The organism is Mesorhizobium sp. B264B1B (genome assembly GCF_020165765.1).
Lineage (GTDB): Bacteria > Pseudomonadota > Alphaproteobacteria > Rhizobiales > Rhizobiaceae > Mesorhizobium.
The window spans coordinates 1-222,091 of record NZ_JAIUIS010000009.1 but is presented as its reverse complement, the minus strand read 5'-3'; the positions used below and the strand labels follow the sequence as shown (position 1 = coordinate 222,091).

232 protein-coding genes and 1 tRNA gene (1 of these 233 cut by a window edge) are annotated in these 222,091 nt (G+C 63.6%); 126 read left to right on the top strand and 107 right to left on the bottom strand.

Annotated features, from left to right (window positions below):
* From LB547_RS20255 to LB547_RS20235, 5 genes are all read right to left on the bottom strand, one after another.
* On the bottom strand, nt 1-152 hold the beginning of the coding sequence (locus LB547_RS20255; protein ID WP_140522425.1) for a type II toxin-antitoxin system VapC family toxin. It extends 265 nt beyond the left edge of the window; 152 of the gene's 417 nt are visible here — the first part of the coding sequence; the start codon lies at nt 150-152; its stop codon lies off the left edge, out of view.
* Nucleotides 149-601: a hypothetical protein gene (locus LB547_RS20250; RefSeq protein WP_140729016.1), complete on the bottom strand. Its 453-nt coding sequence runs from the start codon at nt 599-601 to the stop codon at nt 149-151. Before LB547_RS20250 ends, LB547_RS20255 begins: the two co-directional genes overlap by 4 nt.
* A 60-nt stretch (nt 602-661) precedes the next feature.
* A complete protein-coding gene (locus LB547_RS20245; protein ID WP_140496308.1) occupies nt 662-2,032 on the bottom strand; it encodes a glutamine synthetase family protein in 1,371 nt (456 codons plus the stop codon).
* 99 nt (nt 2,033-2,131) lie between these two features.
* The gene (locus tag LB547_RS20240) at nt 2,132-3,688 is read right to left on the bottom strand and encodes an amino acid permease (RefSeq protein ID WP_140496309.1); all 1,557 of its coding nucleotides are present in this window, start codon (nt 3,686-3,688) and stop codon (nt 2,132-2,134) included.
* A gap of 19 nt (nt 3,689-3,707) precedes the next feature.
* On the bottom strand, nt 3,708-4,526 hold the full coding sequence (locus LB547_RS20235) for an N-formylglutamate amidohydrolase (RefSeq protein ID WP_140560292.1): 819 nt from the start codon (nt 4,524-4,526) through the stop codon (nt 3,708-3,710).
* Nucleotides 4,527-4,670: 144 nt separating this feature from the next.
* Here LB547_RS20235 and LB547_RS20230 point away from each other — a divergent pair, with 144 nt between their 5' ends.
* The 3 genes from LB547_RS20230 (at nt 4,671) to LB547_RS20220 (ending at nt 10,061) form a co-directional block, all read left to right on the top strand.
* The gene (locus LB547_RS20230) at nt 4,671-5,495 is read left to right on the top strand and encodes a MurR/RpiR family transcriptional regulator (RefSeq protein WP_140761367.1); all 825 of its coding nucleotides are present in this window, start codon (nt 4,671-4,673) and stop codon (nt 5,493-5,495) included.
* A gap of 280 nt (nt 5,496-5,775) precedes the next feature.
* Entirely contained in the window at nt 5,776-6,933 is a 1,158-nt protein-coding gene (locus LB547_RS20225) for an efflux RND transporter periplasmic adaptor subunit (RefSeq protein WP_140560290.1), read from the top strand.
* Entirely contained in the window at nt 6,930-10,061 is a 3,132-nt protein-coding gene (locus LB547_RS20220; RefSeq protein WP_140761364.1) for an efflux RND transporter permease subunit, read from the top strand. Before LB547_RS20225 ends, LB547_RS20220 begins: the two co-directional genes overlap by 4 nt.
* 55 nt (nt 10,062-10,116) lie before the next feature.
* Here the strand turns inward: LB547_RS20220 and LB547_RS20215 are convergent, their stop codons facing one another.
* The 6 genes from LB547_RS20215 to LB547_RS20190 form a co-directional block, all read right to left on the bottom strand.
* A complete protein-coding gene (locus LB547_RS20215; RefSeq protein ID WP_140556527.1) occupies nt 10,117-10,524 on the bottom strand; it encodes a GtrA family protein in 408 nt (135 codons plus the stop codon).
* Complete coding sequence (locus LB547_RS20210; protein ID WP_140671422.1) at nt 10,521-11,342, bottom strand: ChbG/HpnK family deacetylase; 822 nt, start codon at nt 11,340-11,342, stop codon at nt 10,521-10,523. The genes LB547_RS20215 and LB547_RS20210 overlap by 4 nt, the downstream gene beginning before the upstream one ends.
* Complete coding sequence (locus LB547_RS20205; protein WP_140761361.1) at nt 11,339-12,325, bottom strand: glycosyltransferase family 2 protein; 987 nt, start codon at nt 12,323-12,325, stop codon at nt 11,339-11,341. Before LB547_RS20205 ends, LB547_RS20210 begins: the two co-directional genes overlap by 4 nt.
* Nucleotides 12,318-13,484 carry a glycosyltransferase family 87 protein gene (locus LB547_RS20200; protein ID WP_140556521.1) on the bottom strand — a complete coding sequence of 389 codons (1,167 nt, stop codon included), beginning with the start codon at nt 13,482-13,484 and terminating at the stop codon, nt 12,318-12,320. The genes LB547_RS20205 and LB547_RS20200 overlap by 8 nt, the downstream gene beginning before the upstream one ends.
* 228 nt (nt 13,485-13,712) lie before the next feature.
* On the bottom strand, nt 13,713-14,750 hold the full coding sequence (locus LB547_RS20195) for a zinc-binding dehydrogenase (protein ID WP_140556519.1): 1,038 nt from the start codon (nt 14,748-14,750) through the stop codon (nt 13,713-13,715).
* Between the two features lie 50 nt (nt 14,751-14,800).
* Nucleotides 14,801-16,039 (bottom strand): acyl-CoA dehydrogenase family protein, encoded by a 1,239-nt coding sequence (locus tag LB547_RS20190; protein ID WP_140556518.1) that lies wholly within the window; start codon nt 16,037-16,039, stop codon nt 14,801-14,803.
* 120 nt (nt 16,040-16,159) lie between these two features.
* Between LB547_RS20190 and LB547_RS20185 the strand changes: the two genes are divergently transcribed.
* The 6 genes from LB547_RS20185 to LB547_RS20160 all read left to right on the top strand — a co-directional run bounded on the left by LB547_RS20185 (nt 16,160) and on the right by LB547_RS20160 (nt 20,514).
* Nucleotides 16,160-16,975 carry an SDR family oxidoreductase gene (locus LB547_RS20185; RefSeq protein ID WP_140513710.1) on the top strand — a complete coding sequence of 272 codons (816 nt, stop codon included), beginning with the start codon at nt 16,160-16,162 and terminating at the stop codon, nt 16,973-16,975.
* A gap of 24 nt (nt 16,976-16,999) precedes the next feature.
* Nucleotides 17,000-17,500 carry a MaoC family dehydratase gene (locus tag LB547_RS20180; RefSeq protein ID WP_263483366.1) on the top strand — a complete coding sequence of 167 codons (501 nt, stop codon included), beginning with the start codon at nt 17,000-17,002 and terminating at the stop codon, nt 17,498-17,500.
* Complete coding sequence (locus LB547_RS20175) at nt 17,497-18,528, top strand: phosphotransferase family protein (RefSeq protein WP_140761358.1); 1,032 nt, start codon at nt 17,497-17,499, stop codon at nt 18,526-18,528. The genes LB547_RS20180 and LB547_RS20175 overlap by 4 nt, the downstream gene beginning before the upstream one ends.
* A gap of 17 nt (nt 18,529-18,545) precedes the next feature.
* On the top strand, nt 18,546-19,322 hold the full coding sequence (locus LB547_RS20170; RefSeq protein ID WP_140761356.1) for an SDR family NAD(P)-dependent oxidoreductase: 777 nt from the start codon (nt 18,546-18,548) through the stop codon (nt 19,320-19,322).
* 104 nt (nt 19,323-19,426) lie between these two features.
* The gene (locus LB547_RS20165; RefSeq protein WP_140522442.1) at nt 19,427-20,071 is read left to right on the top strand and encodes a TetR/AcrR family transcriptional regulator; all 645 of its coding nucleotides are present in this window, start codon (nt 19,427-19,429) and stop codon (nt 20,069-20,071) included.
* A gap of 194 nt (nt 20,072-20,265) precedes the next feature.
* The gene (locus LB547_RS20160; RefSeq protein ID WP_140496324.1) at nt 20,266-20,514 is read left to right on the top strand and encodes a DUF680 domain-containing protein; all 249 of its coding nucleotides are present in this window, start codon (nt 20,266-20,268) and stop codon (nt 20,512-20,514) included.
* Nucleotides 20,515-20,558: 44 nt separating this feature from the next.
* On the opposite strand, the gene LB547_RS20155 is transcribed toward LB547_RS20160, so the two are convergent.
* The 7 genes from LB547_RS20155 to LB547_RS20125 all read right to left on the bottom strand — a co-directional run bounded on the left by LB547_RS20155 (nt 20,559) and on the right by LB547_RS20125 (nt 27,926).
* Nucleotides 20,559-21,608, bottom strand: a complete 1,050-nt coding sequence (locus LB547_RS20155) for a Gfo/Idh/MocA family protein (RefSeq protein WP_140513713.1) — start codon at nt 21,606-21,608, stop codon at nt 20,559-20,561.
* Nucleotides 21,609-21,621: 13 nt separating this feature from the next.
* Nucleotides 21,622-22,407 carry a ThuA domain-containing protein gene (locus LB547_RS20150; protein WP_140761353.1) on the bottom strand — a complete coding sequence of 262 codons (786 nt, stop codon included), beginning with the start codon at nt 22,405-22,407 and terminating at the stop codon, nt 21,622-21,624.
* An 80-nt stretch (nt 22,408-22,487) separates the two neighbouring features.
* A complete protein-coding gene (locus LB547_RS20145; RefSeq protein WP_140496327.1) occupies nt 22,488-22,709 on the bottom strand; it encodes a hypothetical protein in 222 nt (73 codons plus the stop codon).
* Between the two features lie 57 nt (nt 22,710-22,766).
* Nucleotides 22,767-23,351, bottom strand: coding sequence for a sarcosine oxidase subunit gamma (locus LB547_RS20140; RefSeq protein ID WP_140522448.1), 585 nt, complete (start codon nt 23,349-23,351; stop codon nt 22,767-22,769).
* Complete coding sequence (locus LB547_RS20135) at nt 23,344-26,337, bottom strand: sarcosine oxidase subunit alpha (RefSeq protein WP_140761350.1); 2,994 nt, start codon at nt 26,335-26,337, stop codon at nt 23,344-23,346. Before LB547_RS20135 ends, LB547_RS20140 begins: the two co-directional genes overlap by 8 nt.
* Nucleotides 26,334-26,645: a sarcosine oxidase subunit delta gene (locus LB547_RS20130; protein WP_140496330.1), complete on the bottom strand. Its 312-nt coding sequence runs from the start codon at nt 26,643-26,645 to the stop codon at nt 26,334-26,336. Before LB547_RS20130 ends, LB547_RS20135 begins: the two co-directional genes overlap by 4 nt.
* 27 nt (nt 26,646-26,672) lie before the next feature.
* Nucleotides 26,673-27,926, bottom strand: a complete 1,254-nt coding sequence (locus tag LB547_RS20125) for a sarcosine oxidase subunit beta (RefSeq protein WP_140761347.1) — start codon at nt 27,924-27,926, stop codon at nt 26,673-26,675.
* A gap of 265 nt (nt 27,927-28,191) precedes the next feature.
* Here LB547_RS20125 and LB547_RS20120 point away from each other — a divergent pair, with 265 nt between their 5' ends.
* The 9 genes from LB547_RS20120 (at nt 28,192) to LB547_RS20080 (ending at nt 36,170) form a co-directional block, all read left to right on the top strand.
* Complete coding sequence (locus tag LB547_RS20120; protein ID WP_140624377.1) at nt 28,192-28,950, top strand: SDR family oxidoreductase; 759 nt, start codon at nt 28,192-28,194, stop codon at nt 28,948-28,950.
* A 111-nt stretch (nt 28,951-29,061) separates the two neighbouring features.
* Entirely contained in the window at nt 29,062-29,448 is a 387-nt protein-coding gene (locus LB547_RS20115; RefSeq protein WP_140496333.1) for an SET domain-containing protein, read from the top strand.
* Between the two features lie 179 nt (nt 29,449-29,627).
* Entirely contained in the window at nt 29,628-29,894 is a 267-nt protein-coding gene (rpsU, locus tag LB547_RS20110) for a 30S ribosomal protein S21 (protein ID WP_010911429.1), read from the top strand.
* Nucleotides 29,895-30,035: 141 nt separating this feature from the next.
* A complete protein-coding gene (locus LB547_RS20105; protein WP_140496334.1) occupies nt 30,036-30,878 on the top strand; it encodes a tetratricopeptide repeat protein in 843 nt (280 codons plus the stop codon).
* Nucleotides 30,879-31,079: 201 nt separating this feature from the next.
* Nucleotides 31,080-31,556 (top strand): DUF992 domain-containing protein, encoded by a 477-nt coding sequence (locus LB547_RS20100; RefSeq protein WP_140584306.1) that lies wholly within the window; start codon nt 31,080-31,082, stop codon nt 31,554-31,556.
* A 415-nt stretch (nt 31,557-31,971) separates the two neighbouring features.
* Nucleotides 31,972-32,982, top strand: coding sequence for a hypothetical protein (locus LB547_RS20095; protein WP_140522454.1), 1,011 nt, complete (start codon nt 31,972-31,974; stop codon nt 32,980-32,982).
* A gap of 9 nt (nt 32,983-32,991) precedes the next feature.
* Nucleotides 32,992-33,999 carry a hypothetical protein gene (locus LB547_RS20090; protein WP_140584305.1) on the top strand — a complete coding sequence of 336 codons (1,008 nt, stop codon included), beginning with the start codon at nt 32,992-32,994 and terminating at the stop codon, nt 33,997-33,999.
* Nucleotides 34,000-34,072: 73 nt separating this feature from the next.
* Nucleotides 34,073-34,555, top strand: a complete 483-nt coding sequence (locus LB547_RS20085) for a DUF992 domain-containing protein (protein ID WP_140513722.1) — start codon at nt 34,073-34,075, stop codon at nt 34,553-34,555.
* 178 nt (nt 34,556-34,733) lie between these two features.
* On the top strand, nt 34,734-36,170 hold the full coding sequence (locus tag LB547_RS20080) for an MFS transporter (RefSeq protein ID WP_140584304.1): 1,437 nt from the start codon (nt 34,734-34,736) through the stop codon (nt 36,168-36,170).
* A gap of 16 nt (nt 36,171-36,186) precedes the next feature.
* On the opposite strand, the gene LB547_RS20075 is transcribed toward LB547_RS20080, so the two are convergent.
* The 8 genes from LB547_RS20075 to LB547_RS20040 all read right to left on the bottom strand — a co-directional run bounded on the left by LB547_RS20075 (nt 36,187) and on the right by LB547_RS20040 (nt 45,032).
* A complete protein-coding gene (locus tag LB547_RS20075; RefSeq protein ID WP_140560272.1) occupies nt 36,187-36,879 on the bottom strand; it encodes a response regulator transcription factor in 693 nt (230 codons plus the stop codon).
* Nucleotides 36,876-39,608, bottom strand: coding sequence for a sensor histidine kinase (locus LB547_RS20070; RefSeq protein ID WP_140584303.1), 2,733 nt, complete (start codon nt 39,606-39,608; stop codon nt 36,876-36,878). Before LB547_RS20070 ends, LB547_RS20075 begins: the two co-directional genes overlap by 4 nt.
* A gap of 53 nt (nt 39,609-39,661) precedes the next feature.
* Nucleotides 39,662-40,231 carry a potassium-transporting ATPase subunit KdpC gene (kdpC, locus tag LB547_RS20065; protein ID WP_140584302.1) on the bottom strand — a complete coding sequence of 190 codons (570 nt, stop codon included), beginning with the start codon at nt 40,229-40,231 and terminating at the stop codon, nt 39,662-39,664.
* Between the two features lie 12 nt (nt 40,232-40,243).
* Nucleotides 40,244-42,337 carry a potassium-transporting ATPase subunit KdpB gene (kdpB, locus tag LB547_RS20060; RefSeq protein ID WP_140761342.1) on the bottom strand — a complete coding sequence of 698 codons (2,094 nt, stop codon included), beginning with the start codon at nt 42,335-42,337 and terminating at the stop codon, nt 40,244-40,246.
* Nucleotides 42,334-42,564: a hypothetical protein gene (locus tag LB547_RS20055; protein WP_224518924.1), complete on the bottom strand. Its 231-nt coding sequence runs from the start codon at nt 42,562-42,564 to the stop codon at nt 42,334-42,336. The genes kdpB and LB547_RS20055 overlap by 4 nt, the downstream gene beginning before the upstream one ends.
* A gap of 12 nt (nt 42,565-42,576) precedes the next feature.
* A complete protein-coding gene (gene kdpA, locus LB547_RS20050) occupies nt 42,577-44,277 on the bottom strand; it encodes a potassium-transporting ATPase subunit KdpA (protein WP_140761338.1) in 1,701 nt (566 codons plus the stop codon).
* A gap of 22 nt (nt 44,278-44,299) precedes the next feature.
* Complete coding sequence (kdpF, locus tag LB547_RS20045) at nt 44,300-44,389, bottom strand: K(+)-transporting ATPase subunit F (protein WP_015315765.1); 90 nt, start codon at nt 44,387-44,389, stop codon at nt 44,300-44,302.
* 418 nt (nt 44,390-44,807) lie between these two features.
* The gene (locus tag LB547_RS20040; protein ID WP_140584299.1) at nt 44,808-45,032 is read right to left on the bottom strand and encodes an alkylphosphonate utilization protein; all 225 of its coding nucleotides are present in this window, start codon (nt 45,030-45,032) and stop codon (nt 44,808-44,810) included.
* 377 nt (nt 45,033-45,409) lie between these two features.
* On the opposite strand from LB547_RS20040, the gene LB547_RS20035 reads away from it, so the two are divergent.
* The 19 genes from LB547_RS20035 to LB547_RS19945 all read left to right on the top strand — a co-directional run bounded on the left by LB547_RS20035 (nt 45,410) and on the right by LB547_RS19945 (nt 60,830).
* Nucleotides 45,410-46,537: a tyrosine-type recombinase/integrase gene (locus LB547_RS20035; RefSeq protein ID WP_140761333.1), complete on the top strand. Its 1,128-nt coding sequence runs from the start codon at nt 45,410-45,412 to the stop codon at nt 46,535-46,537.
* Nucleotides 46,538-46,721: 184 nt separating this feature from the next.
* Nucleotides 46,722-46,898, top strand: coding sequence for a helix-turn-helix transcriptional regulator (locus tag LB547_RS20030; protein ID WP_140761495.1), 177 nt, complete (start codon nt 46,722-46,724; stop codon nt 46,896-46,898).
* The gene (locus LB547_RS20025) at nt 46,895-47,107 is read left to right on the top strand and encodes a hypothetical protein (protein ID WP_140761330.1); all 213 of its coding nucleotides are present in this window, start codon (nt 46,895-46,897) and stop codon (nt 47,105-47,107) included. The genes LB547_RS20030 and LB547_RS20025 overlap by 4 nt, the downstream gene beginning before the upstream one ends.
* Before the next feature lie 106 nt (nt 47,108-47,213).
* On the top strand, nt 47,214-47,477 hold the full coding sequence (locus LB547_RS20020) for a hypothetical protein (RefSeq protein ID WP_140761326.1): 264 nt from the start codon (nt 47,214-47,216) through the stop codon (nt 47,475-47,477).
* Nucleotides 47,458-48,987: an AAA family ATPase gene (locus LB547_RS20015; protein WP_224655830.1), complete on the top strand. Its 1,530-nt coding sequence runs from the start codon at nt 47,458-47,460 to the stop codon at nt 48,985-48,987. The genes LB547_RS20020 and LB547_RS20015 overlap by 20 nt, the downstream gene beginning before the upstream one ends.
* The gene (locus LB547_RS20010; RefSeq protein ID WP_140761320.1) at nt 48,984-49,883 is read left to right on the top strand and encodes a hypothetical protein; all 900 of its coding nucleotides are present in this window, start codon (nt 48,984-48,986) and stop codon (nt 49,881-49,883) included. Before LB547_RS20015 ends, LB547_RS20010 begins: the two co-directional genes overlap by 4 nt.
* Before the next feature lie 116 nt (nt 49,884-49,999).
* Entirely contained in the window at nt 50,000-50,446 is a 447-nt protein-coding gene (locus LB547_RS20005) for a hypothetical protein (protein WP_140761317.1), read from the top strand.
* Nucleotides 50,430-51,638: a phage portal protein gene (locus tag LB547_RS20000; RefSeq protein WP_140761314.1), complete on the top strand. Its 1,209-nt coding sequence runs from the start codon at nt 50,430-50,432 to the stop codon at nt 51,636-51,638. The genes LB547_RS20005 and LB547_RS20000 overlap by 17 nt, the downstream gene beginning before the upstream one ends.
* Nucleotides 51,635-52,024 (top strand): gene transfer agent family protein, encoded by a 390-nt coding sequence (locus tag LB547_RS19995; RefSeq protein WP_181171701.1) that lies wholly within the window; start codon nt 51,635-51,637, stop codon nt 52,022-52,024. Before LB547_RS20000 ends, LB547_RS19995 begins: the two co-directional genes overlap by 4 nt.
* Nucleotides 52,024-53,586 carry a phage major capsid protein gene (locus LB547_RS19990; protein WP_140761308.1) on the top strand — a complete coding sequence of 521 codons (1,563 nt, stop codon included), beginning with the start codon at nt 52,024-52,026 and terminating at the stop codon, nt 53,584-53,586. Before LB547_RS19995 ends, LB547_RS19990 begins: the two co-directional genes overlap by 1 nt.
* Nucleotides 53,587-53,660: 74 nt before the next feature.
* The gene (locus LB547_RS19985) at nt 53,661-54,041 is read left to right on the top strand and encodes a hypothetical protein (RefSeq protein WP_140761305.1); all 381 of its coding nucleotides are present in this window, start codon (nt 53,661-53,663) and stop codon (nt 54,039-54,041) included.
* Between the two features lie 1,177 nt (nt 54,042-55,218).
* Nucleotides 55,219-55,521, top strand: a complete 303-nt coding sequence (locus tag LB547_RS19980) for a head-tail connector protein (RefSeq protein ID WP_140764525.1) — start codon at nt 55,219-55,221, stop codon at nt 55,519-55,521.
* Between the two features lies 1 nt (nt 55,522).
* Complete coding sequence (locus LB547_RS19975) at nt 55,523-55,888, top strand: HK97-gp10 family putative phage morphogenesis protein (protein ID WP_140764527.1); 366 nt, start codon at nt 55,523-55,525, stop codon at nt 55,886-55,888.
* The gene (locus LB547_RS19970) at nt 55,885-56,136 is read left to right on the top strand and encodes a hypothetical protein (protein ID WP_140764529.1); all 252 of its coding nucleotides are present in this window, start codon (nt 55,885-55,887) and stop codon (nt 56,134-56,136) included. The genes LB547_RS19975 and LB547_RS19970 overlap by 4 nt, the downstream gene beginning before the upstream one ends.
* The gene (locus LB547_RS19965) at nt 56,129-56,548 is read left to right on the top strand and encodes a DUF3168 domain-containing protein (protein ID WP_140764532.1); all 420 of its coding nucleotides are present in this window, start codon (nt 56,129-56,131) and stop codon (nt 56,546-56,548) included. Before LB547_RS19970 ends, LB547_RS19965 begins: the two co-directional genes overlap by 8 nt.
* Nucleotides 56,548-56,865, top strand: a complete 318-nt coding sequence (locus tag LB547_RS19960; RefSeq protein ID WP_140764535.1) for a phage head closure protein — start codon at nt 56,548-56,550, stop codon at nt 56,863-56,865. The genes LB547_RS19965 and LB547_RS19960 overlap by 1 nt, the downstream gene beginning before the upstream one ends.
* Nucleotides 56,865-57,275: a phage terminase small subunit P27 family gene (locus tag LB547_RS19955; RefSeq protein WP_140764538.1), complete on the top strand. Its 411-nt coding sequence runs from the start codon at nt 56,865-56,867 to the stop codon at nt 57,273-57,275. The genes LB547_RS19960 and LB547_RS19955 overlap by 1 nt, the downstream gene beginning before the upstream one ends.
* Entirely contained in the window at nt 57,235-58,866 is a 1,632-nt protein-coding gene (locus LB547_RS19950) for a terminase large subunit (protein ID WP_140764541.1), read from the top strand. Before LB547_RS19955 ends, LB547_RS19950 begins: the two co-directional genes overlap by 41 nt.
* Before the next feature lie 8 nt (nt 58,867-58,874).
* The gene (locus LB547_RS19945) at nt 58,875-60,830 is read left to right on the top strand and encodes a hypothetical protein (RefSeq protein ID WP_224655829.1); all 1,956 of its coding nucleotides are present in this window, start codon (nt 58,875-58,877) and stop codon (nt 60,828-60,830) included.
* 274 nt (nt 60,831-61,104) lie between these two features.
* Here the strand turns inward: LB547_RS19945 and LB547_RS19940 are convergent, their stop codons facing one another.
* A complete protein-coding gene (locus LB547_RS19940; protein ID WP_140764357.1) occupies nt 61,105-61,380 on the bottom strand; it encodes a hypothetical protein in 276 nt (91 codons plus the stop codon).
* A gap of 395 nt (nt 61,381-61,775) precedes the next feature.
* On the opposite strand from LB547_RS19940, the gene LB547_RS19935 reads away from it, so the two are divergent.
* Both LB547_RS19935 and LB547_RS19930 read left to right on the top strand, forming a co-directional pair.
* On the top strand, nt 61,776-62,021 hold the full coding sequence (locus LB547_RS19935) for a hypothetical protein (RefSeq protein ID WP_140764354.1): 246 nt from the start codon (nt 61,776-61,778) through the stop codon (nt 62,019-62,021).
* 377 nt (nt 62,022-62,398) lie between these two features.
* Complete coding sequence (locus LB547_RS19930; RefSeq protein ID WP_140764351.1) at nt 62,399-62,635, top strand: hypothetical protein; 237 nt, start codon at nt 62,399-62,401, stop codon at nt 62,633-62,635.
* Nucleotides 62,636-62,737: 102 nt separating this feature from the next.
* Here LB547_RS19930 and LB547_RS19925 read toward each other — a convergent pair.
* Nucleotides 62,738-62,827 (bottom strand) — tRNA-Ser (locus LB547_RS19925).
* Between the two features lie 375 nt (nt 62,828-63,202).
* Here LB547_RS19925 and LB547_RS19920 point away from each other — a divergent pair.
* The 4 genes from LB547_RS19920 (at nt 63,203) to LB547_RS19905 (ending at nt 66,153) form a co-directional block, all read left to right on the top strand.
* Nucleotides 63,203-63,952, top strand: coding sequence for a hypothetical protein (locus tag LB547_RS19920; protein ID WP_224655828.1), 750 nt, complete (start codon nt 63,203-63,205; stop codon nt 63,950-63,952).
* A gap of 129 nt (nt 63,953-64,081) precedes the next feature.
* Entirely contained in the window at nt 64,082-64,399 is a 318-nt protein-coding gene (locus LB547_RS19915; RefSeq protein WP_140513730.1) for a hypothetical protein, read from the top strand.
* 193 nt (nt 64,400-64,592) lie between these two features.
* Nucleotides 64,593-65,582, top strand: coding sequence for a BMP family lipoprotein (locus LB547_RS19910; RefSeq protein ID WP_140496350.1), 990 nt, complete (start codon nt 64,593-64,595; stop codon nt 65,580-65,582).
* A 130-nt stretch (nt 65,583-65,712) separates the two neighbouring features.
* Nucleotides 65,713-66,153 carry a GNAT family N-acetyltransferase gene (locus LB547_RS19905; RefSeq protein WP_224655827.1) on the top strand — a complete coding sequence of 147 codons (441 nt, stop codon included), beginning with the start codon at nt 65,713-65,715 and terminating at the stop codon, nt 66,151-66,153.
* On the opposite strand, the gene LB547_RS19900 is transcribed toward LB547_RS19905, so the two are convergent.
* Nucleotides 66,148-66,525: a hypothetical protein gene (locus tag LB547_RS19900; protein ID WP_140496352.1), complete on the bottom strand. Its 378-nt coding sequence runs from the start codon at nt 66,523-66,525 to the stop codon at nt 66,148-66,150. The genes LB547_RS19905 and LB547_RS19900 overlap by 6 nt on opposite strands.
* 17 nt (nt 66,526-66,542) lie before the next feature.
* On the bottom strand, nt 66,543-66,752 hold the full coding sequence (locus LB547_RS19895; RefSeq protein ID WP_140513732.1) for a SlyX family protein: 210 nt from the start codon (nt 66,750-66,752) through the stop codon (nt 66,543-66,545).
* Between the two features lie 213 nt (nt 66,753-66,965).
* On the opposite strand from LB547_RS19895, the gene LB547_RS19890 reads away from it, so the two are divergent.
* From LB547_RS19890 to deoA, 6 genes are all read left to right on the top strand, one after another.
* Nucleotides 66,966-68,498 carry an ABC transporter ATP-binding protein gene (locus LB547_RS19890; RefSeq protein ID WP_140513932.1) on the top strand — a complete coding sequence of 511 codons (1,533 nt, stop codon included), beginning with the start codon at nt 66,966-66,968 and terminating at the stop codon, nt 68,496-68,498.
* Nucleotides 68,495-69,634: an ABC transporter permease gene (locus LB547_RS19885; RefSeq protein WP_140665027.1), complete on the top strand. Its 1,140-nt coding sequence runs from the start codon at nt 68,495-68,497 to the stop codon at nt 69,632-69,634. The genes LB547_RS19890 and LB547_RS19885 overlap by 4 nt, the downstream gene beginning before the upstream one ends.
* Entirely contained in the window at nt 69,635-70,606 is a 972-nt protein-coding gene (locus LB547_RS19880) for an ABC transporter permease (protein WP_140665024.1), read from the top strand.
* Between the two features lie 65 nt (nt 70,607-70,671).
* Nucleotides 70,672-71,064, top strand: a complete 393-nt coding sequence (cdd, locus tag LB547_RS19875) for a cytidine deaminase (protein ID WP_140665035.1) — start codon at nt 70,672-70,674, stop codon at nt 71,062-71,064.
* Nucleotides 71,061-71,867 (top strand): purine-nucleoside phosphorylase, encoded by an 807-nt coding sequence (locus LB547_RS19870; RefSeq protein WP_140496360.1) that lies wholly within the window; start codon nt 71,061-71,063, stop codon nt 71,865-71,867. The genes cdd and LB547_RS19870 overlap by 4 nt, the downstream gene beginning before the upstream one ends.
* Nucleotides 71,867-73,186 carry a thymidine phosphorylase gene (deoA, locus tag LB547_RS19865; protein WP_140764348.1) on the top strand — a complete coding sequence of 440 codons (1,320 nt, stop codon included), beginning with the start codon at nt 71,867-71,869 and terminating at the stop codon, nt 73,184-73,186. The genes LB547_RS19870 and deoA overlap by 1 nt, the downstream gene beginning before the upstream one ends.
* 30 nt (nt 73,187-73,216) lie before the next feature.
* Here deoA and LB547_RS19860 read toward each other — a convergent pair whose 3' ends face one another.
* From LB547_RS19860 to LB547_RS19850, 3 genes are all read right to left on the bottom strand, one after another.
* A complete protein-coding gene (locus LB547_RS19860; protein ID WP_140556484.1) occupies nt 73,217-73,780 on the bottom strand; it encodes a TIGR02281 family clan AA aspartic protease in 564 nt (187 codons plus the stop codon).
* A gap of 186 nt (nt 73,781-73,966) precedes the next feature.
* Complete coding sequence (upp, locus tag LB547_RS19855) at nt 73,967-74,596, bottom strand: uracil phosphoribosyltransferase (RefSeq protein ID WP_140496366.1); 630 nt, start codon at nt 74,594-74,596, stop codon at nt 73,967-73,969.
* A gap of 130 nt (nt 74,597-74,726) precedes the next feature.
* On the bottom strand, nt 74,727-75,701 hold the full coding sequence (locus tag LB547_RS19850; RefSeq protein WP_140686064.1) for an adenosine deaminase: 975 nt from the start codon (nt 75,699-75,701) through the stop codon (nt 74,727-74,729).
* A 133-nt stretch (nt 75,702-75,834) separates the two neighbouring features.
* Here LB547_RS19850 and ubiE point away from each other — a divergent pair, with 133 nt between their 5' ends.
* The 4 genes from ubiE (at nt 75,835) to coaBC (ending at nt 79,958) form a co-directional block, all read left to right on the top strand.
* Entirely contained in the window at nt 75,835-76,611 is a 777-nt protein-coding gene (gene ubiE / locus LB547_RS19845; protein WP_140513738.1) for a bifunctional demethylmenaquinone methyltransferase/2-methoxy-6-polyprenyl-1,4-benzoquinol methylase UbiE, read from the top strand.
* 13 nt (nt 76,612-76,624) lie between these two features.
* On the top strand, nt 76,625-78,199 hold the full coding sequence (gene ubiB, locus LB547_RS19840) for a 2-polyprenylphenol 6-hydroxylase (protein ID WP_140764345.1): 1,575 nt from the start codon (nt 76,625-76,627) through the stop codon (nt 78,197-78,199).
* A gap of 74 nt (nt 78,200-78,273) precedes the next feature.
* On the top strand, nt 78,274-78,483 hold the full coding sequence (locus LB547_RS19835) for a FitA-like ribbon-helix-helix domain-containing protein (RefSeq protein ID WP_140496375.1): 210 nt from the start codon (nt 78,274-78,276) through the stop codon (nt 78,481-78,483).
* A 2-nt stretch (nt 78,484-78,485) separates the two neighbouring features.
* Nucleotides 78,486-79,958: a bifunctional phosphopantothenoylcysteine decarboxylase/phosphopantothenate--cysteine ligase CoaBC gene (gene coaBC / locus LB547_RS19830; protein WP_210241358.1), complete on the top strand. Its 1,473-nt coding sequence runs from the start codon at nt 78,486-78,488 to the stop codon at nt 79,956-79,958.
* A 71-nt stretch (nt 79,959-80,029) separates the two neighbouring features.
* On the opposite strand, the gene LB547_RS19825 is transcribed toward coaBC, so the two are convergent.
* Entirely contained in the window at nt 80,030-80,605 is a 576-nt protein-coding gene (locus tag LB547_RS19825; RefSeq protein ID WP_140764342.1) for an invasion associated locus B family protein, read from the bottom strand.
* 337 nt (nt 80,606-80,942) lie between these two features.
* Here LB547_RS19825 and LB547_RS19820 point away from each other — a divergent pair, with 337 nt between their 5' ends.
* Nucleotides 80,943-81,251: a hypothetical protein gene (locus tag LB547_RS19820; RefSeq protein WP_140496379.1), complete on the top strand. Its 309-nt coding sequence runs from the start codon at nt 80,943-80,945 to the stop codon at nt 81,249-81,251.
* A 123-nt stretch (nt 81,252-81,374) separates the two neighbouring features.
* Complete coding sequence (locus LB547_RS19815) at nt 81,375-81,851, top strand: NUDIX hydrolase (RefSeq protein WP_140513741.1); 477 nt, start codon at nt 81,375-81,377, stop codon at nt 81,849-81,851.
* A gap of 5 nt (nt 81,852-81,856) precedes the next feature.
* On the opposite strand, the gene LB547_RS19810 is transcribed toward LB547_RS19815, so the two are convergent.
* From LB547_RS19810 to LB547_RS19790, 5 genes are all read right to left on the bottom strand, one after another.
* On the bottom strand, nt 81,857-82,702 hold the full coding sequence (locus tag LB547_RS19810) for a citryl-CoA lyase (RefSeq protein WP_140764338.1): 846 nt from the start codon (nt 82,700-82,702) through the stop codon (nt 81,857-81,859).
* A 16-nt stretch (nt 82,703-82,718) separates the two neighbouring features.
* Nucleotides 82,719-83,903, bottom strand: a complete 1,185-nt coding sequence (locus LB547_RS19805; protein ID WP_140560258.1) for a CaiB/BaiF CoA transferase family protein — start codon at nt 83,901-83,903, stop codon at nt 82,719-82,721.
* Between the two features lie 15 nt (nt 83,904-83,918).
* Entirely contained in the window at nt 83,919-85,442 is a 1,524-nt protein-coding gene (locus LB547_RS19800; protein ID WP_140556474.1) for a tripartite tricarboxylate transporter permease, read from the bottom strand.
* A 4-nt stretch (nt 85,443-85,446) separates the two neighbouring features.
* Entirely contained in the window at nt 85,447-85,983 is a 537-nt protein-coding gene (locus tag LB547_RS19795) for a tripartite tricarboxylate transporter TctB family protein (protein WP_140522492.1), read from the bottom strand.
* Between the two features lie 130 nt (nt 85,984-86,113).
* Nucleotides 86,114-87,091 carry a Bug family tripartite tricarboxylate transporter substrate binding protein gene (locus LB547_RS19790; RefSeq protein ID WP_140496391.1) on the bottom strand — a complete coding sequence of 326 codons (978 nt, stop codon included), beginning with the start codon at nt 87,089-87,091 and terminating at the stop codon, nt 86,114-86,116.
* Between the two features lie 183 nt (nt 87,092-87,274).
* Between LB547_RS19790 and LB547_RS19785 the strand changes: the two genes are divergently transcribed.
* Nucleotides 87,275-88,123 carry an IclR family transcriptional regulator gene (locus tag LB547_RS19785; RefSeq protein WP_224655826.1) on the top strand — a complete coding sequence of 283 codons (849 nt, stop codon included), beginning with the start codon at nt 87,275-87,277 and terminating at the stop codon, nt 88,121-88,123.
* Nucleotides 88,124-88,235: 112 nt separating this feature from the next.
* Here the strand turns inward: LB547_RS19785 and LB547_RS19780 are convergent, their stop codons facing one another.
* Nucleotides 88,236-88,775, bottom strand: coding sequence for a GNAT family N-acetyltransferase (locus LB547_RS19780; RefSeq protein ID WP_140556470.1), 540 nt, complete (start codon nt 88,773-88,775; stop codon nt 88,236-88,238).
* 307 nt (nt 88,776-89,082) lie between these two features.
* Here LB547_RS19780 and LB547_RS19775 point away from each other — a divergent pair, with 307 nt between their 5' ends.
* The 3 genes from LB547_RS19775 (at nt 89,083) to LB547_RS19765 (ending at nt 92,116) form a co-directional block, all read left to right on the top strand.
* Complete coding sequence (locus LB547_RS19775; protein ID WP_140671393.1) at nt 89,083-90,060, top strand: tripartite tricarboxylate transporter substrate-binding protein; 978 nt, start codon at nt 89,083-89,085, stop codon at nt 90,058-90,060.
* A gap of 75 nt (nt 90,061-90,135) precedes the next feature.
* Nucleotides 90,136-90,597 (top strand): tripartite tricarboxylate transporter TctB family protein, encoded by a 462-nt coding sequence (locus LB547_RS19770; protein ID WP_140496398.1) that lies wholly within the window; start codon nt 90,136-90,138, stop codon nt 90,595-90,597.
* Nucleotides 90,598-90,607: 10 nt separating this feature from the next.
* On the top strand, nt 90,608-92,116 hold the full coding sequence (locus LB547_RS19765; RefSeq protein ID WP_140657300.1) for a tripartite tricarboxylate transporter permease: 1,509 nt from the start codon (nt 90,608-90,610) through the stop codon (nt 92,114-92,116).
* A 1-nt stretch (nt 92,117) separates the two neighbouring features.
* On the opposite strand, the gene nth is transcribed toward LB547_RS19765, so the two are convergent.
* Nucleotides 92,118-92,921 carry an endonuclease III gene (gene nth / locus LB547_RS19760; protein WP_140624406.1) on the bottom strand — a complete coding sequence of 268 codons (804 nt, stop codon included), beginning with the start codon at nt 92,919-92,921 and terminating at the stop codon, nt 92,118-92,120.
* 22 nt (nt 92,922-92,943) lie between these two features.
* On the opposite strand from nth, the gene LB547_RS19755 reads away from it, so the two are divergent.
* The gene (locus LB547_RS19755) at nt 92,944-93,438 is read left to right on the top strand and encodes a DUF2244 domain-containing protein (protein WP_140500184.1); all 495 of its coding nucleotides are present in this window, start codon (nt 92,944-92,946) and stop codon (nt 93,436-93,438) included.
* A 46-nt stretch (nt 93,439-93,484) separates the two neighbouring features.
* Here the strand turns inward: LB547_RS19755 and LB547_RS19750 are convergent, their stop codons facing one another.
* On the bottom strand, nt 93,485-94,300 hold the full coding sequence (locus tag LB547_RS19750) for a class I SAM-dependent methyltransferase (protein ID WP_140522499.1): 816 nt from the start codon (nt 94,298-94,300) through the stop codon (nt 93,485-93,487).
* 114 nt (nt 94,301-94,414) lie between these two features.
* Here LB547_RS19750 and LB547_RS19745 point away from each other — a divergent pair, with 114 nt between their 5' ends.
* The 4 genes from LB547_RS19745 (at nt 94,415) to LB547_RS19730 (ending at nt 98,535) form a co-directional block, all read left to right on the top strand.
* Nucleotides 94,415-95,293, top strand: a complete 879-nt coding sequence (locus LB547_RS19745) for a methylated-DNA--[protein]-cysteine S-methyltransferase (protein ID WP_140685805.1) — start codon at nt 94,415-94,417, stop codon at nt 95,291-95,293.
* Nucleotides 95,294-95,454: 161 nt separating this feature from the next.
* Nucleotides 95,455-96,360 carry a ribokinase gene (locus tag LB547_RS19740; protein ID WP_140558410.1) on the top strand — a complete coding sequence of 302 codons (906 nt, stop codon included), beginning with the start codon at nt 95,455-95,457 and terminating at the stop codon, nt 96,358-96,360.
* A 10-nt stretch (nt 96,361-96,370) separates the two neighbouring features.
* The gene (locus tag LB547_RS19735) at nt 96,371-97,810 is read left to right on the top strand and encodes an amidase (RefSeq protein WP_140672254.1); all 1,440 of its coding nucleotides are present in this window, start codon (nt 96,371-96,373) and stop codon (nt 97,808-97,810) included.
* Between the two features lie 110 nt (nt 97,811-97,920).
* Nucleotides 97,921-98,535: a LysE family translocator gene (locus LB547_RS19730; protein WP_140522507.1), complete on the top strand. Its 615-nt coding sequence runs from the start codon at nt 97,921-97,923 to the stop codon at nt 98,533-98,535.
* A 173-nt stretch (nt 98,536-98,708) separates the two neighbouring features.
* Here LB547_RS19730 and LB547_RS19725 read toward each other — a convergent pair whose 3' ends face one another.
* Entirely contained in the window at nt 98,709-99,650 is a 942-nt protein-coding gene (locus tag LB547_RS19725; protein WP_140500193.1) for a nucleoside hydrolase, read from the bottom strand.
* 301 nt (nt 99,651-99,951) lie between these two features.
* Here LB547_RS19725 and LB547_RS19720 point away from each other — a divergent pair, with 301 nt between their 5' ends.
* Complete coding sequence (locus tag LB547_RS19720) at nt 99,952-100,377, top strand: Hsp20 family protein (protein WP_013893014.1); 426 nt, start codon at nt 99,952-99,954, stop codon at nt 100,375-100,377.
* Nucleotides 100,378-100,453: 76 nt separating this feature from the next.
* A complete protein-coding gene (locus LB547_RS19715; protein ID WP_140500195.1) occupies nt 100,454-100,723 on the top strand; it encodes a DUF1150 family protein in 270 nt (89 codons plus the stop codon).
* Between the two features lie 67 nt (nt 100,724-100,790).
* Here the strand turns inward: LB547_RS19715 and ptsN are convergent, their stop codons facing one another.
* The 6 genes from ptsN to lptC all read right to left on the bottom strand — a co-directional run bounded on the left by ptsN (nt 100,791) and on the right by lptC (nt 105,981).
* Nucleotides 100,791-101,255, bottom strand: coding sequence for a PTS IIA-like nitrogen regulatory protein PtsN (gene ptsN / locus LB547_RS19710; RefSeq protein WP_135898701.1), 465 nt, complete (start codon nt 101,253-101,255; stop codon nt 100,791-100,793).
* A 58-nt stretch (nt 101,256-101,313) separates the two neighbouring features.
* Nucleotides 101,314-101,892, bottom strand: coding sequence for a ribosome hibernation-promoting factor, HPF/YfiA family (hpf, locus tag LB547_RS19705; RefSeq protein WP_140500197.1), 579 nt, complete (start codon nt 101,890-101,892; stop codon nt 101,314-101,316).
* Between the two features lie 264 nt (nt 101,893-102,156).
* The gene (gene rpoN, locus LB547_RS19700) at nt 102,157-103,683 is read right to left on the bottom strand and encodes an RNA polymerase factor sigma-54 (RefSeq protein WP_140558403.1); all 1,527 of its coding nucleotides are present in this window, start codon (nt 103,681-103,683) and stop codon (nt 102,157-102,159) included.
* 195 nt (nt 103,684-103,878) lie between these two features.
* Nucleotides 103,879-104,697, bottom strand: coding sequence for an LPS export ABC transporter ATP-binding protein (lptB, locus tag LB547_RS19695; protein ID WP_140500202.1), 819 nt, complete (start codon nt 104,695-104,697; stop codon nt 103,879-103,881).
* Nucleotides 104,697-105,281, bottom strand: coding sequence for an LptA/OstA family protein (locus LB547_RS19690; RefSeq protein WP_140676847.1), 585 nt, complete (start codon nt 105,279-105,281; stop codon nt 104,697-104,699). The genes lptB and LB547_RS19690 overlap by 1 nt, the downstream gene beginning before the upstream one ends.
* Nucleotides 105,268-105,981: an LPS export ABC transporter periplasmic protein LptC gene (lptC, locus tag LB547_RS19685; protein WP_140522513.1), complete on the bottom strand. Its 714-nt coding sequence runs from the start codon at nt 105,979-105,981 to the stop codon at nt 105,268-105,270. Before lptC ends, LB547_RS19690 begins: the two co-directional genes overlap by 14 nt.
* Nucleotides 105,982-106,364: 383 nt before the next feature.
* On the opposite strand from lptC, the gene sppA reads away from it, so the two are divergent.
* From sppA to LB547_RS19665, 4 genes are all read left to right on the top strand, one after another.
* Nucleotides 106,365-107,321, top strand: a complete 957-nt coding sequence (gene sppA, locus LB547_RS19680; RefSeq protein ID WP_140763226.1) for a signal peptide peptidase SppA — start codon at nt 106,365-106,367, stop codon at nt 107,319-107,321.
* An 80-nt stretch (nt 107,322-107,401) separates the two neighbouring features.
* A complete protein-coding gene (locus LB547_RS19675) occupies nt 107,402-107,686 on the top strand; it encodes an integration host factor subunit beta (RefSeq protein ID WP_006200394.1) in 285 nt (94 codons plus the stop codon).
* A 53-nt stretch (nt 107,687-107,739) separates the two neighbouring features.
* Nucleotides 107,740-108,072, top strand: a complete 333-nt coding sequence (locus tag LB547_RS19670; protein WP_140522516.1) for a DUF1049 domain-containing protein — start codon at nt 107,740-107,742, stop codon at nt 108,070-108,072.
* Nucleotides 108,073-108,129: 57 nt separating this feature from the next.
* Nucleotides 108,130-109,095: an ornithine cyclodeaminase family protein gene (locus tag LB547_RS19665; RefSeq protein WP_140566092.1), complete on the top strand. Its 966-nt coding sequence runs from the start codon at nt 108,130-108,132 to the stop codon at nt 109,093-109,095.
* On the opposite strand, the gene LB547_RS19660 is transcribed toward LB547_RS19665, so the two are convergent.
* From LB547_RS19660 to LB547_RS19650, 3 genes are all read right to left on the bottom strand, one after another.
* On the bottom strand, nt 109,092-109,529 hold the full coding sequence (locus LB547_RS19660) for an EVE domain-containing protein (RefSeq protein ID WP_140676844.1): 438 nt from the start codon (nt 109,527-109,529) through the stop codon (nt 109,092-109,094). The two genes, LB547_RS19665 and LB547_RS19660, sit on opposite strands and share 4 nt — an antisense overlap.
* A complete protein-coding gene (locus LB547_RS19655) occupies nt 109,526-109,921 on the bottom strand; it encodes a VOC family protein (protein ID WP_140676841.1) in 396 nt (131 codons plus the stop codon). Before LB547_RS19655 ends, LB547_RS19660 begins: the two co-directional genes overlap by 4 nt.
* 102 nt (nt 109,922-110,023) lie before the next feature.
* Nucleotides 110,024-110,710 (bottom strand): helix-turn-helix transcriptional regulator, encoded by a 687-nt coding sequence (locus tag LB547_RS19650; RefSeq protein WP_140676839.1) that lies wholly within the window; start codon nt 110,708-110,710, stop codon nt 110,024-110,026.
* A gap of 134 nt (nt 110,711-110,844) precedes the next feature.
* On the opposite strand from LB547_RS19650, the gene LB547_RS19645 reads away from it, so the two are divergent.
* From LB547_RS19645 to LB547_RS19620, 6 genes are all read left to right on the top strand, one after another.
* A complete protein-coding gene (locus LB547_RS19645; protein WP_140566082.1) occupies nt 110,845-111,918 on the top strand; it encodes a class I SAM-dependent rRNA methyltransferase in 1,074 nt (357 codons plus the stop codon).
* Nucleotides 111,918-112,778, top strand: a complete 861-nt coding sequence (locus LB547_RS19640) for a TrmH family RNA methyltransferase (RefSeq protein ID WP_140566078.1) — start codon at nt 111,918-111,920, stop codon at nt 112,776-112,778. The genes LB547_RS19645 and LB547_RS19640 overlap by 1 nt, the downstream gene beginning before the upstream one ends.
* A gap of 13 nt (nt 112,779-112,791) precedes the next feature.
* The gene (lspA, locus tag LB547_RS19635) at nt 112,792-113,280 is read left to right on the top strand and encodes a signal peptidase II (RefSeq protein WP_140500223.1); all 489 of its coding nucleotides are present in this window, start codon (nt 112,792-112,794) and stop codon (nt 113,278-113,280) included.
* A gap of 62 nt (nt 113,281-113,342) precedes the next feature.
* Nucleotides 113,343-114,335, top strand: a complete 993-nt coding sequence (locus LB547_RS19630) for an MDR family oxidoreductase (protein ID WP_140500225.1) — start codon at nt 113,343-113,345, stop codon at nt 114,333-114,335.
* 85 nt (nt 114,336-114,420) lie between these two features.
* Nucleotides 114,421-116,730 (top strand): PAS domain-containing hybrid sensor histidine kinase/response regulator, encoded by a 2,310-nt coding sequence (locus tag LB547_RS19625; RefSeq protein ID WP_140763228.1) that lies wholly within the window; start codon nt 114,421-114,423, stop codon nt 116,728-116,730.
* 183 nt (nt 116,731-116,913) lie between these two features.
* The gene (locus LB547_RS19620) at nt 116,914-117,801 is read left to right on the top strand and encodes a GNAT family N-acetyltransferase (protein ID WP_140500229.1); all 888 of its coding nucleotides are present in this window, start codon (nt 116,914-116,916) and stop codon (nt 117,799-117,801) included.
* Nucleotides 117,802-117,918: 117 nt separating this feature from the next.
* Here the strand turns inward: LB547_RS19620 and LB547_RS19615 are convergent, their stop codons facing one another.
* Complete coding sequence (locus LB547_RS19615) at nt 117,919-118,551, bottom strand: trimeric intracellular cation channel family protein (RefSeq protein ID WP_140560243.1); 633 nt, start codon at nt 118,549-118,551, stop codon at nt 117,919-117,921.
* 112 nt (nt 118,552-118,663) lie between these two features.
* The gene (gene grpE / locus LB547_RS19610; RefSeq protein ID WP_140500232.1) at nt 118,664-119,299 is read right to left on the bottom strand and encodes a nucleotide exchange factor GrpE; all 636 of its coding nucleotides are present in this window, start codon (nt 119,297-119,299) and stop codon (nt 118,664-118,666) included.
* Nucleotides 119,300-119,538: 239 nt separating this feature from the next.
* Between grpE and LB547_RS19605 the strand changes: the two genes are divergently transcribed.
* The gene (locus LB547_RS19605) at nt 119,539-119,739 is read left to right on the top strand and encodes a hypothetical protein (RefSeq protein ID WP_140500234.1); all 201 of its coding nucleotides are present in this window, start codon (nt 119,539-119,541) and stop codon (nt 119,737-119,739) included.
* Nucleotides 119,740-119,904: 165 nt separating this feature from the next.
* Nucleotides 119,905-120,927, top strand: coding sequence for a fatty acid desaturase (locus tag LB547_RS19600; RefSeq protein ID WP_140763321.1), 1,023 nt, complete (start codon nt 119,905-119,907; stop codon nt 120,925-120,927).
* A 110-nt stretch (nt 120,928-121,037) separates the two neighbouring features.
* Here the strand turns inward: LB547_RS19600 and LB547_RS19595 are convergent, their stop codons facing one another.
* The 5 genes from LB547_RS19595 to cysG form a co-directional block, all read right to left on the bottom strand.
* A complete protein-coding gene (locus LB547_RS19595) occupies nt 121,038-121,571 on the bottom strand; it encodes a DUF934 domain-containing protein (RefSeq protein ID WP_140500236.1) in 534 nt (177 codons plus the stop codon).
* Between the two features lie 160 nt (nt 121,572-121,731).
* The gene (locus tag LB547_RS19590; protein ID WP_140500238.1) at nt 121,732-122,496 is read right to left on the bottom strand and encodes a phosphoadenylyl-sulfate reductase; all 765 of its coding nucleotides are present in this window, start codon (nt 122,494-122,496) and stop codon (nt 121,732-121,734) included.
* Nucleotides 122,471-124,141, bottom strand: a complete 1,671-nt coding sequence (locus tag LB547_RS19585) for a nitrite/sulfite reductase (RefSeq protein WP_140763231.1) — start codon at nt 124,139-124,141, stop codon at nt 122,471-122,473. The genes LB547_RS19590 and LB547_RS19585 overlap by 26 nt, the downstream gene beginning before the upstream one ends.
* Before the next feature lie 48 nt (nt 124,142-124,189).
* Entirely contained in the window at nt 124,190-124,483 is a 294-nt protein-coding gene (locus LB547_RS19580) for a DUF2849 domain-containing protein (protein ID WP_140500242.1), read from the bottom strand.
* Nucleotides 124,480-125,925: a siroheme synthase CysG gene (gene cysG / locus LB547_RS19575; RefSeq protein ID WP_140522532.1), complete on the bottom strand. Its 1,446-nt coding sequence runs from the start codon at nt 125,923-125,925 to the stop codon at nt 124,480-124,482. The genes LB547_RS19580 and cysG overlap by 4 nt, the downstream gene beginning before the upstream one ends.
* Nucleotides 125,926-126,357: 432 nt before the next feature.
* On the opposite strand from cysG, the gene LB547_RS19570 reads away from it, so the two are divergent.
* Together LB547_RS19570 and LB547_RS19565 are read left to right on the top strand one after the other, a co-directional pair.
* Nucleotides 126,358-126,807, top strand: a complete 450-nt coding sequence (locus tag LB547_RS19570; RefSeq protein WP_140513765.1) for a host attachment protein — start codon at nt 126,358-126,360, stop codon at nt 126,805-126,807.
* A 215-nt stretch (nt 126,808-127,022) separates the two neighbouring features.
* Entirely contained in the window at nt 127,023-128,807 is a 1,785-nt protein-coding gene (locus tag LB547_RS19565; protein ID WP_140763234.1) for a cation:proton antiporter, read from the top strand.
* A 134-nt stretch (nt 128,808-128,941) separates the two neighbouring features.
* Here LB547_RS19565 and LB547_RS19560 read toward each other — a convergent pair whose 3' ends face one another.
* Complete coding sequence (locus LB547_RS19560) at nt 128,942-129,379, bottom strand: VOC family protein (RefSeq protein ID WP_140500250.1); 438 nt, start codon at nt 129,377-129,379, stop codon at nt 128,942-128,944.
* A 90-nt stretch (nt 129,380-129,469) separates the two neighbouring features.
* Entirely contained in the window at nt 129,470-130,279 is an 810-nt protein-coding gene (locus LB547_RS19555; protein WP_140558379.1) for an AraC family transcriptional regulator, read from the bottom strand.
* Nucleotides 130,280-130,422: 143 nt separating this feature from the next.
* Here LB547_RS19555 and LB547_RS19550 point away from each other — a divergent pair, with 143 nt between their 5' ends.
* The gene (locus LB547_RS19550; RefSeq protein ID WP_140763237.1) at nt 130,423-131,343 is read left to right on the top strand and encodes a zinc-binding dehydrogenase; all 921 of its coding nucleotides are present in this window, start codon (nt 130,423-130,425) and stop codon (nt 131,341-131,343) included.
* 27 nt (nt 131,344-131,370) lie between these two features.
* Here the strand turns inward: LB547_RS19550 and LB547_RS19545 are convergent, their stop codons facing one another.
* From LB547_RS19545 to LB547_RS19515, 7 genes are all read right to left on the bottom strand, one after another.
* The gene (locus tag LB547_RS19545; RefSeq protein WP_140500256.1) at nt 131,371-132,123 is read right to left on the bottom strand and encodes an SDR family NAD(P)-dependent oxidoreductase; all 753 of its coding nucleotides are present in this window, start codon (nt 132,121-132,123) and stop codon (nt 131,371-131,373) included.
* A gap of 50 nt (nt 132,124-132,173) precedes the next feature.
* Complete coding sequence (locus LB547_RS19540; protein ID WP_140763240.1) at nt 132,174-134,438, bottom strand: transglycosylase domain-containing protein; 2,265 nt, start codon at nt 134,436-134,438, stop codon at nt 132,174-132,176.
* 137 nt (nt 134,439-134,575) lie between these two features.
* Entirely contained in the window at nt 134,576-134,722 is a 147-nt protein-coding gene (locus LB547_RS19535) for a hypothetical protein (RefSeq protein WP_140500260.1), read from the bottom strand.
* A 23-nt stretch (nt 134,723-134,745) separates the two neighbouring features.
* Entirely contained in the window at nt 134,746-135,000 is a 255-nt protein-coding gene (locus tag LB547_RS19530; RefSeq protein WP_140763243.1) for a GlsB/YeaQ/YmgE family stress response membrane protein, read from the bottom strand.
* Between the two features lie 110 nt (nt 135,001-135,110).
* Nucleotides 135,111-135,314 (bottom strand): hypothetical protein, encoded by a 204-nt coding sequence (locus LB547_RS19525; RefSeq protein WP_140522542.1) that lies wholly within the window; start codon nt 135,312-135,314, stop codon nt 135,111-135,113.
* Between the two features lie 83 nt (nt 135,315-135,397).
* Nucleotides 135,398-136,018 (bottom strand): ribonuclease D, encoded by a 621-nt coding sequence (locus LB547_RS19520; RefSeq protein ID WP_140500266.1) that lies wholly within the window; start codon nt 136,016-136,018, stop codon nt 135,398-135,400.
* A 148-nt stretch (nt 136,019-136,166) separates the two neighbouring features.
* Entirely contained in the window at nt 136,167-137,549 is a 1,383-nt protein-coding gene (locus tag LB547_RS19515) for a M20/M25/M40 family metallo-hydrolase (protein ID WP_140763246.1), read from the bottom strand.
* 474 nt (nt 137,550-138,023) lie between these two features.
* Between LB547_RS19515 and polA the strand changes: the two genes are divergently transcribed.
* Entirely contained in the window at nt 138,024-140,975 is a 2,952-nt protein-coding gene (gene polA, locus LB547_RS19510) for a DNA polymerase I (protein ID WP_181178028.1), read from the top strand.
* Nucleotides 140,976-141,008: 33 nt separating this feature from the next.
* Here the strand turns inward: polA and LB547_RS19505 are convergent, their stop codons facing one another.
* The 8 genes from LB547_RS19505 to LB547_RS19470 form a co-directional block, all read right to left on the bottom strand.
* Nucleotides 141,009-141,413 carry a Fur family transcriptional regulator gene (locus LB547_RS19505; protein WP_140500273.1) on the bottom strand — a complete coding sequence of 135 codons (405 nt, stop codon included), beginning with the start codon at nt 141,411-141,413 and terminating at the stop codon, nt 141,009-141,011.
* Nucleotides 141,414-141,592: 179 nt separating this feature from the next.
* A complete protein-coding gene (gene mgrA / locus LB547_RS19500; protein ID WP_140763252.1) occupies nt 141,593-142,639 on the bottom strand; it encodes an L-glyceraldehyde 3-phosphate reductase in 1,047 nt (348 codons plus the stop codon).
* Nucleotides 142,640-142,773: 134 nt separating this feature from the next.
* Nucleotides 142,774-143,916, bottom strand: a complete 1,143-nt coding sequence (locus LB547_RS19495; RefSeq protein ID WP_140566058.1) for a Gfo/Idh/MocA family protein — start codon at nt 143,914-143,916, stop codon at nt 142,774-142,776.
* A gap of 11 nt (nt 143,917-143,927) precedes the next feature.
* Nucleotides 143,928-144,674, bottom strand: a complete 747-nt coding sequence (locus LB547_RS19490) for a sugar phosphate isomerase/epimerase family protein (RefSeq protein ID WP_140664965.1) — start codon at nt 144,672-144,674, stop codon at nt 143,928-143,930.
* A 39-nt stretch (nt 144,675-144,713) separates the two neighbouring features.
* Nucleotides 144,714-145,814 carry an ABC transporter ATP-binding protein gene (locus tag LB547_RS19485; protein ID WP_181167736.1) on the bottom strand — a complete coding sequence of 367 codons (1,101 nt, stop codon included), beginning with the start codon at nt 145,812-145,814 and terminating at the stop codon, nt 144,714-144,716.
* On the bottom strand, nt 145,814-146,749 hold the full coding sequence (locus LB547_RS19480; protein WP_140566052.1) for a carbohydrate ABC transporter permease: 936 nt from the start codon (nt 146,747-146,749) through the stop codon (nt 145,814-145,816). Before LB547_RS19480 ends, LB547_RS19485 begins: the two co-directional genes overlap by 1 nt.
* Nucleotides 146,742-147,635, bottom strand: a complete 894-nt coding sequence (locus tag LB547_RS19475; RefSeq protein WP_140500283.1) for a carbohydrate ABC transporter permease — start codon at nt 147,633-147,635, stop codon at nt 146,742-146,744. Before LB547_RS19475 ends, LB547_RS19480 begins: the two co-directional genes overlap by 8 nt.
* 94 nt (nt 147,636-147,729) lie before the next feature.
* Nucleotides 147,730-148,968, bottom strand: a complete 1,239-nt coding sequence (locus LB547_RS19470; protein WP_140558365.1) for an ABC transporter substrate-binding protein — start codon at nt 148,966-148,968, stop codon at nt 147,730-147,732.
* A gap of 403 nt (nt 148,969-149,371) precedes the next feature.
* On the opposite strand from LB547_RS19470, the gene LB547_RS19465 reads away from it, so the two are divergent.
* The gene (locus LB547_RS19465) at nt 149,372-150,415 is read left to right on the top strand and encodes a LacI family transcriptional regulator (protein ID WP_140513778.1); all 1,044 of its coding nucleotides are present in this window, start codon (nt 149,372-149,374) and stop codon (nt 150,413-150,415) included.
* Nucleotides 150,416-150,517: 102 nt separating this feature from the next.
* Here LB547_RS19465 and gndA read toward each other — a convergent pair whose 3' ends face one another.
* From gndA to LB547_RS19435, 6 genes are all read right to left on the bottom strand, one after another.
* The gene (gene gndA / locus LB547_RS19460) at nt 150,518-151,966 is read right to left on the bottom strand and encodes an NADP-dependent phosphogluconate dehydrogenase (protein WP_281405859.1); all 1,449 of its coding nucleotides are present in this window, start codon (nt 151,964-151,966) and stop codon (nt 150,518-150,520) included.
* 115 nt (nt 151,967-152,081) lie between these two features.
* Entirely contained in the window at nt 152,082-153,719 is a 1,638-nt protein-coding gene (locus LB547_RS19455) for a copper resistance CopC/CopD family protein (RefSeq protein WP_140763255.1), read from the bottom strand.
* Between the two features lie 52 nt (nt 153,720-153,771).
* The gene (locus tag LB547_RS19450) at nt 153,772-154,290 is read right to left on the bottom strand and encodes a YcnI family protein (RefSeq protein ID WP_140584127.1); all 519 of its coding nucleotides are present in this window, start codon (nt 154,288-154,290) and stop codon (nt 153,772-153,774) included.
* A gap of 38 nt (nt 154,291-154,328) precedes the next feature.
* Complete coding sequence (locus LB547_RS19445) at nt 154,329-154,871, bottom strand: copper chaperone PCu(A)C (RefSeq protein ID WP_140522558.1); 543 nt, start codon at nt 154,869-154,871, stop codon at nt 154,329-154,331.
* A 102-nt stretch (nt 154,872-154,973) separates the two neighbouring features.
* Nucleotides 154,974-155,330: a DUF2946 family protein gene (locus tag LB547_RS19440; protein WP_140500463.1), complete on the bottom strand. Its 357-nt coding sequence runs from the start codon at nt 155,328-155,330 to the stop codon at nt 154,974-154,976.
* 138 nt (nt 155,331-155,468) lie between these two features.
* The gene (locus tag LB547_RS19435) at nt 155,469-156,371 is read right to left on the bottom strand and encodes a GntR family transcriptional regulator (RefSeq protein WP_140763258.1); all 903 of its coding nucleotides are present in this window, start codon (nt 156,369-156,371) and stop codon (nt 155,469-155,471) included.
* Between the two features lie 252 nt (nt 156,372-156,623).
* Here LB547_RS19435 and LB547_RS19430 point away from each other — a divergent pair, with 252 nt between their 5' ends.
* The 6 genes from LB547_RS19430 to LB547_RS19405 all read left to right on the top strand — a co-directional run bounded on the left by LB547_RS19430 (nt 156,624) and on the right by LB547_RS19405 (nt 164,235).
* The gene (locus LB547_RS19430; RefSeq protein ID WP_140763261.1) at nt 156,624-158,129 is read left to right on the top strand and encodes a UxaA family hydrolase; all 1,506 of its coding nucleotides are present in this window, start codon (nt 156,624-156,626) and stop codon (nt 158,127-158,129) included.
* A gap of 112 nt (nt 158,130-158,241) precedes the next feature.
* Complete coding sequence (locus LB547_RS19425) at nt 158,242-159,240, top strand: aldo/keto reductase (protein ID WP_140522562.1); 999 nt, start codon at nt 158,242-158,244, stop codon at nt 159,238-159,240.
* A 336-nt stretch (nt 159,241-159,576) separates the two neighbouring features.
* Nucleotides 159,577-160,572, top strand: a complete 996-nt coding sequence (locus LB547_RS19420) for an ABC transporter substrate-binding protein (protein ID WP_140513786.1) — start codon at nt 159,577-159,579, stop codon at nt 160,570-160,572.
* 62 nt (nt 160,573-160,634) lie between these two features.
* On the top strand, nt 160,635-162,188 hold the full coding sequence (locus LB547_RS19415) for a sugar ABC transporter ATP-binding protein (protein WP_140763264.1): 1,554 nt from the start codon (nt 160,635-160,637) through the stop codon (nt 162,186-162,188).
* Nucleotides 162,185-163,153, top strand: coding sequence for an ABC transporter permease (locus LB547_RS19410; protein WP_140500307.1), 969 nt, complete (start codon nt 162,185-162,187; stop codon nt 163,151-163,153). Before LB547_RS19415 ends, LB547_RS19410 begins: the two co-directional genes overlap by 4 nt.
* A gap of 62 nt (nt 163,154-163,215) precedes the next feature.
* Nucleotides 163,216-164,235: a zinc-binding alcohol dehydrogenase family protein gene (locus LB547_RS19405; RefSeq protein WP_140763267.1), complete on the top strand. Its 1,020-nt coding sequence runs from the start codon at nt 163,216-163,218 to the stop codon at nt 164,233-164,235.
* 123 nt (nt 164,236-164,358) lie between these two features.
* Here LB547_RS19405 and phnF read toward each other — a convergent pair whose 3' ends face one another.
* Nucleotides 164,359-165,093, bottom strand: coding sequence for a phosphonate metabolism transcriptional regulator PhnF (phnF, locus tag LB547_RS19400; RefSeq protein WP_404925421.1), 735 nt, complete (start codon nt 165,091-165,093; stop codon nt 164,359-164,361).
* A 131-nt stretch (nt 165,094-165,224) separates the two neighbouring features.
* Between phnF and phnG the strand changes: the two genes are divergently transcribed.
* The 11 genes from phnG (at nt 165,225) to phnE (LB547_RS19345) (ending at nt 175,019) form a co-directional block, all read left to right on the top strand.
* Nucleotides 165,225-165,686 (top strand): phosphonate C-P lyase system protein PhnG, encoded by a 462-nt coding sequence (phnG, locus tag LB547_RS19395; RefSeq protein ID WP_140500313.1) that lies wholly within the window; start codon nt 165,225-165,227, stop codon nt 165,684-165,686.
* The gene (gene phnH / locus LB547_RS19390) at nt 165,686-166,297 is read left to right on the top strand and encodes a phosphonate C-P lyase system protein PhnH (protein WP_140500314.1); all 612 of its coding nucleotides are present in this window, start codon (nt 165,686-165,688) and stop codon (nt 166,295-166,297) included. The genes phnG and phnH overlap by 1 nt, the downstream gene beginning before the upstream one ends.
* 2 nt (nt 166,298-166,299) lie before the next feature.
* Complete coding sequence (locus tag LB547_RS19385) at nt 166,300-167,412, top strand: carbon-phosphorus lyase complex subunit PhnI (protein WP_140584116.1); 1,113 nt, start codon at nt 166,300-166,302, stop codon at nt 167,410-167,412.
* Entirely contained in the window at nt 167,409-168,374 is a 966-nt protein-coding gene (locus tag LB547_RS19380) for an alpha-D-ribose 1-methylphosphonate 5-phosphate C-P-lyase PhnJ (RefSeq protein ID WP_224655823.1), read from the top strand. Before LB547_RS19385 ends, LB547_RS19380 begins: the two co-directional genes overlap by 4 nt.
* Nucleotides 168,371-169,147 (top strand): phosphonate C-P lyase system protein PhnK, encoded by a 777-nt coding sequence (gene phnK, locus LB547_RS19375; RefSeq protein ID WP_140763270.1) that lies wholly within the window; start codon nt 168,371-168,373, stop codon nt 169,145-169,147. The genes LB547_RS19380 and phnK overlap by 4 nt, the downstream gene beginning before the upstream one ends.
* A gap of 64 nt (nt 169,148-169,211) precedes the next feature.
* Nucleotides 169,212-169,919, top strand: coding sequence for a phosphonate C-P lyase system protein PhnL (phnL, locus tag LB547_RS19370; RefSeq protein WP_140763273.1), 708 nt, complete (start codon nt 169,212-169,214; stop codon nt 169,917-169,919).
* Nucleotides 169,916-170,533: a DapH/DapD/GlmU-related protein gene (locus LB547_RS19365; protein ID WP_140763276.1), complete on the top strand. Its 618-nt coding sequence runs from the start codon at nt 169,916-169,918 to the stop codon at nt 170,531-170,533. Before phnL ends, LB547_RS19365 begins: the two co-directional genes overlap by 4 nt.
* A gap of 261 nt (nt 170,534-170,794) precedes the next feature.
* A complete protein-coding gene (phnC, locus tag LB547_RS19360; protein WP_140500368.1) occupies nt 170,795-171,643 on the top strand; it encodes a phosphonate ABC transporter ATP-binding protein in 849 nt (282 codons plus the stop codon).
* A 91-nt stretch (nt 171,644-171,734) separates the two neighbouring features.
* Nucleotides 171,735-172,643: a phosphonate ABC transporter substrate-binding protein gene (gene phnD, locus LB547_RS19355; protein ID WP_140500369.1), complete on the top strand. Its 909-nt coding sequence runs from the start codon at nt 171,735-171,737 to the stop codon at nt 172,641-172,643.
* Between the two features lie 58 nt (nt 172,644-172,701).
* Nucleotides 172,702-173,658: a phosphonate ABC transporter, permease protein PhnE gene (phnE, locus tag LB547_RS19350; protein ID WP_140763279.1), complete on the top strand. Its 957-nt coding sequence runs from the start codon at nt 172,702-172,704 to the stop codon at nt 173,656-173,658.
* 2 nt (nt 173,659-173,660) lie between these two features.
* A complete protein-coding gene (gene phnE / locus LB547_RS19345; protein ID WP_140513797.1) occupies nt 173,661-175,019 on the top strand; it encodes a phosphonate ABC transporter, permease protein PhnE in 1,359 nt (452 codons plus the stop codon).
* A gap of 253 nt (nt 175,020-175,272) precedes the next feature.
* On the opposite strand, the gene LB547_RS19340 is transcribed toward phnE (LB547_RS19345), so the two are convergent.
* The 3 genes from LB547_RS19340 to LB547_RS19330 are packed head-to-tail and all read right to left on the bottom strand — an operon-like array spanning nt 175,273 to nt 178,461.
* Complete coding sequence (locus LB547_RS19340) at nt 175,273-176,124, bottom strand: sugar phosphate isomerase/epimerase family protein (protein ID WP_140513798.1); 852 nt, start codon at nt 176,122-176,124, stop codon at nt 175,273-175,275.
* Between the two features lie 38 nt (nt 176,125-176,162).
* Nucleotides 176,163-177,350, bottom strand: a complete 1,188-nt coding sequence (locus LB547_RS19335) for a Gfo/Idh/MocA family protein (RefSeq protein ID WP_140763281.1) — start codon at nt 177,348-177,350, stop codon at nt 176,163-176,165.
* A gap of 55 nt (nt 177,351-177,405) precedes the next feature.
* Nucleotides 177,406-178,461: a sugar phosphate isomerase/epimerase family protein gene (locus LB547_RS19330; protein ID WP_140500378.1), complete on the bottom strand. Its 1,056-nt coding sequence runs from the start codon at nt 178,459-178,461 to the stop codon at nt 177,406-177,408.
* 399 nt (nt 178,462-178,860) lie between these two features.
* Between LB547_RS19330 and LB547_RS19325 the strand changes: the two genes are divergently transcribed.
* The 5 genes from LB547_RS19325 to LB547_RS19305 are packed head-to-tail and all read left to right on the top strand — an operon-like array spanning nt 178,861 to nt 183,110.
* On the top strand, nt 178,861-179,748 hold the full coding sequence (locus LB547_RS19325; protein WP_140500380.1) for a sugar phosphate isomerase/epimerase family protein: 888 nt from the start codon (nt 178,861-178,863) through the stop codon (nt 179,746-179,748).
* Between the two features lie 56 nt (nt 179,749-179,804).
* Nucleotides 179,805-180,974 (top strand): mandelate racemase/muconate lactonizing enzyme family protein, encoded by a 1,170-nt coding sequence (locus LB547_RS19320; RefSeq protein ID WP_140500381.1) that lies wholly within the window; start codon nt 179,805-179,807, stop codon nt 180,972-180,974.
* A 2-nt stretch (nt 180,975-180,976) separates the two neighbouring features.
* On the top strand, nt 180,977-181,693 hold the full coding sequence (locus LB547_RS19315) for a FadR/GntR family transcriptional regulator (RefSeq protein WP_140513801.1): 717 nt from the start codon (nt 180,977-180,979) through the stop codon (nt 181,691-181,693).
* A gap of 5 nt (nt 181,694-181,698) precedes the next feature.
* Nucleotides 181,699-182,679, top strand: coding sequence for a hydroxyacid dehydrogenase (locus tag LB547_RS19310; protein WP_140500385.1), 981 nt, complete (start codon nt 181,699-181,701; stop codon nt 182,677-182,679).
* A gap of 41 nt (nt 182,680-182,720) precedes the next feature.
* Nucleotides 182,721-183,110, top strand: coding sequence for a hypothetical protein (locus tag LB547_RS19305; RefSeq protein ID WP_140522584.1), 390 nt, complete (start codon nt 182,721-182,723; stop codon nt 183,108-183,110).
* A gap of 18 nt (nt 183,111-183,128) precedes the next feature.
* Here the strand turns inward: LB547_RS19305 and LB547_RS19300 are convergent, their stop codons facing one another.
* Nucleotides 183,129-184,424, bottom strand: a complete 1,296-nt coding sequence (locus tag LB547_RS19300) for an amidase (RefSeq protein WP_224702943.1) — start codon at nt 184,422-184,424, stop codon at nt 183,129-183,131.
* Between the two features lie 120 nt (nt 184,425-184,544).
* Between LB547_RS19300 and LB547_RS19295 the strand changes: the two genes are divergently transcribed.
* Nucleotides 184,545-184,892 carry a GFA family protein gene (locus tag LB547_RS19295; protein ID WP_140763287.1) on the top strand — a complete coding sequence of 116 codons (348 nt, stop codon included), beginning with the start codon at nt 184,545-184,547 and terminating at the stop codon, nt 184,890-184,892.
* A gap of 120 nt (nt 184,893-185,012) precedes the next feature.
* On the opposite strand, the gene LB547_RS19290 is transcribed toward LB547_RS19295, so the two are convergent.
* Nucleotides 185,013-186,227 carry an MFS transporter gene (locus LB547_RS19290; protein ID WP_140763290.1) on the bottom strand — a complete coding sequence of 405 codons (1,215 nt, stop codon included), beginning with the start codon at nt 186,225-186,227 and terminating at the stop codon, nt 185,013-185,015.
* Between the two features lie 91 nt (nt 186,228-186,318).
* Between LB547_RS19290 and LB547_RS19285 the strand changes: the two genes are divergently transcribed.
* The 3 genes from LB547_RS19285 to LB547_RS19275 all read left to right on the top strand — a co-directional run bounded on the left by LB547_RS19285 (nt 186,319) and on the right by LB547_RS19275 (nt 188,961).
* Nucleotides 186,319-187,305 carry an AraC family transcriptional regulator gene (locus tag LB547_RS19285; RefSeq protein WP_140500395.1) on the top strand — a complete coding sequence of 329 codons (987 nt, stop codon included), beginning with the start codon at nt 186,319-186,321 and terminating at the stop codon, nt 187,303-187,305.
* Nucleotides 187,306-187,411: 106 nt separating this feature from the next.
* A complete protein-coding gene (locus LB547_RS19280; protein ID WP_224655822.1) occupies nt 187,412-188,383 on the top strand; it encodes an AraC family transcriptional regulator in 972 nt (323 codons plus the stop codon).
* Between the two features lie 146 nt (nt 188,384-188,529).
* On the top strand, nt 188,530-188,961 hold the full coding sequence (locus tag LB547_RS19275; protein ID WP_140763296.1) for a DUF4437 domain-containing protein: 432 nt from the start codon (nt 188,530-188,532) through the stop codon (nt 188,959-188,961).
* Nucleotides 188,962-189,289: 328 nt separating this feature from the next.
* On the opposite strand, the gene LB547_RS19270 is transcribed toward LB547_RS19275, so the two are convergent.
* From LB547_RS19270 to LB547_RS19240, 7 genes are all read right to left on the bottom strand, one after another.
* Nucleotides 189,290-190,375 carry an ABC transporter ATP-binding protein gene (locus LB547_RS19270; RefSeq protein WP_140500400.1) on the bottom strand — a complete coding sequence of 362 codons (1,086 nt, stop codon included), beginning with the start codon at nt 190,373-190,375 and terminating at the stop codon, nt 189,290-189,292.
* Nucleotides 190,375-191,478 (bottom strand): ABC transporter ATP-binding protein, encoded by a 1,104-nt coding sequence (locus tag LB547_RS19265; protein WP_140558332.1) that lies wholly within the window; start codon nt 191,476-191,478, stop codon nt 190,375-190,377. The genes LB547_RS19270 and LB547_RS19265 overlap by 1 nt, the downstream gene beginning before the upstream one ends.
* Nucleotides 191,475-191,708: a hypothetical protein gene (locus tag LB547_RS19260; protein ID WP_140500404.1), complete on the bottom strand. Its 234-nt coding sequence runs from the start codon at nt 191,706-191,708 to the stop codon at nt 191,475-191,477. Before LB547_RS19260 ends, LB547_RS19265 begins: the two co-directional genes overlap by 4 nt.
* Nucleotides 191,705-192,664 carry a carbohydrate ABC transporter permease gene (locus LB547_RS19255; RefSeq protein ID WP_140500406.1) on the bottom strand — a complete coding sequence of 320 codons (960 nt, stop codon included), beginning with the start codon at nt 192,662-192,664 and terminating at the stop codon, nt 191,705-191,707. The genes LB547_RS19260 and LB547_RS19255 overlap by 4 nt, the downstream gene beginning before the upstream one ends.
* A 1-nt stretch (nt 192,665) precedes the next feature.
* Entirely contained in the window at nt 192,666-193,571 is a 906-nt protein-coding gene (locus LB547_RS19250) for a carbohydrate ABC transporter permease (protein ID WP_140500408.1), read from the bottom strand.
* A 69-nt stretch (nt 193,572-193,640) separates the two neighbouring features.
* Entirely contained in the window at nt 193,641-194,957 is a 1,317-nt protein-coding gene (locus LB547_RS19245) for an ABC transporter substrate-binding protein (RefSeq protein ID WP_140763299.1), read from the bottom strand.
* A gap of 357 nt (nt 194,958-195,314) precedes the next feature.
* Nucleotides 195,315-195,998, bottom strand: a complete 684-nt coding sequence (locus LB547_RS19240) for a TetR/AcrR family transcriptional regulator (protein ID WP_140565998.1) — start codon at nt 195,996-195,998, stop codon at nt 195,315-195,317.
* A 121-nt stretch (nt 195,999-196,119) separates the two neighbouring features.
* Here LB547_RS19240 and LB547_RS19235 point away from each other — a divergent pair, with 121 nt between their 5' ends.
* From LB547_RS19235 to LB547_RS19220, 4 genes are read left to right on the top strand one after another with little or no spacing between them, the layout of a single operon-like run.
* Nucleotides 196,120-197,316 (top strand): Tm-1-like ATP-binding domain-containing protein, encoded by a 1,197-nt coding sequence (locus LB547_RS19235; RefSeq protein ID WP_140763302.1) that lies wholly within the window; start codon nt 196,120-196,122, stop codon nt 197,314-197,316.
* 10 nt (nt 197,317-197,326) lie between these two features.
* Nucleotides 197,327-198,196 (top strand): phosphoenolpyruvate hydrolase family protein, encoded by an 870-nt coding sequence (locus tag LB547_RS19230; RefSeq protein ID WP_140565992.1) that lies wholly within the window; start codon nt 197,327-197,329, stop codon nt 198,194-198,196.
* Nucleotides 198,197-198,198: 2 nt separating this feature from the next.
* A complete protein-coding gene (locus LB547_RS19225; RefSeq protein ID WP_140513811.1) occupies nt 198,199-198,633 on the top strand; it encodes a cupin domain-containing protein in 435 nt (144 codons plus the stop codon).
* A gap of 51 nt (nt 198,634-198,684) precedes the next feature.
* Nucleotides 198,685-199,158 (top strand): hypothetical protein, encoded by a 474-nt coding sequence (locus LB547_RS19220; RefSeq protein ID WP_140763305.1) that lies wholly within the window; start codon nt 198,685-198,687, stop codon nt 199,156-199,158.
* Between the two features lie 123 nt (nt 199,159-199,281).
* Here LB547_RS19220 and LB547_RS19215 read toward each other — a convergent pair whose 3' ends face one another.
* Nucleotides 199,282-200,469, bottom strand: coding sequence for a M24 family metallopeptidase (locus LB547_RS19215; RefSeq protein ID WP_140513813.1), 1,188 nt, complete (start codon nt 200,467-200,469; stop codon nt 199,282-199,284).
* 365 nt (nt 200,470-200,834) lie between these two features.
* On the opposite strand from LB547_RS19215, the gene LB547_RS19210 reads away from it, so the two are divergent.
* The 6 genes from LB547_RS19210 to LB547_RS19185 all read left to right on the top strand — a co-directional run bounded on the left by LB547_RS19210 (nt 200,835) and on the right by LB547_RS19185 (nt 206,503).
* Nucleotides 200,835-202,445 (top strand): ABC transporter substrate-binding protein, encoded by a 1,611-nt coding sequence (locus LB547_RS19210; protein WP_140763308.1) that lies wholly within the window; start codon nt 200,835-200,837, stop codon nt 202,443-202,445.
* A 138-nt stretch (nt 202,446-202,583) separates the two neighbouring features.
* Nucleotides 202,584-203,570, top strand: a complete 987-nt coding sequence (locus LB547_RS19205; protein WP_140763314.1) for an ABC transporter permease — start codon at nt 202,584-202,586, stop codon at nt 203,568-203,570.
* Nucleotides 203,567-204,397 carry an ABC transporter permease gene (locus LB547_RS19200; RefSeq protein ID WP_140763317.1) on the top strand — a complete coding sequence of 277 codons (831 nt, stop codon included), beginning with the start codon at nt 203,567-203,569 and terminating at the stop codon, nt 204,395-204,397. The genes LB547_RS19205 and LB547_RS19200 overlap by 4 nt, the downstream gene beginning before the upstream one ends.
* Nucleotides 204,394-205,233: an ABC transporter ATP-binding protein gene (locus LB547_RS19195; RefSeq protein WP_181178027.1), complete on the top strand. Its 840-nt coding sequence runs from the start codon at nt 204,394-204,396 to the stop codon at nt 205,231-205,233. Before LB547_RS19200 ends, LB547_RS19195 begins: the two co-directional genes overlap by 4 nt.
* Nucleotides 205,230-206,021: an ATP-binding cassette domain-containing protein gene (locus LB547_RS19190; RefSeq protein WP_140558316.1), complete on the top strand. Its 792-nt coding sequence runs from the start codon at nt 205,230-205,232 to the stop codon at nt 206,019-206,021. Before LB547_RS19195 ends, LB547_RS19190 begins: the two co-directional genes overlap by 4 nt.
* Complete coding sequence (locus LB547_RS19185) at nt 206,018-206,503, top strand: L-2-amino-thiazoline-4-carboxylic acid hydrolase (protein WP_224655821.1); 486 nt, start codon at nt 206,018-206,020, stop codon at nt 206,501-206,503. The genes LB547_RS19190 and LB547_RS19185 overlap by 4 nt, the downstream gene beginning before the upstream one ends.
* Nucleotides 206,504-206,535: 32 nt before the next feature.
* Here the strand turns inward: LB547_RS19185 and LB547_RS19180 are convergent, their stop codons facing one another.
* The 4 genes from LB547_RS19180 to LB547_RS19165 form a co-directional block, all read right to left on the bottom strand.
* On the bottom strand, nt 206,536-207,282 hold the full coding sequence (locus LB547_RS19180; protein ID WP_140500435.1) for an ATP-binding cassette domain-containing protein: 747 nt from the start codon (nt 207,280-207,282) through the stop codon (nt 206,536-206,538).
* Nucleotides 207,275-208,336: an ABC transporter permease subunit gene (locus tag LB547_RS19175; RefSeq protein ID WP_140500436.1), complete on the bottom strand. Its 1,062-nt coding sequence runs from the start codon at nt 208,334-208,336 to the stop codon at nt 207,275-207,277. The genes LB547_RS19180 and LB547_RS19175 overlap by 8 nt, the downstream gene beginning before the upstream one ends.
* Before the next feature lie 99 nt (nt 208,337-208,435).
* Nucleotides 208,436-209,413, bottom strand: a complete 978-nt coding sequence (locus tag LB547_RS19170) for an ABC transporter substrate-binding protein (protein WP_140500438.1) — start codon at nt 209,411-209,413, stop codon at nt 208,436-208,438.
* A 427-nt stretch (nt 209,414-209,840) separates the two neighbouring features.
* On the bottom strand, nt 209,841-210,746 hold the full coding sequence (locus tag LB547_RS19165) for a sugar-binding transcriptional regulator (RefSeq protein ID WP_140560212.1): 906 nt from the start codon (nt 210,744-210,746) through the stop codon (nt 209,841-209,843).
* 283 nt (nt 210,747-211,029) lie between these two features.
* On the opposite strand from LB547_RS19165, the gene LB547_RS19160 reads away from it, so the two are divergent.
* Entirely contained in the window at nt 211,030-211,938 is a 909-nt protein-coding gene (locus tag LB547_RS19160; protein WP_140560211.1) for a tagatose-bisphosphate aldolase, read from the top strand.
* A gap of 35 nt (nt 211,939-211,973) precedes the next feature.
* Nucleotides 211,974-213,428 (top strand): ROK family protein, encoded by a 1,455-nt coding sequence (locus tag LB547_RS19155; RefSeq protein ID WP_140560210.1) that lies wholly within the window; start codon nt 211,974-211,976, stop codon nt 213,426-213,428.
* Nucleotides 213,429-213,506: 78 nt separating this feature from the next.
* On the opposite strand, the gene LB547_RS19150 is transcribed toward LB547_RS19155, so the two are convergent.
* Both LB547_RS19150 and LB547_RS19145 read right to left on the bottom strand, forming a co-directional pair.
* Nucleotides 213,507-214,118, bottom strand: coding sequence for an NAD(P)-dependent oxidoreductase (locus LB547_RS19150; RefSeq protein WP_140560209.1), 612 nt, complete (start codon nt 214,116-214,118; stop codon nt 213,507-213,509).
* A gap of 36 nt (nt 214,119-214,154) precedes the next feature.
* Entirely contained in the window at nt 214,155-214,793 is a 639-nt protein-coding gene (locus LB547_RS19145; RefSeq protein WP_140513822.1) for a DsbA family protein, read from the bottom strand.
* A gap of 134 nt (nt 214,794-214,927) precedes the next feature.
* Between LB547_RS19145 and LB547_RS19140 the strand changes: the two genes are divergently transcribed.
* Nucleotides 214,928-215,845, top strand: coding sequence for a LysR family transcriptional regulator (locus LB547_RS19140; RefSeq protein ID WP_140513823.1), 918 nt, complete (start codon nt 214,928-214,930; stop codon nt 215,843-215,845).
* 86 nt (nt 215,846-215,931) lie between these two features.
* Here LB547_RS19140 and LB547_RS19135 read toward each other — a convergent pair whose 3' ends face one another.
* From LB547_RS19135 to LB547_RS19120, 4 genes are all read right to left on the bottom strand, one after another.
* Nucleotides 215,932-216,228, bottom strand: coding sequence for a DUF982 domain-containing protein (locus LB547_RS19135; RefSeq protein WP_140513824.1), 297 nt, complete (start codon nt 216,226-216,228; stop codon nt 215,932-215,934).
* A gap of 338 nt (nt 216,229-216,566) precedes the next feature.
* Nucleotides 216,567-216,878, bottom strand: a complete 312-nt coding sequence (locus LB547_RS19130; protein ID WP_224655820.1) for a hypothetical protein — start codon at nt 216,876-216,878, stop codon at nt 216,567-216,569.
* 72 nt (nt 216,879-216,950) lie between these two features.
* Nucleotides 216,951-218,582: a chaperonin GroEL gene (groL, locus tag LB547_RS19125; RefSeq protein WP_140513825.1), complete on the bottom strand. Its 1,632-nt coding sequence runs from the start codon at nt 218,580-218,582 to the stop codon at nt 216,951-216,953.
* A 57-nt stretch (nt 218,583-218,639) separates the two neighbouring features.
* Nucleotides 218,640-218,954: a co-chaperone GroES gene (locus LB547_RS19120; protein ID WP_140513826.1), complete on the bottom strand. Its 315-nt coding sequence runs from the start codon at nt 218,952-218,954 to the stop codon at nt 218,640-218,642.
* 336 nt (nt 218,955-219,290) lie between these two features.
* Here LB547_RS19120 and LB547_RS19115 point away from each other — a divergent pair, with 336 nt between their 5' ends.
* Both LB547_RS19115 and LB547_RS19110 read left to right on the top strand, forming a co-directional pair.
* Complete coding sequence (locus LB547_RS19115; protein WP_224655819.1) at nt 219,291-219,632, top strand: hypothetical protein; 342 nt, start codon at nt 219,291-219,293, stop codon at nt 219,630-219,632.
* 24 nt (nt 219,633-219,656) lie between these two features.
* Entirely contained in the window at nt 219,657-219,935 is a 279-nt protein-coding gene (locus LB547_RS19110) for an usg protein (RefSeq protein ID WP_140513827.1), read from the top strand.
* A gap of 124 nt (nt 219,936-220,059) precedes the next feature.
* On the opposite strand, the gene LB547_RS19105 is transcribed toward LB547_RS19110, so the two are convergent.
* Nucleotides 220,060-220,377 (bottom strand): DUF982 domain-containing protein, encoded by a 318-nt coding sequence (locus LB547_RS19105; RefSeq protein WP_140560207.1) that lies wholly within the window; start codon nt 220,375-220,377, stop codon nt 220,060-220,062.
* Nucleotides 220,378-220,643: 266 nt separating this feature from the next.
* Here LB547_RS19105 and LB547_RS19100 point away from each other — a divergent pair, with 266 nt between their 5' ends.
* On the top strand, nt 220,644-221,126 hold the full coding sequence (locus tag LB547_RS19100) for an Hsp20 family protein (RefSeq protein ID WP_140500457.1): 483 nt from the start codon (nt 220,644-220,646) through the stop codon (nt 221,124-221,126).
* 78 nt (nt 221,127-221,204) lie between these two features.
* Nucleotides 221,205-221,711, top strand: coding sequence for an Hsp20/alpha crystallin family protein (locus LB547_RS19095; protein ID WP_140560206.1), 507 nt, complete (start codon nt 221,205-221,207; stop codon nt 221,709-221,711).
* The last annotated feature ends 380 nt before the right edge of the window (nt 221,712-222,091 follow it).

Below are 222,091 nucleotides of genomic sequence, written 5' to 3'. Positions count from 1 at the left end.
AGGCCCAATTCCCAGGCCGATATGGGGGAAACCCGGATCTTCTCGTCAACAGCCGCGGCGGTATTGATCGCAGTCTTGGCTTCCGGCCTGATCGGCTCGTTCAGCGCTATCCATATGATCGCGCACGTGTCGAGCAGCAGCCTATGCGTCACGGCTGCACATCAGGCTCAAAAGCCGGCCTGGTGTAATCATGCCCTGGGCAAAGCGTAACCTTGCCTGTCCATATGCCGAAAAGCGGATGGTCGATATTTTCCCGTGGAAGTTCGTAGCTGGCCTGCGCTGGCTCCGCCATTTCCGGAGGAGTCTTGTCCATGGTAGCCATGTTCGGCTTTCGATAGCCCTCGGGCCATCCCTCCAGTTTAAAATCCACGCGTTCGTTCGCAAGGTCGACATGGGACGCCCGATAGTTTGCGCGCAACCAGGCGCGCGCCTGGCTGTGCCCGCTCGGGCTGTTCGCCCACCATTCCTGCCGCTGTCGCGCCGACGGTGGCAAGCGGCCGCCTATTACTTGCTCGATCTCCGCGAAGCTCATGGACATACGGCCTTGGCCCGAGAACAGAAGATGCTCGAAAAGCGGATGGTATTTGGTTCCGTCGGTCATTGTACAAATTTAGTCCAATCCGCGTTTCCGATCAAGGTAAGGATAGTAATATACTATCTTCTAGTATCGCTCGAACCCACGATGCAGTTCCCAATCCGTAATGCGGCGGTCGTATTCGAACTGCTCCCATTTAGCGGTGTGGACGTAGTGTTCGAGCACGTCCTCGCCGAGCGCCTGTTTCAGCATCTTGGACTTGGCCAGCGTGTCGGTGGCGTCGCGCAGCGTCTTCGGGATCTCCGGCAGGCGCGAGGCCTGATAGGCGTCGCCGACGAAGGGCTTCTGCAGCTCCAGCTTCTCGTCGATGCCGGCAAGGCCGGCGGCGATCAACGCCGCGAAGGCGAGATAGGGGTTCAAGTCGGCGCCGCCGATGCGGCACTCCATGCGGATGCCCTTGGTGCCCTCGCCGCACAGGCGGAAGCCGGCGGTGCGGTTATCTTCGCTCCACATGATCTTGGTCGGCGCGAACGTGCCGGCCTGGAAGCGCTTGTAGGAATTGATGTAGGGCGCCAGGAACCAGGTGAACTCCTTGGCGTATTTGAGTTGACCCGCCGCCCACTGCTGGCCGAGGCTCGATAGCGTCCAGTCGGCTTGTCTGTCGAAGAAAAGCGGCGTCTTGCCGTCGGCGCTCCAGAGCGAATTGTGGATGTGGCTGGAATTGCCGGCGAGCCCGTAATTGTACTTGGCCATGAAGGAAATCGCCTTGCCTTCGGATTCGGCGATCTCCTTGGCGCCATTCTTCAGGATGACGTGGCGATCGGCCATGTCGAGGGCCTCGGCATAGCGCACATTGATCTCTTCCTGACCCGGCCCCCACTCGCCCTTCGAGTTCTCGATCGGGATGCCTGCCGCTTCCATTTCGTTGCGAAGCCGTCGCATGACGCCTTCTTCCTTGGTGGTGATGCCGATCTGATAGTCGCCGATATAGGGCGAGGCGGTGTCGAGGCCCTGCCAGTGCTTCTTGCGGGCGGAATCGTAGGTCTCGCTGAAGAGGTAGAATTCGAGTTCGGAGGCGAAATAGCCGATATAGCCCCGCTCCGTCAGCCGCTTGACCTGCTTCTTCAGGATGGCGCGCGGGGAATGCGGCAGGTCGTCATGGGTGTGGTGATCGAGCACGTCGCAGATCACGAGCGCCGTCTTTTCCAGCCACGGAATGCGCCGCAGCGTCGCGAGGTCGGGCTTCATGACGAAATCGCCATAGCCCTTCGACCAGCTTGCCGCCTTGTAGCCGGGCACCGGCTCCATATCGATGTCGGCGGCCAGGAGATAGTTGCAGCCATGCGTCTCGTCATGCGCGGAATCCACGAAGTACTGGGCCAGGAACCGTTTTCCCGCCAGCCGTCCCTGCATATCGACGATGCAGGCCAGCACCGTGTCGATCTCCCCGCCGGAAACCGCTTTCTTCAACTGATCGAACGAGAAATTTCCGGCCATTCCTTTGGCGCTCCAGTGCTTGTCATTTTGGGCTTGTCGATTTCGAAGGGTCGAAGCCATGGCCGGCGATGCGCCGGCCATGGCTGTGAGATGCTGGCCTCAGTGGCCGGTTTCGCCGACGGCCTGCTCAGCCGCCTTGATCGCCGCTTGGCGCGCCGCGATGATGTCGCCGAGCGGCGGACCCTGGAAGCGGTTGCGCTCGAAGGCAAACCAGACGATCGCGGTCAGGATGAAGAAGCCGACGGTGATGTAGAGCGCCCAGTCGTTCGGCGGCTGGATGCCAATGACGAAGATCAGGATCATCGACACGATCGACAGGACCGCAAACAGCATGAACACGCCGCGCCCCATGTTCCACGGTCCCATCTTGTCCCATTTGGGCGTGCCCCAGGCCAGCATGCCGAGCACGATCGGCACGGTGAAGGACAGGAACAGGAAGATGACGGTGCAGGACACCACGATGGTGTAGGCCGAGGTGCCGGCGACCGAAACCAGCGTCGAACCCCAGACGAACAGCACCGACAGGATCGATGCCGTCCAGATCGCGGCCACCGGCGTGCGGTAGGTCGGGCTGACCTTGGCCAGTGCCGACGAACCCGGCAGGCCGCCGTCACGCGAGAAGGCGAAGATCATGCGCGAGGCTGAGGTGACGGTGGCGAGGCCGCACAGCAGCTGAGCGATGAACACGACGAGATAGACGAACTCCTTGAGGCCAGGGCTGACGCGCTGGTCGAAGGCCCAGAAGAACACGTTCCAACCTTGCTTGGCGGCATCGTCCATGTTCGGGATCATCAGCACGAAGGCGGCCAGGAACAGATAGCCGAAGACCGCCGACCAGATCACCGACATGACCATGGCGCGCGGCACCGAGCTGGCCGCCTTGATGGTCTCCTCGGACGTATGCGCCGAGGCGTCGTAACCGGTGATGGTATAGATCGGCAGCAGGAGGCCGAGCGCGAACACCCAGGCATTCGAAACCGACGGCCAGACGCCGCCTCCGGCATCGCCGGAGTAGTTATGGAAGGTGAACAGCCGGCTGAAATCCCAGGTTTCGGCGGAAAGCAGGCAGACCACTGCGATCAGGATCGAGCCGAAGAAGATGAGGTAGCCCGAGAAGTCGGTGAGCTTGGCCGTCAGCTTGATGCCGAGATGGTTGATGAGCGCCTGGGCGCCGGTGATGATGACCAGAAAGATCATCTGGTTGGTCAGCGTGCCTTCGATGCCGAGCGCCGGTCCGAAGGCACCGATGAAGAATGTCCAGGTGCCGACATTGATGGCGCCGAGCACGGTGATCAGGCCGAGCAGGTTGAGCCAGGCCGTGACCCAGCCGGTGCCGCGGTTGCCCAGGATCGAGCCCCAATGATAGAGCCCGCCGGCCGTCGGATAGGCCGAGCTGATCTGCGACATGGCGACGGCGAACGTCAACGAGACGAAGCAGCCGACCAGCCAGCCGATGCCGATGCCGATGCCGCCGGCGCCCGACGTTGCCTGCGCCAGCGAATTGATGCCGCCCGACAGGATGCAGATGATGGAGAAGGAAACGGCGAAGTTCGAAAAGCGGCTGAGGCGCCGCTCCAGTTCCTGGGCGTAGCCCATGCTGTGGAGGACCTTGACGTCCTCCGCCTTGTCAACTTCGGTATATCCAGGTGCTGCCATTTTTAGTCCCCTTGCGTTCTCAGCTAGCCGATTGAACTGACTTTCCCGTTGCGTGTTCCCTGGCGCCTCTGGTCTCCTCGGGCTCCAGATCCGAAAAGATGCCTGTGAGCAAATCCGCCCATTTCCGCTGCCCGGTCTCGCCGGAGATTTCATCGTTGCGGATTTCGATCATCGCGCAGGGCAGCCCGCGCGGGCGCGCATGGCGTTCCAGCGTGAAATAGACGCGGTCGGCCGGCGAATAGGGTTCGTTGACGCCGACGGTGATGCCGGCAAGGTGCCGCAGCGCCGATATCAGCGGCGCTGCCAGCCGGCGGTCGTCATCGTGGATGATGCCGATATGCCAGGGCCGGTCTCGGCCTTTGTAGATCGGCGTGAAGGAATGCACCGATACCAGCCGCGTCTCCTGGCCGCGCGCCAGCCTGTCTTCGACAATATGCTCGATGGCGTTATGAAACGGCTGCCAGGACAGGGCGACCCGCGCCGCGCGCTGCTTTTCCGACAGGCCGGTGTTGCCCGGTATGGCTGTGGTTTCGCTGACCGGCGGCACCAGGTCCGGCGCGTCAAGCGGCCGGTTGCAGTCGATGACGAGACGCGAAATGCAGGTTTCGACCAGCGTCGCATCGAGCGCCTGCGCCATGCGCAACGCAACCGGCAGCGCGCCCGGGTCCCAGGCGATGTGACGCGACAGGTCCTCGGCGGTGAGGCCGAGCGTGCCGAATTCGGCGGGCACGAAATTGGAGGCGTGGTCGCAGGTGAGCACGAAGGGGCTCGATCCGCCCGGGTTGGTCACCCTTACGGCATCAGGCGATGCAAGGCTGGCGGGCCGTGCTTTCTCCATAGTCTGCGGTCCCCGGGGAGCGCTGTATCGTATGTTACGTATTTTGCCTCATTGCGTCCCTATGGATGATTTCATACAGTTTGCCCGGCTTTGTCAAATGCGATTTGGGGAAAACACCGTCGGCCGGGCCATGGGTGGGAAAAGATGATTTCCAGTATTGCCGAACTGATAGCCGACCGCATCGGCACGATGCCGGCCGGCGAGCGGCGAGCGGCCCAGACGCTGATAGCGAGCTATCCGATGATCGGTCTGAAGACTGTCGCCGAATTCTCGTCCGCGGCCGGCGTGTCCTCGCCGACGATCCTGCGTTTCGTCGCAAGGCTCGGCTTCCAGAACTATCCGGAGTTCCAGTCGAGCCTGCAGGACGAACTGGCGGCGCAATTGCAGTCCCCTGCGACCCGCACGCTCAATCCGCCCTTGCCCGGCGGCACGGCGTCGCCGATGCTGGAGGCAACGCTCGACAATATGCGCGAGACGTTCCGGCACCTGTCCGACCAGCAACTTGCCGACATCGCGTCCCGCCTCGCCGAGCGTCGCGGCAAGACATTCCTGATCGGCGGCCGCTTCACCGATCCGCTGGCGCGCTACATGGCCGCCCACCTCGCCATCATCCAGCCTGACGTCATTCACCTCGCCGGCCAGGAAAGCATGTGGCGCGACAGGCTGATCGATATCGGCAAGCGCGACGTGCTGGTCATTTTCGACATCAGGCGCTACCAGGACAGCCTCATCCGCTTCGCCGAGAAGGCGCATCAGCGTGGCGTGCAGATCGTGTTGTTCACCGACCAGTGGCTGTCGCCGATCGCCCGCTTCGCCCGTCACGTCATCGCCGGGCGAACCGCCGTGCCTTCGGCGTGGGACTCCTCGGCGGCGCTCTTCGTCGTCGCCGAAACGCTGATCGGTGCCGTCACAAGGCAACTCGAGGCCGACGGCGCCCGGCGCATCCGCGAGATGGAAGGCCTGCGTTGATGCAGCCCCGGGATACGTCTGGAACGATTTCGGTCCGAAACTGGCGTCGGGGCCGCATAGCCAGCGTTGTAATCTCGAAAGCCCGGCTCGAAGTGAACTAAAAAATCAAAACGGCACGAACACCGGCAACCTTACGCATATTTAATGTGCGCGGGCACTGAAGAATTGTCATAAAGGCACGATATCGGGGGCTTGCTTCTTGCCTTAGAATAGCCCCGCCGCGTCTGCTTATTTCGGGAAACCGGTGGACGGAAGGATTGTTTTGCCAACCGGAGTGCCGATGGCCGCCTGGAAACAGATACTTTTCGCCCTTGTGGTGCTGGTGGTGGCGGCTGCCGCCTGGCTGCGCTTTTTTCCGGGCGCGCCGGACGTGCTGGCGCGCTGGGGAATAGACTGGGCCTACGCGGCACCGCCTCCGGCTGAAACCGGCGCCGGCACGAAATCCGCTGGCGGCGGCGAGCGAGCCCGTCAGGTCAACGTCGTCGTCGTGCCCGCCATTTCCGCGACCATAAACGACCGGCTTCAGGCCATCGGCACCGGCCGCGCCAATGCGTCGGTGACGGTCAATCCCTACTCCTCCGGCCGTCTCGCCGAATTGCTGGTTTCGTCCGGCACCCATGTCGACAAGGGACAGGTCATCGCGACCCTCGATTCCGAGACCGAAGTGATCGCCCAGGACCGTGCCCGGCTCGCGCTTCAGGACGCACAGGCCAAGCTCGACCGGGTCAGGTCGCTGCGCGCCTCCAATGCGGCGACACCGGTCGCCGTCGCCGATGCCGAAGTGGTGCTGGCCGGTGCCAAGCTGGCGCTACAGGATGCGGAACTGGCACTGCACCGCCGGTCTGTTCTCGCCCCGATCTCCGGCACGGTCGGGATCCTGCCGATCTCCGCCGGCAATTATGTGACCAACCAGTCGGCGATCGCCACGCTCGACGACCGTTCCTCGATCCTTGTCGATTTCCTGGTGCCGGAACGCTTCGCGGCCGCCGTCAAGATCGGCGCGCAATTGTCGGCGACGCCGATCGCCAATCCCGGCAACAGCTATACCGGCACGGTTTCGGCCATCGACAACCACATCGACGAGAACAGCCGTACGCTTCTGGTCAAGGCGACGATCGCCAACCCGGCCGATTCGCTGCGCGCCGGCATGTCGTTCGCCATCACCATGAAATTCCCCGGCGAGACCTATCCCGCCGTCAGCCCGCTGGCGATCCTGTGGGGCTCGGAGGGCGCTTACGTCTGGGCGGTCGAGAACGGCAAGGCCAAGCGGGTGCCGGTGCGCATCATCCAGCGCAACACCGAAACCGTGTTGATCGACGCGGAACTGGACAGTGGCGACATGGTGGTGACCGAAGGCACCCAGAGCGTCAGCGAGGGAGGCGAAGTCCGCATCGCCCGCGGAGAGCAGCGCGCCGCGAACGCGGCCGAAGGCTCATGACCGGAGCCGTCAACGCCGCCAGCGAGACCGGCTTTACCGCCCTGTTCATCCGCAGGCCGGTCATGGCCTTGGTGCTGAATGTCCTCATCGCGGTCGCCGGCCTCGCCGCCTTCTATGGCGTCGAGATCCGCGAACTGCCTGATGTCGACCGCGCCGTCGTCACCGTTTCCACGACTTTCGAAGGCGCGGCGGCCGAAACGGTCGATCGCGAACTGACCGACACGATCGAGGGAGCTGTTGCCCGCGTTTCCGGCGTCAAGTCGATCTCTTCGACCTCCTCCTTCGGCTCGAGCCGCGTCACCATCGAATTCAACGACGGCGTCGACCTCAATGTCGGGGCCTCGGATGTGCGGGATGCCGTCGGCCGCGTCGCCAACCAGATGCCGGAGACGGCCGATCCGCCGCGCATCGTCAAGGCCGACGCCAACTCCGACCCCGTGATGCGCCTGGCCGTCACCTCCGACACCATGTCGGTGCAGGACATGACCGTCGTGGTCCAGGACCAGATCGAGGACGAACTGGCCGCCGTCCCAGGCGTCGCGGACGTCCAGGTCTATGGCGACCGCGACAAGATCTTCCGCATCGACGTCGATCAGAACAAGCTCGCCAGCCTGGGCTTCACCGTCGCCGACCTCAGGACCGCCCTTGCCTCGGTCGCCTTCGATTCACCCGCCGGCTCGATCACCACGACCAATCAGGACCTGATCGTTCGCACCACCGCCGATGTGACGACGCCGGAAGAATTCGAGAACATCATCATTGGCGGCACGACGCGCATCCGCGATGTCGCCACCGTCACGCTCGGCCCTGACATCGGCCAGACCACGTTGCGTTCGGACGGCAAGACCGGCATCGGCATCGGCATCATCCGCCAGGCGGAATCGAACACGCTGGACATCTCCACCGGCGTCAAGGCCGCGGTCGAGAAATTGCAGGCAAACCTGCCGCAAGGCATGTCGATCAAGGTCACAAGCGACGACGCGGTGTTCGTCAACGGCGCCGTGCACGAGGTGGAGATCGCGCTCGCGCTTTCCGTCTCCATCGTTCTGGTCGTCATCTATGCCTTTCTTCTCGACTGGCGCGCCACGCTCATTCCGGGCCTGTCGATGCCCGTCGCCATGATCGGCACCATTGCCGCAATCTATCTCGCTGGTTTCTCGATCAACATCCTGACGCTGCTGGCCCTGGTGCTGGCGACGGGGCTTGTCGTCGATGACGCGATCGTCGTTTTGGAAAACATCGTGCGGCGGCGCAATCAAGGCATGGGGCCGCGTGCCGCTGCCGTGCTCGGCGCACAGGAGGTGTTCTTCGCCGTCATCGCCACCACGCTGACGCTGGTTGCCGTCTTCGTGCCGATCTCCTTCCTGCCGGGCCAGACCGGCGGCCTGTTCCGCGAATTCGGCTTCGTGCTCGCCATGTCGGTGCTGTTGTCCTGCGTGGTCGCGCTGACGCTTTGCCCCATGCTTGCCTCGCGCATGCTGTCCGGTGCCGCCCTCCACCACGAGGGCGGCAACGGCGTCGGCGCACGCATCGGCGGCGCGCTGAACGCGGCCTATCGGCGCAGCCTGCATGTCTGCCTCGATGCGCCGTGGATCGTGGTGCTGGTGGCGCTGCTGTTCGCCGGCACCGCATTCGCGCTGTTCGGCACCATCCGCCAGGAATTGACGCCGACCGAGGATCGCGCGGTCGTGCTGCTTCGCATCAGCGCCCCGCAAGGCGTCAGCCTCGACTACACGACGCAGCAGATGCAGAAGATCGAAAAGCTGATCCAGCCGCTGCGCGATTCCGGCGAAATCGTCAGCACTTTCGAGAGTGCTGGCCAGAACGGCGCCTATAATTCAGGCTTCATGGTGATGACGCTGGCGCCGTGGGACGAGCGCAGCCGCAGCCAGCAGGAGATCATGGCCGAGATCAGCCAGCTCACCCGCCAGGTGCCCAGCGTGCGCATCTTCCCGGTGCAGCCCAACAGCCTCGGCATCCGTGGCGCCGGCAACGGCCTGCAGTTTGCGCTGGTCGGCAACGACCGCAAGGCGCTCGGCGACGCGGCCGTCAAGATCATCGCCGAGATGCAGAAGGATCCGCGTTTCCAGACGCCACGCCTTTCCATCGACCCAACGCAACCGCAGCTTTCCGTTGCCATCGACCGCGAGCGCGCCTCCGATCTCGGCATCGACATCACAGGACTGGCCAACACCATGCAGGCCATGCTCGACGGCAACGACGTCGTCGATGTCTACATCGCCGACCGCAGCTACGGGGTGAAGCTGGTTTCGACCACCAACCCGATCAACGATCCGACGGACCTGGAGAACGTCTTCCTGAAGACGGCTGACGGCCGTTTCGTGCCGATGTCGACCATAGCCACGCTGACCGAGCGTGCCGTGCCGCCCTCGCTGTCGCGCGAGCAGCAGCAGCCGTCGGTGGCGATCACGTCCAACCTCGGCGGCGATTTCGCGCTCGGCTCGGCCCTTACGCGCGCCGAGGAGATCGCAACGCCGCTTCTGCCGCCGGGCAGCCGCATCGTGCCGTTGGCCGAGGCGGCGACGCTGGGTGAGACCAACAGCGCCATGGTCACCATCTTCGGTTTTGCCCTGGTCATCATCCTGCTGGTGCTTGCCGCGCAATTCGAGAGCTTCGTCAGCGCCATCATCATCATGGCGACAGTGCCGCTCGGCCTCGCCTGCGCCATCTTCGCGCTTCTGCTCTCGGGCACCAGCCTCAACGCCTACAGCCAGATAGGTCTGGTGCTGCTGGTCGGCGTCATGGCCAAGAACGGCATCCTGATCGTCGAATTCGCAAACCAGCTGCGCGATCGCGGACTGGGCGTGCGCGAGGCGATCGAACAGGCCTCGACCATTCGCTTGCGCCCGGTGATGATGACAATGATCTGCACCGTGCTCGGCGGCGTGCCGCTGGTGCTGGCGGCGGGCGCCGGCGCCGAGGCCCGTATCGCGCTCGGCTGGGTGATCGTCGGCGGACTGGGGCTGGCCACCGTCTCGACGCTGTTCCTGACCCCCGTCGCCTATCTCTTGCTCGGCCGCTTCGTCACGCCGAAGACCCACGAGGAGGCGCGGCTGAAGCGCGAACTCGAGGAAGCCGCCTACACCGATGTGGAGCCGGCTGAATAGGGAAATTCCAGGAGACCGTGTAGCGGGTCCGGAATTTTCGTGGGGAAACAGCCTGCTATTTCAAGAGACGGCCCTCGATCGACCAGCGCGCGGCGAGGAAATTCAGCACCGCCGCCACAACCACCCCGCCGATCTTTGCCGGCCACACGCCGACGACGCCGGCGAACAGCGCGATCGCAAGGCTGGAGACACCAAGCGAAATCAGCGCGCCGAGCGAGGCGAAGCGAAGAAAGGCATGATGCAGCCGGATGGTCGGATCGCGCTCGAACGACCAGAAGCCGTTGGCCGCGAAGGAGAAGGTGACGGCAATGAACCAGGACGCAACGTTGGCGGGCAGCGGCGGCACGTGCAGCTTGAGCAGCAGAAAGAAACCGGCAAGGTCGATGGCCGTGTTCACCAGGCCGACAATGGCGAAGCGGATAATCTTGTTGCCGGTCGAACGCCGGGACTGATCGGCACTCATGCTGTGCCGTCCATGATGCCGACACGCGCGCGAGCCAGGTTTGCGCCGAAATGATCGGAGGCGAGAACCGCGAATTCGACTTCGCGCACATCTTGCATCGGGTCGCGTGCACGCAACGTCTCGTCGACATGCCCGGGATGGCACATGAACAGTCCCTCTTCCGGCAGGCTTTCAACGGCGGTTTGCAGGGCGGGCGCGAACTTTTCCGGCTGCCGCCAGTCATAGATGCCGGCGAGCGGCGCCCTCACGGTGAAGCCGGCGCGCCGCATGGATCGGTTGAAACCAGTTGCCAGGGCGGCGATCGCCGCAATTTTCGATGCCGCCGCTCCGCTGCCGGCCAGTGCCGGCGCGCCGCGCAGCCACGGTCTGCCGGCATCTCCGGCGAAACGCCCCCGCAGCCATTTGCGCACGACAGGCAGGAAATGCACATGCTGGTGGCCGTCGATGAAATCGGGCCGGCGCCCGAGCGCCTCGACGAAGCGGCCAAATTGGGCGTCGAGCTCGGCATGGACGTCGCAGGTCTCGATGCTGCCGCGCAGGATCGGCAATGCCAGCGAGCGGAGCGGCGGCAGCCGGCCTTCCGGTGCCAGGCTCGACGGGCCGGTCACGGCCGGCTGGTCCGTCAAGGTCAGATGCAGGCCGACGGCGACCCGGCCGCACAGCGGCTTGATGCGTTCCGCCTCCCCCGGCCATTCCGCGAAACCGGTCATGCAACCGGTGCCCGTAAGCCGCCCGCGATCGAGCAGGTCGAGGATCGCCGCCGAGACGCCGGGCGCCAGGCCGTAATCGTCGGCGATCAGGCGGATGCCGCGCATCATGCCCCGGGAACGCCCGGCGCCGACCTGGCGGGAACATCGCTGCGCACGATATCGCGCACGATGTAGACCGGGCGATCCTTGCTTTCGCTGAGGGTGACCCAGACATATTCACCGATCAGCCCGAGAAGTGTCAGGTTGAGGCCGCCGAGCAACACTACGGCGACCAGCAGGCTCGGATAGCCTGGAACGGCAATGCCATAGAACAGCACCTCGAAGAGCACTTTCGCGCCGTAGACCGCGCCGGCAAACGCCGCAAGCAGTCCGCTGAGGCTGATCAGGCGCAGCGGAATCACCGAAAAGGACGTAAACCCCTCTAACGAAAAGGCGATCAGGTTGAGCCGGCTCCATTTCGACTTGCCGCTGGCACGGTTTTCCGGCGAATAGGATATGGCCTTCTGGCGGAAGCCGGCCCAGGCGAACAGGCCCTTGTTGAAGCGCCTTTTGTCGCGCAGGCTGGTCAATGCGCGCGCCACGGTGCCGCGCATGACGCGAAAGTCGCCTGCATTCTCGGGAATATCGAACCGCTGGCTGCTGTTGATCAGGCTGTAGAACAGTTTCGCCAACTGGCTGCGCCGCCAGCTTGCCCCGCGCCGGTCGTTCTGCGCGTAGACGACGTCGACGTCCGGATTCTCAGCCAGCTCGACGATCATCTTCAGGCTGGTCTCCAGGGAGTGCTGCAGATCCGCGTCCATGACAAGCACCATGTCGCCCCGCGAGTGGTCGAGGCCGGCGAGCACGGCGACCTCCTTGCCGAAATTGCGGCTGAGGCGCACGATTTCCCAGGATCCCGAAAGTGCCTGCGAAAACCGCCCGGCGCTATCGTCCCGGCTGCCGTCGTCGACCAGGATCTTGTGGACTTGCATGCCGAAGCGGCTCGACACCGCCGCCTCGAGCGCGTCGAGCAATGCCGCGAAAGCCGTCGCCGATTGCGCCTCGTTGAAGAACGGCGCCACGATATCGAGTCTCGGGCGCATCTCAGCCATGGGCGACAGGCTCCGCATTCACCAATTTTTGTCGCGCCTTGGCCCAGAACCACCATATCAGGAAGCAGGCGATGAAAGTGACCGTGATCGGCCGAAACCAGGGATAGAGAAAGTCATGCATGTGGCGCTCGACACCGGTCAAACCTGTCAGGAATAAAGTCATGGACAGCACGCAGGCCAGGACGCCACCTTTTTCTTCGCGCCACAACAGGGCAATGGCAAGGCCGGCGGGTACCGCGATCATCGCATAGGTGTTGGGCTCGACGCGCGGGTTGAAGACGCACATGTAGAAGGCGGCCGCCAGGAAGATCGCGAGTCCGGCCGCTCCTTGTTCGAGCTTGCGGTCGAACCAGAGCACGATCGAGAGCGTCAGCAGGCCGATCACGACGCGCACCGCCGTGGCAGCCGAATCCGGAACGGGCAGCCCCATCTCGATAAAGGGCGCGGTGAAATCGGTAGGAACAAAATGGCTGGTCTTGTCGACGGCCATCGACGTCAGCATGCGGGCGAAATCGCCATACTGCTCGTTCAGGTAGCCGGCGGGAGCGAAAGCGTAGGGGATGGCGAGCACGAACAGCACCGCGAGCACCAGCACCGGTATCAGCCGCGGGCGCAACGCCCCCACCAACAGCAGCATGATGATCGCGGTCGGCTTGGCCGTTATGGCAAGCGAGGCCCAGAAAAAGGTCTCCGCACGCCGTCCTTCCAGTGCCGACAGGGTCAAGAGCCAGCAGGCGCCGGTCAGCAGGATTGTCGCCTGGCCGTTGCGAATGGCGCCCAGTGTCATCGGCAAAGCGAGAAAGAGGCCGAAGGAAAGCAGCCAGGTCTGCTCCTGTCCGCCCAGCTTGCGCACCTGCCGCGCCGCGGCAAGGGTGAGAACGGCGAAACCGAGGGCATGCCAGACCAGCCCGCCAAGATGCGGTCCCAGATTCAAGAACGGAATATAGAGCGCGGCGAAGGCGGGCGTGTAAAGGTATCCCATCTCGGACTCGAGGTCGTAGAGCGGCCGGCCGGCGAGAAACTCCACACTGCCATATCTGTAGGCGTGCAATACGGTGCGCGCATCGGGCGACCACAGGACCAGGCCAAGCACGACCGCGAATGCCCCGATCCACAGGCCAAGCCCCAGGCGGTCGAAAACCGGTTTGGAAATCCTCACCAAGCACCCCACACCAATCCGGAACAGGCCCGGTCCGGCACTGTCCCAGCGTTCATTGGCGGCGGCATATCACGGACAAAGCGGGGTGGCATAGGGGGATCGAACGGCGCGGCCGCCGATGACATTGAACGATCGCAGCCAACAAACCACCCTCTTTCCGGCCCTCGAAGGTTATAGCAGCTGTGCTCTCGATGAACCGGAATGCAGCTCAACCGCACACCCCCTGCCTTACGGCCGAATGAACACCTTGCCATTGGGCCTGGCCAGTTCCGCCGGCACGCGCGCCATCGCCTCGGCCAGCGGCACCACAGCCGTCACGTCGGTCGTCCAGCGCCCGTCGGAAAAGCGCTTCTGCGCCTCGAGGATCGCAGGACCGCGGCGATCCTTATGCTGCCGCATCCATTCGCTCAGCCAGAAGCCCTCTATGTGCTTGTGCTGGAAAATCAGCTGGCCGGGTTCGCGGATGATCGTGGCCTCGGGATCGAGCCGTCCATAGATGATCCAGCGCGAGCGCTTCGGCATGGCGTTGAAGATGGCCGAGGCCAGTGGCCCGGTCACCGCATCGAGAAAGATGCGCGGCTGTTCGGCCTTTATCACCTCGCGCAGCGAGGCTTCGAAATCGGGCGACTTCTCGTTGAGCACATGGGCGGCGCCGATTTCCTTCAGCAGCGCGATCTGCTCGTCGCGGCGCACGGTGACGATAGGCCGGAATCCTTCCTCACTGGCCAGCCCGATGATCAGCTTGCAGAGCTGGCTGGCGCCGGCGGTCATGATGAAGGCCCTTTCGCCTTCTCGGCTGACGATGTCGAACATGGCGAGCGCGGTAAGCGGATTGACGATCATGGCAGCCCCATCCTCGTCGCGCACGGTGTCGAGGAGCGGAATGCAGGCGGCGGCTTCGGCAACGGCATAGTCGGCCCATGAGCCCCAATTGGAGAGCCCGGTGGCGAAGGCAACGCGCTTGCCGACGAGGCTCTTGGGATAGGGCTCGTCGCCGCCGGCAACGACCACGCCGACGCCTTCGAAGCCGGCCGGCCGGCCCTTGAGCCGCGGCTGGCCGTACTGGCCCTTGATGAAGGCGACATCGGACGGATTGATCGACGCAAGGCTGACCTTGATCAGCACTTGCGTCGGCCCAGGTGCCGGCACTGCGATACTGCCTGGCTTGAGATAGGGCTCCATCGCCTCCAGCACGCTGCCGCTCGGCGCCCTGGTGTAGCCGTCGCCGACCAGGAGCAGGGCCTTCATTTCGGAGGGTATGGCCATTGGTGGCTGCTCCTTGGTTGTCGACGCAAGACGATGAGATGCCGGCCGGCTCAAACCTTTTCCTGCGTGTATTTCCTCAATTCAGCCCGCGCCACCTGGCGGCGATGCACGGCATCCGGCCCGTCGGCGAGGCGCAGCGTTCTGAGATGCGTCCACGAGCGCGCCAGCGGCGTGTCCTGGCTGATGCCTTGCGCGCCGAACATCTGCACCGCCTCGTCGGTGACCTTCAGAGCCATGCGTGGCGCGACCACCTTGATCTGGCTGATCCAGGGCGCGGCGGCGCGCGCGTCGCCCTGGTCGATCATCCACGCCGCCTTGAGGCAGAGCAGGCGGGCCATCTCGATCTCCATGCGGCATTCGGCGATGATGTCGAAATTGGCGCCGAGTTTCGCCAATGGCTGGCCGAACGCTTCCCGGCGGACCGAACGCTGGCACAGCAGCTCCAGCGCCATCTCGGCCTGGCCGATGGCCCGCATGCAGTGATGGATGCGGCCGGGGCCGAGGCGGCCTTGCGCGATCTCGAAACCCCTGCCCTCGCCGAGGATCAGGTTCGACGCCGGCACCAGCACATTGTCGAAGCGAAGATGCATGTGGCCGTGCGGCGCGTCGTCGTCGCCATAGACCTGCATCGGGCGCAGCTTGTTGACACCCTTGGTGTCCGCCGGCACGAGGATCATCGAATGCCGCCTGTGCTTCGGCTCTCCATCGGAGGTCTTCACCATGACGATATAGATGGCGCAGCGGGGATCGCCGGCACCAGAGGCCCACCATTTCTCGCCGTTCAGCACATAGCCGTCGCCGCGCCGTTCGCAGCGCATCGAAATGTTGGTGGCATCCGACGAGGCTACGTCCGGCTCGGTCATCAGATAGGCCGAGCGGATCTTTCCGTCGAGAAGCGGCTCCAGCCAAGCCTTCTTGTGCTCCGCCGAGCCGTAGCGCTCCAGCACCTCCATGTTGCCGGTGTCGGGCGCCGAGCAGTTGAAGGTCTCGGCACCGAGATGCGCCTTGCCCATCTCCTCGGCCAGATAGGCGTATTCGACGGTGGAAAGACCGTAGCCGCGTTCCGAGCCGGTCAGCCAGAAATTCCAAAGGCCGCGCTCTCTTGCGGTCGTCTTCAGCCCTTCGAGGATCTCGGTCTGGCGCCGCGTGTATGTCCAGCGGTCGCCCGCCTTGCCGACTTCACCGAGGAATTCCTTGTCGAGCGGCATGATCTCGTCGCGCACCATGGCCGCGACGCGCGCGTGGATCGGCCTCAGCCGCTCCGTCATGCCGAGATTCATCTCCGTCATCGGTCGCTAACCCTTCATTCAGGCCGGGCATTTTGTCAGTGGCAAGGATGACCGTACTTCGGATAGCCTTGTCAACGCGAACGCTTTCCCCGATCCGCCGATGAAAGGCGCAGGAGTTCGATGAGCTATCTCGACGATCTTTTTTCGGTGGCCGGCAAGACCGCGCTGGTCACGGGCGCGGCGACCGGCATCGGCCGCATGGCGGCGACGGGCCTCGTCAAGGCCGGCGCAACGGTGATGATCGCCTCGCGCAAGGGCGAGGACTGCATCAAGGTCGCCGAGGAATTGAACGGGTTTGGCGCGCCGGGCCGGGCGGAAGGCTTTGCCGGAGACGTTTCCAGCGAGGCCGGCATTGCCGCCTTGGTCGGCGAGGTCAAGACGCGGGCCGAACGGCTGCATATCCTGGTCAACAATGCCGGCGTGTCCTGGGGAGCGCCGCTGGAGAGCTTCCCCTATCATGCCTGGGCCAAGGTGTTCGGCGTCAACGTCACCGCCGTCTTCCACCTGACCCGCGAACTGCTGCCGCTGCTCGAAGCCGCCGCCAGCGACGAGGATCCGGCCCGGGTGATCAATCTGGGCTCCGTGATGGGCACGCAGCCGCTGGCCGACGACGCCTACTCCTACACCGCCTCCAAAGCGGCCGTTCATCACCTGACGCGCACCCTGGCGCTGGAATTCGCCGGCCGCCGCATCACCGTCAACGCCTTTGCCCCTGGGCCCTTCCAGAGCCGGATGACGGCGTTTGCCACCGCCACTGAGGAACAGGCCAGGCATGTCGGCAGCCACGTTCCGATCGGCCGTATCGGCGCCCCGGATGACATTGCCGGCGCAACGCTCTATTTGTGCAGCCGTGCAGGCAGCTATGTCACCGGCGCCATCCTGCCGATTGACGGTGGACAGTCGGTGCAGCATGGGCTGACCCTGTTCAAGGAATGACATGTCCGGCCGGGGAAGCCGGGGATGAAACTGGAGGACATCCGCGTGGAACCGATCAGTCTCGATGTGCTTCTGGCCAGCGTCGGCAAGGAGGTGGGCGTCTCGCCATGGCGGGTGGTCACGCAGCGCATGATCGACCAGTTCGCAGACGCCACCGACGACCACCAGTTCATTCATTGCGATCCGGAGCGGGCCAAGCGCGAGACGCCATTCGGCGGCACCATCGCGCATGGCTTCCTGTCGCTGTCGCTGTTGTCGGCAATGACGTTCGAGACCATGCCGCCGCTGGAAAACGGCAAGATGGGCGTCAACCACGGCTTCGATTCGCTGCGCTTCCTGGCGCCGGTGAAGACCGGCGCGCGCATCCGCACCCGTTTCGTGCTGGCTGACGTCAAGGTCAGGCCCTCAGGTTGGGTGCAGACGGCCCATGACGTGACGATCGAGATCGAGGGCTCGAAGAAACCGGCGCTCACCGCCCGCTGGCTGACGCTGACCCTGATCGAACGCCAGCCAGAGACCGCATGAGCGACCCGAACGCGCTCGACCAGGCAGCGCTTTCGCCCTATCTCGAGGCGCGGATCCCCGGCTTTGCCGGACTTTCCTCCGTCGAAAAATTCAAATCCGGCCAATCCAACCCGACCTATCTGCTGACGGCGGCCAGCGGCCGCTACGTGCTGCGCGCCAAGCCGCCGGGGCAGTTGCTGAAATCGGCACACCAGGTCGACCGTGAATTCAGGGTGATGAGCGCCCTTTCGGGCACCGCCGTGCCGGTGCCGCGGATGCTGCATCTCTCGGCCGAGAACTCGCCGATCGGCCGCATGTTCTACGTCATGGATTTCATCGACGGCCGCATCTTCTGGAATCCGGCACTGCCGGAAGCGCGCGACAATGGCGAGCGCGCCGCCATCTACGATGCCCTGAACGCCACGCTCGCCGCCCTGCACGGCGTCGATATCGAGGCCGTGGGTCTCGGCGATTTCGGCCGGCCGGGCAACTATTTCGAGCGCCAACTGGCGCGTTGGACCAGTCAGTACCGTGCCTCGGAGACCGGTGCCATTGCCGACATGGACCGGCTGATCGACTGGCTGGAGACGCACAGGCCCGCCGACGACGGCCGTGTCTCGCTGGTGCATGGTGACTATCGGCTGGACAATCTGATATTCGCGCCGGACCGGCCGAAGGTGATGGCGGTGCTCGACTGGGAACTGTCCACATCAGGCCATCCATTTGCCGATATCGCCTACCAGTGCATGCAATGGCGCCTGCCGCATAGCTCGGGCTTTCGCGGCCTGGGCGGTATCGACCGCGCCGCGCTCGGACTGCCTTCGGAAGAGGACTATGTCGCCACCTATTGCCGGCGGCGCGGGCTCACCGGCATCGGCGACTGGACGTTCTTCCTCGCCTTCTCCTTCTTCCGGCTGGCCGCGATCTGCCAGGGCGTCTACAAGCGCGCGCTGGACGGCAATGCCTCGAACCCGGAAAAGGCCAGGACCTATGGCGAGGCGGTGAAACTGCTTTCGCACCTCGCCGCGAAACTGATCGACCGAAACTGATCGACGAGAAATAATCGATGGGCCGCTTCGACGGAAAAACGGTGTTGATCACGGGTGCCGCGGGCGGGCTCGGCCGCGGCACCGCCAAAGCTTTTGCCGCCGAGGGCGCGCGGCTGATCCTCTCCGACCTCGATGAACCAATCTTGAGGAGCTTTGCCGAAACGCTCGATGCCGAGACGGCGGTCCTGGCCGGCAACATCGCCGACGAGGCGCTGTCGCAGGCGCTGGTGGCTCTGGCGGTCGAAAGATTCGGCCGGCTGGATGTCGCGGTCAACAATGCCGGCATCGTGCAGAGTTTCGTGCGTTTGCCGCAGGTCGCCTCGGAGGAGGCGCGCCGCGTGATCGAAATCGATCTGCTCGGCGTCTTCTATGCCATGAAGCACCAGATCCCGCAGATGGAGCGGCAGTTCAAGGCGGACGGCAAGGGCGGCGCCATCGTCAACATCGCCTCCGCCGCCGGACTGGGTGGCGCGCCGAAGCTTTCGATCTATGCCGCCGCCAAGCACGGCGTGGTTGGGCTGACCCGGTCGGCGGCAATTGAATACGCCAGCAAGGGCGTGCGCATCAACGCGGTCTGTCCGGCGCACACGAGAACGGCGATGGTCGACAGTTTCGTGCGCGTCTCCGGCGCTCCGGAAGCTGACACCCTGGCCGAACTAACGCGCGGCGTGCCGATGAGGAGGGTGGCCGAAGTGGATGAGATCACCACGGTGATCCTGTTCGCCGCCGACCCCGCCAACTCCTTCATGACCGGCCACACATTGGCCGTCGACGGCGGCGTCGGCGCCATCTGACGCCTGCCGCCTGGGAACCTGCGACGGGAACCAGCGGCGCCCTTGTCCGTTTCCGTACAGCGTATATAATTCAGTTGGCCCCCAACCAGCAGAGGCAGGCGATATTGCCGGTGAGCGCCCAGACACGCCGCGAGAAACAAAAGGCCGAACAGCGTTCCGAACTTGTGGAGGCCGCGCACAAGCTCGTGCAGGAGGAAGGCTATGAGGGCCTGACCATCCGCAAGCTGGCCAAGCGTGTCGGCTACGCGCCGATGTCGGTCTATTCCTATTTCGCAGACAAGCAGGACATATTGTTCGCGCTGGCTGAGGATGCGTTCGAGACGCTTGCCCGACGCATCGAGGAGCATCCTGCCGACGATCCGATCGAGGCGCTGCAAGCGGTGATGACGGAATACGCCGCATTCGGGCTTGGCAATCCCAATGAATACCGCACCGTCTTCATGACCGAAAAGACCAAGCTGCCGGCAGGCCGGAGCTACGAGGACATGGAAGAAAGCAACCCGGCGATGAAGGTGCTGATCAGCAGGGTCGAGGCCTGCGTCGCCGCGGGGAAGTTGCAGGGTGATCCGCGCGCCATTGCTACCATGCTGTGGGCGGTCGGCCACGGCACCATCTCGCTGCTGATCACCTTCCCCTTCTACCCCTTCGGTGATCCGCAGGCTTTCGTGAAACGGATGTGCGATTTCACCCTTGCCACGCTCAGCACGCAGAACGTGCCCCCGCTGACCGAGACACCGGTCAACTGCTGAACGATATCTCCTTGCGTATCCACGCTTCATCGACGCTCCGCGTTTAACGTGCCAAGCGGGGCGGATTTTCTTGGTTAACAAAAATTTCCGTACGTGTACGATTCTGGCTTGAACTCCGCGATCGGTGGGCGTATTTGTACGGAATACCGTACACGTACGAGAACAAATTCACCCATCGAACCCGGAGACGGACAATGAAAAAGACCCTCCTCACCCTCGCTGCCGTGCTGGCACTTTCGGGCTCGGCCCTCGCCGCCAACACGACACACCCGGTCAAGCACGTGCCCGCCGCGACCTGCGTCGACACCAAGGCCAATGTGAAGCTCGATTGCGCATCGACCGGCTCGCTCGAGAAAAAGGGCGTCACGGAAACCACCGCTGAAGGCAAGGGCCCGCGCCTCGGCATCAGCATCAATCCCTGGATCGTGCCGAGCGCGTTCTGATAGCGGCAACACACGCCTGGCTGGTGCAGCCGGCCAGATGTGATTCAGGCGATCGTGACCGGCAGTCTGGACGACGAACTCTCGAAGGCCGCGTCGATCAGCCTCTGCATGTCGGCGGCGCGACGGAAGGATGGATCGCCGTTCCTTCCCCTATCGAGCGCTTCGGCGAAACGCAGCGCGTTGCGCTTCACATCCGGCAGCGCCAGTGTCCGCCAACGTTGCTGGTCGATGTCCTCGCCCAGGCAGGCCGACAGGCGCGAAACCTTGCCGTCTGTTTTGACCTTGATGGCGCCCTTGGTGCCATGCATGGCCAGCGACAGGTCGTTGGCGTGGCCGGTCATGTAGCGGCTGGCGACGATCGTCGCGAGCGCCCCGCATTTGAACCGCGCCGTCATTGCGACACTGTCGTTGGCATCAAGCACATAATCGCCGATCCGATCGCCTTCGGCCTTGGGAAACGTCACCAGGTCGGCGTGCAGGGTGGCGATGTCCTGGTCGGCGCCATAGCTTGCGAAATCCAGAATGTGGATACCGACATCGCCGAGCACGCCCGTCGAGCCGTGCCGGTTGGACAGGCGCCACAGCCATTTGTCCTCGATGCGCCAGTCGCCCCATGACTTGCTGACCAGCCAGCTCTGTTTGTAGCTCGCCTCGACATGGCGCAATGCGCCGATCTCGCCGGCCTGCACCATGCGTCGCGCTTCCTCGATCGCCGCCGAGTTGCGGTAGGTCAGGTTGACCATGTTGACGACCCCGGCCGCCTCGGCCGCTTCCGTCATTGCAAGCGCGTCGGCATGGTTCGGCGCCAGCGGCTTTTCGCAAAAGACGTGTTTCCCCTGGGCAAGCAGCGCCAGCGTCGTGGCCTTGTGCACGCCATCCGGCGTCGCATTGATGGCCGCATCGAACGCACCCCAGCCGATCGCCGCTTCCAGGCTCTCGAAAGACTGGCTGATCTTGTTGGCGGCGGCGAACATCGCACCGCGGCCCGGCACCTGGTCGACGCAGGCGACGATTGTGCATCCTGGAATCCTGGCGAACTCCTCGACGTGATGTCCGGCAATGCCACCGGTGCCGAGCAGAAGGAGGCGGTGCATCTTCAACTCACGCCTAACTCAGGCCCTTGTCGCCGTCGGCATGCAGGCGCAGGCCCTTCTGGGCGATCTTCTCCTTGGCCTGGTCTGTCGGCACGTTCGGCGCATTGATGATGCCGGACCATGCGGGTGCGGGATTGTGCGCCCAATGCACGGCGTTGCGCAGCACCTGCTGCACGCCTTCATTGTGGTAGATCGGGTAGGTCTCGTGGCCGGGCGAGAAATAGAAGATCCGTCCGGCGCCGCGCTGATAGGTCAGCCCCGACCGGAAGACTTCGCCGCCTTCGTACCAGGAGACGAACACCGTCTCCAGCGGCTCCGGCACCGCGAAGGGCTCGCCATACATCTCCGTCTCGCCGATCTCCAGGCACTCGCCGATACCTTGCGCGATCGGATGGCCGCGGTTGATGGCCCAGACGCGCTCGCGCTCGCCCGCCTCGCGCCATTTCAGCGAACAAGGCGTGCCCATCAGCCGCTTGAAGATCTTCGAATAGTGTCCGGAATGGAGCACGATCAGACCCATGCCTTCCCAGACCCGTTTCTGCACGCGCTCGACGATCTCGTCCTTGACCTCGCCATGGGCGGCATGGCCCCACCAGAGCAGGACATCGGTGGCAGCCAGCCGGCTTTCGCTCAAGCCGTGCTCCGGCTCCTGCAAGGTGGCGGTGGTCGCCTCGATGCCCTTATCCTGGTTGAGCGCGGCTGCGATGGTCCCATGCATGCCCAATGGATAAAGGCCGCGCACGGCGGCATTGGTCTGCTCATGGACATTCTCGCCCCAGACGACGGCTTTTACCGGCATTTTACGATCTCCCAAAGCGCTTTGAATATCCCACTTGGCGCCGTCTTGGAAAGATGGCTCCTCAACCGAAGCTGGGGAAATCAGCGCGGTTTGCGTCCGGGAACGGTCTTGGCTTTGCCCGGCCTTGCGGGGGCGCCGGGGATAGCCGTCCCCGTGATCGACACAGGATCGCTGGCCGGGAACGTATCCTCGAGGCCTTCCTCGAGTTCCTCTTCGGCGTCGGCGCCGTGATGCCGCTCATGCTCCAGGGAGCGCACGGCCGAGCTTTTCCCGGGCGACTTCGGCGTGGACTTCGATGGCATCGGCATTCTCCCTCGACCTGTTGCCGCAAATGGGCGCGGGCGGCAAACGTTCCGGGATCAGGCCGCCGCGTCGCGTGCTCCCTCGGAGAGGAAAGTAAAGACATAATCCGAGAAGGAACGCCAGCACTCGACCCGGAAAGCGTCTTGCGCCGTGCGCAGCAGAACGATCTCGGCCTTGCCGAGAATGGTACGCGAGGCGGCACCCACCGGGAAGGCTTCGAGCGACAGATCCTGCGGGCAGCCCGAATTGATTGCCGCGGCCGCGGCCGGACCGGCGACCGATATCGCAACGTTGCGATGCGAGATGCCGACAGCGGAATGCAAGGCGGAAATCTTTGCACAATCGGCGAGCGGGTCTTTGCCGGCCTCGTCGATGATCATCCATTCATCCGGCCCAAGCCACAGCGCGGTGCGCCCGCCTTTCGACACGGACGTCTTCGGCTTTTTCGGCATGGTCACGCCGAGCGCCTTCGACAAGGCGGCAAGCGACGCCTCCGGAGCGCGCAGCGAGATCCGTTCGGCCGGCGGCAGCACCTCTACCTTGACGCCGGCGGCGGAGATAGCGCGCCCGGCCAGCGCCGGACGGCGCTCGGCCGCCGGCGATGCGGCCGAAGCCGTCTTTTTCGCGACTGCCTTAGCCATTGAGGCGGCCTCCCGTTTCGTCGAAGAACACCATGCCGGAAACCTCCACTTCGATCGTCCCGCCAGGCATCGGCACGTAGAGCGTGTCGCCCGTGCGTGCGCGACCGCCGGCGACCAGCGCCAGAGCGATCGAGCGGCCGCAATTCTGCGACCAATAGCTCGACGTGACATGGCCGATCATCTTCATCGGGATCGCCTGCCTGGGATCCTCCACGATCTGCGCGCCTTCCTCCAGCACCACCTTGGGATCCTTGGTCTTGAGGCCGACCAGTTGCTTGCGGCCCTTGGCGACCAGGTCAGGCCGCGTCAGGCCGCGAATGCCGACGAAATCGGCCTTCTTCTTGCCGACGGCCCAGTCGAGGCCGGCATCATTGGGCGTCACCGTGCCGTCGGTGTCCTGGCCGACGATGATGTAGCCCTTCTCGGCGCGCAGCACGTGCATCGCCTCGGTGCCGTAGGCGGTGGCGCCATGCTTCTGGCCCTCGGCCCACAGCGCTTCCCAGACGGCCTGGCCGTAATCGGCCGGCACATTGACCTCGAAGCCGCGCTCGCCGGTGAACGACATGCGGAACAGCCTTGTCGGCACGCCGCAGATCTTGCCCTCGCGCACCGACATGTGCGGGAGGGCCTCATCCGACATGTCGATGCCTTCGACCAGCGGCGCGATGATGTCGCGAGACTTCGACCCCTGCACGGCGATGACAGCCCATTGCTCGGTGATCGAGGTCAGCCAGACATTGAGATGCGGGAACTCGGTCTGGAGATAGTCCTCCATGTGGTTCATGACGCGCGGCGCGCCGCCGGTCGTCGTCGTCACATGGAACCGGTCGGGCGCCAGCCTGCCGACGACGCCGTCATCATAGATGAAGCCATCCTCGCGCAGCATGATGCCGTAGCGGCAGCGGCCGGGCTCCAGCTTTTCCCACGGATTGGTGTAGAGCAGTTCCATGAACTTGGCCGCATCGGGACCGACCACCTCGATCTTGCCGAGCGTCGAGGCGTCGAACAGGCCAGCCGTGTTTCGAACCGCGACGCACTCGCGGTCGACCGCCGCATGCATGTCCTCGCCACCCCTGGGGAAATACCAGGCGCGCTTCCACTGCCCGACATCCTCGAACACGGCGCCTTGGGCTTCAGCCCAGGGATGGATCGCCGTCTTGCGCGTCGGATCGAACAGCGGACCGCGCGCATGGCTGACGATGGCGCCGAAGGTCACCGGCGTATAGGGGGCGCGGAACGTGGTGAGGCCCACCTCGGGGATTGGCTTGCCAAGCGTCTCGGCGGCAATCGCCAGGCCGTGCATGTTCGAGGTCTTGCCCTGGTCGGTCGCCATGCCGTTGGTGGTGAAGCGCTTGACGTGCTCGATCGAGCGCATGCCCTCATGCACCGCCTGGCGGATGTCCTTGGCGGTGACGTCGTTCTGGAAATCGACGAAGGCCTTCACCGTCGTATCCGGACCGGCGCCGGGGGCGGCGCCCAGCATGCCACGCGACCAGCTTTCCGAGGCGTCGACTTTTGGCCTTGTACCCTTGGCAGTCTTTGCGCCGGCGTCCCTTGCCGCCTTGGCCCCTGCCGCATAGGCCTCGTCGAGGGTCGCCGACAGGCCGTCCGTGCCGTTGCAGGCGCCGACAGAGACGCAGTCCTGCGCGTAGGTGCCGGGCACGAAGCGCTTGGTTTCGTCGTTGAAGGCGACCTTGCCGCGCGACTGCGAGAACAGGTGCACCGACGGCGTCCAGCCGGCCGACATCAGGATCGCATCGACCGCAATGGTGCGCTCGCCGCCACCATTCTTCGGCTGCACCGTCATCGACGAGACGCGCAGCTTGCCTCCGGCGCGGATCACCGCGCGGCCGAAATTGATCTCGATGCCGAGCATCCTTGCTTCATCGATCACCGGCCCTGTCGGATTGTCGCGCAGATCGACGATAGCCGCGATGTTGACGCCGGCCTTCTTCAGGTCGATCGCCGCCGCGTAAGCGGAATCATTGGCGGTGTAGACGCCGACGTTTTTTCCGACCGCGACGCCATGGTGATTGAGATAGGTGCGCGCGGCCGAGGCCAGCATGATGCCCGGCCGGTCGTTGTTGGCGAACACCATATGGCGCTCGATGGCCCCGGAAGCCAGCACCACGCGCCTGGCGCGTACTTGCCACAGCCGCTCGCGCGGCAGGTCGTGGCCGGGATTTTGCAGATGGTCGCTGACCCGTTCGACCAGGCCGACGAAGTTCTGTGCGTAATAGCCGAACGCGGTCGTGCGCGACAGCACGCGGACATTGTCCATGCCTTTCAGCCTGGCGATCGCCGCCTGCGCCCAGGCAAAGCCGCCCTGGCCGTCGATCTTCGCGCCGCTCTCGAAGCGCAGGCTGCCGCCGAATTCGGCCTGCTCATCGGCCAGAATGACACGCACGCCGGTTTCAGCCGCTGCCAATGCCGCCGCGATGCCGGCCCCGCCGCCGCCCAGCACCAGCACGTCGCAATGAGCGTAGCGCGACGAGTAATGGTCGGGATCCGGCCTGTCGGGGGACACGCCAAGCCCGGCGGCTTCGCGGATCTTGGGTTCGTAGAGGCTCTTCCAGGCCGCCTTCGGCCACATGAAGGTCTTGTAGTAAAAGCCGGCCGAAAACAGCGGCGACGCCAGATCGTTGACCGCGCTGACGTCGAAGGACAGCGACGGCCAGCGGTTCTGCGAGTTGGCGGCGAGCCCGTCATAGAGCTCCTGCACGGTCGCGCGAACATTCGGCGTTTTGCGCGCGTCGTCGCGCACGATCTGCACCAGCGCGTTGGGCTCCTCCGCGCCGGCCGACAGCACGCCCCGCGGCCGGTGATATTTGAACGAGCGGCCTACCAGGTGCACGCCGTTGGCCAGCAGCGCCGAAGCCAGCGTATCGCCCTCGATGCCGGTATAGGACTGGCCGTCGAAGCTGAAGCGGGCGGTCTTGGCCTGGCTCAGGCGGCCGGCGCTCGGTATGCGGAACGCGCCGCTCATTTGGCAACCACTTCGCTGGAGTTTTTGGGCAGCTTGGAAGGCTTCGGCTCGCCGGCCTTGTAGGTCATGACGAACTTGTCGGTGACGGTGTCGCGCACGGCGTTGAAGAAGCGCGCACAGCCATGCATGTGTCGCCAGCGCTCATAGATGATGCCTTTGGGATTCGAGCGGATGAAGAAGAATTTTTCGAAATCCTCGTCGCTCTCGCCTGACATGTTGGCCGAGCGCGCGATATGCGCCTCGCCGGCGTTGCGGAACTCAAGTTCCGGACGCTCTTCCTCGCAATAGGGGCAGCGGATGAGAAGCATGTTTTCGTTCCTACAGCTCAGTCATCGTCAATGCGCCACCGCCGCCGCCGCCGCCTCGTCGATCAACCGGCCGGTGCGGAACCGCTCGATGGTGAAGGGCGCGTTGATCGGATGCGGATCGTCCCTGGCGATGGTGTGGGCAAAGACATGGCCGGAGCCGGGTGTCGCCTTGAAGCCGCCCGTGCCCCAGCCGCAATTGACGTAGAGGCCGGGCACCGGCGTCTTGGCCAGGATCGGCGAGCGGTCGGGCGTGACGTCGACGATGCCGCCCCAGGAGCGCAGCATCTTCATGCGCGTGAAGATCGGGAACATCTCGCAGATTGCGTCCAGCGTATGCTGTAATATGTGCAGGCCGCCGGTCTGCGAGTAGGAGACGTACTGGTCGGTGCCGGCGCCGATCACCAGTTCGCCCTTGTCGGACTGCGAGATATAGGCATGCACCGTGTTCGACATCACCACGCAGGGAACGACAGGCTTGACCGGCTCCGACACCAGCGCCTGCAGCGGATAGCTTTCCAGCGGCATTCGCACGCCGGCCATGTTCATAATGACCGAGGAATGGCCGGCCGCGACCACGCCGACCTTCTTGGCGCCGATGAAGCCGCGCGTCGTCTCGACACCGGTGACCGCGCCATTGGCCGCCCGCTTGACGCCGGTGACCTCGCAATTCTGGATGATGTGCACGCCCCGCGCCGAGGCGCCGCGCGCATACCCCCAGGCGACCGCGTCATGGCGCGCCGTGCCGCCGCGCCGCTGCAAGGCGGCACCGACGACCGGGTAGCGCGCATCCCTGGAAATATTGAGCGGCGGGCAGAATTCCTTCGCCTGCTTGGGTGTGAGCCATTCATTGTCGATGCCGTTCAGCCGGTTGGCGTGGACATGGCGCTTCAGCACCTGGATGTCGTGCACATTGTGCGCCAGCATCATGACGCCGCGCGCCGAATACATGACGTTGTAATTGAGCTCCTGGCTGAGCCCGTCCCACAATTTCAGCGCATGGTCGTAGATGCCGGCGCTCTCGTCATAGAGGTAGTTGGAGCGGATGATGGTGGTGTTGCGGCCGGTATTGCCGCCACCGAGCCAGCCCTTCTCCAGCACCGCGACATTGGTGATGCCGTGCACGGTGGCGAGATAATAGGCGGTAGCCAGGCCATGGCCGCCGGCGCCCACGATGACGACGTCGTATTCCTTCTTCGGCTCCGGCGAGGACCATTGCTCCTCCCAGCCCTTGTGGCCGCGCATGGCCTCACGCGCGATGGCGAATACAGAGTATTTCTTCACGTTCCAGCCTCGCGCCAAAGTCTCGCGGATTTGCGGCCGGGCTAGCAATTTCCCCCGGCGCGCGAGGTGTATCACTAGCGAAACAGCGCTGCCACCCTTGCGCTGTTTGCGACGGCTCTTGCCGTTTTGTGCCGCAACCGGCCGCGGCGTGCGAGGCCAGGGAAAATCGGCGGGTTCGCAGCTTTCGGGTGGCTGCGGCCATGCTCATTTGCGACGACGCATCCGACCGCCGGCAAGGCCGGCTTAGCGGAAGGATGACAGAAACATGCTCGCACTCGCCAACAAGATCGCCATCGTCACCGGCGCCAGTTCCGGCATCGGCCGCGCCACTGCAAAGCTCTTTGCCGAGGAAGGAGCCAAGGTCGTCGCCGCCGCGCGCCGTCAGGCCGAGCTCGATAGGCTTGTCGAGGAGATCGTGGAAACCGGCGGCACTGCGCTCGCTCTTGCCGGCGACGTCAGGGACGAAGCCTATGCGAAGGCGCTGGTCGATCTCGCGACCGGCAGCTTCGGTGGTCTCGACATTGCATTCAACAATGCCGGCGCTGTCGGCATGATGGCGCCGCTGCCGGACCTGCCGCCGGCGTCGTGGCATGACACGATGGATACCAATCTGACCAGCGCCTATCTGGCCGCCAGGCATCAGATACCGGCGATGCTGGAGCGTGGCGGCGGATCGCTGGTCTTCACCTCCAGCTTCGTCGGCTATACCGCCGGCATGCCAGGCATGGCGGCCTACGCCGCAGCCAAGGCCGGCCTGATCGGCCTGACGCAAGTGCTGGCCGCCGAGTACGGGCCGAAGGGGTTGCGCGTCAACGCACTGCTGCCAGGCGGCACAGACACGCCCGGCGCGACCACAACCACGCCCGAGGCCCGCACGTACGTCGAAGGCATCCATGCCTTGAAGCGGATGGCCCGGCCGGAAGAGATCGCCCGCTCGGCGCTTTATCTTGCCTCCGACGCGTCGAGCTTCACCACCGGAACCGCACTGTTCGCCGACGGCGGCGTGTCGATCAACCGGACGTGAACGGTTTCGGCGCCGGCATGCGGATCAACGCGGGCCGCGATGTCGCAATCCGGGCTTGCATTTGGGCTCGAATTGACGATTCCGTTCTCTCCTTGGAAACGGGCCGGAACCATGCTGCTGATCAAAACCTATGTCGCCCAAAGCGCAATCGAGGGCGTCGGCGTGTTCGCCGCCGAGCCAATCAGGAAAGGCGCCTCGATCTGGCGGCTCGACCCGGATTTCGACCGGCTGATCCCGCTGGAAAAATACCAGGCGGCACCCTCGCATCTCAGGGAACTGCTCGACCGCTACGCCTATCCCAGTCCCGACCGGCCCGGCTTCGTGGTCTATGAGGTCGACAATGGCCGCTTCATGAACCATTCGGCGACGCCGAACACGGACTTTTCGCAATATGGCGGGGCAACTGCGACCCGCGACATAGCGGCGGGCGAAGAGATAACCTGCGACTATGGCGAATTCTTCGAGGATTTTGAGCGGTTGCATCTGGCTACCGCGTAGTTGGCTGCCTATCTTGCGAGCGCCCGCTGGGCGAATTGGCCGCCTCCGTTCATTTCGGCTGTGGACAGCGCGGCGTGATTCTGCTATCAGCCGCCACAATTCGTGGTGTAAATCGCCGCGGAGGCTAGTGGCTATGGCCGCTTGCCTGTTGATATCAAACCCGAAAGACAGGATTGCCCGTGCAGGTACTCGTCCGCGACAACAATGTTGATCAGGCGCTTCGCGCTCTCAAGAAGAAGATGCAGCGCGAAGGCATCTTCCGCGAAATGAAGATGCGCGGTCACTACGAGAAGCCTTCCGAGAAGCGCGCCCGTGAAAAGGCCGAAGCCGTGCGCCGAGCCCGCAAGCTGGCCCGCAAGCGTGCACAGCGCGAAGGTCTGCTGCCGATGACGCCGCGTCCGGTGGCTGCCGGCGGTGCCGCCGGTGCAGCGCGTCCGCCGCGCTGATTAACGCCTATATTTCGTCCTTTTCGAAGGATACCAGGGGTGGCGCGATGCGGAATCGCCGCCACCTTTTTATTTTGATGTGACCCGGCCCGGAGGGGGGATCCGGACCTGAATGACGCGGCAAGTGAGGACAGGGCAGACATGAACGCAATCAGCGTGGAGAGCAAAACCACATTTCGTGGCTTTGCCCTGGCGACAGCCCTGCTTTCCGGATTGATGCTTGCCGGCTGCCAGACCTCGGGCCCGACCGGCGAGTTCAACAACATCGACAAGGCGCAAGGGTCGAGCGAGAACATCTCCTCGCTGTCGGCGGTGATTCAGCGCAATCCGCAGGATCCTGAAGGCTACAATGTGCGCGGCTCGGCCTATGGCCGGGGCGGCCAGTACCAGGCGGCGCTCAAGGATTTCAACCAGGCCATCCAGCTTAACCCGAATTTCTACCAGGCCTATTCGAACCGTGCGCTCATCCAGCGCTTCCTCGGCAATCAGGAAGCAGCGCTGGCGGACTACAACCGCTCGATCCAGATCAACGGCAACTACGATGCCGCCTATATCGGCCGCGGCAATCTCTACCGGAAGGCCGGCCGCACCCAGGAAGCCTTCAACGATTTCCAGAAGGCGATCCAGCTCGACACGACCGATGCCCGCGCCTATCACAATCGGGGCCTGATCTATCAGAGCCAGGGCCAGCACAAATTCGCTATCGAGGATTTCTCGACCGCCATCTCGCTGGCCCCGGACGCCGCCGAGCCGTATAATGGCCGCGGCCTTTCCTACCTCGCCACCAATGACGAGGACAATGCCTTCTCCGATTTCAACATGGCCATCAAGCTCGACGGCAAGAACGCCGAGGCCTGGTCCAACCAGGCGCTGATCTACGAGCGGCGCGGCGACAAGGCCAAGGCGGCCAAGTCCTACCGCGAAGCCGTTCGGCTCGATCCCACCTACCAGCCGGCCAAGGATGGCCTCGCCCGCGTCAGCTGAGATCAGGCAAGGCCGGCCAAGCCCACACGCGTCGGATGCGTGTCCGAAAGGACACGTATCGCCGCAGATCGCCATCAATCCGGCAACCGCGCGCTGACCCCGCTGCAAGCCGTGATCGCCTGCCTTGTTCGCGCCAAGGTTTCAGCGGAACGGTCTGGCCACCCAGCCGTTACTTTGAAGCGTTTTGCGAAAGGACCTCCCATGACCAAGAAACTCGTCTGCGCCGCTGCGCTCGCCACGACCATGTTCGCTGTTGCACCGGCAAGCGCCGGCAGATTGCAGCTCGGCACGCTCGACTGCACCATCGACGGCGGCACCGGCTACATCGTGACATCCAACAAGGGCGTGTCCTGTGTCTTCCGCCCCTATCATCACGGTCCGGCCGAGATTTACACCGGCGTCATCTCCAAGCTCGGCGTCGATGTTGGCCGGACGCACCAGGGCCAACTCGCCTGGGCCGTGTTTGCCGCGACCCGTGACCGCGACGCGGGTGATCTTGCCGGCAGCTATTACGGCGTCAATGCCGAGGCGAGCGTCGTGACCGGCGGCGGCGCCAATCTGCTGGTCGGCGGCTTCGACAGCGCCTTCATGCTGGAGCCGCTCAGCGTCCAGGCGCAGACCGGCGTCAACCTGGCCGTTGCCGTGACCTCGCTTGAGCTGATCCACTCTCTCAAGTAACGGCACGTTGATCTTCTCGGCACGGACGGCAACCGCGCGATGATCAAAATAGCGCGCGGTGGACTTGGTTCCGCCGCGCGCTTTGCATTTGCGAACTGCTGTGACCAGGCCAAGCTAGCAGATCGAAATTATTGCCGATGGAAGACTTGCTCGTTCTGTGCTACCAACCGGAAATGTTGCTGGCTCTGCGCGAAAATGCGCGCGAGCTCCGGCAGATGTAAAGACATCGTCGAATGCAATTTTGTTGCAGCTGCCGGAGGCCGTGATGGATTTCATCGAGCAGTTATTCGGATTTTCGCCCGATGGCGGGTCGGGATCCTTCGAACTTCTTCTGATACTCGCACCATTCTTGATTGCCGCTGTCTGGTTTTTCATGCGTCGACAGCGACGTTGACGAAATGGCCGCGGACTGGCCATGAACCCGCTCCCCAAAGTACTGGATTTCCTGAACGCGCTCGCCGACGCGTTCACCGAGTGGCCATCGAACCTGCGCCAGATCGCTGCCCGGATCTGCGCCCTCGCCAGATTGCTCTGCGAAAGAATGAAGCTCCCCGATCGGTTGGACCGAAGCGGGCCGCAACGTTGCGTCAAGATCAGCGACCCCGCCTATAAACGCCCGGATCCCCTGATCTACGCGCAGTATTATTTGATGGGCCAGGGCCTCGCCGTCACATGGGACAACCCCGACATCGAGATCCGAAGCGGCGGCAATCCTGTCGCACCACATATGCTGGCGCCCGACACCGAATATGAAATCGTCGCCCGTATCTGGAACAACTCGACCGAGGCCCCGGTCGTCGATCTGCCGGTGAAATTCTCCTATCTGAGTTTCGGCATCGGCACGGTGTCGCATTGGATCGATGAGACCAGGACCGATCTCGGCGTCAAGGGCGGGGCCAACCATCCGGCTTTCGCGTCGGTCAAATGGCGAACTCCGGCAGCGCCTGGTCACTATTGCATCCAGGTCCTGCTCGACTGGCTCGACGATGCGAACCCGAACAACAACCTAGGCCAGGACAACACCACCGTCGGTGTCGCCCATTCGCCCGCAAGATTTGAATTTCGCCTGCGCAATGGCGAGCGGGAGAGGATGGGATTTCGTCTCGAGGCCGATGCCTATTCCCTTCCTGAATTGCCGGTCTGTGAGCCGCGCCCTCGCCCGAGGCCGCGTCGCCGGCCCTTGCGCACCTTCCCCGGCACCATCGCGGCAGTGCCTGTCGGCCACACCCGTCAATCGCATCCTTTGCCCGCCGGCTGGCTTGTCACGTTCGAGCCCGCACAAGCGGACCTTGCCCCGGGTGAGGAAATCCCCGTCACTGTCAATATTGAACCGCCAGCCGGTTTCACCGGCCGTAAGGCAATCAACGTTCATGCTTTCTCGGCCCGCGGCCTCGCCGGCGGCGTGACGCTCTATGTCGAGCGATAGGGGGTCGCCATGGCTTATCGGCACTACACCAAATGCGTATCGGTCGGAAATCACCACGGCAAACAATACGGGCAGATGATCATTGCGGCGGCCGTGGTCGCTTTGCCGCTCATCCTTGTGGGCGCCCTTCCCGGACCGGCCGCCATGCTGGTGGCGCTTGCGGCCATATTGGCCTATTGCCGCTGGTGGCTGTACGACCGGCTGATCTGTCTCGGTGGCGACGAATGCGCGGTGGGCTGGCTGCTCAAGGTCGATCCGCCGGAGGAGAAGTCGGGACTGGACCGGTTCGACACCGACTACAGTCTCAATCTGGTGCCGGCCAATGTCGTCGAATTCACCAACCAGGCAACGGCCGAAAAGATAGCGCCGTTTGGACGCCTGATCGCCAACACGCCTGCGATCCAGGGCGCGGGCCTCGACTGGAAAGGTCAGGAAGCGCGCCAATGGGCCAATGACGACCCGACCGCGGTGCTGCATTGCGAGTTCGAAGGCGCCGGCGTCTACGACCTCATGATAGCCTGCCTTGCCGCAATTCCAGTCGCCACGGCCGCCGCGGTTGCTTGCGCCATTCCCTTCTTCGGCTGGATCGCCTGCGCGGTCCTGTCGCTCATCGCGGCGGTCATCGTCATCATAGGCGGCATAGTCGGCCTGCTCGACACAGCCAATCCGACGGATCTCGACGAGAATCTCGGCGATCTTCACGTCAACGATCCGACGCGCCGCGGCGCGGACATCCTGTTCGTCAAGGGAACGTGGGTCTACGATTCGGCACATGACGGCTGGAACGAAATCCATCCCATCAAGCACTGTCAGAAGATCGGCACCTGGAACGGCAGCTGGAACGAATCCCCGGTTCCCGACGGCAGCCCCGCGCGCTGGTGTGAAGCCGTTGAGACGGCAGGATCGCCATTGACCGTCGCATCCCAGCAGGAGCCTCAGAACCAGTGGACGATACATCCCGCCATAGACGGTTGCCGGCCAAAGCCCGACGATCACCGACCGGACCCCGTGCACTGACCTGGCATCCTTCGCTCGCGAAGCAGTGTCATCTGCTCCTCAAAGATGGCTGCAGCGAATGCACGAGGGGCCCATGACACGCAAAATGATCCTTGCTGCCATCGTTGCCATTGCCAGCCCCGCCTTGGCCCAGGCACAGGACCAGGGCATCGAGCTCGGCACACTTGAATGCGCCATATCGGGCGGCACCGGCTTCATCTTCGGCTCGAGCAAGGATCTGAGCTGCACCTTCACCCCTGCCGACAAGACTTTCGCGCCGGAAGCCTATTTCGGCGCGGTCAACAAATACGGCCTCGACATCGGCACGACCAAGCAGGCGGTGATGCGATGGCTGGTGCTGACGCCGCTGAAGAACATCTACGCGCCGGGCGCATTGGCCGGCGACTATGTCGGCGCCAGCGCCGAGGTGACGGCAACCGTCGGCGCCGGGGCCAATCTGCTGGTTGGCGGCTCCTCGCAGTCCTTCACCTTGCAGCCGCTCAGCCTGCAGACCCAGACCGGCATCAATTTCGCCATCGGTGTCAGCCAGTTCCAGCTGCGCAGCACGGAGAACTGATTGGCCGGCGATGCCGGCCGGCCAGGGATGCGGGCATCCACGAACATGTCCAAAAAATCGCTTGAGCTCAAGCTTGGTTGAGGTTCTACAAACCCATCCGACCATGGTCCTGCCGGACCCCCGAGCCGGCTCCTGGCGCCATGCGTTTGCATCGGGATATGAAATTCGAGGGACCGAAGTGACCGACATCAGCACAAACAGGGTCGACTGGCGCGCATTGTGGGCGAGCGGCGACCTCGCGCGCTTCTGCTTCATCAGCCTCGGCATCCTGCTGCACGCCACCAACGAGACGATGGTGGCGACCGTCATGCCCGCCATGATCGGCGAACTGGCGGGCGTGCAGCTCGTCGGCTGGTCGCTGGCGATCTATGAACTGGGCGCCATCGTCGCCGGTGCCGCGGCCGGACGGCTGGTCAGCTATGTGGCGCTGCGCACCAACATGGTGGTCGCGGCGCTGCTTTACGCGGCCGGCGCGCTGATCTGCGCCACCGCGCCCTCGATGCAATTGTTCCTGGCCGGGCGCCTGATCGAGGGCCTGGGCGGCGGCGCGCTGGTGTCGCTGGCTTTCGTCTCGGTGGAGCGCCTGTTTCCGCGGGCCATCTGGCCGCAGCTTTTCGGTATCATGTCGGCGATCTGGGGCGTCGCCGCCTTCAGCGGGCCGATGCTTGGCGCGATCATGACAGAGCTTCTGTCATGGCGCTGGGCGTTCGGCATCTTCGTGTTCGGCGGTGCGGCGATGGCGCTGGCGAGCTTCGTCGTGCTCGACACGCCGGAAGCGACGAGGCCGAGTGCCGGCGCGGGCAAGGCACCACCCTTCCCGCTCATAGCGCTTGGCTGCCTTGCCGTCGCCGTCGTGCTGATCGCCTCGGCGGGGGTCGATATCGCCCTTCTGCGCTCGTCGCTGCTGATGGTGCTCGGCCTGATCGGCCTTGTGCTGTTCTTCCGTATCGATGCGCTGAAGCCGAAATCTCGGCTTTTCCCCTCGCAGCTGTTCTCGTGGCGCACGCCGGTCGGCAGCGGCATGACCATGGTCGCCGCCTTCTCGGTGGCGACCTGTTCCTTTGCCATTTACGGCCCGCTGCTTCTGACCACGCTGCACCACGTTCCGCTCCTGACCACCGGCTACATCATCGCCGCCGAATCGATCGCCTGGTCGATCCTGTCGATCCTTGTCGCCAACGCGCCACAGGAGCGTGAGAGATTGATCATCGTCATCGGCGCCCTGATGATCGCCACCGGCCTGGCTGGTTTCGCCTACACCATCCCGGCAGGCTCGATCCCGCTGATCCTGGTATGCGCCCTTTTGCAGGGTGGCGGCTTCGGCGTTGCCTGGCCGTTCCTGACGCGCGTCATCGTGGCCTCCGCGCCGGAAGATGAGCAGACCATCGCCTCGGCCGCGGTGCCGACCATGCAGCGCATCGGCTATGCGGTGGGTGCCGCCCTTGCCGGCATCGTCGCCAATGCCAGCGGCTTCTCGCAAGGCCTGAACCGGGACGCGGCGGCTGATGTGGCAACCTGGCTGTTCCTCGCCTTCGTGCCGCTCGGCATCATTGGCTGCGTCGCCGCCCTGCGCACATCGACGACCGCGAACCGGCTGCCGGAAGCTGTCGGCTAATCAGGCCAGGCAACGCTCATTCGACCTCGCGCAGGCGGTAGCCGACGCCGGTCTCGGTGGTGATGTAGCGCGGCTGGTCCGGCGTCTTCTCGATCTTCTGCCGCAACTGCCGGACATAGACCCGCAGATACTGCACGTCGGTCGAATCGTTCCACACCTGCTTCAGCAGGAACTGGTGCGTGAGAACCTTGCCCGCATACTGCACGAGAATGCGCAGAATGTCGTATTCCTTGGGCGACAGCTTTACCTCCTTGCCCCCGACCTTGACGATGCGCTTGACCAGATCGACGGAAAGATCTCCGGTTTGGAATACAGGCCTCTCGCCCTGCTGCTGGAACTTGTGCCGCAGTGCCACACGGATGCGCGCCACCAGCTCGTTCATTCCGAACGGCTTGGTGATGTAGTCGTCGGCGCCGAGTTCGAGCGCGTCGACGATGCCGGCCTCGTCGGCGCGGCTGGAGAGAATGACCACCGGGATATCGAGGCCGTCGTCGCGCCATTTGCGCAGCAGTTCATGGCCGCTCATGCCGGGCAGGCCAAGGTCGAGCAGCACGAGATCCGGTTTTTCCTGCACCATCAGCTCGATAGCCGCCTTGGCGTTCGGCGCCTCGCTGACCGCGTAGCCCTGGCTGGCGAGGCCGACCCGGAGCAACTTGCGGATCGGCGGCTCGTCATCGACGACCAATATCCTGACGTTCGAATTGGTCATCGAGGCTGATCCGCGCTGGAGCCGATGCGATTGCCGATGTTGGGCAACTCCGCCGGCACCGGCATCCTGATGGTGAAGGCAGCACCCGAACGGTCGGTCCGGTTGGCGGCCGAGATCGTGCCGCCCATCGCCTCGATGAAGCCGCGGCAGATCGACAGGCCGAGCCCGGTGCCGGCGCGCACCTGGTCGCCCTTGCGCACCCGGTAGAAAGTATCGAACACGCGCTCAAGATCCTGCGGAGGGATGCCCAATCCCTCATCCATGATCTGAAGCACGACGGAGCCGATGTCGGTCCAGCCCTGCAGGCGGATCGTCGAGCCGGGCGGCGAATATTTCGACGCATTGTCGAGCAGATTGAACAGGACCTGCTCGAACAGCACAGGGTCGAGCTTCAGCATCGGCAGGTCGGGCGGAATATCGACCTCGATCTTGTGCTCGCTGGTGATCTTGCGGGCGCGATCGAGCGCGGTGCCGACGGCGTCGCCGACATAATGCAGCGCATAATTGGGCTCCATCGCACCGGATTCGATCTTGGTCATGTCGAGCAGATTGGCGATGAAGCGGTTCAGCCGCTCCGCTTCGTCGACCACCGTCGACAACAGCTCCGTCCGGTCCTGCTCGGGCAGATCAGGCGCGAACTCCCTGAGAGTGCCGGCCGCGCCCATGATGGCGGCGAGCGGCGTCTTCAGATCATGGGAGATGGAGGTCAGCAACGCCGAGCGCAGCCTGTCGGCTTCGGCCGCGAGCTTGGCACGGTCGACATCGGCGACGAGCTGGATGCGCTCGATGGCGACCGCCGCCTGGTCGGCCAGCGCGTCGAGCAGCCGCTGCTGCTCGGGCGTCAGCAGCGGACCCTGCTTGTCGTTGTCGAGGCCGACCACGCCGACCGCCGTGCGTCCTGTGCGTAGCGGCAGATAGAGCCGCTTCGCACCGGGCAGCGTATCGGCGCCGCGGCCGGCGGCGCGGTCGTGCTCCCAGGCCCAGCGGGCCGCGGCGATATCGGCCTCGGCCAGCGTATCGTCGGGCGGATAGCCCGCCTTGACGGTGATGGCGCCGTTTTCGGGCAAAAGCAGCACCACCCGCAGTTTCAGCATGGAGGCGATCTGGAAGGCCGTGACCCACAGGACGTCGTCGAGCGTACCGGCGCCAGCCAGTTTCTTGGAAAACAGGTAGATGTCCTCCGTGGCCCGCGCGCGTGAGCGGGCGGCGACGGCCTGGCGCTGCACGCGCGCCGTCAGGTTGCTGGCGATGACGGCAACGACGAGGAAGACGGCAAACGCAACGATGCTCTCGGGATCCCTGATCGTCAGCGTGTAGCGCGGCTCGAGGAAGAAGTAGTTGAAGGCAAGGGCGCTCAGGAAACAGGCGTACAAGGCCGGCCACAGTCCGAACGTCACCGCCGATGTCAGCACCGCCAGCAGCAGCACGATCGCCAGATTGCGCACGTCGAGGAACTGATCGAGAACCGTGCCGACGGCCAGCGAGCCCGCGACATAGGCCGTGGCGAACAGATACGGCCATATCTGGAACGGCCGCTGCTCGGCCGCCGTCCTGACCTTTCTCGATGCTGCGTCGGTATCGCGCTCGGTTCCCGAGATGACATGGACGCTGATGTCGCCGGCATTGCGGATCAGATCATAGGTGAGCGAGCCCTCGATCAATTCCCGCCAGCGCGACCGGGTCGGCCTGCCGACCACGATATGGGTGAAATTGTTCGCCGTCGCATGGCGCACGATGTCCTGCGCGACGTTCTGGCCCGGAATGGTCGTCACCTCGGCGCCGAGTTGCTCGGCGAGGCGCAGATGGTTCGCCAGCCTGTCCTTCTCTTCTTCCGACATGGCGGCCGAACGAGGCGTGTCGACATGAAGCGCCGTCCATGGCGCGCGGAGCCGGTCGGCCAGCCTGCGCGCATAGCGCACGCGCGCCGCCCCGCCCGGACGCGCGTCGAGGCAAACGAGCACCCTTTCCCCCGCCGCCCATGGGCCCTGGATGGCATGGGACTGCATGTGGTTGAGCAGTTGTTCGTCGACACGCTGGGCGGTGCGGCGCAGCGCCAGTTCGCGCAGCGCCGTCAGATTGCCCGGCGAGAAATAGTTCTCGATGGCGCGCTGGGCGGTGTTGGGGAAATAGACCTTGCCTTCCTCCAGCCGTTTGATCAGGTCGTCGGGCGTCAGATCGATGATTTCGACATCGTCGGCCTGGTCGATGATGGAATCGGGAACCGTCTCGCGCACCCTGACCCGCGTGATCTGGGCGACGACGTCGTTCAGGCTTTCGACATGCTGAATGTTGAGCGTCGTGTAGACGTCGATACCGCGCGCCAGGATTTCCTGCACGTCGAGATAGCGCTTGGGGTGACGGCTGCCGGGCGCGTTTGTGTGGGCGAGTTCGTCGACCAGGACCAGTGCCGGGCGGCGTGCCAGGATGGCGTCTATGTCCATCTCGTCGAGGGTGCGTCCCTTGTATTCGACCGGGCGGCGCGGAATGACCTCGTAGCCCTCGACGAGGGCCAGGGTTTCCTTGCGGCCGTGCGTCTCGACCACGCCGATCACCACGTCGATGCCGTCGGCCAGCCTGGCGCGTCCCGACATCAGCATTTCATAGGTTTTGCCGACGCCCGGTGCCGCGCCCAGAAAGATGCGCAGACGCCCGCGGCCCTCGCGCTCGGCATGCTCGAGCAGCGCGTCGGGGGAAGGTCTGTTTTCGACGTTGCTTCTCTCGTCCGGCATCGGCATCCAGTTTGAACGGCGCCGGGGACGGTGTCGATCCCCGGCGCTGTTCTTCATTGCTTGGCTGTGTCGTCCAATGCGAGGTTGAGGGCCAGCACATTGACCACCGGCTCGCCCAGGACGCTGAGCTCCCGGTCGTCGACATGGCTGTTGACGAGCGCCTTGACCTTGGCTTCATCGATACCCCTGGCCTTGGCGACACGCGGAACCTGGAAAGAAGCGTCCTCGGGGCTGATGTCGGGATCGAGCCCGCTGCCCGATGTCGTGACGAGGCCCATCGGAACCGGCGCATTGGGGTTTTCGGCCTTCAACTTCGCCGCGTCGCCCTTGATGCGCTCGATCAGCTTGAGGTTGGTCGGACCCAGATTCGAGCCGCTGGAGGCGCCGGCGTCGTAGCCATTGCCGGCCGCCGAGGGCCGGCCGTGGAAATAGCGGTCGCTGGCGAAGGCCTGGCCGATCAGTTCCGAACCCACCACCTTGCCGTCCTTCTCGATCAGGCTGCCATTGGCCTGTTTCGGGAACAGCGCCTGGGCGATGCCGGTCATGCCGATGGGATAGATGAGCCCGGTCAGCACGGTGAAGAAGACGATCATGACGATCGCGGGTCTGATTTGCTTGAGCATCGGAATGATCCCTTATGCAAGGCCGAGGGCCGTGACGGCCATGTCGATAATCTTGATGCCGGCGAACGGCACGATGATGCCGCCGAGGCCGTAGACGAGCAGGTTGCGGCTGAGCAGCGCCCCGGCGCCGATCGCCCGGTATTTGACGCCGCGCAGCGACAGCGGGATCAGCGCGATGATGATCAGCGCATTGAAGATGATGGCCGACAGGATGGCGCTCTGCGGCGTCCCCAGATGCATGATGTTGAGTGCCTGCAGCGGACCTGTGGTCTGGCCGGGCGCGACGTAGAACACGGCGAACATGGCCGGGATGATGGCGAAGTACTTGGCCACGTCATTGGCGATGGAGAAGGTGGTCAGCGAACCGCGTGTCATCAGCAGCGCCTTGCCGATCTCGACGATCTCGATCAGCTTGGTCGGATCGCTGTCGAGGTCGACCATGTTGCCGGCCTCGCGCGCCGCCACCGTGCCGGTGTTCATGGCGACGCCGACGTCGGCCTGGGCAAGAGCCGGTGCATCGTTGGTGCCGTCGCCGCACATGGCGACCAGCTTGCCCTTGGCCTGCTCGTCGCGGATCAGTTTCAGCTTGTCCTCCGGCGTCGCCTGGGCAAGGAAGTCGTCGACGCCGGCTTCGGCCGCGATGGCCGCCGCCGTCATCGGATTGTCCCCTGTGATCATCACCGTGCGTATGCCCATGCTGCGCAGCTCGGCGAAGCGCTCGCGGATGCCGCCCTTGACGATGTCCTTGAGGTGCACGATGCCGAGCAGGCGTCCGTCGCGCTCGACCGCAAGCGGGGTGCCGCCCGATTTGGCGACCTCGTCGGCGATCGCCTGGAGATCCCTGATCGTATCGCTGTTCGGGCGCGTTGCGTGGCTGGCTGATGTCGTCTGGTTGACATGGGCGAGCACGGAATCGACCGCGCCCTTGCGCACGGAGGAGCCGTCTATGTCGACGCCGCTCATCCGGGTCTGCGCGGTGAAGGACACGAAGGTGGCGTGCAGTGTCGCCATGTCGCGGGCGCGGATGGCGTATTTCTCCTTGGCCAGCACGACGATCGAGCGGCCTTCCGGCGTTTCGTCGGCGAGCGAGGCAAGCTGTGCCGCATCGGCCAGTTCCTGCTCGGTGACGCCCTTGACCGGGCGGAATTCGGTCGCCTGGCGGTTGCCGAGCGTGATCGTGCCGGTCTTGTCGAGCAAAAGCGTGTCGACGTCGCCGGCCGCCTCCACGGCGCGGCCGGACATGGCGAGCACATTGAAGCGCACCAGACGGTCCATGCCGGCGATGCCGATGGCCGACAAAAGCGCGCCGATAGTGGTCGGGATCAAGGTCACGAACAAAGCGACGAGCACCGTGACCGGGATATAGCCCCCCGAATAGGAAGCGAAGCTCGGGATGGTAGCGGTGGCCAGCACGAAGATCAGCGTCATGCCGACCAGCAGGATGTTGAGCGCGATCTCATTCGGGGTCTTCTGGCGCTCGGCGCCCTCGACCAGCGAGATCATGCGGTCGAGAAAGGTGTGGCCGGCGGCGGCGGTGATGCGCACGCGGATCCAGTCGGAGAGCACCTGCGTGCCGCCGGTGACCGCGGAGCGGTCGCCGCCGGATTCGCGAATGACAGGCGCCGATTCGCCCGTGATCGCCGCCTCGTTGACCGAAGCCACGCCTTCGATCACCTCACCGTCGGAGGGGATGATGTCGCCGGCCTCGACCAGCACGGCGTCGCCCACCTTCAGGCTGGTGCCGGGCACCAGCCTGAATTTCGTCCGGTGCTCGCCGGTCAGGAGCTTGGCCTGGGTCTCGGTGCGCGCCTTGCGCAGCGAATCGGCCTGCGCCTTGCCGCGGCCTTCGGCGACGGCTTCGGCGAAGTTGGCGAACAGCACGGTGAACCACAGCCAGATGATGATCTGGATGGTGAAGCCGAGGTTGCCGCGCCCGCTGGCGAGGTCCTTGACGAAAAGCACTGATGTCAGCGCCGAGACGACGGCAACGACGAACATCACCGGGTTCCTGGCCAATGTGCGTGGGTTCAGCTTTTTGAAGGCGCCGCCGATGGCGGGCCACAGGATGCCGGCATCCATGATGCTGGCTGATTTCGACTGGCTCATTTTGAAGCTCCAGCTTCGGTGTTGTTGGACGGCACCGAGCGGTCGGATGCCGAAAGAAGATGCGGAAGCCCGTAGGCCAGCAACCACAGAACGATCATGACGGCGGCGATGCCGAGGAATGTCGACATGGTGGGGAAAGGAGGAGGCCGTTCCTCCTTTCCGTTGTCGGCGGGATGGCGATCGTTGCGATGCCTGTTGTTGAACCAGGACATTTCCGTTTCAGCCAAGACACTTCCGTCTCAGAATGTCTGCCCGTGGATGGCGGCCAGATGCTCGACGATCGGCCCGACGGCGAGCGCCGGGAAAAAGGTCAGGCCGCCGACGATGACGATGACACCGACCAGCAGCCCGACGAACAGCGGGCCGTCGGTCGGGAACGTGCCGGCCGAGGCGGACACGGTCTTCTTCGCCGCCAGCGAGCCGGCGATGGCGAGCGCCGGGATGATGACCAGGAAACGGCCCATGAGCATGCCGAGACCCAGCGTGATGTTGTACCAGGGCGTGTTGCCGGTGAGGCCGCCGAAGGCCGAGCCGTTGTTCGCCGCCGCCGACGTATAGGCGTAGAGGATCTCGGAGAAGCCGTGCGGACCGCCATTGGCGATCGATGCCACGGCGCTCGGCAGGACCACCGCGATGGCCGTGAAGGTCAGCATCGCCAGCGGCAGGCACAGGATCGCCAGCATCGCCATCTTGACCTCCTTGGCCTCGATCTTCTTGCCGAGATATTCGGGCGTGCGCCCGACCATCAGGCCGGCGACGAAGACGGCGATCAGGATGAACATCAGGATGCCGTAGAAGCCGGCGCCGACGCCGCCGACGATGACTTCGCCGAGCTGCATGTTGATGAGCGGGATCATGCCGCCGAGCGCGGTGAAACTGTCATGCATGGCATTGACCGCGCCGCAGGAGGCCGCCGTGGTGATGACCGCGAACAGCGCCGAAAGCGCGATGCCGAAGCGGGTTTCCTTGCCTTCCATGTTGCCGCCGTCGATGCCCAGCGCATGGACCAGCGGATTGCCCGCGGCTTCCGCCCAATAGCAGACCGCAACCCCGGCGATGAACAGCGCGCCCATGGCGGCCAGGATCGCCCAGCCCTGGCGCTGGTTGCCGACCATGCGGCCGAAGACGTTGGTGAGCGCCGCGCCGATGGCGAAGATCGACAGCATCTGGATCAGGTTGGAGACGGCGTCCGGGTTCTCGAAGGGATGCGCGGCATTGGCGTTGAAGAAGCCGCCGCCATTGGTGCCGAGCATCTTGATGGCGATCTGCGAGGCGACCGGCCCGACGGCGATGGTCTGCTTGGCGCGTTCGAGCGTGGTGGCGCCGACATAGGCTCCCAGCGTCTGCGGCATTCCGAGCCAGACATAGACCAGGGTGAGCACGACGCAGAGCGGCAAAAGCACGTAGAGCGTGGCACGGGTCATATCGACCCAGAAATTCCCGATCGACTTGCCGGAAGCGCGGGCAAAGCCGCGGATCAGCGCCATGGCGATGGCGATGCCGGTGGCCGCCGACAGGAAGTTCTGCACTGTGAGGCCGGCCATCTGCACGAGATAGGACATCGTGCTCTCGCCGCCGTAGTTCTGCCAGTTGGTGTTGGTCATGAAGCTGGCCGCGGTGTTGAAGGCGAGCCCCGGTTCGACCGCGCTCATGCCGGCCGGGTTGTAGGGCAGGCCGCCTTGCAGGCGCTGGAGGAAATAGAGCGCCAGGAAACCGGCAAGGTTGAACAACAGCATGGCGGCGGCATAGCCCGTCCAGTGCTGCTCCTGGTCGCCGGTTCCAGCCAGGCGATAAAGGCCCCGCTCGACGGGGCGGAGCACCGGCGACAGCAAGCTGCGGTCGCCGGTGAAGACGCGATGCATGTAGCCGCCCAGCGGCTTCACGAGCAAAACCAGGATCCCGCAATAGAGAAGGATCTGTATCCATCCGTTGATAGTCATGATGTGGCTTTCCGTGCGCCGGTCAGAAGCGTTCCGGGCGGATCAGGGCGTATGTCAGATAGGCGAGCAGGAACAACGTCACGCCGCCACCGAGGATGTAATCGACAAGCATGGCCCGATCGCTCAAATTCTGTCGCAGGCTTTGACGTAGGCAAAGGAGAGGGCGAAAAACAAAACCCCGATCCCGAGAACAATGATGTCCATTGTGCTTGTCCTTGCTTTGATTTTTCCACTTTGCGCCCGCTCGAAGCAGCTTGGCGATTACGTGAGAACGCCCCGCCCACTTGGGTGACGGCGTCCGACGTTTTTCTCAAAGCGGAATATGGACCCGATCGCCATAAAGGTTCGAGACGGGGCAAAGCGGAAAGAAATAGGAATTTTGTAAAGATTTTCGGCGGATGAATTGGAAGTGGTGAACGCGTCCTGGCGCTCCAGCGATATCGTCAGTCGTAAGGGGTAACAGGTTGGCCGACGAAACGGCTCGCCGCCGGTAAACGCATTCTACCCCTGCGGCTCGACCGCCTTGAGGGTCACGCCTTCTTTACGAACTCGGTTTTGAGCACCAGGCCCTTCACTTGCCTGGTACTGCATTCGATCTCACCGGGATTACCGTTAAGGCGAATGTTCTTCACCAACGTGCCGCGCTTGATCGTCTCCGAAGTGCCCTTGACCTTGAGGTCCTTCATCAGCGTAACGGAATCGCCGTCACTCAACTGAGCGCCGTTGCTGTCGCGCACCATTACATCGTCCGGCATGCCATCTCCTGTGGTCGGGATCACCCATTACCAGATCACCGGGAATTCCAAAACCGGGTCGGGGGCGGCGTGTTCATAGAATGCCCAAGGATCACTCGACGCGCTTCCCAAAGCGCTCGAAACTAACAGCTGCTTTTTTAATCGTGCAAGCCGGTCGGCAAGGTTGATGACCCTGCCCTCCTACGCTGAAGCTTCGGAGGGCATCCTGCTTCGCGCTGTCGATTGAGCCAATCCTGCGAAGCTCGAAGAGCGAAGCAGGATGGCGGAGAGAGCGTCCGCCTTTTTCTGTAACATATTGAAATTGCTAGTGCTTTATCATTGCTATTTGCCGTATTTTCCCTATTTTCCATAACTCGGTTATGGCAACGGGAATCGATATGGCCAAGCATAAGCTTTCGGAAACGCGGATTCGAACCCTTCCAGTGGGCATCCATTCGGATGGCGACGGGCTTTTCCTGCGTGTCAGGAAGGAAGGCAGTCGACAGTGGTTCTTTATATATAAGCGCGGCGGCAAGCGGACAGAGCTTGGCCTGGGCGGCTACGGCCAAGGGACGGCACCGGTATCGCTAGCCTTGGCCCGCGAGAAAGCCGAAGCCGTCCGTCTGCGCCTTGCCCGCGGCGATCACCTGTCGGCGAAGAAGACTTTCGCCGACGTCATGGATGATGTGATCACCGTAAAGGAGTCCGGCTTCAGGAACGAGAAGCACAAGGCGCAGTGGTCGATGACCTTGCGAGAGTACGCCAAGCCTCTGCACAAGAAGCCCATTGACGCCATCACCCGCGACGATGTGGTTGAAACCCTGAAACCAATTTGGGGCACGATACCAGAAACCGCCGATCGGCTACGGATGCGGATCGCGGCCGTCATGGACCACGCCAAGGCGAGAGGGCTGTATGTCGGTGATAACCCTGCCGATTGGCGTGGCGGGTTGAAGGATCTATTGCCGCCTCGCCAGAAGCTCACCAGAGGCCATCACGCCGCGCTGGAGTACAACGAGGTACCAGCCGCAATAAAGGCTCTCCGTGCCGCCGCTGGTGTTTCTGCACGGGCTGTGGAGTTCACCTGCCTGACGGCCGCCCGCAGTGGTGAGGTGCGCGGCGCCACCTTCAACGAATTCGATCTAGAGGCTGGCCTCTGGACGGTACCACCTGAACGAATGAAGGCCGGTCGGGAGCATCGCGTTCCTCTGTGCGACCGCGCAGTTGAGATCGTCAAGGCGATGAAGGAAATCGCCACCACCGACACGGTGTTTCCCATCAGTGACACGGCGATGGTGAAGGCGCTTCGGAAGGCAACTGGCGACGATTCTACCCTGCATGGGCTGCGTAGTTCGTTTCGAGATTGGTGCGGCGATGAGACGACTCACCCGCGCGACGTCGCGGAGGCAGCACTTGCACATACATTGAAGGACAAGACCGAAGCGGCCTACAGGCGTTCCGATGCGTTGCAGAAAAGACGCATCCTGATGGAAGACTGGGCAGACTACTGCGCGCAGGCGATATAGCGCCAACGCTCGCATTTTCCATATTGACTAAAAAGGCAAATGGGCATATTGTCAAAAATTGCGCGCCCAAACGCTTCGCGCAATAATAGTGACCTGTCAACTTGTACCGCCATTTTAGATCTGCCGTCAAGCCCTCCGGAGGAAAAAAGTGCAGCCAGCCGTAAATGACAACCTACCGCGCCTTATGGCGCCAAAGGATGCAGCCATTGCAACCAGCCTTTCCCGCCCGCTTCTTAGCCTGATGGCCGCAGAGGGGAAGTTTCCACGACCTGTCCAACTAGGCGAGCGTCGCATCGCCTACGTCCGGGCGGAGGTGGAAAATTGGATTGATACTTGCATCAACGGGAGGGCAGCGGCATGACTGATTTTGACGACGCCTTCGACCACCTGAAAGAACTCCGCCGTGCACTCGTTGAGCAATACGCAGCGCAAGCTGGAGATGAAGATACCCTTGAACGCATTGCCCGCGTCCAGACTGCCATTACCGCCGTTGAAGCGGTGATGGCTGAACCTACGCACGCCAGGACAGGACCGAAGATCGAATTCGGAGAAGACGGCTACCCTAAGTAGCCCTCTACCCCGCGCCTCTGCCATTTCCTCCTCGTCACCCACCGCAAGGGCGCCGGGGCGCGGCTTTTTACTGCCTGCGGCAGCCATCTGAAAACAGGAACCTCTAATGAACATTCGATCGATGCGGCCAATCCATCAGGATCGGTCGCCGAAGGGATTTATGCCGCTTGGCAAATTCAACCTCGCCGTAACAGACGACATTACCATCCAAGACTGCAGCATTGTGAAGGCGCCGGATGGGCGCGTGTTCCTTTACGGCCCAGGCCGCGAAGGAAACGCACTGTCCTGCTCACCGGGAGCGCGCAAGGCAATTATTGAACTGGCGCTCGCCGCCCTGGGAATGGAACCTAATGACCGACGCGCAGCCTAAGCCCAATGAAATGACGCCATTCGAACTACCGGCCGGATTCGGCGAAGATGACGACACACAGCCAGCCGTAGAATTTATCGGCGTCGACCCGCGTGACCACGCGCTCGAAACCGTCGCATACCTTGCCGACAACCTCTATGGCGATGTGATTCTAGTGCCATTCGTTGACGGCCAGCCGGATTGGGCCAACACCTCGCGCGACACCATTGAAAAGTTCGCTGGCCACTGGTCTGAGTTAGAACCGGAAGACGTTCCGCGTTTGGGTGTTCTAACGGACAGCTTCGCCAGATTCACCGGCGACGCGTTGTCCGATTCTGTGTCGATCGTTACCCTGCTGCGAGAAGGAACGCCCGAGGTGCGCCAGATCGGTGTCGTGACGTCGGTTGGCGACATCGCGCGCTATCTCGTCACTGACGCCCTCATCGATGACGAGCCACTGAAGGTACGGCAGGCGAAACCTACAGAGCCACCCAAGAAAGAGCCGCCCAAAGCCGCCAACGATAACAGACCAGGCACAGCAATAAGCGCCCAAGCCCTACTCGGTATGAAGTTTGCGCCCGTCGCCTACGTTGTGCCTGGCGTCATTACCGAGGGCCTGACCATTCTTGGCGGGCGCCCGAAACTCGGCAAGAGCTGGCTGGCGCTGGATGTCGCCATAGCAGTTGCCAGTGGCGGCAACGCATTGGGGGTGCGGTGCGAGCAAGGGGACGCGCTCTATCTCGCTTTGGAAGACAATCAGCGGCGCCTACAGGATCGCCTGAAGGTGTTGCTGCCACCCATAAAATCGCTATGGCCGGATCTTTCCCACCTCGAGTTGGACACCGAAGCGCCGAAGATTGATGGCGGGCTAATCGCTCGTCTCGATGCTTGGCGGCTTAGCGTTCAAAACCCGCGCATGGTCATCGTAGACACGCTGGCAATGGTCCGTCCTGCAAGAAAGAAAACACAGGACTCATACGAGGCCGACTATGCGACTCTTTCGCCGCTTCAAAGGTGGGCGGGCGAACATCGGCTTGCCGTGGTCGTAATTACGCATGTCAGAAAAATGGAAGCGTCGGACCCGCTCGAAATGATATCGGGTACGAATGGCCTGACGGGCGCCGCTGACAGCATCCTTGTGCTTAACCGCGACACGGACGGGCCGAAGCTGTATGGGCGCGGACGCGACATTGAGGAGCTTGAGAAGGCCCTACGTTTCGACAACGGCAAGTGGTCAGTGCTTGGCGATGCTGTCGACGTGAAGCGTTCCACCGAACGGCGGCGGGTGCTGGACGCCCTTGAACAAGCTACAGGTGCCATGTCTCCTGCGGACGTTGCCAAGGAAATCGGAGCGAAAGCTGCGAGCATCAATGTCCTGCTTGGCAAAATGGTCAAGGATGGCGAGGTGAAGAAGGTCGCATACGCACTCTATGTACACCCCGGTAAGACCGGTTATACCGATTATAGTTCCTCTGACTCTAATCACTCTAACCAGTCTAATGCACCTACACAGAGCGAGGACTCAGCATGACGACCACCAGATACCGCGGGACGCTTCCCCTTCTGAACTGGCTCAAGAAAAACGATCCGAATGCTGTCCTGGCCGTTGCCCGCGCCTTGATCGACCAGAAGCCAGCCGCACCCGCCCATGCAGACGAGCTTGACCGGGAAACGCGTCCGACTGTTGGCGAACTCATGCGGGCGGCCAGCGATGCTTTCCGCGTGTATGTGCGCGATGGCGTGCGGCATGTAGGCAATGGATACCGGCGCCTCGCCGGCAAGACCTACCGCGACGACGAGTGGCAGTTCCTTGGCGACCTTACCTTCTATCGCGGCGCGCTCAAGGAGTGGGGCGTCACTAAAAAAGGGAAGAAGCTGAAGCCGAAGGATGACGTGAGGGGCAACGGCAAGAACAAGCGCAGTCCTGCCGTCTATCTGAAGCTTCGTCCGACGACGCCAGCGCCTATGGACACCATTGCGCTGGAACGCGCGCCGTGCCGACGGCCGACCGATGACGGCAAGCCGAGCGTCTACTATGACCCACTTCCTCGCGACGAGGCCGCTAACCGGTATGGCGCCGAGGAGGCACGCGCCTTGCTTGCCGCCCTGATGCCGTCTGCGCCACCGATAACCAAGTGCCCGACCGTAACAGCAAAAGGCGCCCACTTCTTCGGTGGCATCTCGCGTCCGAAGCAGGGAACGAACTCCGGCACGGTGGGAGTATGGGACGCACCAGAAAAGCCCAAAGGTGAAGCCAGGGAAGTGTTGGACGAAATGGCTGCGGGCGGTTCGTTGAAGTCCCTCGGCGTGCGTCTGGGGTATGGCCCGCAGTACGCGGATCGCGCAGCCAAACGTGCCTTGCTCGATACCGCCAAGATGCTCGTTGCGATGAACGATAACAACGGGAAGACAAATATCGCCGCATAACGTGCCAGATCGTGGCGCGTTGTAGCGTATATGTATGAGAATATTGTTGGGCGGCGCTTTTGCGTCGCCTTTTTCTTTGCCCAAATCTCAATCTTACCATCATAAGGAGGCCGACCATGGCCGACTGGCAAAACCGCGACTTTACAGTTGCGGAAGCCGCTGCCCTGGCTGGCTTGCGGCGCGGCACGCTCGACGCTTGGGTGCACCGCATTCGTGATTGCGAAATCCTTTTCAGCGAGCGCCGCGGCGACAGGCGTTGGTTCAGTCCGCAAGACATCTGCATCTTACGCGTTGGCTATGAGCTTGAGCGCGCTGGCCGCGGCTGGCTTACCGCTATCGCACAGGCCTTCGAACACCTTCAGACGCCACCTGCGGCGGATGACGTGCTTGTGGTCGATGTCATGTCTGTTTCATCGGCATCTGGCCGCGTGATCTCCGACAGAGACGTTGAACGCTTGGCCGTCGACAAGTCGAAAATCCTACTCCCTATCGGCTCCATCTGTGCCGAGATTTCTGAGCGGTGCGCCGCAATCTATGGAGGCACCGATGTGGCCGTTTCGTAAACCTACCGTGCCGATCGAACAAAAGAGCCTCGCCGCCCCCGACGAAGAACTGTTGGCCATCCTTGGCGCGAGCGTCACCGGAACAGCGGCTGTGCCGGCCAGCGTGGCGCTTACGGTACCAGCGGTTGCCGCCGCCGTGCGTGCGATCAGCGAGGCCGCTGCAACGCTATGCGTCAAAGTGCAGCGCAAGGACGGCGACGCATGGGTGGACGACGAGGAACACCCCGCATGGCCGCTGCTGAATGGCGATGCCTGCCCTTGGGATTCTGGGTTTTCGCTGATCCGCGACCTAGTAGCCGAGGCACTGATTTATGACACGGGCGGCCTGGCATGGGTCAATCGGGTCGACGGCAAGCCGGTCGAGATTATCCGGTACAACCACTCGGTCATTAGCGTCCAGCGCGACGCGAACACCAACGAGCCGTCATACAGGCTATCCGGAAATGTGGTTCCCTCTGGCGACGTCATCCACCTGACCGCGCCATTCGCTAAGTCGCCTCTTAATATGGCGGCAGAAGCCATCGGCACCGCTTATCAGATGGAGAAGCATGCCGCGAAACTATTCACGAATGGCGCTCGCCCGGCCGGTGTTCTTGAGTTCCCAACCGGCGTCAAGCTGGGCGACGAGGCGCTTAAGAAGGTAAAGGCCGGTTGGCAGGCTGCCTTCGGTGGATCCGGCAACGGTTCCGGTACTGCTGTTACATGGGACGGCGCGGCCTGGAAGCCGCTCACCTTCTCCAGTGTCGACAGCCAGTTTCTAGAACTGCGAAAATTCCAGAACCTCGAAATCTGTCGAGCTTTCCGGGTTCCCCCGCAGATGGTGTTCGAACTCGACCGCGCTACATGGTCGAATTCCGAACAGATGGGCAAGGAGTTCCTGACGTATTGTCTGGAGCCGTGGCTACGCGCCCTTGAGGCAGCCCTTATGAGGGCGCTTATCGCACCCGGGGATCGCAAGTCGTTCCGCATTTGGTTTGAGCGTGACGACCTCACGCAGGCCGATCTTGGCGCGCGTGCGACTGCCTATAGCAGCCTGGTATCTGCGCGCATCTACAGTCCTAACGAGCTTCGAGCATGGGACGGCGCACCGCCTTATGCGGGTGGCGACAAGTACGAAAACCCCAATACCGGCACGCCTACCAAGCCAGCGAACGACAACACCCCACCTCCAGTAATCGAGGCCGCCGCATGACGGACGAACCCTTCCTTACCTACGTCGATGAATTTTTCGGCGACGCCATTCACCGCTTCGACGTCCATTCTGGTGGTTTCCAGTTCCTCCAAGAACTGGGCGAAAAGCTCAACGAAGGTCCAATGGTGACTTTCCGGAAGCTCTACGCAGGCGCTTGGGAAGTCGACACGATACGGCACGTGTTGAGGCTTGGACTGGTCGGCGGTGGTACGTCACCAGCCGAGGCTAACAAGCTCATGACGCGGTATTTCGAGCGCTCACCGCTTGGAGAGCATGCCGCCCTGGCGCTGTCCATCATGGCGGCGGCAATCGTCGGCAGGAAGTCGGAAGATGAGCCGGTTCCGACCGCCGTTGAGGCAGTTGCCGTTGCGGCAGGTGTGGCCTGATGGAACGGCTAGAATTCAAAGCCGCATTCACTGCGGACGACACGGGCCTTGTCGAAGGCAAGGCTTGGGATTTCGCTTCCGAGGACCGCACCGGAGACATGATTTCGCCGGCTGCCTTTGCTGGAGCAATCGGCAAGTCCCTTCCCATGCTTTTCGCGCACGACCAGGCACAGGCCGTAGGTGTGTGGGATTCAATTGCCGTCGATAAAGACGGTCTCAAGGTTCGCGGCAAGTTGCTTGTTGCGGATGTTGCCAGAGCCAAGGAAGTGCGCGCGCTTTTGCAGGCGAAGGCGGTTACGGGCCTCTCAGTAGGCTTCATGACCAAGAAGGCAGCACCGCGAAAAGGCGGAGGCCGCACAATCTCTGACCTCGATCTTGTCGAAGTCAGCCTCGTCGCCGTGCCGGCTCATGACCAGGCACGCATTACAAATGTAAAGGAATTCCCTTTGACTACCGAAAACACCAATCCGAATACTGATCTGGCCGCTATCGAAACGAAGCTGGCCGCCGCAGAAGCTAAGGCAACTGCCGCCGAAACCAAGGCCGCGGCTGCGGTAGACGCGCTCAAGGCTCGCCTCGATGGCGTAGAAACCAAGCTCAACCGCCCTGCCATTATCACCGATAAGAAGGGTGAGCCGACCGCCGAGCAGAAGGCCTTCGGTAATTATCTGCGCCTTGGCAACAACACGCCGGCCGAGGAACTCAAGACGCTTACGGTTAGCTCGGATCCGCAGGGCGGCTACCTGGCGCCGGTCGAAATGAGCACGGAGTTCATTCGCAACCTCGTCCAGTACAGCCCGATCCGCGCGCTCGCGTCGGTTCGCTCGACTGGCAACGCGTCCGTTATGTACCCAAAGCGCACCAGCGTTACCAACGCCAAGTGGAAGGGCGAAACCCAGTCTCAGGAAGCGTCGGAGCCGACCTTCGGGCAGGCGGAAGTCGTCATCCGTGAGGTTAACACCTACGTCGATATTTCCAACCAACTGCTCGCCGACTCTGCTGGTCAGGCTGAAGCAGAAGTCAACCTGGCCCTTGCCGAAGATTTCGGACAGAAGGAAGGCTTGGCCTTCGTGAATGGCGCCGGCACGCTTGATCCGGAAGGGTTGATGACTAATGCCGACATCGGCTTCACCGTTTCCGGTGCAGCTTCGACGCTGACGGCTGACGGTCTTATCAATACGTTCTACAGCCTCCCGGCAGCATACCGTAATGCAGCGACATGGGTTATGAACTCGACGTCCCTGGCGGCGACAAGGCGCATGAAGGACTCTGTAACCGGCTCCTATATCTGGCAGCCCGCCCTGTCGCTTGGCGCGCCGGAATCGATCCTTGGACGTCCCGTTGTTGAAGCTGTGGATATGCCCGACGTCGGCGCCGGCAACTTCCCGGTTCTGTTCGGTGACTTCTCAGGCTACCGCATTGTCGATCGCTTGGCCCTGTCGATCCTTGTGAACCCGTACCTGCTGGCAACCAACGGCATCACTCGTGTGCATGCGACACGCAGAGTGGGTGCTGGCGTGATCCAGCCTGCGAAGTTCCGCAAGGTGAAGATCTCGACGTAATTCTATCTGCGGAAATTCCGCAGATACGGGCGGTCCTTAGTGGCCGCCCCATTCTCTTTCACAAGGACTATTTCATGCGCGATCTCGCGAACAATATCGGTGCGGTCCAGGCTGTTGCGCCTGCCGTGCTCACCGCTACGAACACCTCAGCCGCTATCGACCTGCTTGGCTTCAACGGTGCAGCCGTCATCATCAACACTGGCGCTATTGCCGGTTCTGGCAACTTCACGCCCAAGCTTCAGGAGTCGGACGACGGCACCACGTTCACCGACGTTGCTGCCAGCGACCTTGTCGGCACATTCCCGGCTGCCCTTGTCGCCACCAGCGTTGTGAAGGTCGGCTACATCGGCAATCGTCGCTATGTACGCACGGTGCTTACCCTGAACAGCGGCACGTCGGTTGCGGCGAGTGCTGTGATCGTCAAGGGCCGTGCGGCTAGCAAGCCGGTGGCTTAATCCTCTTTATTTCTTGGCGGCGGTAAACCGGGCAAGCCAGATGTCCGGGCAAGAAAGCCAGCAAGCGTGCCGCCAGCCTTTCAGGGGTTTCAGGGCGCCGCTGGTGGAACTGGCAAGTCGCGTACGCGCGCAACGGGAGGCAGCCGTAAGGCTGTCTCCCAACCCATTCAGGAGCCATCATGAACGTCATATGCGCGTGCGGCTTTAGCGTGCCGAAGGGCACTAAGTGCGACTGCCGCATCAAGCAGGCCAAAGCCAGACAGGCGGCCAACGACAAGGCCCGCGGCAGCGCCTCAGACCGTGGTTATGACGCACGATGGGCCAAAGAGTCCAAGGCATGGCTAGCAGCGCTAGGCGAGCCGCTGTGTGCATGTGGATGCGGTAGGCCAGCCAACATGGTGGACCACATCAGGGCACCGAAGGGCGACATGGTGCTGTTTTGGGATCGCACCAATTGGCAGCCTTTTGCGCGTGGCTGCAACAGCCGCAAGAACATTAAGAGCGAGGGTGGGTTTGGGCGCTAGGTAAGCGCCCTTTCAGTCTCTGTCGAAATTTATCAGAAATCGATAGAACATTACACACAGCGAGAAGAAACTAACGACAATGAACTCAAACTGGAATAGATTGTCCTGAATTAAAATCTGGCACGTGACGTTCATATCTATAAAACTTATAGCAAGAACGATCACCCACAACATCCCTAATCCTGAAGCGACGCTATCAGCGCTACTGAGTACTTTATATCTGTCCTTTGAAGCGTTGATAGTGAATGATATCATGAACATAATTATCATGATAACGAACATCACAATGGGAGATGTGACTACGAGTATCCATCGGTGCATTATCTAATTGCTGTTCATTGCGTCGACGACGAAGAGAAGAGCAGAAGTTAAGATGCTCGCAATAAATAGAGACCCCATCCCCAACTGGTTTCCGCCAATAAAGCTATCGCCGTATGCTAAGTTGAACGATGCTGACGCGATAATGGGTCCGATAATGAAACCAGGAAAGAGATATCGCCAAAAATTCATGTTGGTGCTCCCCGTGCTGCAAGCAGGGTAAATCCTCATAGTAAACAACTCCTGAAGGGGCCACGTCGGCAACTTTTCGCCCTCCCGCCCAGACCACCCGCGCCCCCAAATTACCATTTCTCCCCAAATAGGATTTTGAACCTATGGCAATCGTTACGCTCGATGAGCAGAAGGCCCACTTGGGCGTGACGCTCGATACCGATGACGCGCTGATTTCCGGACAGATTGACGCCGCGCAAGCGCACTTAGAGCAGCTGCTCGGTTTCGTCATAGCGGAAGAGTTCGCAAGCCCGCTCGTCGTTCCGGCTGACCTTGTTAGTGCAGTTATGACCTTGGCAGCCCACCTATTCGAGAACAGGGAAGCCACAGTGATCGGTGTGTCCGCGCAGGAACTACCATTCGGGGTCTGGGACATCATCCGCGAACGCCGAAACTACAGCTTCTGACATGGCCAAAGATGACCTGGCGTCGCTGCTGAAGGCGTTCGACGCGATACCGAAAGAGGCCCGCAAGCGCATCTCTAAGGCCATAGACAAGGGTGCCGACGAGCTTGTAGCGCGCATGCAGTACCTCGCTCCGGACGATCCTGCCACGGCCGGCGATGACCTGAAGACGAGTATCCGCAAAATCAAGATAAGCGACCTGTCGACCACGGTGCTAACCGACAACGACGCATCGCTCTACCAGGAATACGGCACCGCAAAGATGGAGCGAAATTCGTTCTTCTGGCCGTCCGTAAACACCCTGAAAAAGCGCGTCAGGCGCAGGGTGGACCGAGCCATCAGCGATGCCGTTAAGGAGACTTTTAGATGATCGCAATCAAGAAGATTGATCGCGCCCATTTCGAGATGAACGGATCCACGATCGTGGCGACTCTCGATGCACAGGCGGGCGACTTCAATATAAAGCAGGCGACGCTCCGTCAGAACCACAGCGACGGAACGTTCTTCATAGGCATGGGTGGCGGCTTCAAGTCGCGTGCTGGCATCACCTTGCCGCGTCATTGCGAGACGCGCGCCGCCTTGCTGGCCGCAGCTGTGGAGGCGTATCGCAATGTCTGAAGCGAGCCTTGCCGCGCAAAAGTACCTGCGCACACTGTTCACTGGCAGGGCCGCGCTTACGGCGCTTGTGCCATCCGCGAACATATTCGACCGTAACAGCCGGCCGGAAGTCTTCCCCTGCATCCTGCTCGGGGATGGCCAGTTCGTAGCCGACGATGCCGGCTGCATTCAGGCTGGCGACGTCTACATGGCGTTGCATGTCTGGACGGCTGAGAACGGCTTTGCGGCCTGCAAGTCTATCGTCGGCGAGATCCGCCGCGCGGTGCGGGATGCGGAAGATGTGGTTGATGGCTTCGCCTTGTCGTCCACCTTCCAGGACGCGACTTACCTACGCGATCCGGACGGCGAGCACAGTCACGGCGTCGTGACTATCCACCTACTTGCCGAAGACACGCTAGCCGGAGTCGTCTGATGAGAGCCGGAAAGCTTGACCGCGAACTGGTGATAGAGCGGGCCACCACCACCATCGATGAGTACGGCAACACAATTGAAGCGTGGGCACCGCTAGCCACCATGCGCGCTCAGCTTGTGACCGCCAGCACCGAAGAATTTCAGCGGGCTTACGGCGCCTCTGGCGAGACGGCTATCGTGTTCCGCACGCGCTGGCTTGCCGGCGTTACCGTTTCCGATCGCGTCATTTATGAAGGCGCGCACCACAACATTATCGAAACGAAAGAGATAGGACGGCGCCGCGGCCTCGAGCTACGGACACGCCGTATAGGTGCTTAATGGCCAGAGGACGTAAGGCGGAAATCACCGCAGTAGATGGCGCATTGTCCGTTCCGCCGCGCTGCCCCTCATGGATGCCAAAGCACGCGAAGGCCGAATGGCAGCGGATCGTTCCGCAGTTAGTGGCCGACCGTAAGCTTGCCGCGCACGAGGTGCAGAGCGTGGAGTCCTACTGCCTTAGCGTGGCCAGGATCCGTGAATCTGAGACGATCATACAGCGCGACGGCATCACCTACATCGGGCCGGACGGCCAGCCCAAGCGGCACCCGGCAACAGCGATTTTGAAAGAACACCAAGAGGCTGCGCGGCGCCTGCTCATCGAGCTAGGCGGCACGCCCGCGAGCCGTGGCAAGAACAAGGGCGGCGCGCGTGGCGAAAGAGGAGAAGACGAAGACCTCGGCGATATCTGATCCAAACGCCTGGCTATTTGATGACAGCCCCATTCCCGACCCGCAAGGCAAAGGCGAGCGCGCTGTCCGCTTTATCAAAGCCCTGCGCCACCCAAAGTCGACGGCTAAGGGCGGTGCATTCCAGCTAGACTATTGGATGGAGCGCCTGACCCGGCGCGTCTTCGGCGACGTCCGTGAGGACGGCCAGCGCAAGATAAAGACCGTGTTCCTTATGGTGGGCCGCGGCAATCGGAAAACTACCCTTGCGGGAGCGTGGGCCGCGCTGATGACCGCGGGTCCAGAGCGCGTTCCGAATGGCCGAACGTACTCGATCGCCAACAGCCGCGAACAATCTGCATTAACGTTCGATGAGCTTGCCGGTATCTGCCGTGCGCACCCCACCTTGCTCGAGGCGACGCATATCCAAGATGCGCTCAAGCGCGTGTCGCATCCTAAGTCCGGCAATCGCTTCGCTGCGCTATCGAATGAAGCAAAGACCGCGCACGGATTAACCCCGCAATTTTGTTTCGCCGACGAGTTGCATGAGTTTTCTAAGTCCGACCTTTACGACGCCATGTCGACCGGCCTGAACAAGTCGGCAAACACGCTGATGTTCATAGGCACTACGGCGGGCGTGGGCGTCACCACAGCGGCCTACAACGTCTATGAGTATGCGACCCGCGTTGCATCCGGCGCCGTGCTGGACGCGGCCTTCCTGCCCGTCATCTTCGCCATGGATAAGGACGACGATTACCGCGACGAGTCGGTCTGGCTTAAGACCAATCCCGGCCTCCGCTGCACCCCCGCTTATCCAGACCTCGACGGCATGCGCAAGTTCGTCCGCGAGGCGGAACACAGGCCGGCTAGCCGTGAAGTGTTCAAGCGTCTGCACCTCGGGCAATGGCTTGACGGCGCTGCAGAGCCGGCTTGGGATATGGCCATATGGGACGAGAACGCCGGCGCTTACGATCTTGAGGCCCTTGAGGGGCGGCGCGCCTGGATAGCCGTTGATCTGAGCAAGCGGATTGACCTTACCGCGGTCGGCATCGCTATTGAGATGGACCACGGCCAGTTTGCCCTGCACGTCCAGAGCTTCGCGCCAGCCGGTGGCATAAGGCGGCGCGGCGACAACGACAACGTCCCATACAGCCTGTGGCGCGACCAGGGATTTTTGACCGAATGTCCCGGCGATATTGTCGACCTTGGCATCGTTGAAGACTACATCCGAAACCTCGCCAAGCGCTTTGACTGCCAAGAAATCTGCTTCGATAAGTGGTCCGCACGCGCGACTATGGAGTCGCTAGAGGCGGAAGGCTTGCCGGTTGCGGAGTTCCCGCAGACCGTTGCCACGTACACAAAACCATGCGCCGATTTCGAGGATGCTATGTTCAACCGGCGTCTTTGCCATGGTGGCAATCCGCTACTGCGGTGGGCCGTTGGCAATGTGGTTCTTTACGTGGACGGCGCCGGCAATCGAAAGCCCGCCCGTGACAAATCAGCAGATCGCATCGACCCGGCTTGCGTAACCATCATGTGCGTTGGCCGAGCCATGGCGGGCGCCAGTGGCCTCTCAATGTATGAAACCGCGTCGAAAGACGCATTCTTTTTCTAGGAGTCGCAATGGCGAACGATCAAAGCAAGGCACTGGCGATCGACGTCATGGCCCGGGTGGATAAGCTCGAGAAGGCTATGGCGAAAGCCAAGGCGATTACCAACTCCAACTTTTCCGCCATGGAAGCCCGCGGCAAGCAGTTGACGACGCGGCTTAACTCGTCGTTTGCAGGCATCGGGAGCGGCTTGAAGGGCAATGTTCTGGAGTTTTTCAAAGGCATTGGTGCTGGTGCTATCGCCGCGCTGGGGCCGATCGCCCTCGTAGACCAGGCGCTTAAAGCGATCGACAATGCCTCGCATTTGGTTGATACGGCCGACCGCGTGGGCTTGACCACCAAGGCCCTGCAAGAGCTAACTTTCGGCTTCTCGCAGGCCAGCGTCGATGCTGAGACCTTCGAGTCCGCAATGGACAAATTCAGCAAGAACATTGCCGAAGCTGCAACAAGCGGCGGGCACCTTGCCGATATCCTGAAAGCCAACGGTGTCGCCATCCGCAACCAGAATGGCCACATCAAAACGTCCGAACAATTGCTCGGCTCTTACGCGGACCTGGTGAAGAACGCCGCGTCCGAACAAGAAAAAATGCTTCTTGTTACGGAGGCTTTTGGCCGCGGTGGCGCCGCCATGCTTGTCGGCTTAAACGATGGCGCGCAGGGCATTCTCAATATGCAGAAAGCCGCCAAGGATGCAGGCGGTGTTATCGATGACGAGTTGCTGCGCCGCGCCGAACAAATGGGCGATAGATGGGACGCAGCGTGGCACCGCTTCGCGGTGTCGTCGCAGTCCGCCATCCTCACTGCGCTGGAAGGCATGGACGATCTTTCGAGCAGGATGCAGAAATTCCTTGTCCAGAGGCAGGCCGCGGAACTAGGCGACGTTGCCGGATCCTTGGTGGGCAAGCCTGGCGACGTGCTTACCGGGCCAGGCAAGGGCAATAGGACTGTAGACCCGATCGACGCTCGCATTGCCGGAGCATTCGGTGGCGAGATCACTAAGGCCGACGACGCTTTGGTTGCGCAGTTGAAGGCGCGTTATGGCGATGCCGCGCACAAGGCTACGGTAATTCCGCCTACTGGTGGCGGTGCGAAAAGCGCCGGATCCAAGTTCACTCCCAAAACTGCCAACGACCGCTTCGCCGAAGACTTACAGACCGTCCGAGACCACACCGCGGCTCTTCTGGCTGAGCAATCCGCATTAGGCTTGTCGTTCGAAGCGCAGACGAAGCGCAAGGTGTCTTTGGATCTCGAACAGGAAGCACTTAAGGAAGTCAGGGAAGAAGCCCGCAAAAAGGGCGAGGCTGACTGGCAGAATGCGCAACTGTCCGCCGACCAAATTGCGAAGATCGATGCAGTCTCGGATGCCTACGCCAAACAAGCCGAGTCCCTCCGTAAGGCGCAGGAAGCCCAAGACTTGCAGCGGGACGTCATTAAGGGCGCCTTCGATGACATGCGGTCCGCACTGGATGACGGCAAGATCGACTGGCGCGACTTTGCTAACGTCGCGGAGAACGCCTTAGACAAGGTTATCGACAAGATCGAAAATGATCTGATCGATGCCTTAGACCAGGCCAACTCGGCCGGTGGTGGTGGTGGCATCTTCGGCAGCATTCTAGGTCTGCTTACGGGCAGTGGTGGCGGAAGCGACCCCGGCATCATCTCGGCTCTTGGCTTGCGTGCCAACGGCGGGCCGGTGACGGCAGGCAAGCCATACATCGTCGGTGAGAAGCGGCCTGAACTGTTTGTGCCAAACCAGTCTGGAACGATTGTTCCACGTGTGCCGTCTATTAACGCGGGCGGTGGTGGCGGGCAGAGCGTCAGCGTTAGCTTTGCGCCCAACATCACCGTGCAAGGCGGCAACGGCGACGCAGGAGAGCAGGTTACTGCCGCGCTGAAGGCCTACCAGCGGGAGTTCACGCCGAACGTATTGAAGGCGCTGAGAGAGGCTAAGCAAAGGGGAATGGTTTAGCGGCGCCAGTTCTGCCCAAGCTCGTCGTCAAACCAGGCTTCCGCATCGTAGTCCGGTCCCATCACAGATCGGAAATTGAGATAGCCAGAATACCCTTTCTCGCTGAGCCAGTTCTTGAAACTAGACCAGCTCGGGTGGTCACTTACGTTAACGCCGGTTTCCCTAGCCCACGTGGCTGCTAGGGACCGGATGGCTTTCTCGCATTCAGGCTTTTTCATAGATGGACCCTAAAAAATGGACGGCCCGCCAATCGGATCTGGCGGGCCGTCTCTCGTCAGGCTGCTCGAGACTGCAACATCTTCGCATCCAAATAGGCGATGACGGCCTTCGGACCGTAGCCTGTGTACGGGCGCGAAACCGTCAATACGAAAAAGTCGTCATTCGCATCGAGGTATTGCCGGAAGCGAGCGTGAACCTGCTCGACCGTCTCATTTGTTTCGATCACGTACGAGGATTCAGAAAGTCTCGCCCAAGGCGTCTTTCTGACCTCGTCAACGATCTTCGGACGAATGACCTCTCTGTTGAGATCGTAAGCGACTAGATAGTGCATTGGTCTTGCTCCTATGCCTTGCTATGAGGAGGCCCGGGCGCTATCTACTCGGCTGCTAGTACGAGCAATCGCGGTTTTCGCGTGCTTCACGGCGCAAGGTTTCCGCGATCGCAAACTAAACAGGGCAGCACTCGATTCCGGGTGCTGCCCTTTTTTGCATCAAATTTTATCTGCTGTCTAGCTTAAATAACGTTCCGTCCGCGCTAAACTGAAAATACATCTGTTATACCCAACCGTCAATGGGTTTAATCAACATTTTGTATGTCGAATCGTGCGGCGCCCCGTCGCAGATTGTAGTGCGAATCGACTCCGACTCCAAGAGTTCCGGTTCCGTGTTTGTTCTTGACCGATAAAGGACTTTATTCCTATCCTGTTCTCATTCAACGGAGGATGGGATGCCACGACGCAAGCGCCACGAGACAATTTCAAGCTACCATCTCGGATTGGTCGAACGTCAGGCGTGGCTGCTCACAAAGGAGTTGCGGGAGGCGCAGTTGGCGTTAAAGCCCTTTACCCCCCATTGGGAAGCGATCGACCAATTACACCAAGATATGCGCCGCGCACTCAATCTGCTGAACGACAGGCCAGCCGACTATGAACGTCCACACATGGCACCGATGTCGGGTGGCGGCCCCCCGTAGAATGTGGCGACTAGCGCCCCAACCTGACCCCCGGCCCGCCGTCGACAGTCTCACCAACGGTCCCAATATGCCCACTTGCATTTTTGCCTGGACAAAATATGCCCATTTGCATTTACTTTCAATGGCTTACCTAAAAAATCAACTTGCGTCGACTCTCGTTCTGATCCATGTTGGTTCGTACGGGGAGAGGGGTAACCTTCCAAAATTGCTGATGCGGTATCGACGGTAACTATTCTGGTTTGGCCGGGGTGGCGCAGCTATGTCCAAGCGCAAGCTAAAAGCTCGCCAGCGATCCAGGTCGCCCTCTCTTCCCCCGGCTGCCGGCGCCTTCCGCCCGGCATAGGCCTTGAGAGGGGCCGTAGACCTGGAGAAGAACGATGAACATGCACATTTCTGCCGAACCAGTTATGACGACGACTGGGTTGCCAGAACTGAACCGCGGCATCTATCAGGGCGCGATCGTCATGCGCCTGGACGATCAGGGGCGCCCTACGCGGCTAATGATGAACTTTATGAACACGCCGGAGGCCGTGGCATTTGTCGAGGAGATTTACGCGGTGACGACGCGCACGCCTTTCGCCGTCTACGAGAGCTACTCGTTTCCGCTAGCCTGACCCCAGAGCACTGCAAAAAAGACAAGGCCCGCTTCGGCGGGCTTTTTCGCGGTTATGGCAAAGGGAGATTTCGGCCAAAAAAGTCAATAAAATCAAGCAGGATGGCGGAGAGAGCGGGATTCGAACCCGCGTTACGGTTTCCCGTAAACACACTTTCCAGGCGTGCGCCTTCAACCACTCGGCCACCTCTCCGTCCTTGCCTTTCGCGTCGGCCGGTTTCGCCGCGCGGGTTGGGGAGATGCTCTCCCTTTGGGGATGCGTGCGGAACTGCCCGCACCGGGCGCCGCCAACCAGCGGACGCCCTGCCCGCACCTGAGCCGTCGAAGCAACAGGCGCGGGGCTCATCTAGTCGATCCGGCGCCGAATGCCAAGCCATAACGGCGGTCAATTCGCTTTGCCGGCCACACGGCGTTCATGGGGGCCGCCGGCACATCCGTTTGGAGTCCCGCCACTTCAATCGCTGCTTGATGATGTGCACGGGCAAGGCTGCGAGGCCAGCCGCGCTTGACTTCGTCCCGAGCGGCCTGTCGAGTGTCCGAAAGGCTTTGCGGGGGGCATCGTCGCAACATGACGTCAAGCAGCGGAATTCCGGGCGGTACGCCGGACAACGGACAGCCACCGGCCGAGGGAAAGATCCCGGCCCGACATCTGGACAGCGGACTTTCCTATGTCCCGGTGGGCTGGCTGGTTATCGTTATGGCCCTGTCGGTCTATTGGCTGGCGTCGGCCTTGTGGCTGGTGGGGAGTTCAGGCCTGCCGGACCCCGTTTTCTATTTCCTCTTCAGCGGGCTCGTCGCCGACATCATCACCATCCTATGGGGGCTTTACCTGCTCGGCCTCGCCTTCGGCCGTTCGGCGCGCTTCCCCAGCCATTTCACCATCTGGCAGGCCGCCACGATCATATGGCTGCTGGCAAGTCACGCTTACGCACTCGCCGTGCCGGGCTTCGTCTTCTCCGCCAGAAGCCTGGCCATCACCGCCGCCGAGATCGCCATCGGCCTGCTTTGCATCTACCTGTTGCGCCGCGGCTCCGGCGCCGAGACCGTTTATGCCAGGCCGCGAGCCGAAGCGCCGTCGGTCTTCGTTTCCATTGTCGCCGCGCTGCTCGGCATCATCCTCGGCGCGGTCGTCGGCGCGGTGGGTGGCTTCCTGGCCGGTTCGCTCATCGCCGATATCACCGACGTGAGTTGCTTTGAGGGTGCGTGCGGCTACTTCGCCGCCTTCATCGGCCTGGCCGGGCTGGTGGTCGGCGCCATTGCCGGCGGCATTCTCGCCGTCTGGCTCGCCAACCGGCGCAAGCGCAGGCCGGCCGGCTAGGCTGCGTCGGCCGCGATTCAATTCGCGTGCCGTGATTGCGAATAGGGCCTGCGCGCTCTATTTCTCGTTCGGAACACCGCCGGAGATCCTCGGGAGGATGTTGAGGATCGGCCAGGGGAAAGGTCTTTGATGTTTCGCTTTGTCTTTCGTCTCGCGGCCATGGTCGCGCTGTCGATTTCGGTCATCATGGCGGTGCTTGACACGACACGCACTGTGGCCGCCTCGGCACTGGTGCTGACCCCGCTCAATGCGAGCTGGCTGGCCGTGTCGCCCGACACGCGCGCCGCCTTTGAAAGCTTCGTTCGCGCCAAGGCCGGCCCGCTGCTATGGGACGGCGCCATCGCCTGGGTGCTCAACCAGCCGGGCTTTGCCGTGTTCGCGGTGCTTGCCTTGCTGCTCTACGCCATCGGCTACAGGCGGCAGCGGCGCACGGGGCAATTCGCCTGAAGGGCACGGGCATCGCACCCCGCCATGCTTTTCCAAAAGGTCAAAATTCCACGTGAATTTTGTTTCGGGCCGTGCCAGATTGCCGCTGAGCGGGAGGGGAATATACACTCCTGGCTGACGTCGCGCGCATGCCGGAGAACCGGGCAGGCGGGCGGGCGTAACGGAAAAAAATAACCGACAGGGTGTGGATCACATGAAACGTATCGTTCTCGGCCTTCTGGCCGCAACTGCAATGGTTCTTCCGGCTTTCGCCGCGGATGTGCAGCCGGCCATCCTTTATGATCTCGGCGGCAAGTTCGACAAATCCTTCAACGAGGCGGCCTACCATGGCGCCGAAAAGTTCAAGACAGAGACCGGCGTCCCCTATGTCGAGTTCGAGGTCTCCAACGCTTCGCAACGCGAGCAGGCGTTGCGCCGCTTCGCCGAGGACGGCCACAACCCGATCGTCATGGCCGGCTTCGCCTGGGAGGATGCACTGAAGAAGGTCGCGACCGAATATCCCGATCTCAACTTCGCCATCATCGACGATGCCGTCGACCTGCCCAATGTCCGCTCGCTCGTATTCAAGGAGAATGAAGGCTCCTATCTCGTCGGCATCATGGCGGCGATGGCCTCCAAGACGAAGAAGGTGAGCTTTGTCGGCGGCATGGACATTCCGCTGATCCGCAAGTTCGAATGCGGCTATGTCGGCGGCGCCAAATCGGCAGGCGCGACCGACGTCATCCAGAACATGACCGGCGACACGCCGGCCGCCTGGAACGACCCGGCGAAGGGCGGCGAGATCGCCAAGACGCAGATCGACCAGGGTTCCGACGTGGTCTATGCGGCCGCGGGCGGCACCGGCGTCGGTGTGCTGCAGGCGGCGGCTGATGCCGGCAAGCTCGGCATCGGTGTCGATTCCAACCAGAACGGCCTCCAGCCCGGCAAGGTCCTGACCTCGATGCTGAAGCGCGTCGACGTTGCCGTCTACACCGCCTTCATGGACGGCAAGAACGGCACCTTCAAGGGTGGCGTCGAAAATCTCGGCCTCAAGGAAGGCGGTGTCGACTACGCCATGGACGATAACAACAAGGCGCTGGTTACCGACGAGATGAAGGCGGCGGTCGAGAAGGCCAAGGCCGACATCATCGCCGGCAAGGTCGAGGTGCACGACTACACCGCCGACAACGCCTGCCCGTATTGATCTGCCAAACCGACAGCAAACCGCCGGGCATGGTCCCGGCGGTTTTGTTTTGGAAGTCGCTGCCGGGTAGACGCAGACGTCTCGCAAGAAACACGACCCCAGGCCAATGGTGCAGTTGACAGTCGAACCCATGAACGAACGTGACATTGCAGCGGTGGCGCGATTGCGCGTTGCCGCCTTTTTCACGGGCACCGGACGAACGCTGGACGACGACGTGGCCGGACTTCGTAAACTGCTGCACGGCGACGGCTTCGAAACGGCGTTCGTGGCCCGGATCGGCGACGTGCCGGTCGGGACCTGCCTGCTGGTCCGCGACGAACTCGAACCGGCGCATGATCTGACACCATGGCTGGCCGGCCTGGCCATCGCTCCCGAGCACCAGCACCGAGGGATCGGCACTGCGCTGGTCAGGGCAATCGAAGCTCATGCCACATCGCTCGGCGTGGAGGCGCTTTATCTCTACACGTGGGAGGCGCGCGATTTCTACATGAGGCTTGGTTGGAGGGTCGTCGAGCCGTTCAGGCAGAACGGGGAGCCGATGGCGCTGATGTCGCGCCAATGTGGGCTATAGCTTTCCCGCCAGATAACCCAATGCGAAAGCCACGACCAGTCCAATGGCGACCGCAAGTCCGCGCCGGTCGCCGAGAGAATAGAAGCCGACATCATGCGGCTTGGCGGGGCCCCGGATCACCGGTTTAGCGTCCTCAAGACCGACAGCGCGCATCTGCGGCAAGTCGCCGATGCGCTGCGTGATCTGCCGCCAGCGCTCCGCGCCACCGGCGGCTTCGGTGCGGTCGAAAATATGCAGGTGCTCAGCAAGCTGGACCACGGCATCGCGAAAGGCTGGATCGATCTCCAGATCGCGCTCGGCCCGTTCGCGCTCTGCATCGTTCATCAGGCCAAGCACGTAGTCGCCGGCTCTTGCGATGCGATCGCTGGCCATCGCTCGACTTCCCTCCCCTACCAGTGCGGCGGCTTAGTCACCGGCACGTCGGGTGCCGCCTGTTCCTCCAGCGCCAGGAAGCGGTCGGTCAGCGCGTCGAGCTTGCGCTGCATGCGCTCGATCACCTTCCACTGCTCGGCGATCTGGCCGGACAGTTCCTCGATGGTCTTCTCCTGCTCGGCGGAGCGGATCTCCAGCGTCGTCAGCCGGTCGGCGGGCATGGTCATGCAAAGTCCTCAGGTGTCGCGCGCAGTGTCAAATCGGCTTGCCATATTAGCGAATATGAGAGCTTCGGCCACGTTCGAAATTGACAAGCGCGCCGGGATTTGTCGAGAGTGGACGCTGCTCCGGCCAATTGGCACGGGCGGAGCGTCATGCTAGGCATTTTGACCAAGCGATAAAAAAATAAGAGTGGGACAGGCTGCATGGCGCATGCCGCGATTGAACTGGCCGCAATCGAACTGATTGGCATCAACAAGAGCTTTGGCGCCGTGCGCGCCAACCGTGACATCAACCTGGAAATCGCGCGCGGCACCATCCACGGCATCGTCGGCGAGAACGGCGCCGGCAAGTCGACGCTGATGTCGATTCTGTATGGCTTCTACCAGGCCGACAGCGGCGAGATCCGCGTCGGCGGCAAGCCGGCATCGATAAGCACGCCCAACGATGCGATCGCGCTCGGCATCGGCATGGTGCACCAGCATTTCATGCTGGTCGACAATTTCTCGGTCCTGGAGAACGTCATCCTGGGCGCGGAAAGCGACGCCTTGCTGAAGAAAAGCATCGCCAAGGCGCGTTCCGAACTGGAGCGGCTGGAGCGTGAATACGGCCTCGAGGTCGATCCCGACGCCATCGTCGAGGAATTGCCGGTCGGCCTGCAGCAGCGCGTCGAGATCCTCAAGGCGCTCTATCGCGGCGCCGAGATCCTGATCCTCGACGAGCCGACGGGCGTGCTGACGCCGGCCGAGGCCGACCACCTCTTCCGCATCCTCAAGCAATTGAAGGAGCAGGGAAAGACGGTGGTGCTGATCACCCACAAATTGCGCGAGATCATGGCCATCACCGACACGGTTTCGGTGATGCGCCAGGGCACGATGGTGGCGACCAGGGAAACGAAGAAGACCACCGTCGCGGAACTGGCCGAGCTGATGGTCGGGCGCCGCGTGCTCTTGCGGGTGGAGAAGGGCGAAGCGGAAGCCGGCGCGGTAAAACTCGCGGTCAAGAACCTGACGGTCAAGGATTCCCGCGGCGTCACCATGGTCGACGACATCTCCTTCGACCTGCGCGCCGGCGAGATCGTCGGCATCGCCGGTGTCGCCGGCAACGGCCAGTCCGAACTGCTCGAGGCGATCTCCGGCATCAGGCACGCCGTTTCCGGTTCGGTGATGCTCGAGGGCAAGCCGATCGATCTCACCGGCAAGGCCGATCCCGGCGAACTGCGCGACCGCGGCCTCGCCCATGTGCCTGAGGATCGCCATCATGTCGGGCTGGTGCTGGCCTTCGAGGAGAACGAGAATTCCATCCTCGGCTATCATGACGATCCCCGCTACCTCAGAGGACCCTTCCTCAACATCGATGCCATCGTTGCCGATGCCAAGGACAAGATCGAGAAATACGACATCCGCCCCGGCAATCCTCGGCTGAAGACGGCCAACTTCTCCGGCGGCAACCAGCAGAAGATCGTGCTCGCGCGCGAAATCGAACAGGACCCCGGCGTTCTCATCGTCGGCCAGCCGACGCGCGGCGTCGACGTCGGCGCCATCGAGTTCATCCACAAGCGCCTGATCGCCATGCGCGACCAGGGCAAGGCCGTGCTGGTCGTGTCGGTCGAGCTCGATGAGATCCGCTCGCTCTCCGACCGCATCCTGGTCATGTTTGCCGGCCGCATCGTCGGCGAACGCGGGCCGGAGGCGAGCGAGGGCGAGCTCGGCCTGCTGATGGCGGGTGTTGAGCGCCAGGAGGCGGCGCAATGAGCACGCCCTATGCCAAATTGCCGGCCTGGGCCGACTATGGGCTGATCCCGCTGATCAATCTGTCTGTGGCCTTCATCGTCGCGGGCTTCGTCGTGCTTCTGGTCGGCGAGAACCCGTTCCGTGCCGCCGTCATCCTGGTCGAGGGCGCTTTCGGCAAGGGAACAGGTATCGCCTTCACCCTCTTCTATGCCACCACCTTCATCTTCACCGGGCTTTCGGTGGCGGTGGCAGCGCATTGCGGCCTGTTCAACATCGGCACCGAGGGGCAGGCCTACATCGCCGGCCTTGGCATCGCCATCGTCTGTCTCTCCTTCGACAGCGTGCTGCCATGGTGGCTGACATTTCCGCTGGCCATCGTGGCTTCGGCGGCCGTGGGCGCCTTGTGGGCGCTGATCCCCGCCTATCTGCAGGCCAGGCGCGGCTCGCACATCGTCATCACCACCATCATGTTCAACTTCATCGCCGCTTCGATCATGGTCTACCTGCTGGTGGGCCCCTTGAAGCCGCCAGCCTCGCAGGCGCCGCAGACGCGCAATTTCCTCGCCGGCGCGGAATTGCCGAAGCTCAACTGGGTCATCGAGCTGTTCGGCGCCAAGATCCGCTCGGCACCGCTCAACATCTCCTTCCTGCTCGCGCTGCTCATGGCCTTCCTGGTCTGGCTGCTGATCTGGCGCACCAAGCTCGGCTATGAGATGCGTACCTACGGCCACAGCCCAAAGGCGGCGCGCTATGCCGGCATTTCGGAAACCCGCATCATCATCACCGCCATGATGATCTCGGGCGCGCTCGCCGGCATGATGGCGCTCAATCCGGTGATGGGCGACCAGCACAATGTCGCGATCGACTTCGTCAGCGGCGCCGGTTTCGTCGGCATCGCCGTGGCGCTGATGGGTCGCCTGCACCCTGTCGGCATCGTGCTGGCGGCCATCCTGTTTGGCATGCTCTACCAGGGCGGCGCCGAACTCGCCTTCGAGATGCCTGCGATCAGCCGCGACATGATCGTGATCATTCAAGGGTTGGTCATCCTGTTCGCCGGTGCTCTCGAACACATGTTCAGGCCTTACATCCAGGCGCTGTTCGCCTCGCTCAGCCCGAGGTCGGTCGGCATGGAAGCGGTCAAGGGAAAAGGCGCCTGAATGGACACCTTCAACGCGATCGTCCAGACGCTGGATTCCACCATCCGCCTCTCGGTGCCGCTGCTGCTCGCCTGCCTGGCCGGCCTCTATTCGGAACGCGCCGGCATCTTCGACATCGGCCTCGAAGGCAAGATGCTGGTCGGCGCCTTCGCCGGTGCGGCGGCGGCCTCCGTGTTCCATTCGGCCTTTCTCGGTCTCGGCATGGCGGTCGTGATCTCGGTCGCGTTCGCCATGATCCACGGCTTCGCCTCGATCACCCATCGCGGCAACCAGATCGTCTCCGGCGTGGCGATCAATTTCATCGCCGCCGGATCGACCATCATCCTTGGCCAGGCATGGTTTCAGCAGGGCGGGCGCACCCCGGCGCTGCAGCCGGGCGAGCGGTTCGAAGCGATCATCTGGCCCGGCGCCGAAGCTGTCCGAGGCGTGCCGATCCTCGGGCCGATCTACGCGGAACTGATCTCCGGCCATTCCATACTGGTCTATCTCGCCTTCGCGATGGTGCCTTTCACCTGGTGGGTGCTGTTTCGCACGCGCTTTGGGCTGCGGCTGCGCGCGGTCGGCGAAAACCCGGCCGCCGTGGACACCGCCGGCATCTCGGTCGCCTGGCTGCGCTACAGGGCGCTGATCTGCACCGGCATCCTGACCGGCGTCGCCGGCGCCTATCTGTCGATGGTGCAGAATGGCGGCTTCGTGAAGGACATGACCGCCGGCAAGGGCTACATCGCGCTGGCCGCATTGATCTTTGCCAAGTGGAAGCCGGTCAACGCCATGTTCGCCTGCCTGCTGTTCGGCTTCCTCGACGCCCTGTCGATCCGCCTGCAAGGCTCGCCGCTGCCGCTCATCGGCAAGGTGCCGGTGCAGTTCATGCAGGCCCTGCCCTATATTCTCACCGTCATCCTGCTCGCCGGTTTCATCGGCAAGGCGATCCCGCCGCGCGCCGGCGGCGTGCCCTATGTCAAGGAACGCTGAGGATCGAGGGCGCGACGCAAAAGGCGCGCCGGCTTATGGACAAGATCATCGGAGAGAACACCGAAATGTCGCATGAATTGTTCGAAGCGGCGAAGGCTGCCATGGCCAAGGCCTATGCCCCCTATTCGAAATTTCCGGTCGGTGCCGCACTTCGCACCGAGGACGGGCGCGTCTTCACAGGCGCTAACATCGAGGTTGCTTCCTATCCCGAAGGCTGGTGCGCCGAGACGACGGCGCTCGGCCATTATATCATGGGCGGCGGCGGCAAGATCATGGAAATCGCCGTCCTTGCCGAGCGCATGGCCAAATGCTCGCCTTGCGGCGGCTGCAGGCAGCGGCTGGCCGAATTCTGCCGTCCGGAAACGAAACTCTATCTCTGCGACAATGCCGGCGTCGCCGAGACCGTGACCATGGACGACATGCTGCCTTACGGCTTTCGCGGCGACATGCTGAAATGAAGGAAGCGCTCGACCATCTGATCGAACGGCTGGACGGCCTGGCGCCGACCACGGCGCTGGTGCTGGGGTCTGGCCTGGGAGGGCTGGTCAGCCAGGTCGAGAACCCGATCCGTGTTTCCTATGCCGATCTGCCCGGCTTTCCCAGAAGCGGCGTGTCCGGCCATGCCGGAGAGGTGGTGGTCGGGCTGTTTGCCGGCACGCCGGTGCTGATGCTGTCGGGCCGCGCCCACTATTACGAGCACGGCAACGCGGCGGCGATGCGGCCGGTGCTGGAGGTGCTTGCCGGCACCGGCATCACCAAGCTGATCCTCACCAATGCCGCCGGCTCGGTCGATCCGGAGATGGGGCCGGGTTCGGTGATGCTGATATCGGACCACATCAATTTCTCCGGCACCAACCCGCTGATCGGCGAGCCGAGCGACCGCCGTTTCGTCGGCCTGACCGAAGCCTACGATGCCGGCATCCGCAAGGCGATCGAACAGGCGGCAAAGGCGACCGGCACGGCGCTGCACAAGGGCGTCTACATGTGGTTCTCCGGCCCGTGCTTCGAAACGCCGGCCGAGATCCGCATGGCGCGCATCATGGGCGCCAACGCGGTCGGCATGTCGACCGTGCCGGAAGTCATCCTTGCCCGCTTCCTTGGCCTGCGTGTCGCCGCCTGCTCGATCATCACCAATCTTGCCGCCGGCATGACCGGAGCCGAGCTTTCGCACCAGGAGACCAAGGATATGGCCCCGGTCGGCGGCGCGCGGCTGGCGACGATCCTGAAGCGTGTGTTCCGCGACGGACTGTTGGAGAACTGATGCTTCCGCAGGAAATCATCCGCCACAAGCGTGACGGCCACAGACTGCCGGCGCGCGAAATCGCCGACTTCATCGCTGGCGTAACCGATGGCGCCGTCACCGATGGCCAGGTCGCGGCTTTCGCCATGGCGGTGTTCTTCAACGGCATGGGCCGCGACGAGGCCGTGGCGTTGACATTGGCCATGCGCGATTCCGGCGACGTGCTCGACTGGTCGGACCTGCCCGGCCCGGTCACGGACAAACATTCGACAGGCGGCGTCGGCGACAACGTCTCGCTGATGCTGGCGCCGATCGTCGCTGCCTGCGGCGCTTATGTGCCGATGATATCCGGCCGCGGCCTCGGCCACACCGGCGGCACGCTGGATAAAATGGATTCCATCCCCGGCTACGCCAGCCAGCCCGACATCGCGCTGTTTCGCAGGGCCGTGCTGGAAGCGGGTTGCGCCATCATCGGCCAGACCGCGGACCTCGCGCCGGCCGACCGCCGGCTCTATGCCATCCGTGACGTGACCGGAACCGTGGAGTCGGTGCCGCTGATCACCGCCTCGATCCTGTCGAAGAAACTGGCGGCAGGCCTGGGCTCGCTGGTGCTCGACGTCAAGGTCGGCAATGGCGCCTTCATGGAGAAGTCGCGCGACGCGACGGCGCTCGCCAACAGCCTGGTCGAAGTCGCAAGCGGCGCCGGATTAAAAGTTTCGGCGCTGATCACCGGCATGAACGAACCGCTGGCCTCGGCCGCCGGCAACGCGGTCGAGGTGCGCAACGCCGTCGATTTCCTGACCGGCCGCCTTCGCGACCGGCGCCTGGAGGATGTGACGCTGGCGCTCGCCGCCGAAATGCTGCAGGCGGCGGGTCTGGTGCCGTCCAACCAGGACGGCATGCGGCGGGCCACCGAAACGCTTGCCAGCGGCCGCGCCGCCGCCACCTTCGCGCGCATGGTGACGGTGCTCGGCGGCCCCGCCGATTTCATCGACAAGCCGGAACGATATTTGCCCGTTGCGCCAACGGAACACGCGGTGAGAGCGATCGCGGACGGCTTCGTCACCGGCATTGCCACGCGTGATATCGGCCTTGCCGTGGTCGGGCTGGGCGGCGGCCGCACCCGGCCAGACGACAAGGTCGACCCGGCGGTCGGCATCACCAGGCTGTTGCCGGTCGGCGCCGAGGTTCGAGCTGGCGAGCCGCTGGCGCTGGTCCATGCCCGCTCGGTGTCCGACGCCGAAGCCGCGGCGGAAACGGTGCTTTCGGCCTATGCGATCGGCGCTTCCAAGCCGCCTGCCGACAAGTCGGTCATCCGGCGCATCCTGCCGCGTGGCTGATATGACCCAACCCCGAACGGCCGTGCCCGCTCACTGGACAAGAAGCAGCGTGCCGTTTTCGGCCTGATATTTGCCCAGCCGATTGAGAAAGCTCATGCCGATCAAATTGGTGTGCAGCGCCTTGTCGTCGAGCACGATGGCCTGCACGTCGTTGACGGTGATGCTGCCGATCTGCAAGCGGTCGATCATCACCACCGCCGCCTTGATCGTGCCGTTGGCCGTGTTGACCTCATGACTGAAATCCGACGGGTTCAGCGACAATCCGATCCTGCGCGCCGTCGAGGTGTTGACGGCGACCAGTGTCGCTCCTGTATCGATCATGCCATCGATCTGGCGTCCGTTCAGTTTGAAGGCCGACGAGAAATGCCCTCGCGCGTCGGCCGTGACGACAACCTTGCGGCCCATCGGCAACGGCGCCACCGGCTTGTCGGGAGCCGCTGCCAAGGCGACCTCCGGACGGGCGTCGGCCGCTGGCTTGGCCGTCACCGCCGTTTTCAGCAGGCTTTCGAACATCTGCGGATTCGACTGATAGACAATCGGGATGGATGCCGATGTACCGGCAAAGACGCTGAGGACAAGTAGCTTGCGCAGCATGGATCGGCCCCGGCGCATGACCCCGAAAATCGGGATCGATTTCGGAAAGGATCACGCGCAAATCAAAGTGCCGCAGCGTCCGACAGGACGCACGGCGCTGTCGTGAAGGCCGATCCTTAACGCCGGGATGGTGTTTGCCGTTTTAACGCCGCTCGAAACCGCGCCGTTGCGTAAACTTTCGGTAAATCACTTTGTCCCGTACATGCGGTCGCCGGCGTCGCCGAGGCCGGGCATGATGTAGCCCTTCTCGTTGAGCTGGCGATCGATGGAAGCCGTGAAGACGGGAACGTCGGGATGTGCCTTGGTGAAGCGCTCGATGCCTTCGGGCGCCGCCAGCAGGCACAGAAAGCGGATGTTGGTGGCGCCGCGCCCCTTTAGCTTGTCGATCGCCGCGATGGCGGAATTGGCGGTGGCCAGCATCGGATCGACGACGATGACCAGCCGGTCGGCAAGGTCGCTCGGCGCCTTGAAGAAATATTCGACCGCCTCCAGCGTCTCATGGTCGCGATAGAGGCCGATATGGGCGACGCGGGCCGCCGGAACCAGGTCGAGCAGGCCTTCGAGCAAGCCATTGCCGGCGCGCAGCACCGAGGCGAAGACCAGCTTCTTGCCTTCCAGCGTCGGCGCCTCCATCGTTTCGATCGGCGTTTCGATGGTCGTCGTCGTGAGTTCGAGATTGCGTGTCACCTCATAGCCGAGCAGCAGCGAGATCTCGCGCAGCAGCCGCCGGAAACCGGCCGTCGATGTCTCCTTCTTGCGCATGATGCTCAGCTTGTGCTGGACAAGCGGGTGGTCGACGACGGTGACGCCCTTCATGATGTGCTCCGACGTGGTTCGTGGTGAGTAGCCAATAGTGAGTAGTGAATAGTGAGCCGATTTGCGAGTCCCGATGCGCGCTCCGCCAAACTGCTCACTGCTGGCCACTCCCTGTCCACCCAGCCTTCATTCACCTGGCCTTCGCATCCAGCCGGCTGAGCAGCGTTGCCTTGGTCTTCCTGTCGACGAAAGCGGCCTCGATGGCCGTTCGGGTAACGGCCGCCAGCGCCTTCTCGTTCATCGAGAAATACTCGGCCGCAATGTCGTATTCGCGTTTCAGCGAGGTCCAGAAATAGGGCGGATCATCCGAGTTGAGCGTCACCTTGCAGCCGGCCGCTAGCAGGGCGGGGAACGGGTGGGCGGCGAAACTGTCGAACACTTTCAATGCAATGTTGGACCCGGGACAGCATTCCAGCACCACGCCCTCGTCGGCGATGCGCCGGACAAGATCGGGGTTTTCGATGGCGCGCACGCCATGGCCGATGCGCGACGGTCGGATGTGATCGAGCGCCGCCTGGACCGTCTCCCACCCCGTCAGTTCGCCTGCGTGAACGGTAATGCCGAGCCCGGCCTCGCGGGCGATTTCGAATGCCCTGACGTAGTCCTCCATCTCGCCGACCCTCTCGTCACCGGCGACACCGAAGCCGGTGACCAGCGGGTGCCCGCAGCGCGCGGCGAAACGCGCTGCCTGCTCGATGGATTCGACGCCGGCATGGCGCACTCCGGTGACGATCATGCGGCCCTCGATGCCGGTCTTGGCCTTGGCGCGCAGCATGCCTTCGCCGAGCGCATCCGTATAAGCCTTCGGCGACAGCCCCGCCTTCGTGGCATGGTCCGGCGAGGTGAAGACCTCTGAGTAGATGGCGCCGTCACGCGCCAGGCTGGTCAGATAGTGGTCAGCCAGCCGTGCATAGTCTTCCTCGGTCCGGAACAGGTCGGAGGCGAAGTCATAGGCGGCGAGAAAAGAGGTGAAATCGTGCCAGACGAAAGAGCCGTTCTGGATATAGGGCGAGATGTCCTTGCCGTATTTCTGCGCCTGTCGGATGACGAGTTCCGGTGCCGCTGCCCCTTCGATGTGGCAGTGCAGTTCCGCTTTCAAAGGCATTCAAACATCCCGTCGGTCAGTCCAGGTCTCGAAACCCGCCACCTGGAAGCGCGGCCGAACACCGCGCCTTAAACAATAGCGCCCGCACCATCGATCGGCTATGGTCCCGCCGGTTTTATGACGGATCAAAAAAATGTCAGTTGAGAGAACCACGGCCGCCGGCGGCATGGAAACCTCCTATGGTTTCAAGCGTGTAGGGGCAGGCGACAAGCAGCCCCTGGTCAACGATGTTTTCCACAAGGTCGCCAACCGCTACGACCTGATGAACGACCTGATGTCGGGCGGCCTGCACCGGCTGTGGAAGGATGCCATGGTAACCTGGCTCAATCCGCCGAAGCGGCCGGGCTGGCGCGTGCTCGATGTCGCCGGCGGCACCGGCGACATCGCCTTTCGCATCGTCGATGCCAGCCATGGGCATGCTCATGCCACCGTGCTCGACATCAACGGCTCGATGCTCGCCGTCGGTCGCGACAGGGCGCAAAAGAAAGGCATGTCCGGCAACACCGACTTCGTCGAAGCCAATGCCGAGGAACTGCCGTTCGCGGACGCCACCTTCGACGCCTACACCATCGCTTTCGGCATCCGCAACGTCCCCAGGATCGACGTCGCTCTCAGCGAAGCGTTGCGCGTGCTGAAGCCGGGCGGGCGGTTCCTGTGCCTGGAATTTTCCGAGGTCGAGATGCCGTTGCTCGACAGGGTCTACGAGGCCTGGTCGTTCAAGGCCATTCCGAAGATCGGCAAGGCCGTCACCGGCGACGGCGAGCCTTATTCCTATCTGGTCGAGTCGATCGCGAAATTCCCCAACCAGGCGAATTTTGCTTCCATGATAACCCGCGCGGGCTTCGATCGGGTCTCGTTCCGCAACTATTCCGGCGGCATCGCCGCGCTTCATTCGGGCTGGAAACTTTGAGGCAGGCCCGGGCATGAGCACCGTCAGCGCTGGATTTCGGCTCATGCGGGCCGGCTGGGTGCTTGTGCGCGAGGGCGTCGTCGCCGCTTTGCCCGGCGAGGAACTGTCCGGCCTGCCGAAATTGGGCTGGCGGCTGGCGCGGCTGTTTACCCGCCGCCGCGCGCTCGCCTATGAGCGCAGCGATCGGCTGGCCAAGGCGGTGGTCCGGCTCGGGCCGTCCTATGTCAAGCTTGGCCAGTTTCTGGCGACACGACCCGATGTCGTCGGCAACGACATGGCGCTCGATCTCGCCATGCTGCAGGACAAGATGCACACCTTCCCGACGGCCGAGGCGGTGGCGGCCATCGAGGGCTCGCTCGGGCGCAAGCTCGGCGACCTCTACACGCGGTTCGGCGACCCGGTCGCCGCGGCCTCCATCGCCCAGGTCCATGCCGCTGAAACCGTCGATGGCGGCGTCGCCAGGAAGGTAGCGGTCAAGGTGATCCGGCCGGGCGTGCGCCGCCGCTTCTTCCAAGATCTCGAAAGCTATTTCCTCGCCGCCCGCCTGCAGGAGAAATACATCCCCTCCTCACGCCGGCTGCGGCCTGTGGAGGTGACCGAGACGCTGGCGCAGACCACCAAGATCGAGATGGACCTGCGCCTCGAGGCGGCCGCGCTTTCCGAACTTGGTCAAAGCACCAGGGAGGATCCGGGCTTTCGCGTCCCTTCCGTCGACTGGGAGCGCACTGGCCGCGACGTGCTGACCATGGAATGGGTCGACGGCATCAAGATGAACGACATCGCCGGACTCGCCGCCGCTGGACACGATCTGAGGGCAATCGCGGCCAACCTCATCCAGTCGTTCTTGCGCCATACGCTGCGCGACGGCTTCTTTCACGCCGACATGCATCCGGGCAACCTGTTCGTCGAGGCTGATGGCACGATCGTCGCGGTCGATCTCGGCATTGCCGGCAGGCTCGGCAAGAAGGAGCGCCGGTTCCTCGCCGAAATCCTCTACGGCTTCATCACGCGCGACTATCTGCGCGTCGCCGAGGTTCATTTCGAGGCCGGCTACGTGCCGCGCCAGCACAATGTCGCGGCCTTCGCCCAGGCGATCCGCGCCATCGGCGAGCCGATCCATGGCCAGCCGGCCGAGACCATTTCCATGGCCAAGCTTCTGACGCTGCTGTTCGAGGTGACCGAACTCTTCGACATGGCGACGCGGCCCGAACTGATCCTCCTGCAGAAAACCATGGTGGTGGTCGAGGGCGTGGCGCGCACGCTCGATCCGGCCTTCAACATGTGGAAGACCGCCGAACCCGTGGTCAGCGGCTGGATATCAGGAAATCTCGGGCCAAGCGGCCTGCTGGCCGACGCCCGCGACGGCGGCAAGGCGATGCTGACGCTGATCCGCCAAGCCCCCGAGTTGGCAGCGCGCATCGAGCGGCTGTCGCGCGAGATCGACCTGATGGCCGAGCATGGCCTGCGCTTCGACGAGGCGACGGCCCGCGCCATCGGAAAGGCTGAAGCGCGCTACAACCGCTCCGGCCGCGTGGCGCTGTGGGTGATAGCCCTGACGCTGGTCTATATAGCCTGGAAGCTGCTCTGAGTGACTGCAATGACAGCAATGCGGTCATTGCAGTCGAAAGACGGGATAGCTATATTGTGCGCAGGAGTGCGACTATGGCCAGGATTACTGTCCGGAATCTGGAAGATCATGTCATGCAGCGATTGCGTGAACGCGGTGCCGCGCGCGGCGTTTCCATGGAGCAGGAGGCGCGGGATGTGCTCGCGGCATCAGTTGGGCTTCCGACCACGAAAGGCTTCGATGGTGGACGCCTGACATTTAAGGACGAGGCCAAGGTTCAACCAATGGCAGGGAGGCAAAGTTAGCCATGGGTACCCTGACCATTCGCAATCTCGACGAGGATTTGAAACAAAGACTGCGCGAGCGGGCTGCCCGTCATGGTGTGTCGATGGAGCAGGAGGCAAGAAGTCTGCTGCTCAAGGAAGTGGCGCCCACCTTCAAAGGTGCCGAGGATTTCGTTACGGCGGAGGAGATCCTCGAATTCGGCCGGGAGCTGCAAAAAGCAGATTTTGATCAGAAGAAAGTCGCTGATGATCTCTGGTCCTTCATGAGCCTCTCCGGCAAGCGCATCCTGCTCATCATCGGCGGCGGCATCGCCGCCTACAAGGCACTCGACCTGATCCGCCGTCTGCGTGAAAGGGGTGCGGCGGTGCGCGTGGTCATGACGTCGGCTGCGCGGGAATTCGTCACCACGCTGTCGGCCGGTGCGCTCTCGGCAGACCATGTCTTTACCGATCTCTTCGATCGCAATGAGGAGCACGATGTCGGCCATATCAGGCTATCGCGCGAGGCCGATCTGCTAGTCGTGGCGCCCGCCACCGCCGACCTGATGGCCAAGCTCGCCAACGGCCACGCCAATGATCTTGCCTCCACCGTGCTCCTGGCCACCGACAAGCCGGTGCTGATGGCGCCGGCCATGAACCCCAGAATGTGGGCGCATCCGGCGACGCGGCGCAATCGTGCGGCGCTGCACAAGGATGGCATCACCTTCGTTGGCCCCGCCAAAGGCGAGATGGCCGAGAGCAACGAGGCTGGCGAAGGCCGCATGGCCGAGCCGCTGGAGATCGTCGCCGCCATCGAGGCGCTGCTCGATACCGGATCCAAGCCGCTGGCCGGCAAGAAGATCATCGTCACGTCAGGCCCGACGCACGAGCCGATCGACCCCGTTCGCTACATCGCCAACCGATCGTCGGGAAAGCAGGGCCATGCCATAGCGGCGGCATTGGCCAGGCTCGGCGCCGACGTGAGGCTGGTCTCCGGTCCCGTCAGCATCGCCGATCCGGCTGGTGTGAAAACCATCCACGTCGAGCGGGCGCAGGAAATGCGCGATGCCGTGGAACAGCTTCTACCGGCCGATGCGGCGGTATTCGTCGCCGCCGTCGCCGATTGGCGCACCGACAGCCCAGCTGGCGAGAAGATCAAGAAAGCGCCGGGCGAAGGCCCGCCGGTGCTGCGCATGATCGAGAACCCCGACATCCTTGCGGGCGTCGGGCATCACAAGCAGCGGCCGGCGCTGGTGGTCGGCTTCGCCGCCGAGACGCAGGACCTTTTGCGCAACGCCGAAGCCAAGCTGAGGAAGAAGGGCGCCGACTTCATTGTCGCCAACAACGTGTCGCAGACCAGCTGCGTCGGCCCATCCGGTGTGATGGGCGGCGACCGCAACCGTGTTCGCATCGTCTCGAAGACCGGCGTCGAGGAATGGCCCGAGATGAGCAAGGACGAAGTGGCGAACCGGCTCGCCACCCTGATCGCGGAACGGCTGAAAACGACCGCAGCGTGACGAGCTGGACCGTCGGAATTCCTAAAACAAAGGCTTAGCGCAAGCTAGCGATTCTGTCGAACGCTGAACCGCTAGTCGGCAAGAAGCTCGGCCGTCCGGGCAAGCGCACTTCCGAAGCCATTGAGCGGGATGGAGAAGCTAACCGCTTGCCCCGTATCCGCCGCGAAGGCATCGACCTTCAAGGTGGTGCCCGCCTTGAGCACGGGGACGACGTTGGCATCGAACGCCACCGGCACCAGGCAGCCGACGGCTTGGCAAGTATTGAACTGCAGACTGCCGTCCAGCTTCTGGTCGTCGATCGTCAGGGTGACGCCCTTGGCGAGCGCCAGGCCGAACGGCAAAGCGAGCGTACCGGTCGCGTCTTCGCCCGTCCTGCTCGACAGCTCTATCGCCAGCAGACGCTGGTTGCTTTGCTTGTTGAACTGCTGGTGTGACAGGCTGCATGCCTTGGCCGCGCCCGATATCTGGCAGTTGACCGCCCAGTCGCCATGGGTTTCGGACAGGGCCGATGCGCCGCCGGGCAACTGTGGCTGGCTGGCGGCGGGCGCGGCCGCCGCTTTGTCGCCTTTTGTCTGCGCCGCCGCGGCTGGCAGACCGGCGATGCAGGCAGCCCCCAGCATCGCCAGCAGATACGCATGCTTCCTCATAAGGACCCCTTTTGCCCGGCTCCATCCCTGAGCCAGCTGGAAGCTGACCCTGAAGGATGCACTGTCGGCGTTCTGTTTGACCGTTTCCTCGAAGGCGCCGTTACATCCGACGGACATGCCGACGCCGTTGACGCCATGGAATTGGAGGCCGGCGTCAGCCCGATAGAGCGGCGAATCGATCGCTTCCGTCAAGTGCGATGCGGGCGGCGGGGCAGATTCTCCTCCGCCGCGAAGGGGGCGCGATCACGCGATTTCCTGTTAATCGGCACTCTGGCGTGGCACGAGGGGACAAACGCACTATATGTGGAGTGAACTTTGTTTGTGCGGGAATGAGCAGATGTTGGCGCTTCGGCCATCAACGGTTTTCATGACGGCGGCATTGGCAGCCGCGACGCTGGCGGGCATCCGTCTGCCTGCTTCCGCGCAGGTGCTCATTCCCTCCGTCGACAACAACGCGTTGATCCAGCAGAACGATCTGCAGGCCTTGCAAAACCGTGTCCAGCGGCAGCAGTTTCAGCAACAGCAGCAACAGAATCGGGCTCAGGACCGGGTGATCGTGCAACAGCCGCCGCCCATCGTGCCGCGGGTCAGGCCGAACTGCCAGACCCAGATAATCGGCAACACCGCCGTAAGCACCTGCCGCTGAGGCGGGCTTCCCTTTTATTTAGCCGACTTACATGGTAGGGGCGTTCCGGTGCCCTTGCGGCAGTTTGGGTTTTGCAACGACACCGCGTCACGGTATGGGCACTGCACCGACTGGATTTTACGAATGGCAGCCACCAAGAAAAAGGCCGTGCGCAAGGCCAAGAAGGGCGAGACGATCCGCCAGGTCGCGGCTATCCCTTTTCGGCTGGACCAGCGCGGCGACATCGAGGTGATGCTGGTCACCTCGCGCACCACCAGGCGCTTCATCGTACCCAAGGGCTGGCCGATGAAAGGCAAGAGCGGACGCAAGGCGGCCACCATCGAGGCGCAGGAAGAAGCGGGCGTACTCGGCAAGACCCTGAAGCAGCCGGCGGGCACCTATTCCTATTGGAAGCGGCTGGCCAACCGTTTCGTCCGCGTCGACGTCATCGTCTATCTGTTGGAAGTAACGCAAGAGCTTGCCGACTGGCAGGAAGCCAAACGGCGGCAACGGGCCTGGCTGGCGCCGGCCGATGCGGCCATGCTCATCGACGAACCCGAACTTTCGACGCTGGTAAGGACTTTGAAGCTTCCCCAGCCCGCACAAATCGACCCCGCGTAAAGGCTTCACGCCCCGGCGCCGTCCTCTTCGGGGAACGGTCGCACCGGCGTACCGGTATAGGCCCACAGCCATTCGCGTGGCAGCGGACCTTTGTTCCGCTCGGCTTGCTGGGATTGTTCCCAGGCATGCGCCAGGATGCCGACCGAGCGCGACAGCACGAAAAGCCCGCGCGTCAGCGGTGGCGGAAAGCCGAGCTCGCCGTAAATGACGGCGGTCGCGCCATCGATGTTGAGCGGTATCTTTTTGCCCTTGCGTCGCGCGACCTCCGCCTCGATCGCCTCGGCGATGTCGGCGAAGCGGCCATTGATCACGCCGCGCGTGGCAAACTCCCGGGTCAGTTCCATCAAGCGCGGCGCGCGCGGGTCGACCGGATGGAAGCGATGGCCCAGCCCCGGCACGTAGCCCTTTTCCCCGGCAAAGAACCGGTCAAGCCGCCCCGAGACAGCCTCTTTCAGCGTCGTGCCGCCATCGAGCGCCGCGGCAATGTCGCCATAGAAGGCAAGCGCCTGCTCGCCGGCGCCGCCATGCACGTCGCCAAGCACGTTGATGGCCGAAGCCATGGCGCTGTTGATGCCGACACCGCAGGTCGCCGCCATGCGGGCGATGGCGATCGACGGCGCCTGCGGCCCGTGGTCGACTGCGGCGCCCAGCGCAATGCCGAGCAGCGCGGCCTGTTCCTCGCTGGGCAATTCGCCGCGCAGCATCAGCCAGATGACAGCCGGGAAGCTGACGCGGCCGATCAGGTCCTGGATTTCATAGCCGCGCAGCCGGATGACGCCCGGCCGCATTTCGATGATGCCGGTCTGCCACCACTCCTCTGCACGCTCGCGGCCCGTCTTTTGCTCACTCATATCGTCTTTTGCTCGTTCATGTGAGTGCCTTTGTCTTCGCTCGGGGCGACAGGCCGGCGAAAACCTCGTCCATGTGCTCGCCCAGGGCCGGTGGCGGGGAGGCCGGCAATGGAGCCGTACCATCGACCATGAAGCCGCCGCGCAGAACCGTCAGCGGTCTCTCCATGTCAGCCACGCCGTCGAAAGCCCTGGTCATCTGGCGCTCCAGCACCTGCGGTTCGGCCAGCACTTGCGGGATCGTCAGCACCCTGCCCGCCGGCACCCCGGCGCGGTTCAGTTTTTCTTCCCACGCAGCCGCCGGGCCATTCGCCAGGGCCCCCTCGATCTCGATCTTCAGCGCCGCACGGTTCCGCTTGCGCGTCTCGCGCTCGGCAAAGCGTGGATCCGACGCCAGCTCCGGCCGTTCGATAAGCCGGCAAAGCGTTACGAACTGCTCCTGCTTGTTGGCGGCGATGTTGAGCAGACCGTCGCCGGTGCGAAAGGCGCCCGACGGTGCCGCCGTCATGTTCTCATTGCCCATCGGCTTGGGATCGACCCCGGCCGTCAGATAGTTGGAAACCGGCCAGCCAAGCGCCGACAATGTGCATTCAAGCATCGACACGTCGAGAAAAGCACCCTCGCCGCTCGTCTTCTGCCTTACCAGCGCCGAGACGATGGCGAAGGCCCCGACCAGTCCGCCCAGCGTGTCGGCGACGGGATAGCCGACCCGCAAGGGTGCCGTCTCCGGCGTGCCGGTGATGCTCATAATGCCCGAAAGGCCTTGGATGATCTGGTCATAGGCCGGATTGTCGCGCATCGGCCCGGTCTGGCCGAAGCCCGATATCGCGCAGTAGACAAGGTTGGGGCGGACCGCCTTCAGCGCCTCGTAGCCGAGGCCAAGCCGGCCCATGACGCCGGGGCGGAAGTTTTCCACCAGCGCATCGGCGCTGGCGACCAGGTCGAGGAAGCGTTCGCGCTCGGCTTCCTTCTTGAGGTCGAGCACGACGGAGCGTTTGCCGGCATTCTGAGCCAGGAACGAAGCTCCCATGCCGGCCTGGTTGAGTTCCGGCGAACCGCCGAGCTGTCGCGCCAGGTCGCCGCCTTGCGGCGCCTCGACCTTGATGACGTCGGCGCCGAGCAGCGCCAACTGGTAGGCGCAGTAGGGCCCGGCCAGGACGTTGGTCAGGTCGAGCACGCGGATGCCGGAAAGCAGGTCTGTCATGTCACTTCAAATCGATCAGGCATCGCCCGGCACATGCTCCGGCCCCCGCAATCGGCGGCGTTCGATGTAGGCCCAGATATGCGGCCCGACCAGGCCGATGAAGGCCAGCGTCAGCAGGGTCAGCGACAGCGGGTGCTTGTAGAACACCGACCAGTCGCCGTTCGAGATCGTCATGGCGCGGCGGAATTGAGTTTCGGCGAGCGGTCCCAGGATCATGCCGATGATGACGGGCGCGGTCGGGAAATCGAAGCGCCGCATCAGGAAGCCGGCAGCACCCAGGAGATAGAGGATGGCGAGGTCGATCGGCGACTGCGAAATGCCGTAGGTGCCGACGGTGGCGAAAACCAGGATGCCGGCATAGAGCTGCGGCGCCGGGATCTTCAGCAGCCGCACCCAAAGCCCGATCAGCGGCAGATTGAGGATGACGAGAATGACGTTGGCGATGAACAGGCTGGCGATCAGTCCCCAGACCAGGTTGCCTTGTGTCGTCAGAAGCAGCGGGCCTGGATTGATGCCGTAGCTCTGGAAGGCCGAAAGCATGATTGCCGCCGTCGCCGAGGTCGGCAGCCCGAGCGTCAGCATCGGCACCAGCACGCCGGCGGCCGAGGCATTGTTGGCGGCCTCCGGACCGGCTACCCCCTCGATGGCGCCAACCGTGCCGAATTCCTGCTTGTGCTTCGAAAGCTTCTTTTCGATGGCATAGGACAGGAAGGTCGGGATCTCGGCGCCGCCGGCCGGCATGGCGCCGATCGGGAAGCCGATCGCGGCGCCGCGCAACCAGGGCTTCCACGAGCGCCTCCATTCGGCCGCCGTCATATAGAGCGAGCCCTTCAGCGGCACGATCTCGTCCTTGCCAGCATAACGGCGCGAGGCCATGTAGAGCGTCTCACCGACGGCGAACAGGCCGACGGCGGCGATGATGACGTCGACGCCGTCGAGCAGTTCGGTCATGCCGAAGGTGAAGCGCGGCTGGCCGGTCTGCAGGTCGACCCCGATCATGCCGATAACAAAGCCGGCGAACAGGCTGGTCAAGCCGCGCACCGAGGACGAGCCCAGCACCGCCGAAACCGTGATGAAGGCCAGCACCATCAGCGAGAAATATTCGGCCGGGCCGAAGGCCAGCGCGAACCTGACCACGATAGGCGCCAGGAAGGCGACGCCCAGCGTGCCGAGAGTGCCGGCGACGAAGGAGCCGATCGCCGAGGTGGCAAGTGCGGCGCCGCCGCGCCCGGACCGGGCCATCTTGTTGCCTTCCAGCGCGGTGACGATGGTAGCGCTTTCGCCTGGCGTGTTGAGCAGGATCGAGGTCGTCGAGCCGCCATACATGGCCCCGTAATAGATGCCGGCAAACAGGATGAAGGAGGCCTCCGGCGCAACCTGGTAGGTGATCGGCAGAAGCAGCGCGATGGTCAGCGCCGGTCCGAGGCCGGGCAGCACGCCGATGGCGGTGCCAAGCGTGGTGCCGAGCAGGCACCACAGAAGGTTGACCGGAGTGAAGGCGACGGCGAAACCGTGTGCCAGATGGCCTAGCGTTTCCATGGCGTCAGCCCCTCAGCGTGCTGGTGAACGCATCGATCACCGTATTCAGCTGGTTCTCGATGAAACCGGCGCCGATATTGACGCCGAGCGCCCTGGCGAAGCCGAAATAGGCGGCCAGCGCCAGCACGAGGCCAGTGAGCGCATCGCGCAGCGTATGCCGGCTGCCGAAGCCGTAGCAGACCAGAACGAACATGATGACGGATGCCGCGGTAAAGCCGAGCGGCTGGATCAGGAGCAGGTTGGTGACAAGGCCGATGACGACGAAGCCCATCGCCTTCCAGTCGGTCGGCGTCTCCTTTTCCTCTTCCGGCTGCCAGCCGCCGCGCAGTGCGGCGACGATGAGCAAGAGCGAAAGAACCACCAGGCCGAACATGGTGAGGTAGGGAAAGACGGTCGGGCCGACCTTGGAGTAGAGCGGCGACACCGGGATCGCCAAGGTCTGCCAGGCGACCGCCCCGGCACAGGCCAGAAGCCCGATGCCGATCAGCAGTTCGGGTACGGCAAGGCGCGAGGACGCAGCCTGCTGGTCGCTGGTGCTCATGAATGTCCTCCCAAGACAGCCGGCGTCTCACAGCCGGCTTTTATCCTATCTTCATCCCCGGTGGATCGCATGTCCATGCGAACGGCGGGAGGAAAAAGGGCGGACCATGGACCCGCCCCCTTCAGGGAAATCAGGCGAGCCCGAGATCCTTGAGGATGGCTTCGATGCGAGCCGTATCCTCGGCAAGGAACTTCGCATAGTCGTCGCCGGTGAGCAGGATGGGCGTCCAGTTGCGGTTCTTGCATTCCGTGGCCCAGGCATCGCTCTTGGCCATGGTCTCGACCAGCGTGATCATCGCCGCCTTATCGGTATCGGAGACGCCGGGGGGTGCGAAGACGCCGCGCCAGTTGAACAGTTCGACGTCGATGCCGGCTTCCTTCAGCGTTGGCGCATCGATGCCCTCCTGCCGCTTGTCGGCGGAAATGGCGAGCAGCCTGAGCGCCCCGGCCTTGACCTGTTCGGAGAACTCGCCAAAGCCGGAAATGCCCGCCGCCACCTGGTTGCCGAGCAGCGCTGACAGCGCCTCGCCGCCGCCCGCGAACGGCACGTAGGACAGGTTTGTCGCCGGCACGCCCGCCGTCTTGGCGATCAGGCCGAACAGGATATGGTCCGAACCGCCGGCCGAGCCGCCGGCGACGGGAACCTTCGTCGGATCCTCTTTAAGCGCGGCGACGAAGTCGGCGGCCGTCTTGAACGGCGAGGCCGCCGGCACCACCAGCGCTTCGAACTCGCCGGTGAGCCGGGCGATCGGCGTGACCTGCGTCAAATTATTGGCAGCCTTGTTGGCGATGATGGCGCCGACCATGACCATGCCGCCAACCATCAGCGAATTGCCCTTGCCGTTCCATTGACTGATGAATTGCGGCAGCCCGACCGTGCCGCCGGCGCCGCCGACATTGGTGATCTGCGAGCCGGAGATCAGCTTCTCGCTGCGCAGCACCTGGTCCATCGTGCGCGCGGTCTGGTCCCAGCCGCCACCGGGCGCCGCCGGCACGAAAATCTGTATCTGCGGCGTGCCTTGGGCAAGAGCGGGAGAAAGACGCGACGCCACCAGCCCGGCGGCCCCCGCGGCAGCGGTGCTCATCAAAAATTTGCGTCTGTTCAGCATGGGATTCCTCCAAATCACGACACCTCCTCCGGTGCCCGCCAAAAACGCGCCTGAAACCAGACCCGTGCTTGAGTTCAAGCAGACTTTACCGCGTTCCGTCAACAGGAACGATATTCTGCTGGACAGAATGCTTGAGCTGCGCGACACAATCGCGCCGCTCGACCTTTGTTCGACTGGGAACCAATGAATTCGGCAGGCAAACCAGTTGGCATCGAAATCCGGAGCGCGTCAGCCGACGGTGTTGCCGCGCTTGACCGGGCCATTGCCATCCTCAATGCATTCACCACGGCGGACCGCTCGCTCAGCCTTTCCGAGATCGCGGCCCGAACCGGCCTCTATAAGAGCACCATTCTGCGCCTGGCCAATTCGCTTTTGCGCGGACAATTGCTCGAACGCCTGGACGACGGACGCTACCGCATCGGGCCGGCCAGCTTCCGGCTCGGCGCGCTCTATCAGCGGTCGGTCGTGGCGGTCGACATCCTGCTGCCGATCATGCGCGATCTCTGCGAGCTAAGCTGGGAAAGCGTTGCGTTCTATGTCCGGTCGGGAGACGTGCGCACCTGTCTCTATCGCGTCGAGTCCAAGCATCCTATCCGCTATACGATCCGCGAGGGTGACGTCCTGCCGTTGCTGGTGGGCTCCGGCGGGCGTGTGCTGGCGGCGTTTTCCGGACAGCCGGGCGAACCGTACGAAACCATCCGCAAGACCTGCAACTGCCTCGCCATCGGCGACCGCGACCCGCAGACGGCGGGCGTCTCGGCGCCGGTGTTCGGGCCTGGGCGGGTTCTGCTCGGCGCCTTGACCCTGGCCGGCCCGAGCACACGCGTCGACGCGGCCTTCCTGCGGCGCATGCGGCGGCCGCTGCTCGAGGCGGCGGCCCGTGCCACCCGCGCCTTCGGCGAGGATGCCTCGATGCTCGATGAAGCGGCTCGCGAAGCCGCGGTGCAAACGGATAATGCCAGTCCCGGCGCGGTTATCAGGAGCAGACGGCGTTCTCGGATCATTTCGACGCCCTTGCGGAACGACCGCTAATGCATGCCGCCCAAAGGGACCTCGGCTTTGGGAGAACGACGTAAAACAAGAAAGCTAAGCGCAGCGCATGAATCCGTTTCGACGCCGCGCGCTTTAGGCACTTGGCGAGTGCTCAGGCCAACCGCTCCAGCAGGATGGTCGGGGTTTCGTGATAGATGGTCCGCGCCACCTCCCGGTAGCCGCACTTCGTCGCCACGTTCAAGGAAGCGGTGTTTTCGGGGTCGATGATGCAGACGGTTTTGCCACGTCCGAAGGTCTCGTCGCCCCAGCCAAGCACGCGGCTGACGATCTCGGTGGCGAGGCCGGCGCCGTGGGCGGCCGGAGCGAGCGCCCACCCGGCCTCCGGAATGCCCTCTATCGGCGGCTCCATATCGCGCTTGAGGTCGTGAAACCCGGCCTCACCGACGAAACGGCCCGTCGCCTTGTCCTCGATCGCCCAGAAACCGTAGCCGAGCAGCGACCAGAGCCCGGCGTGACGCAGGAAGCGCATCCAGCTCTCTTCTCGCGTGCGCGGCCTGCCGCCGATGAAGCGGGTGACGACCGGATCGGCCCACATGGCGACATAGGCGTCGAAATCCTCCAGCCGGTGCGCTCGCAGGATGGCGCGCGTCGTTTCGATAACCGGAACGCCGCTTGTGTCGTGATGGGTCATGGGTCGCCCTCGCTCAAACCTGCAGCACCTAGCAAATCACCGGCCGCGAGCAAGGGCCAGGCCGGCGCGGATCATCTTCCAGACAGACGGCGCGCGCTTGGCGTGTCTCGATCCAGCCGGGACAGTCGTTCCTCCGATGGTCCGGCCGCGCCTCATGGGCCGCCAGCCAGAACGGTTGCGGATATCAGCACTTTGCCATTTGAGTACGATTGCAATCTGTTAGCCTGCGCTAGTTGTATCCGTGCAGCCGGTGTCGAGGAGAACTCCGCGCGGCGGTTGAAGATTTAAGCTCTGGGAGGAAATCACGATGAGAAGATTTGTCGCCGCTCTGGCTGCCGTCGTGGCCGTCACGCTTTATCCCGTCGCCGCAGGCGCGCAAACCTATCCCGAACGCACCATCACCGTCGTGGTGCCGTTTGCGGCCGGCGGCCCGACCGACACGGTCACGCGTCTTGTCGCGGAAGCCATGTCCAAGGATCTCGGCCAGCAGGTCATCGTCGAGAATGTCGGCGGCGCCGGTGGCACGCTGGGCGCTGGCCGCGTCGCGAAGGCCGAGCCGGACGGTTACACCCTGCTCCTCCATCACATCGGCATGGCCACCAGTGCCACACTCTACCGAAAGCTCGCCTACGACACGCTGAACGCCTTCGAATATGTCGGCCTCGTCACCGAGGTGCCAATGACCATCGTTGGCCGAAAGGACCTCGAGCCGGCCGATTTGAAGGGATTGGTCGAGTACGCCAAGGCCAACAAGGATAGCGTCACCGTAGCCAATGCCGGCATAGGTGCTGCCTCGCATCTCTGCGGCATGCTGTTCATGAGCGCTATCAAGACGCCGCTGGTCACCGTCCCCTACAAGGGCACCGGCCCGGCCATGACCGATCTCCTCGGCGGCCAGGTCGACATCATGTGCGACCAGACGACCAACACCACCAAGCAGATCCAGGGCGGCACGATCAAGGCTTACGCCGTCACCTCGCCGGAGCGCCTCGATGTGCTGCCCGATGTCCCGACGACGACGGAAGCCGGCCTTCCCGACGTGCAGGTCAGCATCTGGCACGGTCTTTATGCCCCCAAGGGCACTCCGGCGGAGATCACCGAACGGCTGTCGAAATCCCTGCAGGTCGCGCTGAAGGACGAGAACGTCGCCGCCCGCTTCGCCGAGCTCGGCACCAGGCCGTCGCCGCAGGCCGACGCGACGCCGGCCGCGCTGAAGGCCAAGCTGGAAAACGAGATCGCGCGCTGGAAGCCGATCATCGAAGCCGCCGGCCAATACGCCGACTGAGTTTTGAACGGGGCGCCGCCGGCGCCCCGTTTTCGCTTCGGTATCGTCGCGCGCCCGCAGCTTGGGAGGAATGTCATGAAGGCTTTCGCAATCGACAGGACGAACGGCATATGCGCTGCGCTGTTCATCGTTTTCGGCGCATTTTTCGCGTTGCAGTCGCTCGGCCTGGAAATCGGCACCGCCTTCCGCATGGGGCCGGGCTATTTCCCGCTGGTGCTGGCGATCGTGCTGATCCTGCTTGGCCTCGTCATCCTCGTCCAGGCGATGCGATTCGAGGGCGATCCGATCGGCTACATTGCGTGGCGCGGCTCGCTGTTCATCCTTCCCGCTCCGATCTTCTTCGGCCTGACGGTGCGCGGCCTCGGCTTCATTCCGTCTATCTTCCTGACGGCGCTGATCGCATCGTTCGCCAGCGGCCGCATGAAACCGCTGACCGCGTTCGTGCTGTCGACCGGCCTGACCCTGTTTGCATTCCTCGTCTTCAGCTACGCGCTCGGCCTTCCGTTCCGGCGCTTTGGCCCATGGCTGCCATTGTGAGGAGATGAGCATGGAGCTCCTCGGCAATCTGGCGCTCGGCTTTTCGACCGCTTCATCGCTGACGAACCTTGGATTCTGCTTGATCGGCGTCCTTCTTGGCACGCTGATCGGCGTCCTGCCCGGGATTGGCGCCACCGCGACCATCGCCATGCTCTTGCCGATCACCTTTCAGATCGGCGACCCGGTTTCCTCCCTCATCATGCTCGCCGGCATCTATTACGGTGCGCAATATGGCGGCTCGACCACAGCCATTCTCATCAACATGCCCGGCGAATCGTCCTCGGCCGTCACGGCGATCGACGGCTATCAGATGGCCAGGAACGGCCGCGCCGGCGCGGCACTCGCGATCGCGGCGATCGGTTCGTTCTTCGCCGGCACGGTGTCGACCTTCCTCGTCGCCATCTTCGCCCCGCCGCTGACCTCGATCGCGCTGGAATTCGGCGCGGCCGAATATTTTTCGCTGATGGTCGTCGGCCTCGTCTCGTCGGTCGCGCTTGCGCACGGTTCGATCGTCAAGGCGCTGGCGATGGTCGTGCTCGGTCTGTTGCTCGGCATTGTCGGCACCGATATCTACACCGGCACGCCGCGCTTCACGCTCGGTATCCCCGAATATGCCGACGGGCTGAATTTCGTCGCCGTGGCGGTCGGCGTCTTCGGCATCGCCGAGATCCTTCGCAACCTCGAAAACGAGCATGAGCGCTCGGTGATGATCCGAAAGGTTTCCGGCCTCATGCCCACCCGCGACGACTTCAGGCGCATGGCGGCGCCCATCGTGCGCGGAACGATCATCGGTTCAGCGCTCGGCATCCTGCCGGGAGGCGGCGCGATCCTCGCGGCCTTTGCCTCCTACACGGTCGAAAAGCGCGTATCGAAAAACCCCGAAGAATTCGGCAAGGGCGCGATCGCAGGTGTCGCCGGGCCGGAATCGGCCAACAATGCCGGCGCGCAGACCTCCTTCATCCCCATGCTGACGCTCGGCATTCCAGCCAATCCGGTCATGGCGCTGATGATCGGCGCGATGATCATCCAGGGCATCGTGCCCGGCCCGAATGTCGCGACCGAACAGCCGGCGCTTTTCTGGGGCATCATCGCCTCCATGTGGATCGGCAACCTGATGCTGATCGTCCTGAACCTGCCGCTGATCGGGCTCTGGGTGAAGCTGCTTACGATCCCCTATTACGTGCTTTTCCCGATCATCATGGCGTTCTGCTCGATCGGCGTTTACAGCGTCAACACCAATGTCTACGACCTCTACGCCGTCGCCTTTTTCGGCTTCCTCGGCTATCTCCTGACCAAACTGCGCTGCGAACCCGCGCCCCTGCTGCTCGGCTTTGTGCTTGGCCCCCTGCTTGAGGAAAATCTCCGCCGGGCCATGATTCTGTCGCGTGGCGATCCCAGCGCCTTCGTGACGAGACCGATCAGCGCCGGCCTGCTCCTCATCGCGCTCGCCGTGCTCGTCATCGTCTTCCTGCCCGCGGTCAAGAAGAAGCGCGAAGAGGTGTTTGTGGAGGAGAGTTAACTTATTGAATTCCGCTCGCTTCCTCGAGCGGAGCGATCTCGACCAGCGGCGCCGGCACGCTGGTCGTCTTTTCCTGCGCCTTGCAGAGGTCGGCGATGACGCAGGCCGGGCAATCCGGCTTGCGCGCCTTGCAGACGTAGCGGCCATGCAGGATCAGCCAGTGATGCGCGTGGCGCATATATTCGTCGGGAATGATCTTCAACAGCCCCTGCTCGACCTGGTCGGGCGTCTTGCCGGGCGCCAGTCCTATGCGGTTGCCGATGCGGAAGATGTGCGTGTCGACGGCCATCGTGTGCTGGCCGAAGGCCATGTTGAGCACGACATTGGCGGTCTTGCGCCCGACCCCCGGCAATTTGACCAGTTCGTCCCGGCTGTCCGGCACCTCGCCACCATGATCGCGAATCAATGCCTGTGACAGCGCGATGACGTTCTTGGCCTTGTTGCGCCACAGACCGATGGTCCTGATATAGTCGCCGACCCTGGCCTCACCCAGATCCAGCATTTTGCGCGGCGTATCGGCGATCTTGAACAGCGCCCGCGTCGCCTTGTTGACGCCGGCGTCGGTCGCCTGCGCCGACAGCACGACGGCCACCAGCAGGGTGAAGGGGTTTACATGTTCGAGCTCGCCCTTCGGCTCCGGCCGCTGGACGGCAAAGCGCCGGAAAATCTCATGCACCTCCGCCGGACTGTAGAGCGTTCTGGATCGGGCCGGCCTGGGGCTCGGCTTGGCGTTCGAGCCGTCGCGCCGTCCAGGCAGTGGCTTCTTTTCGGATTGTGCGGGTACTTTGGACTTGGGGCTTGCCATTTCCTTCCTATAATATCCAGATATGAACGACACAAATGCCTCGTTCCAGGCGGACGAACCCTTCTTCAGCGCCTTGCTGACCCCGCACCGGTCGCTGGGCAAGACCGGCTTCGCCGTGCTGATGGTCGCGCTGCTGTTCGGCTGGCTGGTGACCGGGGCTTTTTTCCTGTCGCGCGGCGCCTGGCCGGTTTTCGGCTTCTTCGGTCTGGACGTTGTCGCCGTCTACATTGCCTTCCGCATGAACTACCGTGCCGCCCGCGCCCGCGAGGAGGTGTCGATCTCGCGCACCAGCCTCGATATCCGCAAGACCGCGCCGTCGGGAAAATCGGAAGCGCACCGCTTCAACCCGTTCTGGGCGCGCTTTTCGGTCGCCCGTCACGCCGAAATCGGCATCACCCGGATGGCGGTCGAGGCGCAGGGACAAAACGTAGCGATCGGCGGCTTTCTCGACCCCGATTCCCGCGAAAGCTTCGCCACCGCCTTTTCACGTGCGCTCGCCACCGCCAAGGCGCGCTAGCCGAACAGCTTGCGTCCGGACCGCGTCGAACAAGGGGTACGACGTTTCAGAAGCGATAGCGCAAAAGCCTGCCGATCTTGCGCAGTGCGGGAATGTATTTCCAAAGCCGAACGAACAGCTGCGCGGGCCAGCCCATGCGGGCGGCGTGTTCAGGTCCATAGGCCGGGATGTCTTCGATGAATCGGAGCTTCGGGACAGCCAGTTCCAGTTCGTGCGGATCCTCGATCGCCCAGTGGACCTCGGCGCCTGTCGCCCTGATCGCCGGATTGAGGCGCAGCAGCTTCAGGCCGAAACCGCTGTAAGCGTCGAAAATCAGGTCGCCGCCGGCAAGATGTATGACCAGGCGCGAGAACAGGCGGAACCCTTCCTCGGCCGGGAGATAGGGCGTCAGCCCCTCCGCCACCACGATGGCCGGTCGGTTCCGGGGCACTTCAGCCAGCCAGTCCGGCTCTGTTACCGACGAAGCGATGAGGCGATAGCGGTCGCGCGGCGGGTAAAGCTTGCGCCTGAGTTCAATGACTTCCGGATAGTCGACATCGAACCAGTCGACGCCTGGTGGCGGATTGACCCGGAAGATGCGCGTGTCGAGCCCGCACCCCAGATGCAGCACGATGGCATCAGGATTTCTGGCCAGAAACTCCTCGACGCGGACGTCCAGCGTCTTTGCCCTGATCGCCAGGCCGATGCCGAGATTGCTGTCGACCTTGAGTCTTGAGAAATCATAGTCGATCTTACGCACCGCCTCGTCGGCGAAACGATCCCCAAGCAGCGAATGGGGCATCCGGCTTTCCAGCGCCTTGCCGTAGAGCGTCATCAGCAAGGTTTCTTTCGCGCCGGCGAGATTTACCTTTTCACCCGCCATGGCGACTCCTGGGCTCGAAAACCAGAGTTTATCTGGGTATGCGCCGCAAGAAGGCAAGTTTCGGGTGGCGATCGGCGCCCCAAGGGCTGATATTCCGGCTCAAGGAGAATTCCCATGAGCACCCAGACAGCAGTCCTCAAGAAGGACATCACGCCCGAAGGCAACGACTACGAAATCGTGCGCCGCGCCATCGAGAAGATCAGCCTCGACTATCGCGATCAGCCTTCCCTCGAGGAGCTTGCAGAGGAGGTCGGGGAGACGCCGACCGGCCTGCAGAAGCTGTTCACACGCTGGGCCGGCCTTTCGCCCAAGGCTTTCCTGCAGGCGGTGACGCTGGACCATGCCCGCAGGCTGCTCGATTCCGGCATGCCGCTGCTTGAAACATCGTTCGAGCTCGGCATGTCCGGCCCCGGCCGGCTGCACGACCTGTTCGTCACCCATGAGGCGATGTCGCCGGGCGACTACAAGACGCGCGGCGCCGGGCTCACAATCCGCTATGGCTATCATAGCTCGCCATTCGGCACCGCCCTGATCATGGCCACCGACCGAGGGCTTGCAGGCCTCGCCTTCAGCGATCCGGGCGAGGAGCGCGCTGCTTTCGCGGATATGTCCAGCCGCTGGCCGAATGCCGTCTATGTCGAGGACATGGCCGCGACCGGTCCCTACGCCGCACGCATCTTCGACCCGACGCTGTGGCGCCCGGACCAGCCGCTGCATGTCGTGATGATCGGCACCGACTTCCAGGTTCGCGTCTGGGAGGCCTTGCTCCAGATTCCGATGGGCAAGGCTCGCACCTATTCCTCGATTGCCGCCAGCATCGGCGCGCCGAGCGCCAGCCGCGCCGTCGGCGCCGCCAACGGCGCCAACCCGCTCTCCTTCGTGGTGCCTTGCCACCGCGCCATCGGCAAATCCGGCGACCTCACCGGCTACCACTGGGGCCTGACCCGCAAGCGCGCCATTCTGGGCTGGGAGGCTGGACAGGTCACCTCTTGAAATCGGGAACGCCGGCAACTTCCGCCGGCATTGTCACGTGGAAAACGACGACGCCCCGCTGACTCGCATGACGCGGCACCGCAGCGCTTGCCATATCGGCATGCACTGGAAAGCAACGATCTTACAGGATAGCTTCCCGCTCATTCATGAGGAGGCATTCCTTGATCATCGTCGTCGGCTCGATCAATCTCGACCTTATTGCCAATGTCGACCGCTTGCCGAGCCCTGGCGAGACGGTGAGCGGCTCCGGTTTCGCCACCGCGCCCGGTGGCAAGGGCGCCAACCAGGCGTTGGCCGCCGCGCGCGCCGGCGCCAAGGTGCGCATGGTGGGAGCCGTCGGCAAGGATAGTTTCGCCGGCGAGGCCCTGGCGCTGCTGCGCCAGGCCAAGGTGGATCTGTCTGGCGTGGGCGAAACTTTTGCCTCGACGGGCACCGCGCTGATCATGGTCGGCGACGATGGCGAGAACATTATCGCCGTGGTACCGGGTGCCAACGCCTCGGTGCTGCCCGGCGACCTGTCCAAGGCCTTCCCCGGAAAAGGCGATGTCATGCTCCTGCAACACGAGATCCCGCTTGCGACCGTCGAAGCCGCGCTCGATCAGGCAAGCGCGGCCGGTGCCGTCACCGTGCTCAACACCGCACCCTTCCATCGCGACGCGGCCGGCTTGCTCGGCAAGGCCGACTATGTCGTCGCCAACGAGACTGAGTTCGACCTCTATGGCGAGGTGCTGTCGCTGAGCGGGCGCGACCGCGCGGCACGGATGCGCGACTTTGCCGGGAAAACCGGCCGCGCCATCGTCGTCACGCTCGGCGGCGACGGCGTGATGGCGGCGACGCCGACCGATTCCCTGACGGTGCCCGCATTGAAGATCACCCCGGTCGACACGGTTGGTGCAGGCGACACCTTTTGCGGCTATTTCGCCGCCGGCCTGTCGTCGGGCCTGCCCCTCGAACAGGCGCTCGCCCGGGCCGGCGCGGCCGGCTCGCTGGCATGCCTGAAGCCGGGCGCCCAGCCGGCCATCCCGTTGGCCGCCGATGTCGACCAGGCACTCCTGAAATCCCGCTGAGACGACCAGAATGCGCCCCCAGACAAAGCATGCCGCGCCACCGACCGGCGACATCTGCCGCCTGTCTGCCGTCGAACTGGCCGACGCGATCCGGCAAAGGAAACTTTCGGTACGTGAGGTCGTGACGGCATTCCTCGACCGCGTCGAAGCCGTCAACCCGCTCGTCAACGCCATCGTTTCCTTGCGCGATCGTAGCGATATCCTGCGCGAGGCCGACGCAGCCGATGCCCGTCCGGACCGGGCCGGTGCGCTCTTCGGCCTGCCGATCGCGGTCAAGGATCTCGCAATGACCCGCGGCCTGCGCACCTCCTTCGGCTCGCCGATCTTCGCCGATTTCGTGCCGCAGGAGGACGATTTCTTCGTCGAGCGCATGCGCAAGGCCGGCGCCATCATCATCGGCAAGACCAACGTTCCCGAATTCGGCCTCGGCTCCAACACCTACAATCCCGTGTTCGGCCCGACGCTGAACGCCTTTGATCCAGATTTGAGCGCCGGCGGCTCGAGCGGCGGCGCCGCGGTGGCGCTGGCGCTGGACATGGTGCCCGTCGCCGACGGCAGCGACTTCGGCGGCTCGTTGCGCAATCCAGCCGCCTGGAACAATGTCTATGGTTTCCGGCCATCGCAGGGGCTCGTCCCCGGCGGCCCGGACGTCGAGGTCTTTCATGCCCAGATGGGCGTCGATGGGCCGATGGGTCGCAATGTCGGCGACATGGCGCTGCTGCTCGACGTGCAGGCGGGCCATCATCCGCGCGCACCCTTGTCCTATGAGAAACAAGGCTCCTTCCTCGAAGGCCTGCATATGCCCGCCAAAGGCGGCCGTGTCGCCTGGCTCGGCGATCTGGGCGGGCATTTGCCCATGGAGCCCGGCATCCTCGAGCTCTGCCAGGCCGCGCTCGACCGCTTCGGGGAGGCCTCGTTCAAGGCCGAGGCACTGGTGCCGGATTTTGATTTCGAGGCCTTGTGGCAGGCCTTCGTGACGTTGCGCCAGGCAAGCAGCGGCTGCGCGCTGAAAGTGCATTATGACGATCCTGCCAGGCGCGCCCTGTTGAAGCCCGAAGCCGTCTGGGAGGTGGAGAACGCGCAACTCCTGACGGCGCCTCGGATTCGCGCCGCCTCGGTCGTCCGGACGTCCTGGTACCGGACGCTGCTGTCGCTGTTCGACCGCTTCGACCTGATTGCATTGCCGACCGCGCAAGTCTTTCCGTTCGACGTCGGCACCCATTGGCCGCGCGAGATCGCCGGCCGGCCGATGGACAGCTATCACCGCTGGATGCAGGTTTCGGCGCCCGCCACCATGGGCGGCTGCCCGGCCGTCAGCGTGCCGGTCGGCTTCGACGCCAGAGGCCGGCCGATGGGCATGCAACTGATCGGCCGGCCGCGTGGCGACATGGCTGTGCTGAAGGCGGCGGCGGCCTATGAGACGACACTGCCGTGGCCGTCCGGCGCCTGAATCCGGTGCATCTGCGTATCGCGCGGCTCCATGTGCCGGCTTGCACCGGCATCGCCGCCATGCATTGATTGTGGCGCCGCACAGGCGGCATTCTGCCCGAGGGAAAAATCATGTCGCTGGAACTCTATGCCGCCTATGTCCTTGCGTGCGTCGTCATCATCCTGGTGCCAGGGCCGACGGTCACGCTGATCATCGCCAACAGCATCCGTCATGGCTCCCGCGCCGGCCTGGCCAATGTCGCCGGCACGCAGGCCGGCCTGGCGGTCATGATCGCCATCGTCGGCATCGGCCTCAACACGCTGATATCGGGTATGGGGCACTGGTTCGAATGGGTGCGGCTGATCGGTGCCGCCTACCTGATCTGGATGGGCGTGCAGATGTTCCGGTCCAAGGGCAAGCTGAACGCCGACGGAACGGCGCGGAAGCCGCGCGGCGGCTTTTTCGTGCAGGGCCTGCTGGTAGCGCTCAGCAACCCGAAGACGCTGATCTTCTTCGGCGCCTTCTTTCCGCAATTCATCGCGCCGCAAGGCAATTATTCGCTGCAGATCGCCGTCATGGGCCTCACCGCCATGATCTTCGCCGCCATGTCGGATTCGACTTATGCGCTGGCCGCCGGCCGCGCCGGTCGCATCCTGTCCGCCCGCCGCGTCAAGCTCCTGTCCAGGATCAGCGGCAGCTTCATGATCGGCGGCGGCCTGTGGCTGGCGTTTTCACGGTCGAAGTGAGCACCGCCGCCTTTCCTTCCCCCTTGTGGGGGAAGGTGGATCGGCGCGCAACGCCGAGATGGTTGAGGGGTGCGTGACGGAGTGAGGCGTCGGCGTTCCCCGGAACACCCCTCATCCGACCTCGCTTCGCGAGGCCGCCTTTTCCCGCGAGGGGAGAGGGTAAGGAGGCGGATTTAAAGCCGCCCCAGCCGTTCCAGCAACAGCGCGAAGAAGCCGTCATGGTCGATGTCGCCCATCACCTTGGCGTTCTTTTCCCGCTTGGTGACGCCCCACCAGTCGATCACGGTCATGCCCATGGTCAGTTCCGAGCTGGTTTCCACGCTGACATTGCAGTTACGGCCTTTGAACAGCTCCGGTTTCAACAGGTAGGCGATGACGCAGGGGTCATGCAGCGGCCCGCCATCGGTGCCGTATTTCTCCTCGTCGAAACGCTCGAAAAACTCCAGCATCTCGGCCGTTGCGGTACCGACCTTGGTGCCGAGCTTGCGAAAGGCCTGGGTGCGCTTGGCGGTGGTCAGCGCCTTGTGGGTGACGTCGAGCGGCATCAGCACGATCGGAATGCCGGATTTCAACACCACCTCGGCCGCGTGCGGATCGACATAAATGTTGAATTCGGCCGCCGGCGTGACATTGCCGCCTTCGAAGAAGCCACCGCCCATCAGGATGATTTCCTTGATGCGCGGCGCGATCTTCGGCTCGCGGATCAGCGCCAGCGCGATATTGGTGAGCGGCCCGAGAGCGCACAGCGTGATGCTGCCGCTCTCTTCCTTCATCAGCGTCTCGACGATGAAATCGACGGCGTACTTATCCTGCAGCTTCATCGTCGGTTCGGGCAATTGTGGCCCGTTGAGGCCAGTTTGGCCATGCACCGCCTCGGCCGTAACCAGTTCACGCGCCAGCGGACGGACGGCGCCGGCATAGACCTTGATGTCGGGTCGGCCGGCCAGTTCGCAGATCTTGCGGGCGTTCTTTTCGGTAAGGTTCAGCGGCACGTTGCCGGCTACGGCTGATATGCCGACGATCTCCAGCTCGGGGCTGCCAAGCGCCAGCAATATGGCGACGGCATCGTCCTGGCCAGGATCCGTGTCGATGATGATCTTGCGTGTTTGGGGCATTTCAATTCCTTGTTTGGCCATGAGCTCATGCGTCCGAGCGAGCATGCGAAACGCACCGAACCGGCCTTGAGCTGCCGAACCGCTCCGCCCGGGGGACGAATCCCGGCGCAGCGCTTCTCCTTGCATCTCACTGCCGTTTCAAGCGCCATGTCGATCATTCTTGTGAGTCCACGACGTGGTCTTTTTGGGCGGGTGTTTTGATGGCTTGAACTTGGTCGTGGGGCGGACCATATCAAGACCATCGGGAAAAATGCCATCTGGGTTTTTCCAGTTTATGTCGCTCTTGAGAGGACAATGTAACATGAGCCGAATGACGCCTTTCTCCAGCCCGCTTCTCCTGGGTTTCGACGCCATGGAAAAGACGCTGGAGCGCCTGGCGAAATCCGGTGACAGCTATCCTCCTTACAACATCGAGCGGCTCAGCGGCGCCGACGGCAAGGCCGAAAGGCTGCGCATCACGCTCGCTGTCGCCGGTTTCGCCGAAAGCGATCTCGATGTCACCACGGAGGAAAACCAGTTGGTCGTGCGCGGTCGTCAGACCGACGATACCGAGCGCGAATTTCTTCACCGCGGCATCGCCGCACGCCAATTCCAGCGCTGCTTCGTGCTGGCCGACGGCATGCGGGTGATTGCGGCGGAGCTGAAGAACGGCCTTTTGTCGATCGATCTCGATCGGCCCGAGTCCGAGCGGCTGGTACGGAAAATAAACATATCGGTGAAAGACTGATCTTTGCCGATGGCTCTCATGCGGGATGGCCTACTGCCCAGAACCAGGGCGGCGTCTCGCGCCAAGGAGGCTTGAAATGACCAGAACTGACCAAAATCCTACACAAAATCCCACCATGACCAGCGGTGAATTCGCCCATCTCGGCGAGGGCTCGGTCGCTTATCTGCGCAAGGTTACGAGCGAGGAACTGCTCGGCCGTTTCCCGGGCATTGGCGAAATCGCGCCCGGCATGGAATTGTGGGCGCTGTTTGCCGCCAACGGCCAGCCGATCCTGCTTTCAGATGCGCGCGATCGCGCGCTGGCCGGCGCCATGGAAAACGACCTGACCACGGTCGCCATTCATTAAGGCGATTTTCCGCTGAAAACGAACGGGGCCGCCCGTGGCGGCCCTACCATTGTTCATCCAGAAAACGTCAGGCCGCGTGCGAGGCCTGGGTGTCCGATAAAAGCGCGTGGATCGCCACGGCGTCGCGCGTTCCCCTGATCTTGGCCACCGTATCGGCGTCGCGCAGCACCCGCGCGATGCGCGACAGCGCCTTCAGATGATCGGCGCCGGCCCCTTCAGGGGCCAGCAGCAGGAACACCAGGTCGACCGGCTGGTCGTCGAGCGCCTCGAAATCGACCGGCGTCTCCAGGCGGGCGAACACGCCGGCGATGCGCTTCACGCCGGCCAGCTTGCCGTGCGGAATGGCGATGCCGTTGCCGACCCCCGTCGAGCCGAGCCGCTCGCGCTGCAGGATCGTGTCGAACACCTCCCGCTCCGGAATGCCGGAAATCGCGGCCGCCCTCTCCGACAGCAATTGCAGAAGCTGCTTCTTGGAGTTCGCCTTCAACGCCGGCAATATCGCCGGAACGTTGATGAGATCGCTCAGATCCATACTTGAAAATCCCTTGTTCGCCTGCCGTCACCAGTCCCCACCCCTCGTGCGGCCGGTTTTATCCCTGTGCGACCTTGGTCGTGGACGGATCGATCCAGCCGATGTTCCCATCCGGCCGGCGATAGACGATGTTGACGTGATTGTTTCCGGCGTTGCGGAAGACGAAGACCGGACTGTCCTTTGTGTCGAGTTCTATGACCGCCGACGCCACCGACATGGTCTTCAGCGTCATGGTCGATTCGGCGACGATGGCCGGCGCAAAATCCTCCGGAATGTCCTCGTCGTCATCGGCGAGTGGCGCCATCACCGTGTAGGCGATATCGGTGAGCTCGCCATTGCCCGAATTGTGCGATTTCAGCCGGCGCTTGTAGCGCCGAAGCCGGGTTTCCAGACGATCCGCCGCGGCCTCGAAAGCCAGCGTCGGGTCCTGGGCATCGCCGGTCGCCTGCAGCGAAGCGCCGGAATCCAGCCGGATCATGCAATCCGCCGAATAGCGCGAGCCCGATTTGATGACGGTGACATGTCCGGCAAAGCCGCGGTCGAAATATTTGCCGATCGCCTCGCCGACACGATCGTTGATGCGCGTACGGAACGCATCGCCGATATCCATGTGTTTTCCCGATATGCGCAGATTCATCTGAAAACTGACCTTCCTTGCTCAGGCTTCAAACTGGCCGGAGTTTATACTCGTGGTCCGTGCGCACAAGCTTTGCGGCGTCACTCGCGCCGATTTAAATCCAAACTTTCCGGTTGATCACAAGCCGCCTTCTTGACCATCCCTAGGCCATTGTCGTGACGGACCATCCGCTAGCGGGCGCCGAGCCCGTCTCATGCGGGCGGGCTTCTAGCCACTTCACCGCAGCTTGTCAATGAAGCACGAACCCTGTGGAAATCGCCGAACCTAGCGCCCGGCGCTGGCAAGGGCCCGCTTCTCGCGCCGGCGCTGCACCGAGGACGGGATATTCATGCCTTCCCTGTATTTGGCGACCGTACGCCTGGCGATATCGACGCCGCTTTCGCGCAACATGTCGACGATCGCGTCGTCGGACAGGACGTCGACGGTTTTTTCCTCGTCGATCAATTGCTTGATGCGGTCACGCACCGCTTCCGACGAATGCGCCTCGCCACCGCCCGACGAGGCGATCGAGGCGGTGAAGAAATAGCGCAGTTCGAACACGCCGCGCGGCGTCAGCATGTACTTGTTCGCGGTGACCCGGCTGACGGTCGATTCGTGCATGCCTATGGCGTCGGCCACCGTGCGCAGGTTGAGCGGCTTCAGCTGGCGCACGCCATGGACGAGGAAGGCATCCTGCTGGCGCACGATCTCCGATGCGACCTTGAGAATGGTCTTTGCCCTCTGATCGAGGCTGCGCGTCAGCCAATTGGCGTTCTGCAGGCACTCGGCCAGGAAATCCTTTTCGGCCTGGTTCTTGGCGTGCGGCGAAACCTGGGCGAAATAGATGTGGTCGACCAGCACGCGCGGCAGCGTTTCGGCGTTGAGCTCGACCGTCCAGCTGCCGTCATTGGCCGCGCGCACCTCGACATCGGCAATGACGGCGTCGCTGGCGCCGCCCGAAAATGCCATGCCCGGCCGCGGATCGAGCGCCCGGATCTCGGCCAGCATGTCCAGCAGGTCCTCTTCGTCGACGCCGCAGATCCGCTTCAGCGTGTGGAAATCGCGGCGCGCCAGGAGTTCGAGATTGGCAATCAGCGCCTTCATCGCCGGATCGAGCCTGTCGCGCACGGCAAGTTGCAGCGACAGGCATTCGGCAAGGTCGCGGGCGAACAGGCCGGCCGGCTCGAAGGTCTGGCACACCGACAGCACCTTGGCCACGGCGTCGGCGCCGCTACCAAGGCGCGAGGCTATCTCAGCCATATCGGCGCGCATATAGCCGGTCTCGTCGAGGCCGTCCGCGAGTTCGCCGGCGATCAGGCGCGCCGCCGGATCGGCGAAAGCGAGCGCGATCTGCTCGCTGACATGATCGCGCAGCGTGATCGCGGTCGCCGCCATGTCGCCGGCATCGAAGCCTTCGGACGAGGACGTGCCGCCATTGCCGGTCGCCGATTTCCACTGTGCCGTGAGGTCTGGTCCGAGCCGCTCGCTGGTGCCCGGGTCGTCCGGGAACAGGTTCTCCAGCGATGTGTCGAGCTTTTCCGAGATCGCCTCGGCGCTCCATCCCGCTTCGGTCTCGAACCAGTCGCCGTCGTCGGCCGTTTCCGGTGCCGCCTCCGTCCTCGGCGCCTGGTCGCTGGCGGCGTCGTCCTGCGGCTCGGCGCGCTCCAGCAACGGGTTGCGCTCGATCTCCTCGTCGATGAAGTGCTCGAGTTCGGCATGGGTGAACTGCAGCAGCCGGATCGACTGCATCAGCTGTGGCGTCATCACCAGCGACTGCGACTGTCGTAGCTGTAGTTTCGCCGCCAACGCCATGGTTCGGTTTCAAACGCCTCGTCTGCATCCGGACTGCCGGAAGGAATTTTCGCGAACCGATAGAAACTGGCCCGGCTTTTGCTTGTCAAGGCAAACGCTAGCAAAACCCGCTTACCGGAGCGTTATCCCGGAGCAAAATCACGAAAAAGCGGCCCCTGACAGGCAAAAAATCGCGTCAGGAAACAAATTTCACGCTCAAAGCGTGAATCCCTCGCCCAGATAGAGCCGCCGCACGTCGGGATTTGCGACCACTTCATCGGCCCGGCCATGAGTGAGCACCTGGCCGGCATGGATGATGTAGGCGCGGTCGATCAGGCCGAGCGTCTCGCGCACATTGTGATCGGTGATGAGCACGCCGATGCCGCGCGCCGTCAAATGACGCACCAGTTGCTGGATGTCGGCGACGGCGATCGGGTCGATGCCGGCGAAAGGCTCGTCGAGCAGCATGTAGGCCGGGCGCGTGGCCAGCGCACGCGCGATCTCCAGGCGCCGACGTTCGCCGCCGGAAAGCGACATCGACGGCGCCTTGCGCAAATGGCTGATATGGAACTCCTCGAGCAGTTCGTCGAGGCTGCGCTCGCGCTCCTTGCGGCTCTTTTCGACCACTTCCAGCACGGCGCGAATGTTCTGCTCGACGCTGAGGCCGCGGAAGATCGAGGCCTCCTGCGGCAGATAGCCGATGCCCAGACGCGCACGCCGGTACATCGGCATGGAGGTGACATCGAAGCCGTCGATCTCGATCGTGCCCTCGTCCACAGGCACCAGGCCGGTGACCATGTAGAAACAGGTGGTCTTGCCGGCGCCGTTCGGACCGAGCAGCCCGACGGCCTCGCCGGCACGCACCCCGAGCGTGACGCCGCTGACCACCTTGCGACCCTTGTAGCTCTTGGTCAGGCCCTTGGCGATCAAGGTTCCCTTGAACTTCGCCTTATCGGCGGTGACCGTGGCCGGAGCCGAAACCTTGCCGGCGGCCCGCCCCGGAAGACGCGCCGTCAGCGACGACAGGCTGGCCATCAGGGGTTCGTCGCTCCCGATTTCGGCGGTGGCGTCATCGACATGATGACACGTCCACCGCAGCCGTCGACATTGGCGAGGCCGGTCTTCATCTGCACGGTGAGCTTGCAGCCCTTGAGGACATTGGGGCCTTGCGACAGCACCACTTCCTTGCCGGACAGGACCAGCACCTGCGTCTTCATGTCGAAGGTGCCATTATCACCGGTCGCGATCTGGTCATTCGACTTGATGTAAACTTTTCCGCTGACTTCAAGGTGGTCGATGTTGGCCGAGCCGGTCATCGCCGCTCCCGCTGCTTCCGTCCCCTTTGCGGCCGCGTTCGGGTCCTTGACGTAGTAGACCATCATCTTGCCGGACTTGAGCAGGGTCGGTCCCTGCACGACCGTGACGTTGCCGGTGAACACGGCGACGTTGTCCGCCTGCCGGACCTCCAGCTTGTCGCTCTCGATCTGGATGGGCTTGTCGCCCGACAGTTTGAGCCCGGACGCGCTCTCGGCGCTGGATTGCGCCTGCACCGGCGCAAGCCCCAGCAAAAGCAGCGCCGAAGCTGCGGCGGCAAGCCGTGTCGAACTAATGAGCCACATTCGCTTCTTCGCCCTTTGCCTCTGCCGCCTTCAGATTGGCGGGATCGATATTGACGCGCACCTTGTTCTCGAACACCAGAACCTTGCCATTATCCTGCACCGACAAGGAATTCGCGGTGATCTGCGACCCGTCACGGCTGACGTCCACGGGGTCATCCGTCTTCATAGTGCCTTTGCCCATGTCGAGGAAGACCGATTTGAACCTGGCCTGAAGACCGTCGGTCGTGGCGATCGTGACGTCGCTGGTCAGGTGCATCGTATTGCCGTCGCGATCGTAGGTACCATGCGTGGCTTTGATCGCAGCGACATTGTCGGCCGCGATCGGCACCTTGGCGTCGATGCCGTCGAGTTCGATGATGCCTTGCGTGCTGACGTCCTGTATGGCGCGCAATGCCGTCATGGAATAGGGCAATTTCTGCTTGGTGAAGCCGTTGAGCTTGGGGTTGGCCATCACCAGCTTGCCGTTGGAAAAGGCGGTGCCTTCCGCCTGGACCGCGACGGACACCGGTGCGGCGAGGTAGGAATAGACCGGGAAGGCAATGGCGATCAACGCCGCCAGCACCGGCACGGCGAATTTGAGCACGCGCACCCGGCGCGAATGCCGCCGTGCGCGATCGAACGCGTCCCCCCTCGCCGGGCCGTCCGCCGGGGGAGCCAACTCCGTCTCGGTGCTGCTCGCTTCACTCGTTCGCGCTAACATAACTGCTTTCTTCTAAAACCCCTGCCCCGCCGGGCAACACCGCCTATAGGTGGGACGTCGGCGCTTTCAAGCAAGCACAAGCCGACGAAAACCGCGAAAATGTGACAGTTGCGGTCGTGCAGATCAGAACGGATCAACACCGACAGCCCTGCTTCATAGCAGAAATAGACGTCTGGCGTACATTTTTCGTTACCATCGGCTCCCCCCTTACCTGCCGTTCGTTTCACGGACCAATCACGAAACCGACGTCTTGGCGGACGCTGACGCGCACTTGCCTCGCGTGCGCCGCGCGCGGATTGCCGCGTCATGCGCAGACGGAATTGCTTCCAGACCGGGACGTCATGGTCTAAAAGCATCTCTTTCCATCGACCGTGAGGCTGACCATGGCATTGAGAGCCGACGACCTGATCGACCGCCGCCGCTTGCGGCGTAAGCTGACCTTCTGGCGCGCTGCGGCCATCGCCATCGTTGCGCTCGGCGTCATTGCGATCTCGGCCTGGTTCTATCGCGACGATTTCGGCGGCTCGGCCGTCGATCATATCGCCAAGGTCAGGATCGAAGGCACCATCACCGAGGACGACGAACTGATCGAGCGGCTGGAAGCCATCCGCAAGTCGCCGAGGGTGAAAGGCGTGATCCTCGCCATCGATTCCCCCGGCGGCACCACCGTCGGCGGTGAATCGATCTATGAGGAGGTGCGCAAGCTCGCCGCCGACAAGCCTGTCGCGGCCGAGGTCGGCACGCTCGCCGCGTCGGCCGGCTACATGATCGCGAGCGCCACCGATCACATCGTCGCCCGCAAGACCTCGATCGTCGGATCGATCGGCGTGCTGATCCAGTATCCTGATGTCAGCGGCCTGATGGACAAGCTCGGCGTCAAGCTGGAGGAAGTGAAATCCTCGCCGCTCAAGGCCTCGCCCTCGCCTTTCAAGCCGACCAACGACGACGAGCGCGCCATGGTCCGCAAGCTCATCCTCGACAGCTACGACTGGTTCGTCGGCATCGTCGCCGAACGCCGCAAGATGACCCGCGAGCAAGCGCTGGCGCTCGCCGACGGATCGATCTTCACCGGTCGCCAAGGGGTCTCCAACGGCCTGATCGACGCCGTCGGCGGCGAGACCGAGGCGATCGACTGGCTGGCGACCAAGGGCGTCGACTCGAAACTCAAGGTGGTCGAATGGAAGGACACGGAGCGGCGCGGCGGCTTCCTGTTGTCCAAAGCGATGGTGAGAACGATCGCCGGCGCGCTCGGCCTGCCGGACTACAGCGGCGATCTCATCCATGAACTTGGCGCCGACCGCTTGTTTCTTGACGGTCTCGTTTCCGTCTGGCACCCTTGAGACGCCGTTTGGGGTGGATGAAAAAGCAAACAAAATCATCCTCATAATTTCGACCGCACCGATTTCAGGGGACCCGTCCGATGATCAAGTCCGAACTTGTGCAGATTATTGCCACGCGCAATCCGCATCTTTTCCTGCGCGACGTTGAAAACATCGTCGGCGCGATTTTCGACGAGATCACCGACGCGCTCGCCGAAGGCAACCGGGTCGAATTGCGTGGCTTCGGTGCCTTTTCGGTGAAAAATCGCCCCGCCCGCACCGGCCGCAACCCGCGCACCGGTGAATCCGTCGAGGTCGAGGAGAAATGGGTGCCTTTCTTCAAGACCGGCAAGGAACTGCGCGAAAGGCTGAATGGCGGAAAGTAGGCGCGACGCCAGACCGGCCCTTCCCGGGAGGCCGGTTTCCGACGGAAAACATCATGCTCAATCGCTTCATGCTCATCGTGGTCTTCGTGCCCCTGGCGGTCATCCTGATCGCGCTGGCCGTCGCCAATCGCGAACTCGTCGCCTTCACGCTGGATCCGTTCAATCCCGGCAATCCGGCGCTGACGCTCACTTTGCCGCTGTTCATCTTCCTGTTCCTGGCCCTCGCCGTCGGCATGGTCGTCGGCAGCCTGGCGACCTGGGTCAAGCAGGGACGCTACCGCAAGCTGGCGCGCCAGCGCGGCGTCGAGGCCGAGAACCTGCGCCAGGCGATCGGCCGCACCCCGTCGACACCGCAGGGACCGGTGCTGCCGAAGCCGACCAACTGACCGCCGCACGGCGCTGTGGGCCCTCTCGGGCCCGCGATTTTCTTCACGGAGTTTCCCATGCTGACCATTTCGGCCGCAGAGGTCGACCAGGCGTTGACCTTCCCAGGGCTGGTGGAGACGCTGCGCGGGGCTTTCCGTGACGGCGCGGTGCAACCTGTCCGGCACCATCACACGGTCGAACGGCCGGACGGTGCGGCCTCGACCTTGCTGCTGATGCCGGCCTGGACCGACTTCAACGCAGCCGGCATCTCGGCCGGGGGGCATATCGGCGTCAAGATCGTTACCGTCTCGCCCGACAACAATGCCATCGGCAAACCGGCAGTGATGGGGGTCTATCTCCTGCTCAACGGCGCCACCGGCGAACCGGAGGCCCTGATCGACGGCCAGCGGCTGACGCAATGGCGCACGGCCTGCGCCTCGGCGCTCGCCGCATCCTATCTGGCGCGCGAAGACGCTTCCCGGCTGCTGGTGATCGGGGCCGGTGCGCTGTCGCCATTCCTCGCCAAGGCGCATTGCGCCGTGCGGCCGATCAGGACCATCCGCATCTGGAATCGCACCTTGGACAACGCCGAGAAGGTCGCCGCCGGACTGCGCGCCGAGGGCTTCGCGGCGAGCGCAGCGGCCGATCTCGATGCCGAGCTCGGCCAGGCCGATATCGTCTCGTCGGCGACGATCGCCACCGATCCGCTGATCAAGGGCGCCCGCCTGAAGCCGGGAAGCCATGTCGACATGGTCGGCGGCTTCACCCCGACAATGCGCGAAAGCGACGACGAGGCGATAGGGCGCGCCCGCGTCTATGTCGACACCCGCGCCGGCGCCACCAAGGAAGCGGGCGACATCGTCATACCGCTCGCTTCGGGCGTGTTGAAACCGGAAGCCATCATAGCCGACTTGCACGAGCTGGCGCGCGGTCAAAAGCAAGGGCGCCGGAGCGCCGACGAGATCACGCTGTTCAAGTCGGTCGGCGCCGCGCTCGAGGACCTTGCCGCCGGCATTGCCGTCTACAAGGCGCTCCGGACCTAGCTTACTGTCCCGGCTGCTTTAGCGCCCATTGCTTCGGCGATTACGGCGAAATCGGCCGCGCTTACCGAGAACAGGCCGAAGCGCAGTTGATACCCCCAATTCGGCTTGCCGGCCGTGAAGTCCAGCCTGTCGAGCAATGGCTTGATCGGCGCTTCCCCGGCCGCCGCCCAGTCGACGTCGCGGCGAAAGGGCGTGAAGCCGCCGCCCATGTCGCCTTGATAGGGTTCTCCCTCCCGCACCGTGCCGATCGCCGTGAACGCCCGCAGCCCGTCTTTCTCGCCCAAAATCGTTGTCGGCGAATAATAAACAATGCCGTCCCCGGGCTGGACCCGCCGCAGCGGCGCCGCCTTGCCGTGGTTGACCTGCATGAAGCCGCCCTCGCGGCCGCGCCGGACGTGCTGCGCCGACGCCACCGCGATCCAAGACGCGCTCATTCCTGCTCCCCGTCTGCCTGCTGCCCGTCCGACAGCCAGTAGACCCGCAGGCGATGGTTGTCGGGATCGAGCGCAACGAAGGTGCGGCCGAAATCCATGTCGGTCGGCGCCTGCAGGATCTTCAGCCCACGTCCGGACCAGTCGGCATGGGCGGCATCGACTGCCTCGGGCGTATCCAGGGCAAAGACGATCTCGGCGCCGCCACGGGTCGCTGCCGCCGCCGGTTCCACCGTATGCCTCGACCAGAGACCGAGTTTGAAACCGTTGTCGAGCACGAACAGCACGAATGTCGGCGCGCTTTCGACCGGCTCGCGGCCGAGCAGCGCGCTGTAGAAGGCGCCGCTACGCTGCGGCTGGTCGACGTAGAGGATGACGAAATTGGGGGTGACCATGACTGTTCTCCAGGGGTTTCGACCGGGACAGACATAAAGCGCATCACTGTCAGATTCTGGCAGTATCCGTCACGAAAGGCGCCCTGGACAGCTTACACACCGCTAACGCCGTGGGGTGTCGAGCGTTGCCCGCCATTCCTTCAGCAGCGCCTGACGGCGGCGCGGATAGCGCAGATCCGTCGTCTTGAGCTCGGCTATGCGGTCGGTGCGAAAATGCCGGAAATCCTGCCGCATTTCGCACCACGCCACCACGACCCGCACCTTGTCGAAGAAGCCAAGCGCGAACGGCCACACCACGCGCCGCGACCCCGCGCCGCTGGCATCGCGATAGAAAAAGTCCAGCTTGCGCTCGTTACGGATCGCCTGCCGCACCAGGCCGAGATCGATGCTTTCAACAGTCGGGGCGGGCGGCCCGACCAGCAGTGTGGTGGCGTCGAGATCCTCGCGCAGATCATCAGGCAGCACCGACGCGATCTTGGCAAGCGCGTTGACGGCCGCTGACGAAAGCCGCGAATCCGGCTGCTTGGCGACCCAGCGCGAACCGAGCACAATTGCCTCGATCTCCTCGTCGCTGAACGTCAACGGCGGCAGCATGAATCCGGGCTTCAGCACATAGCCGAGCCCCGCCTCGCCCTCGATCGGCGCCCCCTGGCCCTGCAGCGTTGCGATGTCCCGGTAAAGCGTGCGAATTGAAATCCCGAGTTCGTCGGCGAGCGACTGCCCGCTCACCGGCATGCGATGCCGGCGCAATGTCTGGATCAGGTCGAGCAGGCGTTCGGAGCGGGACATATCGAAGATTTGCCTGTTTCTTTGACATTGGTCCATCGCAAGCCGACATGACCAGGCGACGCTTGCGCGGCGGACTTGGTTGCGAAGCCGGTTGCCCTATGTCAAAAGCGGCCACGCCTCGGAGATGCTCCTGCTTGAAATCTTTTCGCGACAAACGCCGCGACAGCCGTCCGCCCGCAAAAAGCGGTGCGCAACGGGTGCGTCCGCATGAAGGCCGTGGAACGGCCAGGCCGCAGGAGCGGCCCGAGGCCAGGGCCGACGAGCGCCCGGAACCGAAGTCGGCGCCCCGCATCCTGGCCCGTCGCGACGGCGCTCTTCCGGCCGAACAGCTTCCGCTGATCCTCGAAGTGGCACCCAATGCCGATTATGCGCTGCTCGACAGCGGCGCCGGCCAGAAGCTCGAACAATACGGTCCTTATCGGATCGTCCGCCCCGAGGGCCAGGCGATCTGGCAGAAGGCGCTACCGGCAAGGGAATGGGACCGCGCCGACGCTGTCTTCACCGGCGATACCGACGAGGAAGGCATTGGCCGCTGGCGCTTCCCCGGGACGCCGCTCGGCGAGACCTGGCCTATGAAGCACGACGGCATCGACTATCTCGGCCGCTTCACCTCGTTTCGCCACGTCGGCGTGTTTCCCGAGCAGGCCTCGCACTGGGATCACATGGCCGGACTGATCGCGGCGGCCAGGCGGCCGGTCAAGGTGCTCAACCTGTTCGGCTATACCGGCCTTGCCTCGCTGGTGGCGGCGCGCGCCGGCGCCGAGGTCACTCATGTCGATGCCTCGAAAAAGGCGATCGGCTGGGCCCGCGAAAACCAGGAGATGGCCGGGCTTGGCAACAAGCCGATCCGCTGGATCGTCGAAGACGCGGTGAAATTCGCCGAGCGCGAGGAGCGCCGCGGCAGCCGCTATGACATCGTTCTGTTCGACCCGCCCGCCTATGGCCGCGGCCCCAAGGGCGAGGTCTGGCAGTTGTTCGAGGACCTGCCGGCATTGACCGATCTCTGCCGATCGATCCTGACCCCGAAACCGCTTGCCGTGGTGCTGACCGCTTATTCGATCCGCGCCTCCTTCTTCGCCATCCATGCCCTCATGCGCGACACCTTTGCCGGCATGGGCGGCAGGGTTGAATCGGGCGAATTGATCATCCGCGAAAAATCGGCGGGCCGCGCGCTGTCGACCTCGCTGTTCTCGCGCTGGGTGGCCTGATGAGTGGATATGACGGCGCCCGTCCGGTCGGGCAGGTGAAAGAGGTCACCAGCCTCGCCAATCCGCTGGTCAAGGACATCAAGGCGCTGGCCTTGAAAAAATTCCGCGACCAGCAGAACGCCTTCATGGCCGAGGGACTGAAGCTGGTCATCGATGCGCTCGACCTCGGCTGGCATATCAGGACCCTGGTCTTCGCCAAGGCCGGACGCGGCAACGCGGCGGTGGAGAAGGTCGCTGCGCGCACGGTGGCTTCCGGCGGCACGGTGCTTGAAGTCTCGGAAAAAGTGCTTGTCGCCATAACCCGCCGCGACAATCCGCAAATGGTGATCGGCGTTTTCTCGCAGAAATTCCTGGCCCTGAAGGATATCCGCGCCGACAATGGCGATGTCTGGGTGGCGCTCGACCGGGTGCGTGATCCCGGCAATCTCGGCACCGTCATCCGCACGGTGGACGCCGTAGGCGCGAAGGGCGTGATCCTGGTCGGAGACACCACCGATCCCTTTTCGGTGGAGACGGTGCGCGCCACCATGGGCTCTATCTTCGCCGTTCCGGTGGCCAAGGCGACGACCGAGGCATTCCTCGCCTGGCGCGGCGGGTTTTCGGGTCTCGTCGCCGGCACACACCTCAAAGGCGCGGTCGACTACCGCTCGGTCGATTTTTCCCGGGGGCCGGTGCTGCTGATGATGGGCAATGAGCAGCAAGGCCTGCCCGAAAGCCTGGCGGCGAGTTGCGACAGGCTGCTCAGGATTCCGCAGGCAGGGCGTGCCGATTCGCTCAATCTTGCCGTCGCCACCGGCGTCATGCTGTTCGAGATCCGCCGCGGCGCGCTGAAACTGGACCCTATGGTGGATTCGCAATGAGGATTGCCCAATCGTGAAATCATGGTCTCCCTATGCGCTGCTGGTCGTCGCGGCCATCGCGCTCGACCAGTGGATAAAACATTTGGTCGAGATCGGCCTTCCCTTTCAGGAAAAGCTCGATCTCCTGCCCTTCCTGGCGCTGTTTCGCACCTATAATACCGGCATCGCCTTCTCGATGTTCTCATCCTTCGGCGATACCGGGCTGGTGATCATCGCCGTTCTCGTAGTCGCCTTCGTGCTCTATCTGGCCACGCACACGCCAGCGGGCCATGTTATTGCCCGCACCGGCTTTGCCCTGATCATCGGTGGCGCGCTCGGCAATCTGATCGACCGCGCCGTCTACGGCCACGTCATCGACTACATCCTGTTCCACACTCCGGTCTGGTCCTTCGCCGTGTTCAATCTCGCCGATGCCTTCATTTCGGTCGGCGCCGCGCTGGTCGTGCTTGACGAAGTTTTGGGCTGGCGGCGCCAGCCCAAGCCCCAGGGTCCCGACGCCTGACCGATTGACCCGGCGCGGCCGCCGCAGCAGAGTCCAAACGTCGATAGATCGAGGAGAGAAAAATGCCCGAAACCTTCAAAGCCATCCTCGTTTCGCGCGACGCCGAAAAGAAACAGTCGGTGGCGGTGACCGACCTCACCGAAGCCGATCTCATGGACGGTGACGTCACCGTCGCAGTCGAAGCGACGACGGTGAACTACAAGGATGGGCTCGCAATATCAGGCAAGGCGCCGGTCATTCGCCGCTGGCCCTTGGTGCCAGGCATCGATTTCGCCGGAACGGTCTTATCCTCTTCCCATCCCGACTGGCGCAAGGGAGACAAGGTCATCCTGAACGGCTGGGGTGTCGGCGAGACGCATTTTGGCGCCTATGCCGGGCGCGCCCGCGTCAACGGCGACTGGCTGGTGCCGCTCCCCGACGGCATCAGCGCGCATGACGCGATGGCGGTCGGCACCGCCGGCTATACCGCAATGCTGTGCGTCATGGCACTGGAGCGGCACGGCATCGTGCCCGATCGCGGGCCCGTGGTGGTGACGGGCGCGGCCGGCGGCGTCGGCTCGGTCGCGGTCTCCATCCTGTCCAGCCTGGGCTATCACGTCATTGCCTCGACAGGGCGCAATGCCGAAAGCCCGTATCTCATCGATCTTGGCGCCGCGGAGGTGATATCGCGCGACGAACTCAGCCAGCCGACCAAGCCGCTCGCCAAGGAGCGTTGGGCGGGCGGCATCGATTCCGTCGGCAGCCACACACTGGCCAATGTGCTCTCTATGACCTCCTATGGCGGTGCCGTCGCGGCCTGCGGCCTGGCCGGCGGCATGGACCTGCCGTCGAGCGTGGCACCTTTCATCCTGCGCGGCGTTTCGCTGCTCGGCATCGATTCGGTGATGGCGCCGAAACCGGTGCGGCTCGAGGCCTGGCGCCGCATCGGCGCCGACCTGGATCTGCGCAAGCTCGCCAGCCTGTCCACGACCATCGGCTTCGACAACATCATCGACGCCGCGCGCGACATCGTCGACGGCAAGATCCGCGGCCGCGTCGTCGTCGACATGCAGTGAGTTCGCCGGGGTAAAACAACCTATCCGCTAAAATTCGAACGATCCCCCGCAGGCTTCCATAATTTCTGTCCGGTAGGATTTTCGCATGGTCGCGGAATCCGGCATCCAGGAAGTGGAGACTGGCGAAGACGTCGATGCGGTACCTCCGCCGGCGTCGGCGCGGCGGTTCGTCGCCGCACCGCCGCTGGCGCCTGAGCCGCAACAGGCCAGGAATGAGCCGCGATTGGCCGGCCGCGAAGGCTTGCCGCTGCTGACCTTCGTCGCCATCATCATGCTGGCGGGGCTGACGCACCTGACCGGCGCGCCGATCTTCATCAGCCTCGCTTTGCTGGCGACCGGCCTTGCCGGCTTCGGCCTGCACCTGCGCGCCAGAAGGAACGAATACCGCACCGCCGCGCTGCTTGATGAAACCACGGCTCGCAGCCGTGCCGAGATCGAGACGCTGGCCGATCGCATGTGGGAGATGCAGGAGAGCGAAGAGCGCTTTCGCGGTCTGATCGACGCGCTTGGCGATCTCGTCATCCACCGCGACCGCGACGGCTATATCGTCTATGCCAACAAGGTGTTCGCCGATCTCGTCGAGGTCGACCAGCGCGACCTCGCCGGCAAGACCCTGGCTGAACTTGGCATCGAAGTCGGTATCGTTCCCGACGCCGCCTTTTCCGACCATGAATGCCTGAGTTCCACCGACGTCGCCATCCGCACCCCCGGCGGTTCGCGCTGGTTCTCGTGGATCGAACTGTCGGTGCGCGACAAGGACAGCGGTTCTGTCTCGCATCGCGCCATCGCCCGCGACATCACCGCCCGCAAGCGTGCCGAATCCTCGCTGATCACCGCGCGCGAGCGGGCCGAATACGCAAGCCAGGCCAAATCGCGCTTCCTCGCCACCGTCAGCCATGAAATCCGCACGCCGATGAACGGCATCATGGGCATGGCCAGGCTGTTGGCCGATACCAGCCTGTCGCCGGAGCAGCAGACCTATGTCGGCGCCATTTCGACCTCGGCCAGCGCCCTGCTGGCCCTCATCGAGGACCTGCTCGACTATTCCAAGATCGAGGCGGGACGCTTCGATCCCGAACCGCAGCCAATGTCGGTGCGCGAGATCGCCGACAACGTTGTCGAGCTCCTCGCCGCGCGCGCCTTCTCCAAGGATATCGGCCTCGGCTGCCATGTCGAGCCCGACGTGCCGCAATTGATCACCGCAGATCCGGGCCGGGTCAGGCAGGTGCTGCTCAACCTGATCGGCAACGCCATCAAGTTCACCGACAGCGGCGGGGTGCTGGTGAGTATAGCGCGCGCCCGCACTGAAACCACCGACCGCATATGCTTCACCATCGCGGATACCGGGCCAGGCCTGCATGAAGACGACATGGAGCGCATTTTCGAGGAGTTCGAGCAGGCCGACGGTACCTCGACGCGCGCGCATGGCGGAGCCGGTCTCGGTCTTGCCATCTCCAAGCGCCTGGTGACCGCCATGGGCGGCACGATTTCCGTCTCCAGCCGGTTGGGTCAGGGTTCGGAATTCGTCTTCGATATCCCGGCCATCTCCGCGAGCGAGCCACCACCGGGCCGGATGGACGCGCTTCAGGGCAGGCACGCGGTAATCCTGTCGAGAAATATCGTCGAGGCCGACGCCATCGCCCGCAGCATCCGCGCCAACGGCGGCGCGGTCGATATCGCCACCACCGTGGCGCAGGCGGCATCGTTCTCCGGCGATTGCGACGTGCTGCTGGTCGACGCGGCCATGGAAGAGGGCGACGGAAGACTGCTCAAGCGGCTGCGCCAAAGCGGTTTTTCCGATTGCGAAGCCATCACGCTGATCGCCCCGACCGATCGCGGCATGCTCGGCGAGTTCCGCGCCAGCGGCTACGCGACCTTCCTCGCCAGACCGGTGCGAGGCGGAACACTTTTGCGTGTGCTTCTGAGCAGTCATGCGCCGGCGCTTGCCCCGACACGGCCGGAAAAGCCCCACCCGCCGGCGCTTCGCGCCGCCAGTGATCGCCAGCGTGGCCTGTCGGTGCTGATCGCCGAGGACAATGACATCAACGCCATGCTCGCTCGCGCCACGCTGCTGAAGGCCGGTCATCGCGTCAAGGTTGTCGGCAACGGCAAGGCGGCGGTCGAGGCCGTTACCGGTGCCGGACACAAACACCGCTTCGACGTGGTGCTGATGGACCTGCACATGCCGGTGATGGATGGGATGGACGCCATCGCCGCCATCCGCCGCCATGAGGAGGAGACGGCCGTGCCGCCAGTGCCCATCATGGTGCTGTCGGCCGACAGCCAGGAAAAGACCCGCCATGCGGTGCTCGCCCACGGCGCCAGCGGCTTTGTCACCAAGCCGCTCGACCCCGATGCACTGGTCGACGCCATCGAGGGGCAGGTCGCCGCCTGAGACTTTTTTTCTTCAATCTCCTGCCGAGCGGCGCCACCTTGCTTTTGCATAACGTAGCCGGTTGACCGTATTCGCCAGCCGACGAAGTATTGCCCGCGACGCCGTATCACGGTACTGTCACAATCCTGTTGCACCTACACCGTATCCCCGTGCCAAGAGGGATGGCTCGAAGGAGAATCACTCGTGCATACAGTTATGCCGGAATGTGACACTCGGCCGAACGCCGGCGGCGCCTTGCTTGCCGGGCGCAATGTCGATTCCGTCACAAAGGGCGCAGCGCTCGGCCGTATCGGCAACCTCGAAGTGCGGCTGGCCCGCAACGAGGCCGAGATCGCGGCCGCGCAGGAAGTGCGCTACCGGGTATTCTACGACGAGCTTGGCGCCAGGAAGAACCTGTTTCAGGTGCAGGACCGCCGTGATGCCGACCGCTTCGATCCGCACTGCGATCACCTGCTCGTCTTCGATACCTCGCTTTCCGGCCCCGAACATCGCCGCATCGTCGGGACCTACCGGCTGCTGCGGCAAGAAATCGCTGCGGCCGCCGGCGGCTTCTATTCCGAAGGCGAGTTCGAGCTGACCAAGCTCATCGCCCGTCACCCCGGCCAGCGCTTTCTCGAGCTCGGCCGCTCCTGCGTCCTGCCGGAATACCGTTCGAAGCGCACCATCGAGGCGTTGTGGCAAGGCATCTGGGCCTACATCAACCACTACGGCATTGGCGTGATGACCGGCTGTGCGTCTTTCCAGGGCACGGTGCCGGCGGCCCATGCCGAGGCGCTCACCTATCTGGCGCATCACTGCCGCACGAATTCGGCTTGGGACGTGCGCGCCGTCGCAGGCCGCTATTGTTCCATGGACCTGATGCCGATCGAGGCGGTCAATGCCAAGGCAGCGATCGCTGCGATGCCGCCCTTGGTCAAGGGCTATCTCAGGGTCGGCGCCCGCATCGGCGACGGCTGCGTCATCGATCGTGAATTCTCGACGGTCGATGTGTTCGTGGTGATGCCGGTCAAGGAGATCGGCGCCCGCTACGTCAATTATTACGGCGGGGAAGCGCAGCGTTTTGCGGCGTGATCGGTAGTCAGTAGTCAGTAGTCAGTAGTCAGTAGTGAAGACATCATAATTTACACCTACTGATTAACCCTAATCACTACTCACTACTCACTAATCACTAACCCCTAATCCCTTCTCTCACGAAATATCCTCCGGCCGCCTGCCGGGCCGGCTCTTGTAGGACGCAAACGACCAGCCGAATTTGAGCGCGCCGCCGCGCACGGCGAATGCCGCGGCGAAACCGGCCAAGCCTGACACGATCTGCGGCAGTCCGGCGACATCGCCCAATGTGAAGATCGACGCGCCAACCAGGGCGGCCGTAACATAGATTTCCGGCCTCAGCAGCACCGAAGGCTCCCCTGCCAGCACGTCGCGCAGGATGCCGCCGAATGTGGCGGTCAGCACGCCGGTGATGACGGAAACGACTGGCGAACCGGTGATGGCCAACCCTTTGGCCGCACCCATCACCGAAAAAGCGGCTAGCCCGACGGCGTCGAGCCAGAGCAGCCACTTCCAGCGGGATTCGACACGGTGCGCGCTGAAAAACACCAGCACCGAAACCGCCGCGCAGATCAGCACATAGCTGGAATTGGCGATCCAGAAAACCGGCAGGTTAAGGATGACGTCGCGAAGAGTGCCGCCGCCGATGCCGGTGACGCACGCCAGGAAAAGGAAGCCGATAACGTCGAGCTGCTTGCGCGACGCGGCAAGCGCACCTGTCGCCGCGAAGACCGCAACGCCGGCATAGTCGAGAAGCGCGATGGGGTTCAAGGGCGGGACCAGGGAGTAAGGCAGCAGGGGAGTAGGGAAGTATGTTTAGCACGAAGCCGTACTGTTGATACGCCCCTTACTGCCTTACTGCCTTACTGCGCTATTCCCCTAACTACGCATCCTTCTCCGCCTGCTCGTTGACGGGCCCCGGCTCGACCGGCGCTTCGCCGGCGGCGATTTTCGGGCCGCCCTTGGCAACGCCGACCATGGCCGGGCGCAGCACCCGCTCCCCGATCGAATAGCCCGGCTGCACGACCTGCACCACCGTGTTGGCCGGCACATCGGGATTGGGCACTTCGAACATGGCCTGGTGGAAATTGGGATCGAACTTCTCGCCTTCCGGCGCGAGCTTCTTGACGCCGTGCCGCTCCAGTGCGGACAGCATGGCACGCTCGGTGAGATCGACGCCGTCGATCAGCGCCTTGAAACCCGCATCGCCGGACGCCTTGGCCTCGGCGGGAATAGCGTCCAGCGCGCGGCGCAGATTGTCCGAAACCGACAGCATGTCGCGGGCGAAGTTCGCGACCGCATAGGTACGCGCGTCATGCACGTCGCGCGCGGTGCGGCGACGCAGGTTCTCCATCTCGGCCGCAACGCGAAGCGCCCTGTCCTTCAGCTCTTCATTCTCCTTCAGGAGCCGCACAACCGCTTCATAATCGCCATCGACGCCACCTTCCGTGCGCTCGGCATTGGCTTCGGTCGCCTCAATTTCGTCGGGCGCGCGTTCGTCTTTTGCCTGGTCGCTCATCGCCGTTTCCCATCATCTCGAATAGTGTGGATTTTGAGCCCGATATCGAGGTTTGGTGGGCAAAAATCAAGGGGTAAGCGAAGGCACGCGCCCAGCCGTTCAAACCGAATGGCGATCAGTGCGACGCTTCGATTTTAATTCAAACTTTACCATAGCTTCCACCTTTGCTTGCCCCGGCGGCGCGATCGGGGAACCATTTGCTGGCTGGAGGATTTTCGAACCGACACAGGATTTTTGAAATGACACCCCGCGACAAGGGCGAAAAGAAAGATCGGATCGCCGCCGAAATCCGGCGCCAGCTAGGCACGGCGGCGGTGAGACGCTTTCTGCATGCGCTGCCGGCCTTTCGCGCCGAGAAAGACATTCCCGACCGCTTCCGGGACCAGCTCGAACGTCTCGACGGCCTGGAAAACAGCATGGCTGGCGGCGCGCGCCATTGATGCATGTGACCGGATGCGATCCGGGTTGGCAGAGTTGCAAGGGTTAGAACAGAACCTGAAGTCGCGGCCTGGATCGAGGATCCCGCGCCCCATCGCGACAATTACGCGCGGTAATTTCTCGTGATTAGCCTTGCGGGAGCCGGGCCCCTCCGCCTATGCTTCATGATGAACATGATTTCCCCTGAGACTGCCGCCAACAGTAAGCGCGCCTGGTTGAAGATCCTGGCGCGCTACAAGAAGCCGGACAGGCGGCGCAGCGCCGTCGAACTGGCGATCACCCTGATCCCTTTCGCAGCACTCTGGGCGCTGTCCTCGATTGCCTTTGCCTATGGCCATTGGTGGGGGCTGGTGCTGATCTTGCCGGCGGCGGGCTTCCTGGTGCGGATTTTCATGATCCAGCACGATTGCGGGCACGGATCTTTCTTCGCCAACCGCACCGCCGATGACTGGATAGGCCGCGTCCTGGGCGTGCTTACGCTGACGCCTTATGATTGCTGGCGGAGTGCTCATGCCACCCATCATGCCAGCGCGGGTAATCTCGACGAGCGCGGCGTTGGCGATATCAAGACGTTGACGGTCGCGGAGTACCGGCGGATGTCCTGGAGAGGTCGCCTCGCCTATCGTCTCTATCGCCATCCCTTGGTCATGTTCGGACTGGGGCCGATATGGCTCTTCATCTTCGAGCAAAGGCTGCCGGTCGGGATGATGCGCGGTGGCCTGAAGCCCTGGGTATCCTCGATGGCCACCAACCTCGCCATCGTTCTGGCAGCGTCGATCCTGATATGGTTCGTCGGTATTGGCGCTTTTCTGGTCGTCCACCTGCCGATCGTCATCCTTGCCGGATCCGCCGGCATCTGGCTGTTCTATGTCCAGCACCAGTTCGAGGAGACCGAATGGGCGAAGGACGATGAGTGGGAGTTCCAGCGTGCCGCCTTGCACGGATCCTCCTATTATGACCTGCCGCCGGTGCTGAACTGGTTCACCGGCAACATCGGTGTCCATCATGTCCATCACCTCTCCGCGAAGGTGCCAGGCTACCGCCTGCAGGAAGTGCTGCGCGATTATCCGGAACTGCGCGGCATAGGCCGCATCACCCTTCTTGAGAGCCTGCGCTGCGTCAAGCTGGCGCTGTGGGATGAAAACAGCGGCAAGCTGGTATCGTTTCGTCAGGCACGGATGGCGACGTAGCCGTCTTCTGCCTGGCTCTGCTGTCCCCGATCCGCTGACCGGCGCCTTCCCGCCGTCGTGACGGGGAGAGGACAGGCGGCCGCAAACCTGTCGCTGGAAGTGTCGTGACGTCAGCCGGCACGCAGCCGACGCCAGGAGTATTTTGGTCCCTTGGGCTTCGGCACGGCGGCAGGCTGGTAGTAGAGTCCCAATCCGCCGGTGCGGCCTTCGTCCAGCCGCTTCAAGAGCACGGGATTGGAGATTTCGAATTCATCGAAACCGAGCCGCAGCATATGCGGCAGTTGGTCGACCAGCACCTGGCCGGTGGCGCGCACGGCACCTTCGAAATGATGTCGGCTGCGCAGCAATTCGCCCTTTGAGAAGGAGCGGCCATCGCTGAACGACGGAAAAGCCAGCGCCACCAGCGACAGTTGGTCGAGCAGGCCAGCAATCCTTTCGAGCTGATCGCCGGGTTGCAGCACGACACCGATCCTTTCCTTGGCCGACCGGCGCACCTCCGGATCGAGATCGAGAAACGCCTGAAGCGGCAGGATGAAGCGGCCATTGCCAGACAGTGCTTCCGCGCCTTCGGCATGAGCCCACTCATCCTCGCGAAAACCCGTCGGGGTCCAGAGGCGGGTCTCCGGTATCGTCGGTTCAGTCATCGAAATTTCCTAAAATTCAAAGAGCTCAAGGGGGTGTGGAGATTCAAGCAGGCCCGAGTCGAAACGGTAGCTTCCGAGAGCCGGAGCGGAGCGTACTTGTAGTACGTGAGCTCCCGAAGCCGCCGTTTGCAGGCCGGCCTCACCTGAATATCAGCATACCCTATAGCGATGCGTCGGTCAGCGACTTCTCCAGTCCCGACAGGTGAATGCCGCACTCGGTCTTGGCATGGCCGGCCCAGCGGCCGCTGCGCGCGTCCTCGCCCGGCTGCACCGGCTGGGTGCACGGGAAGCAGCCGATCGACAGATAGCCATAGGCGACCAGCGGATTTTCCCGCAGTGCATGCGCGCGCATGTAGTCCGCCTGGTCCGACGTCGTCCAGTGCGCCAGCGGATTGATGCGGATACGTGGGCCGACCGCCTCGAACACCGGAAGTGCTGCGCGCGTCGAGGCCTGGAAGCGTTTGCGGCCGGTGAACCAGGCGCGGAAAGGCGCTACGCCCCGAGCCAGCGGCTCGACCTTGCGCACATCGCAGCAGGCGTCGGTATTAGTCTGGTGCAGATTGCCGGTCGGATCGATCCGCTCGAGTGCTGCCTCGTCGGGCTTGATCACCTGGATGTTGGTCAACCCGAAATCGGCGACCAGGGCGTCGCGATAGCCGAGCGTCTCCTCGAAATGCTTGCCGGTATCGAGAAAGATGACCGGCAGCGAGCGATCGACTTCGGAAATCATGTGCAGTAGCACGGCCGAATCGGCACCGAAGGAAGACACCGCGGCAATCTCGTCGTGAAACAGGTCGCCTGCCGCGCGTTCGATGATGTCGAGCGGATTCAGGTGGCCGTAAAGCGCGTCAAACCCCGCCGCTTTGGCGGCGATGCCGTCATCGGCGTCGACGATAGGGTCAAGCGGCCTTGGCTTCGCCAGCATAGAGCGCCTCCTTGAACGGCGCGGGACCGACACGGCGGTAGGCGTCGATGAATTTCTCTTGTGAGTTGAGCCGAAGGCCGAGATAGGTCTCGACGATCTGCTCGATGGCGTCGGTGATCTCTTCCGACGAGAAGCCGCGGCCGATGATCTCGCCCACCGAAGTGTTCTCGTCGGCCGAACCGCCAAGCGTCACCTGGTACAGCTCGGTGCCTTTCTTTTCGACTCCGAGAATGCCGATATGTCCGACATGGTGATGGCCGCAGGCATTGATGCAGCCGGAGATCTTCAGCTTCAACTCGCCGATCTCGCGCTGCCGCTCCAGCGAGGCGAAGCGACGCGAGATCTCCTGCGCGATCGGGATCGAACGCGCTGTGGCCAGCGCGCAATAGTCGAGGCCCGGGCACGAGATGATGTCCGATATCAGGTTCGAATTGGCGGTCGCCAGGCCGATATCGACCAGCGCGTCATAGACCGCCTTCAGGTCGGCGCGCGCCACATGCGGCAGGATCAGGTTCTGCTCGTGGCTGACGCGCAACTCGTCGTATCCATACTTCTCGGCGATATCGGCAATCGCTTCCATCTGGCTGTCGGTCGCATCGCCCGGCACTTCGCCGATACCCTTCAGCGAGATGGTCACCGCCGCATAGTCGGGGTGGCGATGCGTCACCACGTTCTGGTCGAGCCAATCCGAGAAGCCCTTGGAATCGAGGCGTGCCAGCTTTACAGCCTCGTCGCCGTCCGGCCGCGCGGTCAGCGCTGGTGGCGCGAAATAGGCGTCGATGGCGCGGATGTCTGCTTCCGGCAGCTTCAACTCGGCGTCCTTCAATTGCTGCCATTCCGCCTCGACCTGGCGCGTGATCTCCTCGACGCCGGTCTCATGGACCAGGATTTTGATGCGCGCCTTGAACTTATTGTCGCGGCGGCCATGCAGGTTGTAAACGCGCAGGATCGCCGTGCAGTAGGACAAAAGGTCGGCTTCCGGCAGGAAATCGCGGATCTTCCTGGCGACCATCGGCGTGCGCCCCTGGCCGCCGCCGACATAGACGGCGAAGCCGAGCTCGCCGGCCGCGTTCTTCTTCAGGTGCAGGCCGATGTCGTGGGTCTGGATGGCGGCGCGGTCGCGCTCCGCGCCGGTTACCGCGATCTTGAACTTGCGCGGCAGGTAGGAAAACTCCGGATGAACAGATGACCACTGGCGCAGGATTTCCGCATAGGGACGCGGATCGGCGACCTCGTCGGCCGCCGCACCCGCGAAATGGTCCGCGGTGACGTTGCGGATACAATTGCCGCTGGTCTGGATGGCGTGCATCTCGACACTCGCCAGATCGGCCAGGATCGCAGGAATGTCGGACAGCGCCGGCCAGTGGAACTGGATGTTCTGGCGCGTGGTGAAATGGCCGTAGCCCTTGTCGTATTTGCGCGCGATGTGGCCGAGCATGCGCAACTGCTTGCCGTTCAGCGTGCCATAGGGCACCGCGATGCGCAGCATATAGGCGTGCAATTGCAGGTAGACGCCGTTCATCAGCCTGAGCGGCCGGAACTGGTCCTCGGTGATCTCGCCGGCGAGCCGGCGCTGGACCTGGTCGCTGAACTCGGCGACGCGGGCCTGGACAAAATCGTGATCGAACTCATCGTAGCGGTACATGCTTCGTCTTTCAGGGCGCGTCCGCCCGTGTTCACTTCTGGTCTGGGCTTACGCCGCCCGGGAGGCCTGCTTGCCAAGATCGTTGCGAATGGTCGGGCCCGCGGCGCGGATCTTCTCGCGCAACCGCACCGGCTCGACAACGCCGTTCACGATTTCGGCATCGATGAGGTTGACGTCGAGGACTTCGTTGTCGGCGTGGGCCTTGGCACCGATCGCTTCCAGGCGATCCTCGGCCGCCTTGTCATGGGCGAGGTCGGCATGGTCCGCCCTCTCGGCCCAGCCGCCGTCTGCGTACCAGACGGCGATGCCGTCGGCGAGCCGGTTGGCGGTCAGTATCTTCATTGCTGAACTCCCTCGGTGGCAGCTATGGGCGCACCTTCATGCCTGTGTGCCGCGAGCGGTTCGGACCGTTCGAAATTGGCGCCGGCGACCGCATCGCCGATGATGGTCATGACCGGACCTGAGAGATCGGCGCGCGCTTCCAACGACGGCAGGTCGGCAAGCGTGCCGTGGAAACGGCGGCGATTGCCGAGGCTGGCATTCTCGACCACGGCTACCGCCGTATCGGGCGAAAGCCCGGCCTCGATCAGCCGGCCGGCAACCTCCGCGGCCACCGAGCGGCCCATATAGACAGCAACGGTGGCACCCGAAATGGCAAGCTTGGCCCAGTCGGGCAGCGAATTGCCCTTGAGATCATGACCGGTGGTGAACACCATCGAGGAGGAAACCCCGCGCAGCGTCAGCGGCAATTCGAAATCGGCGGCGGCAGCGAAAGCAGCGGTAACGCCCGGAACCACCTCATAGGCGATGCCGGCATCACGCAGCGCCGCCATCTCCTCGCCGGCCCGGCCGAACACCAGGGGATCGCCCGACTTCAGCCGCACCACACGCTTGCCTTCGCGGCCAAGCTCGACCAGCAGCGCATTGATCTCGGCCTGGCTCTTGGTGTGACAGCCCTTGCGCTTGCCGACCGCCAGCCGCTCGGCGTCGCGTCGGCCCATGGCGACGACAGCCTCCGGCACCAGCGCGTCGTGGACGATGACATCGGCCTCCATCAGCAGGCGATGCGCACGCAGCGTCAAAAGGTCCTCGGCACCGGGGCCCGCGCCAACCAGGGCGATATGGCCTGAAGCGGATGCAGCCGAACGCAGAAGATCGGCGGCTGCGTCATGCGCCTGCGAAAGCTTGCCAGCTTCGACGGCGCGCGCCGGCGCACCGCCGAAGAACTCGCTCCAGAACCGGCGGCGCGAATTGCCCCTGGGCAGGCTTTCAGCGGCGGCCCGGAAGGACGCGGCGAGAGCCGCCAACCTGCCCAACGAGGGCGACAGCATGCGGTCGATGCGGGCACGCAGCATCTGCGCCAGCACCGGCCCAGCGCCTTCCGTGCCGATGGCGATCGCGACCGGTGCGCGATTGACCAGCGCCGGGGTGAAAAAATCGCAAAGCTCCGGCCGGTCCACCGCATTGACGGGGATGCCGAGCCGGCGCGCATCCTGGACAACGCGCCGGTCGAGCGCCTCATCGCCGCTGGCAGCGAACACCATCACCGAGCCTTCCAGCCGGCTCGCCTCATAGGCCGCGATGTGGGTGGCGCCACTCTGCGCGATGAAGCCGAGCATGTCCGGTGAGGCGCTCTCCGCGACGATGCGCAGCGTAGCGCTGGACTGCCCAAGCAATCGTGCCTTGGCCAACGCTTCGTCGCCGCCGCCGACGATCGTTACGGCTTCGTCCTCGACCCGTACGAAGACGGGGAAGGCATTGAGCTTGGGGGCGGGCTGCGGCATGGATACGAACGGAATCCTGATCTGGTCTTCACTTCTACGCGTGGGCGCGAAAAAGCTGAAGAAACCCACTCGCGCATCACCTTCCGGGATGCAATCGCTTTTTCTAAAGGGCCGCAGCCAAGAGAAAAATATTCCACCTTGTTGCGGAGACCGGCATCAAGCCGCTGTCGCGGGCCTTGATTTCTCCTCTTTTTTGGGCCGAACGCGCTTTATGACAAAACCGTTTTTTCTAAATTCTACTAATTTAGTAGATTAAAGCTGCCTGGCGGTCGTGCGCGCGCCTCCACCTCGACGGAGCGTCCGTATGACCTGGCTTTTTGGCTGGAACATTACCGGATCGAGGCGCGTTCCTTCCGCATGCGCAATTCAAAATCATACCTGGCCGCGGCGTGAAGCCAAGCGTGGCGGCAGCGAAGGAAGGAGCCCGGCGTCATGAGCGCGATCAAGTTGAAGCACGGCATCTGGATCATGGTGGCCGACGGAGAAAAAGCGCTCTTCCTCAGAAATGCAGGTGACACCAAATTTCCGAACCTCGAAGTGGTGCAGGAAATGAGGCAGGACAACCCGCCAACGCGCGAGCAAGGCAGCGACAGTCCCGGTCGCTACAATGACGGCCCCTCGGTTCATCGCAGCGCGGTTGAGGAGACGGATTGGCATCGGATCGGCAAGGAGCGCTTTGCCGACGAACTCGCCGAACGGCTCTACAAGCTGGCTCATCGAGGCTCTTTTGACGAAATCATCCTCATCGCGCCGCCGCTCGTGCTCGGCGCGATGCGCAAGATCCTGCACAAGGAAGTCAGCGACAAGGTCAGCGCGGAAATTCCCAAGACGCTGACCAACCACGCGGTATTCGAGATCGAGGCCCTGTTGCGGGCAGCTTGATCGTTGGCGATCGAGCGCCGCCGTTGCGGCGCATGATTTCGGCTGACCTCGAATTCCGGCTTGCTTGCCCACCGGCGAGGTATTTGTCGCTTCACCGGCAATTCCCGGTTTAGCGGGGTTGCGTGGCCGACACTCAATCCACCATATTGCAAACAGGCGGCGGCTTCGGGCGGCGCATATCCTGCATCGCTGGCTTGAAAGGCGCTCCATAGACAATGCCGCATGACACTCCCCTTATCGCCACCATCGTAGCCGGTCTGGGGCTCGCTTTCGTCTTCGGCGCTCTCGCCAACCGCTTCCGCATTCCGCCGCTGGTCGGCTATCTCGTGGCCGGCGTGCTGGTTGGGCCGAACACGCCCGGTTTCGTCGCTGACGCCGGCCTTGCCAATGAGCTCGCCGAAATCGGCGTCATCCTGTTGATGTTCGGCGTCGGCCTGCATTTTTCGCTGAAGGATCTCCTGTCGGTCCGCGCCATTGCCGTGCCCGGCGCCATCGTCCAGATCGGCTTTGCCACGGCACTCGGCGCGGGGTTTTCCTGGATGCTCGGCTGGTCGGCGGGAGCAGGACTGGTCTTTGGCCTGGCGCTGTCGGTGGCCTCGACCGTGGTGCTGCTGCGCGCCCTGCAGGAGCGCCGCCTGATCGAGACCGAGCGCGGCCGCATTGCCGTCGGCTGGCTGATCGTCGAGGACCTGGCCATGGTGCTGGCCCTGGTGCTTTTGCCAGCGCTTGCCGGCGTGCTTGGCGGCCAGGAGCAGGCGGATGCCCATGCGAGCGGCCTGCTGTCGCTGCCCGCGAGCTACGGCATCTGGGGCGTCGTCGGCATCACGCTGGCCAAGGTCGCCGCCTTCGTCATCGTTATGCTGGTGGTAGGCCGCCGCGTCATTCCCTGGATCCTGCACTATGTCGCCCATACCGGCTCGCGCGAGCTGTTTCGGCTTTCGGTGCTGGCGATAGCGCTTGGCGTCGCCTTCGGCGCGGCCAAGCTGTTCGGCGTCTCGCTGGCACTGGGCGCTTTCTTCGCCGGCATGATCATGAGCGAGTCCGAACTCAGCCACCGCGCCGCGGAGGAATCGCTGCCGCTGCGCGATGCCTTCTCGGTGCTGTTCTTCGTCTCGGTCGGTATGCTGTTCGACCCGTTCAGCCTGTTCAGCAACGGCTTGCCGATCCTGGCAACGCTTGCCATCATCGTCGTCGGCAAGTCGCTGGCGGCCTTCCTCATCGTCGTCGCCTTCGGTTATCCCTTGGCGACGGCGCTGATGATTTCGGCGAGCCTTGCCCAGATCGGCGAGTTCTCCTTCATCCTGGCCGAACTCGGCGTCGGGCTGAAACTGCTGCCCGAACAGGGGCGCGATCTCATCCTGGCGGGCGCCATCCTTTCGATCGTGCTCAACCCGGTGATGTTCCTGGTCATCGACTGGATGAAGCCATGGCTCGAGGCCCGCGCCGCCAGGACGGCGCCGCCTGTGGAGCCCAAACCGGTCGGCCCGGCGACGGAGCCCGGCCAGGTGGCTTCCGTAGCCTCGCCGGCGAAGCAGGAAGATGGGCCGCCGCCAAGAACAGCCCTCAGCGGCCACGCGATCCTGATCGGCTACGGCCGTGTCGGCAGTTTCGTCGGCGCTGCGTTGAAGGAAGCCGCCCTGCCCTTCCTGGTGGTCGAGGATGCCGACAAGACACTGGTGAAGCTCAGGGCCGAGGGCATCGAGACCGTGGCCGGCAACGCCGCCAATGCCGAAGTGTTTGCAGCCGCCAACCCCGAAGGCGCGAAACGGCTGATCCTGGCCATCCCCAATGCCTTCGAGGCCGGTCAGATCGTTCTGCGTGCGCGCGCCGCCAATCCCGCCATCAACGTCGTCGCCCGCGCCCATTCCGATGCCGAGGTCGAGCATCTCAAAGGGCTCGGCGCCGATACGGTGATCATGGGCGAACGCGAGATCGCGCGCGGCATCGTGGAAGAGGTGCTTGGTCACAAGCCGCGGGCGGCTGAACCGTCCGCCGCCTGAGCCGATCCTGCACGGACCTAATCCGTGCTTAGCGAGAACGCGGCCGACCGTGGAGGGCTGGACCTCGAACAGGTGGGGCGGCCTTGGACGCGCCCGCTGACATCGGCCACTCCTGCCATTTCTTCGTATTGCGCTTAACCGAGTTCTTGGGCGAGTCCGATGAGCAACCCCTCAGGCCCACGGATGTAGCAGAGCCGATACACGTCTTTATACTGGACTACTTCGCCTACGAGCTGCGCGCCGCGCGTGCGGAGCCTTTCAAGCGTCTCGTCGATGTCATCCACGGTGAACATGACGCGCAGGTACCCTAGGGCGTTGACCGGGGCGTTCCGGTGATCTGCGACGACAGGCGGCCTGAGGAAGCGGGAGAGCTCGAGCCGGCTATGGCCGTCCGGTGTGCGCATCATGGCAATCTCGACATGCTGATCGCCCAGTCCGGTGACACGTCCGGCCCATTCTCCTTCGATCGTGGCCCGTCCTTCAAGCTCGAGGCCGAGTTCGCGAAAGAAATCAACCGCCTCTCCGAGGTCTTCGACGACGATTCCTACGTTGTCCATCCGCTTGAGCGCCATGTTTCCATCTCCAAGGTGTCGTTCGAATCTACAAGGCGTCGCCTGGTCTAACAATGGATGCTCGAGGTGCTCCGCCTGCAGCCAGGTTGATCACGCCACGAAGGCAGAGCCGCCATTTTGCGCGACGCTGCCGAGGTATTTTGCCGGCGGCTTGCCAAGCGCCTTTTTGAACATGGTGATGAAGGCGGTGACGGAATCATAGCCGAGATCGCCGGAGACCTGCTGCACGCTCGCACCGGAGGCAAGTTCTCGAATTGCGACGATCAGATGCAACTGCTGGCGCCAGCGTCCGAAGCTTAAGCCAGTCTCCTTCACGACGAGACGGGCGAGACTGCTCTCGCTGAGCGCAACCCGGCTGGCCCATTCCGACAATGTGCTGCGGTCGGCGGGATCCTGCGCCAACGCTTCGGCGATCCGCCTCAATCGCGGCTCGGATGAGATCGGCAGATGCAGCCGCTGGACAGGCATGCGCGGCAGCTCAGCAAGCAGCATCCTGATCAAAAGCGCATCCCTCGCCTCATCATCCCCCACGCCATCGGACAGTTCGATGATCAGTTCGCGCAGCAGCGGCGAGACCGAAAGGGTGCAGCACCGGTCCGGCAATTCGGCGGCTCCCGGCTCGATGTAGACGAAGAAGATCCGGGCGTTGGCGGTCGCGATATTGCTGTGCTCCATGTCGCCGGGAATCCACACCCCGCAATGCGGCGGCACCATCCACAGGCCGCTCGGGACGCGGCATGTGACGCCACCGCCGAGCGCGAAGACGAGTTGGCCTTTGCGATGCCGATGGGAGGGGACTTCGGCCCTGGTTTCGGTAACGTCGACGCGCACGGCGATTGCCGGTGCGAGGACGTCATCCACATTGAAATCGAGCCATGGGTAACGAAGAGGTTGTCTCATGATTGACGGCTTTTAGCGATTAAACGCCACGATAGCTAAATTCTTCAAGCTGGGAAGTCGATAGGTTCCAGCTTGCCCATGCACCCGGTTGATCAGGATGCCACCGCGCTTTGCGTCCACAAACCAGCAGGAAGGTACGTCTCATGCTCGCCCTAGCCATGTCTTCCGACAGCCCCGCCGGACTGACGCTTGCCGAGGTCGAGGACCCACGGCCTCTCGCAAACGAGGCGCTTGTCTCGGTCCACACAACCTCGTTGAATCGCGGCGAATTGCGCCTGCTCACCATACGCCCGGACGGCTGGATACCCGGCCAGGACATCGTCGGGATCGTCGAACGGCCAGCGGCCGACGGCTCCGGGCCAGCCGTGGGCGCCCGCGTCGCGGCTCTGGTCGACCAGGCCGGCTGGGCCGAACGCGTCGCGGTTTCGACCGACCGCCTCGCCGTCCTGCCGGATGAGGTCAGCTTCGTTTCCGCGGCCACGCTTCCGGTCGCGGGCACCACCGCGCTCAGGACTTTGCGCCATGGCGGCGACCTTGCCGGCCAACGGGTCCTGATCACCGGCGCAAGTGGAGCGGTCGGCCGTTTCCAGATCCAGATCGCGCGCGAACAGGGCGCGAGCGTGACCGCGGTCGCGGCCTCCCGGCATGGCGAGGATCTCCGCCGCCTGGGTGCCGGGCAAGTCGTCGAGTCGATCGAACTGGCCGTGGGGCCGTTTTCGCTGATTACCGAATCGGTCGGTGGCCAAAGCCTCGCCCACGCGATCGAACGCGTCGCTCCTGGCGGGACGATCGTCATGTTCGGCTCAAGCAGTGGCGAACTCACGCCAATTGGGTTCCGCCAGTTCGTTCCGGGTCACGAGGGGGCGAGGCTTCAGACTTTCGCCTACTACACGTCTGGCGCGGGCATTGGCTCGGACATCGCCTCGCTGCTCGCTCTCGTTGCGGCCGGCCGGCTGGAAACCCGCGTCGCCCTGACCATGCCATGGACCGACATCGCCCAAGCCCTGGACGCTCTGCGACAGCGCAGCTTCAGCGGCAAGGCCGTTCTCACCATGACCGGATGAACGATCCCTAGGCTGAGACCTGCCCCATCACACGTGCTGGCCGCCATTAATGTGGATTTCCGAGCCGGTCACATAAGACGCCTGCCCGGAGCACAGGAAGAAGATGATGTCGGCGACCTCGGCCGTGGTGCCCAGCCGCCTGAGCGGAATGGTCTCGACGATCTTGTCCGTGCCCGGCGACAGGATCGCGGTGTCGATTTCGCCCGGCGCAATGGCGTTGACGCGGATCCCGTGCGGGCCGAAATCATGCGCCATCTCACGCGTCAGCGAGCCGAGCGCCGCCTTCGATGTCGCATAGGCGGTGCCGGCGAAGGGGTGCACCCGGGTGCCGGCGATCGAGGTGACGTTGACGATCGACCCTTTCGCCGATGCCAGTTCCTTGAACAGCCCGCGCGCCAGCATGATCGGCGCGAAGAAATTGACCTGGAACACGTCGCGCCAGACATGCATCGGCGTGTCGATGGAGTTCATGCGGCTGTTGCCGTCCTTGAGCTTTGGCGAAATGCCGGCATTGTTGACCAGCGCGTGCAGCTGCCCGCCATGCGCCTCAAGCCGGTGGCGGATTTCGGAGACGGCGATGCCGACATCCTCCTGGTCGGCGAGATCGACCTTGATGTGGTCCTCGGGCCCGGCCGGCCACGGGCAATCCTCGGCAAACGCCTGGCGCGAGCAGGTGATGACGCGCCAGCCCTCGCGCGAGAAACGCTTGACCGTGGCATGGCCGATGCCACGGCTGGCGCCGGTCAGCACAATGGTCTTCCTGGTGTCGATCTCAGCCATGTCGGGAGGTGTAGCCGAACGGTGTGGCGCTGGCGAGAGGCGAGTTGCCGCTAGCCTCCGCCGAGAATGTCGAGGATCGAGGTCTGCCGCTTCTTGAGCGGACCGCCGACGCTGCCCGGCGGCACCGGATGTCTGACCGACGCGGTGGTTCCGGAATCGCCCGGCATATCGAAACCGTCGGCGTCGACGGTCTGGGCCGGGCGGGGCGCGCGAACCGGCGCTGGCTGCGCCGCGACGGCAGCGGGCGCCGACTGGCCGACAGGCGCTTGCGGCTTCGGAGCCGGCTGCGTCGCATCGGCCGATGGGATTTCGTCCGGCACGATCCTATCGGCCGGCGTCGACTTCCAGGTACCAGGCAGCGGCCGCACGGGCACGCCCTCATGCGCGGCGACCATGAACTCGTGCCAGGCCTGCGCCGGCAGCGCGCCGCCGGTGACCTTCTTCATCGGGCTGCCGTCGTCATTGCCGAACCATACGCCGGTGGTGAGATTGGCGGTGTAGCCCACGAACCAGGCGTCGCGCGAATTCTGGCTGGTGCCGGTCTTGCCGGCCGACGGCCAGGTGAAGGCCGCCTTCCTGGCCGTGCCGATCTCCACCGTCCCGGTCATCATCGAGTTCATCATGCCGACGATCTCGGGCTTCACCACGCGTGGCGCGCTGCCGCTGCCGGCGTCGTACAGCACCTTGCCCTCGGCTGATGTCACGCGGCGAATGAAATGAATATCCGGCTTGTAGCCGCCATTGGCGAAAGGCACATAGGCCGAGGTCAGCTCCAGCGGCGTCACTTCCGACGTGCCGAGCGCGATCGAGGTGTTGGCCTGCAGATCGGACTGGATGCCCATGCGATGCGCCGCCTCGACCACTGCGTCCGGCCCCACTTCCATGGTCAGCTGGGCCGCCACCGAGTTCAGCGACTTCGCCAAGGCGGTTGCCAGCGTCACCTTCCCGAAATACTTGCCGCCGTAATTGTCGGGCGTCCATTTGCCGATCTTGATCGGCGCATCGTTGCGCACGCTGTCGGGCGTGCGGCCGGCCTCGAGGGCGGCCATGTAGACGAACGGCTTGAACGCCGAACCGGGCTGCCGGCGCGCTTCCGAGGCGCGGTCGAACTGGCTGGTCGAATAATCGTAGCCGCCGACCATGGCACGCACCGCGCCCGAATCGTCGATCGACACCAGCGCGCCCTGGGTGACGTTGAGCTTCTTGCCGCTTTCGTCGATCAGCCGGCGGATCGATTGTTCCGCGAGCTTCTGCAGGTTCAGGTCGACGGTGGAATCGATGACGATGTCGCCGCGCACGTCGCCGATCAGATCGGGCAGCTCTTCCATGATGGTGTCGGCGACGTAGTTTTCCGAGCCTGTCCAGTAGGACGGCGCGCGCGTCGCCGGCGCGCTCATCGCCGTGGTCAGCTCCTTGGCGCTGATCTTGCCTTCGTCGCGCATAGCGGCGAGCACCAGCTGCGCGCGGTCCTCGGCGGCCTTGGGATCGCGCGCCGGCGACAGTCGCGACGGCGCCTTCAGGAGACCGGCAAGCAGCGCCGCCTCCGACAAGGTGACGTCGCGCGCGCTCTTGCCGAAATAACGGCGCGAGGCCGCTTCGACGCCATAGGCGCCCGAGCCGAAATAGACCCGGTTGAGGTACATTTCGAGGATCTGGTCCTTGGTGTGCTTGTGCTCCAGCCACAGCGCCAGCAGCACCTCCTGCACCTTGCGCTCCAGCGTGCGGTCCGGCGTCAGGAACAGGTTCTTGGCCAGTTGCTGCGTCAGCGTCGAACCGCCTTGCGAGAAATGCCCGCCGGCGAGGTTGGCGACCATGGCGCGCGACAGGCCGATCGGATCGACGCCGAAATGCGAATAGAAGCGGCGGTCCTCGATGGCGATGACCGCCTCGGGGATGTAGGGCGACATTTCGTGCAGGCCGACCGCCTCGCCGCCGCTCATGCCGCGATTGGCGAGCAGCTGGCCGTCGGCGGAGACGATCTTGATGTTGGGCGCGCGATCGGGGATCGACCAGGTCGTGGCCGCCGGCATCTTGGCGCCGTAGTAGACGACGACTCCGGCCACCGCGATGCCGCCCCAGATGGCCAGCACGAAGCACCAGTAGACCAGCCGGCCGAGCACGCCGAACAGGCCGCGCCGGCTCCTGCCGCGCCTGGCACGCGACGATTTTGCCTTCGGCGGTTTGCGTTTGGCGGAGGCTTTGCGGTTGCTGGGCACGACGCGATCCTCCTCGCTCACCGAAAGACCGGTCTGGGATCTCGCTTGTGGCGGTCCCTCGAAACTGGGTTCGATGCGGCTGTCTCTGCGGTTCGCCATGCGCTGCGCTTGATATCCCGATGCCTATGGCGTTCGGGTTGCAGAGTAGATGCGGCGGTTTAAAGGCGGGTTAAATCCGGCAGGCAGCGATAGTCAGGCGTGGGGAGCAATGCGGAGCCGGCAAGCCCGGGCTCCGTTCAGTTCTGCTGGATCGAGATGCCCTTGTCGTCGATCTTGAGCTCCACGCCTTTCGGCTTGGTCTGTTCGCGGTAGACGTAGACGCCGAGCGCGATGACCACGACGACGAGCGCGCCAATGACGAGATAAAGCGTATTCTGTTTCATGGCGCGCTCCTCGGTGCCCGGCCTCAGGCTCGCTTCAGGACCCTGACCAGGATCAGCAGGATGATGGCGCCGATCGTGGCGTGGATGATCGAGGCGAGGATGCCGCCGCCGATGGCCAAGCCGATCCGCGGGAACAGCCAGCCCGCGATGAACGCGCCGATGATGCCGACGATGATGTTGCCGATCAGGCCGAAGCCGAAACCGGAGACGATGAGACCGGCGAGCCAGCCGGCGATGGCACCGATGATGATGAAGACGAGCAGGCTTTCGACGCCCATGGCGATTTCCCTCCGAGCAAGAGGCGAGCGCGGAGCGGAAAGCCCCGAATCGGCCTCGATATCAACGGCTTCAGGCTATGCGAAAGCGGCCGGCCTCGCCAGCGGCCTGCTCATTGGTCGCCGTCGTCGCTCGCGGCGGGCCGCCAGCTCGTCGGCTCGACCTTCTTCTGCGTATCGCTGTCGATGTAGACCCACCAGCCGCCGTCCCGGTATTGCGCGATGGATTCGTTGAGCACGCCGTCGCCGTCCTTCCAGGTCACGGTGACCTTGGAACCGTCGGTGGGCGCGGTCGATATGGGCTTCCTGTCCGTCATGTCATCCCTCTTTTCGAGCCGACGGAACACGACGGCCGGCATCTGGTCCCGGACGGAACATCGGCGGCAGCGCCGCGACGCCGTCAGCTATGAGCGAAAATATCCTCTTCGTCCCAGCCCATGAGGTCAAGCTTGGCGCGTGTCGGCAGGAAGCGGAAACAGGCGTCGGCCTCTTTCGTGCGATCCTCGCGCGCCAGCCGCGCCGCCAGCACGTCGCGCAGCCGGTGCAGATAGAGCACGTCGGATGCGGCGTATTCGAGTTGTTCGGGCGACAGCGTTTCGGCCGCCCAGTCCGACGATTGCTGCGCCTTGGACAGGCCGACGCCCAGAAGCTCGAAGCAGATGTCTTTGAGCCCATGCCGGTCGGTGTAGGTGCGGGTCAGCCGCGAGGCGATCTTGGTGCAGAATACCGGCTCGGGCATCACACCGAATGCATGGTAGAGCACGGCAAGGTCGAAGCGCCCATAGTGGAACAGCTTGGTCACGCTGTGGTTTCCCAAAAGCTTGACGAGGTTCGGCGCTTCCTTTTGGCCCGGCGCGATCTGGATGACGTCGGCGCTGCCGTCGCCGGGTGAAATCTGCACCACGCACAACCGGTCGCGATGCGGGTTCAGTCCCAGCGTTTCCGTATCGATGGCAACCGCCCCGACATTGTAGCGGGACAGGTCGGGCAGATCGTTTTTGTGGAAACGGATATCGCTCATCGTCTTCTCCGGGGTCGCGCTTTCGGCATCGCGCATCCATCGAGCGGACGCGCGCGCTCCAGCACGTTGCGCTGGCAACCCGTCCTTGCCGTGATCGGTGGAAAAATCAACATAAACTTGATTTTCCCGCCTTTCGTGAGTTCCCGGCTCAGCGCGTCAGCGCGTCCAGAATGCGTGCCCAGGAGCGCTGGCCCTTGTGGAACGAACTCAACTCATACTTTTCGTTCGGCGAGTGGATGCGGTCGTCGTCGAGGCCGAAACCGACCAGCAGCGATTCCATGCCGAGATAGGTCTGGAAATCGCCGACTACGGGGATCGAGCCGCCGCTGCCGATCGTCACCGCCGGCTTCGGCCATTCGTCCGACAGCGCCGTCTTGGCCTTGGCCAGGAACGGCGAGTCGTAGGAAAGCTGGATTGCCGGCGAGCCGCCATGCGGGTGGAACTCCACCGAACAGTCGGCCGGAATGCGCTCCTTGACGAATTGCTGGAAGGCGGCGCGGATCTTCTTGGGATCCTGCTTGTGGACGAGGCGGAACGATACTTTCGCCGAGGCCTGCGCCGCGATCACCGTCTTGAAGCCCTTGCCGGTATAGCCGCCGGTGATGCCGTTGAACTCGGCCGTCGGCCGTGCCCAGGTGAGTTCCAGCAGCGAGCGGCCCTTTTCGCCCGACGGGATCGACAGGCCGACGGGGCCAAGGAACGTCTCGGCCGTTTCGCCCAGCGTTTCCCATGATTTCAGGATCTGCGAGGGCGTTTCCTCGACGCCGTCATAGAAGCCCGGGATGGTGATATGGCCGTCCTTGTCGTGAATGTCGGCCAGCACCTTTGCCAGGATGCGGATCGGGTTGGCAGCGGCGCCGCCATAGAGACCCGAATGCAGGTCGCGGTCGGCGGCCTTCACGATGATCTCCTCGCCAACCAGCCCGCGCAGCCCCACGCAGATCGACGGCGTGTCGCGGTCCCACATGCTGGTATCGCAGACCAGCGCGAAATCGGCCTTGAGTTCATCGGCATTGGCCTCGAGGAAGGGCTTCAGCGACGGCGAGCCCGACTCCTCCTCTCCCTCGAACAGGATGGTAATGCGGCACGGCAGATTGCCATGCACCTGCTTCCAGGCCCGGCAAGCCTCGACGAAGGTCATCAACTGACCCTTGTCGTCGGCCGAGCCGCGCCCGGTGATCACCTTGTGGCCGGGCTCGATCTCCTTGACCGCCGGCGCGAACGGGTCGTTTTCCCAAAGCTCGATCGGATCGACCGGCTGTACGTCATAGTGGCCATAGAACAGCACATGCGGTGAACCGGCCGGCCCATCATGATGCGCAACCACCATCGGGTGGCCGGGCGTGTCGCGGACGCTGGCGTCGAAGCCGATCACCTTGAGTTCTTCCACCAGCCATTCGGCCGCCTTGCGGCAATCGGCGGCATAGGCCGGATCGGTGGAGATCGACCTGATCCGGAGCAGACCGAACAGGCGCTCCAGGCTCTGGTCGAGATTCTTGTCGAGACGGTCGAGAACGGGGGAAATTGACATTGATGAGCCTTTCGATTCAGTGCCGGAACCCTAAAGGCAGAGCGGACAAACGAAAAGCCCGGGACCATTGGACCACGGGCTCCAAGCGCGTATTCGAACAAAAAAGACCGCCGTGGTGGAGGGGGAACCACGGCGGCCCTTCTACTCGAAACGATGCGGCAGCCCGGAGAGGGGGGATAGGCTGCCGCAGGTGTCCGGGATAGGCGGGGGACGGGCCTTGCTCCGGACGTCGGCGAAAATTGCCGATGCCATTTATCTGTGTCCTCGAACGTGGCGATTCAAGGGCACGAATATTACACTTTTGTAACATGGCCGTGAGCAGCCGTTGGACAGGCGGGACCAAGCCGTCTCGCAGGCGAAAATAATGCCGATTTCAGCTCTTTCCAACCAACCTGTCGCCTGCCTGTCAGGGTGTTGCTGGAAGCGGTGCCTTTGGCATGGACCAAGCCGCCGCGCCGCGCTATCCCTGCCGGCATGAAAAAAGGCGATCATCTCTTTCTTGTCGACGGCTCCGGCTACATCTTCCGTGCCTATCATGCGCTGCCGCCGCTGACCCGCAAGTCCGACGGCCTGCCGGTCGGCGCCGTGTCCGGCTTCTGCAACATGCTTTGGAAGCTGATGCAGGATGCCCGCAACACCGATGTTGGCATCGTGCCGACGCATTTCGCCGTCATTTTCGACTATTCGTCGAAAACCTTCCGCAACGATCTCTATCCCGAATACAAGGCCAACCGTTCGGCGCCGCCGGAAGACCTGATCCCGCAATTCAGCCTCATCCGCCAGGCGACCAGGGCGTTCAACCTGCCCTGTCTCGAGATGGAAGGGTTCGAGGCCGACGACCTCATCGCGACCTATTGCCGGCTGGCCTGCGAGGCCGGCGGCGACACCACCATCATCTCCTCCGACAAGGACTTGATGCAGTTGGTCGGCCCGACGGTGAGCATGTACGATCCGATGAAGGATCGCCAGATCGGCATTCCCGAGGTCATCGAGAAATGGGGCGTGCCGCCGGAGAAGATGATCGACCTGCAGGCATTGACCGGCGATTCCGTCGACAATGTTCCCGGCGTGCCGGGCATCGGACCGAAGACCGCGGCGCAATTGCTCGAACAGTTCGGCGACCTAGACGGACTGCTTGAGCGCGCCGGCGAGATCAAGCAGGAGAAACGACGCGAATCCATCATCGCCAATGCCGACAAGGCGCGCATCTCGCGCCAGCTGGTGACGTTGAAGAACGATGTGCCGGTGGCCGAGGGGCTGGACGAGTTCGTCCTGCACGCGCCGGACGGGCCGAAGCTGATCGGCTTCCTCAAGACCATGGAATTCTCTTCGCTGACCCGCCGCGTGGCGGAAACGACGGGAACCGAGGCAAGCGACGTGCAGGCGGTCGCGGTGACGGTCGAACGCGCTGATTTCGCGCATGGACCCGATGTCGGCGCCGGCGCGCCGGTCGCGCCCAGCGCCGAGGCGAAGCAGGACGGCGAGACGGCCCTGGAAGCAGGCGGCGGCACGAAGGAGGGCAACACCCCTTCGCTTCTGTCGGCGCTTCGCCTGGAGGCCGCCACCGCCCGCAAGATCGACATTTCGGCCTATCAATGCATCCGCGACGTCGCCAGCCTGAAGGCCTGGGTCGCCGAGGCGCTGGAGACCGGCATCGTCGCCTTCGATGCCCGCGCGACGTCGCCCGATCCGATGCAGGCCGAACTGATCGGCTTGTCGCTGGCGACGGCGCCAGGTCGCGCCGCCTATGTGCCGTTCGCCCACAGGAGCGGAAATGGCGACCTGCTCGGCGGTGGTCCGATCGACAACCAGATCCCGCTGCGCGAGGCGCTGGCCGTGCTGAAACCGCTGCTCGAGGACAAGTCTGTCCTCAAGATCGCGCAGAACCTGAAATACGATCTCGTCATCATGAGCCGCTACGGTATCGACGTCGGCCCTTTCGACGACACCATGCTGATCTCCTACGTGCTCGATGCCGGCACCTCGCATGGCCACGGCATGGACGCGCTTGCCGAGAAATGGCTGGGCCATAGTCCGCTTCGGCTGAAGGACGTGACCGGCTCCGGAAAGAATTCGGTCGGCTTCGACCAGGTCGATGTCGACAAGGCGACCGCCCATGCGGCCGAGGACGCCGATGTGACGCTCAGGCTCTGGCTGGTGCTGAAGCCGCGGCTCGCCGCCAAGGGCCTGGTGTCGGTCTATGAACGGCTGGAACGGCCGCTGGTGCCGGTGCTGGCGCGCATGGAACAGCGCGGCATCTCGGTCGACCGGCAGATCCTGTCGCGGCTGTCGGGCGAACTGGCGCAGGGCGCAGCCCGGCTCGAGGAAGAAATCTATCAGCTCGTCGGCGAGCGCATCAACATCGGCTCGCCCAAGCAGCTCGGCGACATCCTGTTCGGCCGCATGGGTCTGCCCGGCGGCTCCAAGACCAAGACCGGCCAATGGTCGACCTCGGCGCAACTTCTGGAAGACCTTGCCGCGGAAGGCCACGAACTGCCGCGCAAGATCGTCGACTGGCGCCAGCTGACCAAGCTGAAATCGACTTACACCGATGCGCTGCCCGGCTTCGTCAACCCGGACACCAAGCGGGTCCACACCTCCTACGCGCTCGCCGCGACGACGACGGGGCGCCTGTCATCCTCCGACCCGAACCTGCAGAACATCCCGGTGCGCACCGCCGAAGGCCGCAGGATCAGAACAGCCTTCATCGCCGACAAGGGCAACCGCCTGGTTTCGGCCGACTACAGCCAGATCGAATTGCGCGTGCTCGCCCATGTCGCCGAGATCCCGCAATTGCGGCAGGCCTTCGCCGACGGCGCCGACATCCACGCCATCACCGCCTCGGAAATGTTCAACGTGCCCGTGGAGGGCATGCCTTCGGAAGTGCGCCGCCGCGCCAAGGCGATCAATTTCGGCATCATCTACGGCATCTCGGCCTTCGGCCTCGCCAACCAGCTGTCGATCCCGCGCGAGGAGGCCAGCAACTACATCAAAAAATATTTCGAGCGCTTCCCCGGCATCCGCGACTATATCGAAGAGACCAAGGCCTATGCCCGCGAGCACGGTTTCGTCGAGACGATCTTCGGCCGCCGCATCCACTACCCCGAGATCCGGTCCTCCAATCCCTCGATCCGCGCCTTCAACGAGCGCGCCTCGATCAACGCGCGCCTGCAAGGCACCGCCGCCGACATCATCCGCCGCGCCATGGTGCGCATGGACGAGGCGCTGGAGAAGGCCAGGCTTTCGGCCCGCATGCTCTTGCAGGTGCATGACGAGCTGATCTTCGAGACGATCGAGGCGGAAGTCGAGGCGACGATCCCCGTCGTGCGCCATGTCATGGAGAACGCGGCCATGCCGGCGGTGTCCATGTCGGTGCCGCTGCATGTGGACGCTCGAGCGGCGAACAATTGGGACGAGGCGCACTAGCGCCAGCCGACATCACCTGAATATCAACACATTTCAGGCAGCTTGCGCCCGGCACTTGGCACAGGTCCCGCGGAACTCGATCACCGCCTTCTTGGCGGCAAAGCCGGTGGAGCGCACCCATTCGTCCAGCCGGTGACCGACATCATGGTCGGACATTTCGCTCACCTGGCCACATGTGTCGCAGATGGCGAAGGCGGTCATGGAATGGCTGTGATCGTGCGGTTCGACGCAGGCGACGAAGGAATTGAGGCTTTCCAGCCGATGCACGAAGCCGGACTTCACCAGCGTGTCGAGCGCGCGGTAGACCTGCAGGGGCGCGCGGAAACCCCGCTCGCGCAGTTGGTCAAGCAAGGTGTAGGCGCTGAGCGGCCCGCTGGCGGCCTCGAGTTTCTCGAGCACGCACAGCTGGTTCTTCGTCAGCACATCCCTTGCCGCCATGATCCTGTTTCCGACCTGCCTCGTGTCACATACACGTCGTTTCCATATGCAAACGGCCGCCCCCGTTCAGATAGCGACGAACCGCTGTCTTTGCTACTCCTCTGTTGAAACGCGCTGGCGCGGCATTCCGCGAAGACAACGGCGGGAGGGCTCCCGCCGTCGTCTACCGGCTTCCATGCCTACTTCCTCGGCGGGCCGTTGCGCTCGGCCGAGGCTGCCCACAGATTGATGTCGGACTCGCGCGCGTAATTGTCGATCTCGGCAAGCTCGGCGTCGCTGAAGTCGGGCGCCTCCAGCGCGCCGACACAGTCCTCCACCTGCTCCGGCCGGCTGGCGCCGATCAGCGCCGATGTCACCTTGCCCTTGCGCAGCACCCACGCCAGCGCCATCTGCGCCAGCGTCTGGCCACGACGGCCCGCGATCGCGTTCAACGCCTGTATGTTGGCGATGGTCTTGTCGTTGATGAAGGCCGGCCGCAGCGACTTGCCCTGGGAGGCACGGCTGCCCTCGGGGATGCCGCCGAGATATTTGTCGGTCAGCATGCCCTGTGCCAGCGGCGAGAACACGATCGAGCCGACGCCCAGCCCATCAAGCGTATCGAGCAGGCCATCGTCCTCGACCCAGCGGTTCAGCATCGAATAACTCGGCTGATGGATTACGCAAGGCGTGCCGAGCCGCTTCAGTATATCGGCCGCCTCGCGCGTGCGCTGCGAATTGTAAGACGAGATGCCGACATAGAGCGCCTTGCCCGCGCGCACCGCATGGTCGAGCGCGCCCATCGTTTCCTCCAGCGGCGTATCCGGATCGAAGCGGTGCGAATAGAAGATGTCGACATAGTCGAGCCCCATCCGCTTCAGGCTCTGGTCGAGGCTGGCCAGCAAATATTTGCGTCCACCCCATTGGCCGTAGGGCCCCGCCCACATCTCGTAGCCGGCCTTGGTCGAGATGATGAGTTCGTCGCGGTAGGCGGCGAAGTCGGTGCGCAGTATCTCACCGAATGCAATTTCGGCCGAGCCGGACGGCGGCCCGTAATTGTTGGCGAGGTCGAAATGCGTGATGCCGAGGTCGAAGGCCTTGCGCACGATCGCCTGCTTGGTCGTGTGCGGCGTGTCGTTGCCGAAATTGTGCCACAGCCCCAGCGAGATCGCCGGCAGCTTCAGGCCGGACCGCCCGCAGCGGTTATAGACCATTTTTTCATAGCGGTTTTCGGCGGCGACAAAGGGCATGGGGAAAATCCTCGAAGCTGGATGGACTGGGCACTGTCATCGCGAACGCGACGCGCAGGCCCTGCGCCCCAACCCTTACCCTCTCCCCGCGAAAACGGGGAGAGGGTTCATCAAAATTATCGATAATCCGCGATCTAGCTCTTCTTCGCCATCAGCGCCTTGGCTTCCTTGATGCCGAGCGCGGCTGGACGTTCGCAGGTGGTCTGCATGGCGACGAACTTGCCGGTTTCGCCCGAGCGCAGGATTCCCGTCATGACGTCGACGGCGTGCAGCGCCAGCTCCATCGAGCAGCGGTGCGGCCTGCCCTCGGAGATCGCAATCGCCATGTCGGCGAGACCGGCGGTGCGATAATTGGCCATCATGCCCTGCGAATGCATCTCGTTGGGCACGCCGAACGGATGCTGCCATTTCGGCAGCTTCTTGACCGGCTTGGCCGCTTCGGTGAAGCGCACGTCGCCGCCGAAGAAGTTCGGATCCGGCACGAACACGCTCCCCATCTCGCCATAGAGCTCCATCGGCGCATGGCCGTGGCTCCAGACGTCCCAGCTGGTGTTGAGCGTGATCACGGCTCCGTTCTCGAACTCCAGCAGGCCGTGGATGGTGGTCGGCGTGTTGACCGGGATCCTTTCGCCCGCGCGCGGCTTCGAACTGATCGTGCGTTCCTTGGCCGGGGTTGTGGCGAAGGCCGCCACCTGCTTCACCGGTCCGATCAGCTGGATCAGATTGGTGATGTAATACGGCCCGATGTCGAGCACGGGGCCGGCACCCGGCTGGAAGAAGAAGTCCGGATTGGGGTGCCAGTGCTCCATGCCGTGCCCCATGACATGGCAAGTGCCGCTGGTGATCCTGCCGAGCTTGCCGGTATCGATCAGGTTGCGCACCAACTGATGCGCGCCGCCGAAGAAGGTGTCGGGTGCCGAGCCGATGCGAAGTCCCTTCTTCTCCGCCCGCTTCTTCAAGTCGAGCCCCTCCTTGACCGAAAGCACGAAGGGCTTTTCCGAATAGACATGCTTGCCCGCGTCGAGCACCTGTTTCGACACTTCGTAGTGCACGGCCGGAATGGTCAGGTTGACGATGATGTCGATGTCGTCGGCCTTGAGCAGGTCCTCGACCGTCTCGGCGCGCAGCTTGAACTCCTTCGCCCGCGCTTTCGCGGCGCCCATGTTGATATCGGCGCAAGCCCGCATCCTGATGCCGCGAAACAGCGGCGCCAGCGAGAAATATGCTTTCGAGATGTTGCCGCAGCCGATGACGCCGACGCCAAGTTTGTTTGCCATGATGCTTGTTCCTAATAGGCCGTTACGGTTGCGATCGAACGGCGGGCGAAGCGCTCGATGTCATTGGGATTGTCCTGTTCCATGACGAAATATTTGGCCGCGCTCTTGGCCCGCAGCGCCTTGATCAGGCCGGCCCAGTCGATCGTGCCGTGGCCGACATCCGACCAGCCGTCCTCGTCCAGCCCCTCGCCCGGCCTTGCCATGTCCTTGACGTGAACGGCAACGATGCGCTTGCCGTGCCTTTCGATCCAGGGCAGCGGATCGGCGCCGCCGCGCACCACCCAGGCGACATCCATCTCCCAGCCGATGTCGGGCGCGGAAGCCAGGATGTGATCCTGCGGCAGCGAGCCGTCGGCGAGTTTCTTGAACTCGAAATCATGATTGTGCCAGGCAAAGCCGTAGCCGGCCTTCTTCGCCGTCTCGCCGACCTTGGCAAGGCGTTCGCCGAAGCCGCGCCAGCCGGCAGCGTCCGACGGCCTGGACTCAGGCATGAGATAGGGGCAGATCAAAAGCTTGATGCCGAGCGCTTCAGCTATCCTGCGCACGCCGTCGAAATCCTTCTCCAGCGCATCGATGGAGAAATGCCCGGTCGGCATGGCAAGGCCGTTTTTGTCGAGTTGAGCGCGGAAGGCCTTGGGATCGTCATAGACGCCGCCGAAGCCTTCGACCTCTGTGTAGCCGAGCTTGCCGAGCATCTCGAGCACGCCTTCCCAGGGCTGAAAATTGCGCGCGCTGTAAAGTTGGAATGACCAGTTCATCGTCTTTGTCCGTTCTGCTTGGGGGATGGTTATCGGGCTTTAGATGCGGCTGCCGGTTTGGGCGTCGAAGAGCGAGGCGCGCATCGGGTCGAAGCCCACCGTCACCGCCTCATCGTTCTTGGGCGTCCGTTCCGAGGTGACCCGGACGCTGAAATTCTGCTGCGCAAGTTTCAGCCACACCAGCGTGTCGGACCCCATCGGTTCGACCACCTCGACATTGGCCGCCGTCGAGAACGGCCAGCCCGTGCCGCTGTTCAGGCTGACATGCTCGGGCCTGATGCCGAACACGGCAGGGCCGGCTTCCGGTTGCTTGTCGAATTGATAGGTGCCGAGTGGAACCTTGAGATTGTCGACCACGAAAAACCAGTCGCCAGCGTGTTTCTCGAGCCTGCCGTCGATGAAGTTCATCGCCGGCGAGCCGAGGAAGCCGGCGACGAAGCGGTTGACCGGTTTGTTATAGATGGTCTGCGGCGCGTCGAGCTGCTGGATGACGCCGCCGCGCATGACCGCGATACGGTCGGCCAGCGTCATCGCCTCGATCTGGTCATGGGTGACGTAGATCATGGTATTCTGCAACTTGCGGTGCAAAAGCTTGATCTCGACGCGCAGTTCGGAGCGCAGCTTGGCGTCCAGGTTCGACAGCGGCTCGTCGAACAGGAACACGTCGACGTCGCGCACCAGCGCGCGCCCGATCGCCACGCGTTGGCGCTGGCCGCCGGAGAGCGCCGCGGGCTTGCGCTGCAACAACGGCTCGATCTGCAGGATCTCGGCGGCGCGCGCTATGCGCTTCGCGATCTCGTCCTTGGGCACGCCCGCGACGCGCAGCCCGAAGGATAAGTTCTTCTCCACCGTCATCTGCGGATAGAGTGCGTAGGACTGGAACACCATGCCGATGCCGCGGTCCTTGGGCTCTTCCCAGGTGACGTTCTTGCCCTTGATGAAGATGCGGCCGTCCGAAATGTCGAGCAGTCCGGCGATGCAGTTGAGCAAGGTCGACTTGCCGCAGCCCGAGGGTCCGAGCAGCACTATGAACTCGCCCTCGGCGACGTCGAGGTTGAGCGTCTGCAGCACCGAGACCAAGCCGAAGTTCAGCGACAGGTCCTGGATCGAAACGCTGGTGCCGTTTGCCGCCATCGACATCACCCTTTCACCGCGCCGGCGGCAATGCCGCGCACGAACAATTTGCCGGAAATGAAGTAGACGACCAGCGGCACCAGCCCGGTCAGGATGGTGGCGGCCATGTTGACATTGTATTCCTTCACCCCCTGCACCGAGTTGACGATGTTGTTGAGCTGCACCGTCATCGGATAGGTGTCGGGGCGCGTATAGACGACGCCGAACAGGAAGTCGTTCCAGATGCCGGTCACCTGCAGGATGACGGCGACGACGAAGATCGGCAGCGACATCGGCAACATGATGCGCAGATAAATGCCCCAGAAGCCGGCGCCGTCGACGCGCGCAGCCCTGAACAGTTCCTCCGGCATGGAGGTGAAATAGTTGCGGAACAAGAGCGTCAGGATTGGCATGCCGAAAATGGAATGCACGATCACCAGGCCGCTCAGGCTGCCATAGAGGCCGATCTCGCGCAGGATGATGACGATCGGATAGATCATCACCTGATAGGGGATGAAAGCCCCGACGATCAGGATGACGAAGAACGTGTCGGCGCCCTTGAAGCGCCAATTGGCGAGCGCGTAGCCGTTCACCGAGGCGATTGCGATCGACAGGATCACCGAGGGGACGGTGATGCGCACCGAGTTCCAGAAGCCGCGAGAGAGACCGTCGCAGTTGAGACCGGTGCAGGCCTGCGACCATGCCTTGACCCACGGCTCGAACGTGATCTCGACCGGCGGCGAGAAGATGTTGCCGAGACGAATTTCCGGCATGCCCTTGAGCGAGGTGACAACCATCACATAGAGCGGCAGCAGGTAATAGAGCGCCACCACGATGAGCGTGCCGTACAGGAAGATGTTGCGGCGCGAGAACATGTGCCGGGGCTTCGGTCCGCTCGGTCCCGAGGCATCGGCGCGAATGGCGGCTTGGGACGCGGCCAGGGAGACGGCATGATCAGACACGCTTGCGGCCCCCGAATTCGAGATAGGCCCACGGCACGATGACGATCATCACCGACAAGAGCATCATGGTCGAGGCGGCAAAACCCTGGCCGAGGTTCTGGGCGAAGAACATGTAGTCGTAGACATATTTTGCTGGCACTTCAGAGGAAATGCCGGGACCGCCGCTGGTCTGCGCGACGACGAGGTCGTAGACCTTGACGATGCCCGACGCGATGATCACCAGCGTGGTGATGAAGACCGGTCGCATCATCGGGATGATGATGAAAAGATAGGTCTTCCAGGTGGGGATGCCGTCCACCCGCGCGGCCTTCCAGATGTCCTCGTCGATGCCGCGCAGGCCGGCCAGCATCAGGCACATGATCAGCCCGGTGCCTTGCCACAGCGCGGCGATCAATATGCCGTAGATGACGATGCTCGAATTGTAGAGCGGATCGAAATTGAAGCTTGTCCAGCCGAGGTCGCGAACCACTCCCTGAATGCCGAAATCGGGATTGAGCAGCCATTGCCAGACGAGGCCGGTGACGATGAAGGAAAGCGCGAAGGGATAGAGAAAGATGGTGCGGAACGTGTCCTCGAAACGGATCTTCTGGTCGAGCAGGGCGGCGAGCAGGAAGCCGATTACCAGCGAGAAGACGAGCGACAGCACGCCGTAGATCAAGAGATTCTCGATCGAGACGAGCCAGCGCGGCGTCGCCCACAGCCGGTAGTACTGGTCGAGCCCGACGAAATGCAGCCGCGGCAGAAGCTTCGAATTGGTGAAGGAATAAAGCACCGTCCAGGCTGTGCCGCCGACGAACACCACCAGCGCGGTGAGGATCATCGGGATCGAGGCGACCTTCGCATTGAGGTTGCGGAAGAGTTGGCTCGGGCGTTCGCTCTTGCTCATCGGTGCAGCCATGCTGGATCGGGTAAGGGCGACAAGGTCGGCACGCCTCGCTCCCGGCCCTGAGGTGGCCGGGAGCGAGGCGGCTTGTCGGCGGTCAATCGGCCGAGGCGATGATGTCGGCGAAGCGCTTTTGCGCTTCTTCGAGCGTCATGTCGGGCTTGGCGAAGAACTCCGAGAACAGGTCCTCCTTCTGCTTCTGGCTGTCCTGCGAGAGCAGTTGGTCCGTCCAGGGAATGACGGCGCCCTTGGCCAGGATGTCGAGCCCCTTCTTCATGCAATCGTTGGCAGCGTTGAGGTCGACGTCGCCGCGCACCGGCAGCGAGCCTTTCTTGAGATTGAAGGCGACCTGGGTCTTGGGATCGAGCAAGGTCTCGGCCAGCACTTCCTGCGCCTTGGACTTGTCGGCGTCCTTGAGCAGCGGGAAGTAGAAGGCGTCGCCGCCGGTGGCGATGACCTCGTTCAGGCCAAGCCCGGGAAGGCAGGTATAATCCTTGCCGGCTGTCTTGCCGGCGACCTGGAATTCGCCTTGCGCCCAGTCGCCCATGATCTGGCCGCCGGCCTTGCCGGTGATGACCATGTTGGTCGCCTGGTTCCAGTCCTGCACATTGGTGTTCTTGGCCATCTTGCGCGCATCGTCGGCGGCCTTGAAGACCTTGGCGACTTCAGGACCGGCGGCGAACGTCGCATCCTTGTCCTTGTAGACCTTGAGGAAGGTGTCGGTGCCGCCCACCGCGGCGAGCAGCACGTCGAATGCGCCCGACGCCTGCCAGGCCTGCCCGCCAACCGCGAGCGGGACGATGCCGGCCTTTTCCAGCGCCGGGGCGGCGGCGACATATTCGTTCCAGTTCTTCGGCACCGGCACGCCCGCCTTCTCGAAGGCCGCGTTCGACAGCCACAGCCACTGCCAGGAGTGAATATTGACCGGCACGCAATAGATCTTGCCGTCGATGGTACAACCGTCGAGCAGGCTCTTCGGCCGCACGACCTCGGTCCACTTGCCCTTGGTGGCGACATCGGTGAGGTCGCGCATCAGGCCTGCCTGCACCAGCTCTTCCGCCTGCCGGCCGTGATTGAACTGGGTGGCGCCCATCGGGTCGCCGCCGGTGATGCGGCTGATCATGATCGGCCGCGCCGTGCCGCCGGACCCGGCGATGGCGCCGTCGACCCAGTGGTTGCCGGTTGCGTCGAAGGCCTTGGCGAGTTCGGCGACCGCCGCGGCCTCGCCGCCGGATGTCCACCAATGGGTGACTTCCAGATCGGTTGCGGCCGCCGGCCCGGCAAAATTCAACGCCACCGTCGCCGCAAGCGCGGCGGTCAGGAATTTGTATCGCATTTCGGTTTCCTCCCAGAATCTGAAACGTTACAGATTTTCGATACGGCAATTGCAAGATATGCGCAACCCTTCCCTTGAAAGTCAGTTCGATATTTTTCGAGCCGCGAACAAAATCCTTTCGGGATGGAGCCCGTTGTGCAGCGCAATACGCAAAATCCCACATGGCAAGACAGAAAGCTCGCAAGAAGCTTGCTCCCAATGCCTTTCCTGCTGATTCCCAACGCTTTTCGGCGGCGAGCCCATGCGGACTTTCGACCTCGGCCACAGCCTGGTCGAACACCGGTCGTGACAATCTGTAACGTTTCAGTATAGGCTTGTTCAGCTAAGGAGACGCGCCATGGGAGCGACGGCGGCGATTGCCGGCCTGGCCGGCGGCTGCTAAGCGCCTGACGGGGCGGGACGAATGGACAGACGGCGCACGGACAGCGATGACGAGACGTCGGCCAGGGAGCGGCCGACGCTGAAGACGCTTGCCTTCATGACCGGGCTCGGCGTCACCACCGTGTCGCGGGCGCTGAAGGACGCGCCGGAGATCGGCGCCGAGACCAAGCGCCGCGTCCAACTCGTGGCCAAGCAGATCGGTTACCGGCCGAACCGCGCCGGCGTGCGCCTGCGAACCGGCAAGACCAACGTCATCAGCCTCGTGCTCAACACCGAGCACGAGATCATGAGCTTTGTCTCAGACATCATCTACGGCGTCACCGAAGTCATCGCCGATACGCCCTACCATCTGATCGTCACGCCCTACTCGCGCTCGCAGGATCCGCTGGATCCGGTGCGTTATCTCGTCGAGACCGGCTCCGCCGATGGCGTCATCATTTCGCGCACCCAGCCCAACGATCCAAGGGCCCGCTACATGCTGGAGCGCGGCATACCCTTTGCAACGCACGGCCGCACCGATATGGGGCTCGTGCACCCCTATCATGATTTCGACAATTACGCCTTCGCGGCCGAGGCGGTGCGCCATCTGGCCGGCTTGGGCCGGCGTCGGCTGGCTCTGGTGACGCCGCCGGTCGGCCTGACCTATCACGGCCACACCGTGAACGGCTTTGCCGACGCGCTGAGCGAAGTCGGCGCCTCGGAGGTGCCGTTCAACACCGTTTCGATCGACCACTCGATCGAGCAGATCAGGATGAGGACCGCGCAGCTGATGCGGCGCGACATCAGGCCGGACGGCATCGTCAGCAGCGCCGCGGCCGCCACGCTTGCCATTGTTGCCGGCATCGAGGACGCCGGGTTGAAACTCGGCCGCGACATCGACGTGGTGTCGAAGCAGTCGTCGGAACTGCTGCATCTGTTCCGCCGGGAACTGCTGATCGTCAACGAGAACTTCCGGCTGGCCGGCTCCGAGCTCGCCCGCGCCGTGCTCGGCTGGATCGGCGGCGCGGCGCCCGGCTCGCTGCAGTCACTCAGCGCGCCGGGCGAAGTTGTGGCCTATCGCGGCTGATTGAAGCCCCGCCGCCAGAGCAATTCCCGCGTAGCTTTCCTAAGGCATTGCCCAAAAAACAAAGAGATAGAGCGGTACGCCGTTCCGCGAAACGCTGAACCGCTAGCCGGCGGCGCCGCTCCCCCAGGGTCCATGGAAGGCGCCCTTGTCATCGATACGCTCGAAGCCATGCGCACCGAAGAAATCACGCTGTGCCTGGATCAGGTTCGAGGTCCCGCGGCCCTGGCGATAGCTGTCGAAATAGGCAAGGGCCGAAGACAGCGCCGGCACCGGCGATCCGGCTTCGGAAGCCCTGGCCACGACGCGCCGCAGTGACGGATGCGCCTCCTGCATCATGGTGATGAAGGCCGGCGCCATCAGGAGATTGGTCGAAGCGCCGCCGCGGCCGAAGGCTTCGGCCATGGTGTCGAGCATCTGCGATCGGATGATGCAGCCGGCACGCCAGATCTTGGCGATGGTCGGCATCGGCAGGTTCCAGTTGAACGCCTTCGAAGCGCCGCTCATCACGGCGAAGCCTTGCGCGTAGGCTGATATCTTGCCGGCGAACAGCGCCAGTTCCAGATCCTTGAGCAGGTCTGCCTTGTCGCCCGAAATCCTGGTGACGCCGATGTTGCCATAGGCTTTTTCCGCCGCAAGCCGCTCGTCCTTGATCGATGACAGGACGCGTGCCGCCACCGCCGCCTCGATGGCGGTCGCCGGAATGCCGAGTTGCTGTGCCTCGATAACGGACCATTTGCCGGTACCCTTCTGGCCGGCGCGGTCGAGGATGATGTCGACCACCGGCTTGCCGGTCTTGGGATCATCTGACGCCAGCACCTTGGCGGTGATCTCGATCAGGTAGGAGTTGAGCCGGCCCTTGTTCCAGCCGGCGAATACGGCGCCGATCTCCTTCGGCGCCATGCCCAGGCCATCGCGCAGGATGCCGTAGATCTCGCCGATCATCTGCATGTCGGCATATTCGATGCCGTTGTGGATGGTCTTGACGAAATGGCCGGCGCCGTCGGTGCCGAGCCAGGCCGCGCATGGCTCGTCCTTGAACTTGGCGGAGATTGCCGTCAGCACCTTCTCGACGCGCTTCCAGGACTCCTCGGTGCCGCCGACCATGATCGACGGCCCGTGGCGCGCACCCTCCTCGCCGCCGGACACGCCCATGCCGATGAAGGTGAGGCCGGAGCCCGCCAGCTCGGAAAAGCGCCGCATCGTGTCGCGGAAATTGGCGTTGCCGGCATCGATGACGATGTCGTTATGGGACAGCACGCCGCGCAATGCGGCGATCTGTTCATCGACCGGCTTGCCGGCCAGCACCATGATGATGATCGGACGCGGCGGCCGGATCGCGGCGGCGAGTTCTTCCAGGCTGTAGCAGGGGACAACCATATCCCTGAGCGCGCCGGCATTCTCGACAAAGGCATCCGTACGCGCCTTGGTGCGATTGAAAACGGCGATGCGGTGCCCGTGCTCGGCGATGTTGAGCGCCAGGTTGGAGCCCATCGTGCCAAGGCCGATCAGGCCGATTTCGGCTTTTTCCATGTTTCTTCCCTGCTTTCGGATCTTGTTTGTTCGAGCCCGCGATTGCCGGGGTTTCGCCAAGATGCATCCTGCCAGGGATGATTGACGGGCCTTCAGGCTCGCGTCAACCGCCTCGCCGAATTGTGTTGGAGAGCCATCACGGCCTGATGTCTACCGGCGCCTCGATCTTCACCATCTCGAAGTCGGAGACCAGTATGTCGATGCGCGCCGTCCACCGGCCAGGGACCGGGATGACGAGATCGTCGACACGCCAGCTGCCGTCATCGGACTTTGTCGCCGCCCGCTTCAGCGGCTCGATGCCGGAGTCCGGCTTCGACAGCACCAGCGTCACCTCCTTGGCGTCGAGCGGCCCGAAATCGCCGGTCATGATGATCATCGAGGCGGCGACCGGCCCGACATGGCCGGGCGTGATGCTGAGGTCCGCCATCGCCTTCAGCGCGTGGATATGAACCGACACCGGCTGCGCCGCGGCAATCGCCAGCGCCCGTGGCGGCGGCGTGAAGCGCCAGCCGGCGGCAACACCGAAGATGGCGAGTACGATCAGTATTTCGACGCCGATCGAACGGGTGAGCCTGCGCCGCACTTCCGTCGCCCCGGCCTCGGCCATTGCCGTCAATCTCCAGCGGTTGACGGCGGCGAGCGTGAACAGGAAGACCAGCAGCGCGAGCTTCACCAGCAGCAGCCGGCCATAGGCGGTGTTGACCAGCGCTGCGGGTGTTTGCACCTGGATGACGGCCAGCACCACGCCGGCGGCGGCAAGCAAGGCCACCACCGGCATGATAGCGGCGGAGAACCGGCGAAGGAACGTGACGGCTTCGGCATCCTGCCGTTTCAGCGCGAGTCCGAGCGGCGCCAGCGCACCGGCCCAGAAGGCAATGCCGGCGCCGTGCAGGAACACCATCGGCCGCGTCAGCCATTGTGGCTCGGCGGCACTCGCGTGGCCGCTGGCGGCGAGCGCGAGGCCCGTTCCGGCCAGGCCGGCGAGCGCGAGGGGCCTGGCGGCCGCGCGCGGTCCGGCCAGCGACAAAAGGCCGAGCCCGAGCGCGATCAACGCGATCAACACCGTCCAGCCGAAGCTGGTGCCGAGACCGGCGGTCCAGATGGCCGGCTGCGCCATATGCGAGAGCGGCGCGCCGAGCGCATCCAGCCCTTGAAAGCCAAGCGACATGGGTGCCGCGACCAGCCCACACAGGATTGCGGCGGCAACGAAGCGCTGTCCGGCACGGCTACCCCGCGCCAGCCAAGCGAGGGCGAAGGCGCCGCCGACGCCGAGGAACAGGCCGATATAGAGGCAGACCTTGCCGATCCAGATCGCCGAGCGCAATTGCCAGTCGACGGCTTCGGAAACAGTCGGCGGCTGGCTCGCCGCGCCGATGGAAAACAGCAGAGAGCCGCCGACCGGATGACCGTCGGCGGAGATGACCCGCCAGCTCAGCACATGCGTGCCCGATCCAAGTGCCTGCGGATCGTCGATGACGACGGTCTGGTCGCTGAGGCGGAAGGACGTCAGCGGAACGGGCGTGCCGTCGGGCTTCACCAGCGTCAGCACCAGCGGCGAGACCGGTTCGCTGAAAGTCAGCGCGAATTGCGCGGGGGCCTGCGACAGCACGGCGCCGTCGGCCGGATCGGTCTTGATCAGCGCGGCGTGGGCGAAAGCCTGATTTGTCGCCGCCATGGCAATCAGCAGCACGGCCACGACCAGCAGCCCAGCAGAAACCCGGCCGATGAGCTTGCCGGCCGCGCGAACCGTCCTGAAAGGGAATATCACCGTCATGTCATTGCCATGAAATGCAGCGCGCTCCTGACATGGAGCGCGCCGCGAGAGTTTACTTTTTCGGCGTGAGCTTGATGCCGGGCGCGGGGTTCTCCAGGGCGTCTTCGTCCTGCCCGGCCGCCGGGATTTCGATCCAGCGGTCGGCGGCGCCATCGCACTCCTGCACCACCGGGAAATAGAGTTTCTGACCCGCCGGGAGGTCTGCCGTCAGCATCGCACGGAAGACGAACTCGTCGTAGAATTCGTCCGGCAGATTGCCGCCGCTCCAATCGACCTCCTTGACGCCGTCGGCCACCGCCTGGCCGTAGAGTTGGTAGGATTTCTCGTACTTGCCCTTCTTGATCTGCAGCGTCCAGCCGGGCTTCGGCATCGGCTTCACCGCGATCACCCCTTCCGGGATCTGCACGCGCACGGCGGTCGTCGCCTTGCCGTCACAGCCATGCGGCACCCGCAGGATGGCCTTGTAGGTCGAACCGACCGCCGCTTCCTGTGTTTCGAGCGTGACATGCGCAAAGGCGGCACTGGTCCCCAGCGCCAGAAGCGCGCCGGCCGACAGAAGATACTTGTTCATGATGGTCCCTCTGAATTCAATAGTTGTGGATGGCGCGGTCAATTAGCGTGGTCGTCCATGCCACCGCCCATGCCTTCGACAGCGAACTCGACGTTGACGGCGCCAGCCTTTTCGAAGGTCAGCGTGGCCGCGAATTCTTCGCCCTGCTTGGGTTGCCGCTTCAGGCCGATGAACATCAGGTGATAGCCGCCGGGTGCTAGCGCCACCTTGCCGCCGGCCGGGATTTCCAGGCCGCCCGTCACCGGCCGCATGGTCATGACGCCGTCCTTGACGCCCATTTCATGCAGCTCTGCTTTTTCGGAGACGTCGGAGGAAATCGACAGCAGGCGGTCGGGTGCATTGCCCTTGTTGGTGATGGTGAAATAGCCGCCGGCCACCTTGGCGCCTGTGGGTGTCGCGCGCGACCAGGGATGCTCGATCTCGAGATCGCCGGCCTTGAATTCATGCGCGCAGACGGCCTGGGCACCGAAGAACAAGAGCACAAACGCCAGCACGGCAAGGCCGACACGTTCATTGAAACGGCGCAGGAATTTGGTGCGGCCGCCCGAAGGAGGCGCCGCGATATGAAAAGCTTGGGACATGGTTTGCTCCATGAATAGGGGATCGCGCCGTTGGCCGGTCGCGAACGATTCGTTCTTTGGATGAAAGCACCGGCGGAAGGTTCCGCCGAGCGTACAGCAGGCTCAGGCCGAAAGCGGCGGCGCGCGCGGGTTCGACGGCGACCGCTGGCGCGCGAAATTGAGATGCGTGGCCGCCGGAAAGATGAAAACGACGGCTTCGAACGAAAGCGAGGCCAGCGCAAGCCCGGCATCGGGTGGCGGCGCAAAGGCCGCTGAAACCATGCTGCAGCCCAGCATGCAGCATGCCGGCAGATGCGACGGATGGGGGCCGCCATCGGGAAGCTGGGCAGTGCCCTCGTGGGTGCAGATGACGTTGCCGAAGGCGTCGATTTGCGAGGCGGCCGGTCCGGTGGCGAAGGCGAATGCGCTCAGCGTCGACTGAAGCAGCAGCAGGTAGGCCGCGACAAGCGCGACCGGAATGCTCCACCGTCTCCCCTTTTTGGTCAAATGACTTGCCTGTTCAAACCATCTGCATCTTCAAGCGATCACCGGAAGATGTCTACCACGGCAGCAAGAGACGGAAAATCGGCAAATCGGTGCTGCGGCAACGCGGCGCGATCAGGGCCTCTGTGGATGCCGGCTCTCGGGGATCGAGGTCAGCAGCGTCTGGCGCGCCGACTTCAAATGCTTGCGGCAGGCGGCATCGACCTTGCCCAGGTCGCGTGATTTGAGCGCCGCGATATAGGCCAGATGCTCGCCGATCGCGATTTCGTTGCGCTCGCGCTCCTGCGCCTTGTTCCACTGGTAGTGGTAATGGAAGATCATGGCGATGACATCATAGAAATCGACGATGAAGCGGTTGTGCGAGGCGCGGTGGATCAGCCGATGGAAGCGCTCGTCGAGCTCCGAGAACTCGTTGAAGCGCGTGGCGATGTCACGGGCGAGGCCGCGGTGTTCCTCTTCGAGATTGTCGAGATCGGCCCACACCGCGCTGTCCTGCGGCAGTGCGGTGAACGCCGATGCCGAGCGCAGCTCGAACATCTCGCGGATTTCCGTCAACTCCAGCGCGAAGGCGCGGGTGAAACCCTTCAGCACCCAATGGCTGTTACGGCGCTTCTCGATCAGGCCGAAGCGGGAGAAGCGGATCAGGAACTCGCGCACGCTGGTGGTGCCGACGCCGATCTCGCGCGCCAGTTCGAGCTCGTTGATCTGCATGCCGGCCTCGGCGCCGCCGGCGAGCAGCCTGCGCATGAACGACCGCTCGATGATCTCGGCCAGTGTGTCGGTCTCTTCCTCGGGAAAGAAATCATCGGGGCGCGTTTCACGCAGCACCGTCTTGGCGCGCTTGTTCCAGGCGATCAGTCCGGTTTCTTCCATGCGCGCAAGGATGCTGCGCACCGTGGTGCGGCTGACGCCGAGCAGCGTACCCAGTTCCGGTTCCGAAGGCAGGCTGCGCGTCTCGTCGAGCAGCCTGAGGCACCTGTTATAGGCCTCCTTGTAAACGTTGTTGCTCTTCGACATGCCCTGACCCATCGCTGGCCGGCGCTTGCGGCGGCCGGCTTGAAGCGCAATATGACGTTCCTATCACCTTCGAAAGCGGAATCGCTTTGCCGAGGGGCTCGCTTACCGGTTGCAGCGCCGCTACTCATCCAGCCGCACAGGAACTGCCGGAAAAAACAATTGACGCAAAACTGTTTTTTCACGATAAAAGACATTAACTCTTAACAAGCGCGTGTCAATCCGCGCCTCCCAGGATCACCCCAGGAAACGCCCGTGAACGCCTCCAACTCAATTCTTCTGTCCCCAGCCGACAATGTCGCGGTCGCCAACGGCCGCATCGAGACCGGCACCGCGCTGCCCGGCGGCGCGCTTGCCGCCGCCGTCATCGAGCCCGGCCACAAGGTGGCGATCAAGCCGATTCCCGCCGGGTCCGCCGTGGTCAAATATGCCCAGGCGATCGGCCGCGCCACGCAGGACATCGCGCCCGGCGAGCATGTCCATTCGCACAATCTGGTGTTCGAGGCCGGCCGCCTGCCGGTGGTGCCGCCAAGCGAGGCCGAGCATGCGACCGAGGCCGACCGCGCCCGCACCTTCATGGGTTATCGCCGCGCCGACGGCCGCGCCGGCACGCGCAACTTCATCGGCATCATCGCCAGCGTCAACTGTTCGGCCACCGTCTGCCACGCCATCGCCGACGCAGCCAACCGCACGCTGCTGCCAAAATATCCCGGCATCGACGGCTTCGTCCCGATCGTCCACGGCCAGGGCTGCGGCATGAGCGCCACCGGCGACGGGATGATGGTGCTGCACCGCACATTGGCCGGCTATGCCCGCCATCCCAATTTCGGCGGTGTGCTGATGGTCGGGCTCGGCTGCGAGGTCAACCAGCTCACGCTGTACGGCCAGAAGGGTGCGGCCGCCGGTAAACGCCATTTCAACATCCAGGATGCCGGCGGGTCGCGCAAATCGGTCGAAAAGGCGATGGGCGTGCTGGCCGAGATCGCCGAGGAAGTCGGCCAGCTCACGCGCGAACCCATCCCGGTCAGCGAGATCGTCGTCGGCCTGCAATGCGGCGGCTCCGATGGCATGTCAGGCATCACAGCCAATCCGGCGCTGGGCGCTGCCGTAGACATCCTGGCCGGCGTCGGCGGCATCGGTATTCTCTCCGAGACGACGGAAATCTACGGCGCCGAACATCTGCTCGCCTATCGCGCCGCGACGCCCGAGATCGCCAAGAAGCTCGACGGCTACGTCAAGTGGTGGGAGGACCACGTCGCCAAGCACGGCGCCTCGATCGACAACAACCCCTCGCCCGGCAACAAGCGCGGCGGCCTCACCACCATCCTGGAGAAATCGCTGGGCGCGGTAGCCAAGGGCGGCCAGACGCCGCTCAACGGCGTCTTCGGCTATGCCGAAAAGGTCACCGGCAGTGGGCTGGTGTTCATGGATACGCCCGGCTATGACCCGGTTTCCGCCACCGGCCAGGTGGCGGGCGGCGCCAACATCATCGTCTTCACCACCGGCCGCGGCTCCTGCTTCGGCTGCCGGCCGACGCCGTCGATCAAGGTCGCCACCAACTCGACCATGTATCATCAGATGGAAGAGGACATGGACGTCAATTGCGGCGTCATCGCCTCCGGCGAGAAGACCATCGCCGGCATGGGCCGCGAGATCTTCGAACTGATCGTCGAGACGGCCTCCGGTCGCAAGACCAAGAGCGAGGATTTCGGCTACGGCGACAACGAGTTCGTGCCCTGGCATCTCGGCGCGACGCTCTAACTCTTTGAAGTCGCGCAGTCCGGAAAGTGGCCGCGAACTTTCCTGGAATGCTGCGGCTTGAGGTCTTGGAATCTGCCGCGCCGGATAATGGCGGGCAACGGGGAGGTTGTGCATGGAAAAACGCCGCATCGGCCAGACGGCGCTCGAGGTCACCGAAGTAAGCTTTGGCGGTGCCGCGATCGGCGGGCTCTACCGCGCCTGTTCGCGCGAGGCGGCGATGGAAACGTTGCAAGGCGCGTGGGAGGCGGGCCTGCGCTATTTCGACACCGCGCCCTTCTATGGTTTCGGCCTGTCGGAGCGGCGTTTCGGCGACTTCCTGCGCTATAAGCCGCGCGATTCCTATGTGCTGTCGACCAAGGTCGGGCGCCTGTTCCGGCCCGTTCCGGAAGATCAGGTTCCCGATCACTCCTATGTCGATCCGCTGCCCTTCGCGCTCGACTACGACTATTCCTATGACGGCATCATGCGCTCGGTCGACTTCAGCTATGCGCGGCTTGGTCTAAACAGGATAGACATCCTGTTTGTGCACGACATCGGCGTGTACACGCATGGCGTCGAGAAGACCAAAATGCACTTTCGCCAGTTGATGGACGGTGGGCTCAAGGCGCTCGAAGAACTGAAAAACTCCGGCGTCATTTCCGCCTACGGGCTCGGCGTCAACGAAGTCCGGATATGTCTCGACGTGATGCGTCGCGCGCCGCTCGATTGTATCCTGCTCGCCAGCCGCTATTCCTTGCTCGATCGCAGCGCCGAAGCCGAACTTTTGCCGCTCTGCCGTGCCCGACAGACTTCGCTGGTCATCGGCGGTGTGTTCAACTCAGGCATATTGGCGACCGGACCGGTGCAGGGCGCCCATTTCGACTACAAGCCCGCCAGCGGTGACGTGCTCGACCGCGTCGGCGCGATGGAGCGGATCGCCGCCGAAGGTGGTTACCCGCTCGCCGCCGCCGCGTTCCAGTTCCCCCTCCAGGAATCCTCGGTCGCCACCGTGCTGACCGGCACCGCCAAGCTGGCGAACCTGACCCGAAATCTCGAACTGCTCGATGTCGACGTGCCTCAGGCGGACTACGCCAGATACCGCCCCTACACCGTAGTGCAGGAATTGGCATGAAGTGTCCGATCCGCCCGGGCGAAGGCGTGCGATCGCGGGGCTTCACGATCCCGCGAACCGAAGAAGGAACGGGCATTCTATATTGACTAATTTATGGAATTAATATTCCATACGTTAGTCACACGAAACGGAAGCGTCGGGCAGCGTGGGGAGAGCAAGGCGCCAGTGCTGTCATGACCGCCATGCCCCGAGGATGGCATAAACACCGCTTGCATCGACCGGATCGATGCACTATCAAAATACTGCAACTGTTTTTTATTGATAAAGTTCTGTTTGGCTACGCCTATCCGAACCGAGCTTCCGTATCGTTCACCGGGCGACCTAGGGAGGAATTCCATGAAATTCGTGACCAGCATTCTCAATCGCCGCGCTGTCATGGCGCTGGCGGCCGCGTCGATGCTTGCCGGCGTCATGCACTCGGCGCCGGTTTCGGCGGCGGACGTGACCATTCCGATCATCGTCAAGGACACCACGTCCTTCTACTGGCAGATCGTCTTGGCCGGGGCCCGCAAGGCCGGCAAGGATCTCGGCGTCAACGTGCCGGAGCTCGGCGCCCAGGCAGAGACCGACGTAAACGGCCAGATCTCGATCCTCGAAAACGCCGTCGCCAGCAATCCGGCGGCGATCGTCATCTCGCCGACCGAGTTCAAGGCGCTCGGCAAGCCGATCGACGAAGCCGCAGCCAAGGTCAAGGTTATCGGCATCGATTCCGGCGCCGACTCCAAGGCCTTCACCTCCTTCCTGACCACTGACAACGTCCAGGGCGGCCGCGTCGCCGCTGACGGGCTCGCAGCGGCCATCGGCGAAGCCAATGGCGGCAAGATCGAGGGCGACGTTGCCCTGATCACCAACACGCCTGGCGCCGGCTCGCTCGAACAACGCAAGCAGGGCTTCATCGAACAGCTCAAGGCGAAATATCCGGGCCTGAAGCTGGTCGCCGACAAATATGCCGACGGCCAGGCCACCACCGGCCTCAACATCGCCACCGACCTGATCACCGCCAATCCGAACCTCAAGGGTATTTTCGCTTCCAACCTGATCATGGCGCAGGGCGTCGGGCAGGCTGTCGCCGAAAACAGCCTCGGCGGCAAGCTGGCGCTGGTTGGCTTCGACAGCGACGAGAAGCTGATCAAGTTCCTCAACGACGGCGTCATTTCCGCCCTCGTCGTCCAGGATCCCTACCGGATGGGCTATGACGGCATCAAGACCGCGCTTGCCGCCTCCAAGGGCGAAAAGGTCGAGACCAATGTCGACACCGGCGCCAACCTGGTCACCAAGGCCAACATGAAGGATCCCAAGATCGACGCGCTGCTCAACCCGAAGCTCAACTGAGCATCGGCACGCGCAACTGTTTCCGGGGCCTCTGCGCCCCGGAAACAACAGGGAGGATTGCCATGACGTCGACCGCGCAGGAACTGCATCCGGCCCCCGTGCTGGAGCCCGGCAGGACGATCCTCGAGCTGCAGGGTCTGGAAAAGCGCTATCCCGGCACGCATGCGCTGAAGCCTGTGACCCTGGCCTTCAAGGCGGGAGAGATCCACGCCATCGTCGGCGAGAACGGTGCCGGCAAATCGACCCTGATCAAACTTCTGACCGGCGTCATCCCGCGCACCTCCGGAGAGGTTGTGTGGGAAGGCAAGCCGGCTGCCCTGGCGACGCCGCACGAAGCCATGGCGCTCGGCATCAACGCCGTGCACCAGGAAGTCGTGCTCTGCCGCCACCTGACCGTCGCCGCCAACATGTTCCTCGGCGAGGAGAACTCGCGCTTCGGCATCCTCCAGCAACGAGCCATGGTCAGGGAAGCGCAGAAGATCATCGACGGTCTCGGCTTCGACCTGCCGGCGCATGTCGTGCTCGGCGATCTCACCATCGGCCAGCAGCAGCTGATCGCCGCCGCCCGAGCCACCGTGCGCGGCACCAAATTCCTGATTTTCGACGAGCCGACCGCCTACCTCACCCGCAAAGAGGCCGACCAGCTGTTCACGCTGATCCGCCGCCTGAAGGGTGAAGGCGTCACCATCATCTACATCAGCCATCGCATGGAGGAGGTGTTCGAGCTCGCCGACCGCGTCTCGGTGCTGCGTGACGGCACGCTGGTCGGCACCCGCAACATCGCCGAGACCAATGAGCCGGAGCTGGTCAAGCTGATGATCAACCGCTCGATCGAGCAGATCTATCACAAGGAGCATTTCACGCCGGGCGCCGTCATCGCCGAGGCGCGGAACCTGTCCGGCAAGGGTTTCGAGAATGTCTCTCTGTCGGTGCGCGCGGGCGAGATCGTCGGGCTCTACGGCCTGATCGGAGCCGGCCGCAGCGAATTCGTCACCACCCTCTACGGCCGCCACCGCAAATCGGCCGGCCAGGTGTTGTGGGAAGGCAAGGAGGTGCAGGTCAACTCCGAGCACGACGCCATCAAGCTCGGCATGGCGCTGGCACCGGAAAGCCGCCGCGACCAGGGCCTGTGCCTCAACCTGCCGGTTGCATTGAATCTCAACCTGCCGATCTACAAGCGCATATCGAAAAATCTGCTGATCTCGTCTGCGCAGGAGAAGGCCGAGGCGGACCGGCAGATCGCCGACCTCAGGATCAAGACGCCGACGCGCGGCGCGCTGGCCTCCAGCCTGTCGGGCGGCAACCAGCAGAAGATCGTCATCGGCAAGTGGCTGGCGCACGGCGCCAAACTGTTCATCTTCGACGAGCCGACGGTCGGCGTCGATGTAGGCACCAAGGCCGAGATCTACCGGCTGTTCAGTGTGCTGTTGTCCAAGGGCGCGGGCATCATCCTGATCTCGTCCTATCTGCCTGAGGTCTACGGACTGGCTGACACGCTGCATGTGTTCAGGCGCGGCAAGCTGGTGGCCACGCATGGTTTCCGCACCGCCGATCACGAGGACATTCTGAGCCAGGCCCTGGCCGAGAAACAAGAAAAGACGGGAGGACAGACATGAGCACCGAGGCGATCCCTGCCGAAAAGCCGAAGCGCAACTACAATGCCCTGTTCGGGCTGACGCTGCTTGGCCTGCTGCTTCTGATGTGGGTCATCCTGGCGGTCGCCACGCCGTCCTTCGCTTCGGCGCTCAATATCACCAACCTGCTGCGCCAGGGTTCTCTGATCGCCATCCTGGCCGTCGGCCAGACCTTCGTCATCATCACCGGCGGCATCGACCTTTCCGTCGGCGCCATCGTCGGCTTCGCCACCGTCATCGTCGCACTGCTGATCAATGCCGGCTGGCCGGTCTGGATCGCGGTTCTGGCGACGCTGCTGGTGGGGGTCGCCATCGGCCTGTTCCACGGTTTCGGCATCGTCAGGATGGGCCTGCCGCCCTTCATCATCACGCTGGCGACCATGACCTCGCTGCGCGGCATCGGTCTCCTGATGACCAATGGCAATTCGATATCGATCAACAGCGACGCGTTCCAGGCGTTTTCGCGCGGCTCGCTGCTGGGGATCCCCTATCTGTTCTGGATGGTGATCGTGGTTGCGCTGCCCTCCTACGTCTTCCTGCACCACACGCGATGGGGACGCTATCTCTTCTCCGTCGGCTCGAACGCGGAAGCCGCGCGCCTCTCCGGCGTCAACGTGCCGCGCACGATCTACATGGCCTATGTGCTGTCCGGCCTGTGCGCGGCCTTCGTCGGCGTGCTGCTCGCGTCCCGCATCGGCATCGGCAATCCGACGCAGGGCGACACCTACGAGCTGCAAGCCATCGCCTCGTCGGTGATCGGCGGCACGTCGCTGTTCGGCGCCATCGGTTCGGTGCACGGGCCGCTGATCGGCTCGTTCATCCTCTCCACCATCAACAACGGCGCCAACCTGCTCAACGTCAACACGTTCTGGCAGCGCGTCATCACCGGCATGTTGATCATCGTCATCGTCTACTTCGACGGCCTGCGCCGCCGAGGTGGCAAGTAAAATCGATCGCCGGCCGGGTCGAAAAATCGGCCGGCGATTCCATGAACCGACTGGATTGAAGCATGAAAGCCGTTGTCTGCCGTTCGCCCGGCGACCTTGTCGTGGAAGACCGTCCCGCGGCTGGCTCGCCGCCTCCCGGCTGGGCGCTGGTGGCGGTCAGCCATGTCGGCATCTGCGGCACCGACTACCACATCTTCGAGGGCAAGCATCCCTTCCTCGCCTACCCCCGCATCATGGGCCATGAAGTGTCGGGGACCATCGTCGAGGCGGGCGAAGGCGTTGGTCTTGCCACGGGCGAGCCGGTCATCATCAATCCCTATCTGGCGTGCGGCAAATGCATCGCCTGCCGGCACGGTAAACCCAATTGCTGTGTCCGGATCGAAGTGCTCGGCGTGCATCGCGACGGCGCCATGTGCGAACAGATCCTTATCCCGGAACAAAACCTCTATCCAGCCAACGGCCTGTCGTTGGCCGATGCCGCGGCCGTCGAATTCCTGGCCATCGGCGCCCATGCGGTGCGGCGCTCGCGTGCCGATCCCGGCGCACGGACGCTCGTCATCGGCGCCGGACCGATCGGGCTCGGCACCGCCATCTTCGCCCGCATCGCCGGGCTCGACGTGACGCTGCTCGACATGAGCAGCGAAAGGCTCCGCTTCGCCGCCAATGAACTCGGCTTCAAGACCCTCGACGGGTCGCGCGGCGCGGCATCCGATCTGGTCAGCGAAGCGACATCAGGCGAAGGCTTCGACGTGGTCTTCGACGCCACCGGGAACACCCCCTCGGTGCAGTCGGCCTTCGCTCATGTCGCGCATGGCGGGACATTGGTGCTGGTCAGCGTCGTGAAGGACGACATCGCCTTTTCCGACCCCGAGTTCCACAAGCGCGAGATGACGCTTGTCGGCAGCCGCAATGCCTTGAGGGCCGACTTTGACCACGTCGCCGCTTCGATCCGCGATGGCGCGGTGCCGCTGGCCAAGCTCGTCACCCACCGCACCACGCTTGCCGACACGCCACGTGACCTCGCCCGCTGGGCGCATGAGAAATCCGGGCTGATCAAGGCCGTGATCGAGGTAGGGGCATAACATGGCAGGCCGTGAACCCGGCCCGAATTGACCACACCCCCGCGCAGGTCGACCCCCAAACGCCAAGCCGCTGACAAGTGCGCGCGACCGGGCTGGTCTGATTCCAGCGTTAGGCCGACACGCCTACAGCGCCGACAGTTTCAGCTCCACCCGCTCCGCCGGGAAGCGCGCCTCGGCGAATTGGATCGGCCGGCCGTCCGGCGTCATGTTGACGGCCACCGTGACCAGCACGATGCCGCCCGGCTGCAGATCGAGGTCGGCAAGGTCGGAAGCATCGGCGTGACGCGCCGACAGCACCGTCGATTGCCTGAGATAATCGTCTATGCCGAAACGCTTGAGCGATGCGGTGATCGACCCGGTCTCGGCCATGGCCACATCGATGCCGGCGAAGCGCCTGGCGTCGAACCAGCCGGAAGCGCGCGACACCGGCTTCCCATCGGCCTCGCCGCGCGTCTCCAGGCGAATCACATCCGATCCCCTGGCAACGCCCAGGGCTTCGGCGACGCGCCGGCTGGCGGGCTCGACCGATGAGGCCAGCAGCACGATATGCCGCTCCGACGCCTGGCCCTGCAAGCCGGTTGAAAATCGCGTGCGCGCGCCGATCGGATAGGACAGCCGCTTGCGCGACAGCACGAAAGTGCCGCGCCCCTGCTCGGCCCGCAGTACCCCGTCTTGCACGAGCGCCGCGATGGCGCTGCGCACCGTGTGACGGTTGACGCCATAGCGCTCGGCCAGCGCCACCTCCGGCGGCAGCGCGGCATTCTCGGCAAAATCGCCGGCAGCGATCGATTGCAGGATTCGGTCGGCGATCTGGCGCCACAACGAGACGCCGCTGCGCCGCTCGATACCGTCAGCCACGTGTTTTCCGTTCACGGTTTCGCCCCTGGCCGGCCCCTGTCACGCACCCGTCATGGACTCGCGTTAGGTAATGGGTATAATTCGTATGGTTGTCTATATCAATAGATAAATTAGAAGCAAGGATGTTGCTCATGCGAGGACAGGAAGCGCGCGACCAGGCCGAACGCAAGGCGGCCATGGCAACCCTGGCGCAGTCCAGCGGCGACGACATCGTTCGCCTCTGGAACGAATCCGGCCTGCCTGCCGAGGCCGAACTGCTGCGCGGTCCCGAGACCGGCCTGGTCACCATGCGCGGCCGCATCGGCGGCGGCGGCGCGCCGTTCAATGTCGGCGAGGCCACCGTGACCCGCGCCACAGTGCGCCTGCCGTCCGGACAGGTCGGCCATTGCTATGCGCTCGGCCGCGACAAGCAGAAGGCGAAGCTGGCGGCCATCGCCGACGCGCTGTGGCAGGACCCCGCCCACCGAGAGGCGGTCGAAACGGGCCTTCTCGCGCCGCTGCGGGCTGCCTTGACCACGGCACGAGAAAGGCGCCGCGCCGAAACGGCGGCAACGAAGGTGGATTTCTTCACCATGGTTCGCGGAGAAGATTGATGGATATCGCAGCGCAATCGATCGAGGGCGGGTTCGCCGATCCGGTGTTCAACGCCCAGACGGTGTTTCGCGCCGTCATGGACGCAATGGCGCGGCCGGGCAGCGTGCAACCCTTGCCGGCCCTGGCCCGCCCGCCGGCGCCGCTTTCGGCGACATCGGGCGCGGTTGCGCTGGCATTGTGCGACAATGACACGCCGCTCTGGCTCGACCCGGCCCTGCATGCCTCGGCAGCGGTCATGTCCTGGCTCGGCTTTCACAGCGGTGCGCCGCTGGCCAACACCCCGGCCGACGCGCATTTCGCCTTTGTGGCCTCGCCGGCCGAGATGATGGCGCTCGACGGTTTCTCGCAAGGCACGCAGGACTATCCCGACCGCTCGACCACATTGATCCTGCAGGTCGGCGATCTCACGTCAGGCACGCCGCTGCTGCTCGAAGGTCCTGGCATCGAGAAGACGGCGACGATCGCGCCGGCCCGCATGCCGCGTCATTTCATCGAGCAGTGGAAGCAGAACATCAACCGCTTTCCGCGCGGCGTCGACATCATCCTGGCGGCACATGACAGCCTCGCCTGCCTGCCGCGTACGACACGCATCAAGACTACGGAGGCCTAGCGATGTATGTTGCGGTAAAAGGCGGCGAAGCCGCGATCGCCAACGCCCACAGCCTGCTCGCCGACCGTCGGCGCGGTGACCGCTCGGTACCGGCACTGCGCCTCGACCAGATCGTCGAACAGCTGGCGCTCGGCGTCGACCGGGTGATGAGCGAAGGCTCGCTTTACGATCGCGAACTCGCCGCACTCGCTATCGTGCAGGCGCGCGGCGACATGATCGAGGCGATCTTCCTGGTGCGGGCCTACCGCACCACGCTGCCGCGCTTTGGCTATACAAATGCCATCGACACCGCCACCATGCTGGTCGAACGCCGCGTTTCGGCGACCTACAAGGACCTGCCCGGCGGCCAGTTGCTTGGGCCCACCTTCGACTACACGCACCGGCTGCTCGATCCCGAGCTTGCCGCCGGCGCCGATGTCGCCGCGCCCTTGCGGCGCGAGACGGAAGCGCAGGCAATGCCGCGCGTCTCGGCGATCCTCGCTCGCGATGGGCTGATCGAGCCGGACGGAGACATGCCGCAGGACCATGTCCCCGGCGACATCACCCGCGAGCCGCTGGAGTTCCCGATGGCTCGCGACATCCGCCTGCAGGCGCTCTCGCGCGGCGACGAGGGCTTCCTGCTGGCGCTCGGCTATTCCACGCAGCGCGGCTATGCCCGCAACCATCCCTTCGTCGGCGAGATCCGCATCGGCGAGGTCGAGCTGGAGCTCGACGTGCCCGAACTGCCTTTCGCGGTGCCGCTCGGTACCGCGCGCGTTACCGAATGCCAGATGGTCAATCAGTTCAAGGGCTCGGCCAAGGCGCCACCGCAATTCACACGCGGCTACGGGCTGGTCTTCGGCCAGAGCGAGCGCAAGGCGATGGCCATGGCACTCTGCGACCGCGCTCTTCGTGCAAGCGAACTCGGCGAGGACATTGTCGCCGCCGCCCAGGACGAGGAATTCGTCATCTCGCACTCCGACAACGTCCAGGCGACCGGCTTCGTCGAACATCTGAAGCTGCCGCATTATGTCGACTTCCAGGCCGAACTCGACCTCGTGCGCCGCATGCGCGCCGAGTACGACGCCCGCGAAAATCCCGGCAAGATTGAAGAGAAGAAAGAGGCCGCGGAATGAGCGCGCAACCGATTGACATCGCCAGCTACAACTTCGCTTATCTCGACGAACAGACCAAGCGGATGATCCGCCGCGCGATCCTCAAGGGCATCGCCATTCCCGGCTATCAGGTGCCGTTCGCCTCGCGCGAAATGCCGATGCCCTATGGCTGGGGCACCGGCGGCGTCCAGGTTACCGCTTCGATCATCGGCCCCGACGATGTGCTGAAGGTCATCGACCAGGGCGCCGACGACACCACCAATGCGGTCTCGATCCGCGCCTTTTTCAAGAAGGTCGCCAATGTGGCGGTTACGACCGATACCGCCAGCGCCAGCATCATCCAGACCCGCCACCGCATTCCCGAATATCCACTCGCCGCAGGCCAGGTGCTGGTCTACCAGGTACCGATCCCCGAGCCCCTGCGCTTTCTCGAGCCACGCGAGACCGAAACGCGCAAAATGCATGCGCTGGAGGAATACGGCCTCATGCATGTGAAGCTCTATGAGGACATCGCCAAGCACGGCCGCATCGCCACCACCTATGCCTATCCGGTGAAGGTCGAGGGCCGCTATGTGATGGACCCGTCTCCGACGCCGAAATTCGACAATCCCAAGATGCACCGCTCGCCGGCTTTGCAGCTGTTCGGCGCCGGCCGCGAGAAGCGCATCTACGCGCTGCCGCCCTTTACTGATGTGGTCAGCCTCGACTTCGAGGATCATCCGTTCGAGGTGCAGACCTTCGACCAGCCCTGCGCGTTGTGCGGCGCCGAGAACGTTTATCTCGACGAGGTCATCCTCGACGACCACGGCGGCCACATGTTCGTCTGCTCCGACACCGACCACTGCGAGAAGCGGCGCAGCGCCCCTACCTCCCCCTTGTGGGGAGGTCGCGCCGAAGGTGGGGGTAGCGACCCATCGGCAGCCCCCACCCCGGCGCTGCGCGCCGACCCTCCCCACAAGGGGGAGGGTAAGGAGATACAATGACCGAAGAACCCTTGCTGCGCGTTTCGGCGCTCTCCAAATTCTACGGCTCGCGCGTCGGCTGCGACAACGTCACCTTCGATCTGTGGCCGGGCGAAGTCCTGGCTGTCGTGGGCGAATCCGGCTCCGGCAAGACGACTTTGCTCAACTGCCTGTCGACACGACTGTTGCCCTCATCCGGCACCGCCAGCTACCGCATGCGCGACGGCCAGTTCCGCGAACTCTACCGCATGAGCGAGGCCGAGCGCCGCTTCCTGATGCGCACCGACTGGGGCTTTGTCCACCAGAATCCGGCCGACGGCCTGCGCATGACGGTGTCGGCCGGTGCCAATGTCGGCGAGCGGCTGATGGCGGTGGGCGACCGCCACTACGGCAAGATCCGCGCCACCGCCGTCGACTGGCTGTCGCGCGTCGAGATCGAGGAAGACCGCATCGACGACGACCCGCGCGCCTTTTCCGGCGGCATGCGCCAGCGCCTGCAGATTGCCCGCAACCTCGTCACCGGCCCGCGGCTGGTGTTCATGGATGAACCGACAGGCGGCCTCGACGTCTCGGTGCAGGCGCGCCTGCTCGATCTCTTGCGCGGCCTCGTCACCGATCTCGGCCTCGCCGCCATCGTCGTCACCCATGACCTCGCGGTGGCCCGGCTTTTGTCACAGCGCATGATGGTGATGAAGGACGGGCGCGTTGTCGAAAGCGGCCTCACCGACCGCGTGCTCGATGACCCGCGCGCGCCGTACACGCAATTGCTTGTTTCCTCGATTCTGCAGGTTTGACGATGGCGCCAAGTCACCCCCCTCTGTCCTGCCCGCAAACGAATAACGATTGGAGTACCTTCTGATGCCGACGCCTCTCGTTGTTTCCGACGTCGCCAAGAGCTTCACCATGCATCTGCGCGACGGCATCAAACTGCCTGTCGTCGCCGGTGTCTCCTTCTCGATCCGCGCCGGTGAATGCACCGTGCTCGGCGGCCCGTCCGGGGCCGGCAAGAGCTCGATCCTGAAGATGCTCTACGGCAATTACGCCGTCGACGAAGGCCAGATCATCGTCACGCACGAAGACGGGCTGATCGACCTTGCCAGCGCCAGCCCGCGCACCGTGCTTGCCGTGCGCCGCCAGACCATCGGCTATGTCAGCCAGTTCCTGCGCACCGTGCCCCGCGTATCGGCGCTCGACGTCGTCGCTGAGCCGCTCGTAGAGCGCGGTGAGGATCGCGAAGCAGCAAGAAGCAAGGCGCGCGCCCTGCTGGCGCAGCTTAACCTGCCGGAAAAACTCTGGGCATTGCCGCCGGCGACCTTCTCCGGCGGCGAGCAGCAGCGCGTCAACATCGCGCGTGGCTTCATCACCGGGCACCCGATCCTGCTGCTCGACGAGCCGACCGCTTCGCTCGACGCAAGGAACCGCGATGTGGTGATCGAACTCATCGCCGCCAAGAAGGCGGCAGGCGTCGCCCTGCTCGGCATCTTCCACGACCATGATGTGCGCGCGTCGGTGGCCGACCGCATCATCGACGTCACCGCCTTCGCCCCGGGAAAGCTCGCCGCATGAGCAGGAAATTGTCGGAGACGCCGCTGGTCCACCCGACGGCGGACGTGGAGAATTCGACGCTCGGCCGCTGGACCGAAATCGCCGACCGCTGTCGGGTTTCGGAAAGCGAACTCGGCGACTATTCCTACATGATGCAGGACTGCGCCGTCTGGTGTGCGACGATCGGCAAATTCTCCAACATCGCGGCAAGCGTGCGCATCAACGCCACCAACCACCCGACCTGGCGACCGACGCTGCACCATTTCACCTACCGCGCATCGGACTATTGGGACGATGCCGAACACGAGAGCGACTTCTTCGCTGAGCGCCGCGCCAGGCGTATTTTCATCGGTCACGACACTTGGCTCGGCCACGGCTCGACGGTCCTGCCCGGCATCACCATTGGCGACGGTGCCGCGGTCGGCGCCGGAGCGGTGGTATCGAAGGATGTCGCTCCCTACACCATCGTCGCCGGCGTGCCGGCAAAGCCGATCCGCGAGCGCTTCGACCGCCGCACCGCCGAGCGCTACCAGGCGCTTGCCTGGTGGGATTGGGACCATGCGAGGCTGCGCGCCGCACTCGACGATTTCCGTCAGCTCGAGGCCGAAGCTTTCCTGGAAAAATACGGTGGATGACGGTGGTGAATGGAATAGGGCTGCTCACTATTCGCATTCCTTACATAGAGTTCGGGCAGGGGGCTGTCTTCTCGAGCCGCCTGCCTTCCGCAGCTTCAGGGACATGGAAGCACTTCGAGGAACTGATTGGTCCTGGCCTGATCGCGCACGACACGGCTGTGGGTGGTAACAAAACTGACATCAATCCGACACCGCAGGTTCATGGCGCTGCGCTAGCGAGGGTCAACAGGACCTTCAACCGCGACTGGACGGGAACGCACCATGTCAGCCACGCTCGAAATCCGCGGCGTCACCCGACGATTTGGCAAGAACACCGCCGTTAACGATGTCAGCATCTCGATCCCGCAGGGTCAGATGGTCGGCGTTATCGGCCGTTCCGGCGCCGGCAAGTCGACGCTTCTGCGTATGATCAACCGCCTCATCGATCCCAGCCATGGATCGATTTTCTTCGACGGAGCCGAGGTCTCGCAATTGCGCGGTTCGCCGCTCAGGCGCTGGCAGCGCGACTGCGCCATGATCTTCCAGCAATTCAACCTTGTGCCGCGCCTCGACGTGCTGACCAATGTGCTGCTCGGCCGGCTGAACCATCGTCCGACCCTGTCGAACCTTTTCGGCATGTTCTCGCGGACCGAGTGTGCGCAGGCGGTCGCCGCCCTCGAGCGGCTCGATATCGCCCGTACCGCGCTGCAGCCCGCAGGCACCTTGTCGGGCGGCCAGCAGCAGCGTGTCGCCATTGCCCGCGCCATGATGCAGCAGCCCCGAGTGATCCTGGCCGACGAGCCGATCGCTTCGCTCGACCCGCTCAATGCCAAGGTGGTGATGGATTCGCTGCAGGACATCAATTTGCGCGAGGGCATCACCGTGGTCACCAACCTGCACACGCTGGACACCGCCCGCACCTATTGCAACCGCATCATCGGCATGGCCGCGGGCAAGGTCGTGTTCGACGGGCCGCCGGAGGAGCTTAACCGCGAGGCCGTCCGTCTCGTCTATGGCGCCGACAGCAATGGCGGCGAGATATCCGAGGCCATCACCTCGACCAGCGTTGCCTTCAAGCAAAAGATCGCCGCATCCGCCGGACCGCTCGAACCCGCATTCCCGGGTTACTGAGAGCGACCTGGATCGCCAGCCCGCGTCAGGGCACCCGTCAAAATCACCAACGCCGCCGGCGCGGGGCCGGAACCTACAGGAGAGAAATCAGATGTTCAGGAAAATGGTTTTCAGCGCCGTTTCGGTGCTTGCAATGGCCACCGGCGCGGCGCATGCCGCCGATATGAAGGAATTCCGCGTCGGCATCCTCGGCGGCGAGAACGAAACCGACCGGCTGCGCAACTACCAGTGCCTGGCCGATCACCTGAAGGCTGAATTCGGCTTCGAGAAGGTCTCGCTGTTCCCGGCCGCCGACTATGACGGCGTCATCCAGGGCCTGCTCGGCGGCACGCTCGACTTTGCCGAACTCGGCGCTTCCGGCTATGCCAGCGTCGTCCTCAAGGATCCCAAGGCGGTAACCCCGATCCTCACAACCCAGCAGACCGACGGCGCGACCGGCTACTATTCGATCGGCCTGGCGCTGAAGTCCTCCGGCATCACCGACATCAAGTCGGCCAAGGGCAAGAAGCTCGGTTACGCCGATCCGGATTCGACCTCCGGCTACCTGATCCCGCTGACGCAGATTCCGAAGGACACGGGCGCGTCGAACGAGACCTTCTTCGCCTCGACCCAGTTCAATGGCGGCCATGAGAACAATGTGCTCGCCGTGCGTGACGGCAAGGTCGACGTGGCGGTGGACGATTCCTCCGGCATCGGCGACTTCAAGGACGGCTACACCTCCGGCACCTTCCACAAGGAAGTCGCCAAGGGCGCCGTCGACCCCAACGACTTCGTCGAGGTCTGGCGCTCGGGCCTGATCCCGAACGGTCCGCTGGTCGTGCGCACGGCGCTCGGCGACGAGATGACGGCCAAGCTGGCGGCCTTCTTCACCGACCTGCCCAAGAAGGACAAGGCTTGCTTCGAAGGCGTCGAAGGCGGTGATTTTACCGGCTACGTTCCGGTGAAGGCGGATTTCTATAACGTCATCGTCGAAGCCCGTAAGGCAGCCATCGGCGGCTAAAGGCAGAAGTCAGGAAGGGCGGCGTCGAGAAAACGCCGCCCTTCTTGCATCTCCGACCATGACCTTTTCCCTGACAGCTCCTTCCGGCGCCACGCACCAGATGGCCGACGCCTGGCGTCGCCAGACCTCCTTGCGCCGGCTCTACACCGCCATCGGCGTCGGCCTGCTGTTGGTCGCACTCGGCGGCACCATGTGGTTCGCCGACGATGCCAATGCCGGACACTTCTTCGACCGGCTTCCGCACATACTGGATTTCCTGAGCTGGCTCGTTCCCAAGGACTGGAACGATGTCTGGCGGGCGCTGTTCGACATCGCCTCCCCGCATGACACCGGCACGCAGGAATTCAACTTTCCCCTCGGCCGCGCCTATGTCTGGGGCGGCTTCTACATCCCCGAATATTTCGAGCTGATGCTGACCACGCTTAACGTGGCGCTGGTCTCGACATCAATTGGTTTCGTCTTCGCCGTGCCGTTCTCCTTCATCGCGGCGCGCAACCTGACGCCGCATCCGCTGCTGCGGCTTGTCGTCAAGCGCTTCATGGAACTGCTGCGGGCTTTTCCCGAGATCGTCATCGCCGGCCTGTTCGCGGCCATCGTCTCGATAGGTCCGATCGCCGCCATCATCGCCATCGGTCTGCATTCGATCGGCGCGTTGGGCAAGCTGTTCTATGAGATCAACGAGAACATCGACATGCGCGCCGAGGAAGGCCTGCGGGCCGTCGGCGCCAACTGGTTCGAACGGGTACGCTTTGCCGGCCTGCCGCGGGTGCTGCCCAATTTCATGTCCTATACGCTGCTCAGGATCGAGATCAACGTGCGCATCTCCACCATCATGGGCGCGGTCGGCGGCGGCGGCATCGGCGAGGAGCTGAAGCTGTCGATCTCGCGCGGCTTCGGCGCCAAGACGATAGCCTTGGTGCTGCTCCTGTTCACGACCATCTTCATCGTCGACCAGTTCTCCGCCTGGCTGCGCCGCAAGCTGGTCGGCGAACAGGCCTTTGTGATGAGCGCCTGATCATGACCGCCGCCGAAATCCAGTCGATCGAGGAACGCTTCCCGCAAGTGTTCCGCCGGCCGTTCCACAAGCGTTTCGGGCCGCTGCTGCTGCTTGGCGGCATCTTGCTCTACCTGCTCTACGCGCTGTGGTTCTTCAATCTGCCGCAAGTGCTGCGGGAATCGCATTGGGAGCGGCTGCCGCTGTTCCTGACCCAGTGGATCAGTTACGACGTGCAGCCGATCTTCCGCCTCGACGAGCCGCAGATAACGGCCAAATACCCCCGCTTTTCTGTACTCGGCCCCAATCCCCACCCGGATTGGGTCAAGACCAACGCCGACGGTTCGGTGACGGTCCTGATCGACGGCACGGCGAAGTCGGTCACCTTCGACAAGGCACGAGCAACGATCGTCGCCGCTGGGACGAGCGTGGCGGTGGCGCTGGACAGCGGCAAGCCGCTGGTCTCGGGACCTGTTCCCGACTGGGTCACCGTGCATGAGGATGAGGTCGTCGCCGACATGGGCTTCGCCGGCGAGGTCCGCGTCGCCCCCGATCGCGTCAGGATCCGCAAGCGCTTTCTCGGCTGGGCGAACTTCGTCTTCGACACACGCTCGCCCTTCTTCGGAAAATCCGCCGGCGAGGTGGTGTCACTGATCACGTCGGGCCCCGAGCTGAAAGCGGGCACCTCCAATCTGGCGCTCGCCGGCAACAACATCTGGAACAATGCGCAGTGGCAGCATGGCGATGTCTGGACAAAGCTGTTGCAGACCATCGTCATGGCCTTTCTCGGCACCGCGCTCGGCGGCATCGTCGCCTTCCCGCTCGCCTTCTTCGCCGCCCGCAACATCACCCCCAACCGGCTGGTAAACCAGCTGCTCAAGCGCTTCTTCGACTTCATGCGCTCCATCGATATGCTGATCTGGGCACTGTTCTTCACGCGCGCCTTCGGACCGGGTCCGCTGGCCGGCAGCGCCGCGATCTTCTTCACCGAGATCGGCACGCTCGGCAAAACCTATTCCGAGGCGCTGGAGAACATCGATGACAAGCCGCGCGAAGGTGTTGTGTCGACAGGCGCCAACCGTCTTCTGGTGCAGCGCTACGGCGTACTGCCGGAAGTGGTGCCGGTGTTCATCAGCCAGACGCTCTATCAGTGGGAATCCAACACCAGGGGCGCAACCATTATCGGCGCCGTCGGCGCCGGCGGCATCGGTCTGAAACTGTGGGAAGCGATGCGCACCAATTCGAACTGGGCCAACGTCTTCTACATGGTGCTGCTGACGCTGGTCGTGGTCTTCATCTTCGACAACATTTCCAATTTCCTGCGCCGCAGGCTGAGCCGGACGATTCACGACTACAACAGGTTGCAGGCCGAGCAGGGCTAACCTTGTGACGCATAAGCACGGGCATCGTATAGTGCCGCGCCAAGGATCGACCCCCACTCCGTCGAGCTGCGCTCACCTCTCCCCCGCCCCCCCGGCCCGCGCCGCCCGCCACCTCTCCCCCGATCGACGGGGGAGAGGAATGGCGCCAGGCCGTCCTGGCTGACGCCTGTCGCCCTAGGCCGAGGCTTCTTTCTATCCGCCAAAGGTCGCCGACGCAGGTCTTGTTCGCGTCACTATCGCCCGACCAAGGCACCTAGGCGGCCTTCTTCCACCCGTTCTTGATATGCTTATATCCATCCCGATAAACCGCTTCCGGGCTCTCGGAAAAATCGCGCCACACCTTGGTCGCCGCCGCGAGATCCTTCAGCGAACGTCCAAACGCCTCGATCGTCAGCCAGTCGTCGTAGCCGCTCTTGCGGATGGCCGAGAATGTTTCCTTCCAGGGGATGTTGCCGCGCCCCGGCACGCCGCGATCGTTCTCCGATATATGGATATGCACGACATTCCTGCGATGCTTCGTATAGGCGCCGATCGGGTCTGCCTCCTCGATATTGGCGTGGAAGGTGTCGTACATCGCCTTGATGTGCGGCCGGTCGATGGCATCGATATGCTCCGACAGGTCGGCCATCGTGTTGAGGAGATAGCATTCGAAGCGGTTGAGCGCCTCGAGCCCGATGGTGACGTTCCTCTTGCCTGCATGATCGCCGATGGCGCGCTGCGAGGTGACGGAGCGTTTCTTCTCGGCCGCGGTCGGGCCGGACCCGGAAAAGGCGCCGAGCGTCGAATGCAAGGGGCCGCTTAGCGTTCTGGCGCCGAGGGCATCTGCGCAATCGATCGCCCATTTCATGTAGTCGACACCGGCCTTGCGCGTTGCCGCATCGGCCGAGATCAGGTTCATCGCCGGATCGCCCATCGCTGAAACGGCGGTCCGTTCAAGCCCTATGCGATCGAGCAGCTCGCCGAGTTTTCTGTAGTCGTCCGGCATACCGGCAAAGATCGGTATCTCGACGCCGTCGAAGCCGGTGGCCTTGATGTCGCGAAGCAATGGCTCGTGCTTCTTCGATACGGCCGTCGTCCACAAGAACATGCACATGCCGATTTTCATCGACGCCCCTCCCCAAAATGATCCCCCGCGAGGTCAATTTAAAGTTTCGTCCACGCTCCATTCTTCTTCGACGATTTCACGCAGGCCTCGATGAAGGCCATGCCCTCCACGCCGTCCTGAATGGTCGGGAACACGACGTCCTTGGCAGGTTTGCCGCCCTTGCGCCGCGCGGCGCGGATGGCGCGTGCGGCCTCCTGGTAGATGTTGGCGAAGCCTTCGAGATAGCCTTCGGGATGACCGGAGGGAACGCGGCTGACACGGCCCGCCACCGGCAGCGCGCCGGCGCCGTTGCGGGTGATCAGCTGCTTGGGCTGGCCGAACGGCGTATACCAGAGATGGTTCGGGTCGGCCTGCACCCATTCCAGCCCCCCCTTCGAGCCATAGATGCGCAGCTTCAGCCCGTTCTCATGGCCGGGCGCCACCTGGCTTGCCCAGATCATGCCTTTTGCCGCATGCGTCTTGCCGACCGGCTTGAAGCGCAGCATCACGTTGACATTGTCGTCGAGCTGCCGTCCCGGTACGAAGGCGTCGAGATCGGCCGACAGAGTGTCGAGTTCCAGCCCGGAGACAAAGCGCGCAAGATTGTAGGCATGCGTGCCGATGTCGCCGAGCGCGCCGCCGGCGCCGGCCTGCTTGGGGTCGGAACGCCACGCCGCCTGTTTTTGACCGGTGGCGGCAAGGTCCTCCGTCAGCCAGTCCTGCGGATATTCCGACTGCACGATGCGGATGTCGCCGAGCACGCCCTTGGCCACCATCTCGCGCGCTTGGCGGATCATCGGATAGGCGGTGTAATTGTGGGTCAGCACGAACACCTTGCCGGTCTTCTCGACGATCGCCGCGAGCTTCTTTGCCTCGGCCAGCGTCGTCGCCAGCGGCTTGTCGCAGATGACATGGATGCCGGCTTCAAGAAACGCCCTGGCCGCCGGCACATGCACATTGTTCGGAGTGACGATGGCCACCGCCTCGATGCCATCCGGGCGCTTTGCCTCGGCCTTGGCCATCTCGGCATAGGACGCGTAGCTGCGCGAAGGGTCGAGCCCGAGCTCGGCGGCAGAGGCCTTGGCGCGCGCCGGATCGGACGACAGCGCGCCGGCGACCAGCACGAACTCATTGTCCATGCGCGCCGCGATCCGGTGCACCGCGCCGATGAAAGCGCCTTGCCCGCCACCGACCATGCCATAGCGGATCGGGCCGCCTCCCGTTTCCGACTTCGATGCACCGACCATGTCGTCTCCCTCGTGTCTGAGATACCCCTCCCTCGAGGGAGAGGGAAAACCCGCGCTAGATTCCCATCATGGCGCGCAGCACCTTCTTATCCGTGGCACCGCCGGCGAAATCGTCGAACGCCTTCTCCGTCACCCGGATGATGTGGTGCTGGATGAAGGGCGCGCCTTCGGCCGCGCCGTCCTCCGGATGCTTCAGGCAGCACTCCCACTCCAGCACCGCCCAGGAATCATAGTTGTACTGCGTCAGCTTGGAGAAAATGCCGCCGAAATCCACTTGTCCGTCGCCGAGCGAGCGGAAGCGGCCGGCGCGGTTCGTCCAGCTCTGGTAGCCGGAATAGACGCCTTGCCGCCCGGTCGGGTTGAACTCGGCGTCCTTGACGTGGAAGGCCTTGATGCGCTCGTGGTAGATGTCGATGAATTCGAGATAATCGAGCTGCTGCAACAGGAAGTGCGACGGATCGTAATTGATGTTGCAGCGCTTGTGGCCGCCGACCGCGTCGAGGAACATCTCGAACGTCGCCCCGTCGAACACATCCTCGCCGGGATGGATTTCGTAGCCGACGTCGACGCCATTGTCCTCATAGACATCGAGGATCGGCTTCCAGCGCTTGCCTAGTTCTGCGAACGCCTCTTCGATCAATCCGGCCGGCCGCTGTGGCCAGGGATAGAGGTAGGGGAAAGCCAGCGCGCCGCTGAAGCTCACCGAGACGTCGAGCCCGAGATTGCGCGACGCCTTGGCCCCGAACTGCATCTGTTCGACCGCCCATTGTTGCCGCGCTTTGGGGTTGTTGTGCACCGAAGCCGGCGCAAAGCCGTCGAACTGCGCGTCATAGGCCGGATGCACCGCCACCAATTGCCCCTGCAGATGCGTCGATAGTTCGGTGATCTCAACGCCGGCGTCGACACAGATGCCCTTCACCTCGTCGCAATAGGCCTTGGAAGACGCAGCCTTCTGGAGGTCGAACAAGCGCGCGTCCCAGGTCGGGATCTGCACGCCCTTATAGCCGAGGCCGGCCGCCCATTTTGTGATCGATGCAAGCGAATTGAACGGCGCTGCATCGCCCGCGAACTGCGCCAGGAACAGTCCAGGGCCCTTCATCGTCCTCGGCATCGGCATCCTCCCTCATTGTTGTCGCGCCCGAGCATAGCGCCGATTGAAGACAGAGCCAGCCACTTTGGTCTGTTCTCAACGGTCACTTGCGTGCATTGTCATTCTGGTATTACCAAACGTGGCGATTTGGTCAAGCCTTGCCACTCACATTCAGAGCCCTCCACCGTGCCACGGGAGGGCAGCATAGTCCAATATAATCAATGGAGTAATCCAGACATCAAGTTGCCATCGCACAGTTCTTGCCGCGCGTGGGAAATTGCTGTAGACCTCGTCTTGGGCCCAATTGGTCGAACCAGTTTGCGAAGAAATGCTGGAACGCCTTGGGGAGGAACCGTCCGTCACATCCGGTGACGGCATGTTGCAGGCGAACCATTAGGGACGATCCGGGAAGGACAGACCATGCATCTTTCGACGCACAACTGGATGCGCGCGGAACCGTTGGAGACGACGCTCAAGCGCATCAAGAAATTCGGCTATGAGTCGATCGAGATTTCCGGCGAGCCCGACCAATACAAGACCAAGGAGACGCGCGCGCTCCTGAAGGAGCACGGCATACGCTGCTGGGGCGCCGTGACCTTGATGCTGGGCGAACGCAACCTTGCCGCCCGGGACCAGGGCCAGCGCGAGCGCTCCGTGCAATACGTCAAGGACGTGTTGACCATGGTCAGCGAACTCGACGGCGAGATCATCACGCTGGTTCCCGCGACCGTCGGCAAGGTCGTGCCGGACGGCACCGAGGAAGAGGAATGGAAGTGGGTGGTCGATGCCACCAGGGAGTGCTTCACCCACGCCAAGAAGGTCGGCGTCAAGATCGCGGTCGAGCCACTCAACCGTTTCGAGACCTACCTGTTCAATCGCGGCGCCCAGGCCCTGGCATTGGCCGACGCTGTCAGCCCGGAATGTGGCGTCTGCCTGGACGCCTACCACCTCCATATGGAGGAATTTAACGTTTACGACGCGATCCGTAAGGTCGGGAAGCGCCTGTTCGACTTCCATGTCGCCGATAATAACCGCTTCGCCGCAGGCCTTGGCCAGATCGACTGGCCGAAGATCGTCGCGACCTTGCGGGAGGTCGGCTATGACGGGGCGCTGACCAACGAGTTCGTCGCGCCTGTCGACCGCACCCCGGCCGCGCCCTACCCCGACATGGTCGAACGCCACCCGGTCGACATCTCGCCCGAGCAGCTCAAATTCATCCAGGATCACGGCTCCAGCGTGCTGACGGAAAAGTTCTACACCGACCAGATGCGGATCACTGCCGAAACGTTGCTGCCGCTGATCAAGTAGCCGATCCGATTGGGAATGAGCCCTCCCGCCATCCGGCGGCAGGGCCGGGGAAGACCATGCGCATCAAAAGCGTCCAGGCCTGGTGGATTCGCATACCGATCGAGGCGGCCAAGCAGCACCGCAGCGATTTCGGTCAGGTGACGACCTTCGACGCCGCCATCCTGCGCATCGAAACCGATGACGGGCTGGTCGGCTGGGGCGAAGGCAAGAACGCCGCCGGCAGCGCCGGCAGCTATGGTGCGCTCGTCCATATGCTGAACCGCGAGGTCGGGCCGCAGCTCGTCGGCCGCGATCCGGCCGATATCGGCATCATCTGGGAAATGCTCTACAACGGCGTGCGCCACGACAGCGCGGCGCGCGCCGGCCATGCCATGCCGCAGCTGGCGCGGCGCGGCATGAGCGTGGCAGCCATCAGCGCCGTCGACATCGCGCTCTGGGACATACTGGGCAAATCGCTCGGGCAGCCGGTCTGGCGGCTGATCGGTGGGCGCAAGCTCGATCGCATGCCGGCCTACGCCTCGGGTGGCTGGGCGTCCGCCGACGCGATCGGCGACCAGCTCAAATCCTATGTCGCCAGGGGCGGCTTCAAGGCGCTGAAGATGCGCATCGGCGCCATGGATGGCGCCGCGCATGTGTCGGCCGCTCGCGTTCGCGCCGCCCGTGAGGCGCTCGGCCCCGACGTCGAGTTGATGGTCGACGCCCATGGCACCTATACGGTGGCGGAGGCCAAGCGTTTCATCCATCTCGCCGGCGATCTCGACCTTGCCTGGTTCGAGGAGCCGGTGATCGCCGACGACAAGTCCGGCCTTGCCGAAGTCCGTGCCTCCGGCGCCATACCGATCGCCACCGGCGAAAGCGATGCGACCCGCTATGCCTTCCGCGACCTCGCCGTGCTCAAGGCCGCCGACATCTTCCAGCCCGATCCCGCCTTCTGCGGCGGCATCAGCGAGGCCATGAAGATCGGAACCATCGCCAGCGCCTTCAACCTGCGCTTTGCGCCGCATCTATGGGCCGGCGCGCCCTGCTTCTTCGCCGGGCTGCATGTCTGCGCCGCCTCGCCGTCGAGCTTCACCGTCGAATATTCGCTCGGTGCCAATCCGATGATCCACGACCTTGTCGAAGAGACTGTCGAAGCCAGGGACGGTATGATAGCGATCCCCGAAAAACCCGGATTGGGATTCACCATTTCGGAGCGATTCCTGGAGGCGCACGCGCAACGCAATTGACGATGAAAGAAAACAACCTTCTCGCGGAGCTTGCCGCCTATCTGTTCTCCCATTCCGACAAGGAGACGGGCCGAACCCCGTCGGAACGCGAACTGGCGGAGCATTTCGGCGTCAGCCGCGGCCAGATCCGCGAAGCGCTGGCCATTCTCGAGGCCATGCGCATCGTCGAGCGCAGGGCCAAGTCCGGCATCTATATCGACACCAAGCAGGCCAGCGTCGAGGCGCTGGCGCTGTTCGCGCGCGCCGGCCTGCCGCTCGATCCCTTGCAGATCTACGAGACGGTCGAATTGCGCAAGATCCATGAGATCAAGGCGGCCGAACTTGCATGCTCGCGTGCCACCGAGGAGAATTTCGAACGGCTGCGCGAGATCCTGAAGGCCTCGGAAGAACGCATCGCGGCAGGCGAAGGCCTCGCCAAGGAGGACCGCGAATTCCATCTCGAGATCGTGCGCGCCACCAAGAATGGCGTCTTCCACAACATCTGCAGCGTTTACTATTTGATGGGCGAGCAGCGCCTGCCGATCTACTTCAACGATCCGGAGCGCAGCGTGCGCTCGCATGCCGAACACATCCAGATCTACGAGGCGCTGCTGCGGCGCGACGGCAATCTCGCCCAGGCGCTGATGAGCGCCCACCTGCAGGGCGCGGAAAGCTACTGGAAGGGGCTGATCGAAGGCCTCGGGGCGGCGCCGCAAAACCCGACGCTCGAACAGGCCTGACGGGGATGACGCGCATCCTGTCGACGCACAGACTGCATCCGCGCGCCGCGGCCATGCTGGCGGGGGCGGGTGAGCTTGTCGTCGCCTCGGCCATCGATCCGGGCACGCTGGCCGCCGAGGCGAGGAATGCCGACATCGTCATTGTGCGCGCGCCCCTGCCGCCACTGTTGTTCGAGGGTGCCACCAGGTTGCGGGCAGCGATCCGCCATGGCGCCGGGCTCGACATGATCCCGATGGAAGCAGCGACCGCGGCAGGTGTGCTGGTCGCCAACGTGCCGGCGGTCAACGCACGCTCGGTGGCCGAGCATGTGATGTTTGCAGCCCTCGCCCTGCTTCGGCAGTTTCGTGTCGTCGACCGCGACCTGCGCGCCAAGGGTTGGCTTGCCGGTCGCGAGCACGCCAATTCCAACATCGAGCTCGCCGGCAAGACGATCGGCATCGTCGGTCTCGGCGCCGTCGGACAGGCCGTTGGCCATATCGCCGCGCATGGGTTCGACCTGAAAGTGGTCGCAACGACCCGCAGCATGCAGCCGGCGCCGGACAAGGTCGGCTTCCTGTCGATCGACGCGCTGGTCGAGCAGAGCGACATCATCGTCCTGTGCTGTCCGCTGACGCCGGAAACACGCGGCCTGATCAGCCGCGAACGCATATCGCGCATGAAACCCAACGCGCTGCTGATCAACGTGTCGCGCGGGCCCGTCGTCGATGACGACGCGCTGATCGAGGCCTTGCGGGAGCGCCGCATCGGCGGTGCCGCGCTCGACGTGTTCTCGACGCAGCCGCTGCCACCGGATCATCCCTATTTCAGCTTCGACAATGTCGTCATCACCCCGCACATGGCCGGCATCACCGAGGAATCGATGATGCGCATGGGCGTTGGCGCGGCCGGCGAGGCCCTGCTGGTGCTGGCAGGCAAATTGCCGGTCAATCTGCGCAACCCGGAAGTGGTCGGGCACTATCGGCGACGGTTTCCCGCCGACAGCTAGACCATCGCCGTTTCGCCCCAATTCTTCGCGACGCTGGAGCCATGTCCGTTCTCCGCCTCGCATTCCTTTGCCTTGCCACCACTTCAGCGGGCCTGCTGCCCTCGCTCGCCGCGGCCAAAAGCAGCTATGTCTATTGCGACAACGGGCTGCGCTGCTTCAAGGCTCCCTGCCCATCGAACAGCGTGCTCGACCTCGCCACCGGCAAGATCATCAAGGGCGTGTCGATCGACACCGGCGGATTGCCGACGAAGGACAAGGCGATGGTCGAGGCGTCGGATGCGCTCTCTGCCGGCAAGATTGTCGTCAGGGGATCGATCGAGCGACGCACCCAGACCATCACCGGCAAGCAATACAGCCTGCCGTGGCTGATCGCGACGGCCGTCGAGCGCGCCGCCAAGGACAGCGAACGCAAGCACTGCTCTTCACACTGACATTCGGTTCAGTCCCGATCAGCCGCCCAGCAATCTCTCCACTTCAGCGGCGATGCTCAGCAGACGGCGGTCATGGCCGTGGCGCGCCACCAGCATCAAGCCGGCCGGCAGCGCCATGCCTGGTATCGGCAGCGAGATCGCGCAGAGATCGAACTGGTTGGCCACCTGCGTGTTGCGCAGCAGCAGGCCCTCCGTGCGATCGCGCAGACCGGCATCTTGCGCCAGGGACACGATGGTCGGCGCCGTCACCGGCGTGGTTGGCAGGGCCAGCACATCGACCGACGTCAGCCGCTCATCCATGGCGGCGGCCAACGCAGCACGGCGACGCAGTGCCCTGATGTAAACCGGGGTCGGCAGCATTGCCGCCCGCGACAAGGGTCCGCTCACATGCGGGTCAACCGGCACCGGAGCGCCTGCCGCCAACCAGTCTGCATGCACTTCAGCCCCTTCCATCGCGGCGATCGAACCACGTTTTGTGACCGCGCGAAGGTCCGCGATCAGGTCGTCGATCGACAGGTCCGCGACCCGTGCGCCGGCCTGCTCGATCTTGCCGAGGCAGCGCTCGAACGCTGCTGCCACCGCGCCTTCAGTCTCTCCGAAAAGCACGCCGCGCGGGAGACCGATGCGCAACCCCGCAAGGGCGAGTGGCGCCGGCAGCGCCAAGTCCTCGCCCGCCATCACCGCATCGGCTGCGGCGCATTGCGCCACGGTGCGGGCGAGCGGGCCGACCGAGTCCAGCGTGGCCGACAGTGGAAAGGCGCCTGTGAGCGGCACCCGCCGCGCCGTCGGCGTGTAGCCGCCGACGCCGTTAAGTGCCGCCGGAATACGGATCGATCCGCCAGTGTCGGAACCGATGGAGATTTCGCTCGTCCCCTCGCCGACGGAAACGCCGGCGCCGGAGGAAGAGCCGCCGGGAATGCGGTCGGCATCGGTCGCGTTGCCAGGCGTGCCATAGTGCTGGTTGTCGCCGATGGCGGTAAAGGCGAACTCGGTCATGTTGGTCTTGCCGATGATCACCGCGCCGGCTTGCCGCAGCCGGCGCACAATCATGGCGTCGCCAATTGCCGGCGCAGCATCCTTGAGCAGCAGCGATCCGGCCGTGGTCGCCTCGCCGCAGACATCGAACAGGTCCTTGATCGAAATGATCGTTCCGTCGAGCGGTCCGAGCCTCACGCCGGCCCTCCGCCGCGCGTCGGCGGCATCGGCTGCGGCTCGCGCGGCTTCGGTATAGAGTTTCGTGAACACACGTTCTTCACCGGCACGGGCGGCCAGGCGCGCAAGGATAGTTTCCAGGTGATCGCGGACGGATTGCATCTTCGGTGTCGGACTCCGGACCTCTGGGACGTCTTAAGCTTAGCAGCCAGCGCGTGGCGTGCCGAGACTTAACCCGGCGCGGGCGGTTTTGCACCCCTGGCGGACGCAAGGAAGAAAACGATGCTTTACAAAGGCAGCTGTCATTGCGGCAAGGTCGCTTTCGAGTTCGAGGCGGAACTGACCGGAGCCGTGCGGTGCAATTGCTCGATCTGCGCGCGCAAAGGGGCCTTGCTGTGCGCCGTTCCGCATCGGGCGCTGCGGGTACTGGCCTGGGGCGACGAGATCGGCACCTACACATTCGGCAACCGCGCCATCGCGCACCGCTTCTGTCGCACCTGCGGCATCCATCCTTTCGCCGAGGATGTGCGCGAGGGGAGTGAACGCAGCGCCTATATCAATATCAACTGTGTCGCCGATGTCGATCCGTCCGCCCTGTCGATCTTCGACTTCGATGGGCGTTCAGCCTGAATTTCACCGGCAGCCTGCCGCGTCTGCCTGTCAGCGACGCCGCCATCGCAACGACAACGGCCCGAGAACCTTGATGGTTCTCGGGCCGTTGCCCGAGTCAGGGATGATTGTCGGGAGAGCCTACCCGGCGCGTTTTGGGCCGAGCAGGAACACCACGACGGCGGCCAGCAAAGTCGCCGCGCCGCAATAGGCGAAGGCACTGGCGACGCCGGCATGATCGACCAGCAGGCCGCCAAAGACGGCGCCGAGCGCAATCGCCACCTGGAAGGTGGAGACCATCAGGCCGCCGGCGCTCTCGGCTTGATCGGGCGCGGCCCGCACCAGCCATGTCTGCAGCCCGACCGGCACCGCGCCGAAGGCAAAGCCCCAGGCCGCCACGGCGGCGGCGGCGATCGCCGGCGAGGCGCCGAAGACCAGCATCGAGGCGGCGGCCACTGCGATCAGCAGGGGTGCCAGCGCGACGGCGGCCTTGAGATTGCGTTCGGCCAGGATGCCGCCGGCGATATTGCCGAAGAAGCCGCCTATGCCATAGGCCAGGAGCACCAGCGAGATTGTCTCGATGCCGAGCATCGGGATCTTCTCGAGGAAGGGGCGCACATAGGTGAAGCCGGCAAAGTGCCCCGAAGCGACCAGCAGCACGACCAGCAGCGCCACCCTGATCGACGGGCGCTCCAGCACCTCGAGCAAGGTGCGGAAACTTGCCACGCCCATCGGCGGCAGTTTCGGAATGGTGGCCACCTGCACCAACAACGCCAGCGCGGCGACGACCGTGGCGATCATGAAAGCCGTGCGCCAGCCCCAGATATCACCGACATAGGCGCCGACAGGGGCGGCGGTGACGGTGGCCAGCGAAACGCCGGTCAGGATGATCGACATGGCGCGTGGCATCAACCGCATCGGCACCAGCCGCAACGCCATGGCCGCCGACATCGCCCAGAAGCCGCCCAGCGCAACGCCGAGCACGACGCGGGCAAGCAGAAGCATGGGCAGCGATGAGGCAAAGGCGGCCAAAAGGTTCGAGGCGATCAGAAACGCGGTCAGCATCCACATCACCAGCCTGCGATCCATGCGCCGTGTCATGATCGCCATTGTCGGAGCGGCAATGGCGCCGACGATCGCCGTCGCGGTGACCGCTTGTCCCGCAACGCCTTCGCTGACGCCGAGATCGCTCGCCATCGGCGTCAACAGGCTGGCGGGCAGGAATTCCGCCGTAACGAGACCGAAAACACCAAGCGCCAGCGAGACGACGGCGCCCCATGCCGGCTCGGTTCGTTCCTCCTGATCGACAGTGTTCAATAGGGCGGCGTCGACGACGCCCGTCGCGGGTTCGGCCATGGTCAGTCTCCGATGAAGTTGCAGCGCAATATTTGGCTGCACTGCAACATAGGGAGTGACGGCCTGGAGTTTCCATGCTAGAAACACCATTATGTTTGACCGTTCGTCCAAAATTCCGACCACTGGCGATCCGCTGACCGACATATTGCGTGGGCTGCGTCTCGATGGCGTCGACTACGCCCGTTGCGAAATGCGGGAGCCTTGGGGCATCCAGTTTCCGGCCCAGGCAGCGGCGCGATTCCACTTCATCGGCCGCAAGGGCTGCTGGCTGATGCAGCCCTCGGGCGAGTGGGTCGAGCTCAAGGCGGGCGACGCGGCGCTGCTGCCGCGTGGCGCAGCGCATGTGCTGGCAAGCGAACCGGGCACCAAGGCTTGGCCGATCCAGGGCTACGCGGCCGAAGAAGTCTGCAAGAACGTCTATTGCATGTCCAATGAAGCCATGTGCCCCGATGGTCGCTGTCCGGGCACGCTGCTGTTTTTCGGCAGCATGTACTTCAACATCGATGGCCTGCATCCCCTGCTCGGCATGATGCCTGATGTCATGCGCGCGCATGAACTCGAAGCTTATGAGCCGGGTATTCCGCATCTCCTGGACTCGATGGCGCGTGAAGTGACGATGGAGCGCGTCGGCTCCGGCGGCATTCTGGCGCGGCTCGCCGACGTCCTTGCCGCCACCGTGATCCGCTCATGGGTCGAGCGCGGCTGCGGCGATTCAAGCGGTTGGATCGCGGCGGTCAGGGATCCCGACATCGGGCGCGTTCTGGCCGCCATCCATCTCGAACCGGACCGCGACTGGACCGTCGAGGCGCTCGCCAGGATGATGGGCGCCTCGCGATCGGGCTTTGCCGAGCGTTTTGCCACCATTGTCGGCGAGACGCCGGCCAGGTACGTCACCCAGGTGCGCATGCACCAGGCCCGACAATGGCTGGTGCGCGATCGCCAGAAGATTTCCGTCGTCGCCACACGCCTGGGTTATGAGTCGGACGCCGCCTTCAGCCGGGCCTTTAAGCGCGTCATCGGCTCGGCTCCCAGCCACCTGCGTGCCGAGGAACATGCTGAGATCCGCCAGGCCGGCTGAAGCGCCAGGCCGTGACTCCAGGCTGGAGCAATTCCGTCCGGAATTGCCCGAAGAGGTACAGCAGTTCAGCGTTTCCGTGGGACGCTGAACTGCTGTAGGAATCGGCATGGACTTGACCTCGCCCAACGACACTGTGCCGGCCCCGGGGGGTGCGTTGACCGAGATGTTGCGCGCGCTGCGCCTCGAGGGCGTCGACTATGGCCGCTGCGAACTGGGCGCGCCTTGGGCCGTGCTCTTTCCGGTGCAGAAGGCGGCGCGGTTTCACTTCATCGGCCGTGCCGGATGCTGGCTGCTTTCGCCACCAGGCGAATGGATGGAACTGAAAGCCGGCGATGCATTGCTGTTGCCGCGCGGCGCCGAGCATATCCTTGCCAGCGCACCCGGTGTACAAGCCGAACCGCTCGAAAGCTACAGCGTCGAGCCCCTGCAGGACAATGTCTACGCCGTCTCGAACGGCGGCCATGGTGCAAAAACGCTGCTGTTCTGCGGCAGCATGCACTTCAACCACGATGGCTCGCATCCACTGCTGGCCATGATGCCGGATATGCTGCGCGCGAAGGAGCTGATGGCCGGCGAGCCAGGCATCCCGCATTTGCTGGAAGCCATGGCCGACGAGGCGACGAGGAACCGGGCCGGCTCCGGCATGATGCTGGCGCGGCTGGCCGATGTATTGGCCGCAGCCATCATCCGCTCCTGGGTGGAGAACAGCGCCGGTGACATCACGGGTTGGATCTCGGCGATCAAGGATCGGGACATCGGCCGCGTGCTGGTCGCCATTCATCGGCAGCCTGACAGGAACTGGACCGTCGAAGCGCTGGCCCGCGAGATGGGCGCCTCACGGTCGGCTTTTGCCGAACGTTTCACGGCCGTCGTCGGAGAGACACCGGCAAAATATGTCGCCGGGGTACGCATGCATCAGGCAAGGCGGTGGCTCGAGGAAGAAGGGATGCGGGTGTCGGTGATCGCCGCCAGATTGGGCTACGATTCGGAAGCGTCGTTCAGCCGGGCCTTCAAGCGCATCGTCGGCAGCGCGCCCAGCCATTTGCGCGCCGCGGGCGGCGCCTCGGGAAAAGGCTAAATCAACGCTGTTTGCAGTGGCGATTTCCGGCCTGGATGAATTGCCAAGTGTTCCGGACAGAATGCCATTCCCGGCTTGGCCATTTGCAATAGCTTGTCATCCAACAGACGAGCGCTGGCGGCAAGTCGGCCCGAAGAGGAGAAGCGATGCCAAATCACTTAAAGATCCTGACGCTGGCCGCAATGCTCACTATCCCCGGCCGTGCCTTCGCCCTTGAGGACAGCTATCTGCCGGCCAGCAAGATTCCCTATGTTTCTGAGGCGCCGGACCAACCGCAGCGTCTCGGACCGCTATGGGGAGAAAGGGCCAAGGGCCCCGCGGGTACCTTGCTGAAAGTCCCGGGCAACTGGCACGCCCCTGTTCATGCGCACACCGCCGATTATCGCGCCGTGGTGATCCAGGGCCTATGGGCGCACTGGCAGATGGAAGGCGGCGAGGCGAGCAAGGTCGAGCTGCCTCCCGGATCCTACTGGACCCAGAAGGCCAATGAGATGCATGACGACGCCTGCCTCTCGGACACGGAATGCGTGATCCTGCTGATCAACACCGAGCCCTATGAGACCTACCTGCCGAAGTAGAGGTGCGGGACGGCTGTCCGGCCGACATTGCTGCGGGGGCTCAGAACTCGGGTTGACAAGACCTGACCACAGCCGGTCCCGCTGTGCCAGTTTCCCATGATAGGAATTTTTTCTTGACTGGGTGAAGGCAACTATGGTAGATATTTGGTTATGGTGCTGAGTTGCGCCAGGGACCCGCCGCACAGGCGGGTTTTTCCGTTCAATGCTTCATCAACAGCGCACCGACGAAGGCTCCGGAGGGACCCGTTAACCCGGATTCCTTGCCCTGCCGCAAGGCGGGCTTTTTGTTTAGGGCGCTGTCCGGAACATCGCATTCGCGATATTCGCCTCATCCGGCGTGCCGCAAACTCACGCCGCTGCCCTTGTCGAACAGCACCACCTTGTCCGGATTCCAGGCAAAGCGCACCGGCTGCTCGATCGCGACATCGGTCCGCGCCGGCACCGTGGCGCGCAGCGTGGTCTCGCCCACGCGCAGCGTCAGGATCTTTTCCACGCCATGGTTTTCGACGTCGTGGACGCGCGCCTCGACCGGCGCACCGCTCTCGAGATAGACGTCCTCGGGGCGGATGCCGAAGACGAGCGGGCGACCGTCGGTCGCCGCACTCGCCTTGGCTCCCCCTGAAAGCGGCAATTCGAAATTCAGCGGCGCCATGACCGCACGATCGTTGACCACCCTGCCGTCGATGAGGTTCATCGGCGGCGAGCCCACGAAGCTCGCCACATAGGTGTCGCGCGGATTGTTGTAGATCTCATGCGGCGTGCCGGTCTGGACGATGCGGCCATGGTTGAGCACGCCCACCTTGTCGCCCATGGACATCGCCTCGATCTGGTCGTGGGTGACGAACAGGAAGGTGGCGCCGAGCTGCATCTGCAGGTTCTTCAGTTCCGTGCGCAGCGCCTCGCGCAGCTTGGCGTCGAGCGCCGACAGCGGCTCGTCCATCAGGAACACGCGCGGCTTGCGCACGATGGCCCGGCCGATCGAGACGCGCTGCATCTCGCCGCCCGACAGCCGGTCGGTCTTGCGGTCGAGCAGATGCTCGATCCTGAGCGTCCGCGCCGCGCGATCGACGCGGTCCTTGATTTCGGCGTCGGGCAGCCGCCGGATCTTCGGCTTCAGCGGGAATTCGAGGTTTTCGCGCACCGTATAGCGCGGGTAGAGCGAATATTGCTGTAGCACCAGCGCCACGTCGCGCTCCGCGGCGCCCCAGTCGGCAACGTCGATCCCGTCGATGAAGACCTGGCCCTCGCTCGGCCTTTCCAGTCCGGCGATCAGCCGCAGCGTCGTTGTCTTGCCCGCGCCCGTCTCGCCGAGCAGGACGAAGAACTCGCCATCGGCGATGTCGAGGTCGAGCCCGGTCAGGGCCGTGTGATTGCCGAACGTCTTGGAGATGTTCTTGAGCTGGATATGGGCCATCAGAGTCTCACTCCGAGCGACTTGCCGCTCGCCGCGTCGAAGAAATGCGCCTGTGTCGGATCGATCCTGGCGAACACCCTCTCGCCGGGACCTGAAATGAAGCCGCTCTTGGTGCGGGCGCGCAGCATCTTGGAGCCGACTTTCAGGTCGACGATGTCGAACGAGCCGAGCGGCTCGACGATCTGCGTCTCGACCGCCATGAAGCCCTCCGCCGCCTCACGGCTGATGAGGACGCCTTCCGGCCTGATGCCGAGTGCCAGCCGGCCGCCCGCATGGCCGTTCAGCTTCGACAGGAGCGCGCGCGGGAATTCGAAACCGGTTGGCGCATCGCCCACCGTCACCGAGGCCGACGAGGCTTTTTCGGCCACCGCCGCGTCGGCCACGTTCATCACCGGACTGCCGACGAATTGCGCGACGAAGAGGTTGGCCGGGTGCGAATAGACCTCGTCGGGGGAGCCGACCTGCTGGAGAACCCCCTCATGCATGATGACGATGCGATCGGCGAGGCTCATCGCCTCGATCTGGTCATGGGTGACGTAGATGGTGGTCGAGCCTTGCTTGATGTGCAGCCGCTTGATCTCGGCCCGCATCTCCTCGCGCAGCTTGGCGTCGAGCGCGCCGATCGGCTCGTCCATCAGCATCGCTTTCGGCCGCCGCACCAGTGCCCGGCCGATCGCCACGCGCTGCATGTCGCCGCCCGACAGCGCCGACGGTTTCTTGCCGAGCAGGTCCGTGATTTGCAGCGTCTTGGCGACCGAGCGAACTTCCTGGTCGATTTCGCTCTTGCTCTTTCGCGTGGCGCGCAAGGGAAAGGCGATGTTCTCGTAGACGCTCATATGCGGGTACAGCGAGAACGACTGGAAGACCATGGCGATGTCGCGATCGGCGGCCTTCAGATGCTGGATGGGCTTGCCGTCGATGAGGATGTCGCCCTCGTCGATCGTCTCCAGCCCGGCAATGGCGCGCAGCGTCGTCGTCTTTCCACAGCCCGACTGGCCGAGCAGCACGATGAACTCGTTGTCTTCGATCCTGAGGTTGAGGTCCTTGATGACCTGGACGGCGCCGAAGAACTTCTGGACGCCGCGAAGCTCGATCTGGGTCAATGCTGCGCTCCCGGATTTCGCTGCGGATCGCCTGACTGGCCGGTCCCGGCTTCCTCTTGCGGTGCGATCTTGGAGGTGATGTTGAAGCCGATCAGGCCGATCAGGATGATGGTCAGCCCATAGCTGTGCAGCAGCAAGCTCCAGGGCTGGCATAGCGCAATGATGCCGAGCACCATCAGCACCTGGCTGCCTGGTTCCAGATATTTCTGGTTGATGGCGCGAAAGCTCATTTGCGGATCGCTCCGAAGGACATGCCGCGCAACAGGTGATTACGAAGCAGGAAGGTGAAGATGGCGACAGGAAGCAGGAACAGGAAAGTGCCGGCGGCGATCACCGTCCAGTCCGGCAGCCCGGAGCCGACCTGGCTCGGGATGAACGGCGGTGCCGTCTGGGCGCGGCGATTGGTCATGATCAGCGCGAAGGCATATTCGTTCCATGCCGTGATGAAGCAGAACACGGCCGTGGCGGCGATGCCGGTGGCGGCTTCGGGCAGCACGATCTTGAAGAAGGCTTCCATGCGCGTATAGCCGTCGACGAGCGCCGCTTCCTCGTACTCCTTCGGGATCTCGTCCATGAAACCCTTCATCAGCCAAACCGAGAAGGACAGGTTGAAGGCGGTGTAGAGGATGATCAGCCCGATATGGGAATCGTTGAGGCCGACCGCCCGGTACATCAGGAACATCGGGATCGCCACCACCACGGGCGGCAGCATGCGGGTCGACAGGATGAAGAACAAAAGGTCCGCCTCGCCTTTGACCCTGAAGCGCGAGAAGCCATAGGCGGTGAACGTACCCATGCCGACCGCCAGCACCGTCGAGGTGATCGCGACGATCAGCGAATTCATGAAACGGTTCGGATAGCCCGACCATTGCACCTGGCCCTTGCCGTCGCGCACGATCTTTTCGCCGCCGTCGAAGACGACGCGTTCCCACCAGGGCGCCGCCGCATATTCTTCCGGCGAAGGCGGGCTGCGCAATTGCGAGCGCTTGGTGAACAGCTTCACGAAGGGCGATATCTCCGGCTGGAACACGACCGTCGGCGGGATGGTGGTGGCAAGATTGCGCGGCTTGAACGCCGTCGAGGCGATCCAGTAAATCGGCGCCAGGAAGATCACTGTCGCCACCAGCACGGCGACGATTGCGACGCGGTTGAGGGCGATCTCGGAAGAAGTGCGGACGGCGGCCATCTCAGCGCTCCTTCACTTTGTTGAGATATTTGACGTAGATGTTGGTGATGGCCAGCACCATGATCAGCACGATGTAGGCGAGCGCGCAGGAGCGCCCGGTCTGCCATTCCTGGAACGCCATCTTGTAGAGCCGGATCGAGATCAGTTCAGCCGTCGGCTGGGTGGTCAGGATGTAGGCCAGATCGAAGGTCTTGAACGCTTCCATGGTGCGGAAGATGACGGCGATCATGAGGATCGGCGCGACCAGCGGCAAGGTGATGCGGAAGAAGGTGTAGAACGGACCGGCGCGGTCGATAGCGGCGGCTTCGTAGAGGTGCTTCGGCACCGCCGAGAGGCCGGCCAGCGACAGCAGCATGACGAAGGGCGACCACATCCAGATGTCGGTCAGCGCCACCGCGTAGAGCGCCATCTTGGGGTCGGCCAGCCACTCGAAATTGCCAAGCCCGAGCGCATAGTTGATGACGCCCCATGACGGATCGTAGAGTAGTTTCCAGAACAGGCCGACGACGGCCATCGACAGCATCATCGGCAGCAGCAGCAGGGTCGTCAGCAGCCCCTTCAGCGGGATGTCGCGGTTGAGCAGCATCGCCACGCCGAAGCCGACCAGCAACTGTCCGGCGACCGAGATGATCACGTATTTGGCGGTGATGGCGAAGTTGGACCAGACATAGGGGTCGCTGAGCAGGTCGCGGTAGTTCTGCAACCCGACGAAATTCGCCGGCGCGTTGGTCGAGGCGCGGAAATCGGTGAAGGAATAGCCGAGCGAATAGATCAGCGGAAAGATGTTGAAGACGATCAGGAACAGGATCGTCGGGATGATGAAAAGATTGCGGATCGAAATATCGCTAAGGCCACGCGCGGCCGCGCGTGAAGATCTGTCCAGCGTGGTGATCATCGTGGTCGCCAAGACCCTGCTCCCGCTTGAAGAAAAAGAAACGGAGGAGGCATGAGCGCCCCCTCCGTGGGACATGAACGATTATTGGCCGCGGCCGTATTTCTTAAAAGTCGCGTTCCAGTCGGCGGCCAGTGCGTCGAGCGTTTCCTTGGCGGTGCCTTCGCCGCCGATCATGTAGGGATAGACGCGCTGGTTGAGCTGCTGGAGCAGTTCGGCATATTCCGGCACCGCCCAGAAATCCTTCACCTTGAACATGGTCTCGTAGAAGGCCTTGTTGTAGGGCGTCGCATTCTGGAACTCTTCGGACTTGAGCACGGCTGCGCTGCAGGTGTAGCCGCCGAGTGCCGCCCACTTCTTCTGGGTCTCGTCCTTGATGAACCATTCGAGGAACTTCATCGCCTCGTCCTGCTTCTGCGAGTAGGAGACGACGGAGATGCCCTGGCCACCGAGTGCGGCGAACTGGTCGCCGTTCGGCCCGGGAGGATTGGCGAAGAAGCCGGTGTTCTTGGCGTTCGGGTTCGACGCCTCGTTGATCAGCGAGGGGAAGAACGCGAAGTAGTTCATGCTCATCGCGGCCAGGTTTTCGGTGATCGCCTGGTTGTCCTCGACGAAGAACGACTTGGCCCAGCCCGGAGGCGTGAACTCGTAGAGCTCCTTATAGGCGTCGAGTGCGGCGACAGCCTTATCGGAGTTGATGAAACCGTCGACCTTGTAGGTCGAATAGTCACCCAGTTCGCCGCCATAGGAGAACAGCGCGTTCTCGAAGCCCATCGCCATCGCGTCATAGGAATTGTCGGTGTAGATGGCGATGCCGTATCTCTTCTGGTCCGGCCGGTGGAAGAATTCGGCGATGTCGCGCAGCGCCTTGAAATCCTTCGGCACGTCGAGGTCGTAGCCGTATTTGGCCTTGAAGGCTTCCTTCTCCTTGGGATCCTCGAACCAGTCCTTGCGATAGGACCAGCCGACGGCGTCGCCTTCGAGCGGGATGGCCCAGTACTTGCCGCTGTTGCCGGGATATTCGGCGTAGTACTTCACTGTCGCCGGCGCCATCACCTCGCCGAGCTTGTGCTTGTTGAAGAAGTCGGTGAGGTCGACATAGTGGCCACCGGTCGAGCCGGCGCCGAGCCACTGCGAGTCGCCGACGACCAGGTCGTAGGCATCGCCATGAGCGTTGAACTCGGTGAAGGCCTTGGTCTGGAAGTCGGCCCAAGGCGTGGTCTCCACCGTGATCTTGACGCCGGTTTCCTTCTCGTACTCGTTGCCGAGTTCCTGGAGGTAGTTGGCAGGATCCCATTCCGCCCAGAAGATGGTGAGCGATTTGTCCTGGGCGTAGACGGATGTTCCGCAGGCAAGTGTCAAGCCGATACCAGCAAGCAAGCTGGTCACTATCTTGCGCATGATGTTTCCTCCCTTGTGCGCATTCTACCGTATCAAGCGAACCGGCAAACGGGGCCGGCCCTGGTAGTTCCTCCCTTGGTCGCGCCTTCCGGTTTGGAGCCTCCTCGCCCGTCCGGAAATGGATCGCAGCCCTCACTTTCGATCCGCTTTTCTCCTTTGATCTGGTATTACCAATTTTGAAGCTCCGTCAAGCCCTTTCTTGAGCAATGGTGACAGCTCGAAGTCTCGAATTCCAGCCTTATCTGCCTGTTTTTCCTAAATTTTCCTACTCATTGATAGACATCGGCCTTGTTCATGCTTCAGCATTGCGGTTAATATCGGCAACCAGTATGCAAATCTGGTAGAACCAGATACCTGCTATTTCGTGACCCTTGTTGGTTCGATCGCTTGTGCTTCGGAGACTGATTCCGCGATCGCCGCGCGCACCAGGGCGACCGCCGCCCACTGGGCAACGGACATCGTCCGGCGACCGTCCAGTCCCCAGATGTCCTTCAGCACGATAAGCACCTCGACGCCGAAGATCAGCGACAGCGCCTGCGCCAGCCGCTTGAGGTCGCGCGGCGGCAGCCGGCCCTTGAGCGGAGCGAGCGCGTCCTGAAGCAATTCGACGCGGTGGCCCCGCTTGAAGGCCGGTTCGCTTCCCAAAGTACCGGCCTGGCGCCGCGCCCACTGATCGAGCGACAGTTTCAATGCCGCCTTGAAGGTCGCCTCGAAAGCCTCGATGCGCGGCATGGCCGTGTCGAAGAGCTCGGCAACGCGGCGCTCGGCATCGGCAGAGGTGGATTTCCAGGTGAGGATCGGCCCGAGCCCCTCGTTAACCACTGCCTGCACCAGTGCCGCCTGGCTCGGAAAATACCGGTAGGCGGTGGCGCGGGACACCTGCGCCGCCTCGGCAACCTCGCTGACCGAAGGTGTTGCGCCTGCCTGCATCAGCCTCGTCGCCGTCTCCAGCATCAGCCGTTTCGTGCGCGCGCGGGGTCCACGCTCTGGTCCCCCGGCGGTGTCGTCGCTTGCTGCGGCTTGTTGACGTGAGACATCCATACCAATATGATACGCGCGTCTCAAAAAATTGCAATGACCTCCTCGTTTTCGGAATGGCTAGGTTGACGCTCTGTAGAGCACTGAGCCTCTGGGTGACTTGGACCGGCAGAGGGAGGCATCGATGAAGCGCATTTATGTGGTGGGCACCGCGGACACCAAGGGTGAGGAACTCGCCTTCCTGGCCGACGCGATCGCCGCCACGGGTGCCGCTGTCTGCCGGGTCGACGTCGGAACGCGCGCCGCGAGCGTGCCGGTCGACATTGCCGCTGGGGATGTGGCAGGCCACCATCCCGGCGGGCGAGACGCGGTGCTCGCCGGCGACGACCGCGGCGCTGCGGTCGCCGCCATGGGCATCGCCTTCGCTCGCTTTGCCCAATCGCGAAACGACATTGCCGCCATGATCGGCATCGGCGGCGGCGGCGGCACGTCGATCGTCACCGCAGGCATGCGCACGCTGCCGCTCGGCCTGCCCAAGATCATGGTTTCGACGCTCGCTTCCGGCGACACCGCGCCCTATGTCGACATCTCGGACATCATCATGATGCCATCGGTGACCGACATGGCCGGGCTGAACCAGCTCTCGCGTGTCGTTCTGCACAATGCGGCCCAGGCGATATCGGGCATGGCCGCCGGACCGCCGCCGCCGCCCGAGGGCAAGCCGTCGATCGGCCTCACCATGTTCGGCGTCACCACGCCCTGCGTGACGGCAATCGCGGATCAGCTCCGTTCGACCTATGACTGCATGGTGTTTCACGCCACCGGCACCGGCGGCCGCAGCATGGAAAAACTGGCCGACAGCGGCTTGCTGTCCGGCGTCATCGACATCACCACCACTGAGGTCTGCGATCTCCTGTTCGGCGGCGTGCTGCCGGCGACGGAGGATCGTTTCGGTGCCGTTGCCCGCACCGGCCTGCCTTATGTCGGCTCGGTCGGCGCGCTCGACATGGTCAATTTCTGGGCGCCTGCGACCATTCCGGACCCTTATCGCGGGCGGCTGTTCTACGAGCACAACCCGAACGTCACGCTGATGCGCACGACGGCGCAGGAATGCCGCAAGATCGGCGAGTGGATCGGCACAAGGCTCGCCCGCTGCAAGGGGCCCGTGCATTTCCTTGTCCCGGAGAAAGGCGTCTCGGCGCTCGACATCGAAGGCGGCGCCTTCTTCGACCCGCAAGCCGATGCCGCCCTGTTCGAAGCCATTGAGCGCACGATTAAGCCGAACGCGACGCGCCGGCTGACACGCCTGCCGCTGCACATCAATGATCCCCGATTCGCCAAGGCCGCGGTCGCGGCTTTCCTCGAAATCGCCAGACAGTGAGATCCAAGACATGCCGGCAATACCGCGCAAGGACATACTGAAGAAATTCAGGGGGATGATCGACAAGGGCGTGCCGATCGTCGGCGGCGGCGCTGGCACCGGCCTGTCGGCCAAGGCCGAAGAGGCCGGCGGCATCGACCTCATCATCATCTACAATTCCGGCCGCTACCGCATGGCCGGTCGCGGCTCGGCCGCCGGCCTGCTTGCCTATGGCAATGCCAATGAGATCGTCAAGGAGATGGCCTACGAGGTGCTGCCGGTGGTCAGGAAGACGCCGGTGCTGGCTGGTGTCAACGGCACCGATCCGTTCGTCATCATGCCGCTGCTGCTCTCCGAGCTGAAGACGATGGGTTTTTCCGGGGTGCAGAATTTCCCCACCATCGGCCTGTTCGACGGCAGCATGCGACAGAGCTTCGAGGAGACAGGCATGGGTTTTGGGCTCGAGGTCGACATGATCGCCGAAGCCCGCAAGCTCGATCTTCTGACCACGCCCTATGTCTTCAACCCGGACGAGGCGCGCGCCATGACCAGGGCCGGCGCCGATATCGTCGTGGCTCATATGGGCGTGACGACGGGGGGCTCGATCGGCGCCACCTCTGCCAAGTCGCTCGACGACTGCGTGGTCGTCATCGACGCGATCGCCGAAGCGGCCCGTTCGGTGCGCAAGGATGTCATCCTGCTTTGCCATGGCGGGCCGATCTCGATGCCGGACGACGCCCGCTATATCCTCGAACGCTGCAAGGGGCTGCACGGCTTCTATGGCGCGAGCTCGATGGAGCGGCTGCCGGCGGAAGCGGCGATCGCCCGGCAGACCGCCGATTTCAAGGCCGTCACGCTTGGCGGCCTGAAGACGACCACGAAGAAAAAGAAGGGATCATGAGAATGACCGACAAGAGCAAGGTGTTCGTCTACCCGAAGGATGTCGGCGCCTTCGGATTCGACTGGGGAAAATTGTCGCTGACGGTCGCTCCGGAAGTGAACGGCGCGACCCGCTTTTCCGGCGGCGTCGTCGACCTGCCCTCCGGCAAGGGCCATACCCGTCATAACCATCCGGGCGCGGAGGAAATCATCTTTGTCATTTCGGGCCATGGCGAGCAGATGGTCGAGGACGAGCAAGGCAATCCGGTGGTCGAGAAGGTCGGCCCCGGCTGCACCATTTACGTGCCGGAGAGCCGCTTCCACTCGACGCTCAACACCGGCGACGGGCCGATGCAGCTGTTCGTCGTCTATTCGCCGGCAGGGCCGGAACTGGGATTGCGCGAACTGCCGGATTTCAGGTTGCTGCCGGCCGGGAACTCCCCTCGCTCGCGACTTTGAGGCGCCCTTCCGATATGCTATCGTCCAGCATGCCTCCTTGAGAGAGAAGCGATGACGCGTTTCAGTCCCCAGGAATTCGTGGAAAAGCTCGCAACGGGCAGCCTGCCGGACGGCAACCCGGCCATGACGGTTGGCGGTATTGTCAAGGCCAACGACGCCGACCCGTCAACGCTTCTCTTTTCGACCGATTTGTCCTGCAAATCCTGGATACCCGTGCCGCTGAGCTTGATCCAGACGGTCGAGCAGGTACGGACGGTCAACTGCAAAGACCATAAGCATCCGCTGGTCAAGATCGCTTTTACACCGCCCTCGCCGGATCAACGTGACATCAATGCCCTGCTTATGATCATGGCCGGGCTTCAGAGCCAACTCTCCTGGTTCCATCGCAACGCCAAATCCGGCAGTCCGTGGGCGTCAACGTTTGCATCCGATTGCGCCGTCGTCTCCGCATCCGAGGGGCTTACCATATGCTGCACCCAGACGATCGACGGAAGATTGGAAGTCGTCTGCACTGGAATGGTTTAGTGCCTGTCGCGCAAAAGTGACTTCTGTTTAGCGGCAACGGCAAAGCGCCGCGCATGAATTCGTTTCGACGCGACGCGCCTTAGAGACAATCGAGACCGGCACGCTCATTTGTAACGTGGCAGGTTACATGCCACCCCGGTTCCATGCCCGACCCCGATCCCCGAACATCACATAGCCGGTATCGGTAACCGCCACCGTATCCTCCAGCTTGATGAAGCCGCGCGTCGGGTGAAGCATGGTCGTCTCCACCGATAGCACCATGTTCCTCTCCAGCGGCTTGCCCGCATAGGTGCCTTCATAGGTCACCGGATGGTTGGTCATCAGGAACGGCGCCTCATGCGTGATCAGCCCCATGCCGTGAGCGAAGAAATCCGTGTAGGGCGCGACCTTGGATTTTTTCAGCACGCCTTCGGCATGGGAAATCATGTCACCACCCAGCGTACCCGCCTTTACCTTCGAGAACGCCGCCTGCTGCACCGCCTCGACCTCCGCCAGCAGGTCCTCCAACTCGGCATCCGGGTCTCCGAGAACCCCCATGCGGCAGAGGTCGCCGATATAGCCATGATAATTGCCGCCGGAATCGATCGACAGCACTTCGCCCTTCTTCCACGCTTGCGGCGACGCCGCGCGGTTGTGGCTGGAGCCCAGCGTCAGCAGGCAATATTCGAAATGCGCGCCGCGATTCGTCTCCTCGCGGCGAAGCTGTTCGATCATCTCGCTCTTGGTCGTGCCTTCGCGCGCCCATTGGATGGTGGCCAGCATGGAATCGGTGATCAGTTCGGAAGCGATACGCAGTTTCTCCAGCTCGGCCTCGGTCTTGATGGCGCGCATGCGCTCCAGCATGCCGGTGGCATCGACCAGCTTGGCGTCGGGGAGCGCTTTGCGGATCAGGGCATAGGCGTCCGACGGCAGGAAACCCGGCTCGATGCCGATGCGAGCGTCGCCCTTGCCGATCTTGCGCACATGCTCGACGGCGAGATTGGCGGCATCGAGCGTACCCCAGCAGGCGGCATGCAGCGTCGGCGTCCAGAACGGGTGGTTCTGGTGTTCGCCACCCTCCATGCGGTTGCCGATATAGGCGGCGTGGTCCGGTCCGCCTTTTTCGTAGATCACGATCGGCAGGTACCGGCTGTGGCCGATCGCATCCATGGCGGCGAAGAAGATGAACTTGTAGCCGCCGAGCAGATATTGGGTGTTGTGCTTGGAGGTCGCGAGCAGGACGTCGATATCAGCCTCTTCCATCAGGCCATCGACCCTGGCGTGGTCGAATGGGATGTCGCCGACGGCACTCTTCTCCGGAGCTATGTTCATTGTCTCTCTCCCTGAATGTCCGCGCGGATCGGCTGGATCGCCGGCTGCCCGATCCCGATAGGTCTTCCGACTTCGGGTCAAATCTGCACCATTTTCGCCCATCTGGTCCAGCCAGAAACAGGCTCGCACAGCTGAATGGCCGTCGCCGGTGCCCATAATGTGAGGTGCATCGGATGACTTGGTCTTACCAGGTCAGGTTATCGACCACTCTCCCGTAACTGGTCCAGCGAACAAAAATTTCAAAGCCACGCCACGATGCGCCATTCCGTCTCTGGCGAAAGCCACGGCAAGGCCCATAATCAAACGTGCATGGAAACGCCCGAAAGGCCTCCGTGCAAGATATGAGATAGAGGGGGAATAGGATGATGTCGGAGTTCAGGATTTCACGCCGCACGGTGCTTGCGGGCTCTGCCGTGCTTCTGGCCTCCACCGCGATGCCGGCCTTGAGCTGGGCGCAGACGCCGAAGAAGGGTGGCCGCCTGGTGCTCGCCGCCGATTCCGAGCCGCGCAACCTCAACCCGGCCATCGTCGCCTCGAATGGCGTCTTCTTCATCTCCAGCAAGATCGTCGAAACGCTGGCCGAAGCCTCCTTCGATGGCAAGGACGGGCTTGCACCACGCCTGGCGGTCAGTTGGGAAGGCGCCGCCGACGGGCTGTCGGCGACCTTCAAACTGCGCGAAGGGCTCAAATGGCATGACGGCAAGCCGTTCACCTCGGCCGACGTCGCCTTCTCGGCGCTGCAGATCTGGAAACCGCTGCAGAATCTCGGCCGCACCGTGTTCAAGGATCTGGCCGCGGTAGATACCCCTGATGAATTGACCGCCGTGTTCAAATTCGCCAAGCCGACGCCCTTCCAGCTGATCCGCAACGCTCTGCCGGCGCTGAGCAGCGTGGTGCCGAAGCACGTTTACGAAGTTGGCAAGATCGAGGACAACCCGGCCAACAACGCGCCCATCGGCACCGGCCCGTTCAAGTTCGCCGAATACAAGGCCGGCCAATACTACCGGCTGACGAAGAACACGGATTATTGGGGCAAGGGCGAGCCCTATCTCGATGAGATCATCTACCAGGTGCTGCCCGACCGCACTTCGGCGGCGAGCGCGCTGGAAGCAGGAGAGATCCAGCTCGCCGCCTTCTCCGCCGTGCCGCTGGCCGATCTTGACCGCATCTCGAAAGTGCCGGGCCTGAAGGTGATCACCAAGGGCTATGAGGGACTGACCTACCAGCTCGTCGTCGAGATCAATCACCGTCGCAAGGAGCTCGCCGACCTGAAGGTGCGCCAGGCGATCGCGCATGCCATCGACAAGGATTTCGTCGTCAAGACGGTGTTCCTCGGCTATGCCGCCGCCGCCACCGGCCCGGTGCCGAAGAACGACCCGCAGTTCTATACCGCCGACGTCCCGACCTATGCCTTCGACGTCGCCAAGGCCAATGCGCTGCTCGACGAGGCGGGTTACAAGAAGGGCGCCGACGGCAAGCGCTTTTCGCTGAAACTGTTGCCGGCTCCCTATTTCAACGAAACCAAGCAGTTCGGCGACTATCTGCGCCAGGCGCTCGCCGCCATCGGCATCGACGCCCAGCTCGTCAACAACGATTCCGCCGCGCATATCAAGGCCGTCTACACCGACCACGCTTTCGACCTCGCCGTCGGCCCGCCGGTGTTCCGCGGCGACCCGGCGATCTCGACCACCATCCTGGTGCAGAGCGGCATTCCGGACGGCGTGCCGTTCTCCAACCAGGGCGGCTACAAGAACGATGCGCTGGACGCGCTCATCGCCAAGGCGTCCGAGACGCTCGATACATCGGCCCGCACCAATCTTTACAAGGAGTTCCAGAAGGAGGTGGCCGCCGACCTGCCGCTGATCAATGTCGCCGAATGGAGCTTCATCAGCGTCGCGCGCGAGACGGTCGGCAACATCGCCAACAATCCGCGCTGGGCGGTATCGAACTGGGCGGACACATATCTGGAATCGTGACAGTATTTCGCGGATGAACGTTCGCGAAATCATCGTAGGCGTTGAGTTCTACGAGGCCCCCCTCTGTCCTGCCGGACAGAGGGCGGCGCTCAAGCGCGACATTTTGTTCAGTCGTCTCACCACCTCTTCGACGCCGCCATGAACCGCGCCCTCACGCTCCTCCGCCGTCGCCTCGTCGGCAGCGTCTTCGTGCTTTTGATCGTCGTCATCGGCACGTTCCTGCTGCTCGAGGCCGCCCCGGGCGACGCGGTCGATGCCTATATCGTCTCTACCGGCGGCGATGCCGGCATGATCGAGCTGTTGCGCCATCGCTGGGGCCTCGACCAGTCGGAGCTGACGCGGCTCGCCAACTATCTCTGGGCGCTGCTGCATCTCGATCTCGGCCAGTCCGTCACCTTTTCGCGGCCGATCCGCGACGTGATCCTCGAGCGCCTGCCGACCACGCTGTGGTTGATGGGCAGCGCCACCGCGCTTTCCTTCGGCCTCGGCTCGGCGCTGGGCATCTATGCCGGCGCCAGGCCGGGCAGTTTTCGCGACCGTTTTCTCTCCATCGGTTCGCTGGCGCTCTACGCGGTGCCGGGTTTCTGGCTCGGCCTGGTGCTGATCGTCGTCTTCGCTGTCGACCTGCGCTGGCTGCCGATCGGCGGCATCGAGACCATCGCCTCCGGCAAGGCCGGCCTCGACCGCGCCGCCGACATCGCCATCCATCTCGTCCTGCCGGTCTCAGGCCTCGGCTTCATCTACCTGGCGCTCTATTTGCGGATGATGCGTGCCGGCATGACCGAGGTCTGGCGGCAGGATTTTGTGCTGGCCGCCCGCGCCAGGGGCTTGTCGCTCCCCCGCATCGTGCTTGCCCATGTCGCCCGCAATGCGCTGCTGCCATTGGTCACGATGCTCGGCCTGCAGTCGGCGCAGATGCTGGGCGGTAGCGTCGTCATCGAGAGTGTTTTTGCCGTGCCCGGTCTGGGTCGGCTGGCGCAGGAGGCAGTGGCCGCGCGCGACACGCCCTTGCTGCTCGGCATCATTCTCGTCAGCGCCGTCCTGGTCATCGTCATCAATCTTCTCGTCGATGTCGCCTATGCCTTTCTCGACCCGCGCGTCGGCGCCAACGAGGCCGGCACATGAGCACGCTCCGCCGCTTTCTGCGCACGCCGGAGGCGGTCGCCGGCGCCATACTCCTGGCGGCATTGTGCGCCATGGCCCTGTCGGCGCCGCTGCTGTTTCGGGGCGACCCGCAAGCCATCGCCGGCCCGGCGCTGCTGCCGCCCTTCCAGGACTGGTCGCTGCCGCTCGGCACGGATCGCCTCGGCCGCGACGTGCTGGCCGAGCTTTTCCACGGCGCCCGCACATCGCTTGCCGTCGGCCTTGCGGCAGCCGCCGCCGCACTGGCCATCGGCTCGATGGTGGGCACGGTGGCCGGGTTTGCCGGCGGCCTCACCGACGAGGTGCTGATGCGCGTCACCGATGCCTTCCAGACCGTGCCGGGCTTTCTGCTGGCGCTAGCCTTCGTCAGCGTGGTCGGCCCTTCGCTCGGCGTCGTCGTGGCGGCAATAGCGCTCGGCACCTGGACAGGGCCCGCGCGCGTGGCCCGCGCGGAAGTGCTGTCGATCCGCGAGCGCGACTACGTCGCCGGCGCGCGCGTCATCGGCATGCATCCGCTGGAAATCGCCTTTCGCGAGGTGCTGCCCAATGCCTTGCCGCCGGTGATGGCGCTGTCCTCGGTGATCGTGGCAGCGGCGATCCTCACCGAGGCGGCTTTGTCCTTCCTCGGCCTTGGCGACCCCAATCGGGTCACCTGGGGCGGCATGATAGCGGAGGGCCGCGCCGTGCTGCGCACCGCGCCCTTCCTGTCGATCGCGCCCGGCATAGCACTGGTTCTGACGGTGCTCGGCGTCTATCTCGCCGGCGAAGGCATCGTTGAAACCACGGCGGTCCGAAGAGGCCTGTCGTGACCGCGCTGGCTTCGATCCGCAACCTCGCGGTGACCTACCGCCGTGACGACGGCGAGGTGGTGGCGCTGAGGGACATCAGCCTCGACATCGTGGCTGGCGAGCGGCTGGCCATCCTCGGCGAAAGCGGCTCGGGCAAGAGCACATTGGCGCTGGCGATTGCAGGCTTGTTGCCGGCGAGCGCCAGGATTGACGGACGTATCGATTGGGTTTTGCGACCGTCGATGTTGGGTGCCAAGGCAGAACGCCTACCTTCCCGTTTTCTCGAAAAGGCACCCCTCCTCGGCCGCGATATCGGCTTCATCTTTCAAGACCCGTCCGCCAGCCTCGATCCTGTCATGACCGTCGGCAAACAGATCGCCGAAGTCTCCCGAACCCATCTCGGTCTCACATGGCCTCAGGCATACGCCAAGGCGAAGGATCTGCTCGAACGCGTCCGTCTGCCCGACCCGGACTCCGCCCTGCGCGCCTATCCGCATCAGCTGTCCGGCGGCCAGAAGCAGCGTGTGGCGATTGCAGCCGCGATCGCAGCCGGCCCAAGACTTTTGATCGCCGACGAGGCGACCAGCGCGCTCGACACCATCGTGCAGGCCGAGATCGTCGCACTGATCCGGCGGCTGGTGGAAGAAGACGGCATGACGCTGCTGTTCATCAGTCACGACATTGCGCTGGCCGCCGAGCTGGCGGACCGCATTGCGGTGTTCCGGCATGGCGAATTGATCGAACTTGGCGCCACGCAACAGATCGTCAGTGCGCCAACTGAAGCCTACACGCGCGCGCTGCTCGAGGCCCATATCGGCCTCGACGCCGAACCGCTGCACCACGGTGTGATGGCATGAGCGCCCCTGTGCTGGCGGTTTCCAACCTTACCAGGCATTACCGCCGTGGCGGCAAGACAGTTACCGCGGCCGACGACGTTTCTTTCGAAATCGGGCCCGGCGAGACGCTGGCGCTGGCCGGACCCTCCGGCAGCGGCAAGTCGACGATCGCCCGGCTGGTGTTGCGGCTGATCGAGCCGGATGCCGGCCGGATCGAGTTTGAAGGCCATGATTTCCTGGCTCTGGGCGGCGCCAGCTTGCGTGCGCGTCGCGCTCGCTTGCAGATGGTGTTCCAGGATCCGCTTGCCGCCTTCAATCCGCGCGCCACGGTGGCGCGCGTGCTTGACGACCCTTTGCGCATCCACGGCGTCGCCTCCCGTTCCGAGCGCCCGCGCCGTATCGCCGCCCTGCTGGAGCGCGTCGGGCTTACGGCGGAGCTCGCCTCTCGCGCCATCCACGAAATCTCGGGCGGCCAGCGGCAGCGGGTGGCGATTGCCCGCGCCATGGCCACGAAACCCTCGCTGATCGTGCTCGACGAAGCGGTGTCGGCACTCGATGTTTCGGTGCGCGGACAGATCCTCGATCTTTTGCTCGACCTGCAACGCCAGGAACGGATCGCTTATCTCTTCATTTCGCATGATCTCGGCGTCGTCAGGGCCGTCGCCCACCGCGTCATCCTTCTCGACGGCGGGCGGATTGCCGAGAGCGGCGATGCCCGCGCCGTCATCGATGCGCCGCGATCGGCTATCGGCAAGGCGCTCGTGGCAGCCGCACCAAAGCTCAGAAGAACCACGCAGGAAGCATCATGATCGACCCCGAAGCCAGAGCCGAGAAACTGTCGCGCGAACTCGATTCCGCATTCCGCAACCGGGCCGACCTCTATCGCCTGTTCCTGGATGAGTTGACCGGAGAGCTGGGCGCCGAAAGAGCCGAGGCGATAATGACCCGGACCATCGAGCAGCGCGGCAAGGAAGTGGCAGCAGCCGCCTTCGCCGGATTCGGTCCCAACGACGCGCGCTCAATCGGCGAAGCTTTCCTGTCGGTCAGCCCGGATGACGGCCGGATGTATCCGACCGATGTCGAACGCGGGCCCGACCGCATCGCCTTCAAGGTGAAACGCTGCCCCCTCAAGGATGCTTGGGTCGAGGCCGGCGTCGGCGAGGAAAAACTCGCGACGCTCTGCCGCATCGCCGGCGCCTTCGACCGTGGCCTGTTCGAGGCGACCGGCGTGCGTTCGACAATGTCACCTGGACGCCCGGCCACGGCAGCGGCTGCTGCCACATCGCGCTGACCAACCGCGATGCCGGCTAGCAATCGACGGCCTTAGCCGCCGACCATCAGCCTGACGACCTCGTCATGGTTGGTCTCGGAAATCTTGCGCTCGCCGGCCTGGATCCCACGCCGCAGCACGACGATGCGATCGGAAACGGCGAAGATGTCCTGGAGATTATGCGAGATGAAGATCACGCCGCGCCCTTGCGCCTTGAGCTGATGGATGAGCGAAATCACCTTGCGCTGCTCCGGCACGCCGAGCGCGGCCGTCGGTTCATCCATGATCAGGATCTGCGCGTCCCAGTAGACGGCGCGGCCGATGGCCACGGCCTGCCGCTGGCCGCCGGAGAAATTGCTGACCGGCGCGTTCAACCGGCTGACGTGAAAGTCCAGCCGCTTCATCGTCTCCCTGGCGGCCTCGGCCATGGCCTTGCGGTCGAGCACCGGCAGGAAGCCGAACGCCTTGCGCATCGGTTCGCGGCCGAGGAAGATGTTGGCACCGATCGACAGATTGTCGGCCAGCGCGAGATCCTGGTAGATCGTCTCGATGCCCTTTTCGCGCGCCTCCTGCGGCGTGGCGAAAGCCACCGGCTGACCTCTGAGCAGGATTTCTCCGCCCGTCGGCTGGAACACGCCCGATATTGCCTTGATCAGGGTCGTCTTGCCGGCGCCATTGTCGCCGGCAAGCGCCACCACTTCGCCCGGCCGCACGGCCATGGAGAAATCGTTGAGCGCCCGTACCGCACCGAAGTGCTTGGAAAGGTTCCGGACTTCGAGGAGGGGCTCGGTGCTATTCATCCTGACGGGCTCCACTGAACCGGCGCTGCGCCTGGTCGATGAGAACGGAAATGATGATGACGACGCCGACGGCGATGAACTGCCAGAACGGCTCCACATTGACGAAGACCAGCCCGTATTGGATGACCGCGATCACCAGCGCGCCGGCGACGGTGCCGAAGATGGTGCCGGAGCCGCCGAACAGGCTGGCGCCGCCGATCACCACCGCCGCGACGCTGTCGAGCAGCAGCGGTTCGCCGGCCTGCGCTGCCCCCGCCGTGAAGCGCGCGGCATAGAGCGCGCCGCCAAGGCCGGCGCACATTGCCGACAGCACATAAAGCCGCAGGATATGGCCCCTGATGTCGATGCCGGCGCGGCGCGCGGCCTGCACATTGGCGCCGATAGCGTAATTGTGCTGGCCGAACCGGGTCTGGCTGAGCAGATAGTGCATCACGACGACGAAGACAGCGGCGATCATCACCAGATAGGGCACGCCATGGAACTTGCCGTTGCCGAGCAGTGCGAACCAGGAATTCTGTACCGGCACCGTCGTGCCGCCGGCAAGCAGGAAGGCGACACCGCGGGCGACGCCGAACATGCCGAGCGTGCCGATGAAGGGCGGGACCCTGAGCCGCGAGATCAGCAAGCCGTTGATGACGCCGGGCACGCCGGCCACGATCACCGCGGCAAGGATGCCGGCCAGCATGGCCAACGGCAACGGAATGGCGGCGCCCGCCATGTTGGTGGCATGCGCGGCGATGACCGCCGCAAGGCCCATGATGAAGCCCAGCGACAGGTCGATGCCGCCTGAAATGATGACGAAGGTCTGCCCGGTCGCCAAAAGCAGCGGCGCCACGGCGAAGATCGCGATGGATTGAAGATTGAACGGATTGAGCACGAAAGTGGCGCCGAAGGCGCTCCGCGACCAGATCTCGAAACAGATGATCAGGCCGGCGAGAAACAGCCAGGCGCGCCCCTCGGCGATGCGTGCGATCCAGCTCCTGGCGGGATCGCCGTGGTCAGCCTGGGGGGCGACATGCTTCTCGGCTGGCTGTGCTGGTGATGTCGAGGTCATGAGTACTCCGCGGCGCGGCTGCCTTCAAACAGGTCCCGCCCTGGCGGGACCGGCACAGGCTCCTCCCGGCGCACCGGGAAGAGCCAAGCTGGTCCGGACTTACTCGGAGTAGAGATACTTCGAGATGTTCGGATCGGCGATGTTGGACTTGTCCATGATCGTGAAGCCGGTGCCGATCGTGACCGGGATGGATTGGCCGGTCAGGTGGGCATAGGCCGAGACGACGCCGAAATAGCCGATCTCTGCGGGATGCTGGGCGATCGCCACATCCACAAGGCCGGTGTTGATGTTGTCGACGATGCTGGTCGGAGCATCGAAGGCAACCACTTTGACGGTGCCCGTCTGCCCTGCCTGCTTGACGCCATTGGCGGCGCCCAGCGCCGAGAACAGATTGGCGCCGAACACGCCGACGAGGTCGGGGTTGCGCGCGAACACCGCCTGCAGCTGCGAGGCCGCCTTGTTGGCGTCGTCGTCATTGAACTGGGTCTCGAGAACGGTGATGCCGGGATGGTTGGCCATCTCCTTCTTGAAGCCTTCCTCGCGCTGGTCGGTGGTCGAGATGCCGGGCTTGACGTTGGAGACGTAGACCTTGCCCTTGTCGCCGACGGCCTTGGCAAGCGCCCGCGCCGCGATTTCGCCGCCCAGCACATTGTCCGAAGCGATGTAGGCCAGCGGGAAATCGGCGTCACCCGCTCCGGTCTGATAGGCGCCGGTGCCGATGAACGTATCCACGGTGATGACCGGAATGCCTGCGTCATTGGCCTTGCGCAGCGGCTCGACCAGCTGGACCTTGTCGGTAGGCGCGATCAGGATCGCGTCCGGCTTCTTGGCGATGACCGCGTCGAGCACCGGCACCTGGGTGACCGGATTGAACTCAGGAGCGCCCTGGAAGACCAGGTTCACGCCAAGGGCGTCGGCCGCGGCCTGGGCGCCCTTGCGCATGGTGATGTAGAAACCGTCGGTGGTCAGGCCCGGAACGAGCGCGATGGTGTATTTCTTGTCCTGCGCCTGCGCGGGCGCGATAAGCACCGTCGCGCTGACGGCGAGAGCCGCGAGCGCGGCAACGATCTTCTTCATGACATCCTCCTCATTGTGTTGGCAGATCTGCCGTTGCAAGTGACATCGAATGGCCGTCGTCCGCTTGGGACAAGACGGCCGGGAACGCCTGTTTGCTTTTCGCGGGCAGCTCCTCCCAAGCGCCCTCCAGTCGATATGTCAGCCGGTCCAGCCGACCGGCACGATAGCCACGGTCACTTCCTCACCTCCGCGAGGTCAGAGAACCACGGCACCCGGCATGCATTGCACGCCAAGTTCACAAACTTGTAACACTTTGCAGAAATAAATTGCAACTCGGTTTTCCGGGTCGCAACGCCGGATTTTTCACGCAACATCCGACTGCTCCACAAAGTCCCGCCGAACTATTGCCTCGACTTCTCGGCGGCACAACCGATTTCGTAAAATCGCCCTCGCGAACTGGAATGCGGCGGCGGGGCGGCGGGCGGCACTATCGCGGCGGCAGGGTAGCGAGGATGGCTTGCGCCGTCTTCGTATCCGTTATCACGGCGTTGATCAGCCGGGCGCGAGCGGCGCCGATGATGGCCGTCGCCTTTTCCGGCGACGCCGCGACACCGATCACCAGCGGCACGGCGCGGAGCTGCGCCGGCGACATAGCGATCATCCGGCCCTCTCCTTCCCAGGCGATCAGCGCGCCATCGGCATCGAAATAATGCCGAAGGACATCGCCGGCCGCATGGACCAGCGCCTGCTCGCTCGGCGTGGCTGCGCTCGCCTCGGGTGCATTGATGGCATGCGGCAGGCCGATGCCGACGATCGCCACATCGGTCCTGTCCCACAGCGCGACGGCATCGCTGATGGCGGCATCACCAAGGAAGACTTCACGCAATTCACTGGAAGGCAGATAGGGCGCATGAATGAAGTGCGGTATCCCGCCGAACTCCTCGGCGGCGAGGCGGACGAATTCGTTGACCTGAAAATGCGCCGCGTGCTGCTGCATGCCGCCGGTGGCGGCAACGGTCAGCACGCCCGGAATGCGCGGCAGGCCGGCGCGGATCACCTCGCGCACCGCGCGCCCCCAGCCGATGGCGACCACGGAGCCGGCCACCAATTGCGCCTGCTTGAGAAGGCCGCCGAGCGGGCCGGCCAGCGCCGTCAGCGCGCCTGCGGCCGGCGTCTCGACCACCGCTGCGTCACGCAGGCCTAGCCTATCGATTAGCTGTCCGGTGATCTCCTCAGGTGCCGCCAGATCGAGAACCTCGATACGGACGATCCCTTCCGCCCGCGCCCGCTGCAAGAGGCGCGATATGGTCGCGGTGGAGACGCCAAGCTGCCGCGCGATATCGACCTGCGACATCTCCGCCTCGTAATGCAGTTTGGCGACCGTGTGCAGCATCGTGCGCGATGCGGTCGCATCCTGAATGGGAGGGACAGCCAGCTTGCAATTCCTTTCAGCAACGTGTTACACACGTATACGCCGATGGGAGTTATCGCGCAAATCCGGCGAACTCGCAACTTGAGGCCGTCCTGCCCAGGCGCCGGCAAGGTGTGCTTTTCCGGGCAATGGACGGCGCATCAAGACGGCAATTCTCCCCTGCCGGCAGGCGGGCAAACTGAACATTCTTGTTTCCACGGGATTCGCGCCCTCGGCGAGAGAGCGCCAACATCGGACAGAGACCATGACAAAGATGACCACCGCGGAGTTGCGCGGCTATCAGCAGATATGCGGCAAGGACGGGGCCATGGTGGCCATCGCCTGCGACCAGCGCGGCGGCATGCGCACCTTGCTGGCGTCGGATCCGGCCGAACAGGCCAGGATCACCAACGACATGCTCGGGGACACCAAGGCCGACATAACGCGCTACCTTGCAAGTGCTGCGTCCTGCGTGCTGCTCGACCCGCTCTGCGCGGTGCCGCGGGTTGTCGAGGAGGGCGTGCTGAACCGCGATACCGCGCTGCTTATCGGCCTCGACGCCTCGGGTTTCGACGTCTCGCCTGAAGGCTATCGCCTGTCGCGCCTTGTCCCCGGCATCGATGCGCGCCGCGTGCGCGAACTGGGTGGCACGGGCGGCAAGATCATGGTGTATCTGCGGGCCGACAAGCCCGAAGCGAATGAGCACAACATTGCCATCCTGCGCCAATGCATCGCCGATTTCGGGCAGGAAGATCTGTTGCTCGTCGTCGAATTCCTGACCTATCAGCTCGAAGGCGAAAGCCCTGAAGATTATGCGACGAAGACGCCGTGGCTTGTCGAGGAAGGCACAAAAATCTCGCTGGAGTGCGGGGCAAAGGTGCTGAAGCTTCCGTATCCCGGAACGCCGGAGGCCTGCGCCAACATCACCAGAATGGCCGGCGAGGTGCCGTGGGCGGTGCTTTCGGCCGGCGTCAACCACGCCACCTTCCTCGGCCAGGTCGAGATTGCCATGCAGAACGGCGCCTCCGGCGTTATCGCCGGCCGCTCGCTGTGGAAGGACTGCATCTCGCTCGATCGTGACATTCAGCGCGAAAGGCTTAAGACCATCGCGGTGCCGCGATTGCGTGAGATCCAGGCGGTAATCGGGCATCACCGGCGCAAGGCCGCCGCCTGATATCCGCGTTGGATCACCGGCACGTGCAGGACGTCATGCCTCTCACCATAGGGATAGATATAGGCGGCACCAATCTGCGGGCCGCCCGCATTTCGGGCGCCGGCGAAATCCTCGAACGTCTTTCCGAAAAGAGCGCGCCGGACCCGCAGGCTGTGCTCTCGCGGATCGCCGGGATGGTGCGCCGGCTCGACACATCGGAGGTTTCGGCCATCGGCATCGGTGTTCCCGGCCGCGTCGATGCGCATCGCCGCGCGGTCCTGTCCGGCGGCTACGTCAATCTGGCCTCCGTCTCGCTGGCGCAGTGCCTGGAGGACATGGCCGGCAAGCCCGTCGTCATCGACAATGATTGCAACATGGCACTGGTCGCCGAGATGGCGCTCGGCGCCGGCCGGGGTCATCACGACGTCGCCATGTTCACCATCGGCACCGGCATTGGCGGGGCCGTCGCTCAAGATCGGCGGATCGTGCGTGGCCGGGCAACGGCAGGGCAGCTCGGCCACATCACTGTCGACGTCAATGGCGAGATCTGCGCCTGCGGCCGGCGCGGTTGTGTCGAAACCACCAGTTCAGGCACCGCGCTTGGCCGTCACATCGCGCGGGCCGGCTTGCGTCCCGACCTTTCGATCGACCAGCTCTTTGCCCGCGACGCCGCCGGAGACGTCCAGGCGCGCGCTATACTCGAAGTCTGGGCAATGCCCTTGCGTGCCGCCATCGATACCAGCGTCGCCATGTTCGACCCCGGTGTCGTCCTGCTCGGCGGCGGTCTTGGCTGGGCGGCACACAAGGCGCTCGGCCGCGCGCCGGTCCTGGCGCCGTGGTACCAGTGCCCGGTCGAGCCGGCGCAGCTCGGCGACGACGCCGGCGTGATCGGGGCGGGATTGCAGGCGCTGGCCGGAACAGACAGGGCGACAGCGCCGATTTTTGGCCGGCATTTTGTGCAAGCCGGCGCGGCCAGGCGCGCCGTGCTGGTCAACGGCATCCCGGCCAGCGGCAAGAGCACGGTGTCGCGCGGCATCGCCGACCGCAGGGGATGGCCGTTGCTTGCGCTCGACACGATCAAGAATCCGTTTCTCGAGGTGCTCGGCGGCGGCGACCGCGCATTCAACCGCACGCTCGGCCGCGCCAGCTATCAGGCGATCTGGTCAGTCGTCGGCGAAGCCCCAGCGGGCTCCACATTCATCGTCGACGCCTGGTTCGGTTTCCAGCCGCGCGAGCTGCTTGAGGATCATCTCAGGAATGCCGGTGTCGAACAGACTTTCGAAATCTGGTGCCACGCGCCGGGCGAGGTTTTGGCCGAACGCTATGGCGCCCGGCTCGGCCAGCGTCCCGCCGGCCATCCAGGCGCGGCCTATATCCCCGAACTGATCGAACTCGCCAGGCGCGCCGAACCGCTGCGGCGCGGCCCGCTCTTCGACGTCGACACGACGAAACCGATCGACTTCGATGCCATCATGGCATGGCTGCGAGCGATAATGACGGGCGACGTTTAGAACGTTGATGGACAAGAAGCAGCTGGGCTCGCCAACTCCGAAAGCCGTTTCGCTTTCGAGCTGGCCAGGCCTGCCTAGTCAATAACCGACGGTGAAGCGCTGCTTTATGTAGGCGGGCTTCTCGATCTCGTCGACCATCGCGATGGCGTAATCCTCGAAGGAAATGCTGCTGCCCTTGTCCGAAGCCAGAAGCGTGTCCTTGCCGAGGCGGAACTTGCCGGTCCGCTCGCCCGGGATGAACATGGCGGACGGCGACAGGAACGTCCAGTCGAGGTCATCGATGGTCTTCAACTTGTCCAGGAAGTCAGCGCCCTTCTGCGCCTCGGCCTTGTAGATGTCAGGAAATTCGGGCGTGTCGACCAGCCGCTTGCCAGGCGAGACCTCAAGGCTGCCCGCGCCACCGACGACCAGGTAACGCTTCACGCCGGAGGCTCGCACCGCGGCGATCAGCGTGTCGGCATCGCTGTCGAGGAAATGCACCGAACTGATCACCACATCGTGGCCGCGGACCAGCTTGGCGAGGCCTTCCTTGTCGAAGACGTCGCCCTTCCTGGCCGTCACGCCAGGCAGCGCGGCGATTTTTTCAGGATTGCGGGCGATGCCGGTGACCGTGTGGCCACGGCCGGAGAGTTCCTTGAGCAGGCGCGAACCGACTGCGCCCGATGCGCCGATGAGAGCGACTTTTGCCATGTCTTTTTCCATTCCTTGTTGGAGGTGGGTTGGGGGTCACGCGGCCGCGATATGAGCGAGGAGATTGTCGAAACTGCCGAACAGCGCGTTCGAACCGATGAGGCGCGGCGCATCGTTGCGGATGACGGCGAGCGAAGGCACGCCATTGGAATGCAAGCGCTGGAACAGCGCGCGGCCTCGGCCGACCAGTTCGCGGTGAGCTGTCAGCAATCCTTCGGTTGGCGCCTTCACCAGTTCGCCGGCATCGGCCATGCCGGCGGCGGCGAGCACCTCGGCGACACCGCCGACCGTGACGATATCGCGCCCATCGACATAGCGCGCGTTCTGGATCGCCTTCAGCGCGGCCAGCCGGCGGCCGGGATCTTCCGGGCCCGCTGCGGTAATCGCGAGGGTCGCGGCATGGGAATCCAGCAACGTGCCGCGAACATTCAGCACGTTGTCCCGATAGGCCTGCGTGAAAACCTGTCCCGTTAACCGCTCGATGCGCTGGTCGTTCGCCCAGGCATGGGCGGCAAAACCGTCATCCATCGGCCGAGCGCCTGCCCCCGAAAACAGGCCGGTCGGCAAGAGCTCGACGCGCACGCCGCTGGCGGACAGTTTTTCGAGCATCGGGCTTGCGCCATAACACCAGCCGCAGAGCGGATCGAAAAGATAGGTCACTTCTGGATTGCCCACGGTCGCCCGGTCTCCGTTGCGGTGGCGTTGGCTGCCCCGTCCGCCAAATGTCTTGGCTTACATGTGGCAGGTGATGGTCTTGCAATAAACGGTGCCCAATAATACAAACTGTCTGATCTAATCAGACAAAGCATGTGACCGAACTCCTGAATCTCAATCGGCTTGTCTATTTCACCACGGTGATGGAGACAGGCTCGTTCACCACGGCGGCGGACCGGCTTGGCGTGGCCAAGGCCGTGGTCAGCCACCAGATCGGCAGGCTTGAACAGGAATTGGGCGCGACGCTCATGCGGCGCACGACGCGGCGTGTCACGCCGACCGAGGAGGGTCGCCTCTTCTACGACCGCGCGATGATCATCCTGCGCGAAGCCGAAGCGGCCTATGGCGAGATCTCGCACGGGGCGATCGAACCCAAGGGAATGCTGAGGCTGACCGCGCCGCTCGACTATGGCACCAAGATCGTTGCGCCGGTCATGGCCGCCTATCTCCGAACCTATCCGCATATGCGCGTCGAGGCGATTTTCGATGACGCCGTCAGCAATCTGGTGGACGAGCAGATCGACCTCGGCATCCGCGTCGGCTGGCTTGCGGATTCCTCCAATCAGGCGCGGCGCCTGGGCACGATACAGCAGGTCGTGGTGGCGAACCCGACCTTCGCCGCAAGGCTGCCGCCCGATGTCACCCCGCGCCAGGCAAGATCGCTTGCCTGGGTCGGCAACGCCCAGCTGCGCGGCATCGGCCAATGGCTGTTTTCAAGAGAGGGAGAAACGGTGTTGACCGAACTCAACCCGGTCATCATGTGCGACAAGAGCCCGGCGGCTCTTGCCTGCGTGCTCGCCGGTATCGGATTGGGCGTATTTCCCGACTACAGTGTCGGCGACGATATCGCCGAGGGGCGTCTCGTGCCGGTATTTGCCGACTGGACGTTGCCTGCCGGCGGCATCCATGCCGTTTTCCCTCCGGCCCGGTTCCGGCCAGCCAAGGTCCGCGCCTTCGTCGAGTTGCTGGCGGCCGCCGAGAAGAAACGCTCGCGTCTCGTCGAAACGGCCTGAGGCGACGGAGACAGCCCGCCAGCTCAAGGCTGACGGGCTGATCGTTTTGGTCGCCGGGCGCTCACCGATAGGTCGCGTATAGATCCTCAATCCGCTCGCACGGTGCGGCCGCTGGGCGCGGTACTCGCAGGCGAGATCATATTCGGCACCAGAATGTCATTGCGGCGCGCGAAGGCGATCAAGGTCGCCCGCACGGTTTCCGCATCGATCTCGCCGGCAATGCCGGCTTTGCAAGCGTTGAGGGCGACGGCATGGGCGCCGTTCCGGCTGGCAACGGGCCAGTCCTGCAGCACGGCATATGCTTCCATCGCAGTCTCGATCGTCACCGGAAGCCCCATTCCGACCAAGATCGTCACGGGTTCTTCAAAGCGCATCTGTGCCATGGTTTAAACCTCCATTCGACGGCAAACGAACCGAAGCATGTCGGGCAGCCTGGTGCGCGAAGACAGGTCGGCGCGGATAGGGCGGGTGCGCCGGTGTCGTCGGATTTCCGGCAGCCGCGAGCCTGATCTCGGCTGGCTCGACCCGGCTTGGCTTGAGCACCGGCGAGCCTCGGCCGGGCGCCGGTAGCGCCCTATGCGCCCTGGCGAGCGCCTCGAGCCAGGCAAGGACGGAAAGCGGCGGAAGCGCCCGCCCATCGAGCCAGGCGGCGACCTGGCTTTGCGGGCAACCAAGCTCGTCGACGAGGTCTGCCGCTTTCCACCTCAACGTTTTCAGGCATTCACGCAATTGGCCCACGATCATGTCGGTCCTCCTCCCAACCGGACATCGGTCCATCGTTTGCTGTGGGGCTCCGATGATCGCGTCCTCCATCCCTGGTTGAGCCGCCGGAGCTTTCCGAGGCTGCCGACACATGCTGCGCGGCCAGGAACATCAGCGTCGACGCCGCCGTTCGGCGGCTCCAGCCTGCGGACTCGGCCATGTCGAGAACGCGCATCAACAATGGCCCCAGCACGCTCCTGCATTCTGCCTCGTAGGCGAGAAATTCGTTTGCCGGATGCGTGGGCGCCGAAACGGAACCGATACCGGTCATAGTGGTCTCTCTCCAAACTTTCCCCGGGAAGCGCCCGCTCCCACTTGTGGGAGCGGGCGGCCTCCCAGCGTCCTAGAAGTCCATGCCCGCGCCGGCGGGCATGGCAGGGGTCGCGGCCTCCTTCTTTGGCTTCTCGGCCACCATCGCCTCGGTGGTGACCAGCAGGCCAGCGACGGAAGCGGCGTCCTGAAGCGCGGTGCGCACGACCTTTGCCGGATCGATGACGCCTTGGCCGTAGAGATCGCCGAACTCGTTGGTCTGGGCGTTCCAGCCCCAGCCGAACTCGCTCTTCTCACGCAGCTTGCCGACGATGATCGAGCCCTCGGCGCCGGCGTTCTCCGCGATCTGGCGCACCGGGGTCTCGATCGCACGCCGCACGATCTCGACACCGGTCCTCTGGTCGGCATTGTCGATCGGCAAGGCATCGAGCGCCTTGGCGGCCCGGAGCAGCGCGACGCCGCCGCCCGGGAGTACGCCTTCCTCGACCGCCGCACGGGTCGCATGCAGCGCGTCGTCGACACGGTCCTTGCGCTCCTTCACCTCGACTTCCGTCGAACCGCCGACACGGATGACGGCGACGCCACCGGCGAGCTTCGCCAGCCGCTCCTGCAGTTTCTCGCGGTCGTAGTCGGAGGTGGTCTCCTCGATCTGCGCTTTGATCTGGGCGATGCGGCCCTGGATCTCTTCCTTGCGGCCAACGCCGTCGACGATGGTGGTGTTTTCTTTTTCGATCACCACCTTCTTGGCGCGGCCCAGCATCTGCAGCGTGACGTTTTCGAGCTTGATGCCGAGATCCTCGCTGATCGCCGTGCCGCCGGTGAGGATGGCGATATCCTCCAGCATCGCCTTGCGGCGATCACCGAAGCCGGGCGCCTTGACGGCCGCAACCTTCAGGCCGCCGCGCAATTTGTTCACGACCAGCGTGGCGAGCGCCTCCCCTTCCACGTCCTCGGCGATGATCAGCAGCGGCTTGCCCGACTGCACGACCGCCTCGAGGACGGGGAGCATGGCTTGCAGGTTGGACAGTTTCTTCTCGTGGATCAGCACATAGGGCTCTTCAAGTTCGACGCGCATCTTGTCCTGGTTGGTGATGAAGTACGGGCTGAGATAGCCGCGGTCGAACTGCATGCCTTCGACCACCTCCAGTTCGGTCTCGGCGGTCTTGGCCTCCTCCACCGTGATGACACCTTCATTGCCGACCTTCTCCATCGCCTCGGCGAGGAACCGGCCGATCTCGGGATCGCCGTTGGCCGAAATGGTGCCGACCTGGGCGATCTCGTCGTTTTTCGTCACCTTGCGAGCGTTGGCCTTCAGTTCGGCAACGACCGCCTCCACGGCCTTGTCGATGCCGCGTTTCAAATCCATCGGATTCATGCCCGAGGCGACGGCCTTGGCGCCTTCCTTGACGATGGCTTGGGCAAGAACGGTCGCGGTCGTGGTGCCGTCGCCGGCGATGTCGTTGGTCTTCGAAGCGACTTCGCGCACCATCTGCGCGCCCATGTTTTCGAACTTGTCTTCCAGTTCGATCTCCTTGGCCACCGTCACACCATCCTTGGTGATGCGCGGCGCGCCGAAGGATTTGTCGATAACGACGTTGCGGCCTTTGGGACCGAGCGTCACCTTCACCGCATTGGCCAGAATGTCGACGCCGCGCAGCATCTTCTCGCGGGCTTCGGTATGGAATTTCACTTCCTTGGCAGCCATTGGATCACTCCTTCAATTTAGGCAGCTTTCGTTGACTGGTAACTTGGCAAGAAGCCGTCAGGCGGCCTTCTTCACGGTCGCGGTCTGCTCGATCACGCCCATCACATCGCTTTCCTTCATGATGATCAGGTCTTGGCCGCCGAGCTTGATCTCGGTGCCGGACCATTTGCCGAACAGAATGCGGTCACCCACCTTGACGTCGAGCGGCTGTAGCTGCCCGGCTTCGTTGCGGGCACCCGGGCCAGCGGCGATCACCTCGCCTTCCTGCGGCTTTTCCTTGGCTGTGTCGGGAATGATAATGCCGCCAGCCGTTTTCTCCTCGGCTTCGATGCGGCGGACCAGGATACGGTCGTGCAATGGGCGGAACGTCATGTCGTTCTCCTTCAAGGACAAACAGTTTTTGAGGTTCCTCCGCGCCGGACCGGCAATATCGGCCCGGCACGAGGTGCCGCGACCCTTGTTCAGGCATCGCGCGCGCATATCGAGCTAGTTTTGGAATTTTCCGGTTTCAAGAGGTTGGCGCAAAAATTTTGGCGCTCGTCGCATGAGAGTGCCAACGCGTTGTTATCATGCGGGGATTCTCGCCAAGTCGACGATTTCACCGCTTGAATTTTGGTGAAGAGCTAACAAGATTATCCTGGCCGGCGCTGCCGAAGCACAGCCGGAAACTGGACGCTATCGAGGAGTTTTTGCAGACGGAGGACAGCGATGGACCGACATAAATTTTCGCCGATCATGCCTTCCCTGACTGACACGCCCGACACCTCGCTTGACCGGCTGCTTTCGCCGGCGAGGCACTTCAAACATCCTGACGAGGTATTGGAAGACGACGCGCTCGACCTCTGGGAAAAGCGGGCGATCCTGTCGTCTTGGGCCTCGGATGCCTGCGCGGTGGAGTCGATGCCGGAACTGCGCCTGCCGCCGGGAGTCGAGCGGCCGGTTTGCTTCGACCACATCATGGAGGCCCTATGCAAGCTCGACATCGACGTGCCGGCGCCGCGGTCCACGCCGGACGAATTCCGGCACGACTTCGCCAGGATGAATGCATGAGGTCGTCAGCGAAAGGAGAAACATATGGTGACTGCGGTCAGCAGAGAATTCCGCCTGCAGATGGATGGCTACGGCCTGACCACGGCCGAGATTCACTATTATATGCCTGACTACCCCAACCTGCTGCAGCTCTATGTCTGGCAGGAATACGACCTCGCTCCCGATTTTCCGGAGCTGAAGGGCTTCCTTGGCTATTGGGAAAGCGAACTGGACGGCGCGCTGCATTCCGTGCGCGTCGCACACCATCGTCTAATCACACCGTCGGAATGGCGCGCCGTTGACGGCATCGTTGCCATCCATTGAGCGGATCACATTGAGCGGATCAAAAAACCTGAAGCGCGTCGCCTGCAACGCGGCGCGCTCAAAGGCTCGATTGAGCATACCTAAAGTCAGAGCTTCCGAGCAGGATGGGCGGTAGGAATTCGTGTTATCCTGCTCTGACAGCCATCAGCGGGGCCGCCCCTGGCATCCTCGCGGAGCGGGGTTGGCGAGGCGAAGGGGAGCGGCCCCTCGTCAGGCCGGCTCGCTTGGCCGCCTTCAAGAAAGCCTTGTAGGCAGCACGCCCGCTGCGCCAGCCATCCAGCGCATCACGGCATGCGCGACCGGCGGCGCGCCAGCTTGGTCCGCGCGCCCATTTCGGCCATTGTTGATCCAGGCATTCCAGAGCCTCGAAGCTGCTGGCGACCTTGCGTGGGGCATCCGATAATTCGAGGGTAATCGGCTGAGGAAACCGAATATCGTTCATCACTTCCTCCGTTTTTTGACGTCTTTTTGCGAGTAAGCAATCGGATGGCGTCACCGGCGACCGTCCATCCGTGATCGAGATGGTCAGCCGTTCAGGCCGCGTCAAGAGCCGCCGGAATTTCGACGAGACGTTCGATCAGGCCTCTTGACGCCACGCCCGTCAGTTCCCAGATCGATTCCGCCGGCGCCGGAAGGGCCGGCAGGTCAAGGAGTGCCGATCCTTGGCACTCCTCGTACCCATGTTGCTCAGCGAAGGAGGATGTGGCTATGAGAACCGCTTTCGACTTTTCACCGCTCTATCGGTCGAGCATAGGCTTCGACCGCATTTTCGACCTGCTGGAGAATGCCAGCCGCACGGCGAACGTCGACAACTGGCCGCCCTACGACATCTCCAGGACCGGTGACGACGCCTACCGCATCACCATGGCGGTAGCCGGCTTCGGTCAAGACGAATTGAGCATCGTGCATGAACCCAACATGCTCGTCATCGCCGGCGAGCGTGCCGGAGAGGACAATGGCGAATACCTGCATCGCGGCATCGCCGGACGGCCGTTTGAGCGACGCTTCGAACTTGCCGACCATGTGAAGGTGACCGGCGCCGGCCTCGTCAACGGTCTCCTGACCGTCGATCTTCAGCGTGAGATTCCCGAAGAGATGAAACCGCGCAAGATCGAGATCGGCACCAGCATGGCCAAAGCCAAGGAAAAATCCGCGGCAAAGCCCGTGCAAGTGGAAAAACAGGCCGCGTGAGGCAATTCGGGTCAGGGCTTCCACCAACCGGACGCCGGTCGCCCGGTGGTGGAGACGCAAGCAAAGAGGAGAAAGACAATGAGCGTACGTGATCTCATTCCTTTTGGCCGGGAACGAGGCCAGGTGCCCAGCCTTCTGCGCGATGGCGAACGTGATCCGTTCATGTCGTTGCACCGCGAGGTGAACCGTCTTTTCGACGATGTTTTCCGCGGTTTCGGCTCCGGTCTGCCATCCTTGCCTTCCGTTGCCGCGAACGGCGGACGCTGGCCGAGCGTCGAGATCTCCGACACTGGAAAGGAGGTCCGTGTCACGGCCGAAGTGCCCGGCATGGAGGAAAAGGACATCGAGGTCCTGCTCGATGACGACGTGCTGACCCTGAAGGGCGAAAAGCGGTCCGAGAGCGAGGACAAGGAGCGCCAGTTCTCCGAGCGCTATTACGGCCGTTTCGAGCGCCGCATTCCGCTCGGCGTCGAGGTAGAGCAAGACAATGTCGAAGCGCGCTTCAGGAACGGCGTCCTGACGGTTACATTGCCGAAGACCGCGAAAGCGCAAGCGCAGGCAAAGCGGATCGAAATCAAGAGTTGAACCACCTATGCCGGCGGTTGGACAAACCCACCCGCCGGTTCAGGTCGAGATGTTGACGGCTTACACTGCGGACGCCATTGCTTTGCCGGCTGGATTATTTTCGGCGACAGGTCTGTCTTTTGTGCGGTGGCCCGGCTTGCCCGCCCCCCTGGTCGCTTTGGCTTGGCTTGGCTTTGGCTTGGCTTGGCTTGGTTTTGCGGGATTTGTTTTTGACCTTGGGCGTCGGCTTTGGGTGTTTGCTGGGCTGTGATGAGGGTTCTCAAATCAGCGGGCGGCCATCAGCCGGATACAAGAACAGCCCGGGGTGAGCCGGGCTGTTTTGATTTGGTTGCGGGGACAGGATTTGAACCTGTGACCTTCAGGTTATGAGCCTGACGAGC

Bases quoted from the DNA above. Each gene is read 5' to 3' on its own strand.
- LB547_RS19665 (WP_140566092.1), top strand. From the start codon at position 108,130: ATGCTGACCATTTCGGCCGCAGAGGTCGACCAGGCGTTGACCTTCCCA.
- LB547_RS19985 (WP_140761305.1), top strand. From the start codon at position 53,661: ATGCGCGATCTCGCGAACAATATCGGTGCGGTCCAGGCTGTTGCGCCT.
- LB547_RS19975 (WP_140764527.1), top strand. From the start codon at position 55,523: ATGGCCAAAGATGACCTGGCGTCGCTGCTGAAGGCGTTCGACGCGATA.
- LB547_RS19185 (WP_224655821.1), top strand. From the start codon at position 206,018: ATGATCGACCCCGAAGCCAGAGCCGAGAAACTGTCGCGCGAACTCGAT.
- LB547_RS20070 (WP_140584303.1), bottom strand. From the start codon at position 39,608: ATGCCGGACGAGAGAAGCAACGTCGAAAACAGACCTTCCCCCGACGCG.
- LB547_RS20020 (WP_140761326.1), top strand. From the start codon at position 47,214: ATGAACATTCGATCGATGCGGCCAATCCATCAGGATCGGTCGCCGAAG.
- LB547_RS20100 (WP_140584306.1), top strand. From the start codon at position 31,080: ATGACCAAGAAACTCGTCTGCGCCGCTGCGCTCGCCACGACCATGTTC.
- LB547_RS19580 (WP_140500242.1), bottom strand. From the start codon at position 124,483: ATGAAGATACTGACCGCCAACCGGCTCGCCGACGGCATCGCCGTCTGG.
- LB547_RS19275 (WP_140763296.1), top strand. From the start codon at position 188,530: ATGCCAAATCACTTAAAGATCCTGACGCTGGCCGCAATGCTCACTATC.
- LB547_RS19800 (WP_140556474.1), bottom strand. From the start codon at position 85,442: ATGGAAACGCTAGGCCATCTGGCACACGGTTTCGCCGTCGCCTTCACT.
- LB547_RS20135 (WP_140761350.1), bottom strand. From the start codon at position 26,337: ATGAGCGGCGCGTTCCGCATACCGAGCGCCGGCCGCCTGAGCCAGGCC.
- LB547_RS19300 (WP_224702943.1), bottom strand. From the start codon at position 184,424: ATGCAATCCGTCCGCGATCACCTGGAAACTATCCTTGCGCGCCTGGCC.
- LB547_RS19655 (WP_140676841.1), bottom strand. From the start codon at position 109,921: ATGGTCACCCCCAATTTCGTCATCCTCTACGTCGACCAGCCGCAGCGT.
- LB547_RS20025 (WP_140761330.1), top strand. From the start codon at position 46,895: ATGACTGATTTTGACGACGCCTTCGACCACCTGAAAGAACTCCGCCGT.
- LB547_RS19955 (WP_140764538.1), top strand. From the start codon at position 56,865: ATGGCCAGAGGACGTAAGGCGGAAATCACCGCAGTAGATGGCGCATTG.
- LB547_RS20005 (WP_140761317.1), top strand. From the start codon at position 50,000: ATGGCCGACTGGCAAAACCGCGACTTTACAGTTGCGGAAGCCGCTGCC.
- LB547_RS20075 (WP_140560272.1), bottom strand. From the start codon at position 36,879: ATGACCAATTCGAACGTCAGGATATTGGTCGTCGATGACGAGCCGCCG.
- LB547_RS19815 (WP_140513741.1), top strand. From the start codon at position 81,375: ATGGCAGCCACCAAGAAAAAGGCCGTGCGCAAGGCCAAGAAGGGCGAG.
- kdpC (WP_140584302.1), bottom strand. From the start codon at position 40,231: ATGCTCAAGCAAATCAGACCCGCGATCGTCATGATCGTCTTCTTCACC.
- LB547_RS19225 (WP_140513811.1), top strand. From the start codon at position 198,199: ATGACCGACAAGAGCAAGGTGTTCGTCTACCCGAAGGATGTCGGCGCC.
- cysG (WP_140522532.1), bottom strand. From the start codon at position 125,925: ATGCCGCAGCCCGCCCCCAAGCTCAATGCCTTCCCCGTCTTCGTACGG.
- LB547_RS20190 (WP_140556518.1), bottom strand. From the start codon at position 16,039: ATGACGGAGATGAATCTCGGCATGACGGAGCGGCTGAGGCCGATCCAC.
- LB547_RS19295 (WP_140763287.1), top strand. From the start codon at position 184,545: ATGCTTTACAAAGGCAGCTGTCATTGCGGCAAGGTCGCTTTCGAGTTC.
- kdpA (WP_140761338.1), bottom strand. From the start codon at position 44,277: ATGACTATCAACGGATGGATACAGATCCTTCTCTATTGCGGGATCCTG.
- LB547_RS19505 (WP_140500273.1), bottom strand. From the start codon at position 141,413: ATGGCGGCAAGGGATGTGCTGACGAAGAACCAGCTGTGCGTGCTCGAG.
- LB547_RS20150 (WP_140761353.1), bottom strand. From the start codon at position 22,407: ATGCCGGTAAAAGCCGTCGTCTGGGGCGAGAATGTCCATGAGCAGACC.
- lptB (WP_140500202.1), bottom strand. From the start codon at position 104,697: ATGGCCAGCCTGTCGTCGCTGACGGCGCGTCTTCCGGGGCGGGCCGCC.
- phnL (WP_140763273.1), top strand. From the start codon at position 169,212: ATGCCGACGCCTCTCGTTGTTTCCGACGTCGCCAAGAGCTTCACCATG.
- LB547_RS19565 (WP_140763234.1), top strand. From the start codon at position 127,023: ATGCCGCATGACACTCCCCTTATCGCCACCATCGTAGCCGGTCTGGGG.
- LB547_RS19715 (WP_140500195.1), top strand. From the start codon at position 100,454: ATGACCAGAACTGACCAAAATCCTACACAAAATCCCACCATGACCAGC.
- LB547_RS19660 (WP_140676844.1), bottom strand. From the start codon at position 109,529: ATGAGCGCGTCTTGGATCGCGGTGGCGTCGGCGCAGCACGTCCGGCGC.
- LB547_RS20205 (WP_140761361.1), bottom strand. From the start codon at position 12,325: ATGGCTGAGATGCGCCCGAGACTCGATATCGTGGCGCCGTTCTTCAAC.
- LB547_RS19675 (WP_006200394.1), top strand. From the start codon at position 107,402: ATGATCAAGTCCGAACTTGTGCAGATTATTGCCACGCGCAATCCGCAT.
- LB547_RS19990 (WP_140761308.1), top strand. From the start codon at position 52,024: ATGGAACGGCTAGAATTCAAAGCCGCATTCACTGCGGACGACACGGGC.
- LB547_RS20030 (WP_140761495.1), top strand. From the start codon at position 46,722: ATGGCGCCAAAGGATGCAGCCATTGCAACCAGCCTTTCCCGCCCGCTT.
- LB547_RS19730 (WP_140522507.1), top strand. From the start codon at position 97,921: ATGTCGCTGGAACTCTATGCCGCCTATGTCCTTGCGTGCGTCGTCATC.
- LB547_RS19435 (WP_140763258.1), bottom strand. From the start codon at position 156,371: ATGTCGAAGAGCAACAACGTTTACAAGGAGGCCTATAACAGGTGCCTC.
- LB547_RS20105 (WP_140496334.1), top strand. From the start codon at position 30,036: ATGAACGCAATCAGCGTGGAGAGCAAAACCACATTTCGTGGCTTTGCC.
- LB547_RS19235 (WP_140763302.1), top strand. From the start codon at position 196,120: ATGAAGCGCATTTATGTGGTGGGCACCGCGGACACCAAGGGTGAGGAA.
- LB547_RS20040 (WP_140584299.1), bottom strand. From the start codon at position 45,032: ATGCCGGACGATGTAATGGTGCGCGACAGCAACGGCGCTCAGTTGAGT.
- LB547_RS20180 (WP_263483366.1), top strand. From the start codon at position 17,000: ATGAAACTGGAGGACATCCGCGTGGAACCGATCAGTCTCGATGTGCTT.
- LB547_RS19520 (WP_140500266.1), bottom strand. From the start codon at position 136,018: ATGAGCGATATCCGTTTCCACAAAAACGATCTGCCCGACCTGTCCCGC.
- LB547_RS19310 (WP_140500385.1), top strand. From the start codon at position 181,699: ATGACGCGCATCCTGTCGACGCACAGACTGCATCCGCGCGCCGCGGCC.
- kdpB (WP_140761342.1), bottom strand. From the start codon at position 42,337: ATGAGCCAGTCGAAATCAGCCAGCATCATGGATGCCGGCATCCTGTGG.
- LB547_RS19670 (WP_140522516.1), top strand. From the start codon at position 107,740: ATGCTCAATCGCTTCATGCTCATCGTGGTCTTCGTGCCCCTGGCGGTC.
- LB547_RS19980 (WP_140764525.1), top strand. From the start codon at position 55,219: ATGGCAATCGTTACGCTCGATGAGCAGAAGGCCCACTTGGGCGTGACG.
- LB547_RS19110 (WP_140513827.1), top strand. From the start codon at position 219,657: ATGGTGACTGCGGTCAGCAGAGAATTCCGCCTGCAGATGGATGGCTAC.
- LB547_RS19330 (WP_140500378.1), bottom strand. From the start codon at position 178,461: ATGCCGAGGACGATGAAGGGCCCTGGACTGTTCCTGGCGCAGTTCGCG.
- lptC (WP_140522513.1), bottom strand. From the start codon at position 105,981: ATGTTAGCGCGAACGAGTGAAGCGAGCAGCACCGAGACGGAGTTGGCT.
- LB547_RS19315 (WP_140513801.1), top strand. From the start codon at position 180,977: ATGAAAGAAAACAACCTTCTCGCGGAGCTTGCCGCCTATCTGTTCTCC.
- phnE (WP_140513797.1), top strand. From the start codon at position 173,661: ATGACCGCCGCCGAAATCCAGTCGATCGAGGAACGCTTCCCGCAAGTG.
- LB547_RS20235 (WP_140560292.1), bottom strand. From the start codon at position 4,526: ATGGAGAAAGCACGGCCCGCCAGCCTTGCATCGCCTGATGCCGTAAGG.
- phnH (WP_140500314.1), top strand. From the start codon at position 165,686: ATGGATATCGCAGCGCAATCGATCGAGGGCGGGTTCGCCGATCCGGTG.
- coaBC (WP_210241358.1), top strand. From the start codon at position 78,486: ATGGGTACCCTGACCATTCGCAATCTCGACGAGGATTTGAAACAAAGA.
- polA (WP_181178028.1), top strand. From the start codon at position 138,024: ATGAAAAAAGGCGATCATCTCTTTCTTGTCGACGGCTCCGGCTACATC.
- LB547_RS20130 (WP_140496330.1), bottom strand. From the start codon at position 26,645: ATGCTTCTCATCCGCTGCCCCTATTGCGAGGAAGAGCGTCCGGAACTT.
- LB547_RS19245 (WP_140763299.1), bottom strand. From the start codon at position 194,957: ATGCGCAAGATAGTGACCAGCTTGCTTGCTGGTATCGGCTTGACACTT.
- deoA (WP_140764348.1), top strand. From the start codon at position 71,867: ATGCTTCCGCAGGAAATCATCCGCCACAAGCGTGACGGCCACAGACTG.
- phnC (WP_140500368.1), top strand. From the start codon at position 170,795: ATGTCAGCCACGCTCGAAATCCGCGGCGTCACCCGACGATTTGGCAAG.
- LB547_RS19765 (WP_140657300.1), top strand. From the start codon at position 90,608: ATGGAGCTCCTCGGCAATCTGGCGCTCGGCTTTTCGACCGCTTCATCG.
- LB547_RS19625 (WP_140763228.1), top strand. From the start codon at position 114,421: ATGGTCGCGGAATCCGGCATCCAGGAAGTGGAGACTGGCGAAGACGTC.
- LB547_RS19910 (WP_140496350.1), top strand. From the start codon at position 64,593: ATGAAACGTATCGTTCTCGGCCTTCTGGCCGCAACTGCAATGGTTCTT.
- LB547_RS19915 (WP_140513730.1), top strand. From the start codon at position 64,082: ATGTTTCGCTTTGTCTTTCGTCTCGCGGCCATGGTCGCGCTGTCGATT.
- LB547_RS19340 (WP_140513798.1), bottom strand. From the start codon at position 176,124: ATGAAAATCGGCATGTGCATGTTCTTGTGGACGACGGCCGTATCGAAG.
- LB547_RS19590 (WP_140500238.1), bottom strand. From the start codon at position 122,496: ATGCTGGCGAAGCCAAGGCCGCTTGACCCTATCGTCGACGCCGATGAC.
- cdd (WP_140665035.1), top strand. From the start codon at position 70,672: ATGTCGCATGAATTGTTCGAAGCGGCGAAGGCTGCCATGGCCAAGGCC.
- LB547_RS19170 (WP_140500438.1), bottom strand. From the start codon at position 209,413: ATGAAGAAGATCGTTGCCGCGCTCGCGGCTCTCGCCGTCAGCGCGACG.
- LB547_RS19905 (WP_224655827.1), top strand. From the start codon at position 65,713: ATGAACGAACGTGACATTGCAGCGGTGGCGCGATTGCGCGTTGCCGCC.
- LB547_RS19150 (WP_140560209.1), bottom strand. From the start codon at position 214,118: ATGGCAAAAGTCGCTCTCATCGGCGCATCGGGCGCAGTCGGTTCGCGC.
- LB547_RS19545 (WP_140500256.1), bottom strand. From the start codon at position 132,123: ATGGCTGAGATCGACACCAGGAAGACCATTGTGCTGACCGGCGCCAGC.
- LB547_RS19200 (WP_140763317.1), top strand. From the start codon at position 203,567: ATGAGCACGCTCCGCCGCTTTCTGCGCACGCCGGAGGCGGTCGCCGGC.
- LB547_RS19495 (WP_140566058.1), bottom strand. From the start codon at position 143,916: ATGGCAAACAAACTTGGCGTCGGCGTCATCGGCTGCGGCAACATCTCG.
- LB547_RS19790 (WP_140496391.1), bottom strand. From the start codon at position 87,091: ATGCTGAACAGACGCAAATTTTTGATGAGCACCGCTGCCGCGGGGGCC.
- LB547_RS19785 (WP_224655826.1), top strand. From the start codon at position 87,275: ATGAATTCGGCAGGCAAACCAGTTGGCATCGAAATCCGGAGCGCGTCA.
- LB547_RS19465 (WP_140513778.1), top strand. From the start codon at position 149,372: ATGGACAGACGGCGCACGGACAGCGATGACGAGACGTCGGCCAGGGAG.
- LB547_RS19550 (WP_140763237.1), top strand. From the start codon at position 130,423: ATGCTCGCCCTAGCCATGTCTTCCGACAGCCCCGCCGGACTGACGCTT.
- LB547_RS19930 (WP_140764351.1), top strand. From the start codon at position 62,399: ATGAACATGCACATTTCTGCCGAACCAGTTATGACGACGACTGGGTTG.
- LB547_RS19270 (WP_140500400.1), bottom strand. From the start codon at position 190,375: ATGGCCCATATCCAGCTCAAGAACATCTCCAAGACGTTCGGCAATCAC.
- LB547_RS20090 (WP_140584305.1), top strand. From the start codon at position 32,992: ATGGCTTATCGGCACTACACCAAATGCGTATCGGTCGGAAATCACCAC.
- LB547_RS20140 (WP_140522448.1), bottom strand. From the start codon at position 23,351: ATGGCTAAGGCAGTCGCGAAAAAGACGGCTTCGGCCGCATCGCCGGCG.
- LB547_RS19900 (WP_140496352.1), bottom strand. From the start codon at position 66,525: ATGGCCAGCGATCGCATCGCAAGAGCCGGCGACTACGTGCTTGGCCTG.
- LB547_RS19115 (WP_224655819.1), top strand. From the start codon at position 219,291: ATGGACCGACATAAATTTTCGCCGATCATGCCTTCCCTGACTGACACG.
- LB547_RS19165 (WP_140560212.1), bottom strand. From the start codon at position 210,746: ATGCTGCACACGGTCGCCAAACTGCATTACGAGGCGGAGATGTCGCAG.
- nth (WP_140624406.1), bottom strand. From the start codon at position 92,921: ATGGCAAGCCCCAAGTCCAAAGTACCCGCACAATCCGAAAAGAAGCCA.
- LB547_RS19240 (WP_140565998.1), bottom strand. From the start codon at position 195,998: ATGGATGTCTCACGTCAACAAGCCGCAGCAAGCGACGACACCGCCGGG.
- sppA (WP_140763226.1), top strand. From the start codon at position 106,365: ATGGCATTGAGAGCCGACGACCTGATCGACCGCCGCCGCTTGCGGCGT.
- LB547_RS20120 (WP_140624377.1), top strand. From the start codon at position 28,192: ATGCTCGCACTCGCCAACAAGATCGCCATCGTCACCGGCGCCAGTTCC.
- LB547_RS20010 (WP_140761320.1), top strand. From the start codon at position 48,984: ATGACGACCACCAGATACCGCGGGACGCTTCCCCTTCTGAACTGGCTC.
- LB547_RS19920 (WP_224655828.1), top strand. From the start codon at position 63,203: ATGACGTCAAGCAGCGGAATTCCGGGCGGTACGCCGGACAACGGACAG.
- LB547_RS19570 (WP_140513765.1), top strand. From the start codon at position 126,358: ATGAGCGCGATCAAGTTGAAGCACGGCATCTGGATCATGGTGGCCGAC.
- LB547_RS19600 (WP_140763321.1), top strand. From the start codon at position 119,905: ATGAACATGATTTCCCCTGAGACTGCCGCCAACAGTAAGCGCGCCTGG.
- LB547_RS19810 (WP_140764338.1), bottom strand. From the start codon at position 82,702: ATGAGTGAGCAAAAGACGGGCCGCGAGCGTGCAGAGGAGTGGTGGCAG.
- LB547_RS20230 (WP_140761367.1), top strand. From the start codon at position 4,671: ATGATTTCCAGTATTGCCGAACTGATAGCCGACCGCATCGGCACGATG.
- upp (WP_140496366.1), bottom strand. From the start codon at position 74,596: ATGAAGGGCGTCACCGTCGTCGACCACCCGCTTGTCCAGCACAAGCTG.
- LB547_RS19605 (WP_140500234.1), top strand. From the start codon at position 119,539: ATGACACCCCGCGACAAGGGCGAAAAGAAAGATCGGATCGCCGCCGAA.
- LB547_RS19595 (WP_140500236.1), bottom strand. From the start codon at position 121,571: ATGACTGAACCGACGATACCGGAGACCCGCCTCTGGACCCCGACGGGT.
- LB547_RS19285 (WP_140500395.1), top strand. From the start codon at position 186,319: ATGTTTGACCGTTCGTCCAAAATTCCGACCACTGGCGATCCGCTGACC.
- LB547_RS19940 (WP_140764357.1), bottom strand. From the start codon at position 61,380: ATGCACTATCTAGTCGCTTACGATCTCAACAGAGAGGTCATTCGTCCG.
- ptsN (WP_135898701.1), bottom strand. From the start codon at position 101,255: ATGGATCTGAGCGATCTCATCAACGTTCCGGCGATATTGCCGGCGTTG.
- LB547_RS19560 (WP_140500250.1), bottom strand. From the start codon at position 129,379: ATGGCGCTCAAGCGGATGGACAACGTAGGAATCGTCGTCGAAGACCTC.
- LB547_RS19640 (WP_140566078.1), top strand. From the start codon at position 111,918: ATGAGTGGATATGACGGCGCCCGTCCGGTCGGGCAGGTGAAAGAGGTC.
- LB547_RS19995 (WP_181171701.1), top strand. From the start codon at position 51,635: ATGACGGACGAACCCTTCCTTACCTACGTCGATGAATTTTTCGGCGAC.
- grpE (WP_140500232.1), bottom strand. From the start codon at position 119,299: ATGAGCGACCAGGCAAAAGACGAACGCGCGCCCGACGAAATTGAGGCG.
- LB547_RS19105 (WP_140560207.1), bottom strand. From the start codon at position 220,377: ATGAACGATATTCGGTTTCCTCAGCCGATTACCCTCGAATTATCGGAT.
- LB547_RS19895 (WP_140513732.1), bottom strand. From the start codon at position 66,752: ATGACCATGCCCGCCGACCGGCTGACGACGCTGGAGATCCGCTCCGCC.
- LB547_RS20145 (WP_140496327.1), bottom strand. From the start codon at position 22,709: ATGCCATCGAAGTCCACGCCGAAGTCGCCCGGGAAAAGCTCGGCCGTG.
- LB547_RS19805 (WP_140560258.1), bottom strand. From the start codon at position 83,903: ATGACAGACCTGCTTTCCGGCATCCGCGTGCTCGACCTGACCAACGTC.
- LB547_RS20175 (WP_140761358.1), top strand. From the start codon at position 17,497: ATGAGCGACCCGAACGCGCTCGACCAGGCAGCGCTTTCGCCCTATCTC.
- LB547_RS19945 (WP_224655829.1), top strand. From the start codon at position 58,875: ATGGCGAACGATCAAAGCAAGGCACTGGCGATCGACGTCATGGCCCGG.
- LB547_RS20115 (WP_140496333.1), top strand. From the start codon at position 29,062: ATGCTGCTGATCAAAACCTATGTCGCCCAAAGCGCAATCGAGGGCGTC.
- LB547_RS19880 (WP_140665024.1), top strand. From the start codon at position 69,635: ATGGACACCTTCAACGCGATCGTCCAGACGCTGGATTCCACCATCCGC.
- LB547_RS19820 (WP_140496379.1), top strand. From the start codon at position 80,943: ATGTTGGCGCTTCGGCCATCAACGGTTTTCATGACGGCGGCATTGGCA.
- phnG (WP_140500313.1), top strand. From the start codon at position 165,225: ATGCGAGGACAGGAAGCGCGCGACCAGGCCGAACGCAAGGCGGCCATG.
- mgrA (WP_140763252.1), bottom strand. From the start codon at position 142,639: ATGCCCTTTGTCGCCGCCGAAAACCGCTATGAAAAAATGGTCTATAAC.
- ubiE (WP_140513738.1), top strand. From the start codon at position 75,835: ATGTCAGTTGAGAGAACCACGGCCGCCGGCGGCATGGAAACCTCCTAT.
- LB547_RS19160 (WP_140560211.1), top strand. From the start codon at position 211,030: ATGACAAAGATGACCACCGCGGAGTTGCGCGGCTATCAGCAGATATGC.
- LB547_RS20250 (WP_140729016.1), bottom strand. From the start codon at position 601: ATGACCGACGGAACCAAATACCATCCGCTTTTCGAGCATCTTCTGTTC.
- LB547_RS19490 (WP_140664965.1), bottom strand. From the start codon at position 144,674: ATGAACTGGTCATTCCAACTTTACAGCGCGCGCAATTTTCAGCCCTGG.
- LB547_RS19960 (WP_140764535.1), top strand. From the start codon at position 56,548: ATGAGAGCCGGAAAGCTTGACCGCGAACTGGTGATAGAGCGGGCCACC.
- LB547_RS20245 (WP_140496308.1), bottom strand. From the start codon at position 2,032: ATGGCCGGAAATTTCTCGTTCGATCAGTTGAAGAAAGCGGTTTCCGGC.
- kdpF (WP_015315765.1), bottom strand. From the start codon at position 44,389: ATGCTTGTCGATTACATCCTCGGTGGCGGCGTGACGTTGTTCCTGCTC.
- LB547_RS19725 (WP_140500193.1), bottom strand. From the start codon at position 99,650: ATGCCCCAAACACGCAAGATCATCATCGACACGGATCCTGGCCAGGAC.
- LB547_RS19870 (WP_140496360.1), top strand. From the start codon at position 71,061: ATGAAGGAAGCGCTCGACCATCTGATCGAACGGCTGGACGGCCTGGCG.
- LB547_RS20035 (WP_140761333.1), top strand. From the start codon at position 45,410: ATGGCCAAGCATAAGCTTTCGGAAACGCGGATTCGAACCCTTCCAGTG.
- LB547_RS19485 (WP_181167736.1), bottom strand. From the start codon at position 145,814: ATGTCGATGGCGGCAAACGGCACCAGCGTTTCGATCCAGGACCTGTCG.
- LB547_RS20155 (WP_140513713.1), bottom strand. From the start codon at position 21,608: ATGCACCGCCTCCTTCTGCTCGGCACCGGTGGCATTGCCGGACATCAC.
- LB547_RS20160 (WP_140496324.1), top strand. From the start codon at position 20,266: ATGAAAAAGACCCTCCTCACCCTCGCTGCCGTGCTGGCACTTTCGGGC.
- LB547_RS19970 (WP_140764529.1), top strand. From the start codon at position 55,885: ATGATCGCAATCAAGAAGATTGATCGCGCCCATTTCGAGATGAACGGA.
- LB547_RS19255 (WP_140500406.1), bottom strand. From the start codon at position 192,664: ATGGCCGCCGTCCGCACTTCTTCCGAGATCGCCCTCAACCGCGTCGCA.
- LB547_RS19650 (WP_140676839.1), bottom strand. From the start codon at position 110,710: ATGTCCCGCTCCGAACGCCTGCTCGACCTGATCCAGACATTGCGCCGG.
- LB547_RS19135 (WP_140513824.1), bottom strand. From the start codon at position 216,228: ATGGCACAGATGCGCTTTGAAGAACCCGTGACGATCTTGGTCGGAATG.
- LB547_RS20240 (WP_140496309.1), bottom strand. From the start codon at position 3,688: ATGGCAGCACCTGGATATACCGAAGTTGACAAGGCGGAGGACGTCAAG.
- LB547_RS19780 (WP_140556470.1), bottom strand. From the start codon at position 88,775: ATGACCCATCACGACACAAGCGGCGTTCCGGTTATCGAAACGACGCGC.
- LB547_RS19120 (WP_140513826.1), bottom strand. From the start codon at position 218,954: ATGACGTTCCGCCCATTGCACGACCGTATCCTGGTCCGCCGCATCGAA.
- LB547_RS19280 (WP_224655822.1), top strand. From the start codon at position 187,412: ATGGACTTGACCTCGCCCAACGACACTGTGCCGGCCCCGGGGGGTGCG.
- LB547_RS20225 (WP_140560290.1), top strand. From the start codon at position 5,776: ATGGCCGCCTGGAAACAGATACTTTTCGCCCTTGTGGTGCTGGTGGTG.
- LB547_RS19770 (WP_140496398.1), top strand. From the start codon at position 90,136: ATGAAGGCTTTCGCAATCGACAGGACGAACGGCATATGCGCTGCGCTG.
- LB547_RS19720 (WP_013893014.1), top strand. From the start codon at position 99,952: ATGAGCCGAATGACGCCTTTCTCCAGCCCGCTTCTCCTGGGTTTCGAC.
- LB547_RS19385 (WP_140584116.1), top strand. From the start codon at position 166,300: ATGTATGTTGCGGTAAAAGGCGGCGAAGCCGCGATCGCCAACGCCCAC.
- LB547_RS19835 (WP_140496375.1), top strand. From the start codon at position 78,274: ATGGCCAGGATTACTGTCCGGAATCTGGAAGATCATGTCATGCAGCGA.
- LB547_RS19530 (WP_140763243.1), bottom strand. From the start codon at position 135,000: ATGGGCGTCGAAAGCCTGCTCGTCTTCATCATCATCGGTGCCATCGCC.
- LB547_RS19190 (WP_140558316.1), top strand. From the start codon at position 205,230: ATGAGCGCCCCTGTGCTGGCGGTTTCCAACCTTACCAGGCATTACCGC.
- LB547_RS19410 (WP_140500307.1), top strand. From the start codon at position 162,185: ATGAGCACCGAGGCGATCCCTGCCGAAAAGCCGAAGCGCAACTACAAT.
- LB547_RS19515 (WP_140763246.1), bottom strand. From the start codon at position 137,549: ATGTCAATTTCCCCCGTTCTCGACCGTCTCGACAAGAATCTCGACCAG.
- LB547_RS19585 (WP_140763231.1), bottom strand. From the start codon at position 124,141: ATGTACCGCTACGATGAGTTCGATCACGATTTTGTCCAGGCCCGCGTC.
- LB547_RS19380 (WP_224655823.1), top strand. From the start codon at position 167,409: ATGAGCGCGCAACCGATTGACATCGCCAGCTACAACTTCGCTTATCTC.
- LB547_RS19205 (WP_140763314.1), top strand. From the start codon at position 202,584: ATGAACCGCGCCCTCACGCTCCTCCGCCGTCGCCTCGTCGGCAGCGTC.
- phnE (WP_140763279.1), top strand. From the start codon at position 172,702: ATGACCTTTTCCCTGACAGCTCCTTCCGGCGCCACGCACCAGATGGCC.
- LB547_RS19965 (WP_140764532.1), top strand. From the start codon at position 56,129: ATGTCTGAAGCGAGCCTTGCCGCGCAAAAGTACCTGCGCACACTGTTC.
- LB547_RS19130 (WP_224655820.1), bottom strand. From the start codon at position 216,878: ATGACCGGTATCGGTTCCGTTTCGGCGCCCACGCATCCGGCAAACGAA.
- LB547_RS19450 (WP_140584127.1), bottom strand. From the start codon at position 154,290: ATGAACAAGTATCTTCTGTCGGCCGGCGCGCTTCTGGCGCTGGGGACC.
- groL (WP_140513825.1), bottom strand. From the start codon at position 218,582: ATGGCTGCCAAGGAAGTGAAATTCCATACCGAAGCCCGCGAGAAGATG.
- LB547_RS20210 (WP_140671422.1), bottom strand. From the start codon at position 11,342: ATGATGCGCGGCATCCGCCTGATCGCCGACGATTACGGCCTGGCGCCC.
- LB547_RS19335 (WP_140763281.1), bottom strand. From the start codon at position 177,350: ATGGTCGGTGCATCGAAGTCGGAAACGGGAGGCGGCCCGATCCGCTAT.
- LB547_RS19745 (WP_140685805.1), top strand. From the start codon at position 94,415: ATGAGCACCCAGACAGCAGTCCTCAAGAAGGACATCACGCCCGAAGGC.
- LB547_RS20095 (WP_140522454.1), top strand. From the start codon at position 31,972: ATGAACCCGCTCCCCAAAGTACTGGATTTCCTGAACGCGCTCGCCGAC.
- LB547_RS20185 (WP_140513710.1), top strand. From the start codon at position 16,160: ATGAGCTATCTCGACGATCTTTTTTCGGTGGCCGGCAAGACCGCGCTG.
- LB547_RS19630 (WP_140500225.1), top strand. From the start codon at position 113,343: ATGCCCGAAACCTTCAAAGCCATCCTCGTTTCGCGCGACGCCGAAAAG.
- LB547_RS19305 (WP_140522584.1), top strand. From the start codon at position 182,721: ATGTCCGTTCTCCGCCTCGCATTCCTTTGCCTTGCCACCACTTCAGCG.
- LB547_RS19320 (WP_140500381.1), top strand. From the start codon at position 179,805: ATGCGCATCAAAAGCGTCCAGGCCTGGTGGATTCGCATACCGATCGAG.
- LB547_RS19215 (WP_140513813.1), bottom strand. From the start codon at position 200,469: ATGAACATAGCTCCGGAGAAGAGTGCCGTCGGCGACATCCCATTCGAC.
- LB547_RS19210 (WP_140763308.1), top strand. From the start codon at position 200,835: ATGTCGGAGTTCAGGATTTCACGCCGCACGGTGCTTGCGGGCTCTGCC.
- LB547_RS19860 (WP_140556484.1), bottom strand. From the start codon at position 73,780: ATGCTGCGCAAGCTACTTGTCCTCAGCGTCTTTGCCGGTACATCGGCA.
- LB547_RS19420 (WP_140513786.1), top strand. From the start codon at position 159,577: ATGAAATTCGTGACCAGCATTCTCAATCGCCGCGCTGTCATGGCGCTG.
- LB547_RS19690 (WP_140676847.1), bottom strand. From the start codon at position 105,281: ATGTGGCTCATTAGTTCGACACGGCTTGCCGCCGCAGCTTCGGCGCTG.
- rpoN (WP_140558403.1), bottom strand. From the start codon at position 103,683: ATGGCGTTGGCGGCGAAACTACAGCTACGACAGTCGCAGTCGCTGGTG.
- LB547_RS19735 (WP_140672254.1), top strand. From the start codon at position 96,371: ATGCGCCCCCAGACAAAGCATGCCGCGCCACCGACCGGCGACATCTGC.
- LB547_RS19455 (WP_140763255.1), bottom strand. From the start codon at position 153,719: ATGACGGTGATATTCCCTTTCAGGACGGTTCGCGCGGCCGGCAAGCTC.
- LB547_RS19850 (WP_140686064.1), bottom strand. From the start codon at position 75,701: ATGCCTTTGAAAGCGGAACTGCACTGCCACATCGAAGGGGCAGCGGCA.
- LB547_RS19405 (WP_140763267.1), top strand. From the start codon at position 163,216: ATGAAAGCCGTTGTCTGCCGTTCGCCCGGCGACCTTGTCGTGGAAGAC.
- LB547_RS20170 (WP_140761356.1), top strand. From the start codon at position 18,546: ATGGGCCGCTTCGACGGAAAAACGGTGTTGATCACGGGTGCCGCGGGC.
- LB547_RS19475 (WP_140500283.1), bottom strand. From the start codon at position 147,635: ATGAGCAAGAGCGAACGCCCGAGCCAACTCTTCCGCAACCTCAATGCG.
- LB547_RS19260 (WP_140500404.1), bottom strand. From the start codon at position 191,708: ATGAGCTTTCGCGCCATCAACCAGAAATATCTGGAACCAGGCAGCCAG.
- LB547_RS19540 (WP_140763240.1), bottom strand. From the start codon at position 134,438: ATGGCGAACCGCAGAGACAGCCGCATCGAACCCAGTTTCGAGGGACCG.
- LB547_RS19525 (WP_140522542.1), bottom strand. From the start codon at position 135,314: ATGACGGACAGGAAGCCCATATCGACCGCGCCCACCGACGGTTCCAAG.
- LB547_RS19825 (WP_140764342.1), bottom strand. From the start codon at position 80,605: ATGAGGAAGCATGCGTATCTGCTGGCGATGCTGGGGGCTGCCTGCATC.
- LB547_RS19795 (WP_140522492.1), bottom strand. From the start codon at position 85,983: ATGAGCACCAGCGACCAGCAGGCTGCGTCCTCGCGCCTTGCCGTACCC.
- LB547_RS19470 (WP_140558365.1), bottom strand. From the start codon at position 148,968: ATGCGATACAAATTCCTGACCGCCGCGCTTGCGGCGACGGTGGCGTTG.
- LB547_RS19415 (WP_140763264.1), top strand. From the start codon at position 160,635: ATGACGTCGACCGCGCAGGAACTGCATCCGGCCCCCGTGCTGGAGCCC.
- LB547_RS19425 (WP_140522562.1), top strand. From the start codon at position 158,242: ATGGAAAAACGCCGCATCGGCCAGACGGCGCTCGAGGTCACCGAAGTA.
- LB547_RS19775 (WP_140671393.1), top strand. From the start codon at position 89,083: ATGAGAAGATTTGTCGCCGCTCTGGCTGCCGTCGTGGCCGTCACGCTT.
- phnK (WP_140763270.1), top strand. From the start codon at position 168,371: ATGACCGAAGAACCCTTGCTGCGCGTTTCGGCGCTCTCCAAATTCTAC.
- LB547_RS20000 (WP_140761314.1), top strand. From the start codon at position 50,430: ATGTGGCCGTTTCGTAAACCTACCGTGCCGATCGAACAAAAGAGCCTC.
- LB547_RS20085 (WP_140513722.1), top strand. From the start codon at position 34,073: ATGACACGCAAAATGATCCTTGCTGCCATCGTTGCCATTGCCAGCCCC.
- ubiB (WP_140764345.1), top strand. From the start codon at position 76,625: ATGAGCACCGTCAGCGCTGGATTTCGGCTCATGCGGGCCGGCTGGGTG.
- LB547_RS20220 (WP_140761364.1), top strand. From the start codon at position 6,930: ATGACCGGAGCCGTCAACGCCGCCAGCGAGACCGGCTTTACCGCCCTG.
- LB547_RS19750 (WP_140522499.1), bottom strand. From the start codon at position 94,300: ATGGCGGGTGAAAAGGTAAATCTCGCCGGCGCGAAAGAAACCTTGCTG.
- phnD (WP_140500369.1), top strand. From the start codon at position 171,735: ATGTTCAGGAAAATGGTTTTCAGCGCCGTTTCGGTGCTTGCAATGGCC.
- LB547_RS19555 (WP_140558379.1), bottom strand. From the start codon at position 130,279: ATGAGACAACCTCTTCGTTACCCATGGCTCGATTTCAATGTGGATGAC.
- LB547_RS20015 (WP_224655830.1), top strand. From the start codon at position 47,458: ATGACCGACGCGCAGCCTAAGCCCAATGAAATGACGCCATTCGAACTA.
- LB547_RS19325 (WP_140500380.1), top strand. From the start codon at position 178,861: ATGCATCTTTCGACGCACAACTGGATGCGCGCGGAACCGTTGGAGACG.
- LB547_RS19935 (WP_140764354.1), top strand. From the start codon at position 61,776: ATGCCACGACGCAAGCGCCACGAGACAATTTCAAGCTACCATCTCGGA.
- LB547_RS19095 (WP_140560206.1), top strand. From the start codon at position 221,205: ATGAGCGTACGTGATCTCATTCCTTTTGGCCGGGAACGAGGCCAGGTG.
- LB547_RS19230 (WP_140565992.1), top strand. From the start codon at position 197,327: ATGCCGGCAATACCGCGCAAGGACATACTGAAGAAATTCAGGGGGATG.
- LB547_RS19175 (WP_140500436.1), bottom strand. From the start codon at position 208,336: ATGACCTCGACATCACCAGCACAGCCAGCCGAGAAGCATGTCGCCCCC.
- hpf (WP_140500197.1), bottom strand. From the start codon at position 101,892: ATGAATCTGCGCATATCGGGAAAACACATGGATATCGGCGATGCGTTC.
- LB547_RS20215 (WP_140556527.1), bottom strand. From the start codon at position 10,524: ATGAGTGCCGATCAGTCCCGGCGTTCGACCGGCAACAAGATTATCCGC.
- LB547_RS19535 (WP_140500260.1), bottom strand. From the start codon at position 134,722: ATGAAACAGAATACGCTTTATCTCGTCATTGGCGCGCTCGTCGTCGTG.
- LB547_RS19100 (WP_140500457.1), top strand. From the start codon at position 220,644: ATGAGAACCGCTTTCGACTTTTCACCGCTCTATCGGTCGAGCATAGGC.
- LB547_RS19180 (WP_140500435.1), bottom strand. From the start codon at position 207,282: ATGAATAGCACCGAGCCCCTCCTCGAAGTCCGGAACCTTTCCAAGCAC.
- LB547_RS19885 (WP_140665027.1), top strand. From the start codon at position 68,495: ATGAGCACGCCCTATGCCAAATTGCCGGCCTGGGCCGACTATGGGCTG.
- LB547_RS19220 (WP_140763305.1), top strand. From the start codon at position 198,685: ATGACGCGTTTCAGTCCCCAGGAATTCGTGGAAAAGCTCGCAACGGGC.
- LB547_RS19755 (WP_140500184.1), top strand. From the start codon at position 92,944: ATGAACGACACAAATGCCTCGTTCCAGGCGGACGAACCCTTCTTCAGC.
- LB547_RS19365 (WP_140763276.1), top strand. From the start codon at position 169,916: ATGAGCAGGAAATTGTCGGAGACGCCGCTGGTCCACCCGACGGCGGAC.
- LB547_RS20195 (WP_140556519.1), bottom strand. From the start codon at position 14,750: ATGGCCATACCCTCCGAAATGAAGGCCCTGCTCCTGGTCGGCGACGGC.
- LB547_RS19290 (WP_140763290.1), bottom strand. From the start codon at position 186,227: ATGGCCGAACCCGCGACGGGCGTCGTCGACGCCGCCCTATTGAACACT.
- LB547_RS19445 (WP_140522558.1), bottom strand. From the start codon at position 154,871: ATGTCCCAAGCTTTTCATATCGCGGCGCCTCCTTCGGGCGGCCGCACC.
- LB547_RS19155 (WP_140560210.1), top strand. From the start codon at position 211,974: ATGCCTCTCACCATAGGGATAGATATAGGCGGCACCAATCTGCGGGCC.